Origin of the sequence: Bordetella petrii (assembly GCF_017356245.1) — a bacterium.
In the GTDB taxonomy this organism is placed as follows: domain Bacteria; phylum Pseudomonadota; class Gammaproteobacteria; order Burkholderiales; family Burkholderiaceae_B; genus Bordetella_A; species Bordetella_A petrii_D.
Genome location: NZ_JAFMZZ010000001.1, coordinates 3,015,384 through 3,243,865 on the forward strand (window position 1 = coordinate 3,015,384; position 228,482 = coordinate 3,243,865).

A 228,482-nucleotide genomic window follows, 5' to 3' on the forward strand; every position below is an offset into this window, starting at 1 on the left:
GGTGCGACACGCAGCCGATGTTCGACGAGATGATCACCGGCGGCGCGTACGGCGCCATCGCCGCCAGCTTGCGGTCGCGCAGCTCCAGCGCCATGGCCGGGTTCAGCACCGAATAGGCGCCGGCCGACCCGCAGCACAAATGCGCATCGGCAAACGGCTGCAGCTCGAATCCCAGCTCGGCCAGCAGGCGCTCGCTCAAGGGGCGCAAGCCCTGCCAGTGCTGCAGCGTGCACGGCGGATGAAACGCCGCCCGCCCGCCCGGCGCCAGCCGCTCGCGCAAGGCCTGCGCATGCGGCGCGACGATCTCGGCCACGTCCTTCACCAGCGCCACAATGCGTTCGGCGCGCTCGGCATAACGCGCGTCGCCGCGCAGGTGATGGGCATATTCCTTCACCATGGCGCCGCAGCCCGAGGCGTTCATGACGATGGCCTCGATCTCGCCCCGCTCGACCGCCGGCCACCACGCGTCGATGTTGGCGCGCATCTGGTCCAGCGCATCGGCCTGCGCATCCAGGTGGAAATTCACGGCGCCGCAGCACCCCGCCCCCGGCGCCAGGCGCGCGCCGATGCCCACGGCGTCCAGCACCCGGATGGTGGCCGCGTCGATGGTCGGCATCATGGATGGCTGCACGCAGCCGGCCAGCATCAGCACCTGGCGCGCATGGCGCCCGGCATCAGGCAGCAGGCCGGGGCTGCGCCAGACCGGCACCTTGCGCTTCAGCGACTGCGGCAGCAGCCCGCGCAGCATCTGCCCGGCGCGCATGGCGGGCGCGAACAGCGCCGAATTCAGGCCTTTGCGCAGCAGCGCGCGGCGCAGGCGGTCGCGCCACGGGCGCTGCACTTTCTGGTCGACCAGCTTGCGGCCGATGTCGACCAGGTGGCCGTACTGCACCCCCGACGGGCACGTGGTTTCACAATTGCGGCAGGTCAGGCAGCGGTCCAGGTGCTGCTGCGTGGCCAGCGTGGGCTCGGCCCCTTCCAGCACCTGCTTGATCAGGTAAATGCGCCCGCGCGGGCTGTCGAGTTCGTCGCCCAGCACCTGGTAGGTGGGACAGGTGGCGGTGCAGAACCCGCAGTGCACGCAGCGGCGCAGGATGGCATCGGCCTCGCGGCCGTCGTCCGTATCGCGCGCCCAGGAAGCGAGATTGGTCTGCATGCTGCGTTATAGCTCCAACACAAGGCGGCCCGGGTTGAACAGCCCGGCCGGATCCAGCTCTTGTTTCAGGCGCCGGGTGATCGCCGCCACCCCGGCGGACAACGGATGGAATACGCCATCGGCGGGAATGGCCGCGCCGGAGGGCCGGAACAGGGTGGCATGGCCGCCCAGGCGCTGCGCCAGTTCGCGCATGGCCTGGGCATCGGCGGCGCCGCTTGCCCAGCGCTGGCCGCCGCCCCACTCCAGCAGCGTCGGCAGGCCGATGTCCTGCGCCGGCACGGTGGGCGGCAGGGCCAGGCGCCACAGAGGCTGGCCGCGCCCGAAAAACGGATGGGTTTGCTCGCGCAGCGATGTCCACCACTGCGCGGCCTGCGCCGCGTCCAGGGTATCGCCGCCGATGCGGGCCGCCGCGCTGCGCACCGCGGGCGGCGCGCCCGACAGCCGAACCGTGACAAAACCGCCGGCGCCCTCGTCGGCAGGGCTCCAGCAAGTGGCCGACACGGCCAGCGGCTGGCCGCGCCACTCGGTGAAACAGGCCAGGGCTTGCGGCTGGGTGGCCTCGAACCGCAAAGTGCGCTCTTCGAAAGGCCGCGGCGCGACCTTCAGCGAGACTTCGAGAATGGCGCCGAAAATGCCGTGCGAGCCCGCCAGCAGGCGCGATACGTCATAGCCCGCCACGTTCTTCATGACCTCGCCGCCGAACGACAGGATGCGGCCCTGCGAATCGAGCAGGCGCGCGCCCAGCACGAAGTCGCGCACGCCGCCGGCCGCCATGCGACGCGGCCCCGCCAGGCCCGCCGCCACGCAGCCGCCCACGGTGGCCGACGCGCCGAAATGCGGCGGCTCGAATGCCAGCATCTGGCCGTGCTCGGCCAGCGCCGCCTCCAGCGTGGCCAGCGGCGTGCCGGCGCGCGCGGTCACCACCAGCTCGGACGGCTGGTAGCTGACGATGCCGCTGTAAGCGGTCATGTCGAGCAGGCAGTGGCCATCTTGCGGCGTAAGCGGCCGGTAATTGCCATAAAAAGATTTGCTGCCGCCTCCCATGACGAACAGCGGCTTGTGGCCGGCGCGCGCCGTCATGACCTGGTCGCACAGCTCCGACAGGACGAATTCCATGTCGCGCCCGCCCTAAAAGCGAGCCAGGTCGGGAAAACTCATCTCTCCGGCATGCACGTGCATCTTGCCGTATTCGGCGCAGCGCGCCAGGGTGGGAATCACCTTTTCGGGATTCAACAGGCCCGGCGGATCGAACGCCCGCTTCACGGCCAGGAACGCGTCCAGCTCATCGCGCGAAAATTGCACACACATTTGATTTATCTTCTCCATACCCACCCCGTGCTCACCAGTCAGGGTGCCTCCGACCTGCACGCACAGCTCGAGAATGGCTGCGCCGAATTTTTCCGCCCGCTCGACTTCATCGGGCTTGTTTGAGTCGAACAGAATCAGCGGATGCAGATTGCCGTCGCCCGCGTGGAACACGTTGGCGCAGCGCAGCCCGAACTCGTCTTCCATCTGCTCGATGGCTCCCAGCACGCGCGCCAGGTGGCGGCGCGGGATGGTGCCGTCCATGCAGTAGTAATCGGGCGACACGCGCCCCGCGGCCGGAAAGGCGTTCTTGCGCCCGGCCCAGAACCGAAGCCGTTCGGCCTCGTCGCGCGAGACCTGCAGGCGCGTGGCGCCGGCCTTGCGGAACACCGCCTCCATGTGCTGGATCTCGTGCGCCACCTCTTCGGCCGTGCCGTCGGATTCGCACAGCAGGATGGCCTGCGCCGAGACGTCGTAGCCCGCGTTCACGAAAGGCTCGACCATCTGCACCGCCTGGCGGTCCATCATTTCGAGCCCGGCCGGGATGATGCCCGCCGCGATGATATCGGTGACCGCCTGGCCCGCCGCTTCCGCGCTGGAAAAACTGGCCATGACCACTTGCGCGCAGGCCGGCCGCGGGATGAGCTTGACCGTGATCTCGGTGACCACGCCCAGCATGCCCTCGGAGCCGATGAACAGCGACAGCAAGTCGAGCCCCGGCGCGTCCGGCGCCTCGGACCCCAGCTCGACCACATCGCCGTCGATGGTGACCACGCGCACGCGCAGCACGTTGTGGACGGTCAGTCCGTACTTCAGGCAATGCACGCCGCCCGAGTTCTCGGCCACGTTGCCGCCGATGGAGCAGGCGATCTGGCTGGACGGGTCGGGCGCGTAGTACAAGCCGTAAGGCGCGGCTGCCTCGGAAATCGCCAGGTTGCGCACGCCGGGCTCGACCACCGCCGTGCCGCTGGCCGGGTCGATGCGCCGGATGCGGTTGAACTTGGCCAGCCCCATCAGCACGCCCTGCGCATGCGGCATGGCGCCGCCGGACAGGCCGGTGCCGGCGCCACGCGCCACCAGCGGCACATTCAGGCGCTTGCACAGGCGCATCACGGCCACGACCTGCTCTTCGGTTTCGGGCAGGGCCACTACCGGCGGCAGCGCGCGGTACAGCGACAGGCCATCGCACTCGTATGGACGGGTATCTTCTTCGCGGTGCAGCACGCAGTGCGCGGGCAGCACGCCATGCAGTGCGTCGATGACCTGGGTCGCGGAAAACGGCTGCTGAGCGTGACTGAGGTTCGGTTCGACCAGTGAATTCATGAGCGCAACAATAGCGCGTGGCTATCATTCCCGGCAGAGCGGATTTACCCGCACCCGCCGGCCTTGCCAGCCCTGCTGGCAGCGTGGTCTTACCAGCTGATGATCTTGCCGGGATTGAGGATGTTGTTGGGGTCGAACGCGTGCTTCAGGCTACGCATGAGCGCCAGCGCGTCTTCCCCGTGCTCGTCGGCCATGAACTGCATCTTGTGCAGGCCCACGCCGTGCTCGCCCGTGCAGGTGCCGTCGGCTGCGATGGCGCGTCGCACCAAATTGTGATTAATAGTTTCAGACTCTTGCCACTCGGCCTGGTTGTCGGCATCCAGCAACATCAGCACATGGAAGTTGCCGTCGCCCACGTGGCCCACGATGGTGTACGGGAAGCTGGCGCGGTCGAGCTCGTCGACCGTTTCGCGCACGCAATCGGCCAGGCGGGAAATGGGCACGCAGACATCGGTGGTGCTGGCGCGGCAGCCGGGCCGCAATTGCAGGCCGGCAAAGTAGGCGTTGTGGCGCGCCGTCCAGAGACGGCTGCGGTCTTCGGGGCGCTCGGCCCATTCGAAATCCATGCCGCCGTGCTCGGCGGTGATGCCTTGCACGATCTCGGCCTGCTCTTGCACGCCGGCCGGGCTGCCGTGGAATTCGAACACCAGCATCGGGGTTTCGCGCAGCGTCAGCTTGCTGTGCAGGTTCACGGCCCGCACCGCGGCCGCATCCATGAATTCGACCCGCGCCACCGGCACGCCCATCTGGATGATCTCGATGACGCTTTGCACCGCGTCGTCCAGCGTGGGGAAATTGCACACCGCGGCCGACACGGCCTCGGGCTGCGGATACAAGCGCACGGTGACTTCGGTGATGATGCCCAGCGTGCCCTCGCTGCCCACGAAGATGCGGGTCAGGTCGTAGCCGGCCGAAGACTTGCGGGCCCGGCCCGCCGTGCGCACGATGCGGCCATCGGCCGTGACCACCGTCAGCGACATCACGTTTTCGCGCATGGTGCCGTATCGCACCGCGTTGGTGCCCGAGGCGCGCGTGGCGGCCATGCCGCCCAGGCTGGCGTCGGCGCCGGGATCGATCGGGAAGAACAGCCCGGTGTCGCGGATTTCTTCGTTGAGCTGCTTGCGGGTGACGCCGGCCTGCACCGTGGCGGTAAGGTCTTCGGCATTGACCGCCAGCAGGCGGTTCATCTGCGACAGGTCGAGGCTGATGCCGCCCTGGATGGCCAGCAGGTGCCCTTCGAGCGACGAGCCGGCGCCATAGGGAATGAGCGGCACGCGGTGCTCATTGCACAGGCGCGCCACGGCCGCCACTTCTTCGGTGCTGTGGGCGAACACCACGGCATCGGGCAGCATCGGCGGATACGGGGATTCATCGCGGCCGTGATGCTCGCGCACGGCCTGCGACACCGACAGGCGGTCGGCAAACTGCGCGCGCAGGGCGTCCAGGCAGGCGGCGGGCACCGGGCGGCGCAAGGATTCGGCGGTGGCGGGAGCATTCATGGCGTAGTCGCGGTCGAAGAACGGGAATCTTTCATTCTACGCCGGGCGCGGCCCGAACTCCGCGCCCCGCGCATGATGGAACATGAGGTCCGCCCGGCCGCGCCGCCCTACTTGCCCGCCGTCGCGGCCGCGCGGCGGCGTTCTTTCACGGCCCGCGCCAGGCGCTCGAGCACCTGCACCGAGGCGTCCCAGTCGATGCACCCGTCGGTGATGCTCTGCCCGTACACCAGCGGCTCGCCCGGCACCATGTCCTGGCGCCCGCCCAGCAAATGGCTTTCGACCATGACGCCCACGATGCGCGTGTCGCCGCCTTCGATCTGGCGCGCCACGTCGTCGATCACCAGGGGCTGGTTCTCGGGCTTTTTACTGCTGTTGGCGTGGCTGGCGTCGATCATCAGGCGCTGCGCCAGGCCCGACTTGGCCATGTCCTGGCACGCCACCGACACGCTGGCCGCGTCGTAATTGGGCGCCTTGCCGCCGCGCAGGATCACGTGGCAGTCTTCATTGCCGGCCGTGGACACGATGGCGGAATGCCCGCCTTTGGTTACCGACAGGAAATGGTGCGGCTGCGAAGCCGCCTTGATGGCGTCGACGGCGATCTTGACGTTGCCGTCGGTGCCGTTCTTGAAGCCCACCGGACACGACAGCCCGGAAGCCAGCTCGCGGTGAACCTGGCTTTCGGTCGTGCGCGCCCCGATGGCGCCCCAGGACACCAGGTCGGCAATGTATTGCGGGGTGATCATGTCCAGGAACTCGCAGCCGGCGGGCAGGCCCTGGCTGTTGATGTCCAGCAGCAGCTCGCGCGCCACGCGGATGCCGCGATTGATGTCGAAGCTGCCGTCCAGGCCCGGATCGTTGATCAGCCCTTTCCAGCCCACCGTGGTGCGCGGCTTCTCGAAGTACACCCGCATCACCACTTCCAGCTCGCCCTGCAGGCGGTCGCGCACCGGCTTGAGGCGGCCGGCATACTCCAGCGCGGCGCGGGTGTCGTGGATGGAGCACGGACCGATGACCACGATCAGGCGGTCATCCATGCCGTGCAGGATGCGGTGCATGCCCTGGCGCGCGGCGAAGACGGTTTCGGACGCCTGCTGCGTGCAGGGGAATTCGCGCATGACATGCGACGGCGGGTTCAGCTCTTTGATTTCGCGGATGCGAAGATCGTCGGTATTGTGCGACACGGTGTGCTCCTGGGTTGCCCCGCCAGGCTGACGGCACAAAAAAGCCGCCAGGGGGCTGGCGGCTTTTTTGAGGGATTTCGTACGGACTTCAGATTGAGCGCGTCCCTTCCTCCGCCAGCGGCTTCAGAAAACCATAAAAATAAAAGTAAAAAGCGGGGGACGCGAATTTCATGACGAGAAACTCTAGCACAAAAACGGCAAAGCCGCCAAGGCTGGCCTGCCAAACCGGCAGGCCGGGATGAGCCGGCTCAAGCCGTGCCGCCCACCGTCAGCCCATCCATGCGCACCGTGGGCATGCCCACGCCCACGGGCACGCTCTGGCCGTCTTTGCCGCAAGTGCCCACGCCCGAATCCAGCTGCAGGTCGTTGCCGATCAGGCTGACGCGGTTCATGGCGTCGGGGCCGTTGCCGATCAGGGTGGCGCCCTTGACCGGATAAGTGACCTTGCCGTTCTCGATCATGTAAGCCTCGGAGGCCGAGAACACGAACTTGCCGTTGGTGATATCGACCTGGCCGCCGCCGAAATTGGCCGCGTAGATGCCGTGCTTGACCGAGGCGATGATTTCCTCGGGCGGCGTCTGGCCGGCCAGCATGTAGGTGTTGGTCATGCGCGGCATGGGCAGGTGCGCGAACGATTCGCGCCGTCCGTTGCCGGTGGCGGCTGTTTTCATCAGGCGCGCGTTCAGCGTGTCTTGCATATAGCCGCGCAGGATGCCGTCTTCGATCAGCACGTTGCGCTGCGTGGCATTGCCTTCGTCGTCGATGTTCAGCGAACCGCGGCGGTCGGGCAGCGTGCCGTCATCGATCACCGTAACGCCCCTGGACGCGACGCGCTGGCCGATGCGCCCGGAGAACACGCTGGAACCCTTGCGGTTGAAGTCGCCTTCCAGGCCATGGCCCACGGCCTCGTGCAGCAGGATGCCCGGCCACCCCGAACCCAGCACGACCGTCATCTCGCCCGCCGGGGCCGGGCGTGCGTCCAGGTTCACCATGGCTTCGTGCACGGCGCGCTCGACATAGCCCTGCAGGATGTCTTCAGAGAAATAGGCCAGCCCCAAGCGTCCGCCGCCGCCGGCATGGCCCATTTCGCGGCGCCCGTTGCGTTCGGCGATCACCGTCAGGGACAGCCGCACCAGCGGACGCACGTCAGCCGCCAGGCGGCCGTCGCTGCCGGCCACCAGCACGACATCGTATTCGGCCCCAAGACCGGCCATGACCTGGATGACATGCGGATCGCGCGCGCGCGCCATGCGTTCCACCTGTTCAAGCAGGGCCACTTTCTGCGGCGCGCTCAGCGTGGCCAGCGGGTCGAGATCGGCATACAGGCTGCGCCCGGCCTCGGGCGGCACCTGGGCCGCCACCTTGACCCTGCCGGCGCCGCGGCGGGCAATGCCGCGCACGGTACGCGCCGACGAGAGCAGCGCCTCGGGCGACAGCGAATCGGAATAGGCGAACGCGGTTTTTTCGCCGCTGATGGCGCGCACCCCCACGCCCTGCCCGATCGAAAAACTGCCGGTCTTGACGATGCCCTCTTCCAGGCTCCAGCCTTCGCTGCGCGTGTACTGGAAATACAGGTCGGCATAATCGACCTTGTGGGTGAAGATTTCGCCCAGCGCGCGGGCCATGTCGGCTTCGGTCAGGCCCCACGGGTCGAGCAGCAGCGACTTGGCCGTGGCCAGGGATTGGATATCGGGATCGATCAGGTTCATAAGGTTTCTGTCTTTACAGGACTCGGTGGCGCAATGCCGGCAGCGATGCGCGCACTTGCGCCAGGCGCTCAGCCTCTATGGTACCGCTGACCACGCCCGGCCCTTCGGGCAGCACGTCGACGACCTCGCCCCAGGGGTCGATCAGCATGGAATGGCCCCAGGTGCGCCGGCCGTTCGGGTGGTGCCCGCCCTGCGCGGCGGCCAGCACGTAACATTGGTTCTCGATGGCGCGCGCCCGCAGCAGCAGCTCCCAGTGCGCCTTGCCAGTGGTATAGGTGAAGGCGGCCGGCACCAGAATCAAGTCCACCTGCCCCAGGGCCCGGTAAAGCTCGGGAAATCGCAAGTCATAGCAGACCGACAGCCCCACCTTGCCCCACGGCGCGTCGAAGGCGCGCACGGTATCGCCCGGGCGGATGGCGATGGATTCGTCATAGGCCTCGGCGCCGCGCTGGAAATTGAATAAATGGATTTTGTCGTAGCGCGCCACCGGCTGGCCGTCGGGGCCGTAGACGAACGTCGTATTGAATACCCTGCCCGGATCCGGGCAGGCCAGCGGCAGCGTGCCGCCCGCCAGCCAGACGCCATGCTGTTGCGCCTGGGCCGACAGGAAATCCTGGATCGGCCCCTGGCCGGGCTGCTCTTTTATTTCCAGTTTCTGAAGATCGCCCCGCCCCATAAAACAAAAATATTCAGGCAGCGAAATCAGCCGGGCGCCCGCCGCGGCCGCCTGCCCGATTAATTCGCCGGCCTGGCGCAGATTATCCTGCACGTCGGGCGTGGAGACCATCTGGATGGCGGCCACTGCCGTTGAATTCGACCCGGAAACACCCATTTTTCAGCCCTCTGGAAATGACAAAGACGACGCACAATAATGAATCGGCGGGATATTTTATGTATTATGCGAAGAATGGCCGGTGAATATGGCCATTATTACCTGCTCTGCACCGCTCTTAATTACCGGCACCAGACCGAACCTATTATCTTCCAGGACTCACCATGCCCCGTGAAACCTACTCCGCCCTTCAGGCAAAAATAGAAAAAGAAATCAACAAATTGCAAAAGAAGGCGGAAGCTCTGCAAACCAAGCGCCGCAAACCGGTTATTGCATCCATTGTGGCGTCGATGCGCGAATACAATATTACCCCCGAAGAAATCGCCGCGGCCTTCGGCGGCGCGTCGAAAACGCCGCGCGCCTCGGCCGGCCGCAAGGCCGCCCCCGCCGCCAAGCGCCAGGTGGCGCCCAAGTACCGCCACCCCAAGACCGGCGAAACCTGGAGCGGCCGCGGCAAGGCGCCGCGCTGGCTTACCGCCGAAGAGGCGGAAGGCAACAGCCGCGAAACCTTCCTGATCGCCGAGTAAATCAGGCCCGGGCCGGCGCCGGGCTATTCGGCCCGGCATTATCCGTGGCGCCGGCCCGCGCTGAAAACCGCCGCCTTATACCAGCCGCCTGGCCGCTCAGCGGTCAAGCGGATATTCGACTTCGCGTTCCGAGCCATTATTGCCCGGGAAATTATCGAATATCGCGCGCACCAGATACGGCATGGTCCGTACCAGGTCTTCGCGGCCCGTAACAATATAGGCGGTGGCCCGATATACCTCGGCGCCATTGCGCGCCGTATCGTGGATTTCCACACTGAGGCGGTTGCGGTACGCCACGGTGGGCACGTCGACCCAGTCGGGGCCCCAATAACCCATGCCGCCGCCCCACCAGCGCGGCCCGTAAAAACCGCCGTAGCCGCCATAAAAATACGGATCATAGGCGCGGCGCACCATGACCTGGGTCTGTTCGGCCCCGTACTTGAATGAAACCTTGAAACGCGCCGGCTTGCCCGCCGGGGCCTCGACCAGCCCGGTGGGCCCGATTCCGGCGCGCATGGTGTCCTGGTAGGCCTGGTATTCCAGGTTGTCGGCCTGGCCGGGGTCGGCGTCGACGAAGCGGTAGGTCTGGCCGACCACGTCGGCGGGCCATTGCTGGAACGACGTGACGCGGGCCTCTACGGTGGGCGTGGCGCAGCCCGTCAGCAACCCGGCCGACAACGCGACTGCCAGGCCGGCCCATCGCCAAAAGCCGGGCCACATTCTGGATTGGGACATAAGCATCTCCGATGGGCGCCATCATACGTAGATTTCGACCATGCCGGTGAATGAAAGTTTTCAACCGGATATTTCTTCCCATATATGGCCGGCGGGGTCCTACTACAATACGTCATTGCCCATTCTGAATTGATCCCCGCATGCGCACCGAAACGCCTGTAACCGTATATCGCAAGGATTATCAGCCCTATCCTTATGCCATTCCGGAAGTCGCGCTGGCGTTCGACCTGGACCCGGAATCCACGCAGGTACACAGCACGCTGCGCATCGAACGCAAGCCCGACGCGCCCGCCGACGCGCCGCTGGTGCTGGACGGCACCGAACTGGAGCTGGTGTCCCTGCAGGTGGACGGCCAGCCCTGGCCGGCCGGCCGCTATACGCTGGACGATAGCGCCCTGACGCTGTCCGGGCTGCCAGCCGGCGCCACGATCGACATCGTCAGCCGCTGCCGGCCCAGCGCCAATTCCACCCTGATGGGCCTGTATGTATCGGGCGGCAATTTCTTCACCCAATGCGAGGCCGAGGGCTTCCGGCGCATTACCTGGTTTGCCGACCGGCCCGACGTCATGTCGCGCTACCGTGTCACGCTGCGCGCCACGCCCGACTACCCGGTGCTGCTGTCCAATGGCAACCTGCTGGCCACGCGCGCCCTGCCCGATGGCCGCCAGGAAGCGCAATGGGAAGATCCGTTCCCCAAGCCCTGCTACCTGTTCGCGCTGGTGGCCGGGCGCCTGACCCACCGCGAAACCACGGTGCAGACCGCCAGCGGCCGCCCCGTGCTGCTGCAGGTGTACAGCGACCCCGGTTCGGAAGACCGCACCGAATGGGCGCTGCAATCGCTGGCGCGGGCGCTGCGCTGGGACGAGGCCCGCTTCGGCCTGGAACTCGACCTGGACCGCTTCATGGTGGTGGCGGTGCGCGACTTCAACATGGGGGCCATGGAAAACAAGGGCCTCAACATCTTCAATGCCGCCTATGTGCTGGCCGACCCGCACACCGCCACCGACGCCAACTACGAAGGCATCGAGGCCGTGATCGGGCATGAATACTTCCACAACTGGACCGGCAATCGCGTCACCTGCCGCGACTGGTTCCAGCTCAGCCTGAAAGAAGGCCTGACCGTCTTCCGCGACCAGGAATTCACCGCCGACATGATGGCCCGCGACCTCGACGCCGCGGCGGCCGCCAGCGCCCGCGCCGTCAAGCGCATCGACGATGTGGTCACCCTGCGGGCGGCGCAGTATCCGGAAGACGCCGGTCCCATGGCCCACCCGATACGCCCCGAAAGCTACCAGGAAATCGGCAATTTCTATACCGCCACGGTGTACGAGAAAGGCGCCGAGGTGATCCGCATGCAGCATACCCTGTTGGGCGCGCAAGGCTTCCGCGCCGGCATGGACGAGTATTTCCGGCGCCACGACGGCCAGGCCGTGACCTGCGACGATTTCGTGGCCGCCATGGAATCGGTGTACGCGCGCCAGCATCCCGGCCGCGACCTCTCGGTGTTCCGCCGCTGGTACCGCCAGGCCGGCACGCCGCGCGTGGCCGTGACGCTGGACTACGACGCAGCGTCCAGGCAGTGCATCGTCACGCTGTCTCAGCGCTGCCCGCCGGTGGGCGTGGAAAAACGCGCCGGCGACGGCTACGTGAAGGCGCCGCTGCATATTCCTTTTGCCCTCGGCCTGCTCGACCCGCAAGGCCGCGCGCTGCCGCTGCACCTGGCCGGCGGCGCGCCGCAAGATACCGCGCTGCTTGAGCTCACCCAGGAAACCCAGCAATGGGTGTTCCACGACATCCCGGCCCAGCCGGTGCCGTCGCTGCTGCGCGGCTTTTCCGCGCCGGTGATCGTCGAATACAACTGGAGCGACGCCGAGCTGGCCCTGCTGTCGGCCCACGACAGCGACCCTTTCGCGCGCTGGGAAGCCGGCCAGGAACTGGCCACGCGCCAGATCCTGGCGCTGGCGGCGCGCCACCAGGCCGGCGCGCCCATGCAGGCCGACGCCGCCTTCATCCAGGCGTGGCGCGCCCTGCTTACCGATCCGGCGCTCGACGCGGGCTACCGCGCCCGCGCCCTGGCGCTGCCGTCGGAAAAAACCCTGGCCGAACGCATGGAAGCCATCGATCCGCCGGCCCTGGCGGCCGCGCGCGACTTCCTGCGCGCCGAACTGGGCCGCGAACTGGCGGCCGAATGGCGGGCCGCGCTCGAGGCCAACCAGACGCCCGGCCCGTACAGCCCGGCGCCCGGCCCGGCCGGCCGGCGCGCGCTGAAGAACCAGGCGCTGGGGCATCTGATGGCCGCCGGCCTGGACGGCGCGCAGGCACTGGCCCAGTCGCAATTCGACCAGGCCGGCAACATGACCGACAGCCTGGCCGCACTGTCCGCCCTGGTGAACCACGGACAGTCCCAGGCCGCCGCCCAGGCGCTGGCCGCTTTTTACACGCGCTGGCAGGACGATCCGCTGGTCATCGACAAATGGTTCACGCTGCAGGCCACCGCGCGCGGCACCGATGTCGAGGCAGTGCGGGCGCTGATGGCGCACCCGGCTTTCACGCTGCGCAATCCCAACCGCGCCCGCGCGCTGGTGTTCCAGTTCTGCCTGAACAACGCGCGCGGCCTGCATCGCGCCGATGGCGCCGGCTACGCCTACTGGGCCGAACAAGTGCTGGCGCTCGACGCCCTGAACCCCGAAATCGCCGCCCGCCTGGCCCGGGCGCTCGACAACTGGGGCCGCTTCGTGCCGGCCCTGCGCGCGCCCATGCAGGCCGCGCTGCAGCGCGTGCGCGGCCACGCCGGACTATCGCGCAACGTGCTGGAAATCGTATCCAAGGCGCTGGAATTCGCCTCCTGAATTCCGCGCCCTCATTCGCTGCTTACGGAGATCGCTCTTGAAACGCAAAACCCTTACCCAATACCTGGTCGAGCAGCAGCGCTCGGCCAACGCCCTGGCCCCCGAGGTGCGGCTGCTGATCGAAGTCGTGGCGCGCGCCTGCAAGGCCATCAGCCATGCCGTCAGCAAAGGCGCGCTGGGCGGCGTGCTGGGCAGCCTCGAATCCGAAAACGTGCAGGGCGAGGTGCAGAAAAAGCTCGACGTGCTGTCCAATGAGATCCTGCTCGAGGCCAACGAATGGGGCGGCCACCTGGCGGCGATGGCGTCCGAAGAAATGGAAACCATCCACCTGATCCCCAACCGCTACCCCAAGGGCGAATACCTGCTGCTGTTCGATCCGCTGGACGGCTCATCGAACATCGACGTCAACGTGTCGATCGGCACGATTTTCTCGGTGCTGCGCGCCCCGCACCGCGTGGCGGGCGCCGACGAAGTCTGCGAACAGGATTTCCTGCAGCCGGGCAGCCAGCAGGTGGCCGCGGGCTATGCGGTGTACGGCCCGCAGACCATGCTGGTGCTGACCATCGGCACCGGCGTGGTGGGCTTCACGCTCGACCGCGAAATGGGCTCGTGGGTGCTCACGCACGAGCAGATGCGGGTGCCCGAGGACACCAAGGAATTCGCCATCAACATGTCGAACATGCGCCACTGGGCGCCGCCGGTCAAGCGCTACATCGATGAATGCCTGGCCGGCAAGACCGGCCCGCTGGGCAAAGACTACAACATGCGCTGGATCGCCTCGATGGTGGCCGACGTGCATCGCATCATCACGCGCGGCGGCATTTTCATGTACCCGTGGGATGCGCGTGAACCCGGCAAGGCGGGCAAGCTGCGCCTGATGTACGAAGCCAACCCGATGAGCATGATCATCGAGCAGGCCGGCGGCGCGGCCATCGACGGCAAGCAGCGCATCCTGGACATCCAGCCCGACAAGCTGCACCAGCGCGTCAGCGTGATCCTGGGCTCGAAGAACGAAGTCGAACGGGTCGGACGCTATCACGCCGAGGCCGGCCAGGTGCCAGGCGCCGCTGGAGCCTGACACCCGACACCGCTACTTCACTTCTTCGATGGTCTTCACATCGTCCTTGTTGACCTGGACTTTGTGGCCGTCTTTCTCGTATTCGTAGAAGCCCGTGTCCTCGTTGTATTGAGGCTCATCGGGGGTGACGACCTGGCTGCCGTCGCGCTTTTCCACCATAGAAGGCGACGAGCAGCCCGCCAGTACGCCGACTCCGGTCATGATCAGGGCGAGCGTCATGGTCTTCAGTTTCATGGGGCGTTTCTCCGTCAGTCTTGAAAGAACTTTCAATGTAGGGCGGGGCTTTTGCCCGCACCGTGACGGGATGTCTGCAAAATGCATAAGTCTGTAATGACAGCGGCCGCCGCCCTGTTGCGTCCCCCTGCTGCGCCGCGCCCGTGGGGCATGGCCCCAAAACAAAGCCCCCGGCTTGCGCAAGCCGGGGGCCCGGGGCGGAAAGACGCGGAAATCACCCTTACACTTTGGCATTGGCCTCGATGTAGCGTCGTACCAACTGTGCCTGGCAATCCATGATTTCGACGCGCTGCGGCAGCGATTCCAGGCCGGCCAGCGCGGGGGGCGGCGTAACCGGCCGTCCCAGCGCTTCTTCGATGGTGTCGGAAAACTTGGCCGGCAGCGCCGTTTCCAGCACCAGCATCGGCACGCCGGGCTCGACGAATTCGCGCGCGACCTTCACCCCGTCGGCCGTGTGCGGATCGACCAGCACGCCGGTGGCGTCGTAGGTGGAACGGATCACGGCCAGGCGGTCGGCGTGTGTGCTGGTGCCGGCCACGAAACCGTATTGCGACTCGAAGGCCGGCTTCAGGGCGGACAGGTCGAAGCTGCCGTCGCGCGCCAGGTCGGCCCACAGCGCCTTGACGCGCTGCGGATCGCGGCCGGCAAGATCGAAGACGAAGCGCTCGAAGTTCGAGGCCCGCGAGATATCCATGGACGGACTGGACGTGGCATAGGTGTGCTCGGCGCCGCGCGGGCGGTATATGCCGGTGCGGAAGAATTCTTCCAGCACATTGTTCTCGTTGGTGGCCAGCACCAGGCGCCGCACCGGCAGGCCCATGGCGCGCGCGATATGGCCCGACAGGATATTGCCGAAATTGCCCGAGGGCACCGCGAACGACACCTGCTGGCCGGGCGCCGAGGTGGCGCGCAGCCAGCCGTGGAAGTAATACACCACCTGCGCGGCGATGCGCGCCCAGTTGATGGAGTTCACCGCGCCGATGCGGTAGCGGGTCTTGAAATCGAGATCGCCGGCCAGCGCCTTGACGATGTCCTGGGCCTCGTCGAACACACCGCGCACGGCGATATTGTGGATGTTGTCGTCTTGCAGCGAATACATCTGCGCGCGCTGGAATGCGCTCATGCGGCCGTGCGGCGACAGCATGAACACCGCCACCCCCTGTTTGCCGCGCAGCGCGTACTCGGCCGCCGAGCCGGTGTCGCCCGAGGTGGCGCCCAGGATATTCAGCGTGGCGCCGCGCTTGGCCAGCACATATTCGAAGACCTGGCCCAGGAACTGCATCGCCATGTCCTTGAAGGCCAGCGTCGGGCCTTCGGACAGGCCGAGCAGTTGCAGGCCGCCGTCCAGCGCCCGCAGCGGCACGATGTCTTCGCTGCTGAACACGCCCTGCCGGTAGGCCGCGCGCGTCAGGCGGCGCAGGTCGTCGGCCGGGATGTCGGTGGCGAAGCGCGACAGCACCTCGAAAGCCAGGTCGGCGTACGGCAGGCCGCGCCAGCTCTCGAGCGTGTCGGCCGATATCTGCGGCAGGGTCTCGGGCACGGCCAGGCCGCCATCGGGGGCCAGGCCTTCCAGCAGGATGTCGCTGAACGCTTGCGGGGCCATGCCGCCGCGGGTGGAAATGTATTTCATGTCAGGGTCTCGACACGCAGGCGCGTGACGCTGGAGCGCACGAACGGCAATTGCTCGATGCTGCGGATGGCCTGGTCGACGTTGCCTTCGACAGCCTGGTGGGTCAGGAAGATGATGTCGGCGCCGCCGATGTGCGACGGCTGCTGGATCATCGAGCCGATGGAAATGCCGCGCTCGGCCAGGATGCGGGCAATGTCGGCCAGCACGCCGGGCTGGTCGTCGACGCGCAGGCGCAGGTAATACGAGGTGCTGACCTTGTCGATGGGCAGGATCGCCAGATCGGACAGCGCATCGGGCTGGAAGGCCAGGTGCGGCACGCGGTTGCCGGGGTCGGCCGTGTGCAGGCGGGTGACGTCGACCAGGTCGGCCACCACGGCCGAAGCGGTGGGCTCTTCGCCGGCGCCCTGCCCGTAGTACAGCGTCGGCCCCACGGCGTCGCCGCGCACCAGCACGGCGTTCATGGCGCCCTCGACGTTGGCCAGCAGGCGCTCGGCCGGCACCAGGGCCGGATGCACGCGCAGCTCGATGCCGTCGGCGCGGCGCTTGGTGATGCCCAGCAGCTTGATGCGGTAGCCCAGGCGCTCGGCATGCGCGATGTCTTCCTGGGCCAGCTGCGAAATGCCTTCGATGTGGGCCTTGTCGAACTGCACCGGCACGCCGAAGGCCAGCGAAGCCAGCAGCGTCAGCTTGTGCGCGGCATCCACGCCTTCGACGTCGAAGGTGGGATCGGCTTCGGCGTAGCCCAGGCGCTGGGCCTCGGCCAGCACGTCGGCGAACGGCAGGCCGCGCGAGCGCATTTCGGACAGGATGAAATTGGTGGTGCCGTTGATGATGCCGGCCACCCATTCGATGCGGTTGGCGGTCAGGCCCTCGCGAATGGCCTTGATGATGGGAATGCCGCCGGCGACGGCGGCCTCGAAGGCCACCATGACGCCCTGCGCCGACGCCGCGGCGAAGATCTCGTTGCCGTGCTTGGCCAGCAGCGCCTTGTTGGCCGTGACCACATGCTTGCGATGCGCGATGGCTTCGAGCACCAGTTCGCGCGCCAGGGTGTCGCCGCCGATGAGCTCGACCACGATGTCGACTTCGGGGTCGCGCACCAGCGCGTGCACGTCGGTATCGACCGTGACGGCGTCGCCGACGCGGCTGCGCGCCTTGGCCACGTCGCGCACCGCGACACGGCTGATCTCGATGCGCCGGCCGGCGCGGCGGCCGATTTCTTCGGCATTGCGGGCCAGCACGCTCCAGGTGCCGCCGCCCACCACGCCCAGGCCCAGCAGGCCGATCTTGATAGGCTTGATTTCGGCGCCGGGCCGCGGATGCTGCAGGGGTATTGCGTTTGTCATCTCAGTTTTCCATTACGCCACGCGCACCCGCGCCGCATGAAACAGGTGCGGCTCGACCGGGGACGCCGCGGAGCCGGCTTTGCCGGTCCGCCAGCGTCGCCCCCTTGAGGGGGAAGCGCGTAGCGCTTCGGGGGTGGGCTTCATGCGTCATTTCAGGAGGCCGTCCTTGCGGAACATGTCTTTGATGCCTCGCACCGCCTGGCGCGTGCGCTGCTCGTTTTCGATGAGCGCGAAGCGCACGTATTCGTCGCCGTATTCGCCGAAGCCGATGCCGGGCGACACCGCGACCTTGGCGTCGGACAGCACGCGCTTGGCGAATTCCAGCGAACCCATGGCGCGGTAGGGCTCGGGAATCTGCGCCCAGATGTACATGGACGCCTTGGGAATCTCGACATTCCAGCCGGCCTCGTGCAGGCCGCGCACCAGCACGTCGCGGCGGCTGCGGTACTGCTCGACGACTTCGCTGACGCAGTCTTGCGGGCCGTCGAGCGCGGCGATGGACGCCACCTGGATAGGCGTGAACGTGCCGTAGTCGTGGTAGCTCTTGATGCGCGCCAGCGCGTTGACGAGCTCGCGGTTGCCCACCATGTAGCCGATGCGCCAGCCAGCCATGTTGTAGCTTTTGCTCATGGTGAAGAATTCCACCGCCACGTCGCGCGCGCCGGGCACCTGCATGATGGACGGCGCCACGTAGCCGTCGAAACAGATATCGGCGTAGGCCAGGTCGTGCACCACCAGGATGTCGTGCTCTTTGGCCAGCGCCACCACCCGCTCGAAGAACGTCAGGTCGACGCACTGCGCCGTGGGATTGCTGGGGAAGCCCAGGATCATCATCTTGGGCTTGGGAATCGATTCGCGCACGGCGCGCTCGAGCTCTTCGAAGAAATCCACGCCCGGGGTCATGCGCACCGAACGGATATTGGCGCCGGCGATGACCGCCCCGTAAATATGAATGGGATAGCTGGGGTTGGGCACCAGCACCGTGTCGCCGCGGTCGAGCGTGGCCAGCATCAGGTGCGCCAGGCCTTCTTTGGACCCGATGGTGACGATGGCTTCGCTGTCGGGATCGAATTCGACCGCGTAGCGGCGCTGGTACCAGTCGCAAATCGCCTTGCGCAGACGCGGGATGCCCTTGGATACCGAGTAGCCGTGCGTGGTGGGGCGGGTCGAGGCCTCGACCAGCTTGTCGACGATGTGCTTGGGCGTGGGGCCGTCGGGGTTGCCCATGGACATGTCGATGATGTCCTCTCCGCGCCGCCGGGCGGCCATCTTGAGCTCGCCGGTGATATTGAACACGTACGGGGGCAGACGCTCGATGCGGGAGAACTTCCTCATGGGAATGATTCCTTGGTTAAGGCGGGGAAAACGAGAGGGGTTGCGGTGCAGCAAAACTCAGTAATCTAGCGCAAGCAGGCCCAGGCGGCAAATGGGGATATTCTGTCCCCAATGCCCGTGGATACCCTGCAACATGGGCTCATTCCGATGCGCTATGATCGGAATCATAAAGCCGGAGTTTTTATTGAAGCTGCACACCGACCCTGCATCGGCCCTGAATACCGTTACCGCCTACGGTGACGGCTATATCGAGGTCAACCAGGTACGATTTTCCCACGCGGTAGCCTTTGGCCCCGAAGGCGCCGTTGCCGAATGGCCGGTCCAGGCCGCCACCGACATCACCCCCGCCCTGCTCCAGCAGGCCGCCGGCCTGACCGAGGCCCCGCGCGACCCCATGGCGTTCCTGGATGCCCCCGAAACGGCCGCCCCCACGGCCGGCCAGGGCCCGGAAGTGCTGCTGGTGGGCACGGGCAGCCGGCAGCGGCTGCTGGGCCAGCAAGTGTTGCGCCCCCTGCTGGCGGCCGGCATCGGCGTCGAGGTCATGGATACCCAGGCGGCCGCCCGCACCTACAACATCCTGATGGCAGAAGGCCGGCGCGTGGTCGTCGCGCTGCTGCCCACCCAAGGAGATACCCCCGCATGACGCCGCACATAGGCAAGCCCGCGCCGCAATTCACCGCCGAAAGCACGATCGGCCCCATCAGCCTCGAACAGTGCCGCGGCCGCGCCGTGATTCTGTATTTTTATCCCAAAGACAACACCCCCGGCTGCACCACCGAAAGCCAGGATTTCCGCGACCTGCACGCCGATTTTCTGTCGGCCGGGGCCGTGGTGGTGGGCATTTCGCGCGACTCGCTGAAATCGCACCAGAATTTCCAGACCAAGTACCAGTTGCCCTTCCCTCTTATTTCAGACACGGACGAAACGGTATGCAATCTGTACGGCGTCATCAAGCAGAAGAATATGTACGGTAAACAGGTACGCGGCATCGAACGCAGCACGTTTCTGGTCGATGCCGAGGGCCGCCTGGTGCAGGAATGGCGCGGGGTCAAGGTGCCCAACCACGCCAGCGAAGTGCTGCAGGCCGCCCGCAGTATCGGTTGAACCCGTACTGGAATCATCGTCAGGCGCTATAGCCGGCCCCACAGGAGAATCACCTATATGCCGCTACCGAAGTTGCCCTCCCGACCCGCAGCCATCCTGACATTCCCCTCGGGCGAAGCCGCCCGAAGCAAGACCCGGCCGGCCAAGCGTGCCGAACCGGCCGCTCCCGCCCCCGCCGCAAAACCGCTGCCGGTGCAGCCCGAACTCGACGGCTTCAAGCCGCAGGCCGCCGCCAGCGCGGCCGTTCCCGCCCCCGCGCCGGTGGCCGCCGTCCGTCCGGCCAAGCCGGCCCCCGCCGCGGCGCGCAAGCCCAAGACCCGCGCCCAGCAGGCGGCCCGCAAGCTGTTCGTGCTGGACACCAACGTGCTGCTGCACGATCCGTCGTCGCTGTTCCGCTTCGAAGAACACGACATCTTCCTGCCCATGATGACGCTGGAAGAGCTCGACCACCAGAAAAAGGGCATGTCGGAAGTGGCGCGCAATGCGCGCCAGGTCAGCCGCTCGCTGGACGCGCTGGTGCACGACGCCAGGCAGCTCGATGACGGCCTGGAACTGAGCGCGCTGGGCAACAAGGATGCCACCGGCCGCCTGTTGTTCCAGACCACGGCCATTCACAGCACCCTGCCGTCGGACCTGCCCATGGGCAAGGCCGACAACCAGATCCTGGGAGTGGTGCGCGCCCTGCAAGAGAAATTCCCGCAGCGCGAAGTCGTGCTGGTGTCCAAGGACATCAACATGCGCCTGAAGGCCCGCACGCTGGGCATGGCGGCCGAGGACTACTACAACGACCACGTCCTGGAAGACACCGACCTGATGTATTCGGGCGTGATGCAGCTGCCCGAAGACTTCTGGAACCGCCACGGCAAAGACGTGGAGTCCTGGCAGCAGGGCGGCACCACGTTCTACCGCGTGCACGGGCCGCTGTGTTCGCAGTTCATGGTGAACCAGTTCGTTTACTTCGAAGGTCAGATGCCGCTGTATGCGCAGGTGCGCGAGGTCAGCGGCAAGACCGCCGTGCTGGCCACGCTGCGCGACTACACCCACGGCAAGAACAATGTGTGGGGCATCACCGCGCGCAACCGCGAACAGAACTTCGCCCTGAACCTGCTGATGAACCCCGATTGCGACTTCGTGTCGCTGCTGGGCCAGGCCGGCACCGGCAAGACCCTGCTGGCCCTGGCGGCGGGCATTACGCAAGTGCTGGAAACCAAGCGCTACACCGAAATCATCATGACGCGCGTCACGGTGCCGGTGGGCGAAGACATCGGCTTCCTGCCCGGCACCGAAGAAGAAAAGATGCTGCCCTGGATGGGCGCGCTGGAAGACAACCTGGACGTGCTCAACATGGGCGATGGCGACGGCGGCGACTGGGGCCGCGCGGCCACCATGGACCTGATCCGCTCGCGCATCAAGGTGAAATCGCTGAACTTCATGCGCGGCCGCACCTTCCTAAACAAGTACCTGATCATCGACGAGGCGCAGAACCTGACGCCCAAGCAGATGAAGACCCTGGTCACCCGGGCCGGCCCGGGCACCAAGGTGGTGTGCCTGGGCAACGTGGCGCAGATCGACACCCCCTACCTTACCGAGGGCAGTTCGGGCCTGACCTTCGTGGTGGACCGCTTCAAGGGGTGGCCGCACGCCGGCCACGTCACGCTGCAGCGCGGCGAACGCTCGCGCCTGGCCGATTATGCGGGCGACGTCCTGTAATGCATGAGCATGCGCCGGTCGGCATCACCATGGGCGATGCCGCCGGCATCGGCCCGGAAATCGTCGTCAAGGCCTGTGCGCAGGGCCTGAAGGCACCGGCGGTCGTGTATGGCGACGCCGATGCCATGCGACGCGCCGCTGCGCTGCTGGGTGCGCGCCTGGACATTGCCGAGATCGACGATGCCGGCCAGGCCCGGGGCGGCCCGGGCCGCATCGAGGTGGTGTCCTGCGCGGCGCCGCTGCCCGCCGGCCTGCCAGCCGGCCGCGCCAGCGCCGCCGCGGGCCAGGCCGCCTACGATTACCTGTGCGCGGCCATCGACGACGCCCAGGCCGGCCGCATCCGCGCCATTGTCACCGCCCCGCTGAGCAAGCATTCCATGCACCTGGCCGGCATCGACCAGCCGGGCCACACCGAGATCCTGGCCGAGCGCTCGCACACGGCCGATTTCGCCATGATGCTGGCCAACGATGAATTGCGCGTGCTGCTGGTCACCATTCACATGGCGCTGGCGGACGTGCCGCGCGCCATCACGCCCCAGGCCGAGGCGCGCGCGATGAAGCTGGCCGACCGGGCCTGCCGCCAGATGGGCATCGCCAGGCCGCGCATCGCCGTGACCGGCCTGAACCCGCACGCCGGCGAAGACGGCAAGTTCGGGCGCGAAGACCTGGACATCATCGCGCCGGCCATCGCCCAGGCGCGCGCCGACGGCCTGGACGTCTCGGGCCCCTGGCCCGGCGACACCGTCTTCATGCGCGCCCGGCGCGGCGAGTTCGATATCGTGGTGGCGCAGTACCACGACCAGGGCCTGATCCCGGTGAAGTACCTGGGCGTGGACCAGGGCGTCAACGTCACCGTCGGCCTGCCCTTCGTGCGCACCAGCGTCGACCACGGCACCGCCTTCGACATCGCCTGGAAGGGCGTGGCCGACCATTCCTCACTAGTCGCCGCCTTCGACCTGGCGCTGGCCATGACGCCTTAGCATCCGGGTGTCTTCAGGCCATCGGTGTCCGACACCCTGGGGGAGTCGGACACCTTGGTGATTTGAATCCGCGCGGGACGGGGCCAAACGCAAACCCGATCACAAGCCCCGCTCCTAACAGCAGCCTGAACACCCGCGCCCGGCAGGCCGTCTACAATACCGCCCTTTGGCCGCCGCCCGGCCGCAGTCTGCCAGCAACCGCCTTCCATGTCCCGCTACGCCCGCTTCCTGCCCGACCGCTTCACGCTGTTCCTCATCATCACCGTCCTGCTCGCCAGCGTGCTGCCCGCCCACGGCAAGGGGATCGTGGCATTTACCTGGATCACCAACATCGGCATCGCCCTGCTGTTCTTCCTGCACGGCGCGCGGCTGCCGCGCGAAGCCATCGTTGCCGGCTTCACTCACTGGCGGCTGCACCTGACGATCTTCTCGGCCACCTTCATCATGTTTCCGCTGCTGGGCGTGGCCCTCAAGCCCGTGCTGCAGCCCCTGGTCACCCCCGAGCTCTACNCCGTCTCAGTCGTACGGTGTCCGACACCCTGCGGGAGTCAGACACCTTGGCGCTGATTCGGGTGAACGGTTATTTCCGCCGCGCAGGGCGCCCGGACGGCACCGTGAAGCCGAGGCAGCCCCGCCACCCCGCGCCGACGCCAGAAGAAAAAACCCTCACCCCGCCAACCCCGCGTACCGGCAATCCACCTCGAGCGCCAACTCATCCACCCCCAGGATGTCCAACTCGACAGCGGTGCCGCGTTCGAGTTCGGGCAGGCCGCCCACCCGCGTCACCAGCGGCGCATTGCCCAGCCGCACCAGGTCTTCGCGCAGCACGTGCGCTACCGCGCGGGTGATGCCCTGCTGCTGCAGCCAGCGCAGGCACCAGTAGCGTTCCATGTTGCCCTGGAACTCGTTCCAGGCGGCGTACTGGGCGTCGAAGGCGCCGATGATCGCGAACAGGTCGGCGTCGCGCGGCTTGAAAGGGGCCACCAGGCGGGCCGATACGCCGTGCTCGACCGCGGCGATCAGCTGCCACTGGTTCACCAGGTCGACATAGCGGCGCAGCGGCGAGGTGCTCCAGGCATATTGCGGCACCCCGATGGCCTCGTGCGGCAGGGCCTGGGTGCTCATGCGCACCCGCCCGGCCTGCTGCGAGCGGTAGATGCCCGGCACGCCGTGCTGGTGCAGCAGGCCGCCCCACACATTGTTGGCCAGGATCATGTATTCGGCCACCATGCGGTCCAGTGGCGCGTTGCGCTGGCGCGGCACCAGGCGCACCGGCGTGTCGGGGTCGTCGGGGCTGCCGTCCAGGTAAAAGCTGTATTCCACCCGTGAATTGTTCTCGGGCTTGCCGCGCACGGCGTCGCGCTGCGCCGACAGCGCGCTGGCCAGCCGCCACAGCGGCCGCAGCCAATGCCCGTAGGGCAGCGGCGCATCGGGGTCGTTCAGGGCGGCCTCGGTGACCTGCCCATCGAGTTCGTTGTGGCGCAGGTTCTCGCGCACCACCACGCGCTCCACCCGCGTCTCCGACGCAATGATCTCGCCGCTGGCCGGATCGGCCGTTATATACAGCGACAGCGCCGGCACCTCGCGGCCCGCATCCAGCGAAAACGCCTGGATGACATTGTCGGGCTGCATGGGAATCTTCTCGCCTGGCATGTACACGGTGGAGAGGCGCGCACGCGCCAGCTTGTCGAGCTCGCTGCCGCGGGCCACGGCCAGGCCCGGCGCGGCTACGTGGATGCCGACGCGCACCTTGCCGTCGGGCAGGGCGCAAACCGACAGCGCATCGTCGATTTCGGTGGTGGTGATGTCATCCACCGAATAGATCTCGGCGTCGGCCAGCGGCAGTTCGCGTTCCAGCGGCGGGATGGCGGTGTCCGGAAAACCGGTTCCGCGCGGAAAGTGCGTGGCCAGAAAGCGGCGCTTGTGCAGGGCCAGCGGATGCGGCCAGGCGCCCAGTTCCAGCAGCAGGCGGTCGGGGCTTTTCTGCAGCCGCGCGCAGGCGGCGTCCAGGGCCTTCCATTGCATGCTGTTTTTGTCGGGCCGGATCAGCAGCGATTCGGCCGCCTGGGCAATGTCGTCGGGCAGGCGGCCCGCCGCCATCTCGTCGACCCACTGCTGCTGCTGCTCGGCCTGCTTCTGCTTCTTGTCCAGCGCCGCCAGCGCCGCCGCCAGGATGTCCGGGGGCGCCGGCCGGTAGCGGCCCTTGCCGCGCCGGTGGAAGTACGCCGGCGCGCCGTGCAGGCGCATCAGCAGCGCGGCCTGCTCCACGGCGCCGGGCACATGGCCGAAATAATCGGCCGCCAGGGCGGCCGAGTCGAATTCTTCCTGCGGCGCGCATTCCCACAAGAACTGCAGGTCCAGCGCCTCGGCGGCCTGCGCGGCCTGGGCCAGCAGCGCGGCCGGCGCCGGCTCGGCGAAGGTGAACAGCGTGTTGGCGCGCTTGATCTTGCTGCGCTTGCCCGATTCCGACTCCACCTGCAGGCTGGCGTCGGTCTCGGACAGGATATTGGCGGCCTTGAAGCCGCCGTCTTCTTCGTAAAGCACGTACATAATCAGTCCATCGAGGGCGCGGCATCCGCGCTGGCCCGCGCGGGGCGGGCTTCTGCTTGTTTATATAGCTGGAACGGGGGTTGGGTCAGGGGCCGGGGGCCGCGCAGGCAAAATCCAGCACCTCGGGCAGCCAGCGCTCGAAATCCGACAGCCCGTGGTCGCTGCCCTGCACGATGCGCTGCCGGCAGCCGGCATAGCGCGCCTGCATTTCACGCCAGTCCAGGACTTCGTCGCCGGTGGCCGCCACCAGGAAATAACGTTCGGGTTGCGTCACGGCCGCCACTCGCGCCGCGGCCAGTTCATCGACATACTCGGCGCGGAACTCGAACGGCGCGTCGGAATGATACATGCGATGCTGGCCCACCTGCGTGGCCAGGTCGCGCGCCGCCTCGACCGCGGGGTTGAGCAGCACGGCCTTGCAGTCCAGCTGTTCGGCCAGCCAGGTGGCGTAGTAGCCGCCCAGCGACGATCCGATGATGGTCAGGCGGCGCGGGCTGTCGGCCCGGGCCAGCTGGCCGTGCGCCAGGCTCAGCGCCAGGTCCAGCGCCTGGCGGGGGCTGGCCGGCAGTTGCGGGCACTGCCAGTCGCGTCCGCCCGCCAGGCCCCGCGCGGCCATGGCCTGCGCCATCAGGCGGGCCTTGAACGACTCGGGCGACGAGCGAAAGCCGTGCAGGTACAGGATCATGGCGCGTCCCGCCGCGCCAGGGCCTCGAGCAGCTTGCCGTGCACGCCACCGAAGCCGCCGTTGCTCATCACCAGCACGTGGTCGCCGGGGCGGGCGGCCTGCGCCACCGCGGCCACCAGGGCGTCCAGGTCGTCGTAGCTGGAGGCGCGTTCGCCCAGCGGGGCCAGCACTTCATCGGGGTTCCAGCCCAGCGCGTGCTTGCCGCTGCGCGCGCCGAAGCAGAATACCCGGTCGGCGCCCTGCAGCGCGCCGGGCAGGCGGGCCGCCATGGCGCCCAGCTTCATGGTGTTCGAGCGAGGCTCCAGCACCGCCAGGATGCGCGCCTGGCCCACCTGGCGCCGCAGGCCTTCCACGGTGGTTTCAATGGCGGTGGGGTGGTGCGCGAAATCGTCGTACACCTTCACGCCGCCGGCCGTGCCGCGCAGTTCCATGCGGCGCTTCACGCCGCCGAAGCGGCTCAGCGCGGCCACGCCCGCGGCCGGGTCCACGCCGGCATGTTCGGCCGCCGCCAGCGCCGCCAGGGCGTTCAGGCGGTTGTGCTCGCCGCCCAGCGTCCAGCGCACCGTGCCCACCGCGTGGTCGCCGTGCCGCACCTCGAAGGCGCCGTCGCCGTCCGCCGGGCCGGCCTGCCAGGCGCCGCCCGCGCCGAAGTGCGCGGTTTCCGACCAGCAGCCGCGCGCCATGACGCGGTCCAGCGCGGGGCTGCCGGTGGGCAGCACAATGCGTCCGCGCCCGGGAATGGTGCGCACCAGGTGGTGGAACTGGGTCTCGATGGCCGCCAGATCGGGGAAGATGTCGGCGTGGTCGTATTCCAGGTTGTTCAAGATGGCCGTGCGCGGACGGTAATGCACGAACTTCGAGCGCTTGTCGAAGAAAGCGGTGTCGTACTCGTCGGCCTCGATCACGAACGGCCGCACCGCCGGGTCATAGCGCGCCGAGACCTTCAGGTCGTGCGCCACTCCGCCGATCAGGAAATTGGGCCGCAGGCCGGCCGCCTCGAGTATCCAGGCCAGCATCGAGCTGGTGGTGGTCTTGCCGTGCGTGCCGGCCACGGCCAGCACGTGGGCGCCCGGCAGCACGTTGTCACCCAGCCACTGCGGGCCCGATACATAGCGGGCGCCGCTGTCCAGAATGGCTTCCATCAGCGGGTTGCCGCGCGTCACCACATTGCCGATCACGTACAGGTCGGGCGCCAGGGCCAGCTGGTCGGCGCCATAGCCTTCGATCAGGTCGATGCCCTGCTCGGCCAGTTGGGTGCTCATCGGGGGGTACACGGCGGTGTCGCAGCCCGTGACCCGGTGGCCGGCGGCCCGCGCGATCAGCGCCAGGCCGCCCATGAAAGTGCCGCAAATGCCAAGAATATGCAGGTGCATTGATGTTCTCCTGGGCGCATTGTAGAGGCTCGCCCGCCGGCCGCCGCCTGCGGTTATGATCCGGCTATGAACCGTCGTTTCTTCTTGTATGCCGGCGCCGCCGCGGCAGTGGCCGTGGCCGGGGGCTATGCCTACCGCGAACGCAGCCGTGCCGGCGCCGGGCCCGCCGCCCCGGCTTCCGCCAATGGCGATCCGGTCGCCGCGCTGCGCGCGCTGCCGCTGCCCGACCTCGATGGCACGCCGCGCAGCCTGGCCGACTGGCAGGGGCGGCCCATGGTGGTCAATTTCTGGGCAACCTGGTGCGCGCCGTGCGTAAAAGAAATGCCCGAATTGCAGGCTTTGCATCAAAAATACCCCGCCATCCAGTTTGTGGGCATTGGCGTGGATAAAGCCGAAAACATGCGGCAATTCCTGCAAAAAGTGCCTGTCTCATATCCTCTGCTGGTCATGGGCGCGGGGGCGATAGATACCCTGCGCACCCTGGGCAATCCCGCCGGCGGGTTGCCGTTTACTTTGGTTTTCGATGCAGATGGCCGAATTAACCGGAAAATCCTCGGCCAGATCCAGCCCGACGATCTCGAGCGTACACTGCACGGCCTGGCCGCCTGATCCGCCGCGCCGCTGGTGCACCAAAATGGGGCGCGGGCGGCGTATCTGTTGGACAAATGATGTGAATAGGCGTAAAAAGGCGGTTTATCGATAGTTTTGCCGACACTTTGCGGCTGGCCTTCCGGCGCAACCCACATGGCGCAACAGATCCTGGTATTGCACGGCCCCAACCTGAACCTGCTGGGTTCACGCGAGCCCCATCTCTACGGCAGCCTCACGCTGGCGCAGATCAACCAGGGCCTCGAAGCGCTGGCCGCGCAACTGGGCATCGGCCTCACCGCGTGGCAAAGCAACCACGAAGGCGCGCTGGTCGAGCGCATCCAGGCGGCCCGGCAAGACGGCACCGATTTCATCGTCATCAACGCGGCAGCCTACACGCACACCAGTGTTGCCGTGCGCGACGCCCTGGCGGCGGTTGCGATCCCTTTTGTTGAAGTACATTTGTCGAACCTGTATAAACGCGAGCCGTTCCGGCAGCATTCCTACCTGTCCGACCTGGCCGTCGGCCTGGTCTGCGGCCTGGGTGCCAACGGCTACGAGGCGGCAGTGCGTTATGCGGCACGGCATTAGTGCGGCATTCCAGTCTCCGGATTCACCTTTACCTCTACATACGATACGGCGCGGCCCTGACGCAGACGCGCCGCCAACATTAATCGGGAAGCAGCTTCTATGGACCTCCGAAAACTCAAAACCCTGATCGACCTGGTGGCGGAATCGGGCATTGCCGAGCTTGAAATCACCGAGGGCGAAGGCAAGGTCCGCATCGTCAAGTTCTCGCAGACGCTGCAGCCGGTGGCCTACCACGTGCCCGAAGCGCCCGTGGCCGCCGCCGCGCCGGCTCCTGCCGCCGCGGCCGCCGCGCCGGCCCCCGAGGCCGCGCCCGTTCCGCAGGGCCACGTGGTCAAGGCGCCCATGGTGGGCACCTTCTACCGCGCGCCCAACCCGGGCGCCGCGCCCTTCATCGACGTGGGCCAGTCGGTCAAAGAAGGCGACCCGCTGTGCATCATCGAAGCCATGAAGCTGCTCAATGAAATCGAAGCCGACAAGTCCGGCGTCATCAAAGAGATCCTCGTCGAAAATGGCGAACCCGTCGAATACGGCCAACCGCTGTTCGTCATTGGCTGATTGCGCATATGTTTGAAAAAATCCTGATCGCCAACCGCGGCGAGATCGCGCTGCGCATCCAACGCGCCTGCCGCGAGCTCGGCATCAAGACGGTGGTCGTGCACTCCGAGGCCGACCGCGACGCCAAGTACGTGCGCCTGGCCGACGAGTCCGTGTGCATCGGGCCGGCGCCGTCGCGCGAAAGCTACCTGAACATGCCGGCCATCATTTCGGCGGCCGAAGTCACCGATTCCGAGGCCATCCACCCCGGCTACGGTTTCCTGTCCGAAAACGCCGATTTCGCTGACCGGGTCGAGAAAAGCGGCTTCGTGTTCATCGGGCCGCGCCCCGAAACCATCCGGCTGATGGGCGACAAGGTCAGCGCCAAGCGCGCCATGATCGAAGCCGGCGTGCCGGTGGTGCCCGGCTCTGAAGGCGCGTTGCCCGACGATCCCCAGGAAATCATGCGCGTGGCCCGCGAAGTGGGCTATCCGGTGATCATCAAGGCCGCCGGCGGCGGCGGCGGGCGCGGCATGCGGGTGGTGTACACCGAGGCCGCGCTGCTCAACGCCGTTACCATGACGCGTTCCGAAGCCGGCGCGGCCTTCAACAATCCCGAAGTCTACATGGAGAAGTTCCTCGAGAACCCGCGCCATGTCGAAATCCAGATCCTGGCCGACGGCGGGCGCAACGCCGTGTGGCTGGGCGAGCGCGACTGCTCCATGCAGCGGCGCCACCAGAAGGTCATCGAAGAGGCCCCGGCGCCCGGCATCGCCCGCCGCCTGATCGAGCGCATCGGCGACCGCTGCGCCGACGCCTGCCGCAAAATGGGCTACCGCGGCGCCGGCACGTTCGAATTCCTGTACGAAAACGGCGAGTTCTATTTCATCGAAATGAACACCCGCATCCAGGTCGAACACCCGGTCACCGAACTCATCACCGGCGTAGACCTGGTCCAGCAGCAGATCCGTATCGCCTCGGGCGAGAAATTCCTGCTGCGCCAGCGCGACATCGAGTTCAAGGGCCATGCCATCGAATGCCGCATCAACGCCGAAGATCCGTTCCGCTTCGTGCCCAGCCCCGGCCGCATCACCAACTGGCATACGCCGGGCGGCCCCGGGGTGCGCATCGATTCGCACGCGTTCAACGGCTATTTCGTGCCGCCCAACTACGACTCGATGATCGCCAAGGTCATCACGTACGGCGACACGCGCGACCAGGCGCTGGCCCGCATGCGCATCGCGCTGTCCGAGATGGTGGTCGAAGGCATTTCCACCAACATCCCGCTGCACCGCGAGCTGCTGCAAGATGCCCGCTTCATCGAAGGCGGCACCAGCATCCATTACCTCGAGCACAAGCTGGCCCAGCGCCCTTGATGCCCAGGCGGGCCCTTGCGGCCCGCCCCACCGGAAGAACCAGCCATGCGTGAACTTGTGCTTCATTGCCTCGAGGCGCAGGCCGAAGCGCTGTCCGATGCGCTGCTCGAAGCCGGCGTATTGTCGGTCTCGGTGGAAGACGCCGACCTGGGCACCGACGCCGAACGCCCGCTGTTCGGCGAGCCCGGCACCGAGCCCGACGTCCAGGCCTGGGACCGCAACCGCGTCGTGGCGCTGCTGCCCGACGGCGCCGACCCGGCCCAGGTCTACGAGCAGGCCATGGCCGGCGCCGGGCTCGACCCCATCCAGGCCGGCGGCTGGACCCTGCGCGACGTGCCCGATGCCGACTGGGTGCGGCTGACGCAGTCGCAGTTCGGCCCCATCCATATCGCCCGGCGCCTCTGGATCGTGCCCAGCTGGCACCGCGACGACCCGGCCGTGCCCGGGCCGTCCGCTCCGGCCGAAGACGCCATTCATATCGAACTCGACCCGGGCCTGGCCTTCGGCACCGGCAGCCATCCCACTACCCACCTGTGCTTGGCCTGGCTCGAAGCCGAACTGCCGGCCGGCGCCACGGTGCTCGACTACGGCTGCGGTTCCGGCATCCTGGCCATCGCGGCCCGCAAGCTGGGCGCCGGCGCCACCGACGCGGTCGACATCGATCCGCAGGCAGTGCAGGCCACGGCCGACAATGCGCGCGTCAACCAGGCCAGCCTGCGGGCCATGCTGCCCGACGCGTTGGCCGACGGCACCTACCAGGTGGTGGTGGCCAACATCCTGTCCAATCCGCTGAAAGTGCTGGCGCCCATGCTGGCCGGGCGCGTGGCGCCGGGCGGCCGGCTGGTGCTGTCGGGCGTGCTCGAGCGCCAGGCCGACGAAGTGGCGGCCGCCTATGCGCCCTGGCTGGCCATGTCGGTCTGGCAGGCCCGCGACGGCTGGGTCTGCCTGCACGGGCGCAAGACCTGAGCGCGCGCCGCATGGGGGACGCGCCATGGCCATGACCACCCGCTGCCCGCAGTGCGGCACCGCCTTCAAGGTGGTGCCCGACCAGCTGCGGGTGCGCAACGGACTGGTGCGCTGCGGCGCCTGCGGCACGGTTTTCGACGGCCGCGCCTGCCTGGTGGCGCAGATTCCCCAGGCCGCGCCGTCCAGCCCGCCCGCGCCGCAGCCTGAACCCGTATCGCCTGCATTGCCTCCTGCGGCGCCCGCGGCGCCGGTGCTGGCCGCGGTGCCCGATGCCGCGCCCGCCGCACGGCCCGAGCCCGCCCTGGGCGCGCAGCCGGCCGCCTCGCCCGCCGTCCTGCGCAGCCGCTCCGATATCCGCAGGCATGACCCCTACGTGGGCCAGCCCGGGCAAGACGACGCCGATGCATTCGACGACGAGCCCGCCGACGATGACGAGCCCCGGCTGCCGGATGCTCACGCCGGCGCCGCTGCCGAACCAGACACCGAAACCGGGGCCGGCGACACCCACGTAGAGGTCGAGCCCGCCGTGCTGGGCGAGGCCCGCACCCGCTATTACGGCGCCACCGATGTCGGCCGCACTCCGCCGGAATTCCTGGATACCGACCGCCAGAACCGCCGCCACCTGCTGCGCAGCCTGTGGGGCTACGCCTGCGTGCTGGGCCTGCTGCTCCTGGCGCTGCAGCTGTTGTATGTGTACCGCTCGGCCATCGCCACCGCCGCGCCGCCGCTGCGTCCGCTGCTGGCCAGCCTGTGCCGGCCGCTGGACTGCCAGATCGGCTATGCGCGCCGCATCGAACGCATCTTCATCACCTCTTCATCGCTGCAGCCGCCGCGCGGCCAGGCCGGCGCGCCCACCGACGGCCGCAGCCACCTGGTGCTGAGCGTGTCGCTGCGCAACCGCTACGACCAGCCCCAGCACTGGCCGGCGCTGCGGCTCGACCTGACCGATCTTTCCGATACCGTGGTGGTGCGCAAGGTGCTGCAGCCCCAGGACTACCTGCCGCCCGGCCAGGCCGACGGCCCCTTCGAGCCCGGCGCCGAGATCAACATCACGGTGCCCATCGAAGTGGCCGGCGTGCACGTCAACGGTTTCCAACTCGACAAGTTCTTTCCCTGAAGGATGACAAGCATGACGGCTCCCGTTCTGGTTTGCGGCTCAATGGCCTTTGACACAATTGCGGTGTTCGATGGCCGGTTCAAAGAGCATATTCTGCCCGACCGCATCCAATCGCTCAGCGTGTCATTCCTGGTGCCGGCCATGCGCAAGGAATACGGCGGGTGCGCCGGCAATATCGCCTACAACCTGAAGCTACTGGGCGGAAATCCGGTGCCGGTGGCCACGGTGGGCGACGACGCCGCCGACTACCTCGAGCGCTTCGCCGGCCTGGGCATCGATATTTCCCGCCTGCGCGTCATGCCGGGCACATTCACCGCCCAGTGCTTCATCACCACCGATCTCGAAGACAACCAGATCGCCGCATTCCATCCCGGCGCCATGGAATTGTCGGCGCAGAACGATCTCAGCGGCGCCCAGGCGAGCTGGGCCATCGTCGCGCCCGATGCCAAGGCCGGCATGTTCGCCCACGCCGAACGGCTGCATGCCGCCGGCATCCCGTTCATTTTCGACCTGGGGCAGGCCATGCCGCTGTTCGACGGCGCCGACCTGGACCGCATGCTGGGCCTGGCCCAGGCGCTGACGGTGAACGATTACGAGGCGGGCGTGGTCGAGCAGCGCACCGGCCGCGGCATGGCCGACATTGCCGCGCAGCTGCAGGCCGTAGTGGTGACGCGCGGCGCCGACGGCGCCACGCTGCTGACGGGCGGCACCTCGGTGCACGTGCCGCCGGTGCGGCCCGCCGGAGTGGTCGACCCTACCGGCTGCGGCGATTCGCACCGCGCGGGGCTGCTGTACGGGCTGACCAACGGCTGGAACTGGCTGGACAGCTGCCGGCTGGCCAACTTGATGGGCGCCATCAAGATTGCCTCGCGCGGCCCGCAAAACCATGCCCCCAGCCGCGCCGACATCGACGCCCAGCTGCGCGCCGCCTACGGCATCGGCCTGCCGGCCTAGGAACCTGCAAGCCCGCGGGCGGTCGAAGCCCATGGCCGGCGGCCCGGCAGGGCCGTCATCGGCGCGTTACGCCGGGGTTACGCTGCGCTGCGGCAACTGTTTTAAAAGTTGCATGCTGTTTCGTACCCTTTTTTTTGGCGCGCGCCAGAGTATTATCACTTGCATAAAATAGTGGTTACCTATGAAGGAGTCCACATGAGCCAAACCCTGTCCTCTTCCGTCATGGCGCCGCGCGCCGGCCGCTGGGTGGCCGTGGCCGCGGTCGTCGCCTCGATGGCCATGCTGGGCGGCTGCGCCAACCGCAGCGCCTCCAGCGGCGTGTATTCGTATGACCAGGCCCAGCGCGAGCAGATCGTGCGCATCGGCACGGTCACCGGCGTGCGTCCCATTACCATCCAGGACGACAAATCCAGCGGCGTGGGCATGATCGCCGGCGGCGCCCTGGGCGGCGTGGCGGGCAACGCGGTGGGCGGCGGCACGGGCCGCGCCCTGGCTACCGTGGGCGGCGCCATTCTGGGCGCACTGGCCGGCAACGCGGTCGAAAACCGCGCCGGCCGCAGTTCCGGCCTGGAAATCACCGTGCGCCTGGACAACGGTGAAACCCGCGTGGTGGCCCAAGAGGCCGACGTGCCCATCAGCGTGGGCCAGCGCGTGCAGGTGATCAGCGGCGCGGGCCCGACCCGCGTGGCGCCGTATTGACCCACCCCCGAAGCGCTAGCGCGCTTTCCACCTCGCGGCTGGCACGCCGCTCGGATTCGCCAGGCATGGAACAGTCCTCAAGGACTGTTCCATGTCCGGGCTCATCCCCCTCAAGGGGGCGACGCTGGCGGACCGGCAAAGCCGGCTCCGCGGCGTCCCCGATTGATCTCACTTTGTTGCCAGGTCGTTGCAGGTGTCTGACTCCCGCCAGGGTGTCAGACACCGTGTTATTGATCAGCTGTCGCCCACTTCGGTGTCAGGCGCCTGCGGAGCCTGACACCTTGGCTGCCTACACCCCCAGCAACCCGTAGGTCAGGCGGGCCAGCATCATCAGCGCGACCTGCGCCAGGATCAACAGCACCAGCGGCGAGAAATCGATGGCCGAGGCGCGTGGCAGGATGCGTCGGATGGGCTCGAGCAGCGGGGCGGTCAGGGTTTGCAGCAGCGCCATCAGCGGCGACATCGGGTTGATCCACGACAGCACCGCCTGCAGCAGCGTCAGCCATACGATGAGATTCAGTGTCCACTTCGCCACCATCAGCAGCGACGAACCCAGCGCCGCCGGCAGCAGCGCGGCCGGGATCAGCGAGCCCACGGCCAGCATCCACACCAGCACCAGGTAGGCCAGCGCCGTCAGCCAGGCGGCGAACAGGCTGGACCAGTCGATGGAATGGCCGGCCGGGATCAGTTTGCGGATGGGCAGCACCAGCCAGTTGGTAACCTGGAAGACGCCGCGGGCCAGCGGATTGAAAGGGTGCAGGCGCACCGCGTGGATCCAGGCGCGCGCGATCAGGGCCGCGCCGAACAGCGTAAAGGTGATTTCGAGCAGGAAGCGGAGGATATCGCCGAACATATGGGGCAGTCTGCCAAAAAGTAACGGCTTATTGTCGCACGGCCGTGTGGCAATGCGCGGGGGCGGACACAAAAGCCCAAATACAAAAGCCGCCTGGCCGAAGCCAGGCGGCTGAGGGTACCGCTAATGAACGGTTCCGCCCGTATTACGGACGGCCGCCCGTCGGGAACGGCCACGACGCGGCAGGGTTCAGCGCGGTTTTCGCACCCGGGGCAGCAGCCGTGGACGGCGGCGTGGCGGGCTTCTTGGGCGCAGCCTTCTTGGCAGCCGGCTTTTTGGCGGCAGGCTTCTTCGCAGCCGCTTTCTTGGCAGGCGCCTTCTTGGCTACCGCTTTCTTGGCGGCTTTTTTGGCAGGGGCCTTTTTGGCTGCTTTCTTGGCAGGCGCCTTCTTGGCCGCTTTCTTGACGGCCTTCTTGGCTACTGCCTTCTTGGCGGCTTTCTTGGCCGGAGCCTTTTTGACCGCTTTCTTCACGGCCTTCTTGGCAGCGACTTTCTTGACGGCCTTCTTGGCAACCGCTTTCTTCACCGCCTTCTTGGCAGCNGCGCCGACACCGCTGGCCCGCACGACGCGGGACGGGGCTAGAACGCAAACCCCAAACGCAATATCCACAGGTGCATAAGGCCAATAGCCAGGAAATCACCGGATCGGCCTTAAGGTAGCGCCATGGGTGTCAGGCACCCTGCGGGAGCCCGACACCTGGGGCTTACCTGGGGCTTGGCAGCTTCTACAGCAGGTCTTCGATACGCACGGGCAGGTCTCGCACGCGCACGCCGGTGGCGTGGTAGACCGCGTTGGTGATGGCCGCGGCGATGCCGGCCAGGCCGATTTCGCCGATGCCGCGCGCGCCGACTTCGTTCCAGATGTAGTCGGGGTAGTCCAGGAAGCTGACATCCAGCCGCGGCGCGTCGGCGTGCGTGGCCACGATGTAGTCGGCCAGGTTGCTGTTCATGGGCGCGCCCGAGCGGCTGTCGTAGTGGGTCTGTTCCAGCATGGCCATGCCCACGCCCATGACGATGGCGCCTTCTATCTGGTTGCGGCCGGTGCGCGGATTCAGGATGCGTCCGCCGTCGATCACCGTTACCACGCGCGACACGCGCAGCCGCGCCGTGGCGGGGTGCCACGCCACTTCAACGAAATGCGCGCCGTACGAGTTGATCGAGTACTGCCGTTTCAGCGCCTTGCCGTTGTCGCCATGGCCGTCGCCCGACACGCTGGCCACGCCGGCCGCGGCCAGCAGCTGGCCCAGCGGCATGCCGGCGTCGGCGCCGTCGGCGGCCAGGCGGATACGGCCGGCGCGCATGGCCAGGTCCCGCACGGGCGTGCCGACGTAGGGGCCGGCCGCGCTTGCGGCCAGCTCGCAGGCGGCCCGCACCGCATTGCGCGTGGCTTCGAGCGCGGCCGGAACGAAGGATGCGGTGGCGGCCGATCCGCCCGACACGGGCCCCGGCGGCAGTTGCGTGTCGCCCAGGCTGACCTGGATGCGGTCCAGCGGGATGCCGGTCTCGGCGCTGACCAGCTGCGCCAGCACCGTGTAGGTGCCGGTGCCGATGTCCTGCGTGGCGCAGGCCAGCCGGGCCGTGCCGTCGTCGTGCAGCGTGACGCGGGCGTCGGTGGGCATGCGCAGGGCCAGCCACGAGCACGAGGCCATGCCCCAGCCCAGCACCACGTCGCCCTGCCGCATTGCGCCCACGCCGGGCTGGCGGCGCTGCCAGCCGAACCGTTCGGCGCCCTGCCGCAGGCATTCGCTCAGGTGGCGCGACGAGAACGGCAGGCCGTTGCCTTCGTCGAGCCGGGGCTCGTTGCGCAGGCGCAGTTCCACGGGATCGATCTGCAGCGCGACGGCCAGTTCGTCCATGGCCGATTCCAGCGCGTACATGCCCGGCACGGCGCCGGGGCCGCGCATGGAGGTGGGCGCGCCGACATGGCGCCGCGCCAGCCCCCAGCAGACCCGCAGGTTGGGCGTGCTGTACATGCGCGGCGTGGCTTCGCCGCAGCGCTCGCGGTACTTGTCCAGCTGCGACGCCTGGCTAAGGTAATGATGCTGCAGCGACACCAGCCTGCCGTCGGGCGTGGCGCCCAGGCGCATGCGTTGCCGCGTGTACGGGCGGTGCCCGGCGCTATGGAAGGTCATGGCGCGGCTGATCACCAGTTTCACCGGCCGGCCCAGCTGGCGCGCGGCCACGGCCGCCAGCAGCGAATGCGCCCAGGGCCACAGCTTGCCGCCGAAGCCCGAGCCCAGGTAATGCGAAATGACCCGTACGTTCTCCTTGCCGGTGCCCAGCATCTGCGCCACGACATCGCGGTGGTTGACCACGCCCTGCGAGGTTTCGTACAGCGTGTAGGCCCGGCCGTCGTATTCGGCCACGCAGGCGTGCAGCTCCATCGAATTGTGCGTTTCCACCGGCGTGGTGTACACCGCGTCCAGCCGCACCGGCGCGCTGTCATAGGCGGCCGCCGCGTCGCCGCGTTCGCTTTCGACATTGGGGGTGTCTTCTTCGTCCGACGGCGGCGAGACGTCGGGCGGCTGCGCGGCATAACCTACGCGCACCGCGTTGGCGGCGGCCTGGGCCTGCTGCGGCGTGTCGGCCACCACCAGCGCCACATACTGGCCGTAATAGCGGATGATGTCGTCGTCCAGCGGCGGGCGGGCCTCGTCGATCGAGCCGCTGGCGGCGCGCGCCAGCGGCGGGCGGTTGCCCCGGTGCAGCACGGCATGCACGCCGGGCATGGCGCGGGCGGCCTCGATGTCCAGGCTGGCGATGCGGCCATGCGCGATGGTGGCGCACACCGGCACCGCATGCAGCATGCCGGGCAACATGAAATCGGCGGTATAGCGCGCCGCGCCGCTGACCTTGGCGGGCCCGTCGATGCGCGGGCTGGGCTGGCCGATGGCATCGGGATGGGCAAGGCGAAGATGGTCCATGATGCGTTTCCTTACTGCGGCGGCAGGGCCGTGGACAGCGCGTGGACCAGGCAGCGGCGCGCCAGCTCGATCTTGAAGCCGTTCTCGCTTTGCGCGACGGCGCCCTGCAGGGCGGCCTGCGCGGCCTGCCGGTATTGCTCCAGGCCGGGCGGCTGGCCTGCCAGCAGTTGCTCGGCCCGCGGGCAGCGCCAGGGCCGGGTGCCCACGCCGCCCAGCGCGATGCCGGCCGCCGCGATGCGGCCGTCGCGGGCCTGCAGCACCACGGCGGCGGAAGCCAGCGCGAACTCGTACGAGGCGCGGTCGCGCAGCTTCAGGTAAGTGGAATGCGTGCCCGGCGCCACGGGCGGCAGGCTGACATGGGTGATCAGCTCGCCGGGCTGCAGCACGGTCTCGCGCTGGGGGGTGTCGCCGGGCAGCAGGTAGAAGTCGCGCAGCGCGATATCGCGCGCGGCATCGGGGCCGCGCACGTGCACGGTGGCGCCCAGCGCCATCAGGGCCACATTCATGTCCGACGGGTTGCTGGCGATGCAGTGCTCGCTGGCGCCCAGGATGGCCAGGCTGCGGTTGTGGCCGCCGATGGCGTCGCAGCCGCTGCCGGGGCTGCGCTTGTTGCAGCGCGCGGCGCGATCGCGAAAATACACGCAGCGCGTGCGCTGCAGCAGGTTGCCGCTGGTGGTGGCCATGTTGCGCAGCTGGGCCGACGCGCCGGCCAGCAGCGCCTGCGACAGCACCGGGTATTGCGCCGCGATATGCGGATGGCGCGCCAGGTCGGCGTTGCGCACCAGCGCGCCGATGCGGGTGCGCCCATCGGGCAGGGCCTCGACCTGGTCCAGGCCGCCCAGGCCGTTGATGTCGATAAGGTGTGTGGGCGTCTCGACATCGAGTTTCATCAGGTCGACCAGCGTAGTGCCGCCCGCCAGGAAGCGCACCTGTTCGCCAGGCCCGGCTTGCGCGGCCAGGCGCAGGGCTTCGTCGATGTCGGCGGCGCGCGTGTAGTGAAAGCTGTGCATGCCCCTTACCTTTTTCCGCGCACGTCCTGGATGGCCGCAATAATGTTGGCGTAGGCGCCGCAACGGCAGATGTTGCCGCTCATGAGTTCGCGCACCTCGTCGTCGCTGCCGCCGCAAGGCTCGTGCAGCAAGGCGGCCGCCGACATGATCTGGCCGGCCGTGCAATAGCCGCACTGGTAGCCGTCGTGCGCGACAAAGGCGGCCTGCAGCGGATGCAGGGACGACGCGCTGCCCAGCCCTTCAATGGTGGTGATTTCACGGCCGCCCGCCGCCACCGCCAGCACCAGGCAGGCATTGACCCGCCGGCCGTCCAGGTGCACCGTACAGGCGCCGCACTGGCCGTGGTCGCAGCCTTTCTTGGTGCCGGTCAGGTGCAGGGTTTCGCGCAGAGTGTCCAGCAGGGTGGCGCGCGGGTCGAGCGTCAGCGCGTGGCTGGCGCCGTTGATGCGCAGCGTGGCGGGCACGCCGCCGTCCGGTCGCCGGGCCGTACAGGGCGTATCGCCAGAAGGTTCAGACATGGCAAGGCTCCTGCCTGCGAAAGGAATGGCGCAAGGGGCAGCAAGCCCCATGCCCGCCGGGCCGCGCTATGCCAGGCCGGGCGGCGGAGTGCGCAGCCGCGCGCTCCAGAGCAGGAATTCCCGCCACAAGCCGGGCTCGACAGGAATGCCGCTGCGCAGCCGCCGGGCCTGGGCGGCCTGTTCGGGGTCGCCCGGCATGCGCGGCTGCCCGGGCTGGGCCGCCAGTTCGGCGGCCATTTGCGCGACCGCGGCGCCAAGCAGCGGGCCGCCCGCAAAGCGCGCGGGGTCGATTACAATAAAGAATGCACCCAATCGGCGCGCCCTGTCCAGTTGCTCGTACATGGGCGAGATGTGCGGTCCGAAGGGGTTGCCGTTCAGCGGCCCGCACAGCAGCTCGATCATCAGCGCCAGGCCATAGCCTTTGTAGCCCTGCTGCGGGCCGCCCAGCGGACGCAGGGCGCGCGCCGCCTGCGGGTCGGTGGCGTCGCGCCCGGCTTCGTCCAGGGCCACGCCTGCGGGCAGCGCGTGGCCCTCGCGCCGGGCGTTCATGACGCGGTTCCACGGAATGGCGGTCGAGGCCATGTCCAGGCACACGGGCGGCCCGTCCTGGCGCGGCACCGCCACTGAAACCGGATTGGTGCCCAGGAACGGCGCGTGGCCGCCGAACGGCGCGGCAATGGCGTCGGAATGCGTGAACGCCACGCCCACCAGCCCGGCCTCGGCCGCCGCGCGGCTGTACAGGCCGACCGCGCCGCAATGCGAGGAATCGCTGACGCCGACCGCGGCCACGCCGGTTTCACGGGCGATGTCCATGGCCAGCCGGTTGGCGCGATGGGCCACCACAATGCCCAGGCCCTGCCCGCCATGCACCTGTGCAGTGGCGGGCCCGCTGCGCACCACGCGCACCTGGGGCCGCGCCAGGATGGAGCCATGGCCCAGGCGGTTCAGGTAGTGCGGCAGGCGCGCGATGCCGTGCGAATCCACGCCCCACAGGCTGGTCTGCACCAAGCTGTCGGCCAGGCAGGCGGCATCGTCGTCGGGCACGTCCATGGCGGTCAGGCAGCGCCGGGCCCAGTCGCGCAGCGCGGGCGCGGGGCAGTGGCGCACGGCTGCGTCGGAATCGTTCATGCTGCCTCCCGGGCGGCAGCGCGCACGCCGTGCCGCCGCAGCACGGCGGCGTGGCGCGCCACCGCATCGATGAATCCGTCGTGCCCCGCCAGGTCGCCGAACACCGGCGCGTAGCCGACCAGGGCGCGGGCGCGCGGCGCATCGGCATCGTCGCCCTGCCCCGCGCGCGCCAGCAGCGCCTGCAGTTCGCCGGCCAGCGGGTCCTGGATGGGATAGGCCACGCCCTGCTCGTCGCGGCCGCGCAGGTAGTGCATCCAGGCGGCCACTGCCAGGGCCAGCCGGCTGTAGCCGGCGCCGGCCCGCAGGCGATCGCGCACGGTGCCCAGCAGGCGCTGCGGCAGTTTCTGCGATCCGTCCATGGCGATCTGCTGGGTGCGGTGCGGCAGCGCCGGGTTGGCAAAGCGGGCCAGCAGGCGCGCGCGCAGGGCCGCCAGATCCATGCCGGGCACCACCTGCAGAGTGGGCGCGATTTCTTCGCCGATCAGCGCATCCAGGTAGCCGCGCAACGCCGGGTCGGCCATAGCCCGGCTGACGGTGTCCAGCCCGGCGGATGCGCCCAGGTAGGCCAGCGCCGAGTGCGGGCCGTTCACCATGCGCAGCTTCAGGCGTTCGAAAGGCGCGGCGTCGGCCACGAAGCGCGCCCCGCCGGGCTGGTCCCAGGCGGGCCGGCCGGCGGCGAAGCGGTCTTCTATTACCCATTCCAGGAACGGCTCGCCCACCACGGGCCAGGCGTCTTCCAGGCCCAGCCGCGCGGCGATGCGCTGGCGGTCGGCGTCGGACGTGCGCGGCACGATGCGGTCGACCATGGAATTGGGAAAGGTGCAGTGCGCGGCGATCCAGCCGCCCAGGACCGGGTCGCGGGCCTGGGCGAATTCCAGCACCAGCCCGCGCAGCGTGTCGCCGTTGGACGGCAGGTTGTCGCACGACAGCAGCGTCACAGGGCCCAGCCCCGCGGCAAGGCGCCGCGCCAGGCCGTGCGTCAGCATGCCGATGGCGCTGCGCGGCGCGTCGGGATGCGCCAGGTCGTGCGCGATATCGGGGTCGTCGCGGCGCAGGCGTCCGCTGGCCGGTTCGTGGCAATAGCCCTTTTCGGTGACGGTCAGGCTGACGATGCGGGTGTCCGGATGGGCGATCTGCGCCAGCACGGCGCCGGGATCTTCGGCCGCCGCCAGCACGCGCAGCACGGCTCCCACCACGGCCAGCGATTCGCGCGGCGCGCCGGTGGCATCGGCATCGCGCAGCGCCAGCGTGTACAGGCCGTCTTGCGGCGCCAGCGCGTCGCGCGTGCCGGGGCTGCGCAGCGACACTCCCACGATGCCCCAGCGCAGGTCGCCGCTGGCGGCCAGCGCCAGGTCGGTTACCGGCGCCTGGTGGGCGCGGTGGAATGCGCCGATACCCAGGTGCACGATGCCGGCGCGCAGCCGCGACCGGTCGTAGCCGGGGCGCGCGATGCCGGGCGGCAGGGCCGCCAGGCCGGCGGCGTTCAGGCGCGCGGCCATCGCGCTACCAGTTCCACAAGGTGCCGTCGTGGGCCTGCCGGTTCACCGGCAGGTAGGCGCGCTGGTACGGATACCGGGCGGCCAGCTTCTCGTCGATGTCCACGCCGTGGCCCGGCGCATCGCCCGGATGCAGCATGCCGTCGGCGAAGGTGTAGGCGTGCGGGAACACGGCGTCGGTCTGGTCGGTATGGCGCATGTATTCCTGGATGCCGAAGTTGGGCACCCACAAGTCGAAATGCAGCGCCGCGCCCATGCAGACGGGCGACAGGTCGGTGGCGCCATGGCTGCCCGTGCGCACCTGGTACAGCGCCGCCAGGTCGGCGATGCGGCGCAGGTGCGTGATGCCGCCGGCATGGACCACCGTGGTGCGGATGTAGTCGATCAGCTGGTTCTGGATCAGGTCTTTGCAGTCCCACACGGTATTGAAGATCTCGCCCACGGCCAGCGGCGTGACGGTGTGCTGGCGGATCAGGCGAAAGGCTTCCTGGTTCTCGGCGGGCGTGGCGTCTTCCATCCAGAACAGGCGGTAGGGTTCCAGCGATTTGCCCAGGCGCGCCGCCTCGATGGGGGTCAGGCGATGGTGCACATCGTGCAGCAGGTGGGTGTCCCAGCCCACCGCGTCGCGCACGCGCTGGAACAGCCTGGGCGCATGGTCCAGGTATTTTTCGGTGGACCAGTCGTGCTCGGACGGCAGGTCGGCGTCGGCGGGTTCGTAGAACATGCGGCCGCGGCCCACGCCATATACCGCGTTCAGCCCCGGCACCCCGCTTTGCGCACGGATGGCGCGGTAGCCCATGTCGCGGTAGCGCAGCACTTCGTCGACGGTTTCGTCGATATCGCGGCCGTTGGCGTGGCCGTACACCATGACGCCGGTGCGGCTCTGGCCGCCCAGCAGCTGGTACAGCGGCATGCCGGCGGCCTTGGCCTTGATGTCCCACAGCGCGGTGTCGACCGCCGCGATGGCCGACATGGTGACCGGCCCGCGCCGCCAATAGGCGCCGCGGTACAGGAACTGCCAGATGTCTTCGATCTGGTGCGCGTCGCGCCCGATCAGGCAGGGCGCCACGTGGTCGGCCAGGTAGCTGGCCACGGCCAGTTCGCGGCCGTTCAGCGTGGCGTCGCCGATGCCCGTCAGCCCCTCGTCGGTCTCGATTTTCAGGGTGACGAAGTTGCGGCCCGGGCTGCAGACGATGACACGTGCGTTGCTGATCTTCATGAAGAACCTGTATGAATGGAAGGCCGCGGCCCCGCGCCGCGCGCCGGTGGTGCGCGGCATGCGCTACATCACTGCCCCCAGCTGCCACGGCACGAACTCGTTCTGCCCGTAGCCGTGGATCTCGCTCTTGCTGCGGCGGCCCGAAGCGGTATCGAGCATCAGGCGGAAGATGCGCTCGCCCATGGCTTGCACATCGCTGCGGCCGTCGACCACTTCGCCGCAATTGATGTCGATGTCGTCGGCCTGGCGCAGCCACAGCTCGGTATTGGTGGCCAGCTTCAGCGAAGGGGCCGGCGCGCAGCCGTAGGCCGAGCCGCGCCCGGTGGTGAAGCAGATCAGGTTGGCGCCGCCGGCCACCTGCCCGGTGGCCGATACCGGGTCGTAGCCCGGCGTATCCATGAACACCAGGCCGCGCGCGGCAACCGGCTGGGCATACTCCAGCACGTCGACCAGGTTGGTGGTGCCGCTCTTGGCGATGGCGCCCAGCGATTTTTCCAGGATGGTGGTCAGCCCGCCGGCCTTGTTGCCGGCCGACGGGTTGTTGTCCATCTCGGCATCGTTGCGGGCGCAGTAGTCTTCCCACCAGCGCAGCCGCGCCAGCAGTTTTTCGGCGACGGCGGGCGTAGCGGCGCGGCGTGTCAGCAGGTGCTCGCCGCCATAGATTTCCGGGGTTTCGGACAAGATGGCCGAGCCGCCGTGGCGCACCAGCAGATCGACCGCGGCGCCCAGCGCCGGGTTGGCGCTGATGCCCGAATAGCCGTCCGAGCCGCCGCACTGCAAGCCCACCGTCAGGTGGCTGGCCGGCACCGGCTGGCGCTGCACGCGGTTGGCGTCCGCCAGCATCTGCTCGACCAGTTCGATGCCGCGCGCCACCGCGCGGCGCGTGCCCCCGGTGCCCTGGATGCTGAAGGTGTGCAGGCGCCCGCTTTCGTGCAGGCATTCCTGCTCCATCAGGCCGCCGATCTGGTTGGTTTCGCAGCCCAGGCCCACCAGCATCAGCGCGCCGAAATTGACGTGGCGCGCATAGCCGCCCAGCGTGCGGCGCAGCACCCGCAGGGGCTCGCCGTCGCTGCCGGTGGCGCAGCCCGCGCCATGCGTCAGGGCCACCACGCCATCCACATTGGGATACGCCGCCAGCGCCTCGGGCCGGATGTCGCGGCGGAAGTGATCGGCGATGGCGCGCGCCACCGTGGCCGAACAGTTCACCGAGGTCAGCACGCCGATGTAGTTGCGCGTGGCGACGCGGCCGTCCGGCCGCACGATGCCGTCGAAGGTGGCCGGCTGGCCCACGTAGTCGGTGGCGTGCGCGTCCTGCCCCACGGCGTAGTCGCGCTCGAAATCGGAAAACGCCAGATTGTGCGTGTGCACGTGCTGGCCCGGCGCGATGTCCTGCCGCGCCACCCCGATCACCTGGTTGTAGCGGCGCACCGGCTGGCCCGCGGTGATGGCGCGCACCGCCACCTTGTGGCCGGGCGGCACCAGCCCCGCCACGGTGACGCCTTCGCCGGGCAGCGGCGTGCCGCCCACCAGCTGGCGGCGCGCGATCACGACGTTGTCGGCGGGATGGATGCGGATGACGGGGGTATCGGGGGCGGGATCCATGCTCGGGCTCCGGAATAAGCTAGCCGTCGATCAGTTCCGGGTTCCAGGCGTGCACGCGCTGCTGCTGCTCGCCCAGCCCGGCAATGCCCAGGCGCATGGTGTCGCCCGGTTTCAGGTAGACGGGGGCCGGCTTCTGGCCCATACCCACGCCGGGCGGCGTGCCGGTGCTGATCAGGTCGCCGGGGTTCAGCGTCATGAAGCGGCTGACGTAGCTGACCAGTTCGGCCACGCCGAACACCATGGTGCGCGTGCTGCCGTTCTGCATGCGCCGGCCGTTGACGTCCAGCCACAGGTCCAGCGCCTGCGGGTCGGCGACTTCGTCGGCGGTCACCAGCCACGGCCCCACCGGGCCGAAGGTGTCGCAGCCCTTGCCCTTGTCCCAGGTGCCGCCCCGCTCGAGCTGGTATTCGCGCTCGGACAGGTCGTTGACCACGCAGTAGCCGGCCACGTGCGCCAGCGCGTCGGCTTCGGACACATAGCGGGCGCGCCGGCCGATGACCACGCCCAGCTCCACTTCCCAGTCGCTCTTGACCGAATCGCGCGGCAGCACCACCGGGTCGTTGCAGCCGATGAGCGCGCTGGTGGCCTTCATGAAAATGACGGGCTCTTGCGGCACGGGCAGGCCGGATTCGGCGGCGTGGTCGGCATAGTTCAGCCCGATGCAGATGAACTTGCCCATGCCGGCCCAGGGCGGCGCCAGGCGGCCGGGCTGCTCGACCACCGGCAGGCTGGCCGGGTCCAGCGCGCGCAGGCGCACCAGCGCCGTTTCAGACAGCGTGTCGGCGGTGATGTCATCGATAGTGCCCGACAGGTCGCGCACATGGCCCTGGGCATCGACCAGGGCGGGTTTCTCGGCGCCTTTGGCGCCATGGCGCAGCAGTTTCATGGAATGCAGTGTCCTTGTCAGAAATGAATGAAGCCAGTGGCGGCCGGCCCTAGTTGGACCAGCCGCCGTCGATGACCTGGGCCGTGCCGGTGGTGAAGGCCGATTCGTCGCTGGCCAGGTACAGCGCCAGCGCGGCGATTTCCTCGGCCCGGCCGATGCGCCCCATGGGCTGGCGGGCGACGAAAGCTGCTTCGACAACCTGTTCGGCCTGGCCGCTGGCGCGCGCCTGCTCGGCGATGCGCTGGCGCAGCGAGGGGGATTCGACCGTGCCCGGGCAGATGGCGTTGCAGCGGATGCCCTGCCCCACGAAATCGGCCGCCACCGACTTGGTCAGCCCGATGACGGCGGCCTTGGTGGTTCCGTACACGAAGCGGTTGGGCACGCCCTTCACGCTGGATGCCGCCGAGGCCATGTTGATGATAGACCCGCCGCCGCGCGCCAGCATGCCGGGCAGGAAGGCGCGGATCAGCCGGTACATGGCGCGCACGTTCAGGTCGAAAGAAAAGTCCCAGGCCTGCTCGTCGCAGTCGAGGATAGTGCCGGCATGCACGAAGCCGGCGCCGTTGAACAGTATGTCCACCGGCCCCGCGGCCTCGGCGGCGCGCGCCACGGCCGCGGCATCGGTCACGTCCAGCGTGACCGTCGCGCAGCCCTCCAGCCCCGCCAGGGACCGCGGGTTCAGGTCGGCGGCCACCACTTGCGCCCCTTCGCGCGCGAAAGCCAGCGCGGTGGCGCGGCCGATGCCCTGGCCGGCGGCGGTAATGAACGCGGTTTTTCCCTGCAATCTGCCTGGCATGCCTGGTTCTCCTGGATCTGCCGCCCTGTTCAACGTCCGCTGACCATATCCGGCAGCCACATGCTGACGCTGGGGAAGTAGGTGATGATGATCAGCGCCAGGAACAGCGGCACCAGCCACGGCAGGATCGCCATGGTGGTCCGCTCGACCGACAGCCTGGATACCCGCGCCAGCACGAACAGCACCATGCCCAATGGCGGATGCAGCAGGCCGATCATCAGATTCAGGGTCATGACCAGGCCGAAGTGGATGGGATCGATGCCCAGCTTCAGCACCAGCGGCAGCAAGATCGGCACCAGGATGGTGATGGCGGCGATGGTGTCGATGAAGCAGCCCACCACCAGAATCAGCAGGTTCGCCAGCAGCAGGAACACCCATTTGTTGTGCGTGACCGCCAGGATGGCGTCGGTAAGCGTCTGGGCCGCCTGCGTGGTGGTAAGCAGCCAGGCGAACACCGAGGCGGCCGTCACAATGAACAGCACCGACGCGGTGGTCTCGATGGTGTCGAAAGAGGCCTTGGCCAGCGTGCGCAGCGTCATCGAACGGTAGCGCACCAGGCCCAGGAACAGCGCCCAGATCACCGCCGCCACGGCGGCTTCGGTGGGCGTGAACCACCCCATGGTCATGCCGCCTATCAATATCACCGGCGCCATCAGCGCCATCACGGCCGAGAAGTCGAAGTACCAGTCGGCGGCCAGCAGCGCGGCGAAGGCGATTAGCGTGGCGATGTTGGCGGATACGCCATGGTTGGTCATCATCCAGATGCTGAACGGAAACGCCAGCACCACCGCCACCTCGATCGAGGCGCCGCCCAGCCGCTTCCAGTCGAACGGCACATCGCCGCCCCAGTTGTTCTTGCGGGCGAAGTAGGCCACGGTGAACATCATCAGCAGCGTCAGCACGGCGCCCGGCACCACGCCGGCCAGGAACAGCGAGCCGATCGACACATTGGCCATCATGCCGTAGATGACGAAAGGCAGCGACGGCGGCAAAATGGGCCCCAGCGTGGCCGAGGCCGCCGTGACCCCCACCGCGAATTCAGTCTGGTAGCCATGGTCTTTCATGGCCTTGATCTCGATGGTGCCCAGCCCCGCGGCGTCGGCGATGGCGGTGCCCGACATGCCGGCGAACACCACCGAGCCGATGATGTTCACCTGCCCCAGGCCGCCGCGCATCCAGCCCACCAGGGCCACCGCGAAGTTGTAGATGCGGCCGGTGATGCCGGCGATGTTCATCAGGTTGCCGGCCAGAATGAAGAACGGCACGGCCAGCAGCGGAAACGACTCGACGCCCGCGATCATGCGCTGCGCCACCACCACGTCGGGCACGCTGCCCGACCACAGCACGAAAAACAGCGAGGCGCCGGCCATGGACACGGCCACCGGCACGCCCACGATCATCAACAGCAGGAAGGTTCCGATCAGAATTCCCATACGGGCTCCTTGGGCGCGCGCGCCTTCAGTCCAGGCTTTGATAGGCGGCGGGGTTTTCCAGCGACGAATATCCCTGGCGCCAGCTCTGCACGCTGACTTGCACTGAGCGCGCGAACATCATCACGAAGCCGGCCAGCGCCAGCCAGTACACATAGGCCTTGTTCCACATGATGGTGGTCATGGGTTCCACCCCCACCAGTTCGATGTAGCGGTACACCAGCCACACGGCGTAGCCGAAGAACACGGTGCGCAGCACGTCGATCAGCGTGGCCAGCACGCGGGCGAGCCCCCTGGGCAGGTAGCGGTACAGGAAATCGACCTGGATGTGGCGGCAGACGCGCACGCACATGGCCGAGCCCATGAACACCACGCCGATCAGCGCGTAGACGGCCAGCTCTTCGGTCCAGGCAAAGGAATTGTTCAGCACATAGCGCGTGAAGAACTGCAGGAACACCAGCGCCCCCATGACCCAGAACAGGGCCAGGCAGAACCAGTCTTCGAAGGCGTAGCCGGACAGGTCCGTGTCCTGGTGCTGGTCGGCTTCTTCAAAGCTGTGGACGATCGACTCGACCGTTGTCTCATGCGATTCGACGCCGGCGGCGCCGTCGCCGCCGCGGTATTGGGCCATGGCCGGCGAGCCGGCCCCGGTATTGACGTGCATGCGTTCCCCCTGTCGGTTGCGGACAGCCGGGGCCGCGCGCGGCGGCCCCGCCGGCGGACTACTTGACCGCCTGGATCGCGTCCCAGTCGGCCTTTTCATAGCCGTACTGCTCGAACGGCACTTTCTTCAGCACCGTGTCGCGGAACGCGGCGGTATCGACTTCGGCCACGTTCAAGCCCTTCTTGCGGAACACCTCGACCAGTTCTTTCTCGCGCTTGGCGACTTCGACCGACGCGGTGGCCGCGGCCTGCTGGGCCACCTCGGAGAAAATCTTGCGGTCTTCTTCGGACAGGCTCTTCCACAGTTTGCCCGAGATGACGGTATTCAGGTGGTCGACAATGTGCCCGGTCAGCACGATGTTCTTCTGCACCTCGTAGAACTTCTTGGCCTCGATGGTGGTCAGGGGGTTTTCCTGGGCCTCGACCGTGCCGTTCTGCAGCGCCAGGTAGACCTCGGCGAACGCGATGGGCGACGTATTGGCGCCGCAGGCGCGCGGCATGGCCAGGTAGGCCGGCACATCGGGCACTCGCATCTTCAGGCCCTGCATTTCCGGGCAGGTGGTGAAGGCGCGGTTCGAGGTGGTGTGGCGCGTGCCGTAGTAGGTGGTGGCGACGATGTGGTTGCCGCTCTTTTCCTGGTAACCCTGGGTCAGGGTCTTGTAGATGTCGCTCTTGGTGTAGGCCAGCAAGTGCTCGGGGCCGCGGAAGGTATAGGGATAGTAGGTGACGCCGATGCGCGGGAAGCTCTTGGCGGCGAAGCTGGAGCCGGAAATGATGATGTCCACCGTGCCCAGCGTCAGGCCCTGGTTGATGTCGTTTTCCTTGCCCAGCTGCGATGCCGGATATACATCGATGTGATAGCGGCCGTTGGTGCGTTTCTCGATTTCTTTTGCCGCCCACACCGAGCTGGTATGGAACGGCTCGGATGTCTCGTACACGTGCGCCCACTTCAGCTTGGTCTGGGCCAGCGCGCTGCCCGACACGGCCAGGACGGCGGCGGCCAGTAGCGCCTTGACGGCATTGCCTTGCTTCATCGTTGTCTCCTCTCTTGAGGTTGAGCAGGTGGCGGCGTGGTTTGTTATGGTTGCCGCTGCCCTTGGTGGTGGTCAGGATTCACATACAAGCTGCACCTTGGTACTGCGCGTGCGGTCTGCCGCCAGTTCGAAGGCCTCGGCCGCGCGCTCGAGCGGCAATTGCGCGCTCATCAACGGCCGCACGTCGACCCGGCGCGTGCGCAGGAACGAGACGGCCCAGTCGAATTCGATGCCGGCGCGAAAGGCGCCGACGTAATCCAGTTCGCGCGCCATGATGTTGTTGGCGGGAAAGGCCATGCCCTCGGCGGGCAGCGTGCCCACCTGCACGATGCGCCCGCCGCGGCGCGCCGCGGCCAGGCAGGTGCCCAGGGCGGCCGGGCTGCCCGCGGCCTCGATGGCGATGTCGGCGATATCGGCCAGGTCCGCGGCCGCGGCCTGGTCCGAGCGCAGCGTGTCGTCGGCGCCGACCTGGCGGGCCATCTGCAGCGGCCGGTCGGCGATGTCGGCCACCACCACGCGCGCGGCGCCGGCCAGCCGGGCGGCGATGACCGTCATGCAGCCGATGGTGCCGCCGCCCGTCACCAGCACGGTCTTGCCCAGCAGCGGGCCGGCGCGGTTCACGCCGTGCAGCCCGATCGACAGCGGCTCGGCACAGGCCAGCTCGCCCAGCGAAATGTCTTCGTGCACCGGCGTCAGCTGGCGTTCGCCCATGACAAAGCGTTCGCGGAACATGCCCTGCACGTGCGGATAGATGCTGGCGCTGCCCAGGAAGCGCATGTTGCGGCACAGATTGTCGCGCCCGGCGCGGCAGTAATCGCATTGGCCGCACGGGTGCGACGGATTGATGGCCACCTTCATGCCGGGCTGCACGCGCGTAACCGCGCTGCCGGTGCGCAGCACCACGCCCGAGGCCTCGTGGCCGGGAATCAGCGGCTCGCGGATGACGAAGGCGCCGACGCGGCCATGCAGGTAATAGTGCAGGTCCGAGCCGCAGATGCCCGCCGCGCCCAGGCGCAGCTCGACATCGTGCGGCGCCAGCGGCGCGTCGTCGTCGGCTTCCAGGCGCAGGTCGCGGGCGCCGTGTATCTTGCAGGCCAGGCTCATGCTTTCACCTTGTCGGACGCGGGCGCCCAGTTGGCGGTAAGGCGGTCGTGCGAGCAGGACAGGTGGTGCCGCATGGCGGCGCGCGCGCGCGCCGCGTCGCCGGCCGCGATAGCCTCGATGACCTTGCCGTGTTCGGCGATGGCGGCCTTCCAGCTGGCGGGGTTCTCGAAGTAGTCGCCCAGCTTGACCGACAGCGGGTTGTGGCGTTCGTCGAACAGTTCGCCCACCACCCGCAGCAGCACCGAATTGTTGGCGATTTCGGCAATGCGCAGATGGAACAGGCGGTCGCCCTGGATGGGCACCTGTCCGGCCGCGGCCTCTTCCTGCATGGCCTGCAGCGCTTCGCGCAGGCCCGACACCTGGGCCGGCTGGGCCAGTTCGGCCGCCTGGGCCGCCAGCTCGCCTTCTACCAGTTGCCGGGCGCGGATGGTTTCCAGCGGGCTTTCGGCCACCACGCTGTCGGCCGCGTCGCGGCTGCGCACATAGATGCCCGACCCCATGCGGACTTCGACCAGGCCCTCGACTTCCAGGGCGATCAGCGCTTCGCGCACGGACGGCCGCGATACGCCCAGCTTCAGTGCCAGGTCGCGCTCGGGCGGCAGGCGCGCGCCGACCGGGAATTCGCCGGCCTGGATCAGCACCCGCAGCTGGTCGGCAATCTGGCGGTACAGGCGGCGGGGTTCGATGGGCTGGAAGGGCATGGATGAAAGCGGTTAAAAGGTAAAGTGGCCTTACCATTTTGCCGCATCTTGCGCCCGGCCCGGCAAGCCTCACAATTAGGGTTTCCGCTAGGCCCGCCAACGGCCTGCGCCGGCCCCGGCCCGCCACGGCGGCAACGCGAATCTGTTAAAAACGACGCGCCACATCCAGGTTCTCTTTTCATGCCCCACACTCCGCACCCTTCTCCGTACAAGAGCACAGGCGGTCTGCGCCGCATCCTGAACGCCCTGCGCTATTCGCTGCAGGGCCTGCGCGCCGCCATCCGGTACGAAGCCGCTTTCCGCCAGGAACTGGTCCTGGCGATCCTGCTGATCCCGGCAGCATTCTTCCTGGGGCGCACCACCGACGAGGTCTTCATCCTGATCGCGTCGGTGATCCTGGTGCTGGTGGTGGAACTGCTGAATTCCGCGGTCGAAGCCCTGGCCGACGCACTATCGGTAGAAACGCACACCCTGCTGGGCCGCGCCAAAGACCTGGGCAGCGCGGCCGTCATGCTGATGCTGCTCTTCACCATCGCCGTCTGGGCCGGAGTGGCCATCAGCCGCTTTGTATTGTGAGACTTGGCTGCGTTTTGGCGGGAACGGTACTGCATTCTTCTGGCGTCGTAGCGGGTTGACGGGATCACCTTGGCTTCACGGCGCCGCCCGAGCGCCCCGCGCGTTTTAACCGCTTTCACGGCCCAGGGCCGGCACCATCGAATGCCCCTCCAGGCCGCGCTGGGCGGCCTGGAGGGGCGGCCCCGCACTCTTTTCTTCTTCTCGGCGGCCGCCCCCAAGAATGCAAGCACCCAGGCCTTCCCGCCGGCATCGGAATTGCTCATCTGCGAGTCGCGGCGGGCTGGCGCGAGCGCCGCGGCGCCTCGGGGCCGGGCCCGGGCGCGCAGGGCGCCCGGACGGCACCGTGAAGCCAAGGCGCTCGCGCCAGCCCGCTGCGACGCCAGAAGAACCCTGTACCGTATCCCACGACCAAGCCCTATACTGAACAACATGGCAAACGACCCAACCCGGCCGCCCCCCTCTCATCGCGTTGTCATTGTCGGCGGCGGTGCCGGCGGGCTGGAGCTTGCCGCCAAACTGGGGCGCCGGCACGGCCCGCAGTGTGTCACGCTGGTCGACAGCCGCCCCATCCACATCTGGAAACCGTCGCTGCACGAAGCCGCCGCGGGCACGCTGGACATCTACCAGGAAGGCCTGTCGTACCTGATGCTGGCCAACCTGTGCGGGTTTACTTTCGCGCTGGGCGAACTGCAGGACGTCGACCGCGAACACCGCGCCATCACGATCGGCGCCGTGCAGGACTCCCACGGCGACGAAGTGCTGCCGCGCCGCGAACTGGCCTACGACACCCTGGTGCTGGCGGTGGGCAGCGTCTCCAACTTCTTCAACACGCCCGGCGCGGCGCAATATGCCGTCACGCTGGACAACACCGAGAACGCCGAGGAATTCCGCCTGACCATGCTCAAGGCCATGGTGCAGGTCGACCAGGCCAAGGTGCGCGACCCGTCGGCCAGGCTGGACCTGGTGATCGTGGGCGGCGGCGCCACCGGGGTAGAGCTGGCAGTGGAACTGCACGAAGCCGGCAACACCGTGGCCGCCTACGGCCTGCCGAATTTCCGCGCCGAGCGCGACCTGGCGATCACCCTGGTCGAAGGCGCGCCGCGCATCCTGGCGGCGCTGCCCGAAAAAATCTCGGACGCGGCCCTGGCGCGCCTGACCGAGCTGGGCATCCGGGTCGAGACCGACTGCCGTGTGGCCGAAGTCACCCCGCGCAGCGTCAAGACGGCCGATGGCCGCGAGTTTGCCGCCAGCCTGTGCATGTGGGCGGCCGGCATCCAGGGCCCGCCCCTGCTGGCCGCGCTGGACATGCCCCTGAACCGCGCAGGGCAACTGGAAGTCGACGACCGCCTGCAATCGCCCGATCCGCGCATCCTGGCGCTGGGCGACTGCTGCGCCGTGCCGCGCGGCAACGGCGGCACCGTGCCGGCCCGCGCGCAGGCGGCCCACCAAGAGGCCGGCTACCTGGCGCGCAAGATCAGCGCCCGCATCCGCGGCAGCGCCGAGCCGCAGGCCCCCTACCAGTACCTGGACCGAGGTTCGCTGGTGTCGCTGGGGCAGGACGCCGGCGTGGGCAGCCTGATGGGCAAGCTGGCCGGACGCGGCCTGTTCGTCAGCGGTACACTGGCGCGCCTGATGTACATGAGCCTGCACCTGATGCACCATTACGCCGTGCTGGGCGCCTGGCGCACGGCATCCATGGCGCTGGCCCGCCTGCTGATGCGCCGCACCCATCCGCGCGTCAAACTGCACTGAACCCATGACCTTCATCCAACAACTCGAACACGCCTGGACCGCCGGCAACACCTTGCTGCAGGTGGGCCTGGACCCCGACCCGCAGCGCTTTCCGCGCGAACTCGACGGCAAGCCCGACGCCATCTTCCAGTTCTGCCGCGAAATCGTCGACGCCACCGCGCCGTACGCGTGCAGCTTCAAGCCGCAGATCGCGTATTTCGCCGCGCACCGCGCCGAAGACCAGCTCGAGGCCCTGTGCGCGCACATCCGCGCGGCGCATCCGCAACTGCCCATCGTGCTGGACGCCAAGCGCGGCGATATCGGCACCACCGCCGAACATTACGCGCGCGAAGCCTACGAACGTTACGGCGCGCACGCCATGACGGTGAACCCGTACATGGGGCTGGATTCGGTCGAACCCTACCTGGGCTGGAAAGACCGCGGCGTGATCGTGCTGTGCCGCACCTCGAACCCGGGCGGCTCCGACCTGCAGTTCCTGAAGCTGGACAGCGGCGAACCCGTGTACCTGCACGTGGCCGGCCTGGTGGCCGACAAGTGGAACGCCGACGGGCAATGCGGCCTGGTGGTGGGCGCGACCTTCCCGAATGAATTGGCCGCGGTGCGCCAGCGCGTGGGCGACGCCATGCCGCTGCTGGTGCCCGGCATCGGCGCACAGGGCGGCGATGTCACCGCCACGGTGAACGCCGGCCGCAATGCGGCCGGCACAGGCATGATGGTGAATTCATCGCGCGCCATTCTGTACGCCAGCGGCGGCGACGACTGGCGCCAGGCAGCCGCCGACGCCGCGCGCGACCTGCGCGACGCGATCAACGCGGTACGCTGACATGTAGGCGGAGCCAGACACCTGCGCAGCCTGCACGGCGGCCCGTTACGGGCGGCTGCGGTTGACGGGCTCGCCGATCAGTTCCAGCAGCCCGCGCAGCGCATACACCACCGACCCTTGCCGCACCTGGGCGCGGTCGCCGGCGAACACCTGCGTGGATGCGCGCGAGGTAATGCCTTCGGCCCCGCGTATGGCAAAGCCGAAGCACACCATGCCCACCGGCTTGCCGGGGGTGGCGCCGCCCGGCCCGGCGATGCCGGTGGTGGACGCGGCGATGTGCACATCGGGGCTGGCCAGCAGCACGCCATTGGCCATTTCCAGTGCGGTTTCTTCGCTGACGGCGCCGAAGCGTTCGAGCGTATCGGCCGATACGCCCAGTTCGGCCACCTTGGCGGCGTTGCTGTAGGTGACGAAGCCGCGCTCGAACCATGCGCTGGAACCCGCCACCGCGGTAATGGCGCCCGCCAGCAGGCCGCCGGTGCAGGACTCGGCCGTGCCCACGACCAGGCCGCGGCGCTGCAGGGCCGCCCCCAGGCGCTCGGCCAGGCCCAGGGCCTGAGCCTGCGATAGCGAAGCCGGCGCCAGCCCCGGCACCGGCTTGTGCTGCGTATTCATGCGAAGGCTCCCAGACGCACGGCGACGGCCATGACCAGCAGCGCATAGGCGGCGGCCACGATGTCGTCCCACATCACGCCGAAACCGCCTTTGACCTTGGCGTCGAAATACTTGATGGGCGGCGGCTTGGCGATGTCGAACAGCCGGAACAGGCCGAAGGCAAGCAACTGCGCGGCGAAGGCATCGGGCGTGAGCCACAGCACCAGCCAGAACGCGACCATCTCGTCCCACACGATACCGACATGATCGTCGACCTGCAATTCGCGCGTGACCCGATGGCAGGCCCAGCAGCCATAGGCAAAGGCCACGGCCAGGAAGACGGCCAGCGCCAGGTCCGAGGCGGCCGGGGCGGCGGCCGCCCAGATCAGCCACGCCAGCAGCGTGCCCCAGGTGCCCGAGGCCGGGCGCAGCAGCCCGCTGCCGAAGCCGAAGGCAATCAGCCGGCCCGGGTCGCGCGCCACCCAGCGCGGCGCCGGGTAGGCCACGCGCATGCGGCTGCGCATCGAGGCGGAGGAAGAATCGGTCGAAGCGGTCATGGGATCAGGAAGCGGGGAAGTGGTCGAAGCCGCGCGGCAGGCCGGCCATGGGCTGCCCGTCGGCGCCCAGCACCACGATGCCGGGGCGCGGGTCGATATGGCCGATGGCGGTAACCGGTACGCCGGCGCCAGCCGCGGCGGCCAGCACGCGGTCGCGGTCGCCGGGCGCCGCGGTAAAGCAGAGTTCGTAGGCATCGCCGCCGCCCAGCACGGCTTGCGCCGCCGCCTCTGGCGGCAGCCCCTGCACGGCCGCCGCCGCGGGCATGGCGTCGTAGCGCAGCTGCGCGCCCACGCCGCTGGCGGCCAGCACATGGCCCAGGTCTTGCAGCAGCCCGTCGGAAATGTCGATGGCGGCGTGCGCCAGGCCGCCCAGTGCCTGCCCCAGCGCCACACGGGGCGAAGGCCATTCGAGCGCGCGGCGCGCCCCTGCCAGCCTGGCGGCGTCGGCGGGCAGCTGGCCATCGAGCAGGCGGTAGGCCACATCGGCCGCCCCCAGCGTGCCCGACACCCAGATCTGGTCGCCGGCCCGGGCGGCATCGCGGCGCAGCGCGCGGCCGGGCGCCACCGCGCCGAACACCGTGACGCTGATGGCCAGGCCGTGCGGGCTGCGGGTGGTGTCGCCGCCCATCAGGGGGCAGCCATGGGCATCGGCCAGGCCGTGGAAGCCGCGCGCGAACGCGGCCAGCCAGGCCTCGTCGGCCTGCGGCAGCGCCAGGCCCAGCACGCAGCCGATGGGCTGGGCGCCCATGGCGGCCAGGTCGGACAGATTGACGGCCAGCGCCTTGTGGCCCAGCGCCTGGGGATCGACATCGGGAAAGAAGTGCCGCCCCTGAATGAGCAGGTCGGTGCTGGTGGCGATGTGCATGCCCGGCGGCACCGGAAACAGGGCGCAGTCGTCGCCCACCCCCAGCATGCCGGCCGGCGCGGGCCGCGTGAAATAACGCGCGATCAGGTCGAATTCAGACGCCAAGATGATCTCCAGGCCGGCGCCCGCGGCGGCGCCGGCCGGCCTTAGCGGCGCTGCGACGCGGCAGCCTGCACCTCGGCCGCGCGCACGTCGGCGGCCAGCTTGTCGAGTACGCCGTTGACGAACTTGAAGCCATCGGTGCCGCCGAACGACTTGGCCAGCTCGACGGCTTCGTTGATGGCAACCTTGTACGGCACTTCGAGGTGATGCACCAATTCGTAGCTGCCGATCAGCAGTATGCCGTGCTCGACCGGCGACAGTTCGCCCAGCGGGCGGTCGATGTAGGGCGTGAAGCGCTCGCGCAGGCCGCCGGCTTCTTGCAGCACGCCGTGCAGCAGCGTCTTGAACCACTGCGCGTCGGCTTCGGAGAAGTCGTCGGCATCGCGCAGGTGAGCGTCGATTTCGCCGGCGTCTTGCGTGCCTTCGCCGCCGCGCAGCAGCCATGCGTAGACGCCCTGCAGGGCGAACTCGCGGGCGCGGCGGCGGGCGCTGCGGGCGCTGGCGCGCGCCTGCGCCGCGCTATCAGCGTTCGGTTTCTTCGTCGTCAAAATCTTCGTCCTCGTCTTCGTCGTCTTCTTCGGGTTCCAGCGCCGCCACCAGGTTGGCCATTTCGACCGCCACCTGGGCGCAGTCGCTGCCCTTGCCCGCCGCGCGGGCCTGCGCCTGCTCGTCGGTGTCGACGGTAAGCACGCCGTTGGCCACGGGAATGCCGGTTTCCAGTGAAATGCGGGAAATGGCGCGCGCCATTTCGTTGCTGACCACCTCGAAATGATAGGTTTCGCCGCGAATGACCGCGCCCAGGGCGATCAGGGCGTCGAACTCGAAGGTTTCGGCCATGTGCGACAGCGCCACGCCCATTTCGAGCGCGCCGGGCACCGTAACCACCATGACGTCGCGCTCGTCCACGCCCAGTTCACCCAGCTGCTGCAGGCAGGCATCGAGCTCGGCCTGGCCGATTTCTTCGTTGAAGCGGGCGCGCACGATGCCGATGTGCAGCCCTTCGCCGTTCAGGTCGGGGGTGAGGATATAAGGGTTCATGTGTCGGCCTTGAGGGAGGTGGCGGAGGTGGAGGGGTCGCAATCGTAACCCGTAATGGTGAGCGAGAAGCCCGCCATGCTGGGCATTTTGCGCGGACGGGCCAGCAGGCGCATCTGCCCGACGTTCAGGTCGCGCAGGATCTGCGCGCCGATGCCGTAGGTGCGCAGCCCGTAGCGGTCGCCGTCGCGGGCGGGCTGGCGCGGGTCGGCGTCGGCCCAGCCGGCGATCTGCTGGAACAGGTGTTCGGCGGACGACTGGCAGTTCATCAGCACCACCACGCCGGCCGGCGCCTGGGCGATGGCCTGCAGGGCGCGGCCCACGCCCCAGCTGTGGGCGGTGGCGCCGGCGTCGAGCGCGTCGAGGATGGAGGCGGGCTCGTGCACGCGCACCAGGGTTTCGCGCTGCGGATCGATGTCGCCGTGCACCAGGGCCAGGTGCGCCGAGCCGCTGGCCGTGTCCTGGTAGGCCACGGCGCGGAATTCGCCCCAGGCGGTCTGCATGCTGCGGTCGCCCACGCGCTTGACCACGGACTCGTGTTCGCTGCGGTATTGGATCAGGTCGGCGATGGTGCCGATTTTCAGGTTGTGCTGGCGCGCGAACTCGACCAGGTCGGGCAGGCGCGCCATGGTGCCGTCGGGATTGAGGATTTCGCAGATGACCGCGGCCGGCGTCAGGCCGGCCATGGCGGTGAGGTCGCAGCCGGCTTCAGTGTGGCCGGCCCGCACCAGCACGCCGCCGGGCACGGCGCGCACCGGGAAGATATGGCCGGGCTGGACCAGGTCGCTGGGCTTGGCGTCGCGCGACACCGCCACCTGGATGGTGCGGGCGCGGTCGGCCGCCGAAATGCCGGTTTCGACGCCGACGGCGGCTTCGATGGACTGGGTGAAGTTGGTGCCGTAGCGGGTGCCGTTGCGGCTGGCCATGAGCGGCAGTTCGAGCTGGCGGCAGCGGTCTTCGGTAAGGGTCAGGCACACCAGGCCGCGGCCGTGGGTGACCATGAAATTGATGGCCTCGGGCGTGACGAACTCGGCGGCCATGACCAGGTCGCCCTCGTTTTCGCGGTCTTCTTCGTCGACCAGGATGACGATGCGGCCGGCGCGCAGTTCGGCGATGATCTCGGCGACCGAGGCGATGCCGAAGGATTCGGGCGCGGCGCCGGACGCGATGGAGGCAAGCGGGGCAGACATGGAAATGAGGGGGGACGGGCAGGAAAACCCTGATTTTACCGCCCATTGGACGGGGCGGGTTGGGCGCGCGCCCCCGGCGGCCGGCGGGTCGGCCGGCCGCCCTGCCCCGGGCCGTGGCCGGCCGCCGCCGGGGCGCCCGCGGGCGCCCCGCTATGCCCTGAACGTGTTCTCGATGTGCCCGATGCCCTGGATCTCGACCCGCACCACGTCGCCGTCTTTCAGGAAGCACGGCGGGTTCATGCCCATGCCGACGCCCGCCGGCGTGCCCGTGGCGATGACGTCGCCCGGATACAGGGTGATGCCGCGCGAGCAGTTCTCGATGATGGTGCCGATGTCGAAGATCAGGTCGCGCGTATTGGCCGATTGCCGGACTTCGCCGTTGACCAGGCAGCGGATGTCGATGCTGCCGGCATCCAGCTCGTCGGCGGTGACGATCCAGGGCCCCATGGGGCAGAACGTGTCGAACGACTTGCCCAGGTGCCATTGGCGGTGCCGCTGCTGCACGTCGCGCGCGGTGACGTCGTTGACGATGGTGTAGCCGTAGATGTGGGCCAGCGCGTCGGCGCGGGCGATGTTCTTGCCCTGCTTGCCGATCACCACACACAGTTCGGCTTCGTAGTCGATGTCCGCCGATATCCCCTGGGGCAGGCGCACATCGTCCGCCGGGCCCACGACCGATTCGGGCACCTTCGAAAAGATGATGGGCCACGCCTCGCCGTCTTTGCTGTCTTTGAAGATCGAGCCCGACAGCTCGTTGGCGTGCTCATGGTAGTTGCGGCCCACGCAAAAGACATTGCGCGCCGGCCGCGGCACCGGCGCGCGCAGGCGCACGCCGCTCAGCGGCCGGGCCGGGCCGGCCTGGCGAGCCAGGCCGGCCAGCGGGACCTGCCCGGTGATCAGGGGCAGGATGCCCGACCGGGCGTCCACGCCGTCCAGCTGCAGGGGCTGAACCGACTGGCCGTCGGCCGACACAATGCCGATGCGGGCGGCACCCTGCTCTTCGTATGCTGCTAGCCTCACTTTGATTCCTTTCTCGTTGAAAATGATCGTCGTATCCGCACGGAAACGGCGGGTGATACATACCTTGCCAAGTGTCTGACTCCCGCCAGGGTGTCAGACACCGAAGCGTGCATCGACTGTCCCGACGGCACGGTGTCAGGCACCTGCGGAGCCTGACACCTGGCTTCAGACCCGAAACCCATGCGCGTTCTTGTAGGTGTCCAGGCTGCTGTCGGTCAACATCTCGATCAGCTTGCGCGCCAGGCCGGCCTGGCGCGCGCCGGCGGCCACGGCGGCGGTGTACACCGTGTCCAGCTCGCAGCCCCTGGGCAGCAGGCCCACGGCCTGCACGCCCGGGCTGTACAGGATTTCCGTGATCTGGGTGCAGCCCACGGGCCGCCCCGGCGCCGCCGCCATGGCCTTCATGGCGGTGGCGCCGTTGGGAAATTCCCGGATCTTCGCCGCGATGCCATCCAGCACGCCCAGCTGCTGGAACACTTTTTTCATGTGGATGCCCGCGGTGGAGCGCTGCATGTCGGGCACATAGACCGCGTCGGCATCCTGCAGGGCCTGTCCGAACGCGGCCGGCGTGTCCACGGCCACCGCGGGGTCGCCGGCCTTGACGCCAACGCCGGTGCTGACCACCCCCAGGTCGCGCGCGCTGCCGGGCTGCACCTGGCCGGCGTCGGCCAGGCCATCCACCAGCTTGCGCGACAGGATCACGATATCGCACTCGGTCCCGGCCAGCAGTTTTTCTTTCATGGCGCCCACGGCGCCGAACTCGCCCTCGATCGGGCAGCCGGCCTCGGACTCGAACCTGGCGCGCACCGCGTCGACCAGGCCCAGGGCGGCGCCCCCGCTCAAGATGGACAGCTTCATTCGTGCTCCTTTATGTTGCCTGTGTCATGCGGCGACCTCGATGGCGCGCGCAATATTGTCGAAATCCAGGGGCAGCACCGATACCCGCACGCCCAGCGCATCGCGCACCGCGTTGCCGATGGCGCCGGCCACCGGCCCCAGCGATGGCTCGCCGGCGCCCATCGGCGGCTGGTCGGGCCGGGGCAGAATGCGCACCTGCACGTCGGGCACGTCGGTAAAGCGGATGATCGGATATTTTTCCCATTCGTCATCGGTCAGCATCCTGTCGCTGAAGCGCGCCTGCTCCAGAGTGGCCCAGGAACAGGCCTGGATGGCGCCCCCCTCGATCTGCTGCACCACGCCGTCCGGGTTGATGACTTCGCCCACGTCCACGGCAATGAACAACTCGCGCACCGACACCTTCTCGGCCACGGTCACGCGGGCCACCACCGCGCAGTACGCGCCCTTGTTCTTGTAGCGCGCGTAGCCCATGCCCCATCCCATGTCGGCGCTGCCGGCCGGCCTGCCGTTCCAGCCGCTCATGTCGCGCACGGCGTCGATGACGGCGATGGCGCGCGGGTCGGACAGCATGCCCAGGCGGTAGTCGGCCGGATCGATGCCGTGCGCGCGCGCGATGTCGTCGACCATGGCCTCGATGGCGAAGACATTGGCGAAGGCCCCCAGGCAGCGCAGCGAAGACGTGCGCACGGGCATGTCGATGACGCGGTGCGACGACAGCGCGCTGCAGGGAATGTCGTAGCACGGAATGATATTGCGCTCGGCGCCGCCGCCCGCGGCAATGGGCGCGTTGATGGCGGACAGCCGCGGGCTGGGGGGATCGTGGTGCCAGCTGCCCAGCAGCGTCGGCGTGTCGGCCCGGCCAGGCCGCAGGCTGTGCCCCGGCCCCCAGGCGTCGGCGCGCCAGTCCAGTATGCGGCCCCGCGCATCCACGTCCACCTGCAGCCGCACCGACATCGGCGGCCCCTGCGGCGCCCAGCACAATTCGTCGGCGCGCGACCACTGCACCCGCACATGGCGGCCCGGCGCATGCCGCGCCAGCCAGGCCGCGTCGAAAGCGGCGTCGTCGGCGCCATTGTGCCCGTAGCAGCCCGCGCCCGGCACGTGTTCCACGATGATCTGTTCCGCCGCCATGCCGAACGCCGCGGCGAGATCGGCCCTGAAGTTGTAGATGCCCTGCCCGTGCATCCATACCTTCAGAGTGCCGTCGCCCCGCAGGCAGGCATGCGCGCACGACGGGCCGATGGAGGCATGCTTGATGAAGGGCTTGAAATAATCGCCGGTGCAGGTGCTGGCGACCGCCGCGCCGGCCGCGTCGGCCGGCCCCTGCTGCCGGTATACCCGGGTGTCGCACAGCTGGCGGCGCAGCCAGGCCGGCAGCTCGTCTTGCGCGGGCAGGCAGGCCTGCTCGCGCCACTGGGCCGACGCGGCCAGGCGGGCCACGGCCTGGTCGGCCACATGCTCGTGCCGGGCCAGCACGCCCACCAGCGAGCCGCTCTGCACCACCTGCACGGGGCATTCCAGGCCCTGCACGGCAGCCGGGTCCAGGTGCACCAGCCGCGCACCGATGGACGGCGGGCGCAGCATGCGCCCATGCAGCATGTCCGGCAGCGACAGGTCGTGGATGAAGCCGTAGCGGCCGTGCATCTTGTCGGCCAGGCCCAGCGCCGGCTCGCTCCAGCCGGCTTCGGACGGCGCGGCCTCGCGGCCGGGCGGCGGCTCGACCGGCACGGCCAGATCCACATAGCGCGCCAGGCTCCAGTAGGTGCCCAGTTCGCGGCCCCCCGCCAGGAAGGCCCCGTCATGCACGCTGACTGCGGACGGGTCCACGCCGGCCAGGGCGGCGGCGCACTGGGTGAACAGCCGCCGCGCGTGGCCGCATGCCATGCGCAGCGACATGCCCGAGTGCTGGATCGACAGGCTGCCCGAGGTAATGGATTCATCGGGGCTGGCTCCCGTGCGGGCCGGCATCATCGTGATGCGCGCAACGGGCACGGCCAGCGCGCGCGCCGCAATCTGCGCCAGCGCGGTCAGGATGTTCTGCCCCAGCTCGACCTTGCCCGAATGGATGCACACGCACCCCTCGTTTTCGCTGAAGCTTACCCAGGCCGACAGCAGGGGGTTGCTCTTCAGGCTGACGGGAACGCCGTCGTCGGACGCCAGCGGCGCGAAGGCTTCTTTCATGGCGTGTCCTCGCCGGCCGCGGCCGCCTCGCCGATGGCCCGGATCACGCGCAGGTGGCTGCCGCAGCGGCACAGATTGCGGTCCATATGCTCGCGGATGGCCTGCCCGCCGGGCGACGGACAGCGGATCAACAGCCCCGTGGCCGCCACCAGCATGCCGGACGTGCAGTAGCCGCACTGCGCCGCGCCATGCTTGATGAAGGCCTGCTGCAGCCTGGCGCCGGCGGCGTGCCGGGCCAGCCCCTCTACCGTCACCACCTGCTTGCCCGCCACCGACCACAGCGGCGTGTCGCAGGCATGGACCGGCGCGTCGTCGACCAGCACCGTGCATGCGCCGCAGCTGCCCTCGCCGCAGCCGAAGTGGCTGCCTTTCAGGCCGAGCTCGTTGCGCAGGATATCCAGCAGGAAGCGCTGTTCCTGCGCGTGCACCTCTTGGCGCGTGCCGTTTACGTAGATGACCGTGGACATGGGCTTGTTTCGCAACGCGGCGGACTCAGTGCTGCACCATGTTGGCGTCCAGGGCGATCTTGCGCAGCCGCGCGATGTCCTGCTGCACGTATTCCTTGAAGGCCTGCGGCGTCATCACCATGGGCGCGACGCCGTCCTTGGCCCACTGCTGCTTGACCGCCGGGTTGCCGGCAACGGCGCCGACCGCCTGGTTGAGCTTGGCCACGATGGCCGGCGGCGTGCCCTTGGGCGCCAGCAGGCCCAGCCAGATGTTGGCCTCGTAGCCGGGCAGGCCGGCTTCGCCGACGGTGGGCAGGTCCGGGAATACCGGCGAACGCTGCTTGCCGGTGGTGGCCAGCGCCTTGACGCGGCCGTCGGCCACGAAGGGCTGCATGGTGGCAATGGCGTCGAACATGTAGTCCACCTCGCCGGCGGCCACGCCGGTGCGCGCCTGGCCGCTGCTTTTGTAAGGCACGTGCTGCGCGTTGGTGCCCGCCATCGACCGGAACAGCTCGCCGGCAATGTGATACGGCGTGCCGATGCCCGAGCTCGCGTAGTTGAGCGCGCCGGGCTTTTTCTTTTCGAGCGCGATCAGGTCCTTGACGCTGGAAACGTCCAGGCCCTTCTTCACGACCAGCACCAGGCTGGCCTCGTTGATGGGCGCGACCGGCTCGAAATCCTTCATCAGGTCGTAGGGCTTGTCCTTGAGCAGGGTCTCGTTGACGGTCTGCGTGTTGGACATCACCAGCAGGGTGTAGCCGTCGGGCTGGGCGCGCGCCACCGCGGCCGTGCCGATGACCGCGCCGGCCCCCGGCTTGTTCTCGACCACGACCGACTGGCCGAACTGCTTCTGCAGTTGCTCGCCCAGGTAGCGGGCATAAACATCCGCGGAACCACCGGCACCAAATGGTACAACTATGGTGATGGGCCGCTGGGGATAGGCGCCAGCCGCATCGGCCGCGCCCGCCGATGCCGTGCAAAGCGCCATGCTTGCCGTGAAAATGAGCGACATTACTTGTTTTTTGTCCACCGTACTCCTCCTTGTTCTTGGCATTTTTCTGCTGCTGCGCCCATCATTGCGGCGGCATCAAAGAGTACCAGTGGCAAACCAAAATTCAAACCTGTTTTTGAATTGGTACATATATTGGTTCAACACAGGCAGATGCCCGGCGCGCCGCCGCCGAACGTTAAACTCCGCCCAGGAGAAACCCGCCAGAACAACACAAGGACCTTCATGCAAGCACTTGCAGCCATGCCTGCTTCCGTTGCCGCGGCGGTGCGCATCGTGCTCACCGATATCGACGACACCCTGACCACCGACGGGCGCCTGCCGGCCGACGCGTATGCGGCGCTGGAACGGCTGGACGCGGCCGGCATCCAGGTGGTGCCCATCACGGGCCGCCCGGCCGGCTGGTGCGACCACATCGCCCGCATGTGGCCGGTGCGCGCCGTGGTGGGCGAGAACGGCGCCTTTTATTACGCCTACGACCGGGCCGCGCGCCGCATGAAAGCGCACTACTGGGCCGACGCGCAGGCGCGCGCCGCCAGCCGCGCCCGGCTGGACGCCATCCGCGACCGCGTGCTGCGCGAAGTGCCGGGCGCCGCCGTGGCCGGCGACCAGGACTACCGGGTGGCCGACCTGGCCATCGACTTCTGCGAAGACGTGCCGGCGCTGCCGGACGCGGCGGTCAGCCGCATCGTGGCGATCTTCCAGGAAGCCGGCGCCCAGGCCAAGGTCAGCTCCATCCACGTCAACGGCTGGTTCGGCGACTACGACAAGCTCACCATGACCCGCACCCTGTTCGAACGCGAGCTGGGCCTGGACATCGACCAGGCGCTGCCGCGCTGCCTGTTCATCGGCGACTCGCCCAACGACGAGCCGATGTTCGCGTTCTTTCCCGTGTCGGTGGGCGTGGCCAATATCCAGGCCCTGCTGCACCGCCTGGCCCACCGCCCCGCCTACGTGGCCGCGCGCCACGGCGGCGGCGGCTTCGTCGAAATGGCCGAGCGGCTGCTGCAGGCCCGCGCCGCCGCCGGACAACAGCCATGAGCCCGCCGGGCCGCCCCAAGGGCGAATACCGGAGTGCGGCGCACGAAGGTACACCAATGACCGCCGCCAGCCCGCCCCCCGCCCGCGCCAACGACGGCCGGCGCAGCATCCAGTCGGTAGAGGTCGGCTTCCCGCTGCTTGCCGCCCTGGTCGAGGCCGGCAAGCCGCTGACCCTGCGCGACCTGGCCGGCGCCGCCGGCATGACCTCGGCCAAGGCGCACCCCTACCTGGTCAGCTTCATCCGGGTGGGCCTGGTGCAGCAGGATGCCGTTACCGGCCAATACGAACTGGGGCCGTTCGCCCTGCAGATGGGCCTGGTCAGCCTGCAGCGGCTGGACCCGGTGCGCGTGGCCATGCCCGAGATCGCCACGCTGCAGTCCAGCATCGGCCACACCCTGGGCATTGCCGTGCTGGGCTCGCACGGCCCCACCATGATCCACATGACCGAAGCCAGCTATCCGGTGCACGTGAACATGCGCAAGGGCACGGTGATGTCCATGCTGCACACCGCCACCGGCCTGGTGTTCGCCGCCTGGCTGCCGCCCAAGGTGGCCGAACACTACATCGACCGCGAAGAAGGCGACACCGCGGTCATCGCCGGCCAGCAGCCGCCGCGCAAGGCGGCCTACGCCGACATCGAGGCGCGCCTGGCCGATATCCGCGTGCACGGCATGGCGCGCGCCATCGGCAACCCGCTGCCGGGCGTGGACGCGCTGTCGGTGCCGGTGTTCGACAGCACGGGCAACATCGTGCTGGCGCTGACCAGCCTGGGCCCGTCGGGCCTGTTCGACGTGGCCTGGGACGGCACGATCGCCAAACCGCTGCTGGCCTGCGCGCGCGAAATTTCGCGCAAGCTCGGTTATCGCAAATAAGCGCGGGTTTTGCGGCAAAACGAAAACAAATCGAAAAAAACGAAAGAGACACGAAAACAACACGAAAACAAAGGCAGGTGATTTCCCGGCTGGGCGGTTTCGTTTTTTTGTGTTTGAATATTTAAGTCCTGTCATATTCGAACACTGAGGAGACGCCATCATGCAAGCCCTGCGCCTGCTGCAAGCGGCCGCCGCCATTACTCTGGCGTTCGGCTTTCAAGCCGCCCATGCCGCCGACACCTGCTCCAACCGCGGCGACCTGGACCAAATGTATTGCGACGCCAACAAAGACATGGTCGCCGATACGCCCACCGATCCCGACAAGCTCAAGACGCCGTCCACGCTGGTGTTCACCTACACCCCGGTCGAAGACCCGGCCGTGTACGCCAACATTTTCAAGCCGTTCACCGAATACCTGAGCGAATGCACGGGCAAGCGCGTGGTGTTCTACCAGGTGCAAAGCAACGCGGCCGAAATCGAAGCCATGCGCTCGGGCCGCCTGCACGTGGGCGGCTTTTCCACCGGCCCCACGGCCTATGCGGTAAACATCGCCGGCGCCGTGCCGTTCGCGGTCAAGGGCTATGCCGACGGCTTCCAGGGCTACAACCTGATCGTCATCGTCAAGAAAGACAGCCCGTACAAGAAGCTCAGCGACCTGAAGGGCAAGAAGCTGGCCCATACGTCGCCCTCGTCGAACTCGGGCCACATGGCGCCCGTGGCGCTGTTCCCCAAAGAAGGCTTGGTGCCCGACAAAGACTACAAAATCATCTTCTCGGGCAAGCATGACCAGTCCGTCATGGGCGTGAACTCGGGCGACTACGACGCGGCCGCCGTGGCCTCGGACGTGTTCCACCGCATGGCCGAGCGCGGCCAGATCAAGGAAGACGATTTCCGCATCATCTACACCAGCGAGAAATTCCCGACCTCGTCGTTCTCGTACGCGCACGACCTCGAGCCCAAGTTCCGCGACAAGATGCTGAAGTGCTTCTACGACTTCCGCTTCCCCGACGAAATGAAAGAAGCCTTCGACGGCGCCGACCGCTTCTACCCGGTTACCTACCAGAAAGACTGGGCAATCGTGCGGCAGGTGGCCGAGTCCGGCGGCGAACGCTTCAACCGCGACGCCTACGACCGCGAAACCGCCAAGAGCAAGAGCAAAGGCAAGCAGTAAGCAATGACCACATCTTTACGCATTGCCGGCCTGGTAAAAGAATACCGGGCCGGCCGGCCGGTGCTCCAGGGCATCGACCTGCATGTCGAAGGCCAGGGCCTTACCGCCATCATCGGCCCGTCGGGCACCGGCAAGAGCACCCTGCTGCGCTGTATCAACCGGCTGATCGACCCCACCCGCGGCGAAATCCTGCTGCACACGGCTGATGGGGCGGTCGACCTGGCCGCCATCCGCGGCACGGCGCTGCGCCAGGCGCGGCGCCGCATCGGCATGGTGTTCCAGGAATACAACCTGGTCGAACGCCTGACCGTCATGGAAAACCTGCTGACCGGACGCCTGGGCTACAGCAGCGCCTTCAAGGCCTGGATGCGGCGCTTCGAGCCCGATGACATCGAGCGCGCCTACCAGCTGCTCGACATCGTCGGCCTGGGCGGCTTCGGCGACCAGCGCGCCGACGCCCTGTCGGGCGGCCAGCGCCAGCGCGTGGGCATCGCGCGCGCCCTGATGCAGCGCCCGCAGCTGCTGCTGGCCGACGAGCCCACCTCGTCGCTCGACCCGAAAACCTCGGTCGAAATCATGGAACTGCTGGCCGCGCAAGGCAGCGCCAGCGGCATCCCGGTGCTGGTCAACATCCACGACGTCGAACTGGCGCGCCGCTACGCCAGCCGCATCGTCGGCATGTCGGGCGGGCACATCGTGTACGACGGCGACGGCCAGGGGCTGGACACCGCCACCCTGAAGGCCATCTACGGAGGCGAATCGTGGCTGCAGTAAAGCGCCGCCCGTTCGCTCTGTCGTGGCAGGCGCGGGCCATCGCCGCGCTGGTATTCGTGTACGCGCTGTACGCCGCCGGGCAGCTCGACTTCAGCCTGGAACGCTTCCACAGCGGCCTGGGCCATGCCGCCAACTTGCTGGGCCGCATGTTCCCGCCGCGCATCCAGCAGCCCGACACGCTGTGGCAGGGCCTGACCGAAAGCCTGGAAATCGCCGTGCTGGCCTCGGTGCTGGGCATCGTGGTGGCGCTGCCGGTCGGCCTGCTGGGCGCGCGCAACCTGATGCCGGCCTGGGCTTCGTGGCCCGCCCGCGCCCTGGTGGCGCTGTGCCGCTCGCTGCATCCCGTCATTGTCGCCATCCTGTTCGTCAAGGCGGTCGGCTTCGGCGCGCTGGCCGGCATTCTGGCGCTGGCGGTGGCATCGGTGGGCTTCATCGGCAAGCTGTTCACCGAATCCATCGAAGAAATCTCGCTCAAGCAGGTCGAGGCCGTGCGGGCCAGCGGCGCGTCGTTCGCCAACGTGATCCTGTTCGGCGTGCTGCCGCAGGTGTTCGCCCGCTTCATCGGCTTTGCCACCTATCAATTCGATTCGAACCTGCGCAACTCGACCATGGTGGGCATCGTGGGCGCCGGCGGCATCGGGGGCACGCTGTTCTCGGCCTTCCAGCGCTTCGACTACGACTTCGTGGCCGCCATCCTGATCACCCTGATCGCCATCATCATGCTGGGCGAACTGCTGGCGCGCTTCGTGCGCGCGGTGTTCCTCGACAACCTGGGCTTCGACACCATCCTGCAGCGCCGCTTCGACGCGGCGCGCGGGCTGGGCGGCAAGCCGCCGGCAAAACCCGAGGCCGACGAATGACCGCGCCCGCCGTTTCCGTCGCCGGCGCGGGCTACCCGCGCACCTGGCAGCGCTACACCATGGGGCAGCGGCTGCTGCGCTTCGCGCTGTACCTGCTGGTGGTGGCCGCCATCGTGCAGGCGCTGCGCAGTGTCGAGGTCATCCCCGAATTCCTGTACGACGCCCCCGAGCAGATGGCCGACCTGCTCAGCCGCATGTGGCCCATCGACTGGTCGTACTACGCCGAAGGCGTGCACGGCCCGCTGATGGAAACCCTGCACATCGCCACGCTGGGCACCATCCTGTCGGTGGTGCTGGCCGTGCCGGTGGGCCTGCTGGCCGCCGCCAACCTCACGCCCAGCAAGCTGGTGAACCAGCTGGCGCGGCTGATCCTGGTATCGAGCCGGTCGGTGAACTCGCTGGTATGGGCGTTGCTGTTCATCGCCATCTTCGGGCCGGGCCCGCTGGCGGGCACGCTGGCCATCGCGTTCCGCTCGATCGGCTTCGTGGGCAAGCTGGTGGGCGAAGCCATCGAAGAGGCGCAGCGCGGCCCGGTCGAGGCCCTGACGGCCACCGGCGCCAGCAAGGGTTCGGTGCTGTGGTACGGCTACTGGCCGCAGATCCGCCCGGCGTTCTGGTCCATCGTGCTGCTGCGCTGGGACATCAACGTGCGCGAATCCGCCGTGCTGGGCCTGGTGGGCGCGGGCGGCATCGGCATGGCGCTCGACACCGCCATGAACCTGTTCCAATGGGACCGCGTCGCCCTGGTGCTGGCCGCCATCTTCGCGGTGGTGGTGGTGGCTGAAATCATCATCACCCAGGCGCGCAAGCGCATTCTGTAACCCCCCAGGTGTCAGGCTCTCGCAGGGCGCCTGACACCGTACGGTTGAGACGGCGCGGCACACAACGGTGTCTGACACCCTGCGGGAGTCAGACACCTGCCCCCCTCGCCCCTCGATGAACTTTTTATGACTGGTCATCAAACCGCGCTGCCGTCTTGAGTACTATCGGCGGTTTCAGCTGCGATCGCGGACCATGTCAGAACAAGAATTGAAGTTGCACGTCCCGGCCGCGGCGCGCCGGGCGGTACAGAACGAAGTGCGGCAGGGCAATGCCAGCCGCGTCCGGCTGCATGCCCTGTATTTCGACACCCCCGGGCGCGAACTGGCGCGCGCGCGCATCGCCCTGCGGCTGCGCCAGGAAGGCCGCGACTGGGTGCAGACCGTGAAAATGCCGGGCGCCGACGCCATCACGCGCTTCGAGATCAACCATGCGCGCAGCGGCCCCGTACTCGACCTGTCCGTCTACGCGGGCACCGAGGTCGAAGCGCCGCTGGCGGCCATAAAGGGTGAACTGGGTCTGTGCTACGAAACCGACGTGCAGCGCCTGCTGCGCCAGGTGCGCACCCGCCACGGCACCATCGAACTGGCCTACGACACCGGGGTGCTGCGCGCCGGTTCGCTGGAACTGCCCATTTCGGAACTGGAATTCGAGCTACTGTCGGGCCGCCCCGCTGCCATTTTCACCGTGGCGCGCCGCTGGCAGCAGCGCCACGGCCTGGTGCTGGACGCGCGCAGCAAGTCCGAGCGCGGCGACGCGCTGGCCAGCCTGGCCCGCGAACTGGCCGCGCTGGATGCCGACGACCCCGATGCCCAGGTGCGCCGCGGCACGGCCATCGCACGCTTCTGGGCGCCGCAGGGCGCCGCCCCGGTCACACTGGACAACAGCCTGACGCCGGCCCAGGCCATGGGCCGCGTGGCCGCCGAATGCCTGGACCAGGTGTCGCGCAACGCCGCCGTGCTGGCCGAAGTGGATACGCTGGGCGTGTACCCCGCCGGCCAGCCCGAACACGTGCACCAGCTGCGGGTGGGCATGCGCCGCCTGCGTTCAGCGTGGCGGCTGTTCGACGGCTGGATCGCGCCGCCGCCGCCCGCCGTGCAAGATGGCGTGCGCACCCATTTCGCGGCGTTCGGACTCAGCCGCGACCAGGACGTGCTGAACGAAACCGTCACGCCGGTGCTGCTGCAGGCCGGCATGCCCGTCATCACCTTCGATGCGCCGCCGCCCGATATCGACGCGCAGGCCATTGCCGCGGGCAAGGCCTTCCAGGGCTGGCTGCTCGACGTGCTGGAATGGAGCCTGGACGTACAGCCGCCCTCGCCCGCCGCCGCGCCGACGCCCATGGCGGCTTCCGACACGGCGCCCGAGCCTGCCTTCCGGCTTGATGGCGCCGCCGCCCCGGCGGTCACGCCCACCATCATTCCGCTGGCGGCCGAATCCGAGCCCCCGCCTCTGCGCAAGCTGCTGGCCGGCCGCCTGCACCGCTGGCATGCCAAGGTGGCCGCGCAGGGCAAGCACTTCGCGGCGCTGGACATCCCGGCGCGGCACGACCTGCGCAAGCGCGGCAAGCGCCTGCGCTACGGGCTGTCGTTCGCCGAATCGCTGCTGCCGCAGGCCCGGCTGCGCGGCTATCGCAAGCAATTGGCGCAAGTGCAGGACCTGCTGGGCGAGATCAACGATCTGGCCATGGCCAAAGACTATTACCAGGCATGTGTCGGCACGCACCCGCAGGCCTGGTTCGCGCTGGGCTGGATCAGCGCCCGGCTCGACAAGCTGATCGCCGAGGCGCAACTGGCCTTCGACCGGCTGGCCGACAGCAAGCCATTCTGGAAGTAGCCGGCCGCCGGCAAGGCGGCCGGGGCGACCCGCGCGGCCGCCCGGCGCAACGCTAATCGGCCAGCAGCGCAGCCGCGAATTCGTCGGCCACGAAGGGCTGCAGGTCTTCCATGCCTTCGCCCACGCCGATCCAGTACACCGGAACGGGCCGCACGCCCTGGCTGCCGGCGGCCACCGCGGCCAGCGTGCCGCCCTTGGCCGTGCCGTCCAGCTTGGTGACCACCAGGCCCGTCAGCCCGATGGCGGCATCGAAGGCGCGGATCTGCGCCAGCGCGTTCTGGCCGGTATTGCCATCCACCACCAGCAGCACCTCGTGCGGCGCCGCCCCGTCGGCCTTGCCGATGACGCGGCGGATTTTCTTCAGCTCTTCCATCAGGTGCAGCTGGGTGGGCAGGCGGCCGGCCGTGTCCACCATCACCACGCCCGCGCCGCGCGCGCGGCCGGCGTTGACCGCGTCGAACGCCACGGCGGCCGGGTCGCCGCCTTCTTGCGCGATGACGCTGACGTTGTTGCGGCTGCCCCATTCGATCAGCTGCTCGCGGGCCGCCGCGCGGAAGGTGTCGCCGGCGGCCAGCAGCACGCTGGCGCCCTGCCGCTGGAAGGTATGCGCCAGCTTGCCGATGGAGGTGGTCTTGCCGGCGCCGTTGACGCCCGCGATCATGACCACCAGCGGGCTGGCGCGGCGCAGGTCGAACGGGCGCTCGAGCGGGCGCAGGTGGTCGGCCAGCACCTGGCGCAGCGCCACCTTCACCTGGGCGGCGTCTTCGATGCGTTCTTTGCGCACCCGCGCGCGCAGCGCGGTCAGCAGCTGCTCGGTGGCCTCGAGCCCGGCGTCGGCCATGATCAGCGCCGATTCGAGTTCTTCGAACAGGTTTTCATCGACCTTGACGCCCACGAACAGCCCGCCCAGGCTCTGCCCGGTGCGCGACAGCCCCTGCCTGAGCCGGCCCAGCCAGGACGCCTTCCTGGCGGGCTCGGGTGCGGGCTCCGGTTCGGGCTCCGGTTCGGGCTCAGGCTCCGGCTCGGGTGCGGGCTCGGCACTAGCCGGCGGAACAGGCGGCGCGTCGGGAACGGGCACATCAGGCACCGACGCGGCGGCTGGCGCAGGCTCGGCCGCCGCGGGCGGCTCTGGCGGAGCGGCCGCCGGAACTTCGGCGGCCGGTGCGTCCGCCGGCGGCGCGGCGTCGGGCTGCGCGGGGGTGGCGGGCGGGGATTTTTTCTTGAAGAAACGGAACATGGGCGAAAGTATATTCCGATCGCCGCGCCGCCCGCCGCAGGCCCCCGGGCCGGCTACTATTCGCGCAGGAGGTCTGTACTCTTGAAGAAACCCAACACAGGCGGCAAGCCTATCCGCATCGTGGCCGGCCAGTACCGGCGCACCCCCATCGCCGTGCCGGACGTGCCGGGCCTGCGCCCCACGCCCGACCGGGTGCGCGAAACTCTGTACAACTGGCTGGCGCACCTGTGGGCCGGCGAATTCGCCGGCAAGCGGGTGCTGGACCTGTTCGCCGGCAGCGGGGCCCTGGGATTCGAGGCGGCCTCGCGCGGAGCGTCGCAGGTGCTGCTGGTCGAGCACGACCGCACGGCGGTGGCCGCCCTGCGCGCCCTGCGCGACAAGCTCGACGCGGGCGCGGTGCGCGTCCATGCCGGCGAAGCCATGCAGGTCGTCCAGCGCATGGACGCCTCGCGCTTCGACCTGATCCTGCTCGACCCGCCCTTCGGCCAGGACTGGCTGCCGCGCCTGTGGCCGCTGCTGCCGGGCATCCTGGCCGAGCAGGGCCTGGTGTATGTCGAGTCCGAAGCGCCCCTGGCGCCGCCGGACGATTTCGAGGTGCTGCGCCATGACCGGGCGGGCGCCGTCCACTATGGATTGCTCCAATTTGCTGCAATGCGGAAATAGGTCAATAATTCCAGGTTCGGAGGAAGGTGTACGCCAGTTACAAGGATACGGAGCCCGCATGATTACCGCCGTCTACCCAGGTACGTTCGACCCGCTGACCCGCGGCCATGAAGATCTGGTGCGCCGCGCCGCCGCCCTGTTCGACAAGGTGGTCGTGGGCATCGCGCACAGCCGCAACAAAAAGCCGTTCTTCAACATCGACGAGCGCGTCGAGATCGCCCGCGAAGTCCTGGGCCACTATCCCAACGTCGAAGTGCAAAGCTTCGCCGGGCTGCTGAAAGACTTCGTGCGCGAACAGAACGGCCGCGTCATCGTTCGGGGCCTGCGCGCCGTGTCCGACTTCGAATACGAGTTCCAGATGGCCGGCATGAACCGCCACCTGCTGCCCGAGGTCGAGACCATGTTCATGACCCCGTCCGACCAGTACCAGTTCATTTCGGGCACCATCGTGCGCGAAATCGCGCAATTGGGCGGCGACGTCAGCAAGTTCGTGTTCCCGTCGGTCGAGCGCTGGCTGCAGGCCAAGGCCAAGGAATACCGCGAGCAGTCCTGGCCGGCCGGCAAGGCCTGAAAGGCCCCACGCGCGGCGGCGCTACAATGGCCGTGACTCTGCCGTCTTCCCCCTGCCATGGCTCTGAAAATCACCGAAGAATGCATCAATTGCGACGTGTGTGAGCCGCAGTGCCCCAACGAGGCCATCTCGATGGGGCCCGAATACTACGTCATCGACCCCGACCGCTGCACCGAATGCGTGGGCCACCACGACGAGCCGCAGTGCAAAGTGGTCTGCCCGGTCGAATGCATTGAACTGCATCCCCAATGGCATGAAGGGCAGGAAGCCCTGATGGCCAAGTACCGCCGTCTGACGGGCCATTCGTGAATCCCCCCGACGCCAGCCTTGCCGCGCCGCTGCCCCGGTCGCCGGCGCGCGACCTGTCTGTCTCGGCCGTGGTGGCCGGGCTGGTGGCGGTGCTGGTCAGTTTCGGCGGCACCGCCGTGCTCATGGTGCAGGCGGGCCATGCCGCCGGCCTGGATGCCGCGCGCATCGGCTCGTGGCTGGGCTCGATCTGCCTGGTGCTGGGCCTGGGCGGGCTGGTCATCAGCCTGCGCAGCCGCATGCCCGTGGTGCTGGCCTGGTCCACCCCGGGAGCGGCGCTGCTGGTCACGGCGCTGGCGGGCGTGCCGTTCGACCAGGCCGTGGGGGCCTTTGTGCTGGCCTCGGCCCTGACCCTGGCGTGCGGCCTGTTCGGCTGGATCGACCCCATCATGCGGCGCGTGCCCGCCGAAATCGCCAGCGCCATGCTGGCCGGCGTGCTGCTGGACTTCGGCCTGGGCATTTTCACGCGCATCGACGACCAGCCCGCCCTGGTGCTGGCCATGTGCGCGGCTTATCTGCTGGGCAAGCGCTGGGCGCCCCGCTATGCGGTGCTGGCCGTCATGGCCGTGGGGCTGGGCGCAGCCGCCGCGGCCGGCCAGCTGCGGCTGGACGGCATCGACTGGCAGCTGACGGAATTCGTCTGGACCACGCCGGCGTTTTCGTGGTCGGCCGCGATCAGCGTGGGCATTCCGATTTTCGTGGTGGCGCTGGCTTCGCAAAACCTGCCCGGCCTGGCTATTCTGCAGGCCGCCGGCTATCGGCCCGCCGCCTCGCGCCTGGTGGCCGCCACGGGCCTGCTGGGACTGGTGGCGGCGCCCTTCGGCGCGCACAGCGTCACGCTGGGCGCCATCACGGCCGCCATCTGCACCGGCCCCGAAGCCCACCCCGACGCCACGCGCCGGTATATTGCCGCCGCCACCTACGGGCTGGCCTACGTGCTGCTCAGCATCGTGGCCGGCGCGGTGGCGGTGTTCTTCCAGGCCCTGCCGCCGGCGCTGATCGCGGCGCTGGCCGGCCTGGCCCTGCTGGGCGCCATCCTGGGCGGCCTGGCCGGCGCCATGGCCAACGCCCAGCGGCGCGAAGCCGCCCTGATCACGCTGCTGGCCACCGCATCGGGCTTCAGCGCCTGGGGCATCGGATCGGCATTCTGGGGCCTGGCCGCCGGCCTGCTGGCGCACGCGGTACTGGAATACAAGCGCCGCTGAACAGGTGCGCTAAATAGGCGTCAGGCTCCCGCAGGGTGCCTGACACCGTACAACTGAGAGAGTCGTGGCACACATCGGTGTCAGGCACCCTGCGGGAGCCTGACACCTGGCTGCTTGGCTCACGCCGGCCACTGCACCTCGGCCATGTCCGGGTGCACTTTCAGCAGCCGGCACGGAATCTGCAGGAAGTTCGACAGCCAGGCCGCGGCCAGATCGCCTTCGTCGACTACGTCGACTGTCTGCTCGCCCAGGCGGATCTGATAGCGCACGCTGTCGTCGTCTTCGATGACATCCAGCGGGATATCCATGCGCAGCATGCCGGGCGCCCGCATTACCAGGTAGCCCAGCCGCAGTTCGATGGCGATCTCGGCCAGCCGGGGGCTGAGGGCGCGGTTCAGCCAGGTGCCGGCGTCATTGGCCACCAGCCAGCGCTTGTGATACGCCTGCGCCTGCGGCTGGGTAGTCTCGCCGCATTCGGCGACAGGCTGGAAAGCGGGTGCGCTCATTTGCCCAGGAGTCCTTTCAGTGCTTTATCGAGTTGTGGGGCCAGCTTGCCATCGCCGGCTTTCTTTTCTACAGCTTCTTTCAGTTTTTTCTCGAGGCTGCGCTTGAGCGCCGCGCCGGCCACGTCGCGCCACTGCACGGTGTAGGCCGGCTTGGCGAACGGGCCGCTGACCAGCACCGGAATGGTGATGCCCTTGAGTTCTTCGAGGTCTTTGCCGTCTTGCCCGGTGCTGGTGTTGACCACCCGCACCTTGGCCACGAAATTCAGGGTGTTCTGGACAAAGTCGATGGTGGCCGGATCGCCCTCGGACACGCGCAGCAGCGGCGAGGCCATGTCCAGCCGCTTGGCCGTGGCCACGCCCTTGACGAAGGCCAGGTCGGCTTCGAGCGAGGTGAAATCGGTCTGGCGGGTCTGGTCGGCGGACAGGGTGGGATTGCTGGCTTCGCCGGTAAAGGCCGCCTTCAGCTCGCGCAGGGTTTGCGCGATGTTGATGCCGCGCACCGCGCCATCGCGCAGGCGCAGCTGCATGCTGCCGTTCAGCCCGGTGGTCAGCGCGTACGAGTTCGAACCCGCGGTTTTCAGGTCGAGCGCCAGGCTGCCCGTGCCGGTCAGGGCGCTTTGCTGCACCAGGTCGGACAGCAGCGGGCCGATGGCGATGCCGGCCAGCGTCATCTTGGCCGCCACCTGGTTGCCTTCGGCGGCGTTCACGGACATGGTGCCGCCCAGCTTGCCGCCATACAGCGCCGCCGCCAGGGTCGAGATGTCGAGCTTGCCCTTTTCGAGCTTCAGCTTGGCGGTAAGCTCGCTGGCCTTCAGGCCGCGCACCACCAGCTGGCCGATCTTGATGGTGCCGTTGGCGGTCGGCCCCACCAGGGCCGACAGGTCGATGGCGCTGTCGGCCGCCGGCGTTGCCGCGGGCTTGGCGGCCGGCTTGGCCGCGTCGCCCTGCTTGCCGTCGCCGGCCGGCGCCTTGGGCGCGGCCACCGGCACGGGCGGGGCCAGCTTGTCGAGGTCGAGCGTGTCCACCGCCAGCGCGAAGGTAATGTCGGGCACTTCGGACAATTTCTTGACGTCGGCGGTCAGGTCGAACTTGCCGCCCTCGAGCACGGCGTTGATCTTGGCGCCGGCCTGGTCTTTCTGCAGATTGGCATTCATGCTGCCGATGACCGGAATCTGCAGGCTGCCCTTGGGCAGGCCGGGGTCGGTGATACTGACGTCGCCCTTCATGGCCGACAGGCCGATGGCGCGCTGCCACAGGTTGAACGTAGCCGGCGAACTGAACACAGCCTTGACCACGCGTTCGCCCTGGGTAAGCGTGCTGTCGAGCTTGATTTCCTTGATGTCGAGCTCGCTGGCATTGCCGCTGATGCCGTTCAGGCCGAAGCTGGCGTCCAGGCCCTGCAGGCGCACGCGTCCGGTCAGGGCCTGCCCGGTGGCCGAAGACGGCGAAATATTCAGCGCCGGGGCGTCGGCCGCCAGTTCGAAGGGGCCGCCGGGCAGCGTGCCCTTGGCGCGCATCGCCAGTTTTTCGATCTGCAACTGCAGCTTGTGCGGATCGATTGCCAGCTTCGGGATGACGACACTGGCCTCGACGCCTTTCATGGGCGTGGCCGGATCGGGCACGTCGCCCTGGAACACGATTTCCAGCCCCGCCACGTCCAGCGACGAGGTGCGGCCGTTGAAGGCCAGGTTGCCGCGCGCGGCCAGGCTCTTGGCTTCGGCGCCCAGCACGTTGCCGTCCATGCGCACGTCGAGCTTCTGCGCCGCGAAACGCTGGGCCAGCGGGTCGAGCGTCAGCAGGGCCTGGCCGGTAAGATTGGCGTCGACGCGCGGATTGCCGCCTTCGACGCGCGCCGACAGGCTGACGTCGAACGGCTGGTTGTAGGTAACGCGGCCGGTATTGGCATTAAGGTTCGTGACCGCCACCGCCATGCCCGAGATCTCGTCCTGCAATTGCAGCTCGCCGGACTGCAGGTCCAGGCCGGCGATATCGATCTGCATGGAGCTCGGCGCCGCGGCGCCGCCGGTGGCTATGGCCTGGGCGGCGCCCGCCATGGCGCCCACCGCGGCCGTGGCCGGGCCGGCCGGCGCTGCGGTATTGGCCGCGCCACCACCTATCAGGTCTTCGAAATTCAGGTGTCCGCTCTTGTCGCGCACCACGCGCGCCTTGAACCCGTTGATGGCCACGTGGTCGACCACCAGGTTGCTGGACAGCAGCGGCCACACGGCCACCGCCAGGCGCATGCTTTCGATGGAAGCGAAGGTGTCGGTGCTGTCGACTTCGGACAGCGACACGCCCTGCACCGACAGGCCGATGCGCGGGAACAGCGACAGTTCGATTTCGCCGTCGATGGCCAGGGTGCGGTGGTAGCGTTCCTGGACCAGCTCTTCGAGCTTGTATTTATAGGCGTTGGGGTCGAACGTGAGCAAAAAGATGGCCAGGCCGACGACGGCCACGACAACCAATACCACCAGGCCTATCAATATGCGCTTGAACCACGTTTTCATTGCCGCCCCGCGGGTACCTCGACTGGAAAAATGGGAATAACCGCTCGCCATCCGGTAAGGTATGGGACGATTTGCGCCGCTTGCGAGCCGACGGCGTGGCAATATGGTAACAAACCGGTGGCTTTTCCCCGCCTCTGGCACCAACAATTACAGTCTCCGCCATGGATACCCTGACCCGATTTCCCCGCCAGAAACTGCCCGCCCTGCTGCAGGCCATGCCCAAAGCCGAGCTGCACGTGCACATCGAAGGCACCCTGGAACCCGAACTCATCTTCGCCCTGGCGCAGCGCAACGGCGTGACTTTGCCCTATGCCAGCGTCGAGGCGCTGCGGGCGGCCTATGCGTTCACCAACCTGCAAAGCTTCCTGGATATCTATTACGCCGGGGCCGGCGTGCTGCTGCACGAACAAGACTTCTTCGACCTGGCCATGGCGTATTTCCGGCGCGCGGCCGCCGACCGCATCGTCCACGCCGAGCTGTTCTTCGACCCGCAAACCCATACCGCGCGCGGCGTGCCCATGCAGGCCGTGGTGGCCGGCCTGGCGCGCGCCTGCGATGCGGCGCGCAACGAACTGGGCATCAGCAGCGCGCTGATCCTGTGCTTTTTGCGGCACCTGAGCGAAGACGACGCCTTCCGCACCCTGGAACAGGCGCTGCCCTACCGCCAGCACTTCATCGGCGTGGGGCTCGACAGCGGCGAGCGCGGCAACCCGCCCGAGAAATTCGCGCGCGTGTTCGCGCGCTGCCGCGAGCTGGGCCTGCGCATCGTCGCGCACGCCGGCGAAGAAGGGCCGGCGCAGTACATCCGCGACGCGCTCGACCTGCTGGGCGCGCAGCGCATCGACCATGGCGTGCGCTGCGTCGAAGACCCGCAGCTGGTCGCACGCCTGGCGCGCGAGCGCATTCCGCTGACCGTATGTCCGCTGTCCAACGTAAAGCTGCGCGTGTTCGACACCCTGGCCGCGCACAACATGGCCACGCTGCTCGACGCCGGCCTGTGCGTTACGGTGAATTCCGACGATCCGGCCTATTTCGGCGGCTACCTGAACCAGAACTTCCTGGAAACCTTCGGCGCCCTGCCCCAGCTGGATGCCCGCCACGCCGTGCAACTGGCCCTGAACAGCTTCGAGGCCAGTTTCGTTCCCGATGCGCACAAAGCGCGCTGGCGCGACGAACTGGCCCGCACGGTAGAACAGCTGTCAGGCTAGAACAGGTGTCAGGCTCCCGCAGGGTGCCTGACACCGCTGTGTGCCACAGGCATGCCAGCAGTACGGTGTCAGGCACCCTTCGGGAGCCTGACACCTGGGCCACTACCGAGCTACTCGCGGATGCCCGCGCGCCATTCCTGGCACAATGAGCCCCAGCGGCGGCGCCCCGCGCCGCCTTGACCAACCGCCCCGGAGACCGAGTCTTGCCCAAAGAACAACAAGGCCTGCAGATCATCCAGCACCTGGGCCAGACCTACCGCGCCATGCAGGCGGCCTTCAGCAGCCGCGTGGGCCACGCGCTGCCGCGCTGGCGCATCTTGCTGACCCTGCATGAATGCGGGCAGTGTTCGCAGAAAATGCTGGCCGAGCGCTGCCGCCTGGACCCCGCCTCGCTGACCCGCCTGCTGCAGGCCATGCAGCAGCAGGGCTGGATCACGCGCAGCGCCGACCCGAACGACAACCGCGTCACCAACGCCAGCCTGACGGCGGCCGGCCAGGCCGTGGTGAACGAAGCCATGCCGCGCCGCGCGGCCTTCTTCGAAGAATCGCTGCAGGGCCTGTCCAGCGAAGAAATCCAGGCCCTGACGCACGCGCTGGACATGCTGGAACGCAACTTCGCGCAGGCCGCCCTGCCGCGCACCCAGCCCGGCGGCTGACGCGCCCGCGCGCCGCACCCGTCTCAGAACGGCACCATCAGCTTCAGCGACGCCCGGTGGCTCTGGATGTGGGACGAGAATTCCCCGTCGTACTGCAGCCGGAAATCGACGCCGCCGGCATTCGACACTTGCAGGCCCGCCCCCACGCGGCCGATGACATCGTCCACCGGCAGCGAGGTCTCGAACGAGCCCGTGCCGTCCGGCGCGCCCTGCAGTCGGGCCCTGGCGGTGTATTCGTCCTTCGACAGGAACGACACGCCGCCATAGGCGAACGGCCGCATGGTGGCGCCGTTGTCCAGCGATACCTTGCCGCCCACCTCCAGCATCGGCGACAGTCCCAGGACGAATTCGTTGCTGCTTTCCACGTCCAGGTGCATGGCGTCGCCCGATTCGCTGTAGCTGGGCATGTGCGTATAAAGCGCGTCCAGGTCCAGGTAGGGCTTCAGGTAGAACTTGTCGCTGGCGAAGGTGCGCGCAATGCGCAAGCGCAGCGAGGCGCCGTAGATGTCCGGATCCGAACTGGCCGTGCTTTCCAGGCCGGGAATGCGGATGCCGCGGTCGATGTCGTACTGCCCGTAGCCGCCGCCCAGGCCCGCGGAAAACGTCCAGGGCCCGGCTTCGCGCTTGAGCACCACCCCGGCATAGCCGCTGTCGCCCTTGCCGTTGACGCGGCCGTCATCGCCGCGCAGGTGGGTGTTTTCATAAGCCACCGAGCCGCCCAGGAACCAGCCCGGGCTGACCTGGCGCTGCCCGCCGAACTGGTAGGTAACGCCGTCCAGCGTAAAGCCCGACACGCCGCCGTCGCCGTCCTGGTCGGTGCTCAGGCCCGAGACCTGGCCCCACAGGCAGTCCTGCTCGCCGGTCAGCGCGTCGCCGCCCTGGAATGCCGGACACGACATCATCGAGCCGGTAAAGCGCGCCATGCTGGCCTGCATCTGCGCGGCCGGCGCCACGGCCACGCCGGGCGACAGATCGGACAACTGCTCGGAATAGGCGTCCGCGCCGCTGCGCGAGGCCGTGTCCAGCGCGGCGAACAGCGGCGCCATGGCGGCGTTGCCGCCCAGGTCCCAGGCGCTTTGCACGTGGCGCGCCACCGAGCGGGGGTTGTCGCTCAGCTGCATGGACGGCGCGGTGAAGTCGGCACCCGCGGCGCGCACGCGCACATTGTCGCCCTGCATCCTGGCGTCGTAGTCGATCACTGCGCTGTCCAGCGCGCTGGGCGCGCCCTGGATATCGCCTTCCAGGGTGGCCACGGTCACCTCACGCTCAGGCAGCAAGGTAATGGGCTGCACATCCACCTGGCCGTCCAGGCGGGTATCGCCCTGCACCACCATGCGCGGCGCCTTCAAGCGCTCGAAATCGACATCGGCCTGCAGGATGCCGCCCGACTGCAGCGTGAAGTCGCCGGTGACCGTCAGCGTGTCGAACGCGCCCGATTTGCCGATGACCACCCGCCCCGCGTTGTCGATATTGGCCTGGTACAGCGTGGCATCGCCCAGGAAACCGCTCTGCGCGTTGTCGAGATCGCAGGCCACGCCGCCGCCGTTCTGGCATTCGACGTTGCCGCGGATGCTGCCCGAGTTATTGATGGCCAGCGTGGCGGCCGCCGGAGCGAGCGCCAGCGCCGCGCCCGTGCCGCTCAGCGCGGCGCCGTCGTGGCGCACCGCCACGCCGCCCTGCCCCGCGATGATCTGGCCGTTCGTGCCCACGTTCAGCACATTCTGCGCATTGCTCGCCACCCACACGCCATAGCCGCTGGACCCGCTGCCGCCGGTGACCGAGCCATTGACATTGACAGTGACGGCGCCCGCCCCGTCCGATCCGGCGCTTTGCGCGAAAATGCCCGTGGAACCCGCGCCAGAGGCAACGATGCTGCCGGCCTGCGTCACCGTCACGGCTTTCCCGGAGCCCTCGCCGCCCGTGCTGCCCGCAAAACCCTGGACAATGGTGCCGCCGCCGCTGCTGCCATCCGGCACGGGGCCGCCGCCCAGCCCGCCCCCGCCGCCGATCGACTGCGCAATGATGCCGTAGGCATTGGCGCCAAGAGTCGTGATACTGCCGTCCACATTGACACTGACTGTGTTCCCGTCGCCGCTGCCGCCGGTGGCGGCCGAGCCATCGGAGTTCGTGCCCGGCTTCCAGTTGGTCGAATCCAGCTGCAATTGCAGCGCGGTATCGCCCGCGATGCCGCCGCCGCCGCCGATCGACTGTGCGATCAATCCATGCGCGCCCGCTCCCTGGGTGCTGATCACGCTGCCGGCGTTCAGGTTGACGGTTACCGTATTGCCGTCGCCGGATGCGCCGTTGCGGCCGCCCAGGTTCACCGACGTCAGATTGTTGGAAGCGCCCGCGCCAGCCAGGCCGCCGCCGCCGCCGATCGACTGCGCCAATATCCCATAGGCCCGGTCGCCTTGCGTGGTGGCTTTGGTGCCGAAGGTCGTGTCCACGACGCCGCCCGTGCCGGCAAGGCCGCCGTTGCCGCCCACCGACAACTGCATGGCATGGCTGTTTTGTTCCAGGTATTTCGAGCTGCTGTTGCCCGCGCCGCCGGTGCCCCCGCCGCCGCCGATCGACTGCATCGCCAGCGCGGCCGATTCATCGCCCTGCGTCGCCACGGTCAGCCAGCCGCCGCTCTTGCCATCCTGCACCTGGATCGTGCCGCCGTTGCCGCCGGCGCCGCCCCCGCCGCCGGCCGACCCGCCGACGGTGATCGTGCCATTGGCCTGGTCCGAACCGTCGGCCCCCTGGCCGCCGCCGCCGCCGATGGATTGCATCAACACCCCGTATGCGCTGTAGCCGGCCGTGGCGATCTTGTTATTGTGCGAACCGTCGAAATAGAAATTGACGGTGCCGCCGTTGCCGGCGGCGCCGCCCGTGCCGCCCACGCCGATGGTTGCGTTGGCGTAGACTTTGCTGCCCGAGGCGGTCGCCGAACCTCCGGCGCCGCCGCCGCCGCCGATCGACTGGGCGACCATGCCGTCGGCCCAGTCGCCGCGGGTGGCGATCTGCCCGGCGAAAGTCAGGTCGACCTCGCCGCCGTTGGCGCCCGTTCCTCCGGTGCCGCCCACATCGACGCCCAAGGTATACGTCGTGCCAGCCGTCTCGTCGAGCCGCGCCGAGTTGTCGCTGTGGATGCCGATGCGGTTCAGGATGGGATTCGACGACGCGTCCGCGCCGAGCGACCCGCCCAGCCCGCCGCCGCCGCCGATCGACTGCAGCAGCACACCATCGGCGTCTCCTCCCTCGGTGCCGATGGCGCCCAGCAGAGTCGCACTGACCGTGCCGCCAACGTTGCCCGAGCCGCCCGTGGCGCCCAGCCCGACCTGCAGCCGGCCGCTGGGCAAGGGGGCGCCATCTTCGCTACTGGGCAGGCCGCCGGCCACGCTGATGGTGCCGCCCTGGGATGCCCCGCCGCCGCCGCCGATCGACTGCGCGACGATGCCTCGCGAGCCCGAGCCCAGCGTACGGATGGTGAAGTTGGGATTCAAGGTGATGTTCACGTCGCCGCCCACGCCGCCTGTGCCGCCCGTGCCGCCCAGCGCCACGTTTACCTTCAGCGTGGCGGGGCCGCCATGAGCGTAGGAGTTGCTGCTGCCCACGCCGCCGTTGCCGCCGCCGCCGCCAATGGATTGGGCCAGCACGCCGTCGGCGTAATTGCCATAGGTGATGATGGTGGATGACGGGGGCCCGCTGGTGGGGGGCGGCAACAGCAGCGACTGCGGCGCGGGCGCATAGGCGGTGCCGCTGTCGCCCAGGCTGACGTTCACCGCGCCGCCGTCGCCGCCCGCCGAGCCCTGCCCGCCCAATGACATGCCGGCCTGCAGCGAAAGCGTATCCGCGTCTCCCAGCAGCGCCGACAGGGTCGACGCATCGCCGCCGTTGCCGCCGCCGCCGCCGATGCTCTGGGCCACCACGCCGTGCGATCCATCGCCCAGCGTGGCGACGGTAGTGCCCTGGACGAGCGTCACCTTCGTCGCGCACGTGGTGTCTCCTTCCGGGCAGGCGTCTCCGCCGCTGCCGCCGTTGCCGCCGACGGCCGCCGAAAACGTGAAAGCCACCGAAGCGCCTTCACCCGTAGGCACCGCCGCGACCAGCTCGTTGGCCACCGAACTGCCGCCGCTGCCGCCGCCGCCGCCGATGCTCTGGGCCAGGATGCCGAACGCGTCGTTGGGCGCGTAGGTTTCCGGATCGATGTCGGGGTTGGCGAAATCCATGCCGGTGCCGACGAAGGAATTCGTCAGCTTGACGGTCGATGCGCCGCCATCGCCGCCGGCGCCACCGCCGCCGCCCACCACCACCGCCGCGGTGAAGCCGAGGTCTTCGGTCGTATAGTTGGCCGAACCGCCCGTGCCGCCGCCGCCGCCGATCGACTGCGACAGGATGCCGATGGAATGCGCGCCGCCCGTAGTGGCTACCAGGCTCTCGAGGCTGACGACGGAACTGTTGCCGACACCGCCGCCGCCCGCCTTGCCGCCCAGTTGCAGGGCTATAAAAGACTCCACGGAATCCGACTTGGTGCTGCCGCCGTTGCCGCCGCCGCCGCCCACGCTTTGCGCGATGATGCCGGGCGCGTAGTTGCCGTGGGTTGCGACAGTGGTCAGGAAACCGTAGGGCGGGATATTGCAGGCGCTGTCGTTGGTGATACACACCGAGCCGCCATTGCCGCCGCTGCTGCCGCTGCCGCCGATGGCAAGGGAAGCGCCCGCCGACAGCGACAGGGTGTCGCCGCCGTTGCCGCCGCCGCCGCCCACCGACTGGGCCAGCACGCCCGCGCTGTAATTGCCGAATGTCTGGATCTTGCCCAGCCCCTGCGCAATGGACACCGTGCCGCCGTCGCCGGCGCTGGCGCCCGAGCCCCCGACGGTGACCACGCCATTGGCGTCGCCGCCGCTGCCGCCGCCGCCGCCGATCGATTGAGCCAGCAGCCCTACCGCGGCATCCCCCGTGGTAGTGACTGTTGCGGTATTGGTAACCCACACGCCGCCGCCTTTCGAGGGCGTTTCCCCTGCCGCGTTGCCTCCCACGCTGAGCACGCCATTGGCGCTGCCTGCCGCGCCGCCCCCGCCCCCGATGGATTGGGCGACGATACCGTGCGCGCTGTAGCCGCCGGTGGTGATCGTTCCGTAGCTCGAGATCGTGACCTGGTTGGCGGTGCCGCCGCCGGCGCCGTCGCCGCCCAGCGCCACGGCCGCCGAGGTATCCACGCCGCCGGCGCCGCCACTGCCGGCGATGGACTGGGCCAGCATGCCATAGGCATGGTCGCCGCTGGTAGAGAGGGTGGACTGGTTGGCGATCTCGGCCTCGCCGGCATCGCCCCCGTTGCCGCCGTTGCCGCCCTGGCCTCCCAGCACGGCAACGAAGTCGCCGCCCGTGCCGCCGCCGCCGCCGATCGAATGCGCCAGCAGAGCCGTCGCGAAATCGCCCGTGGTGGTAACGGACGTACCGGCATTCGTCCCAATGAAAGCCTGGCCGGCGCTTCCGCCAAACCCGCCGCCGCCGCCCTGGCCGGCCAGCGCCGTGCCGTCGCCCCCATCGCCGCCCTGGCCGCCGATGCTCTGCGCGACGACGCCCAGAATGTTGTCGCCGTGGGTCGTCACGCTGGCCCCCTTATACATGATCACGGAAGTCGGCCCGCCCACGCCGCCATTGCCGCCCGAATGGTCTTTGGAAGGTCCGGTGCCTCCCTTGCCCCCAAGCGCCCGGGCGGCGATGCCCGCGCCTTCCACCGTGACGTCGGCATCGGAATTCGCCACGTCGACCAGGACGGAGCCGTAGGCGTCCACGGTAACCTGCTGGATCCACCCGCTTGAATTGCCGCCGCCGTCGCCACCGTTGTCGCTATCGTCCGACGACGCCGTTCCGTCGCCGCCGGAACTCATGGCGTCGATGCCGAAAACCTGGGCGTCGGCGTATCCCTGCCAGTAGCTCGCGGTGCGGCCGGAGTGAGTGACCTGCACGGTCCCGCCGGTGCCCGCGTTGCCGTTGTTGTCGCCCCCCTGCCCGCCCGCCGACTGCGCGAGAATCGCCGCGCCTGTCGTATTGGTCAGCAAGCGCGCGCTGCTGTTGCCCAGGTTGATGATGCCGGAATCGACGACTGTCACCGTGCTGGCGTTGCCGCCATTGCCGCCCAACTGCTCGCCATAGTTCAAGGTGGGGTCGTTCTGGTCCCCGCCGTTTCCTGCCGCCGCCAACGCATAAATGCCGAACAGGCCTTCATCCGTGGTGGACGCCGAGCTGTTCATGGTAAGCGTGCCGGAGTTGGTGACGCTCACGGCTTGCCCGAGCCCGCCGGTGCCGCCATTGGAGTCGTTGTTGTGATTGTCGGTGGCGCCGGATCCTCCCAGCGATCTCGCCTGGATCAGGCTGTTGAACGTGTTGGAGGTCGTGCCGTTGTACGTGATGTTGCCGTAGTTGGTCACGGTCACATAGCCAGACTGCCCTCCCGAACCTTCGTCATACCCCTGGCCGCCTCGGGAATAAGCCGTTACCACGCCGGGCAGCCCCGAGAACCCGTCCACGTCCGTACCCCCGCTGTAGGTAGTGGAATCGGCGCTGAAATTTCCGTACACCGTCATGGGCACGTTCGGCCCGGTTTCGCCCGTTTTATCGTCGTCGTCCGCGTCGTCGCCCCAGCATTCGGTATAGGCATAGCTGTAGTTGCCGGCCGGCACTTCGTTGTTGTCGGTGGTCGACCAGCAATTGGCGGCCTGTGCCCCGCCGGCCCAGGCGCCAGCCCCCAGCGCCGAAACGATGGCCACGCGCAGCGCGGTCTGGCGCATCGAGGGAACATTAATGGAAAGGCCGCGCCGGTCGGACTGAGCTCGTTTCATGATCGGGTATCCAGAGAGGCCGTATCAAGACGCACGGAATGCATGCCTTGGTGATGGCGGGATGAACGCGCCTGGCCACCAAATTCTGCGTTTCGGCCATTCAGCGAACAACATTTTTTCGACGAAACGCCCCAATTGCTCGACGAAAAGTGTGCACGGCCGCCGGCTTTTTCCCGATGCGGCGACCGGCCGCTCGGCATTTTCCGCTTGACATTTGTGGACCGCATAAATATCGTACGATATATCTTAAGATATCAAAAAACGTACGATGCCTGCCTTTTATTCCGCTTTTTTCGGCAGCCGCCTGCCCGGCATGGGCCGCTTTCCCCACCACCTGGGCCCGGCCGGGCATCGTGGCCACGGCGGCCACCCCGCCGGCCGCGGCAGGATGGGCGGCGGTCATGACGGCATGGGCGGCGACGGCAGCGGCATGATGATGCGCGGCCGCAAGTTCGGCGCCGATGAACTGCAGCTGATGCTGCTGGTACTGCTGGAAGAGCAGCCCCGCCATGGCTACGAACTGATCAAGGAACTGGAAGCCCGCTCTAACGGCTTCTACATCCCCAGCCCCGGCGTCATCTACCCGGCTCTTACCTATCTGGAAGAGCTCGACTACACCACGGTCGAAACCCACGGCAACCGCAAGCGCTACCACCTGGCCGCGCCCGGCCTGGCCCACCTGGACGCCAACCGCGAACGGGCGGCGCTGCTGTTCGCCGGCCTGCAGCACGCCGCCCGCAAAATGGCCTGGATGAAGCAGGCCTGGCAGGGCGAAGCCGGCGTGCAGGAAGCCGAGCAGGCCAGCGGCTGGCTGCGCGAGTTCGTCGAGGCGCGCCGCGTCCTGAAAGAAGCGCTGCTGCGCCGCACCGATGCCGATGCCGCCGAGCAGCGCCGCCTGGCCGCCATCCTGCGGCGCGCCGCGGCCGAGATCCTGGGTGAAGAGCCCTGTGACCCGGCCTAGCGCCCACTCAGCAAAGGATATTCATGAGCTTCTCTCTTTCCCCCGACCGCCTTGCCGTGCAGAAAGTGCGGCACGCGCTCAAGGCGCGCCTGCTGCAGGTGCGCCGCGTGCAGCGCATCGGCCCCTACCTGGTGCGCGTCACCCTGGCGGGCGACGAACTGGCCGGCTTCGTGTCGGCCTCGTTCGACGACCACGTCAAGCTGTTCCTGCCGGCGGGCGACGGCCTGCCCGCCCTGCCCGTCATCGGGCCGCAGGGGCCGGCATACGCGGACGATGCCCCGCGCCCGGTGTCGCGCGACTACACACCGCGCCGCTATGACGCCGCCGCCGGCGAGCTGGATATCGATTTCGTGCTGCACGGGCATGGCCCCGCGGCCACCTGGGCGGCCCAGGCCGCGCCCGGACAATACCTGGGCGTGGCCGGTCCGCGCGGCTCGTTCATCATTCCGCCCGATTTCGACTGGCACCTGCTGATCGGCGACGAAACCGCCCTGCCCGCCATCGCCCGCCGCCTGGAAGAACTGCCGCGCGGCAAGCGCGTGCTGGCCGTCATTGAAACCCGCCACCCCAACGCCCGCATCCCCCTGCCCACGCGGGCCGACCTCAGCCTGCAATGGGTGCACGGCGCCGCCGACTCCGGCGACGGCCCACCCGTGCTGGAACGGGTGGTGCGCCGCCTGCAATTGCCCGAGGGCGAAGGCTATGTATGGGCCGCCGGCGAATCCGCCGCCATCCGCGGCATTCGCCAATACCTGGTGCAAGAGCGCGGCATCGACAAATCGCGCGTCCGCGCCGCCAGCTACTGGCGCCGCGGCGCCGCGGGCGCGCACGAAGTGCTGGACGATTGAACCGGCGCTTGCCAAGTCTTGCCCAGGTGTCTGGCTCCGCGGGTGCCAGACACCGTTTTGTCGAGACAGTCTTTGCCCGCTTTCGGTGTCTGGCACCCGCGGAGCCAGACACCTGCAGCACGCCGCGCTACGCCGATCCGCGCACGAACCGCTCGAACAGATCCGCCGACCCCATCTGCCCGCCCTTCAGCATGACTTCCATGCCGTCCAGGGCCGGCACGTCGCTGTGCAGGCGGCACAGCGCCACGCCCGGCTCGATGCGGGCCAGGTGCGACAGGCCCCAGGCATCCAGCGCCTGCATGGCCAGGCTGGAGCTGTCGCCGCCCGCCACGCCCATCCGGGCCACGCGCACCTGCCGCAGCACCGCATCCAGCAGGCGGCCGCCCGCCCGGGCCAGGGCCTGGCTTTGCACGCCGGCGGTGCGCTGGCCCTGCGCATTGTCGATCCAGGCCAGCACGTGGCGGCCGTCGCGCAGCGCCTGCGCCAGCTCGGCGGCGCAGGCATCGCGATAAGCGCCGTCATCCGCCGCCAGGCGCAGCGGGTCCAGCCGGATTTTCTGATAAGACCGCGCGGCCTCGACCTGCCGCGCCGTCACGGGCGACAGGCTGCCGGCCAGCAGCAGCACCGGCCCGGGCGCGGGCGCCCATGCGTCGGGCGGCGCCGCGGCGGCATCGCCCCATTGCGCGCCCAGCGCTTCGATGACGCTGCTGGCCCCCACCGCCAGCAACGGCTCGTCCGCTGCCGACCGGGCCAGCACGGCGCCGATGGTATCCAGGTGCGCCGGCTCGGCCACGTCGAACAGCACCGCGTCGGCCCCCTGCCCGCGCAACGCCTGCATGCGCGCCAGCACGGCATCGGGCCCGGCCGCGCAGCTGCGATAGTCGACTAACTCGACCCGCCCCGCGCCCAGCTGGGCCAAGTGGCGGCGCAGGTCGGCCTCGTGCATGGGCGTGACCGGATGGCGGCTCATGGTGGGGTGGCGGTCGATGCGGTGCACGTCGCCATCGGCCGCGGCGTACAGCTGCGCGAACAGGCAGTAGCGCCCCAGGCTGGGCTGTCCGCCGATGATCACGGGCCGGGGCTGACGCAGCGCGCCGCCCAGCACTTGCATCGCTATCGCGATATTGCCCACTTGCGGCGCGCTGTCGAAGGTGGAACACACTTTGTAGTGCACCACGCGCGGCCGCAGGCCGGCAAAAAAATGCGCCACCGGCTGCAGGGCCGCGCGCATGGCATCCGGGGCCATGGCGCGCGTGGCGCCGGCAATGCCCAGGCAGTCCAGCGGGCCGGCGCGCTCGCGCTGCGCCGCGGTGGGCACGCCGAAGAACAGCAGGCTGCGCAAGCCGGCGCGCGTGGCCGTGGCCAGCGCGTCGGTAGCGCCGGTGAAATCGTCGCCGTAATACGCCAGGCGCGGCGCGGCCAGGCTCATCGCGCGCCGAAGAAAGCCAGGGCGCGCGCCAGCTCGGGCGCCTGGCGCGCGTGCTCGGCCAGGCTGCTGCCGGCCCGCACCGCATCCCAGGCCTGGCGGATGCTGGCCACGCCGGCGGCGGCGCCGTCCGGGTGCGCCAGGATACCGCCGCCCGCCATGAACAGCAGGTCATCGCGGCCGATGGCGGCCCAGGTGGCCGGCACCGTGCCGGCCCACTGCCCGGACGAGAACGCCGGCATCACCGTATCGTCGCGGTCCAGCCCCTGCGCCAGCGGCGTATAGCAATCGCGCGCGCCGCTGATCACTTCTTCGTCGGGCTGCGAGAACTTGCCCTGCAGGCCGTGCACATGCATGTGGTCCACGCCGGCCAGCCGCCACAGCGTCTGGTAGGCCTGGAAGCCGATGCCCAGCAGCGGATGGCGCGACAGCGCGCCGAACCCGTTGCGGTGCCCGTGCAGCACCAGCGGCGTATGCCGCCGCAGCGTCTGTATGCCCGAATAGCCGCAGGCATTCAGGCTGGCCATGACGCAGCTGCCGCCTTCGCGCTCGACCAGGTCGGCGTGGCGCCGCATGGCGTCGGTTTCGTCGGTAATATTGAACGCCACCATTACCTGCTTGCCGGTGCGCTGGGCGTGTTCGCGCACCACCCGCATCACGGCCGGCACGCGCTGCGCCAGCGGCGCGTGCTCGGGGTCGGCGCAGACTTCGTCATCCTTGATGAAATCGACTCCGGCGGCGCACAGCCGGCCCACCAGCTCGGCCGTTTCTTCGGCCGAGAACCCCACATTGGGCTTGATGATGGTGCCCACCAGCGCGCCGGCGGGCACGCCGGCCGCGCGGCGCGTGCCGGCAATGCCCGCGCGCGGGAAATCGAAGCGCGCCCGGTAGCTGGCCGGCACTTGCAGCGTTTCCAGGCGCAGCCCGGTGACTTCGCCCAGGTCGTACAGGTTGCCCGCCACGGTGCTGGCCAGGGTCGGCAGGTTGGCGCCGATGTTGGCCGGCGGAAAAGCAATGTCGATGCGGGCGCGGCGCCACGGCCCCGTCTGACGCCGCCGTTCCAGCAGCGCGTTGGGCAGGCTGGGCTGCGCGGCCTCGTCCAGCAGCCGCACCGATTCCACCGTGGCGCGCGCGCGGGCGCGCAGCGCATCGGTCTCGCCCGCCACGCGGGTAAAGGTGCCGCACGACTGCTCGCCGGCCATCACCTCGGCCACCGCGGCCGGGTCCAGCGGCGTCTCGATGACGTAGCTGGCCAGGATGCGTTCGCCGCTCATTCCTGCCCCAGGTTCGGAAACGGCCGCACCGGCTCGCTGCCGTCCCAGCCGTCGGCAGCCTCGCGGATCTGCTGGAACATGCGGCCTTTCGGGCCGGACACTTCGGACAGCTCGATCACCGTGCCGGGATGGTATTCGGTGTCGAAATAAATAAAGCGGCCGCGCTCGCCCACCTCGCCGCTCATCTTGGGCTTGAAGCCCTGCGCCAGCAGGCGCCCCAGGTCGCCGTCGTAGTCTTCGGTCCAGTAGGCCACGTGCTGCAGGCCGCTGCGGCCCGCCTGCTGGAAGTCGCGGTACATCGAGGGCACGTCATTGCGGGTCTGGATCAGCTCGACCTGCACGTAGCCCGAATTGGCCAGCGCCACCGAATTGTGCGGTTCGTAGGGCTGGCCGTCGTAGCGGTAGTTCACGATGGGCACGCGCGGGTTGTAGAACCAGGGCCCCACGCCCAGGGTCTTGCTCCAGTAGGCCATGGCGGCCTCGATGTCGGGCACCACATAGCCCAACTGGCGGATCTGGCCGAGGAATCGGCTCATGGAAATGCTCCCGTGCGAAAAAAGGGGTGATCAGTTGTCGAGAAAACCGATGGAAATCCAGGGGATGGCCGCCACCAGGACCAGGCCCACCAGCAGCGCGCCCATATAGCCCCAGATGGGCCCGATGCCCTCGTCCGGATCCACCTTCCCCACCGCGCAGGCGCCGTAGTAGCCCACGCCGAACGGCGGGGCGAACAGGCCCACGCCCATGGCCAGGATGACCACCATGGCGTACTGCACTTCGTGCACGCCCACGGCGCGCGCGATCGGGAACATCAGCGGCCCGAACAGCACGATGGCCGGAATGCCTTCCAGCACGCTGCCCAGCACAATGAACGCCACCAGCGACACCGCCATGAACGTGAATTTGCCCCCGGGCAGGTTGGCCATGAACTCGGCCAGGTCGTGCGCGAAGCCGGACTGGGTCAGCGCCCAGGCCATGGCGGTGGCACAGCCGATGATGAACAGGATGGCGCCCGACAGCGTGGCCGTCTCGACCAGAATGCCGGGCAGGCGCGCAAAATCGAACTTGCGGTACAGCAGCAGCCCGGCCAGCACCGAATAGGCGATGCCGATGGTCGACACCTCGGTGGCGGTGGCCACCCCCTCGACCACGGCGGCCCGGATCACGAACGGCAGCGCGAGCGCCGGCAGGGCCACCACGAAGGTCTTGCCGATCAGGGCGCGCGAGGCGCGCGGCACGCCGCTCAAGTCTTCGTGGCGATAGCGCCACCAGACAATGCCGCACAGGGCCAGGCCCAGCACCGCGCCGGGCAGCATGCCGCCGGTGAACAGTGCCGAGATCGACACGCCCGTCACCGAGCCGATGGTGATCAGCACGATCGACGGCGGGATGGTCTCGGTCTGCGCGCCGGTGGTCGACAGCAGCGCGATCAGGTCGCCCGGCTTGGCGCCGCGCTTTTTCATTTCGGGCAGCAGCACCGGCGCGATGGCGGCCATGTCGGCCGTCTTCGAGCCCGAAATACCCGACACCAGGTACATGCCGCCGATCAGCACGTAGTTCAGCCCGCCGCGCACGTGGCCCAGCAGGCTGGACAGGAACTGCACCATGGCGCGCGCCATGCCGGTCATCTCGATCAGCATGCCCAGCAGCACGAACAGCGGCACCGCCAGCAGAATCAGGTGCGACATGCCTTCGTCCAGCCGCCCCACCATCACCAGCATGGGCGTGCGCGTGGTCAGGGCCAGGAAGCCGAAGGTCGCCAGCGCGAATGAAAATGCAATCGGCACGCCCGCGAACACGCAGGCGCCCACCACCCCGGCAAAGAAAATCAGCAGGTTCAGCTTGCCCAGCGTCATCAGCCACGGGCCGGCCAGCCAGAACAGCAGGGCAATGGCCACCGCCGTCAGCACCGCGGGCACCACCTGCTGCCCGTGCTCGGAACGCAGCAGGCGCACCACGCACACCAGCAGCATCAGCAGCGTGCCGGTGGGCAGCGCCGCGGCGCGCCAGGCATTGCTGATTTCCAGCGCGGGGGTGACGATGATCATCTCTTCATACGCGTATTCCCAGGCCGGATGCATCAGCAGCACCAGGAACACTAGCGCCGCCGCCAGCGCGAAGGTATCCAGGAACGCGCGGGCGCGCGGCGTGCACTTGCTCAGCACCGCCGTCATGCGCATGTGCGCGCCGCGCCGCAGGGCGATCACCGCCCCCAGCATCGACAGCCACAGGAACAAAATCGAGGCCAGCTCGTCGGACCAGATAATGGGCTCGTGCAGCACGTAGCGCGCCACCACGCCGGACAGCAGCACCACCACTTCCACCACCACCAGCAAGGCCGCCGGCCATTCGGTCACCACGCCCAGGGCGCGGTCGGCCCAGGCCAGCAGGCCGGTATCGCGGCGCGGCCGCGCCGGCGCGGCCGGCAGCGGGCCGGCCGTCCAGGCGGCCTTGCCTTCTTGGCCCGCCGACATCAGGACACCTTGCCGACGGATTCTTCCAGCAAAGCCCAGGCCTCGGCGCCGAATTTCTGCTTCCACTCGGCGTAGAAACCCGCCTTGCGCAGCTGCTCGCGGAAGCTCTGCGCCTCGGCCGTGTTGAACTTCAGGCCCTTGGCGGTCAGTTCGTCCTGCAGGGTGGTGTTGAGCTTGACCAGATCATCGCGCTGCTGCAGGCCGGCCTCGTTGAAAGCGCGGGCGTAGATGGTTTTCAGGTCGTCCGGCAGGCCGCGCCAGGCGCGGCCGTTGACCACCAGGTGATAGCCGTCCCAGCTGTGGTTGGTCAGCGAGCAGTATTGCTGCACTTCATACAGCTTGGCGGTCTGCACGATGGCCAGCGGGTTTTCCTGGGCATCCACCACCTTGGTCTGCAGGGCCGAGTACACCTCGCTGAACTGCAGGCTGGTCGGCGCGGCCGACAGCGACTTGAACAGCGAAATGCCCATCGGGCTGACCGGCACCCGGATCTTCATGCCGTCCAGGTCGGCGGCGGTGGCCACCGGCTTCGAGCTGCTGGTGATCTGGCGGAAGCCGTTGTTCCACATCTTGTCCAGGGTATACAGCCCCACCTTGGCGAACGCGGCGCGGATGCTGTTGCCCAGCTTGCCGTCGACCGCGTTCCAGACTTCCTGGTCGTTCGAGAACGCGAAACCCATCGCGGTAATGGCGCTGATGGGCGCCAGCGTCGCGATCACCATGGTGCCCGCATTGAACATGTCGATGCCGCCGCTGCGCACCTGCGCCAGCATGTCGGTATCGCCGCCCAGCTGGTTGTTGGGGAACACCTGCACCTGCATGCGGCCGTTGCTTTCCTTGGCCACGCGCGCGGCCGCTTCCTGCGCCCGGATGTTCAGCGGATGGCTGGTGGGCAGGTTGTTGCCGTACTTGAACACGTACTCGGGCGTGGCGCTGGCCGCCAGCCGCGGCACGCCGATCATGGTGGCGGCCAGGGGCAGGCCCGCCAGGGTGCGCAGCGCACTGCGGCGCGTGAAGGTCTTGTTATGCGTCATGGCACTGTCTCCTGTGCACAGCTCGCCGGCTCGGGCCGGCGATATTGGAAATATCCGCGCCCGCGCGCCCGCCCGGGCGCCGGTTGCGGGCTTGAATCAATTGCAGCGGGCGTGCATTCCCCCGTCCACGAACAGTTCCACGCCATTGATGTAGCGCGCCTCGTCCGAAGCCAGGAATACCGCCGCATGCGCCACGTCCCATCCGTCGCCCATGCGGCCGGTGGGCGACAGCTTGTTGCGCGCCTGGACCATTTCCTGGGTGTTCTGGTAGAAGCCGGAAATCTGCTGGTAGATATGGGGCGTATCCATCACGCCCGGCAGAATGCAGTTGGCGCGGATGCCCTTGGCGGCATACTGCAGCGCCACGCTCTGGGTGAAGGAATTTACCGCACCCTTCGAGGCCGCATAGGCGCAATAGGCGTAGCCCGTCCAGCGCACGCCGCCCAGCGCGCCGATATTGATAATGGCCCCGCTGCCGCGCGCCTCCATGTGCGGCAGCACCGCCTTGCAGGTCAGGAACATGCTCTTGACGTTCACCGTCATGACGCGGTCCCAGACGTCTTCGCCGGTTTCCACCGGGCCGCCCTGCGAGGTAATGCCCACATTGTTGTGCAGCACGTCGATCTGGCCGTACCGCGACAGCGCGCCGTCCACCACGCGCTGGATGTCGGCCAGGCTGGTCACGTCGGCCTGCACGCCCACGGCCTCATGGCCCTCGGCGCGGATCGCGTCCTGGGTGGCCTGCGCGGCCTCGGCCACGCGGTCCACCGCCACCACGCGGGCGCCCTGCCGGGCATACGCCGCCGCGGCGGCCTTGCCATTGCCCCAGCCCTCGCCCACCGAACCGGCGCCGAACACCAGCGCCACGCGGCCGGCCAGCTTGCCTGTTGTCTCCATCGTTTTCCTTGTTTGCGCCAGCGGCGCGACTGCGGATAGTTGCGTAGGATAGGGGCGCGCCCGGCCAATTCCCAAGCAGGTTTTTTGATGGTTTTTGAGGTTCCCATCGGCGATGCGTGTAAGGTATAGCCCGCAAGTTTCCGCCAACCGGGAGAAACCCAATGCCCCAGGCATTGCCCACCGTGATTGATATTGCGCGACTGGCCGGCGTCTCGCCGGCCACGGTCGACCGCGCGCTGCACCGCCGGCCGGGCGTGCGGCAGGCCACCCTGCAGCGGGTGCTGAAGGCGGCCGCCGAACTGCAATACCTGCCGCAGGCCGAGCTGTACGCCGCCATGGCGCCGCCGCCCATGCGGCTGCTGTTCATCCTGCCCGACCGCAGCAGCCGCTTTCTGTGGATGCTGGGCGAATGGGTGCGGCATTCGCAGGAACACTGGGCGCCCTACAACGTCAGCTGCCGCGTGGCGCCGGTGGAAAGCTTCGACCCCGACGCGCTGACGCACATCCTGCTGCGGCGGGGCAAGCAGAGCGACGGCGTGGCCTTCATGGCGCTGGAACACCCCAAAGTGCGCGAAGCCGTAGCCGAGCTGGCCGACCGCGGCATCCCCAGCGTCACGCTGGTGTCCGATCTTTCGCACTCGCGGCGCAGCGCCTACGTGGGGCTGGACAACCGCGCCGCCGGCCGCACGGCAGCCCACCTGATCGGCCGCTTCCTGGGACGGGCGCGGCGCGGCGCCAAGGTGGCGATGCTGGCCGGCTCGCTCAGCTACCGCGCCCACGAAGAACGCGAAGCCGGCTTCCTGCACCTGTTCGCCGAGCAGTATCCGCAAGTGCGCGTGGTGGGCCTGCGCGAAGGCTACGACGACCCGGACGCCAACTACCGCCAGACCCTGGCACTGCTGAAAGAACACCCCGACCTGGCCGCCATCTACAACATCGGCGGCGGCGCCGAAGGCATCGGGCAGGCCCTGAAAGAACGCGGCAAGCAGCACGACATCGTGTTCATCGGCCATGGCCTGACGCCCGACACGCGCGGGCTGCTGATCGACGGCGGCATGGACGCCGTCATCAACCAGAGCCCCCTGACCACCATCCTGAACAGCATCCGCATCTTCACCAACCTGCGCGACCACCGCAGCACGCTGTCAGGGGTGGAGGCGACGCGCACCGATGTAATCTTTCGCGAGAACCTGCCGTAAGCGGCAGATCAGGTGTCTGCTCCCGTCAGGGTGCCTGATACCGTGCGATTGGGATGGTTGCGTTCCAGCCCCGTCCCGCGTCGTGCGGGCAAGCGGTGGCGGCGCACGTGCGTCGGGCTCGGGCGCATGCAGGCGCCCTCGGCCTGCTGCGCAGGCTGCCCCGCCGCCCAACGCGCCGCCACCGCTTGCCCGCACGACGCGGGACTGCGATAGTTCAAATCGATCCAGGTGTCTGACTCCCGCAGGGTGTCAGACACCGAAGTGTGCCGCGATTGTCTCAATAGCACGGTGTCTGACACCCTGCGGGAGTCAGACACCTGGGCGTGGGCGCCTCACTGAGCAGCTCACAACGGTTATATGCATAGCAAATATTCTTCGTTCGTGCCGGCAATTCGCCTACCTAGAATGGTCCGGTAGACGTATTTGCGTGGCCCGCTGAGCAGCTCACCGCAGCTTCGGCCGGCGCGCTGACACCGGCATGAACGATACCGCGCCCTCTTCTGTTATGCCCCCGGCATCCGCCGCCCTCAGCCAGGGCGACGAGGCCTACGCGCGCATCCGCGGCGACGTGATCGCCTGCCGTCTGCCTCCCGGCGCCATCGTCACCGAACCGGAACTGATGGCGGCCTACGACATCCGCAAGACCAGCTGCCGCATCGCCCTGACGCGCCTGGCGCAGGAAGGCTTCGTGCGCTCGCGGCCGCGCAAGGGCTACCAGATCAGCCCGATCACGCTGCGCGACGTGGAAGAAGTGTTCCAGCTGCGCGCCCAGATCGAACCGCTGGCCGCGCGCCTGGCGGTCGGGCGGGTGGACCTGGACCGCCTGCGCACGCTGGAAGCCGCGTGCCGCCTGCAGCACCCGGTGCTGCAGCTGAACGACCAGATCGATGTCTTCATGGACGCCAACAAGGCTTTCCACCTGGCCATTGCCCAGGCCTGCGGCAACGAGCGGCTGCACCGCATGCTGGCGGGCCTGCTCGATGAAATGTCGCGCCTGGTGGCGCTGGGCTTCGGCGTGCAGAAGACCAAGCCCGAGATCAAGCACGACCACAACGCGCTGATCGAGGCCTTCGCCGAAGGCGACGCCCGCCGCGCCGAGCTGATCGCGCGCCGCCACATCGAGACCTTCCAGGCCATGACGCTGGAAAAACTCTATGCCAGCCTGGCCGAGACCGGCGCGGCCATTCCCGTGAAGGGGCCGGGGAGCTGGCGATGAATGCCTTTGCCGCCGCTGCCGCCGCGCGCGACCCCGCCACGGCCCGGCCTGCTTCCGCCGCGCTGCGGGTGGGCGGGGTGTCGCATTACTTCGGCAGCCTGGAAGTGCTGCGCAATGTCGCGTTCGATGTCGCCCCGGGCGAGATCGTGGCCCTGCTGGGCGCCTCGGGCTGCGGCAAGAGCACCCTGCTGAACCTGGTTGCCGGGCTGGAACCGCTGCAGCAGGGCGAGATCGGCCTGCCGCCGTCGGCGTCGCTGGGCTATATGTTCCAGGAAGACCGCCTGCTGCCCTGGCGCAATGTGCGCGACAACGTCGCGTTCGGCCTGGAAACCTCGGGCCTGCCTTACGCGCAGCGGCGCCAGCGCGCGCTGGACACCCTGGCCCTGGTGGGCCTGGACGGCTTCGCCCAGGCCTGGCCGCACGAGCTTTCCGGCGGCATGCGCAGCCGCGCGGCGCTGGCGCGCACTCTGGTCATGCAGCCCGACCTGCTGCTGATGGACGAACCGTTTTCCAAGCTGGACCCGCACACCCGTTCGCAAATGCATGAAGAACTGCTGCGCATCCAGGCGGCGCGGCGCGCCACCATCCTGTTCGTGACGCACGACGTGGAAGAAGCCGTGGTGCTGGCCGACCGCATCGTGCTGCTGGCGCCCCGTCCGGGCCGCATCCGCGAGATCGTGCCGGTGGGCCTGCCGCGCCCGCGCCATCCCACCGACCCGGACGTGGCCGAGACCACGCGCCACCTGCGGCTGAAGGTGCAGCCATGAGCAACGCCCCGCCATCCGCCCTGCAGCCGGCCGGCATCACGCGCCGCGGCAGCGCGCCGGCCCGCCGGGGCTGGCCCCGCCTGCTGCTGTGGCGCGCGCTGCTGCTGGCCGCCTTCCTGGCCTGCTGGTATGCCGCGGCCAGCCGCAGCCCCGCCTTCATCCTGCCCGGCCCCGAAAAAGTCTGGCTTGCGCTGCGCGGCATGATGGCCAACGCGAGCTTCACGCACGATGTGGGCATGACCATGTACCGCGTCGTCATGGGATTTTTGCTGGCGGCCGTGGTGGGCACGCCGCTGGGCCTGGCGCTGGGCGCCAGCCGCTGGCTGGCCGAGGTGTTCGAGCCGGTGCTGGCGGTGCTGAACACGGTTTCGTCGGCCATCTGGGCGGTGTTCGCCATCATCTGGTTCGGCATTTCCGACGCCACCACGATCTTCGTGGTGTTCATGACCGCCATGCCGCTGATCCTGACCAATGTCTGGCAGGGCGCGCGCAACGTCGACAAGCAGCTGGTGGACCTGGCCCGCTCGCTGCGCCTGTCGCGCCCCCGCATTTTGCTGCGCATCCACCTGCCGTCGATCCTGCCCTACTTTTTCTCGGGCGCGCGCCTGGCGTTCGGCTTCGGCTGGCGCGTCAGCCTGGTGGCCGAGACGCTGGGCGCCTCGGACGGCATCGGCTACCGCCTGCGCCAGGCGGCCGACCTGGTGCAGACCGACCAGGTCTTTGCCTGGACGCTGCTGCTGGTGGTGCTGATGCTGGCGCTGGAAGGCGGCGTGCTCAAGCCGCTGGAAAGGCACTTGTTCCGCTGGAAACCTCATTGACCCTAACGGAGTTCCCCCATGTCCCTGAGTCGATTGCTGCGGGCCGCCGCCGGCGCCGCCACGCTTGCCCTGTTTTTCACCGGCCCGGCGGCCAGCGCCGCCGACAAAGTCCGCATCGGCTACTGGAGCAGCGGTGTCAGCCTGGGCTATGGCTCGGTGCTGGAAGCCACTGACTTCCTGAAGAACCGCGGGCTCGATGTCGAATTCGTGCGCTTTCCGGATGTGAACGCGCCGCTGCGCGCCCTGGCCTCGGACTCGATCGACCTGGCCTTCGGCGCCCCCGCGGCCGGCGTGTTCAGCAGCGTGACCGAAGGCGTGCCCATCAAGGTGTTCGCCGCCACCCAGCCGGCCGACGTGCAGTTCGTGGTGCCGAAGGGCTCGCCCATCACCTCGATCAGCCAGTTCCGCGGCAAGAAGGTCGGCATGTCGCCGGCCGGCAGCTCGGTATCGGTGATTGCCGGCGCGGTGCTCGCGGGCAACTACGGCATCGAATCCGGCGACTTCTCGCTGGTGGGCGGCAACGAATCGCGCCTGGTGCAGTTCCTGGCGCAGAAGCAGGTGGACGCCGCGGCCCTGCGCTCGGTCACCGTGGCCCAGCTCGGCGAGCAGCTCAAGGTGCATACGCTGGGCTCGTTCGCGCAGGAATGGCAGCGCCTGACCAAGAGCAGCTCCGTGCCCTATATCGGCATCGGCGCCGTGCACAGCGATTTCATCGCCCAGCACCCGCAGGTGGTCGCGCGCGTCATCGCCGCGCTGCGCGACGCCGTCGAGTGGGGCGGCGCGCATCCCGGCGAAGTGGCCGCGATCCTGCAGAAATCGGCCAACCTGCCGGCGGCCGCCGCGCGCGCCTACGCCGCGCAATGGAAAAACATGTACCGCGTGGACTTCGAGCCCGCCGACATCGCCACGCTGGAACGCGAGCACGCAGTCTTCGCCGCCAGCGGCCTGATCAAGGGCAAGCTCGACCCCGCCCTGTTCGTCACCGGCCCGTACGAGCAGTCCAAGTCGCTGCGCTGAACCTCTTTCTTCCATAGGAAATCCGTCATGAGCAAAACCATGAAAGCCCTGGTGCTACCCGAACACGGCGGGCTGGAGCGCCTGCAGGTCGTTACCGACAAGCCCGTGCCGGCCGCCGCCGCCGGCCACGTGGTGATCCGCGTCGGGGCCTCGTCGTTCAACTACCACGACGTCTTCACCGTGCAGGGCATGCCCGGCATCAAGGTGCCGCTGCCCGTGGTGATCGGCCTGGACATGGCCGGCGAAATCACCGAAGTCGGCCCCGATGTTGCCGGCTGGAAGGTGGGCGACCGCGTGCTGGTCAACCCGCTGAACAAATCGCGCGGCCTGATGGGCGAAATGCTCGACGGCGGCATGGCCGAGTACTGCCTGGTGTCGCAAGACCAGCTGATCGCCCTGCCCGACGGCGTCAGCTTCGACGCGGCGGCCGCCCTGCCCGTGGCCTACGGCACCGCGCACCGCATGCTGGTCACGCACAACACCGTCAAGGCCGGCGACAAGGTGCTGGTGCTGGGCGCCAGCGGCGGCGTGGGCACGGCCTGCGTGGTGCTGGCCAAGCTGCTGGGCGCCGAAGTCATCGCCTGCGCGGGCAGCGCATCGAAGCTCGAAGGCCTGAAGGCGCTGGGCGCCGACCACCTGGTCAATTACCGCGACACCGATTTCTCGAAGTGGGCCATCGGCCAGTACGGCAAGCCGCAGCGCCGCAACTACGAAGGCGGCGTGGACGTGGTGATCAACTTCACCGGCGGCGATACCTGGGTGCCGTCGCTGAAATGCCTGAAGCGCGGCGGCACGCTGCTGGTGTGCGGCGCGACCGCGGGCCATGCCCCCGCCGAAGACCTGCGCTACGTGTGGAGCTTCGAACTGAACATCAAGGGTTCGAACAGCTTCTACGACGACAACCTGAAGGCCCTGCTCGACCTGGTGGCCGAGGGCCGCATCACCCCCCTGATCGACCGCAGCGTGCCGCTGGAGCAGGCGGCCGACGGCCTGGCCCTGATCCGCGACCGCGAAGTGCTGGGCAAAGTCATCGTCAACCCCTGAACCGGACAAGCATCATGAGCGAAAACGCCCCCCTGCCCACCCCCGCCGCCATCCAGGAACGCCTGCTGCGCGGCCCGTACCACCAGTGGCTGGGCCTGGAAGTGACGGCCGTGGCCGCCGGCGAGATCGAACTCACCGCGCGCTGGCGCGAAGAATGGGTGGTCAACCCCGACAAGCGCTACACCCACGGCGGCATCCTGGCCGCGCTGGTCGACCTGGCGGCCGATTGGGCCCTGGTGTCGCAGACCGGCCGCGGCGTGCCCACCATCGACCTGCGGGTCGATTACCACCGCGCCGCGCTGCCGGGCGACCTGCGCGTGCGCGGCAAGGTCATCAAGTTCGGCTCGCAGGTGTCGACCGCCGAAGCGCATGTCTACGACAGCGAGGGCAAGCTGGTGGCCAGCGGCCGCGGCGTGTATTCCACGCCGCGCGCCTGAAGCGGCGGAGCCGGCCATGGCCTCGTCTGCAGAAAACCTGGGCGCCATCGTCGACGCCACCGCGCAGGCCGCGCCCGAACGGGTCGCGCTGATCGCCCTGGACGCCGGCGAAAACGCCCGGACCTGGACGTACGCGCAATTGCGCGGCGCCGCCGGCCGGGTGGCCGCGGCGCTGCGCGCGCGGCACTACGCGCCGGGTGACCGCGTCGCCATCCTGGCGGCCAATTCGGCGCGCTACCTGGCGGCGCTGCTGGGCATCCAGCGCGCCGGCCTGGTCGCCGTGCCGGTGAACTTCAAGTTTCCGGCCGAGACCATTGCCTATGTGCTGCGGGACAGCGGCGCGCGGCTGGTGCTGCACGACGCCGCGCGCGCCGCCGCCGTGCCGGCCGGCGCCGCCGCCCTGGACCTGGACGGCCCGGACTGGGACGCGCTGCCGCCAGACGACGGCCTGCCCCCGGCCGCTGTGGCCGCCGGCGACCTGGCGCTGATGCTGTACACGTCCGGCTCCACCGGGCGGCCCAAGGGCGTGCGCCTGACGCACGCCAGCCAGTACTGGACCGTGCGCACGCGGCAGGCCGCCACGCCGCTGGGCGGCGAACGCACCCTGATCGCCGCCCCGCTGTATCACATGAACGCGCTGGCGCTGTCGCTGCTGGTGCTGGCCTGCGGCGCCAGCGCGGTGCTGCTGCCGCAGTTCAAGGCGCCCGCCTACATCCGCGCCATCGAACGCTACCGCGCCACCTGGCTGACCGCGGTGCCGCCCATGATCGCCATGATGCTGCGCGAGCACGCGCTGCTGGCCGGCACCGACCTGTCGTCGGTGCGCGCCATCCGCATGGGCTCGGCGCCGGTCAGCGCCAGCCTGTGGCAGCAGATCCATGACATGCTGCCCAACGCGCGCGTCATCAACGCCTACGGCACCACCGAAGGCGGGCCGGTGGTGTTCGGCCCGCATCCCGGCGGCCTGCCCACGCCGGCCACCTCGGTCGGCGTGCCCCACCCCGCCGTGCGGGTGCGCCTGAGCCAGGGCCCGCAGGACACGCCCGACACCGGCATGCTCGAACTCAAGAGCCCCGGCCTGATGCAGGGCTACCACCAGCGCCCGGACCTGGGCTCGCCGTTCACCCCCGACGGCTATTACCGCACCGGCGACGTGTTCCACCGCGATGCCGACGGCTTCTATACCTTTGTGGGGCGGCGCGACGACATGTTCGTTTCGGGCGGGGAAAACATCTACCCGGCCGAAGTCGAACGCATGCTCGAGCGCCACCCCGCCGTGCAGCAGGCCTGCGTGGTGCCCATCGAAGACGACATCAAGGGCGCCAAGCCGGTGGCCTTCGTGGTGCTGCGCGCCGGCGCCGCCGCCGACGAGGCCGCCATCAAGCAGTTCGCGCTGGCGCACGCCCCGGCCTACCAGCATCCACGCCATGTCTGGTTCGTGCCCGCGCTGCCCCTGGCCAGCACCAACAAGATCGACCGCACGCGCCTGCTGCGCACGGCGGCCGAGCATACCGGCCGCGCCGCCCCCGGCGACGCGGCCTTGTCCCACACAGGAGCCTCTCATGAACATTCGTAATCTGGCGCGCGCCGCCTGGTGCGTCGCATTCGGCGCGGCCGCGGCCGGCGCCCACGCCACCGACGACGTCACCGTGGCCCTGGCCATTCCGCCGGCCGTGCACGACGGCGCGCCGTATGCCGCCGCCGAGGAACTAGGCTATTTCAAGCAGGAAGACCTCAACGTCAAGACCATCGTGTTCCAGGGCGCGGGCGCGCTGCTGCCGCAGGTGGCCAGCAAGCGCGTCACCTTCGGCTATCCCACGTCCGAGCCGGTCATCTCCAGCTATTTCAACAGCAAAGACCCGCTGCCGCTGCGCTATTTCTATAACGGCGTGCCGGCCAACACCATGGAATTCGCCGTGCTGGCCGACGGCCCCGTCAAGTCGCTGGCCGACCTGAAGGGCAAGAAGATCGGCGTGGGCGCGCTGACCTGGGGCACCATACCCGGCGGCCGCGCGGCATTGCGCACGGCCGGGCTGGAACCCGGCAAGAATGTCGAATTCGTGGCCGTCGGCGCGCTGGCGGCCGGCTTCCAGGCCCTGCGCACCGGCCAGGTCGACGCGCTGAACTTCAACAGCAGCTGGAACGACATGCTGGAAATGTCGGGCACCAAGATCCGGCGCGTAGCCTATCCCCCGGTGTTCAATGAAACCGCCGGCAACGGGTTCATCACGCACCAGGACACCTACCGCGACCATCCCGACCTGCTGGTCCGCTTCGCCCGGGCCTACACCAAGGGCCAGATCGCCTGCGAAGCCAACCCGCGCTTCTGCGTGCAAGCCTACTGGCGCGCCCATCCGGAAGCCCGGCCGGCCGGCGACCAGGCGGCCGAACTCGAAAAGGCCACCACCCTGCTGTCGCGCCGCCTGGAACGCGTGCTGCACAAACCCGACGGCACGGCGCGCGTGCCCGGCCAGTACAACCTGGCGGCGATCCGCGCCGGCATCGAAGCCATGCACAAGGCGGGCGAATATCCCTCGGCGGATGTGCCGGTGGAGCGCATTTTCTCTAACGACCTGATCGGCCAGATCAACGATTTCGACGCGCAGGCGGTGCGCGCCCAGGCCAGGGAACAGCAATGAGCGCGCCGGACGCCAGCCTGCAGATCACGCCCGCGGACGGCCTGCTGGACGTGCCGCGCCGCATCGTCGCGCGCGGCCTGCCGCCCGGCCCGGCGCAGGTGGCCGCCACGCTGCGGCATCCCGACGGCAGCCGCTGGCGCAGCCAGGCCGAATTCACGGTGGGCCCGGACGGCGTGCTGGACCTGGATGCCCACGCCCCCATCGGCGGCGACTGGAGCGCGGCCGACGCCATGGCCGCCGTATGGTCGATGCGCCGCGAAACGCCGCCCGATGCGCCCGAGCTCGGCGACGAGACCGCGCCGCTGGAAATCTCGGTCGAGGTGGCCTGCGGCACGCTGCGGCTGCAAGGCGCGTTCGTGCAGCGCTACGAGGGCGCCGGGGTCCGGCGCACCGAGCTGGCCGGCGAGGTCGTGGGCACGCTGTACACGCCTGCCACGCCCGGCCCGCACCCCGCCATCATGGTGTTCAACGGCTCGGGCGGCGGCATTCCCCGGCAACGCGCCGCGCTGTACGCCGCGCACGGCTACCTGGCGCTGGCGCTGGGCTACTTCAAGGCGCCGGGCCGGCCCGACCATATCTCTGATACCCCGCTGGAATACTTCGAACATGCCCTGCAGTGGCTGCGCCGCGTCCATGCGCCGCGCCGCGGCTTCGTCGCGGTCACCGGCCAGTCGCGCGGCGGCGAGCTTGCGCTGCTGCTGGGCGCGCGCTTTCCCGAACTGGTGGACGCGGTCATCGCGTACGTGCCCAGTTCGGTGGTGCACGGCACGCTGCGGGCCGGCGGCCCCGGCCAGCCGCCGGACGCGCCGGTCTGGACCTGGCGGGGCCAGCCGCTGCCCAACGTCTGGCAGGGCAACCCGCGCGCCGACTGGACCGCCTTCCGGCAGGCGCCGGCCGACGGCTCGCCCGTGCGCCAGGAGCCGGCCTTCCATACCCCGCTGGCGCACGCGCCCAGCGTCGCGGCCGCGCGCATCCCGGTCGAGCGCATCGCCGGCCCCGTGATGCTGGTGTCGGGCACCGACGACGGCTTCTGGCCGTCCACGTACTACGCCGAGCAGGTGGCCGCCACGCTGCACGCGCACGGGCATGCCTGGGCGGTCGAGCACGTGCGCTGCCAGGACGCCGGCCACGCCATCGGCCTGCCCAACGTGCCCACGACCCTGATCGCCAAGCCGCACCCGGTGGCCGGGCTGGTGCTCAGCGGCGGCGGCAGCGCCGGCGCCAATGCCCGCGCCAACCAGGCCTCGTGGACCGCCGTGCAGCGCTTTCTGCGCGAGGCGGCGGCATGAGCCCGCCGGGCCGCCCCAAGGGCGAATACCGGAGTGCGGAGCACGCAGGCTCCTCACCCGGTTTAGACCTGCACCTGCAGGCCGTGCGGCTGGTCTACCCCAGCCGGCGCGGCGACATCGACGCCCTGGGCCCCATCGACCTGGAAGTGCGCGCGGGCGAATTCGTGGCCGTGCTGGGCCCGTCGGGCTGCGGCAAATCCACCCTGGTCAAGCTGGCCTCGGGCCTGATCGGCCCCAGTGCGGGCCAGGTGCGGCTGGGCGGGCACAACATTGCCGGCCCCAGCCGGCACGCCGGCGTGGTGTTCCAGAAGCCCAACCTGCTGCCCTGGAAAACCGTGGCGCAGAACATCCTGCTGCCGGTGCGCACGCTGGGCCTGCCCGCCGACACCGCCCCCGCGCGCATGCGCGAGCTGCTGCGGCTGGTGGGGCTGGACGGCTTTGCCGACAACTATCCGCACGAACTGTCGGGCGGCATGCAGCAGCGCGTGGGCATTGCCCGCATGCTGATGTCGGACCCCGACCTGCTGCTGATGGACGAGCCCTTCGCCGCGCTGGACGCCCTGACGCGCGAATCGCTGACCCTGGAACTGCAGCGCATCTGGAGCCAGTCGCGCAAATCGGTGCTGTTCATTACGCACAGCATTCCCGAGGCCGTGTTCCTGGCCGACCGCATCATCGTGCTGTCGCCGCGCCCCGGCCGCATTGTCGAAGACTTCCGCCCCGCCCTGGCGCGCCCGCGCACGCCGGAAACGTTGGGCCAACCCGATTTCAACGAGGCCTGCCAGCATCTGCGGCAGCACTTCCTGCATGCCTGAAACCCGCCCCCCATCGGCCGCGCGCCGGCCGCGCCTGCCCGCCCCGGTATATCCCCTGCTCAGCCTGGCCGTGCTGGTGCTGGCCTGGGACCTGGCCATCCGCGCGTTCGCCATTCCCGATTACCTGCTGCCGGCGCCCGCGGCGGTGTTCCAGGCGCTGCTGCAGGGTTTCGCCAGCGGCGCGCTGTGGCCGCACATCGGCGCCACGCTGGCCGAAGCGCTGTACGGCTACGTGCTGGGCTGCGGCCTGGCCGTGCTGTTCGGCGCGCTGCTGGCCGAGTCGCGCACCTTCGAGCGGTTCTGCTATCCGATTTTCATCGGCCTGCAGGCCATGCCCAAAGTGGCGCTGGGCCCCATCATCCTGGTGTGGTTCGGATTCGGCATGAGCTCGAAAGTCGTGCTGGTGGCGCTGGTGTGCTTCTTTCCCCTGTTCGTCAACACCGTCAACGGCATCAAGCGCGCCGACCCCGAACTGCTGGACGCCTGCCGCGCCTACTCGGCCAGCCGGCTGTACCTGCTGCTGCACGTGAAGATTCCCGCGGCCGCCGGCGACATTTTCTCGGGGCTGCAGATCGGCGTGTCGCTGGCCCTGATCGGCGCGGTGGTGGGCGAGTTCCTGTCGGCGCAGCGGGGGCTGGGCTACCTGATCGCCTCGGCCTCGGTCAGCATGAGCCTGGCCACCATGTTCGCGGGGGTATTCCTGCTGGCGGCCATCGGCCTGACCGGCTCGCTGCTGATGCGCCGGCTGCACCAGCGCGTGGTGTTCTGGGAAGGCGAGGCGCGCCAGCGCGACGCGTCCTGACGGCGGGCGCGCCGCGTTGCTGCCTGCCTGCGCGTGGTGAACGCGCCTATTTGGGCAGGAAGATCTGGTCGAAGGTGCCGCCGTCGCTGAAATGCGCCTTCTGGGCCTCGCGCCAGGTGCCGAACACATCGCCCAGCTTGACCAGCTTCAGGTCGGGGAACTTGTCGCGGTACTTGGCCGCCACGTCCTTGTTGATGGGGCGATAGTAGTTCTGCGCAATGATCTCCTGCGCTTCGGGCGTATACAGGAATTTCAGATAGGCCTCGGCGACCTTGCGCGTGCCCTTCCTGTCGACGTTGCGGTCCACAATGGCGACCGGCGGCTCGGCCAGAATGGATAGCGACGGCACGACGATATCGAACTTGTCGGGCCCCAGTTCATTCAACGCCAGAAAGGCCTCGTTTTCCCAGGCCAGCAGTACATCGCCCTGCCCGCGCTCGACGAAGGTCGTGGTCGAGCCGCGCGCGCCGGTATCCAGCACCGGCACATGCTGGTACAGCTTGCGCACGAATTCCTTCGCCTTGGCCGCGTCGCCGCCGGTGCGGTCCAGCTCGTAGGCCCAGGCGGCCAGGTAATTCCAGCGCGCCCCGCCGGACGTCTTGGGATTCGGCGTGATCACCTCGACGCCGTCTTTCAGCAGGTCGTCCCAGTCCTTGATCTGCTTGGGATTGCCCTTGCGCACCAGGAACACAATGGTCGAGGTGTACGGCGAGCTGTTGTCCGGCAGGCGCGCCTGCCAGTCTTTGGCGATCAGGCCGCGGTCGGCGATGGCATCGATGTCGTAGGCCAGCGCCAGGGTCACGACATCGGCATCCAGCCCGTCGATCACCGAGCGGGCCTGCTTTCCAGAGCCGCCGTGCGACTGGCGGATCGTCAGGCCAGTGCCGGTTTCTTTCTTGTACGCCGCGATGAACTTCTCGTTCACGGCGCGGTACAGCTCGCGCGTCGGGTCATAAGACACGTTCAGCAGTTCTTTGCCCGATTGCGCCAGCGCGGCGGAAACCGGCAGCGCGGCAGTGAACGCGGCCGCCAGCAAGGCGGCCAGCCAGCTTGTTTTCTTCATCTTCATTTCTCCTGTTTCGGCATCGGCCAGTGTGCATGGCCTTAATTCATGGTGCAGCACGCGCCGCCGGAAACGGAAGGAATTGTTTTCTTGTTGCTTATGCGGACAACGCATAAGGTGGGCGTCGCCCCGCGCCGCGGGCCCGCATTGCCTGGTGATCGCGGCGCTGCAACCGCACGGCTATGGGCGCCGGCGGGCTAGCCCTGGCTGGATGCCCGTAGCATCAGGCGGTCCAGCGCATTGGCGAAGGCGCGCCGGTCGGCCTGGCTGAACGCGGCCGGGCCGCCGGTATCGATGCCGGCGCTGCGCAGTTCTTCCATCATGTCGCGCATCGACAGGCGTTCGCGGATGGTATCGGCGCTGTAACGTTCGCCGCGCGGGCTCAGCACCAGGGCCTGTTTTTCCAGCACCTGGGCCGCCAGGGGTATGTCGCCGGTAATCACCAGGTCGCCGGGCCCGGCGTGCTCGACGATATAGGCGTCGGCCACGTCGAACCCGCGCGGCACCTGGACGGCGCGGATCACGGTCGATGGCGGCGTGCGCAGCATCTGGTTGGCCACCAGGGTCAGCGGCCGCTGCCAGCGCTGCGCCGCGCGAAACAAGATGTCCTTGATCACGGCGGGGCAGGCGTCGGCGTCCACCCAGATGTGCATGGCCTTCAGCCCCGGCCCTTCAGCGCGTCTTCCAGCAAAGCATTGACCAGATCATTGACGGCCACGCCATCGGCATCCGCCCTGGCGCGCAAGGCGTCGACCAGCGGCTGGCGCAGCTTGACCGGGAAAGGCACCAGGCCGGCGGCCTGGTCCAGGCGGCGCTGCTCGCGGCGGTCGGGCACGGCGGCCGCGGCGGCGCCATAGCGGCTGGGAGCCTGGGCGGCGTTCAGCTTGCCCATCAGTTTCAGGGCTTTGTTTTTTTCGAGATCGGTCTTTTTCATTCTGCGGCCCTGCGGGGTTTTCGGGAATGCGCAAGATTACTACGGGCCGCTGCTTTAAAATCATGGCCGTCACGCTATTTCTATTTATTACTACGGAACGTTCCATGGACACCCCGGTCCGCCTTACCCAGTACAGCCACGGAGCCGGGTGCGGCTGCAAGATTTCCCCCAAAGTGCTGGATGTCATCCTGGCCGGCAGCGGGGCGCAAAACCTCGACCCCCGGCTCTGGGTGGGCAACGCCTCGCGCGACGACGCCGCCGTCTACGCGCTGGACGACGCGCGCGGCGTGGTTTCCACCACCGACTTCTTCATGCCGATCGTCGACGATCCCTTCGACTTCGGCCGCATCGCCGCCACCAACGCCATCAGCGACATCTACGCCATGGGCGGCGACCCGCTGATGGCCATCGCCATCCTGGGCTGGCCCGTCAATGTGCTGCCGCCCGAAGTGGCGCGCGAAGTGGTGCGCGGCGGCCGCGCGGCCTGCGACGCCGCCGGCATCCCCCTGGCGGGCGGGCACTCCATCGACGCGCCCGAACCCATCTTCGGGCTGGCGGTCACCGGGGTGGTGGACAAGGCCGGCCTCAAGCGCAACGACACCGCCACGGCCGGCTGCAAGCTGTACCTGACCAAGCCGCTGGGCATCGGCATCCTGACCACCGCCGAGAAAAAATCCAGGCTGCGCGCCGAAGACACCCACCTGGCGCGCGACTGGATGTGCACGCTGAACCAGCCCGGCAGCCGCTTCGGCAAGCTGGCAGCCGTCAAGGCCATGACCGACGTCACCGGCTTCGGCCTGCTGGGCCACCTGGTGGAAATGGCCGACGGCAGCGGCGTCAGCGCCCGCATCGCGTTCGACCAGGTGCCGCGCCTGCCGGGCATCGACCATTACCTGGCCGAAGGCTGCGTGCCGGGCGGCACCGCCCGCAACTTCGACAGCTACGGCCAGCGCATCGCCCCGCTGAGCCAGCAGCAGATCAACCTGCTGTGCGACCCGCAGACCAGCGGCGGCCTGCTGGTGGCGGTGGCGCCCGAAGGCGAAGCCGAGTTCCTGGCGGCCGCCGCCGAATCGGGCCTGAAGCTGGCCCCCATCGGCGAACTGGTCGCGCAGCAGTACTACGCGGTCGAAGTGGCCTGATGCGCGCCGACACCAGCAATTACCGCGAACTCTTCCTGCGCGATGTGCCGATGCTGGACACGCGCGCGCCCGTCGAGTTCGGCAAGGGCGCCTTTCCCGGCGCGGTCAACCTGCCGCTGATGGACGACGCCGAGCGGCAGCAAGTGGGCCTGTGCTACAAGCAGCGCGGCCAGGACGCGGCCATCGCCCTGGGCCACAAGCTGGTCAGCGGACCCATCAAGGCGCGGCGCGTGGCGGCGTGGGCCGAGTTCGCCCGCGCCCACCCCGACGGCTACCTGTACTGCTTTCGCGGCGGCCTGCGCTCGCAGATCAGCCAGGCGTGGCTGAAAGACGAAGCCGGCATCGCGTATCCGCGCGTCATCGGCGGCTACAAGGCCATGCGCGGCTTCCTGCTGCAAACCATCGAAGACGCCATCGCGCAATGCGGTTTCGTGGTGCTGGGCGGCATGACCGGTACCGGCAAAACCGACCTGCTGCGGCAGCTGGGCAACAGCCTCGACCTGGAACACCACGCCCATCACCGCGGTTCCAGTTTCGGCAAGCATGTCACCGGCCAGCCGATGCAGATCGATTTCGACAACCGCCTGGCCATCGACATCCTGAAAAAGCGCGCCGCCGGACACGACAGGTTCGTGCTGGAAGACGAGGGCCAGGCCATCGGCTGCTGCAGCCTGCCGGTCGGCCTGTACCGGGGCATGCAGAGCTACCCCGTGGTCTGGCTGGAAGACAGCCTGGACAACCGGGTCGAGCGCATCCTGCGCGACTATGTCATCGACCTGTGCGCCGAGTTCGTCGACTTCCACGGCCGGGAACACGGTTTCGACCGGTTCGCCGAACGCCTGCGCCAGAGCCTGGACAACATCGCCCGGCGCCTGGGCGGCGAGCGCCACGGGCAGCTGGCGGGCATCATGGACTCGGCCCTGGCCGAGCAGCGACGCAGCGGCCGCGTCGATCCGCACCGCGCCTGGATAGCAACCCTGCTGACGCAGTATTACGATCCCATGTACGCCTACCAGCGCCAGCGCAAATCACAGCGCATCGTGTTCGCCGGCAGCCAGCAGGCCGTGCTGCAATACCTGCAGGACACCGCCCGCCACGGGCCCGCCGCGGCCAAATAAGGGTTTTCCCTAGTGTCGACCTTGTCGATATGCGTGTGTCCGGATCGTCGCAGGTATACATCCACCACTTTGACAGGCAAACGCACCATGACTACCGGAACCGTCAAGCTCCACCGCGTCCTGCGCGCCGACCCCGAACGCATCTACCGGGCCTTTCTCGAACCCGACGCCATCGCCAAATGGCTGCCGCCGTACGGATTCACCTGCCAGGTGCACCACATGGACCCGAAGGTGGGCGGCACCTTCAAAATGTCGTTCCGCAACTTCGGCACCGGCCACAGCCATTCTTTCGGCGGCGAATACCTGGAATTGTCGCCGCACGAAAAGATCAGCTATACGGACCGGTTCGACGACCCGAACCTGCCCGGCCAGATGCAGACCACGATTTCGCTGCGGCAGGTATCGTGCGGCACGGACGTGGACATCGTGCAGGAAGGCGTGCCCCCGGTCATTCCCGTGGAAATGTGCTACCTGGGCTGGCAGGAATCGCTGATGCAGCTGGCCAAGCTGGTCGAGCCCACTATCCCGGACTGAGGCAACCGCCTATCCGGCGCCCAGCACCTCGATGATGCGCTGGCCGATGTACTGGCCATGTGTTTCCAGCGCGAAATGGCCGGTATCCAGCAGTTCGACCACGGCATCGGGGTTGTCGCGCCGGTAGGCTTCGGCGCCGGGCGGGATGAAGAAAGGATCATTGCGCCCCCAGACGGCCAGGGTGGGCAGCCTGGCCTGCCGGAAGAACGCCTGGAAGGCCGGGTACAGCTTCAGGTTGTTGGCGTAGTCCAGGAACAGGTCGAGCTGGATTTCCTTGTTGCCCGGGCGTTCCAGCAGGGCCGCGTCCAGTGTGTAGCTTTCGGGCGCGATGCTGTCCGGGTCGGCCACCCCATGCACGTACTGCCATCGGGTGCCCTCGAAATTCAGGATGGCGTCGTGAATGGCCTGCCGGTTGGCCGGCGTGGGGTCGTTCCAGTAGGCGCGTATCGGCGCCCAGGAATCGCCCAGGCCTTCAAGATAGGCATTGCCGCTCTGCGACACCAGGCCGGTGACCCGCTCGGGGTGGGCCAGGGCCAGGCGCAGGCCGGTGGGCGCGCCGTAGTCGAAAAAGAACAGCGCGTAGCGGGCCAGGCCGAGCTCATCGACCAGCGCTTGCAGCGACCGGGCCAGATTGTCGAACGTATAGCGATAGCCGCGCTCGGCGGGCACTTCGGTAAAACCGAAGCCCGGCAGGTCGGGCGCAATGACGCGGAACTTGCGGGCCAGCTGCGGAATCAGGTTGCGGAACTGGTGCGACGAACTCGGAAAACCGTGCAGCAGCAACAGCACCGGCGCATGCGGATCGCCCGCCTCGCGGTAGAAGAAGCGCAGCCCGTCGGCATGGGCGTGGCGGCAGTGGACAAGGGTATCGGCGTGATCGGTCATGGCGGGCCCCGGCTGGGTGAATGAAGGACAGGAATACGCAAGCCATCGAAGCTTCAGGGCCCAGTCTACGGATTTTTAGTAACCTGTCAACTGTATTTTTAACGGTTACCACTCCACGAAAAAAAGCCCGGCATCGCCGGGCGGGATTCAAGCGCATGCGCTGCGCCGCTTGGCGCGGCGGCCAGCCGCGTCATGTTGCCAGTGCTTCATCGCGCGGCCCGGTGACGGCGTCGCCCAAGGGCAGCCAGGCAATGGCGCCGTCTTCGGTGACGATCAGCAGGGCCAGCTGGTTGCCGCACTGGATCAGCCGCGTACGCGACGACGGCCCCGCGGCGCTGTCGGGGCCGCCATGCGGGGCCTGCCAGCGCGCCAGCATCGCCTGCGGCCTGGCGGCGCGCAGCACGGCAACCAATAGGGCGGGGTCACGCTGCGCCAGCGCCTGCCGGCACAACGCGAACAGGCAGGCCTGGTCTTCGTCATCGGCTATCGGCGCCGGGCCGGCGCCGCGCAGGCGCTGCAACAGCCGATGCAGCCGCTGGCGCGACGCCGCTTCGCTGCGGCCCGCCAGCGCGCCGAGTTCGGCATGGCTGTACCCGAAAACCTCGTACAGCAGCACGGCCGCCACGTCGCCGGGCGGCAGCGCGCCGACCAGCAGCCGCAGGGCCTGCCCGACCCGTTGCCCCTGCCCGGCCAGGCGCTGAGGCGGGTCGTCATCGAGATCGTGTCCGTGGTCTTGCGCGGCCTGTTCCAGCACGGACGCATAGCGGCCCTGGCGCCGCCAGGCATCGATGCACAGGTGGCGCAGCACCGTCACCAGCCACGCCTCGCGGCTGGCGGCCGCGGCAGGCATGGCGCCGTCCGCCGTGCGCACGTAGGTGTCCTGCACCACGTCCTCGGCCTCGCTTGCGTGGGCCAGCCACTGCCGGGCCAGCGCCATCAGGCGCCTGCGCAGTGCGGCGTCGCCGGCCAGCGGGTGGAGATCGATGGGGGATGTCACGGAAATGGCGGCTCGTTCGTCTATCCGGTGAACTTAACACAAAGGAGTTTGCCAAGATGATGGTGAATCACGCCGATGCGCCCCCCTCGCCCGCCGCAGGACAGAACAGCGCCTTTCTTGAAGAAAAAGCCTTCCGCGCCCGCACGGTGCTGGTATTCGGCACCGTCAACGAAGCCGTGGCGTCCGAAACGGTGCGCCGCCTGCTGGCGCTTGACGCCGAATCCGGCGCGCCCATCGACATGATCGTTTCTTCTCCGGGCGGCCACCTGGAATCGGGCGACGCCATCCACGACGTGGTGCGCTTCATCTCGGCGCCGGTCAACATGATCGGCACGGGCTGGGTGGGCAGCGCCGCTACCCACCTTTATCTGGGCGCGCCGCGCGAACGCCGCTTCTGCCTGCCCCAGACGCGCTTCCTGATCCACCAGCCCAGCGGCGGAGCCGGCGGCCCCGCCAGCGACATGGCGATCCACGCCAAAGAGATCATCAGGGCGCGCGAACGCATCGCCCAGGTCATCGCGCGCGAAACCGGCCAGCCCATAGAGCGGGTGCGCCAGGATATCGAGCGCGACCTGTGGATGCCCGCCGGCGAAGCGCTTGCCTATGGCCTGGTCTCGCGCATCATCGAACGGCGCGCGGAGCTGGCCGGCCGCTGAACGCCGGCGCGGGTTTTTTGATCTTAAGCGGGTTCGCCGGCCGAGCCGCGCTGCCGGAATGCCGCCACTTTGTGGCGGTTGCCGCACAAGGCCATGCTGCACCAGCGCCGCCGGTGAGAACGGGTGCGGTCGTAGAACCACAGCGAGCAGCTGTCGCTTTCGCATTTGCGCACCAGGCTGAAATCGCCGTGGGCCAGCAGTTCGGCCGCCGCTTCGGCCGCGGGCAAGAGCCACTGCGCGGCAGTGGCCGCCGCATAGCGGCGCGCCAGCACCGGCTGGCCGGCCTCGGCCTCGGCCAGTTCCAGGTGGCTGCCGCCGGCCGCCAGCGCGCGGTTCAACGCGGCCAGCCTCAGGGGCTGGCCCGCCTTGCGCTGCGCCACCAGCGCGCGCACGGTCTCGCGCAAGTCGCGCGCGCCGTCCAGCAGCCCCCTGGGCGCGCCGCGCCGCGCCGGCGCCAGCCCGGACAGCTCCAGCCAGGCCTGCACATCGGCATCGGACTGCCAGCGATCCACCGGGCCGGACTCGCTTTGCTCGATGGTGTTGATCATGTCCAGCGCGGCGTGGTCGCCCAATTGGCGGAATTCGGGTGGATGGCTGGCGTGCATGGCAGATGTCCCGGGCGGTTTATCGGTAACCTTCAAAATTATTATATAAAAGTTACACCGCAAGGCGGACTGGTTATGATCGGCATTGCTTCTGCAGCAATGCTGTGCCACCTGTTCTTGTGAGAACGACGCATGCCAACCGTAACGACCCAGGATACTTTCATCGACGCCGGCGACGGCCGGCTGTTTGCCCGGCGCTGGACGCCGGACACAGCCGATGGGCAGCCGCCCCTGGTGCTGTTCCACGATTCACTGGGATGCGTCGAGCTGTGGCGCGATTTTCCGCAGCAGCTGGCCATGGCCGCCGGCCGCGAGGTCATTGCCTACGACCGCCTGGGATTCGGCCGTTCGGATCCGCATCCCGGCAGGCTGGGGCTGGATTTCGTCGAACAGGAAGCCCGCCAGGGTTTCCGCGCCGTGCGCGAAGCCCTGGGCCTGCAACGCTACGCGGCGTTTGGCCACAGCGTCGGAGGCGGCATGGCGCTGGCCAGCGCCGTGGCCGATGGCCAGGCCTGCGCGGCCCTGATCACCGAATCGGCGCAGATGTACGCCGAAGAACACACGCTTGCGGGCATCCGGCAGGCCAGGGAAGACTTCGCGCAGCCGGGCCAGCTCGACCGCCTGAAGAAGTACCACGGCGAAAAAGCCGCCTGGGTGCTCAGCGCGTGGATAGACACCTGGCTGTCGCCGGGCTTTGCCGACTGGAACCTGGACGGCTACCTGCGCCAGGTGCGCTGCCCGGTCCTGGCGCTGCATGGCGACCAGGACGAATACGGGTCGCTGGCGCACCCGCGGCGCATCGCCGAACTCGCCGGCGGCCGGCCGGTCATCCTGCAGGCCTGCGGCCATGTGCCGCACCGCGAAAAACCCGCGCAGGTCGTCGCGGAAATCGCCGGCTGGCTGCCGCGCCCCGCAGGCGCCGCCTGACACCCGAGCAAGATCACCGGCTCTCTGACACAAAACACATAACAGCTTTGCTGGCCCGGGCGGTGCCTTGCGCCGCCCAGGATTCCTAGACTGGCGGCACGTCAAAGGAATCAAGGAGTGGGCCTTGCAGCCGCTGTTATCGAATATCAAGGTGCTGGACCTGAGCCGCGTGCTGGCGGGGCCCTGGGCCAGCCAGATCCTGGCGGACCTGGGCGCCGACGTCATCAAGGTCGAACGCCCGGGGCGCGGCGACGACACCCGCTCGTGGGGCCCGCCTTTCCTGAAGGATGAAGCCGGCGCCGACACGGCCGACGGCGCCTATTTCATTGCCACCAATCGCGGCAAGCGCTCCATTACGCTGGACCTGCAGACGCCCGAAGGCCAGGAACTGGTCAGGACGCTGTGCCGCGACGCCGACGTGGTGCTGGAAAACTACAAGGTAGGCACGCTGGCGCGACTGGGGCTGGACTACGCGGCGCTGTCCGCCATCAACCCGCGCCTGGTGTACTGCTCGGTAACGGGCTTTGGCCAGACCGGCCCGCGCGCGGCCGAACCCGCCTATGACTTCCTGATCCAGGCCATGGGCGGCCTGATGAGCGTAACCGGCGAACGCGACGACAAGCCCGGCGGCGGCCCGCAGAAAGTGGGCGTGCCCATCGTCGACCTCAGCACCGGCGTCTATGCGGCGCTGGGCATCGTGGCCGCGCTCCTGCGCCGCACGCAGACCGGCCGGGGCGAATACGTCGACGTCGCCATGCTGGACGTGCAGGTGGGCCTGCTGGCCAACCAGGCGATGAATTTCCTGCTGGGCAACCGCGTGCCGCGCCGCACCGGCACCGCGCACCCCAACATCCAGCCGCAGCGCACCTTCAGCTGCGCCGACGGCGACATCGTGATCGTGGTGGGCAACGATGCGCAGTTCGCCACCCTGTGCGATGTGATCGGCCAGCCGGCGCTGGCGCGCGACGCGCGCTACGCCACCAATGGCCAGCGCGTGAAGAACCAGGCCAGCCTGGATCCGGTGCTGGACGCCGCTCTGGCCAGCCGGCCGCGCGCGCACTGGCTGAGCAGGCTCAAGCAGGCGGGCGTGCCGGCCGGCTCGATCAACACCGTGCCCGAAGTGTTCGACGACCCGCAGGTCGTGCACCGCGACATGCTGCGCCGGCTGCCGCATCCGGTGGCGGGCTCGGTGCCGCAGGTCATGAGCCCCCTGCGCTTCGGCGGCGCCAGCCTGCGCGTGGACCGCGCGCCGCCGCTGCTGGGCGAGCACACCGAGCAAGTGCTGGGCGAACTCGGCCTGAGCGCCGGGCAGATCCAGAGCCTGCGCGACCGCGACATCATCTGACACTGAACGGGAACCACCATGAACATGCCTGAAGCCCTGGCCGGCCCCTACACCGCGCTGGACGTCACCCTGGACGGCGGCGTGGCCGTCGTCCTGCTGGCCAATCCGCCGGTGAACGCGCTGTCCACCGACATGATGAACGAGCTGTCCTGGGTGCTGGACCGCATTTCCGAAACGCCCGAGGTCCGCGCGGTGGTGTTGTCCGGGCAGGGCAAGACCTTCTGCGCCGGCGCCGACCTGAAGAACCGCGCCGCCACGATCAAGAGCCCCGGCGACCTGCCCCAGCATTCGCGGCGCACCCGCGAATGCTTCCACGCCATCCGCGAATGCGCCAAGCCGGTGGTGGGCGCCATCAACGGCGCGGCGCTGGGCGCGGGCCTGGCCATGGTGGCCTCGTGCGACATCCTGGTGGCGGCCTCGACCGCCACGGTGGGCCTGCCCGAAATCAACGTGGGCCTTCTCGGCGGCGGCCGGCACGGCATGCGGCTGTTCAGCCACTCGCGCCTGCGGCGCATGATGCTGACCGGCCTGCGCATCGACGGCGATGAACTCTACCGGCTGGGCGTCGTCGAGGCCTCGGTGCCGCCCGATGCGCTGATGGCCGAGGCGATGGCGCTGGCGCGCGAGCTGGCGTCCAAGAGCCCGCTTGCCACGGTGCTGGCCAAGCAGACGCTCAACGCCATCGAAGACATGAGCCTGCGCGACGGCTACCGCTACGAACAGGACATGACGGCGGCCATCGCCAAGACCGCCGACGCGCGGGAAGCGCGGCAGGCCTTCCTGGAAAAGCGCGCGCCCGTCTTCCAGGGCCGCTAGCCGCGCCCGCCCCGACATCCAAGGAGACATCATGGCAGGAGCGCTCGAAGGCGTGAAAGTGCTGGACTTGAGCCGCGTATTCTCAGGCCCCTGGGCCGCGCAGATGCTGGCCGACTTCGGCGCCGAAGTCATCAAGGTAGAACGGCCCGGCCGCGGCGACGACGTGCGCCACCAGGGCTACCCCATGCCGGGCCCCGATGGCGCCCCCAGCGGCGAAACCTCGTCGTTCGTGGCGATGAACCGCGGCAAGCGGTCGCTGACCATCGACATGTCGCGCCCGCAAGGCCAGGCGCTGATCCGGCGCCTGGCGCAGAACACGGACATCGTCATCGAGAACTTCAAGGCCGGCGACCTGCGCCGCTACGGACTGGACTACGCCTCGCTGGCGGAACTGAATCCGCGGCTGGTGTATTGCTCGATCACCGGCTTCGGCCAGGACGGCCCGTACAGCCACCTGCCCGGCTATGACCCGATTTTCCAGTCAATGAGCGGCCTGATGAGCGTGACCGGCGTGCCCGACGGCGAGCCTGGCGCCGGGCCGGTAAAGGCCGGTTATTCGGTGTCCGACCTGACCGCGGGGTTCTATGCCGTGTGCGCCATTCTTGCCGCCCTGCGCCATCGCGACCAGGTGTCGGGCCGCGGGCAGCACATCGACCTGGCCCTGCTCGACGCGCAGATCGCCGCCATGTCGCACATCGGCATGAACTACCTGGCCAGCGGCAAGCTGCCGGCGCGCATGGGCTCGTCGTCGCAGATTACCGCGCCGTTCCGTGCCTTTGCCTGCCAGGACGGGCATCTGATGGTGGCGGTGGGCAACGACTCGCAGTTCCAGAGTTTCTGCCGCGTGATCGGCCTGCCCGGGCTGGCGCAAGACCCGCGCTTCGACACCAACCCCCGGCGCGCGGCGGCCCAGGCCGAACTGTCGGCGCTGATCGAACCGGCCCTGCTCACCCGCAAGGTCGCCGACTGGAATACCCGGCTGGAACAGGCCAAGGTGCCCTGCGGCCCCATCTACACCCTGGACCAGGTATTTGAAGACCCGCAAGTCCGGCATCGCCAGGTGCTGGGCCACATGCCGCATCCGCGCCTGGGCGACATGCCTTTCGTGCGCAATCCCATCCATTTCTCGGCCACTCCCATCCAGGCCGGGTTGCCGCCGCCCCTGCTGGGCGAGCACAGCGCCGCCGTGCTGAAGGCCGAACTGGGCCTGGACGAAACGGAAATCGCGCAACTGCGGGCAGAAGGCATCATATGAGCCAGGCCGATACCGCACTGATCGAGGCCGTACGCGACAGCGCGCGCGATTTCCTGCGGCGCCGCGACCAGAAACAGCGCAAGCGCCTGGGCGCCCCGCCCGACCGCGGCTACTGGCGCGAGATCGCCGAGGTCGGCTGGCTGGGCATGGCCGTGCCCGAACCGCTGGGCGGCCTGGGCCTGGGCTGGCATGCCATGGCGGCTGTCATGGAAGAAGCCGGGCGCGCGCAGCTGCCCGAGCCCCTGGTGGCATCGGCCGTGCTGCCGGGCGCCGTGCTGGCGCGGCTGCATGACGAAACCGGCGCCGGCGCGCGCCGGCGCCTGCTGCAGGACCTTTGCGCCGGCGCGCGCATCGTCGGGCTGGCCTGGCAGGAAACCGACGGCCAGCTGGAAGCCGGCGAAGCCACGGGCGCGTTCGGCGTCAGCGCCGCCTTGCGCGAAAACGCCTATGTGCTCAACGGTGAAAAGCGCCACGTCATTCCGGGCGACGGCGTGGACGGCTGGCTGGTGTCCGCCGATGGCGAACAGGGGCCGGCGCTGTTCTACGTAGCCGCCGGCACCCCCGGTGTCACCGCCACGGTTTATGCGCGCGCCGACGGCACGCGCGCCTGCCACCTGGCGCTGGAATCGGCCGCGGTACCGCCGGATGCCCTGCTGGCGCGGCAGGGCGTGCTGGACGCCATCGATGCGGCGCTGGATCTGGGGCGGCTGATGCAGGCCGCCGAGCTGGCCGGGGCCGCGCGCCAGGTCCTGGCCGATTCGGTGGCCTACCTGAATACGCGCCAGCAGTTCGGCCGGCCCCTGGCCTCGTTCCAGGCCCTGCAGCATCGCCTGGTGGACGCGGCCATGCAGGTAGAGCTGGCCGCCAACAGCCTGCTGAACGCGCTTGACGGGCTGGACGAACTCGCGGACGCGGACGGCGCCGCAGCCCGCGCCGCCGCCAGCCGCGTGAAGGCGCGCGCCGCGCGGGCCGGCCTGGAAGCCGCCCGCCTGGCGGTGCAACTGCACGGCGCCATCGGCTACACAGACGAATGCGACGTCAGCCTGTATCTCCGCCACGCGCTGCACCTGGCGGCATGGCTGGGCAACGCCACCGCGCACCGCCAGCGCTTCGGCGCCCTGGCGCCCGCCCCCGCCGCGCCGGACATTGACGACGACCCGCAGGACACGGCCGCCGCCCAGGCGTTTCCCTGCCGGGCCGACTGGAACGCCATGCCCGAGGCCGAATTCCGCGCCATGCTGCGGCGCTTCTTCCGCGCGCACTATCCGGCCCATCTGCGCCATGTGCCATGGCGCCTGCACTGGGACGAGATCAAAGACTGGTACTACACCCTGTCGCGCCAGGGCTGGATCGCCCCTTCCTGGCCGCGTGAGCACGGCGGCATGGCGCTGTCGCCGGCCCGCCTGATCGCCTACATCGAAGAAGCCGAACGCTACGGCGTGGCGCGCGCGCCCGATCAGGGGCTGGTGATGCTCGGCCCCATCCTGCTGCGCTACGGCACCCAGGCGCAGCGCGACCGCTTCCTGCCCGGCATCCTGTCCGGCCAGGACGTGTGGGCGCAGGGCTACTCGGAACCCGGCGCCGGCTCGGACCTCGCCGCGCTGCGCTGCGAGGCGCTCATCGACGGCGACGACCTGATCGTCACCGGGCAGAAAACCTGGTCCACGCTGGCGCAGGACGCCACCCACATGTTCATGCTGGTGCGCACCGACAAAACGGTGAAGAAGCAGGCCGGCATCAGCTTCCTGCTGGTCGACCTGCGCAGCCCGGGCATCAGCCGCCGCCCGATCCGCACGCTGGCCGGCCATGAAGAATTCTGCGAAGTGTTCTTCGACCAGGTGCGCGTGCCGCGCGCCAACCTGGTGGGCGAGCTCAATGCCGGCTGGGGCATCGCCAAGGCGCTGCTGGGTTTCGAGCGGCTGTTCAGCGGCAGCCCCAAGCATGCCAACCACGCCCTGCAGCAGATTTTCAGCGTGGCCCGCCAGCGCGGGCTGCTGGCCGATCCGGCCTTCGCCGACCGGCTGGCCGAGCTGCGGCTGGACGCCGCCGACCTGACCGCCATGTACGAGGTGTTCGCCGACATGGCGCGCGCCGGCCGGCCCCTGCCGCCCGAACTGTCGCTGCTGAAGATCTGGGCCACCGAAACGCACGAGCGGCTGGGCGCGCTGCTGATCCAGGCAAGCGAGGAATACGGCGGCGCGGCCATGGCGCAAAGCCATGGCCGGGTGTACGCGCTGGCCCCGTACATCAACGCAATGGCCGCCACGATTTTCAGCGGCACCAACGAGATACAACGCAACATCTACGCCAAGCAGGTGCTGGGCCTGCAAGGCGCATGACCCACGCGCGGCCATCCCGCCACAAGGAGACATCCCCATGAAGAAAAAACACGCTTTCCTGGCAGCCGCCCTGGCCTTGGGCGCGGCGCTGGCGCCGGGCGCGCAGGCCGCGCAAGCCTGGCCTGACCAGCCTATCCGCCTGATCGTGCCCTATCCTCCCGGCGGCTCGGTCGACAATCTGGCGCGGCTGCTCGCCCCAACACTGGGGCAGAAACTGGGGCAGACCATCGTGGTCGAGAACCGCGCCGGCGCATCCGGCACCATCGGCGTGGACGCCACCGTGCGCGGCACGCCCGACGGCAGTGTGTTCGGCTTCGGCGTGCCGGGCGCGATCTCGGGCCTGCCGCACGTCATGAAGGTGCCGTACGACGTGTCGCGAATTCAGTACGTCTCGCTGGTGGCGCGCATTCCCATGGTGTTCGTGGTGAATCCTTCCATGCCCGAGACCACCCTGCCCGCCTTCATTGCCACAGCGAAGCAGCACCCAGGCAAGTACAACTACGGGTCGGCGGGCAATGTCACCACGCCGCACCTGGGCGCCGAACTGCTCAGGCAGGAAACCGGCATCGACATCATGCATGTGCCTTACAAGGGCGCCGCGCCGGCGGTTACCGCGCTGCTGGCCAACGAAGTGCAGCTGTTCCTGGGCGATGCGTCGGCCGTGCTCAGCTTCATCAAGGCCGGCAAGCTGCGCGCCCTGGCCGTGGGCAGCCCCGAGCGCTTCGAGGGCCTGCCCGATGTGCCCACCACCAAGGAACTGGGGCTGCCCGGCGTGGCGGTCGAATCGAACTACGGCGTGATCGCGCCCACCGGCACGCCGCCCGACATCGTCAACCGCATGGCCGAGGCCATTGCACAGTCGTTGAAAGACCCGGAACTGCGCCGCAAGATGATCGACCAGGGCGCGGTTCCGCAGGCCACCACGCCGGACGAATACCGCAAGCTGATGCAGGCCGAATCGCGCAAATGGGGCGAGGTCATCCGACGCGGCAAGCTGGGGCTGCAGTAGGCGCGCTTGCGCCGCCGGGCGCCCCCAGGCGCCCGGCGGCTTTGCCGTATAGTGTGCTCGCGTATTCCATCCTCACAGCCACCATGCCTTCCGCCAAAGCCACGGGCCCCAGCCTGGACCTGACCGCCGACCTGCATAAATGGCGCGCCTTCGTCGCCATCGCCGAACTGGGCAGCATCACGCGCGCCGCGCTGCACCTGGACCAGGACCAATCGGTGCTGAGCCGCCGCATCAACGCGCTGGAGCGCGAATGCAATGCGCGGCTGTTCAACCGCACCGGCCGCGGCGTGCATTTGTCCGAAGTGGGCGAGCGGCTGTTTCCGCTGGTGCGCACCCTGCTCGAAGACGCCGAACGGCTCGAGCTCGAAGTCAACGGCCAGGCGCGCGAGCCGGCCGGCGAAGTCACGCTGGGGCTGCTGCCTTCTACCGCGCATCCGCTCATCCGCATGCTGTTCTCGCGGCTGCGCAAGCAATTTCCCAAGGTGCACCTGAAAATCTTCGAAGGCTCGAGCGGCCAGATCGAAGAATGGCTGACCGACAGCCGCGTCGACATCGCCATCCTGTACCGCTATGCCGAGAAATGCCCGCCCGGCGAAACCGCCCTGGGCTATGTGGATTCGTACCTGATCGGCGCGCCGGGCGACGCACGCACCCAGGCCGGCGAGATCCGCTTCGACGAACTGGACGGCCTGCCGTTCATCCTGCCCGGCGCGCCCAATGGCCTGCGCAACACCCTGGACGGCCTGGCCCGCGCGCGCAAGATCGCCATCGCGCCACTGATCGAAGCCGACTCGCTACCGCTGATGAAATCCATCGTCGAGCACGAGCAGATGTACACCGTGCTGCCCCTGCACGCGGTATGGCAGGAAGTCCAGGAAGGGCGCCTGAGCGTTGCCGCGCTGCGCGACCCCACCATGCGGCGCATTATTTCAATGGCCTACGCGCGCAGCAAGGGCCCCGGGCGCACCGTCATGGAAGTGGCGGCGCAGATCGAGGCGCTGGCGCGCGAAATCGGCGGCGAAGGCGTCTGGCACGTCAACCCCTGAGCCCGCCGGCATCTAGAACCCGTACAGGCGGGCCGGGTTGTCCACCCAGACCTGCCGGCGCAGCGCGTCGCTGCCCAGCCATTCCCACGCCACGTCCACCAGGGCATCGGCCGCCGGCGCCCGGGCGCCCATGCGCACGAAAGGCCAGTCCGATCCCCACAGCACCTGGCCGGGATTGGCGGCGATGAAAGCGTCGTGCAGGTAGCGGGCGTCGGCATAGCCGGGCGCGGCGCCCACGCGGCACAGCGTCAGCTTCATCCAGATGGCGCCGTCGGCCAGCAGCCCGCGCAGCAGCTGGAACACGGCATCTTGCGGCCCGCGCGCCGGCACCAGGCTGCCCAGGTGGTCGATGACCAGCGGCAGCCCCAGGCGGGCCAGCGCCGGCAGGTGCCGCGCATACACATCGCACGGCGCCCACAGCTGCGCGTGCAGGCCATGCTGCTTCATGCGCGGCGCCAGCGCCGCGACCTGGTCGAAGCCCACACTGCCGGGAAAGAGTTTCCCGGCCGGGTCGCGCGCCTCGACAAAGCGCAGCGCCCGCACGCCGCCGTCGTACAACGCCTGCAGTTCGGCGTCGCTGGCCTGCGCATCGGCCACCGCCACGCCGCGCAACCGGCCGCCTCCCTGCGCCAGCGCGTCCAGCAGGGCGGCCGGCTCGGTGCCGTAGGGCGCCGGCTGCACCAGCACGCCGCGCCGCGCGCCCAGGGTGTCGAGCATGGCCAGGTAGCGTTGCGCGGGCGCATCCGGCGCGGCATACGACGAGGGATGCTGCAGCGGAAAGCGGTCGTACGGCCCGAACACATGGCAGTGCGTGTCGCAGGCTCCCGGCGGCAAGGCATGGCGCGGGCGCCCCGGCATGCGCGGGGTCTCGGTGGCGGCGGGAATATACGGCGCGGCTTGCCGGTCGGCGCTCATGATTGCTCCGGATACGGCAGCGTCGCCAGGCGGCTCAGGGCGGGCCGGCCGGCTTCGGCCGGCACATCCAGCGGCGCCGGCGCGGTGTCGGGCATGGGAATGTCGTGGGCGTTCAGGGTCATGGACACCATGGTGTAGTAGCCGATGACGGCCGTCAGCTCCACCACGCCCGCCACGCCCCACTGCCCCACCGCCCGCGCATGAAGGTCCGGCGCCACCTGCCCGGTTTCCTGCAACTGGCGGGCATATTCGTAGACCAGCGCGTCGGTGGGGGTGTCGAACACGGGCGCGCGCCGCGCCTGGATGGCGTCCAGCACGGCCGGCGCAATGCCGGCATCCGCCGCGGCCTGGGCGTGGATGTGCCATTCGATCTGGCTGTTCCAGCGGCGCGCCGTCACCACGATGGCCAGCTCACTGACCCGCGGCGGCAGGCTGGTGCCGAAGCGCAGCAGCGCGCCCAGCGCCTGCCAGCGCTCGGCCAGCTCGGGGTTGTGCAGCGCGGCGCGCAGCGGCCCGACCAGGCGGCCCCGGGGGCCCGAGACAATGCGCTCATAAACGCGCTTTTGCTCCTCGCTCATGGTTTCGGGGGAGGGAAACGGGATACGGCTCATGATGCGGTCCTTGGTCGTGCGGCTCAGGCCGCGGCGTCGTCGGGCTGGCTGCGCGCCACCGAGGGGCGGCTGCTGAAGCGGCGGTGCCAGGCGGCCAGCGCCGCGTGGCCGTCGCGCCAGGGCAGATCGGCGAACCGGTAGTCCAGGTACGACAGCGCGCAGCCGATGGCGATCAGTCCCAGGTCGAACGGCGCGGCGTCCAGCGCGGGGGCTTCCTGTTCTAGCGCGGCCAGCGCCGCCCGGGTCTTCAATTCGAAGGCATCCAGCCAGGCCTGCGTCTGCCGCGCCGACGGCTTGGCGCGCTCTTGCCGGTAAAGCAGCAGCACGTCCAGCAGGCCGTCGCCCAGCGCCTGGCGCCGCTCGGCCACCAGGCGCGCCCGCGGCTCGGCAGGCAGCAGGCCGGCATCCGCCAGGCCGTCCAGATAGGCGCAGATGACGCGCGAATCGTACAGCGCCGAGCCGTCGTCCAGCACCAGCGTGGGCAGCTTGATGAGCGGATTGTCGGGCAGCAGGTCCAGGTTGGGCTTGTCCATTGCCACCGGCGTGCGCACCAGGGTGACGCGGTCTTCGATGCCCGCCTCGTACAGCACGATCATCACCTTGCGCACAAACGGTGAACGGGGCGACCAATGCAGTTTCATCTATCAATCTCCAGAAATTGGGGCGCGGGCTCAATGGCCCTGCGCGGGCCGCACCGCCGGGTCGTTGGCGGCGGCCGGCGCCGGCATCTGGAACAGATCGCTGGTGTGGGCATACCAGCCCGCGCCATGCATGCGGCCCAGCAATTGCAGCGCCGGCGTATCGACATAGAATTTCTCGCGGCTCAGAATGGCCTCGTCCCGCAAGTACATGGCCACTACCCGCGCCAGCACGATCACGCGCTGCGGCGCCGCCTCGAGCACCTGCCACACGCGGCACTCCAGCGCCGCCGGGCTGCGGGCGATGCGCGGCGGTGCCACCCGCAGCGACGGCTCGGTGTCCAGCCCCACCTGCGCCAGTTCGTCGATATCGGCCACATAATCCAGGCTGGTGCGGTTCATCTGCTCGGCCAGCCCGGCCGAGGCCACATTGACCACGAACTCGCCCGTGGCCAGGATATTGCGCGAGGTGTCCTTCAACTGCCCGCCGCGCGGGCCAATGCCCAGCGCCACGATAGGCGGGTCGCTGCTCACCACATTGAAAAAGGAAAACGGCGCGGCGTTCAGGCGCCCTTGCGGCGACAGGCTGACCACCCATGCAATGGGACGCGGCACCACCACGCTGGAAAGCAGTTTGAAGGCATCGGCCGAAGCCAGTTCGCTGAAGTCGAAGTTCATGAGTGTGTCGCCGCCCGTGCATCGCCTGGCGGCATGCGGCCCGTGTGTGTCATTTCGCCAGCAGCCCCAGCCGGCTCAGCAAGGCCCGCATGTCGGCGCGGTCTTTCTCGACAAAGGCCTGCGCCTGCTGCGGCGTCAGCGCCATCAACTCTATCGCCTGCCCCTCCATCACGCGACGGTAATCGGGGTCGTTGTTCACGTCGCGGACAGTATCGCTCAGGCGCCGCACGATGGCGGGCGGCGTGCCCGCGGGCGCGGCCAGGCTGTACCAGGTGGCCGACTGCGCGCCATGCACGCCGGCTTCGTCCAGGGTCGGCACCTGGGGCAGCAGCGGCGAACGCCGGGCCGATGCGTACGCCAGCGGCACCAGGCGGCCCTGGCGGATGAACGGCAGGCTGGCCGACAGGTTCAACATCACCATGTCGATCTGTCCGCCCACGGCGTCGTTGATGGCGGGCGCCGCCCCGGCATAGGGGATGTGGTTCAGCTGGATGTGCGCGGCCTGCTGGAACAATTCGGCGCCCAGGTGAGTAGCCCCGCCCACGCCCGCCGAGCCGTAGCTGAGCTTGCCGGGCTCGGCCCGGGCGCGCGCGATCAGTTCCGCCACGGTCTTGATGCCGCGCGCCGGATTCACCGCCAGCATGATGGGCTGCACGGCCACCACCGAACTGAAAGCGAACCCGTCCACGCCGTCGTAGGGGGTATTCTGCATCAGCGGCGTAACCACGTGGCCGGCCGACGTGCCCACCAGCAGCGTGTAGCCGTCGGGCCTGGCGCGCGCCACGAAGCCGGTGCCGATCGACGCGCCGCCGCCGGGCTTGTTTTCCACCACCACCGGCTGGCCCAGGCGCTTTTCCAGGGCCCGCGCCAGGCTGCGCGCCACCGTGTCGGCCGGCCCGCCCGCGGCGTAAGGGTTGATCAGGGTAATGGGATGGTCGGGATAGGTGCTTGCCGGGTCGGCCGCGCGGGCGGCCGGCGCCGCAATGGCGGCCGCCGCCAGCGCGGCCAGCAGCATGCGGATCTTCAGAGACATGGTCGCTCCAGGGGCTGGCATGTTGGCCGGTTCGGATATCAGTCTGCGTCCGCGCCGGACTGGCGGATCACCTGCGCCCACTTCTTCGTATCCTGGCGGATGCGTTCGGCAAAGGCTTCCGGGGTGCTGTGGGTGGTGCGGATGCCGTAGCCGGCCATGCGCTGCACCATTTCGGGCGCGGTCATGACGGCTTCGATGTCCCGGTTCAGGCGGTCGATGATCGGCCGCGGCGTGCCCGCCGGCGCCAGCACGCCCGACCACAGGCTGACCTCGTAGCCGGAAAAGCCCGGCGCCTCGGAAATGGACGGCACGTCGGGCAGCACCGGCAGCCGCTGGCGGCTGGTCACGCCCAGCGCCTTGATCTTGCCCTGCTTGACCGATGCGATGAAATTCGACGACGTATCGATCATCATCGAAATGCGCCCGGCCAGGAAATCGTTGATGGCGCCGGAACTGCCCTTGTATGGAATGTGGCGGATGTCCACGCCGGCGATGGACTTGAACATCTCGCCGGCCAGGTGGCTGGTGGTGCCCCGGCCGGAAGAGCTGAAGGTCAGTTCGCCGGGCCGCTGCCGCGCCAGCTCGGCCAGTTCGGCCACCGAATTCACCGGCATGTCATTGTTGACCACCAGCAGGTTCGAAGTCAGGTTGGTCAGCGAAATGGGCGCGAAACTCTGCTGCGGGTCGTAGCGCAGCGACGCATACAGCGTCGGGTTGATGGTCAGCACGCCCATGGTCGAATACAGCAGCGTGTAGCCGTCGGGCGTCGCATTGGCCACGGCCTCGGCGCCGATCGCACCGCCCGCGCCGCCGCGGTTTTCCACCACCACCGATTGCCCCAGCCGCCCGCCCAGGTCCTGCGCCAGCGCGCGGGCCATCAGGTCGGTGGCCCCGCCTGCCGGAAAGGGAACGACCAGCCGAACAGGATGGTCGGGGTACTCGCCCGCCCGGGCGCCACCCGCCGGGCAGATTCCCAGACACAGGCCGGCCACAGCCAGCGCGCGCGCCATTTTCATGCCGTCTCCATGCTTTTGCTTGTTTTGGTGGAAAGCATGGTATGTGGCCTGCCCGGCCCGGGCTATGCCGGGGATGGCAAAGCAGCTATGCAACTGCCCCGCGGCGTCCACTTGGCCGACGACGCGCCATCTGCGGGCTCATTTCCGCATAAGCGCAGCGAAAAAGTTTGCTTGACTATACTTGTATATCCAAGTTAAATCACCCTGTTCACTCTGCTTTCGGACCATCGCCATGAATGCCGCGACAAACGACCAGACCCTGGCTCCTTATGCCCGCATCAAGCAGCACATCATCGCGAACATCGAATCGGGCCTGTGGGCGGTCAATGCGCAGGTGCCCTCCGAGAACCAGCTGGCCGCCCAGTTCGATGTGTCGCGCATGACGGCGCGCCGCGCCATTCTTGAACTGACGCAAGACGGCATGCTGGTGCGCAGCCAGGGCGTGGGCACTTTCGTGGCCGAACGCCGGCCCATGCTGCCGGTGCTGGAAGTGCGCAACATCGCCGACGAAATCGCCGAGCGGGGCCACCACTACGGCAACCGCATCATCCTGCTCGAGCGCGAAACCGCCACCGAAGGCATTGCCATTGCGCTGGGCATCGCGCCGGGCAGCCCGGTCTTTCATTCGATTCTGCTGCACCTGGACAACGGCGTCGCGGTGCAGCTCGAAGACCGCTATGTCAATCCGCATACCGCGCCCGGCTATATCGAGCAGGACTTCAGCCGCCAGACCCCCAACGCCTATCTCAGCCGCATCGCCCCCCTGTCCGCGGTGGAACACACTATCGAAGCCATTCTGCCAAGCGCCCAGGTCAGCGCCTGGCTGGGCCTGGACAGCCCGCAAGCCTGCCTGCAGGTATTGCGGCGCACCTGGACGGCGCCCCACATCGCCACCTTCGCCCGTCTGATCCATCCGGGCGATTCCTATCGCCTGAGCGGCTACGCCACGGTGCCTGCCCAGCCCGCCCCGGCGTTTCCCAACCCCCAAGAATTTCACGGAACCAAGTCATGAGCGACCACACACCCGACCGCCACGACGCGACGCGCAGCATACGCGCTCCGCGCGGCAATACCTTGAGCTGCAAGAACTGGCTGATCGAGGCCGCCTACCGCATGATCCAGAACAACCTGGACCCTGAAGTGGCCGAGCATCCCCACGAACTGGTGGTGTACGGCGGCATCGGCCGCGCCGCGCGCAACTGGCCTGCCTACGACAAGATCCTGCAGGTGCTGCGCCGGCTCGAACCCGACGAAACCCTGCTGATCCAGTCCGGCAAGCCGGTGGGCGTGTTCAAAACGCACGCCGACGCCCCCCGCGTGCTGCTGGCCAACTCGAACCTGGTGCCGCACTGGGCCACCTGGGAACACTTCCACGAGCTCGACCGCAAGGGCCTCATGATGTATGGCCAGATGACGGCCGGCAGCTGGATCTACATCGGTTCGCAAGGCATCGTGCAAGGTACGTACGAAACTTTCTATGCCGTGGCCAACCAGCATTTCGGGGGCGATCCCAAGGGGCGCTGGATCCTCACCGCGGGGCTGGGCGGCATGGGCGGCGCGCAGCCGCTTGCCGCCACCATGGCCGGCTTCAGCATGATCGCCGTGGAATGCGACGAGTCGCGCATCGATTTCCGGCTGCGCACGCGCTATATCGACGTCAAGGCCACCTCGCTGGACGAGGCGCTGGCCATCATTGACAAGGCGCGCGCCGAACAGCGCGCCGTATCGGTGGGCCTGCTGGGCAACGCCGCCGACGTGGTGCCCGAGATGGTCCGCCGCGGCATTACGCCCGACTGCGTTACCGACCAGACCTCGGCGCACGATCCCTTGAACGGCTATCTGCCGCAAGGTTGGACCGTGCAAGCCTGGCGCGACAAGCGCCAAAGCGATCCCGCGGCCGTGGTGGCCGCGGCCAAGCAATCCATGGCCGCCCATGTGCGCGCCATGCTCGAACTGAAGCAGCGCGGCGCGGCCACGCTGGACTACGGCAACAACATCCGGCAGGTTGCGCTGGAAGAAGGCGTTGCCAACGCCTTCGATTTCCCCGGTTTCGTGCCGGCCTATATACGGCCGTTGTTCTGCGAAGGCATCGGCCCGTTCCGCTGGGCGGCGCTGTCGGGCGATCCGCAAGACATCTACAAGACCGATGCCAAGGTCAAGGAACTGATACCCGGCGACAAGCACTTGCACAACTGGCTCGACATGGCGCGCGAACGCATCGCCTTCCAGGGGCTGCCGGCGCGCATCTGCTGGGTGGGCGTGCGCGACCGCGCGCGGCTGGCGCTGGCCTTCAACGAAATGGTGCGCACCGGCGAACTGAGCGCGCCCATCGTCATCGGCCGCGACCATCTCGATTCGGGCTCGGTGGCCAGCCCCAACCGCGAAACCGAGTCCATGCGCGACGGCTCGGACGCGGTGTCCGACTGGCCGCTGCTGAACGCGCTGCTCAACACTGCCGGCGGCGCGACCTGGGTATCGCTGCATCACGGCGGCGGCGTGGGCATGGGCTTCTCGCAGCACGCCGGGGTCGTCATCGTCTGCGATGGCAGCCCCGAAGCCGACCGTCGCCTGGCGCGCGTGCTGCACAACGATCCGGCCAGCGGCGTGATGCGGCACGCCGATGCCGGCTATGACATCGCCATCGACTGCGCCCGGGCCGTCGGGCTGGACCTGCCCATGCTCGACCGGTAGGCAGCCGGGCGTCCGTTCCTCTTCCTTCACGTTCCAGGAGTTGCAATGCGCCACCCCCTATGGTCCACGGACCGCGCTTTACCGGCTCTGCCCCTGCCATGGCGGCGCCAGGCCGGCGCGGCCGGCATCGCACTGGCCTGCATGGCCGGCGTCCTGCTGGCCCCCCTTGCCCATGCGGACGGGGCCGCCCGCGCGGCGGTCCAGCCGGCCGCCGCCGACCGCGCGCCGGTCCGGCAGCAAGCCCTGGCGCTGGACGGCAAGTCGCTCACGGCGGCGCAGGTGGTCGAGGTCGCGCGCCACGGCCGGCCGGTGGCGCCCACCGATGCGGCCTGGCGGCAAGTGGACCGCTCGCACGAATTGCTGCTGGCGTACGCACGCCTGGGCCGCCCGGTCTACGGATTGAACCGCGGTGTCGGGCAGAACAAAGACCAGACAATTTTCTCTGGCGATGCCATCTCGGACGAGGCGCGCGCGCTGTCCGAGGCATTCAATCATCGCATGCTGCTGTCCCATACCGTTGCCTTTGGCGAACCGGCTCCCGCCGACGTGGTGCGCGCCGCGATGGTGGTGCGCCTGAACACGGCGTTATTCGGCGGCACCGGAATGAGCCCTGCCCTGGTTCGCCAGTACGCGGCGTTCCTGAACAAGGGATTGACGCCTGTGGTGCTGGGCCAGGGCTCGGTTGGCGAGGCCGACATCGGCATCCTGCCGCAGATCGGCCTGGCCATGATGGGCGAGGGCCAGATCGAAGTCGACGGCCGGCGCATGCCGGCGGCCGACGCCATGCGCGATGCCGGCATCGAACCGGTCAAGCCATATGCCAAGGACTCATTATCCCTGCTCAGTTCCAACGCTTATGGCGCGGCGCTGGCCATCCTGGCCGCGCACGACGCCGAAACGCTGCTGGACCGCGCCGACGGGATCGCCGCCCTTGCGCTCGAGGGCTTGAACGGCAATATTGCCCCGCTGCTGCCGGCCGTGCAGGCGCACCGTCCCTATATAGGCCAACAGCAAACCGCCCGCCGCATTCTCGGCATGCTGGAAGGCAGCGCGCTGTGGCAGGCCGATGACAAGCGGCCGCTGCAGGACCCTCTCAGTTTCCGCACGGTCAGCCAGGTGCATGGTGCGGCGCGCGATGCGCTGCGGGTGCTGAACGCGCAACTGCTCATCCAGATCAACAGCTCGGACGACAACCCCACAGTGGTGCTGGATGCCACGCCTCCGGCCGGCGTTACCCCGCAAGAAACCCGCTACTTCGTCACCCAGGGCGATGTGCGCGGCGCCATCGTGCCCAGCGCCGGTTTCGACCCCACTGCGTGGGTCGTGCCGCTGGAATCCGTGGGGGTGGCGTTGTCACATGTCGCGCAGTCGTCGGCGCAGCGCGTGCTGCGCCTGGGCGACCCCACCTTCACGCAGCTGTCGCGCTTCCTGTCGCCCGATGGCAAGACCCTGGCCTACACCACCATCCAGAAACCCGTATCCGCGCTGGCCACCGAAATCCGCGCCCTGTCGCACCCGGTGTCGTCGGATGCGCTGGTCGTGGCCGGCCACATCGAAGATGTGGCCACCAACGCGCCACTGGTGGCGCAGCGCGTCCGGCAGCAAGTGCTGCGGCTGCGGACGCTGCTGGGCATCGAATTGATCCACGCGGCGCAAGCCGTGGACCTGCGCACCCGCGCCGATCCGCAACGCCCCATCGGCAAGGGCACCGGCGCCCTGCTCGGCGCCTTTCGCGAACAGGTAGCGTTTCTGTCGCAAGACCGGCGGCTGGCCGACGACATCGCGCGCGCCGACCGCTTTCTTCAAAGACCCGGCGACATCGCGCAATAAGCGCCGGACCGACACCGCAGTGAGACCTGCATAGGGGAAATCATGAACACGTCTCTCGCCATCCGCATGACCGGCGCCCTCCTGGCTGGCGCCTTGCTTACCTCGCCGGCGCTCGCCGCCGAAGACCAGTATCCCAACCGGCCCGTCACCATCATCGTGCCGTTCGGCGCGGGCGGCATCGCCGATGCCCTGCCGCGCATCGTCGGGCAGCAACTCAGCACCAAGTGGGGCGTGCCCGTCGTCGTCGAGAACAAGGTGGGCGCTTCCGGCAACATCGGCATGGATTACGTGGCCCGCGCCAAGCCCGACGGCTACACGCTGGCGCTGGCGCCGGCCGGCAACCTGACTGTCAATCCGCTGCTCTACACCAACCTGCCCTTCGACACGGCCAAGGACTTCGCCCCCGTGACGATGCTTGCCACCTCGCCCAATGTCCTGGTGGTCAATGACCGGGTGCCGGCCAAAAGCTTCAAGGAACTGGTGGATTACGCCCGCCAGAACCCCGACAAACTCAACTACTCGTCGCCCGGGCCGGGCAGCGGCGCCCACCTGGCGGGCGAGCTGCTCAACCAGTCGGCCGGCATCGTGATCCGGCACATCCCGTACAACGCCATGGCCGCCGCGGTCAATGACGTGGTGGCGGGCAACGTGGACATGATGTTCGCGGGCATTTCCACGGTATTGCCGCAGATCCAGGCCGGCAAGCTGCGGGCACTGGCGGTGGCCGGCCCCGCACGCCTGCCGCAACTGAAAAACGTGCCCACCGTCGCGGAAAGCGGCTACCCCGGCTTTGACGTGACCTCGTGGTACGGCATCGTCGCCCCGGCCCAGGTTCCGCCGGCCATTCTCGACAAACTGCAGGCCGACATCGCCGAGGCCGTGCAGCAAGCCTCCGTGCGCCAGAAATTCGCCGGGCTGGGCGTGGCCCCCTCCGGCTCGAGCCGCGCGGACTTCGCCCGCACGATCCAGGACGAGACCCGCAAGTGGGCCGCCATCGTGAAGCAAGCCGGCATCCAGCCCATTCAGTAACCAAGGAGACACCATGCAATCCATCGACATCACCTACCTGAACGGGCCGGACGTGCGCGCGCTGGCACTCACCGACGCCGAGATCCTGGCCGCCGTGGAAAGCGCCCTGGACGCCCAGGGGCGCGGGCAGACCGTCATCGAACCGCGCATGCACCTGGTGCCGGAGTCCTCCGCCAAGGGGCATTTCAATGTGCTGCGCGGCTATGTCGCGCCGTTGCACGTTGCGGGCGTCAAGGTCGTCAGCGACTTCGTGGACAACTACAAGGTCGACCTGCCGTCGGAAATGGCGCTGCTCAATCTGTTCGATCCCGTCAACGGCAAACCCCTGGCCGTGATCGACGCGACCGCCATCACCGACATGCGCACCGGCGCGGTCACCGCCCTGGGCGCCAAGCACCTGGCCCGCAAGAACAGCAAGGTGCTGGGCCACATCGGCTCGCGCGGCACCTCGTACTGGAACGTGCGGCTGCTGGACAGCCTGTTCGACTTCGATGAAATCCGCGTGCATTCCCGCCGCCCTGAAAGCCAGCAGGCCTTTGGCGAACGTCTTTCGCGGGACCTGAACAAGACAGTCAAGGTCGTGAATGACTGGGAATCGTGCGTGCGCGGCGCCGACATTGTCGTCGAAGCCTCGCGCCTGCCCGAACCGACCCCGCTGCTCAAGACCGAATGGATCAAGCCCGGCGCGCTGGTCATGCCCTACGGCACGATGAGCGCTGTGGAACTGAGCCTGACCGACATCATGAGCAAGGTCGTGGTCGACGACTGGGGCCAGTGCCGCAAGGGGTTGCCGTACGGATCGCTGCGCGCCCACGTCGACAGCGACCGCATCACCCAGGAAAACCTGCACGCCGAGATCGGCCAGATCGTGGCCGGCCTGAAGCCCGGCCGCGAGCGCGACGACGAGACCATTCTCTTCTGGCATCGCGGCCTGTCCACCACCGATATCGCGCTGGGCCATGCCATGCTCCAGAAGGCCGGCAAGATGGGCCTGGGCCAAACGCTGAAGTTCGCCTAGGCACGCATCATGGCGCTGATCGCCTCGACCCGCATGTACGACGTGGCGCCCGCCGCCCGGGCCGCCTGGCACGCGCTGCTGCACGCCGCGCACCAGCGCGCCGGCCTGCAGGTGCAATTCGTCGAGCACGCGTGGCCCACCCCCATCGGCGAACTCTGGGACCGGCCCGGCTTGTGCGGCGCCTTCATGTGCGGCTGGCCCTATGCGCTGGCCGTGCGGGCGGGGCGCGACTACACCGCCCTGGCCGGCGTCGTGCCCGACTGGCCCCACTACCAGGGCCAGCCCCGTTATCGCAGCGAATTCCTGGTTCGCGCCGACAGCCCCTGGCGCACGCTGGCCGACACCGCCGGCAGCCGCTACGGCTGGATGGTGCAAGATTCGCAATCCGGCTGGAACGCGCCGCGCGCGGCGCTGGCCAAGGTCGTGAGCGGGCACGGCGCATGGTTCAGCGATTCCAGGGGGCCTTACGGCAATCCGCGCGGCCTGCTGCGGGCCCTGGCCGGCGGCGAAATCGACCTGACCGCCGTGGACGGCTGGTATCTGGACTTGCTGCGCGTCCATGACCGCGACGCGCTGGCCGGGCTGCGCACCCTGGCTTATACGCCCTGGACGCCCAACCCGTTGCTGGTGGCGGGCCCTGGCGTCGACGCCGCCTGCGCCGCCCGCCTGGCGCAGGCGCTGCTCGGCCTGCAAGACGACCCCGGCGGCGCGCAACTGCTGCGCAACGCCCGCGTCGCCCGTTTCGTGCGGCCCGAGCCTGGCCGTTACGCGCAACTGATCGGCATGGCGCACGAGGCCGAGGCGTGCGGCTACCGCGACATCCGCTGATACCTACCGGGCCCCGGCGTCGGCAGGCGGGATACTGGCCACCCCGATGCTCCACAACCGCAAGGCGACATGGATCTCCAGGGCGCGCCGGGCATCGCCCCAATGGCCGATCAGCGCCTCGGCGCTCGCCAGCCGCTGCCGCGCCGTGTTCACATGAATGCCCAGCCGCTGCGCGGTGACCGAGGCGTTCTGGTGGTTGTCGAAGTACGCCAGCAGGGTGGCCGCCAGGTCTGATCCGCGCTTGCGGTCATGAGCCACCACGGCGCCGATCGCCGCATCCAGGAACAGGTTCAGGCTGGCGCGGTCCTGGGTTTCGAACAGCGCGGAATACAGCGCCATTTCGTTCTGGCCGACTATGCGCCCGTGCATGCCCAGCCGCCCCACCACGGGCAGCGCGCGGCGCAGCGATGCGTACAGGCCCGGCATTTCCGCCGCGCTGTGCACGGGACGCGACAGCACGCCCCGGTATGCGCCGCCCAGCTCGCGGCGGGCAAAATCGCCGAAGGCCTCCAGCAATTGCTGGGCGCGGGTCGCGCCGCACACGAAGGCCAGCACGCCGTCCACCTCGTCCAGCACCAGTTCCGGCCAGGCGAACAGCGCGCGCAGGCGCCGCGCCAGGAACGCCGGCCCCGGCTGGTCCGGCTCGACCAGCATCAGCGACATGGGCTGGGCAATGTCCAGCCCGAAGCGCTCCGCGCGATCGCGCGCCAGCGCGGGCTCGCCCTGCCGGGGCGAGATCAGCGACTGCAGGAACTCGGAAATATCGCGGCTTCTGTTCGCTTCCATGCGCTCTTGCGAAAGCAGCACGATGCCGATCACGCTGGAACTTCTTTCGAAGGTGCGGATCGAGATGTCGCGCATGTCTTCATGCCGGAACAGCAGCACCGAGCCCAGCACGCCGCCGCCGCCCATCACCGCCGTGGCGCGGCACAGTTCGCCGCCGCTGGCGTAGGCGATGGTCGAGCGGCCGGCCCGCCGGCTGTCGCCCAGGGCCTGCGTCAGCGCCGCGCTGTGGGGGCCGTGCGGCGCGTAGGCGTCGGCCGCGCCGCCGCTGTAGCCCGTTGCGGCGCCCCGCCCCACCACATGGTGCATCTCGTCCAGCACCAGGATGCTGCCCTGCAGCAGCTGCGCAATCGACTGGCACAGCTCGCCCAGCGACGCCCCCCGGGCCAGCAGCAGGGTCAGGCGTTCGTGGGCCTCTACCGCGCTTTGCACATCGCGCGCATGCTGCTCGAGCTCGGCGCGCGCGTGGTCGGCCTTTTCCAGGGCCGCCTGTGCGTCGGCGAAGGCCTGGGCATTGTTGATCGCCACCGCCGCGTGCGTGGCCAGCGTGCACAAGATGGATATGTTCAGCGCCGTATGGGTGCGATGGTAGCGGTCGGCCACGAACAGCAGGCCGATCACGGTGTCGTCCCAGATCAGGGGCGCGCCCACCAGCGCCGCCACCCCTTCGTCGCGGAAGATGTCGTCCAGCTCGGGATCGTGGATAAAGCGGTTGTCGTGCAGGTAGTCCGGCGTAGAAAACGGCAGGCGGGTCGACATCACGACCCCGGCCACGCCGCGCTTGCGTTGCGCCGTCATCCTGCCGGTGCGCTCGACGATGGCGCCTTCGGCCACCACCACCCTGAACTCGCTGCCATCGGCGTCGTAGATGGTCAGCCAGCACAGGTGCGCGCGCAGCAGGTCGCGGGCGCGGGTGACGATGGCCTTCAGCAGCTCGGACAAGTCCAGGCGGCCGGCCAGGTCCTGCGCCGACTCGATCACCGCCAGCATGCCGCGTTCGCGCTGCTCGTGCTGTTCAAGGCGGTTGCGCAGGGCCATGGCCATGCGCGCCAGCTCGACCAGGCCGTTCTTGTGCGCCAGGCCGTCGGGCAAGGCTTCCAGGTCGGCCAGCCGCGCCGCGAAATCGCCGATGGGCGCATTGCCGTGCAGCAGGCCCACCAGGTCGGCGGCAACCGTTTCAGCGTCCGGGCCGGCCACGCCGGCGGGGTGTTTCTTGCGTGCGGAAGAAAGCGGCATGAGATTTCCGGCAGCGGCCAGGCCAGGTTGCGGGCAGGCGCAGGGCCAGCACAGTGCGAACATCATATCAACAAGGGCTAGCCTATGTGCACATTGCACATAGATTTAGCCGCCCCGGTCCGTGACACTCTCGGTATGCCCATGACAGGATACCAACAGGTGCACAACAGCCTTATCGACACGCTGCGGCCCGCCCCCGGCCTGCGCGTTCTGGTCACCGCCGGGGCGTCCGGCATCGGCGCCGCCGTGGCGCGCGCCCTGCGCGAGACGGGCGCCCGCGTACATGTGTGCGACATCGACCGCGCCGCGCTGGACCGGCTGACCGCCGAAACACCGGAAATCACCACCAGCATGGCCGATGCCTCGGTGCCCGGGGATGTGGATACCGTGTTCGCCGATGTGCAGAACAGCCTGGGCGGGCTGGACGTGCTGGTGAACAACGTCGGCATCGCCGGGCCCACCGGCCCTGTCGAACACCTGCAGCGCGGCGACTGGGAACGCACCATCGACGTGAACCTGAACAGCCACTTTTATTTCGCCAGCCGCGCGGTGCCGCTATTGAAGGCATCCGGCAACAACCCCTGCCTGATCGCCATGAGCTCGGTGGCCGGCCGGCTGGGCTACGCGCTGCGCACTCCCTACGCCTCGACCAAGTGGGCCATCGTGGGTTTCGTGAAATCGCTGGCGATCGAGCTGGGGCCGCACGGCGTGCGCGTCAACGCCATTCTGCCCGGCACTGTGGAGGGCGAGCGCATGGACGGCGTCATCGGCGCGCGCGCCGCGGCCGCCGGCGTGCCGGTGCAGGCCATGCGCGACGAGTACCTGCGCAAGATCTCGCTGCGCCGCATGGTCACGGCCGACGACATCGCGGCCACGGCGCTGTTCCTGTGCTCGCCGGCGGCGCGCAACATCACGGGACAGGCCATCAGCGTGGACGGCAACATCGAATATCTATAAGTACTCGGCGCCGGCCCGGCCGGCTCGTTCCATGGCAGCTTAAAAAAACAGGAGACAGGCATGAACAAGCTCAACCTTTCCGCCATCACCGTCGCGTCCGCGCTGGGGGCATTCTGCGCCATGCCCGCTTCGGCGGCGCCGGTCAAGATCGGCCTGGTGGAAACCCTTTCGGGCCCGCAGGCGTCTTCGGGCCAGGCGTATCGCACCGCCGTACGCTACGTGGTCGACCAGATCAACGCGGCCGGCGGCTGGAACGGCGAGCCGGTGCAACTGCTTGAATACGACAACCAGGGCGGCCCGGCGGGCGCGGCCGACAAGCTCAAGGCGGCCGCCGCCGACGGCGTGCAGATCGTCGTGCAGGGCGCCTCGTCGGCCATCGGCGGGCAAATTACCGAAGACATCCGCAAGCACAACCTGCGCAACCCCGGCAAAGAGATGGTCTACATCAACATGGGCGCCGAGGCGCTGGAACTCACCGGCGAAAAGTGCAACTTCTACCATTTCCGCTTCGCCGGCAACGCCCAGGTGCGCACCAGGGCGCTGGTCGAAGGCATGAAAAAGGCCGGCGCGCTGGGCGGCAAGGTGTATTCCATCAACCAGAACTATTCCTGGGGCCAGGACATGCAGCAGGCCATCATCGACAACCAGAAGCCCGGCGGCTACACGGTGGTGGAAAAGACCCTGCACGACGTGAACAAGATCCAGGACTTTTCCCCCTACGTCGCGAAAATCGCCGCTTCGGGCGCCGACACCGTCATTACGGGCAACTGGTCCAACGACCTGCTGCTGCTGATGAAGGCCTCGAAGGCCGCCGGCCTGAAAGCGCGCTATGGCACGGTGTACCTGGACCAGCCGGGCAATCTGGCCAACGCGGGCGACCTGGCCGAGGGCAATTTCGTCGTGCATACCTTCAACGCCGAGGCGGGCGGCCCCGACGCCGAACAGTTCGTGCAGGACTACCAGGCCAAGACCGGCCACATGCCGGTGTTCATCGAGCCGCAGACGGTCTATGGCATGAAGATGGTGGCCGACGCACTCAAGCGCACCCCGCCCGCCAACGGCGCGCTGAGCGTCAACGCGCTGGCCCAGGCTCTTGAAACCGCGCGCATCCAGACCCCCATGGGCGAAATGAGCATGCGCGCGGCAGATCACCAGGCGCAGCTGCCGATGGTGGTGTCCACGGTGTCGCGCGATGCCCGGCACAAGGTCGACCGCACCGACATGGGCTTCAAGCCGGTGCTGCTGCTGACGGCCCAGCAGGCCTCCACGCCCGCGCAGGCCAGCTGCAAGATGAAGCGGCCCGGTTGAGCTGCAGCGCCATGGAACAGCTTCTTTTCTCGCTGATGAACGGCATCATCTACGGACTGCTGCTGTTCATGGTGTCGGCCGGCCTGACGCTGATCTTCGGCATGATGGGCGTGCTGAACTTCGCGCATGCGTCGTTCTATATGCTGGGCGCCTATTTTGCCTACACGCTGCAGGGCGTGGCCGGGTTCTGGCCCGCCGTGATCGCCGCGCCGCTGCTGGTGGGGCTGATCGGGGTGGTGGTGGAACGCTGCTTCCTGCGCCGCGTGCACCGCCATGGCCACGCGCACGAGCTGCTGCTGACTTTCGGCCTGTCGTTCATCATCGCCGAGTCCATCAAGCTGTTCTACGGCAATTATCCGGTCGACTACCGTGTGCCGGCGTCGCTGGATTTTTCCGCGTTCAGCATCGGCAGCACCCAGTATCCGTTCTACCGGCTGCTGATGGGCGGCATCGCCATCGCGATGTTCATCGCCATCTACCTGATGCTGACCCGCACGCGCGTGGGCATCGTGGTGCGCTCGGCGATACACCGGCCCAGCATGGCCGAGGCGCTGGGGCACAACGTGCCGCTGGTATTCATGGGCGTGTTCGGCGTGGGCGCCGCGCTGGCGGGGCTGGCAGGCGCCGTGGCCGGCGCCTTCTACACCACCAATCCCAACATGGCGCTGGAACTGGGCGTGATGGTGTTCGTGGTGGTGGTGGTCGGCGGGCTGGGCTCGCTGGCCGGGGCGATGCTGGCGTCGCTGCTGATCGGCGTCATCACCTCGCTGGCCGTCGCGGTCGACGCCAGCCTGGCCGACCTGTTCGCGCTGTTCGGCGCCGGTGAATGGGCCCGCGGCATAGGCGGGCTGATGACCCTGAATCTTTCCAGTCTGGCCGCCACGCTGCCCTTCGCGCTGATGCTGCTGGTCCTGCTGGTGCGGCCCGGCGGCCTGCTGGGCGAAAACGGTTGAAATCATGCGAAAGACCCTGATCACCTGCCTGGCGGGCGCCGCGCTGCTGGCGGCGCTGCCGTTCCTGCTGTCGCAGGGCCTGCTCAATGCGGCCATCCAGATGCTGATCGCCGCCCTGTTCGCCAGCGCCTACAACCTGCTGTGCGGGCAGGCCGGCATGCTGTCTTTCGGCCATGCGGCCTACTTCGGCGTGGGCGCCTTCGCCACTGTGCATGCCATGAACGCGGTGGGCGGCGCGGGCCTGCTGCCCACGCCCCTGATGCCCCTGGCCGGCGCGCTGGGCGGGTTGGTGTTCGGCGCCATCGCGGGCTGGTTCGCCACCCAGCGCAGCGGCACCTATTTCGCCATGATCACGCTGGCCATCGCGGAACTCGTCCATTCGCTGGCGCCGCACCTGAAGGGCGTCTTCGGCGGCGAGGCGGGCATTTCGACCATGCGCATGCCCGCCTGGGGCTTCGACTTCGGCTCGACCACCCAGGTGTATTACCTGACGCTGGCCTGGGTGCTGATGGCCATGGCACTGCTTTACCTGTACACGCGCACGCCCCTGGGCAGGCTGACGCTGGGGCTGCGCGAAAACAGCCACCGGCTGAAATTCCTGGGCTACAACGTGCACGGCCTCGGCACCCTGGTGTTCGCCATTTCGGCCATGTTCTCCGGCATGGCCGGCGGCCTGCAGGTGCTGTCCAACGAGTCGGCCAACTACGTCGTGTTCGACCCGTCGCTGTCGGCCGCCGCGGTGCTCAATACCTATATCGGCGGGGTGCAGGTTTTTCTGGGGCCGGCGTTCGGCGCGGCGCTGATGACTTTCTTCGGATACGCCATTTCGGACCTGACCCGCTCCTGGCTGCTTTACCAGGGCATCCTGTTCGTGCTGGTCATGATGTTCCTGCCCACCGGCCTGACCGGGCTCATCGCCATCACCGGGCGCCTGCGCGAACGCCACGCCCTGGGCCGGCTGATCCCGCTGTTCCTGATGGCCGCCGCCTGCGCCGTGCTGGCGGGCGCCGGCACGGTGTTCACCATCGAGCTGCTGCAGCGCCTGTTCTCGCAGGAATACCGCGCGCTGATGCAGGCCGGCGCGGGCGGCCCCTGGCCTGCCGTCGCGCTGTTCGACCGCTCGTGGCAACCCGGCTCGCCCGCCACCTGGGGTGTGCCGCTGCTGCTGTTCGGCGCGGCCGCGCTGCTGTACTGGCGCTGCCGCCAGATGCTGAACGCGCTGGCCGATGGCGAACCGGCGCCTTCCGGGCCGCCGCCGGCGCAACACAGCGAGGAATCGGCATGAGCGACCCCATCCTGGCCCTGCACGAACTGCGCAAATCGTTCGGCCCCACCGACATCATCCGCGGCGTCGACCTGCAGGTGCGCGCCGGCGAGCGGCACGCGCTGATCGGCCCCAACGGCGCCGGCAAGTCCACGCTGTTCCACCTGGTGTCCGGCCAGCTGGCGCCCAGCTCCGGCGCCATCCGCTTCGAAGGCCGCGAGATCGGCGGCCGCACGCCGCAGGCGATCAACCGCCGCGGGCTGGCGCGCTCGTTCCAGATCACCAATATCTTTCCCAGGCTGAGCACCTACGAAAACGTGCGCCTGGCCGTGATGCGCGCGCATGGCCTGCAATATGCATTCTGGAAGTTCATCGACCGCGACCGCCGCATCCGCGAAGAAACCGGCAGGCTGCTCGAGCTGGTGCGCCTGGCGGCGAAGGCGGGCTCGGTGGCCGGCGAAATGGCGTATTCCGAGCAGCGCTCGCTGGAAATCGCCATGACGCTCGCCTCGGATCCCCGGCTGATCCTGCTGGACGAGCCCATGGCCGGCATGTCGCATGACGAAACCGAGTACACCGCGCAGCTGATCCGCGAGATTTCAGCGGGGCGCACGCTGATGATTGTCGAGCACGACATGGACGTCGTGTTTTCCCTCAGCGACCGCATCAGCGTCCTGGTCTACGGCCAGGTCATCGCCACCGGAACCCCTGCGGAAATCCGCGCCCACGCGGGTGTCCGCGAGGCCTACCTGGGCGACGAGGCCACCCCATGAACACAACCGCCGACACCCCCCTGCTGGGCGTGGAAAACCTGCACGCCCACTACGGAAAAAGCCATGTGCTGCACGGCGTGGACCTGCGGGTCGGGCGCGACGAAGTCGTCAGCCTGGTGGGCCGCAACGGCGCGGGGCGTTCGACCACCATGAAGGCCATCATGGGCCTGGTGCCGCCCACTTCGGGCCGCGTGCGCCTGCGCGGGCGCGACCTGGCGGGCGCGCGGCCCTATGCCATCTGCCGCGCCGGCATCGCCTACGTGCCCGAAGAACGCGAGGTCTTCGCCAACCTGACCGTGGACGAAAACCTGCGCATGGGCCAGCAGCCCGCCGCGCCCGGGGCACACCGCTGGACCGTCGAGCAGATGTTCGACTACTTTCCGCGCCTGAAAGAACGCCGCAATACCCGGGCCGGCAGTCTGTCGGGCGGCGAACAGCAGATGCTGACGATCTGCCGCTCGCTGCTGGGCAATCCGCTGGTCATGCTGATCGACGAGCCCACCGAAGGGCTGGCGCCGCGCATCGTGGCCCAGGTCGGCGAATGCATCCAGGACATGCACCGCAAGGGCGTCTCGGTGCTGCTGGTCGAGCAAAAGCTGACGATCGCATTGAAGGTCTCGACGCGCGTCTGCGTCATGGGACACGGCCGCATCGTCTTCGAAGGCAGCCCGCGCGAACTGAGCTCGAACGAGGCCCTGGTGGCCCAATGGCTGGCCGTGTAGGCGGCCCGCCCCTTTACCCGTCATCGACGAGATCCGACATGCCAAACCGACAAGACAAGGTCATTATCAGCTGCGCCGTCACGGGGTCGGTCCACACGCCGACCATGTCCGCGCACCTGCCCCTGACGCCCGCGCAGATCGCCGAGCAGGCCATCCAGGCCGCCGAGGCCGGCGCCGCCATCCTGCACCTGCACGCGCGCGACCCGCGCGATGGCCGCCCCACGGCGGATCCGGCCGTATTCGATGAATTCGTCCCGCGCATCCGCGACGCGACCGATGCCGTCATCAACATCACCACCGGCGGCAGCACCCGCATGACGCTGGAAGAACGGCTGGCCTACCCGCTGCGCGCCAGGCCCGAGATGTGCTCGCTGAACATGGGTTCGATGAATTTTTCCATCCATCCCGCGGCGCGGCGCATTTCCGAATGGCGGCACGACTGGGAAAAGCCGTACATAGAAGGCATGGAAGACCTCATCTTCCGCAACACCTTCCGCGACATCCGGCACATTCTGAAGGTGCTGGGCGAAGAATGCGGCACGCGCTTCGAGTTCGAGTGCTACGACATGGGCCACCTGTACAACCTGGCCCACTTCGTCGATGAAGGGCTGGTCAAGGGGCCGCTGTTCATCCAGAACATCTTCGGCATCCTGGGCGCCATGGGGCCCGACCCGGAAAACCTGGTGGCCATGAAAACCACCGCCGACCGCCTGTTCGGCCGCGACGGCTACCGCTTTTCGGTGCTGGGCGCGGGCCGGCACCAGATGCCGCTGGTGACCATGGGCGCCATCCTGGGCGGCAGCGTGCGCGTGGGGCTGGAAGACAGCCTGTACCTGGCCAGGGGACAACTGGCAAAATCATGTGCCGAACAAGTCAGCAAGATACGCCGCATCCTGGGCGAGCTTTCGCTGGACATCGCCACGCCCGACGAAGCGCGGGCCATGCTGGGCCTCAAGGGACGCGACGCCGTGGCGTTCTGAACCGGGCCGTTTTCCACCTGGAGTATTCATGAAGAAGTCTTTGCAGGATCGCGTCGCCATCGTCACGGGCGCCGGCGCCGGACTGGGCCGGGCGCACGCCCTGGAACTCGCCCGCCACGGTGCGCGCGTGGTGGTCAACGACGTGGCCGGCGCGCACGCCGGTTCGCCGGCCAGCGCGGTGGCCGATGAAATCGTGCGCAATGGCGGCAGCGCCCTGGCCGCGGCCGGCGACGTCACCGACTACGCCGCCATGCAGGCCCTGGTGGGCCGGGCAATGGACGAATGGCAGCGCGTCGACATCCTGGTCAACAACGCCGGCATTCTGCGCGACAAAAGCTTTTCCAAGATGACGCTGGACGATTTCCGCCAGGTGCTCGACGTGCACCTGATGGGCAGCGTGCACTGCGTCAAGGCGGCCTGGGAAATCATGCGCGAACAACGTTACGGCCGCATCGTGATGACCACCTCGTCGTCCGGCCTGTATGGCAATTTCGGGCAATCGAATTACAGCGCCGCCAAGATGGCCCTGGTGGGCCTGATGCAGACCCTGGCGCTGGAAGGCGCCAAGTACGACATCCGGGTCAATTGCCTGGCTCCCACGGCCGCCACGGCCATGACCGAAGGCCTGCTGCTGCCCGAGGCCCTGGAACGCCTGGCGCCGGCCGCCGTCAGCCCGGCCCTGGTCGCGCTGGTGGGCGAAGACGCCCCCACCCGCTGCATTCTGCTGGCGGGCGCGGGCGGCGTCGAAAGCGCCAACATCACCATGACGCGCGGCATCTTCGTCGAGCCCGGCGCGGATGCCGCGCAGCAGATCCACGCGCGCATGGACGAAATCCGCGACCGCGCCGGCGAACTCGTGCCCGGCACCGGCTTCGAACAATGCCAGTTCGAACTGGCCAAGGCGGGCTTCGACATGCCGCTGCCCTGACCCGGCGCCCGCGGCCCGCGCAAGCCCGCCCTTCAGCCGGCGTACTCGCGCGCCAGCCGCACCACCGTCACGCCCGGCTTGAGCTGCCGCAGCGACGGCATGATCAACGTGCAGTTGTCGTAAGGCGTGACGATGGGCGCATCGTCCGCCCAGCCGATCAGCGATCCGGCCCGGGCCAGCGTCTCCAGCCCCTGCCAGGGCTGCGCGAAGCGCAGGTTCATCGACGGCGCCACCACGGCGTCGGTCACTTCCAGCACGCGCTGCGGGCCGGCATCCCCTGCGCCTGGCGCCTCGCAGCAGGTGTCAGACACCCTCTGGGTGTCTGACACCTGGTTCGGTTGAGAACCCGGCAGCAACCAGCCGGCCGGCAGGTCGGCCGCGTCGATCACGGCCGACTCGGCCAGCATGCGCGCCACCATGTCGCGCGCCACCAGACGCGCGGCCGGGTCTCCGTGGAAACCGCATTCAATCAGCAGCGCGCGGGCATCGGCCTGGCCCGGGTCGCCGAAGCGGCCATAGTCGCGCATGCGCACCCCGTCTTTGTGGCCCGCGTCCACGATGACATGCCGGGGCGCGCCCAGCCGGCGCGCCAGCGCGATATTGCGCGGCAGCATGCCGGTCAGCAGCAGCGGCGCGCCGGGCTCGTGCATCGAATGCAGATCCAGCAGCCAGTCGGCCCGTTCCACCCACGGGCGCAGCGCGGCGCCGCGGCGGCGCTCGCAAGAGACGGCGTCGTCCAGCCGCGCCGCGCTCCAGACGCGGTTCAGGTCTTCGTCGACAAAGCGCGACGCGTCGTGGCGGGCCGGGTCGAAGCGGTCGAAGGCCGCCAGGTTGCAGAAGGCCAGCGTCAGGCTGCCGCGGCGCGGCCGCAGGCCCGACGCCAGCAGGTCCTTCAGCGCCCAGGCGCCGCACAGTTCGTTGCCGTGCACCAGGGCTGTCACCATCAGCGCCCGCCCCGGCGCCCCGGAATCGAAATGCCAGACGCCTGGCGTACTGGTGTTGCCCGCGCGTTCGGCCGACAGGTCCGGGGCGGAAAGCTGGAATTGCATGCTGCGTGGTTCCTTGTGCTGCGGGTTACTGCGCCTGGATCTTCGCGGCCTTGACCAGCGCGCCGTATTTCTTGGTTTCGCTGGCCTGATAGGCCACCGGGTCCACGCCGGGCTGGGCCAGCACGCCGCCGGCCTGCTGCAGCTTGGCGCGGAACTGCTCCGATTTCAGCGTTTCGGCCAGCGCGCCACGCAGCTTGGCGGCCACTGGCCCGGGCAGGCCCGCCGGGCCGTACAGGGCGAACCAGACGTTGATGTCCACGCCCTCGAAGCCCGAGGTCTCGGCCAGGGCGGGAATATCCGGGGCGGCGGGCGAACGCTGCTTTTCGGTCACGCCCAGCGCCACCACCTTGCCGCCGCGCACCTGCGGCAGGCCCGACGACAGGACCAGCACGCCGTAGTCGAGCTGGCCGCTCATCAGGTCGGTAACCATCGGGGCCACGCCACGGTAAGGCACGTGCGCGGCGCGCGTGCCGGTGGACTGGTTGACCATCTCGCCCGCCAGGTGCAGGGCCGTGCCCACGCCCGACGAGCCGAAGTTGAACGTGCCGGGCTGCTCGGCCCGCAGCTTCTGCAGGTACTGCGCGGCCGTGGTCACACCCGACGCCTTGCTGGCGGCCAGCAGCATCGGCTGCGAGGCGATCACGCCCAGCGCGGTGAAATCCTTGGCGCCGTCATACTTGACGGCCGGGTTGACCATGCGGGCAATGACCATTTCGTTGGTCGACCCCAGCAGCAGCGTATAGCCGTCCGGCTCGGCGCGCGCCACGCGCTGCGCGCCGATAGTCCCGCCGGCCCCGCCCACGTTTTCGATCACCACGCTCTGCCCCAGGCGCTTGGCCAGCTCTTCGCCGAACAGGCGGGCGGTCAGGTCGACGCTGCCGCCCGCCGGGTAACCCACCACCAGCGAAATGGAACGCTCGGGGTAATCGGCCGCCGCGGGCGCGGCGGCGCCGCAGGCAACAACAGAACAAAGTGCGAACATGGCGCCGCGCAGCGGCCGCGATATGGTTTTTTTCATGATGTCTCCCTTGGGTGCTGTGATGGACGGCGTGCCCGTCTCGTTGGAATATCGGTCGATATTTTCCGGCACCACATGGGGCACAATGTGCCAAGGCAGCACATTGCCGTGCTTATTCAGCACAAATCAGACATCAGCCCGCCCGGCTGGCCGTCACTTCCCAGGCCGCCTCGGCCAGGTCCGCCAGCCGCGCCCGCGAACGGTACAGGCGCACCTCGAAAGAGATTTCCTCGCTGCGCCCGCCCAGCGCCGCCAGCGTGCCGCGGCGGCAGTCCCCAGCCACCATCGACCAGGGCAGCCAGGCCACGCCCAGGCCCTTGAGCACCAGGCCGTGGGCGGCATCCAGGGAATCGATGCGCAGGAAAGGCGCCAGCGCATAGGGCATGGCTTCCAGGCGGTCGCCGACGATGCGCTCCATCGACAGCCCGCCGGCATAGGTCAGCAGCGGCACTCCGGGGCCGGCTTCGCGCAGCGCATAACGGGGCCGGCCGCGCGTGTCCGCCTGGCTGACCGGCACCAGCTTGTCAGTACCCAGCGTCATGTAGCGGTAGCGTTCCGGGCTGAGCTGCACCGATAGCGCCGGGTGTTCATAGCAGCACAGCAGGTCGATCCGGCCCTGCTCCATCCGGGCGACCAGGTCCTGCATCATGCCGGTGCTGAGCTCGACCTGCGCGCCTTCGGCCAGCACCTTCGGGCTGCGGTGCCGCAGACGGGCGATCCAGTCGGCCACCAGCGTGCGCGCCAGGCTGCGGCCGGTGGCAATGCGCAGCACGGACTCGCCGGCCGCGCCCGAGCGGCGGATCCGGTGGCGCACCTGCTCCATCCGCTCGACCACCTGCGCCGCCGTCTTGAGCAGCGCCTCGCCCTGCGGCGTCAGGATGACGGGGGCCCGCTGGCGCTCCACCAGCGGCGTGCCGGCCCAGGCTTCCAGCGCCCGGATGCGCCGGCCGAACGCCGGATGGGTAACGTGGCGCAGCTCGGCCGCGCGCACAAAGCTGCCGGTCCGCGCCAGCGCGATCAGATCTTCCAGAAGTTTCAGGTCGGCCATGACCCGGCAGCTTACGCCATTCCGGGTTCTAGTTGGTTTGAATGTTCGCGCCCTTGATGATGTCCGTCCAGCGGGCGGTTTCTTTGCTGGAAAGTTCCATCAGATCTTGCGCTGTTCCGGGATAGGGCATCGCGCCCAGCTCGGCCAGCTGCTTGATCATCGGCTTCTCTTTTGCGATGCCGATGACCGTGTCCTGCAGCTTCCTGATCACGTCGGAAGGGGTGCCCGCGGGCGCCATGACCCCATACCATGACTCGACGACCGCGTCTTTCACGCCGGCTTCGGCCAGCGTGGGCACATCGGGAATGGCCGGGCTGCGCTGGTCGCTGGCGATCGCCAGCACGCGGACCTTGCCGGGCTCGATGTACGGCAGCACGTTCGGCAGGTTGGCGAACAGCACCTGCACCTGGCCCGACAGCAGGTCGGCTGTCGCGGGCCCGGCGCCGCGATACGGCACATGCGAGAACTTGACACCCGACCGGTACATGAACAGCTCGCCGGTCAGGTGATTGACAGAGCCGATGCCGGCCGAGGCCATGTTCAGTTTCCCGGGATTCCGCTTGGCGTACGCAACCAGTTCCGCCACGCTCTTGACCGGCGTATGCACCGAAACCGTCAATACGTTCGGCACGGTGGAAAACAGCGCAACCGGCGCGAAATCCTTGTTGGCGTCGTAAGGCAGCTCTTTGGCCAGCAAAGGCTGGATCGACTGCTGCCCCATCGTCGCCAGCAACAGCGTGTAGCCATCGGCCTGGGCCTTGGCCACCAGGTTCGCGCCGATACTGCCGCCGGCGCCCGGCTTGTTCTCGACAATAACCGGCTGCCCAAGCACCTGCGACATGCGGTCGGCCAGCAGGCGTCCCATCAGGTTCACGGTGCCGCCCGGGGCGAATGGAACGACGATGGTGATGGGTTTTTCAGGGTAGGCCTGGGCATTTGTCCCCAGGCAGATGCCCGCTGCGGCGGCCAGCGCCAAGACGATCTTGAACATGATGAATCTCCTCCGTTTTTATAGTCAGGTTTTCTGCAACGCGGGTTCGCCCGTATCAGACGAGACAAGTGCGCGTATGCGGGTTTGCAGCAGCTCACGGGCGTCGATGGCCTGCCGAGCCGCGATTCCAACAACATCCTTCTTCTGGCCAAGCAACGCCGCCTGCGCCTCGATGCGTTCGAGCACACGGCGTGGCGCCGGCCCGCCCGGCGACTGGCGCGCGGCCACGTTGCGCACGGGATCCAGGCAACTGCCGATGTCGTCGTCCTGCAGCAATATCGGCCGCCCAAGCTGCTGCTCTGCCGCGGACGCGATCATCTGCGGCGTTATCTGCCGGGCCGGCATGCCGCTGTCCAATGCATGCCGGACAACCGCCCCTATGATGTGATGCGCGTCGCGGAACGAAATGTCCGCCTTGCACACCAGCAGGTCCGCCAGATCCGTCACGGTCGAGAAATCCTCGGCGGCGCGGGATGCCATGCGGGCCCGGTTGGGCTCGACTTCCTCCACCAGCAGCTTCATCAGTTCCAGAGACTTCAACGCCTCTTCGCATGCCTCCCAGCAGGTCCGGGTGCTTTCGCGGCTGCTGTCGCCCGAATGGGTGAAATGCGTGGATTTCACAGTGGCAAGGGCAGCCGAAGTCAACCCGATCAAGTGGCCTGTTTTCCCGCGCAGGTACTCCAGCACGGCTGGATTCTTTTTCTGCGGCATGATGCTGGAGGTGCTGGCCACCCGGTCCGGGAACGACAGCAAGCCGAATTCCGGGGTCGACCAAATGTAGAAGTCCTGCACCATGCGGCTGCAGGTAATCATCATGATCGACAGCGCCGCGCTCAGTTCCAGCGCGAAGTCGCGCGATGCGACGCCATCCAGGGCATTCGCGAGCGGCCGGGCAAAGCCCAGCATCGCGCTGGTGGCGTCGCGATCGATGGGAAACGATGTTCCCGCCAGCGCGCACGAACCCAGCGGCGAAGCGTCCGCCGTGTCCATCGCATGCAGGATCCTGTCGATGTCCCGGGACCAGGCATCCACCAGCGCCGAAAGGTAATAGCCGTAAGTGATCGGCTGCGCGGCCTGCATGTGGGTATAGCCCGGCATCGCGCAATCGGCGTACTTGCGGGCCTGCCGCAGCGCGGCTTGCGCCACCCCGACCAGCGCGCCCGCGATGCGGGCCGCGAAATCCCGCGCCCGCAGGCGGTCGATGGTAGCCCCCATATCGTTGCGGCTGCGGGCGGTGTGCAGCCGCCCGCCCACATCTTGCCCGACCAGCTTGATCAGGTGGGCCTCATAGTTGAAGTAGGCCTCTTCCCGCGCGGGATCGAGTTCCACCGCATCAGGGCCGTCCGATTGCATCTTCAGCAAGGCCGTCCCCAGGCGGATCGACACGCTCCGGTCGAGTATGCCCTGCTCATGCAGCATCAGCAGATGCGCGAGATTGATCTGATTCAGCATCTCGAAATTGGCGTAGAACTCGCGATTCAGGCGCGGAAGAAAAACATGCTGGATCACCTCTTTTGCAAGAGGCTGCTTGAGGCGGCTGCTTACTTTGGATTCCATCTCGGCCAGGTAGAAACGTGGAAAACCGTAGTCTCCATCTGCCGCAATTCATGCGTCAAATCAGATTTTTACGCCTATCTATACAATAATGATATGGCAAGGCAATAAGCATTCCAGAGGATTCGCGCATGAACTTCAAACAAGTCGAGGCTTTTCGCGCCGTCATGATGACGCGCTCGATGACCACGGCGGCCGGGCTGCTGCACACCTCGCAGCCGAATGTCAGCCGCTGGATAGCGCTGCTCGAAAAAACCCTGGGGTTCGGCCTGTTCCAGCGCGTCGGCACCAGGCTGATTCCCACGCCAGAGGCAGAGGCGTTCTATGCCGATGTCGAGCGCGCATTCATCGGGCTGGAATCACTGAATGACAGCGCCAGCTCGATCCGCCGCAGAGGCACCGGCCTGCTGCGGGTAGGCGCGGTGGGTTCTATTACCCAATGCGTTCTGCCGGACGCCATTCGCCTGTTCAGGCAGAAATTCTCGGATATCCCCGTGGTGGTCAATACGGGCGGGTCCGACGTCGTGGCCAAGTGGATGGCGACGGGATTCTGCGATATCGGCTTCTGCTCGATCCATACCGACATGCCGAGCTTGCGTTACGAGCGTATCAATACGGCGCATGGCGTCGGCATCGTGGCCGGCTCGCATCGGCTGGCCGCCAGGAAAATCTTGAAACCCGCCGATTTCAACGAAGAAAACTTCATTTCGCTGCCGGCGGGCAGTTTCAACAGGGCGGCGATCGACCGCCATTTTCCCGATGATTCAAGAATTCTCTCGATAGAAACCCCTTATGCCACCACCATCTGCACCATGGTCGGCAAGGGGCTCGGGGTGTCGATCGTCAACCCGGTCGTGTCGCGGGCCTTGCAGGAGCCCGGCCTGCGTGAAATACCCTTCTCTGAAAAAATCGACTTCCACAGCTACGCAGTGACGTCCGATCATTTTCCCGTCAACTCGCTGGCCAGGCGCATGGTGGAATGCGTGCACGAAACTTTCACCACCTTGAACCGCGGCGCCAGGCGTTCCCGCTCATGAAATCGGCCGGCCCGCCCGCCCCCGGGCCTGCCTGGCCCCGGCAATAAGCAGCCCCAGCGCCAGCCACGCCGCGCCGCCCGCCAAACCGGCCGCGCCGCTGGAAACCAGCAGCACCAGCGCCATGATGAAAGCCAGCGGCAGCAGGACCGCGGGCAGCGGCATCTGGAAAGCGGGCGCGGGGCCGCCCTTGCGGCGCAGCTTCAGCAGCACCAGCAGCGGCGCAATAAAGTGCAGCACATACAAAAAGCCGCCGATCGCCGTGGAAATATGCAGGGTGCCGATCAGCGCCACCAGCGCCAGCATGGCCCCGCTGACCAGCACGGCGGCCCAGGGCGCGCCGGTGGCCGGGCTTACCCGCGCCAGGGCCGGCGGCAGCAGCCCGTCGCGCGCCATGGCAAAACTGATGCGCGACGTCACCACCAGCACGGCATTCGCCGTGGCCGCGGTGGTCAGCACGGCCACCAGCGCCACCGCACGGCCCCCCACGGGGCCAAGAAAGGTCCGCGCGGCATCGGCCAGCGGCGCGGCGGACGCGCCGAGTTCGCGCCAGTCCAGCGTGCCCAACGCGGCGCAGGCCACCAGCAAGTACACCACCAGCACGATGGCCAGCGTCAGCAGAATGGCCAGCGGCAGGTTGCGTTCCGGGCGCTCGATTTCTTCTCCGGCCGCGGCCACCATGTCAAAGCCGCCGAAGGCCAGGAAAGCGATCAGCGCGGCGGAAAGTATCCCGGGCAGCCCGTTGGGCATCCAGGGCGTAAAACGGTCCGCCTGCACCGACGGCATGCCCAGCGCGGCAAAGCCCAGCAGCCCCGCCAGCGCCAGCGCGATCACCAGCACCTGCAGTTGCCCCGACAGCCTGACGCCCGCCACATTGACCGCGATGCACACCAGCACCAGCCCGACCGCGCCCCAGGCCGAAGGCAGGCCGGTCAGCGAGGCCAGATACCCGCCGAACCCCAGCGTGACATAGCCGCTGACGAAAATGTAGGCTCCCCAGAACACCCAGCCCATCAGGAACCCCCAGCCGCGCCCCAGCACTTCGCGCACGAACACATAACCGCCGCCCGCCTCCGGATAGCGGCAGGCAAGTTCCGCGTACGGCAGCGCAATCAGCAGGGAAGCGATGAACGCCAGCCCGAACGCCAGCAGCGCGGCCGGGCCGGCCAGAGCGGCCGTGTGGCCGACCAGCACGAAAATGCCTCCGCCGATGGTTCCGCCGACGCCCAGCGCGACGGCGCCGCGCAAGCCCAAGGCCCGGCGCAACTGCGTCCGGGGCTGCGCGGTTTTCTGGCAAGACGCGGGGGTGGCCATGCGGGCTTCCTGGAAAGTGGCTGCAAGTCCGGGAAGTATCGGGAAACGCGCAAACGGCGTATTGGCAAAAATTGCGGAATGCGGGGCTGGCGGTCAATGCACCGCGCCGTTGGCCGCGGCCCTGGCGAACTGCAGCGGCGTGATTCCGTAGCACCGCTTGAACTGCCTGGTCAGGGCGCTTTGGTCATAAAAGCCCGTTGCCGCGGCCACCTGCGCAATAGGCATCCCGCGGCGCAGAAAATGGCAGGCCCGCCCCAGGCGCACCTGGGTCAGGTAGGTGTGCGGCGTCAGGCCCAGGCAGCGCTTGAACAGGCCGATAAGCTGGAACGGCGTCAGCCCCGCCGCCCCGCTCAGGTCTTCCAGCCGCAAGTCCTGGGCGTACCGGGCATGGACCATATCGATGGCCAGGCGGATCAGCGCCTGGTCGCGCGGCGGCGGATCGATGCGCCCGCCCCCGCTGCCATGCCGTTGATACAGGCGGCCGAAAGTGGAAAACAGCAGCTCGCGTTCGCGGAACAGGTCGCGGCCGTCCTCCAGCGCCCGGTGCAGCGCCAGGAAGCTGCCGATGAGGTCGCTGTCGCTGAACATGTTGCGCGTGAAATAGGGAACATCTTCGATGCCCAGCCCGCGTGCCACGGCATCGACGGCCGACTGCGTCAAGTAAAACGACCGGTAAAGCCAGCGCTCGCTCGAACCCATCCAGCCCGCGTGCGCCTCGACCGGGTTGAAGACGAACAGGGTCGACGAACGCGCCTCTTCCACCACGCCGCGGCTCTTGATCACCGACCCGCCGGTTTCCGTCACCGCGATCACGAAACCGTCATGCGTGTGCGGCGGATATTCCTGGGTAGAGAAATCCGCGTGCATCAGGCTGAGCCCGGGCGTATGGCGGTCCCACCAATAGCGCGACAGGTTCCGGGGGTCGGTGCGGGGCACGATGAATACTCGGATTAAACTGGCGCCGGACCGAGACCCAGGCGCCTGATTGTCTGTGACAACCATTCTAGCAACCCCCCAAACGCCCCTGCCCCCATATTCTTACCTATGTCCAGAGTCTCGTTCCTGCTGCGCCTGATCGCCATTGTCGCCGCCGCCCATGTCTACGTCGGCCTGCGCCTGATTCCCGATCTTTCCCTGTCGGGCGGCCGGCAATGGGCCGGGGTGGCGGCGCTGGTGCTGTCGTGCATCCTGATGCCGGTGTCGCTGGTGATCCGCCCGTTTGCCGCGCGCCCCTGGGCCGACTGGGTGGCCGGCGCCGGGCTGGTGCTCATGGGCCTGTTCTCGTCCCTGTTCGTGCTGACCCTGCTGCGCGACGTGGCGCTGGCCGCGGCGCTGTCGATAAGCGCCCTGGCTTCGGCCGCGCTGCCGGTGCCGGCGCTCAAGACGGCCAGCGCCTTCGCGGTGCTGGCGCTGGCCCTGGCCGCCACGCTGGCGGGCGCGTTCAACGCCCGGCGCCTGGCGCGCGTGGTGCGCGTCGACGTGCCCATCGCCGGCCTGCCCGCCGCGCTGCACGGGTTCACCATTGCCCAGATCAGCGATATCCACGTGGGCCCCACCATCAAGCAAGGCTATGTCGCGCACATCGTCCAGGCGGTCAACGCCCTGCGGCCCGACCTGATCGCCGTCACCGGCGACGTGGTCGACGGCCCGGTGGCGCAACTGGCGCCGCACACCCGGCCGCTGGGCCAGCTGGCCGCGCGCCACGGCGCGTACCTGGTGACGGGCAACCACGAATACTATTCCGGCGCCGGACAATGGGTAGCGGAATTCCGCCGCATAGGCCTGCGCGTGCTGATGAACGAACACGCCGTGCTGGACCACGGCGATGCGCAGCTGGTGGTGGCCGGGGTAACCGACTACAGCGCCGGCGCGTTCGACCCTGCACAGGCCAGCAATCCGGCGGCGGCCCTGGCGGGCGCGCCCGCTGGCGCGATCAGCCTGCTGCTGGCGCACCAGCCCCGCAGCGCCGCCGCGGCCGCCCCGGCCGGCTACCGGCTGCAGCTGTCGGGCCACACGCACGGCGGCCAGTTCCTGCCCTGGAATTTCTTCGTGCGCTTCCAGCAGCCCTTTACCGCCGGCCTGCACCGCTTCCAGGACATGTGGGTATATACCAGCCGCGGCACCGGCTATTGGGGCCCGCCGCTGCGGCTGGGCGCGCCGTCGGAAATCACCTTGCTCAGGCTGGTTGCCGCCTGAGCCCGGCGCCTACTCGTAGGCCTTCTTCTTCCACAATTCCCACGGCCGGTTCATCACGCCGGCCATCATTGCGTCGGCCAGCGCCGCCTCTTCCTGGCTAAGGTAGGTCACTTCGCCGTTCAGGCCGATGGCCTTCTGCTGCAATGCCGCGTTCATTTCGGTATAGATGGCGCGGTACACCGCCACGGGAATGCCGCCGCCCACCGCGACGAAGCCATGGCCGCGCATCAGCGAGATCTGGCGGTCGCCCAGCGTCTGCGCCAGTTCTTTGCCATGGTCGCGGTTGCGCACCAGCATATCGGTATGCCCGAAGCAGCAGCGGATATCGAACACCGGCGCGCCGCCGCCCAGAAAACCGGCCATGTGGTAAATGGGCTGCAGCCGCACCGACGACCCGGCAAAAGGAATCACCGACGGCGAGTGGCTGTGCACCACGGCGTGCACATCGGGCCGCGCCCGGTAGATCTCGCCGTGGATGTAGCGTTCCAGATAAGGCTTGCGGTCATCCTTGGCGGCTACCTCGGAATCCATGCCGAACTCCATGATGTCGTCGGCCGTAACCAGCTCGGGCGCCAACGAGCGCGACAGCAGGAAACGCTGGGCATCGTGCGGATGGCGCACGCTGACGTGGCCGAAGCCGTCCAGCACGCCGAAGCGCGCCAGCACGCGATTGGCGACGACCAGGTCATCGATGCAGGCTTTGAGGTCCGGGGCAATGCTCATGGAGTTTCCTTGAAACGAAGTCTGAAGGCGGGGCAGCGTTATTGCAGCGTAATGCCGGACTGCTTGGCCAGCTTGCCGTACATGTCCAGGTCCTTGTCGATCTGGCTGGCCATGGCCGCGGCGCCGGTTTTCTCGATTTCGTAGTAACGGTCGCGGAAGGCCTTCTGCACGGCCGGATCCGCCATGGTGGCCGTCACGGCCGCCTCGAACTTGTTCTTCACCGCGGCGGGCAGCCCCTGCGGCCCGAACACGCCGAACCATACGGAAATATCCAAGGTTCCGAACGGCTTGGTCTCGGCAATGGCCGGCAGGTCGGGCATGAACGACACCCGCTTGGCGGATGCCACGCCCAGCATGCGCAATTTGCCTGTTTCGGCATGCGGCGCCAGGTTGGGGATCGTGCTGAAAAGAATCGGCACCTGGTTGCCCAGACCGTCATTGACGGCCGGCGCGCACCCCTTGTACGGCACGTGGACCATGTCGAGCTTGGCCGCCTGCTTGATGAATTCGCCGGTAAAGTGCTGCGGCGTGCCGTTGCCGCAGGAAGAATAGCTGAGCTTGCCGTTGTTCTTCTGGATGTAGTCGACCAGTTCGGGCACGGTCTTGGCCGGCATCACCGCATTGACCCCCAGCGCCACGGGCGCGATCACCAGCAACGACACCGGCGCCAGTTCTTTGCGCACGTCGGGCGTGCCGTGCATGTCCAGGCTGGCGTTGATGGTAAGCGTGCTGTTAGTCAGCAGAAAGGTGTACCCGTCGGCCGGCGCGCGGGCCACCTGGCCCGCTCCGATATTGCCCGAGGCGCCGGGCTTGTTGTCCACGATGACAGACTGCCCGCCCAGTTGCGCGGGCAGCTTGGTGGCCAGCAGCCTGGCGATCACATCGGCGCCCCCGCCCGCGGCAAACGGCACGACCAGGGTAATGGGGCGGTCGGGGTAGGTATCGGCGGCGTGGGCGGCGGCCGCCCCCAGCGCAAGGCTCAGCAACAGGGCGTGCGTCGTCCGCCGCAACAGCGAGGCAGTGGGCATGGCAATTGTCTCCGGTACGAATCGTTATTTGAATGCAGGCCATTATCTGGGCGCTGCCATACCGGTTCAAATGAAATAATCTTATTAACCATATGGTCTGGCATATGGGACGCCAGACCATCCTTTGGGCAACGGCGCTCAGCCCTGCCCTGGCCGGAACAGCTCGAAGCGCTTTCCCTCGCTCATGTAGTCCGCCCGGTAGCCGGCCCGCAGCGCCGGATTCGCAAGAAACGTATCGAACAGGCCATCGCGCAGGTACTTGCGGCGGATGTGCACCCCCACCACCTGCCCGAACACGACCCAATGGCCGGCGCTGTCTCCGTTCATGTCTTTCAGGGCCAGGATATCGACCAGCTTGCATTCCAGCACGGCGGGTGAAGCCGCCACATGCGGAGCCTTGATGGCGCGCCCCGCTGCCGGCTCGATCCCCGCCAACTGGAACTCGCTGACTTCGGCGTCCACCGCCTCGGAAGTGGCGTTCATGGTCTCGACCAGCTCGCGGCTGACGAAATTCCAGGCGAACTCGCGCGTCGCCTCGATATTGCGCACGCTGTCTTTGTATCCCGCGCTGGAAAAAGAGATGATGTCCGGCCGCGAACTGACGGCCGAGCAGAAACTGTAGGGCGCCAGATTCGGCTGCCCCGCGGCGTTCAGGCTGGAAATCCAGCCGATGATGCGCGGCGCCACAATGGCCTTGAAAGGATCGTGGGCCAGGCCATGCCCGGCTTCCGGACGATAAAAGTGAATGTCGTCTTGCGTGTCGTCCATGGTTTTCCAGTCTTTGAAATTCCGCGGGAAGAATGCCGCCGGATCCGGCATGTTTCAGGGTCCGGCCCCGGCAGCGGCTATAGCGGGGTCAGCAGCGGCTGGCCGGCAAAGTGGCGCCTGGCATTTTCGATGAAATTAGTGAACATGGCCCGCATGGATTCGGGCGAGCGCCCGGCGACATGCGGCGTCAGAACCAGGCGGGGCGCGCCGTCCAGGGCGCGCGAAAGCGCGGGCTCGCCCTCGTAGACATCGAGCGCGGCGCCGGCAATCCCGTCCTGGTGCAGCGCGGCAACCAGCGCATCGGTATCGACGACGCTGCCCCGGGCAACATTGACGACATAGCCGCGCGGCCCCAGGGCCGACAGTACGTCTGCATTGATCAGCCGCGCCGTGCCCGGCCCGCCGGGCGTCGCCACCACAAGATAATCCGCCCAGGCCGCGAGCTGCAGCAGATCGTCGAAATAGCGCAGCGCCGAATCCGGGCGCGGCCTGCGGTTATGGTAGGCCACTTCCATGTCAAAGCCCGCCGCGCGCCGCGCTACCGCGGCGCCTATCGAGCCCAGCCCGACGATGCCCAGGCGCTTGCCGGATACGTTCGGCTGCATCGGAATGCCGTCGCGCCAGGCCCCCCGGCGCACGTTCGCGTCAAGAAACGGAATGGCCCGGACCACCCCCAGCAACAAGGCAAAGGCATGATCGGCCACGCAGGCCGAGTTGGTGCCGGCGCCATTTGCCAGCGCTATGCCGCGCCGGCGCGCGTACTCGATCGGGATATTCTCGTAGCCGACGCCCAGCGCCGCCAGCAGGCCCACATTCGGCATTCGTTCAAGATCCGGCACGGCGATGCCCGTGGTGCCATTTGTCAGCACGGCTTCAAACCGGCTTGCATGGGCAGCGATGGCGGATTCCCGGCTGGCCGCATCGGGGGCTTGCACCACGTCGAAATCGCCGCGCAGCAGCGACAGGTCATCGCCCGAAAGCGGAATCAGGACCAGCAGGGATCGGCTCATGAAACGGATCTGAGAAATGGGTCGAAGGAAAGATACAATTTACCTCTTCTTTCTCCGGCCTCGGATCGGATCATGCCTAGCCTGCAAATGCTGCTGCTGTTCCTGGCCGCCGACATGGCGCTCAAACTGACGCCCGGGCCGGACATGGCGCTGACGCTGACGCGCGGCATGACCCAGGGATTCCGCACCGCCTGGTTCAGCGTGCTTGGCACTTCATCGGCGGGCTTCATTCAGATTCCGCTGGTGGTGCTGGGCCTGGCCGCTCTTTTCCAGCATTCGCCCGCGCTGTTCGCGGCGGTAAAGATCCTTGGCGCGCTGTACCTGGCCTACCTGGGTGTGCGCGCCCTGCGCCGCTGCACCCGTTCGCACAGCCTGGCGGGCGGCGCCCGGGCCGCATCGCTGCGCGACGCCTACTGGCAGGGCCTGTTCACCAATCTGCTGAATCCCAAGGTCTTCCTGTTTCTGGTGGCCTTCCTGCCGCAATTCACCGACCCCGCCCTGGGCCCGATCTGGATACAGATGCTGGTGCTGGCGCTCATCTCCAAGACGATGGGACTGGCCACCGGCGCGATGTTAGCCTATGGCGCTTCCCGCATCCGTGGGTGGCTGGTGCGCAACCCCTGGTTCATGCGTCTGCAGGAAGGCATGCTGGGCGCGGCCATGCTGGGAATTGCCGGCTGGCTGCTGCTGAGCCGCGACCCGGTGCGCTGACTGGGCGGAACCGCCGCTTGCCGCCGGCAGGCCGCGCGCGGGATCAGGACATGGCCATCAGCGCGGCCGGCGCGTTCATGTCGGTTTCGAGCTGGGTGCGCAGTGCAGCACCGCCGTGGCAAAAGGCCTACCCGTGTTGCAGCAAAATCCTGGCCAGGGCCTCGGGCGCCAGCCGCGGAATATCGTGCGCGCAGTCCAGGCGATGCGTGGTCCATTCCGGGTCCAGCCGCAGGCGTTCGTACAGATCGATGAACGGGCTGCCTTCCCAGCCGAACGCGGCGATGAAGGTTTTGGCGGGCACATTGCGCCAATTGCCCGTCAGCCTGATCGCCTGCAGAAAGGTGGCAATGGGATGGGGGCGGCAGCGCTTGTCGAGATGGGCCGAGGGCGCGCAATTAAGGCCATCCGCGGCCACGCCCGCAACGAAGCGGTCGCGGTAGTTCTGGGTAGTCAGCGACCAGACCGATGCGCCGTCGTCCGGCACATAGGCATCGGCGTACACGATCGCCTTGACGCGCGACGCTTCCCGGTCGGCCGCGCCGGTGACGACCATTCCTCCGTACGAATGGCCGACCAGAACGGCGGGCGTGTCGCCTGCGCGTATCGCCTGAACTACTTCGTCAATATGGCGTTCGAGATTGGCGCCCGGCGCGGGTTCGTCGCCCAGCCCCGGCAGCGTAAGCGCCTGCACTTCGTGGCCCTGGCCTGACAGCGCCTGGCCGACAGCGTCGAAGGCCCAGCCTCCGTGCCAGCCGCCTGGCACTAAAACGAATCTTGCCATCTGCTTTGTCCTTGCGGGTGCGCTGGCCAGCGCCAGGAAGATGCGGCCGGAATCGACCCATTATAGGCGCCGGCTTCCGGCCGGCATGATGCGTCGGCAAGCGTCCCGGACTGCAGAAATCCCTGTGCCGAAGCCGGCACGAAAGTGCGCTGACCGGCCTCATACGAGAAACGGTCGCATCCGCCGATTGTTGCCGTTTGGTCAACATACTGAAGGCCTTCCCGATACTACTGGCGCTGGCGCTGGCTCACTAGAATTTGTCGCAACGATGGTTGCACCAGCCGCTGCAACGATCGAACAGAAGGTCCGCGCAACCACGCGCACCCGCAACCTGCCGCACTGCGGCGCATCCACCCAATTGAATGGAGTAGTGAAAATGAGCCAGACAACCCGTAATGTGCAGCCGGTTACCGCCAGATTCGGCAAAGAAAGCTCAGGCGAATTGGTGCCTTCCCGCTATGCCGTGCGCGTGGGCGATGTCGACGTCGTGCTGATCAGCGACGGCATTCTGCCGCTGCCGACCTCGACCATGTCCACCAACGTCAACGAATCGGACCGCAACGAATGGTTCGATGGCCGGTTCCTGCAGCGCGACATGTTCGACTGGGCCTTGAATATCGCGCTTATCCGCAGCGGAGAACGCCTGATCCTGGTCGACTCGGGCGTAGGCGACGGTTTCGAATACTTCTCGCGCGCCGGCCGGTCGGTAATGCGCCTGGAATCGGCCGGCATCGACCTGGCCGCGATCACCGATATCGTGATTACGCACATGCACATGGATCACGTCGGCGGGCTGAATATCGATGGCGTCAAGGCCAGGCTGCGCCCGGACGTGCGCATTCACGTAGCGGCCTCGGAAGTGGAGTTCTGGAAAAATCCGGATTTCAGCAAGACCGTGATGCCGGAAGCGGTTCCTCCCGCGCTCCGCAAGGCGGCGGCGAAGTTCGTGGAACTGTACCGCGACAACATCGTGCAATTCGGCCAGACCGTGGAAGTCGCCCCGGGCGTGTCGGCGCGCGTGACGGGCGGGCACACGCCGGGACATTGTGTCGTGGACGTCGCCTCGAAAGGCGAAAAGCTGACATTCGTGGGCGACGCAATTTTCGAAGTCGGCTTCGACAATCCCGATTGGCAAAATGGCTTCGAGCACGATCCTGAAAAAGCCGTGGACGTGCGCATCTCGCTGCTCAATGAGGCCGCCGAAACCGGCGCCATGCTGGCGGCGGCGCATGTCGCGTTTCCGTCTATCGGCCACATCGCCAAGAACGGCAAGAGCTTCCGTTTTGTGCCGGTACAGTGGGATTACTGATTGATGCCCGGCCACTCGCCATCTGGTTTGTCGTTTTCAGTGCGCCGGGCGCAGCATGGCACGGCGCACGCATTCGATGGTCCAGATCCAGAGCGCCGTGCCAACCAGCTCTGAAATCAGCCCGGCCGTGCCGATGTCCCAGGGGCGCGGCGCGATGCCCAGCAGCGGCAGCACGATGCAATGGGCCCCCACCGCGGCGACCAGCACAGTGAAAAGACACCCATGCGATCACCACGGCGGGTTCGCGGGGCCGGCCGTAAGATCGTGGCGATGCGGATGCGGATGCCTTCCATCGCGGAATTCATGCGCAGCACTTCCATGAAGCCGCGCACGAACCACCGGCGTCACATCGTCGACGCCGGCTCCAGAGGCAGCGCGATGCCGCATTCGTCGAAAACGCGCCGCACCTCCGCCAAGCCGTTCAAGGCTGCCGGAAAGCCCGCATAGACCGCCATCTGCATCACGGTCTCCACAATCTCAGCAGGCTTGCAGCCGACGTGCAGCGCCGCGTGCAAATGCACGCGCAGCTGCGGCGCGGCGTTTCCCATGGCGCACAGGGCCGCAACCACGGCGAGCTCTCGTTCGCGCAAGCCCAGGCCCGGGCGCGTATAGATGTCCCCGAAAGGGAACTCCACCACGTAAGTCGCGAAATCCGGAAACGCCTGCCGCAGCGACTCTACGACGGCAACGCCGGCTTCGCCGTCCACCGCGTGCAACTGCTGCAGGCCTGCTTTATATCGTTCGGATGTCATGGCATGTGTCCTTTATCGGCTCGTTGGTCATGGCCGCCGCCACAAAGCGGCAACCGGAGCCGCTACTCTAGGCACGGACGCAAGAGACTGGAATGACAGATTTCGTGATACCTTTTAGGTATGACCGCCGCTCTCGATTTCCGTGGCCTCGTCCTGTTTCTGGCGGTGGCCGACACGCTCAGCTTCCGCCAGGCCGCCGACCGGCTGCACATGTCGCAGCCGCCGCTCAGCCGCGCCATCCGGCAGATGGAAGACCGGCTGGGCACGCCCTTGTTCTTCAGAGACACCCATGCAGTGCGCCTGACGCCGGCCGGCGAACGGCTGCTGCCGCATGCGCGCAAGATCATGCGGCAGCTGGCCCAGGCCGAGGCCAGCATCGCATCGCCCGCGCTGCCCGCACGGCTGCGCCTGGGCATGACGAGCGCGGTAGAGCCGCCGTGGTTCCGCGGGTTGGCGGCGCGCATCGCGTCGTCCGGGCGCTTCGATGCGGTGCCCACCGAATTCGATACGTCACCCCGGCTGGTGCGGCGCCTGCGTGCGCGGCGGCTTGACGCCGCCTTCATCGCCCTGCCCACGGAAACCGAGGGCCTGGCCGTGATCGAGCTGGATCGCCAGCCCATGGTGGTGGCCATGCCCAGCGCTCATCCGCTGGCCAGGCGCCGGGCCGTGTCGCTGCACGATCTGGCGGACGCCACGTTGTATGCATTCGAAAGGGCGCGGCAACCGGCATTCTTCGATCACTGCCACGCGGTGTTCCGCCATCATGGTTTCGCGCCGCGGACACTACGCGAACCGGAAGACCACCACGTATTGCTGGCCGGCGTCGCCAGCGGCGAGGCCTTCGCGCTGCTGCCCCGGTCCTTCATGTCCATGAAGCGCGCCGGGGTCAGCTACCGGCCGCTAAAGGAAGGCGAACAGCTGGCGGTCACCATCGGCCTGGCCACGCTGCCCGACCGCCAGGAACTCCAGCAGGTGGTATGCGGGCTGCTGCCCGGGCAAGTGAAACCGCGTCCATGGCCTTCGGCAGGCACGGCCCGAGGGCGCCACGGCCCGTCGCCATAGGGCAAGGCAAGGCGCCGGGAACCGCATGTCCGTTTCGCATGCCGGCCATATCCGTTCGGACTCGGTCAATTGTTGAGCGCCCCGCCTCAATACCTATCCTAAGGTTTGAGCTCTGCGGGTACGGGAGTTTCCTTCCGCTCGCTATAGCGATCCACAAGATACGGTGCGACATCCCGCGTAAGCAAGGTGAACTTCATCAACTCTTCCACGACATCGACGATACGATCATAGTAAGGCGAAGGCTTCATGCGCCCCGTGTCGTCGAACTCCTGGTACGCCTTGGCGACCGACGACTGGTTGGGTATGGTCAGCATCCGCATCCACCGGCCCAGCAGGCGCATCTGGTTCACGGCGTTAAACGACTGCGACCCGCCCGACACCTGCATGACTGCAAGCGTCTTGCCCTGGGTCGGGCGTACAGCGCCCACCGACAGCGGGATCCAGTCGATCTGCGTCTTCATCAGGCCCGTCATGGCGCCATGGCGTTCCGGCGAGCTCCAGACCATCCCTTCCGCCCATTGCACCAGGTCGTGCAGCTCGCGAACCTTCGGATGGCTGTCACTGGCATCATCGACCAACGGAAGGCCGGACGGGTTGAACAAGCGCGCATCGCCTCCCAGGGCCCGAAGCAGCCGCGCGGCTTCCTCGGCGACCAGGCGGCTGTAGGAGCGCTCGCGCAGCGATCCATACAGCACCAGGAAGCGCGGCGCATGGGTCGCGCGTCTGGGCGCAAACAGTTCGGCAGGATTGGGAGCTTGGAATAGCGGCGCGTCAATATTGGGCAAGTCGACCAGCAAGTCAGACACGACGGCCCTCCGCGTTGATCACCGGCTCGCCGTCTTCCTTGTTGAATGCGCCGCGCTGTGGTTGCGGCAAGATATCCAGAACCGCCTCAGATGGGCGGCACAGGCGAGTACCGAGAGGGGTAACCACGATGGGGCGATTGATCAGGATCGGATACTGGAGCATGAAGTCGATCAGCTGCTCCTCTGTCCATTTCGGATTCGCCAGCCCCAGATCGTCGTACGGCGTGCCTTTCTGCCGGAGCACATCCCGCGCCGGCACACTCATAGCGGAAATCAACGACTTGAGCGTTTCGGCGTCAGGCGGAGTCTTCAAATACTCGATGATCGTCGGCTCCTCGCCGCTGTTGCGAATCAATCCGAGGACATTGCGCGATGTTCCGCAGGCGGGGTTGTGATAGATCGTGATGGAACTCATGAGATACCTCTGTTGACGCAAGACTGGATTTCAATGAGCTGCGGGCCGCGCACGCGGCAGGATCGGCTTGCACGTCAGTTCCGCTGGGTGCCGGCGTCGTACCAGCCTTTGCTCTGGTTGACGATCCGCACAACGAGCAACATGACGGGCACCTCGATGAGTACTCCCACAACTGTCGCCAAGGCGGCTCCGGACTGGAATCCGAACAGGCTGATCGCGGCGGCGACGGCCAGTTCAAAGAAGTTGGATGCTCCGATCAGCGCGGACGGGCATGCAATGCTGTGCTTTTCGCCAACCCGGCGATTAAGCCAGTACGCCAGGCCCGAATTGAATAGCACCTGAATGAGAATGGGCACGGCCAGCATCGCGATCACCAACGGCTGGCCGATGATGGCTTCGCCCTGGAACGCGAACAACAGCACCAGCGTCAGCAGCAAAGCCGCCATCGAGAACGGTCCGATTCGCTCCAATGCCCGGTCGAAGGCCGCCTGCCCGCGGCGCAGCAGCGCGCGGCGCCAAAACTGGGCAAGAATGACCGGAATGACGATGTACAGCCCCACGGACACCAGCAAGGTATCCCATGGCACGGTGATGGCGGACAAGCCCAGCAGCAGCCCAACGACGGGCGCGAAGGCGAACACCATGATCGTGTCATTCAGGGCCACCTGGGACAGCGTGAAAGCCGGATCGCCGCCCGTCAACCGACTCCACACGAACACCATGGCGGTGCACGGCGCGGCGGCCAGAAGGATCAGGCCCGCGATGTAGCTGTCCAGTTGGTCTGCCGGCAACCAGGGGGAAAAGACTTGCCGGATGAATAGCCAGCCCAGGAAAGCCATCGAGAACGGCTTGACGGCCCAGTTGATGAACAGGGTCACGCCAATGCCACGCCAATGCTGCTTGACCCGGCCCAGCGCGCCGAAGTCCACCTTGAGCAGCATCGGGATGATCATGACCCAGATCAGGATTCCTACGGACAGGTTCACCTGGGCGACTTCCCAGCGGCCGATGGTCTGGAATAGCGCGGGCATCAGTTGGCCAAGCGCCACGCCCAGCACGATGCAGAGGAAGACCCACAGCGTAAGGTAGCGCTCGAAAACACTCATCCCGGAGCGCTGGCGCGAAGCCAGCGCCGCCTGTGTACTGGATGGCATAGGTTTATTCCCTGGACTGGCCGATACCGCGAAGCTTGGACTGGAGCGACAGAGCATCCCGGCGATCGAGCGGCAAGGGGTTTGGGCTGCAGCAGCCGGCCGGCGCCGTAGCTTCCTGGATGGCTGGCTGACAAGTTCCTCGGCGCTTTCGGCTTGAATGCCGAAATGGTCTACCCCGTGGCCAGCGCCGCGGGTAGATATCGCGAAGTTCACTGGCGGATCGTCCAGCATCCATTTTGCGTAGTCCGACGCGAGCGGGCTCCTGGGCAAACAACCGGGAGTAAAAACCGATGTTCCTGGCCAGATCGTCGACGTGCAGATGAACGTGAAAGCGCTTCATGGAAGCCCCCGGTTAGCAGGTGGTGCAGCCGCCCGGGTTGGAAGCCTCGCAGGAGGCCCCTTCGCAGCAATGCTCCGTGAGATACCCGAGCAACCCATTCATCCGGGAAAAATCGGCGCGATAGATCAGATTGCGCCCCTGCTGCTCGACGCTGACCAGACCGGCATGCGCGAGTTCCTTCAGATGAAAGGACAGGGTGTTGCGGGCGACGCCAAGCTGATCAGCCAGGACACTGGGGGTAAGGCCCGGAAGCCCGGCCACCACTAGAGCGCGGAATGCGCGCAGGCGCTGGGGATGGGCGAGGCCTGCAAGGGCGGCAATGGCCTGGTTCTCATTCATTATTCGATAATACAACGTTTATTGAATCTTGGCTTCGACAGTTGGCCCAAATATGTAACAGCCACCCCCTCCCCCCTTGAACGCCGCCGCATCATCCCTATAATTAGCACTCGCTGCTGGTGAGTGCTAACACCGCCTCCCGGCCTGAATCCGATCATTTCACCCTTCTATAGAAACAGGAGTTCCCTCATGGCCCTGCGTCCCCTGCACGATCGCGTGATCGTCAAACGCCTGGACAACGAGCGCAAGACTGCCTCGGGCATCGTCATCCCCGACAGCGCCGCTGAAAAGCCGGATCAAGGCGAAGTCGTTGCCGTTGGCCCGGGCAAGAAGACCGAAGACGGCAAAGTGCTGCCGGTCGACCTGAAGGCTGGCGACAAGGTTCTGTTTGGCAAGTATGCCGGCCAGTCGGTGAAAGTCGACGGCGAAGAGCTGCTCGTCATCCGCGAGGAAGAAATCCTCGCCGTGATCCAGTAATTACCTGAACCGAATTTTCGAAGGAAGCTCACAATGGCTGCCAAGCAAGTCCTGTTCGGCGACGACGCCCGTGTCCGCATCGTTCGCGGCGTGAATGTCCTCGCCAATGCTGTCAAAACCACCCTCGGCCCCAAAGGCCGCAACGTCGTGCTCGAGCGTTCGTTCGGCGCCCCCACCGTCACCAAGGACGGCGTGTCGGTTGCCAAAGAAATCGAACTGAAAGACAAGTTCGAGAACATCGGCGCCCAGCTGGTGAAAGACGTTGCCTCGAAGACCTCGGACAACGCCGGCGACGGCACCACCACCGCCACCGTGCTGGCCCAGGCCATCGTGCAGGAAGGCCTGAAGTACGTTGCCGCCGGTTTCAACCCCATCGACCTGAAGCGCGGCATCGACAAGGCCGTGACCGCCGCCGTGGCTGAACTGGCCAAGCAATCGAAGCCGGTCACCACCAGCAAGGAAATCGCCCAGGTCGGCTCGATCTCGGCCAACAGCGACGAATCCATCGGCAAGATCATCGCCGACGCGATGGACAAGGTCGGCAAGGAAGGCGTCATCACCGTCGAAGACGGCAAGTCGCTGGACAACGAGCTGGACGTGGTCGAAGGCATGCAATTCGATCGCGGCTACCTGTCGCCCTACTTCATCAACAACCCCGACAAGCAAGTCGCCGCGCTGGACGATCCGTACGTCCTGATCTTCGACAAGAAGATCAGCAACATCCGCGACCTGCTGCCCGTGCTGGAACAAGTCGCCAAGTCGAGCCGTCCGCTGCTGATCATCGCTGAAGACGTCGAAGGCGAAGCGCTGGCCACCCTGGTGGTGAACAACATCCGTGGCATCCTGAAGACCACCGCCGTCAAGGCGCCTGGCTTCGGCGACCGCCGCAAGGCCATGCTGGAAGACATCGCCATCCTGACGGGCGGCGTGGTCATCTCGGAAGAAACCGGCATGTCGCTGGAAAAAGCCGGCCTGCAAGAGCTGGGCCAGGCCAAGCGCATCGAAGTGGGCAAGGAAAACACCACCATCATCGACGGCGCTGGCGACAGCAAGTCGATCGAAGCGCGTGTGAAGCAGATCCGCGTCCAGATCGAAGAAGCCACTTCGGACTACGACCGTGAAAAGCTGCAAGAGCGCGTGGCCAAGCTGGCCGGCGGTGTTGCGGTGATCCGCGTCGGTGCCGCCACCGAAGTCGAAATGAAGGAAAAGAAGGCCCGCGTCGAAGACGCCCTGCACGCGACCCGTGCCGCGGTGGAAGAAGGCGTGGTGGCTGGCGGCGGCGTGGCGCTGCTGCGCGCCAAGCAGGCCATTGCCGGCCTGAAGGGCGACACGGCTGACCAGAACGCCGGCATCAAGCTGATTCTGCGCGCTGTCGAAGAGCCCCTGCGCACCATCGTTACCAACGCCGGCGAAGAAGCCAGCGTCGTGGTCAACACCGTGCTCAACGGCAAGGGCAACTACGGCTACAACGCCGCTACCGGCGAGTACACCGACCTGGTCGAACAAGGCGTGCTGGATCCCACCAAGGTGACCCGCACCGCCCTGCAGAACGCCGCCTCGGTGGCCAGCCTGCTGCTGACGGCCGAAGCCGCCGTGGTCGAACTGGCTGAAGACAAGCCCGCTGCTCCTCCCATGCCCGGCGGCATGGGCGGCATGGGCGGCATGGACTTCTAAGTCCGCGCCGCTGCCGCGAGCATCCCCGGCCTGCCCGGGGATACGCCAGACCAACACCCCCAAGGGTTCGCCCCTGGGGGTGTTTTTTTTGCCGCCGGGCCGCCCCAAGGCAAAAACGCCCCCTCGGGGGGCAGCAAGCGCAGCGCAGCGTGGGGGCTTTTTTTTGCCTAGCGCAAGGACGGGCACATGGCTTGCGGATTGTGGGCAGCCGAACCGTCCCCCTACAATGCGGGGATTCCGACTGCGAAATGAGTGCCATGACTATTCCGCCCCGCTTGCTGCAAATGCTGCGCCCCTCGGAAATCTACGGGCTGCTGGTCGATTCGGCCAAGCAGTGGTCGGGGCACCGGGCCTCCAGCAAAGGGGCGGCGCTGTCGCTGTACATGGTGTTCTCGCTGGCGCCGATGCTGATCCTGGTGATTGCCGTGGCGGGTATTTTCTTTGGCGAAGAGGCGGTGCGCTCGGAATTGTTCGCGCAGGTGCGCGACCTGACCGGCGCGCGCGGCGCCGAGGTCATCCAGACCGTGCTGGCCAGCGCCCACGAATCCGGCGGCGGCTGGATCGCGGCGTTGCTGTCGATTGCGGTGCTGCTGTTCAGCGCGACCACGGCGTTTGCCGAGCTGCAGGCCAGCCTGGACGAACTGTGGGACGCCACCAGCCAGCGCAAGTCGGGCCTGCAGGGCATGGTGCGCAGCCGCATGGTGTCGTTCGGCCTGGTGCTGGTGCTGGCGCTGTTCCTGCTGCTGTCGCTGGTGATGAACGCGGCGCTGGGCGCGGCCAAGGGCTATTACGGCGACCTGTGGACGCATTCCACGTTCGCCCTGGTGGCGGGGTGGATCGCCAACCTGTTCTCGTTCGCGGTGGTAACGGCCTTGTTCGCGGTGGTGTACAAGCTGCTGCCCAGCATCACCATCCCCTGGCGCGACGTGATTCCTGGCGCCATCGTGACGGCGGCGCTGTTCCTGGTGGGCAAGTGGGGCATCGGCCTGTACCTGGGCCGCGGCGGCACGGTGTCGGCCTACGGGGCGGCGGGCTCGCTGATCGCGCTGCTGCTGTGGATCTACTATTCCGCGCAGATTTTCTTCTTCGGCGCCGTGTTCACGCGGCAGTTCGCCGAGCGCTTCGGCAGCCGCAAGCGGGCCGAACCCGGCGAGCCGCCCGCATCCCGGGCATGAAGCCCCGCGCCGCCGGATAAAAACGGTCACACGCGGCGGGGACCCGTGCGTTTAGGATAGGGGCTTGCCACGATGTCCGCCGCCCATGTCCCGACCGCTATGGATTGCCCCGCTGCCCGCTTCGACCCGTTTCCGGCGCCTGGCCGGGGCGCCGCTGTTGCTGGCCCTGGCGGCCGGCCCGGCCTGCGCCGATACGGTATGGCTGAATAATGGCGACCGCCTGACCGGCACGATCCAGTCGCTGGACAACGGCTACCTGCTGATCCACACCGACTACGGCGGCGACATGCGCATCGCGTTCGACCACGTGCAGACCCTGCAGAGCGACACGCCGCTGGTCATCCGCGACGCTTCCATGGAACACGATTACCGCGCCAAGCTGGTGGGCGCCGGGCCCGGCACGGTGGTGCTGGACGGCGTGCGGCGCCAGGACGGCCAGGCCCGGCCCGTGACGGCGGACGTGCCGCTCAAATCGCTGGAAAGCGTGGTGAGGCCCCGCCCGTTCCTGCGCGAAACATCCGTGACCGGGCACGTGGACCTGGCGGCCACCAGCAAGTCGGCGTCGAACGACACGCGGGACTATTCGGCCACGGTGAACACCACGATACGCCACGGCCTGTGGCGCCACCAGTTCAACGGCCTGTACCTGCACAGCAAGGAAGACGACAGCGTCAACACCAACAACTACGGCATGGACTACACGCTGGACCGCTTCCTGACCGAGAAGGCGTTCTGGCAGGTGCGGCTGATGCACCGGCGCGACTGGATCGAAGACTTGAACCGCCAGACGGCGTACGGCACCGGGCCGGGCTACCAGTTCTGGGACAACGAGCTGGGCGCGTTCTCGATGTCGGCCCTGCTGGGCCGGGTGCACTACGGCTACAGCGACGGCAACAGCGATGCGGCGTATGCCGCCAGCCTGCGCTGGGACTATGTGCGGTACTTCAGCGGCAAGGAATTCGAACTGTTCACCAAGGGCGAACTGATGCGGCCCTTCGAGGGCAGCGCCAAGGCGGCGGTCAACGGCGAAATCGGCGTGCGCTACAACATGAACAGCTGGCTGTCGCTGTACTTGAAGTACGCCCGCAACCAGGTCAGCAGCACGTTCGAAAGCCTGAACGAATCCATCTACAGCACCGGGCTGGGATTGCGCTGGTAGATGCATAGGCAGGTGTCTGGCTCCCGCAGGGTGTCAGACACCTGGATAAGCTGCCGATCCTGCGATACGGGTGCTGAGCGGCGGTTCGAATTCAACTATCGCAGTCCCGCGTCGTGCGGGCCAGCGGTGTCGGCGCGTTGGGCGGCGGGGCAGCCTGCGCAGCAGGCCGAGGGCGCCTGGTTGCGCNTGATGGCGCTTTGCGTGGTCGAACTGGCGTCTCCGCTGGCCGCCGCCACTACCGGCATGCCCAGGCCCAGCCCCCCGCCGGTGCTGGGCACCGAGGTTCCATGCTCCTTGGTGGCTCCGCCCGCGACTTCATTGTCTTTGGTGGCGCCCAGGTCATCACCGCCGCCAAAATTCACGCCTCCGCCCACCAGCGTGGTGTTATCGCCCACTCTTACCTGGAACCCGCCGTCGCCGGCCCACAGGCCGCTTTGCTGGGTCACCGAGTCGTACTCGCTGTGCATCTTGCCCGTGCCGGCGTTGGCCGACACGGATCCGACCACGCAGCCCGTCACGCAGACCGATGCGCCCAGGCCGCTACTGCTCTGCTTGCTGTCGTAGCGGCTGCTGTCCTGCAGGCTTTGCACCAGCAGGTCGCCGCCGACGTCGGCCACGATCTGTTCGGCCTTGCCCGCCGCGCCTATCAGCGACGTATCGCCACCCGATTGCAGGGCCAGGGTGTTGCCGGCGGTGACTGCCTAATGATTTATTAAAGAGCGGTGGAGATTTTTAATCTCTCGAATTTGAACTCAGGTGTGCGGTATGCGTGACCAGGGAGATTGCGGGGGTCGAAGAAAATTTTGTCATCCAGATGAGCCTTGACCGCCTGCCTGATCAACTGCCTCATTCAGGACGACTTCGCGTGTCGAAGAAGAACTCCGTCAACTGGATGTATACGGTATCGGGCGTTAGTTGCTCCACGTTGTACGCCGGCGTCGATAGCAGTTTGTCCAGACCGAACAAATCCACATATGCTGGCCCAAAAATTTTGTGAGACAAGTGTAGCCCGCCCCTCCAACTGGTTGATCACGTCCGTTCGCATCTCGTTGTGGTGCGCATACTGATCGCGGATCGTCAAGCGTGGTCCACTCTCAACCTCTTCGGCGCTGGCGCCCGGCCTGGGCTCGAGCATATAGCCAAGCACGCTGCTCAGACTTGCACCGGCGGCACCGCTGCCGCAGGCTGCCCCTTGCGCGGCCGCCGAACCGCACGCCAACACCCCATGCAGCGCGGCGCGCACGGTTTCCGACTCGGCGCCGCGAGGAAGAGAATCGGCCAATTGTTTGACCAGCTTGGCGCCCTCGGCCTGTAGGTATCCAAGTGTGGCGTTCAGGGCGAACTGGCTGGTGCTGCCGGTAACGTTGGCTGACGCCGCGGCCAAGATGACGGTCAGTGCCTGCTACCCGGTGCGTCTTGAATCTCAATGGTTCCGCCGCTGATGGCGCTGTATGTGCGCGAGCGAGCATCGCCTCTGGCGCCGCGGGCACCGAGCTACCCCATGCCGCCACCCGGCGTATAAGCATTGATGCTTGATCATGATGAACAAACAGCACATAGGCCAAGGGCCGTATTTGCGGCCCTTGGCCTTGGCGGCTATGGCTACTGCTCTAGATCGAAATCCGCGTCTATGCGATCCACTTTCATAGCAACCATTTTTCCATCGAGGTAGCCAAAGTCACTTAGCAACATGTCGTCTTCAAAGGTCAACTCCCCAGACTCCAGGTAACGGCCATTTAGCCTGCCAGTGATGACATAGGAAAATGTATTTCCTACGCGGACAATCGACGGCTCCAAGCCGTCAGGACGTTCTTCAACGGTGTAATCATCGAAGAGATTCAATTCAACTGGATAAGACGAACCCACCTCAATCGCAAAATTGTATGCAAAGCAGGTTAGCTCAGTGTTGCCAATCTGAAGCATAACCTCTCCTTCGACACTCTCGCCTAAACGCAGAATTTTGGCTTGATAAATCATGGCACGGGCTTAATAACCTTGTCGAGCGAAGAACCATTTAGCATATCCCAGAAACTTTTACCACTCTCCACATGAATGGTGGTAATTGTCCCGTTCGTATTCGTCCCAACAAAACCAAACTTGGCAGTACCGTTAGACGAATTACCCATGAACTGAACGTAGCCGGTTCGCATTTCTCCTGCTGGCTTGTAGAAATACTCCACCTTCTGCCCGTTTTGCATGATGTCTTTGCCGACGTGAAGATATTCATCAGCATTTTTTGCGCCAAACGCTGCACCATGCTTGTTGAAATGATCGAGCAGTTTCGCGTCATCTGCGAAGTTCGCGCCGGTCTTCGCTACGCCCGTTCCCCCCTTTGCCACCTGAGCCGCCGCCAACTGTCTGGCATGCTCCACCGTCGGCGCATTGGAAAGAACTTTGGCCAGATCACCCAGCTTGTCGACTGCCTTGACGCCCGGCACTATCCCCAACACCGCAAAGAAGTAGTTGGCCTCCTCCTGGCTGGCCACAGTGTGTCCGGTGATCAGCTCGTACGCCGAGCCGGCCATCCCCGGCACTGCCAGTAACCCGCCCACCGCATCGGCCAGCAAGGCCACGTGTGCGGACGACATCTGCCCCAGAACTTGCGACAGCCCTGAGGCACTTTGTACGTCGTACAGGGTCATCAGCGCGTCGATCTTCGCCGATGACGCGTCCAGCGTCTTGATATTCTTCTCGTAGGCCTCGTTGCTTATCTGCCCACTGAGCAGCGCCTGCTCCAGTTCGGCCCGTTGCGCGGCAGTCTCCTTCGCCACCGACGTCCGGTTACGATAGAACGTATTGTTGTCGGCCTCGATGCGCGCCGCCGCGCTGGCGGTGGCGGCGTCTCCTCCGAGTCCGGTGATCACGCCGGCGACCAGGCCGTTCAGCAGGTTGCTTCTCGCCTCCACCTCTTCCGCAGTAGCGCCTGGCTCGGGCTTCAGCAGATAGCCCAGCACGCTGCTCAGGCTTGCTCCAGCGGCGCCGCTGCCGCAGGCCGCCCCTTGCGCGGCGGCCGATCCACATGCCAACACCCCATGCAGGGCAGCGCGCAGCGTTTCCGACTCGGCGCCTTGCGGAAGCGCATCGGCCAACTGCTTGACCAGCTTGGCGCCCTCTGCTTGCAGGTATCCGAGCGCGGCGTTCAGAGCGAACTGACTGGTGCTACCAGTTACGTTGCCTGATGCCGCGGCCAGGATGACCGTCAGCGCCTGTCTCGATGTGCTGCCAGGCGCCCATTGCCTGGTCTGCTCAAGTTGCGCATTCAACGCCGCCAACCTGGCAGGGTCCGCGCTATCTTCCTTCGCGAGTTCGGCCGCGATTTCCTTCTTTATCGCACGGGCCTCCAGGTCGGCTTCCTTGGCCCGATTCACCAGAAACTGCCCCAGCTGCCGGTTCGCCTCGGACACGATCTCGAAGCCCGCTTCGATCTGCTCCTTGTCGAAGATCGGATCCAGCGTGTTCAGCGTGTCCGACGTATCCCGGTTCACCGACGCCACGGCCTGGTCTGCCGTCTGCCCTGTCAGCGCCTGCTGCCCGGCCTCGTCGCGGATCTCGATCGATCCGCCGCTGATCGCGCTTTGCGTGGTCGAACTGGCGTCTCCGCTGGCCGCGGCCACTACCGGCGTGCCCAGGCCCAACCCCCCGCCGGTGCTGGGCACCGAGGTTCCATGCTCCTTGGTAGCTCCGCCCGCGACTTCATTGTCTTTGGTGGCGCCCAGGTCATCAGCGCCGCCAAAATTCACGCCGCCGCCCACCGCGATCTGGCTGGCGCTGTAGTCGGCCCGGTTCTCGATGTCGCGCACCACCAGCGTGCCGGTCGACAAGCTGTTCAGCGCGTCGGCCACCGCCTGCTGGCTGCTGGCGATTACCCCGCCCACCAGCGTCGTGTTGTCGCCCACCTTCAACTGGAACCCGCCGTCGCCGGCCCACAGGCCGGCCTGCTGGGTCACCGAGTCGTACTCGCTGTGCATCTTGCCCGTGCCGGCGTTGGCCGACACGGATCCGACCACGCAGCCCGTCACGCATGCCGAGGCGCCAAAGCCGACGCTGCTCTGCTCGCTGTCGTAGCGGCTGCTGTCCTGCAGGCTTTGCACCAGCAGGTCGCCGCCGATGTCGGCCACGATCTGCTCGGCCTTGCCCGCCGCGCCCACCAGCGAAGTGTCGCCGCCGGACTGCAGGGCCAGCGTGTTGCCGGCCGTGATGGTGGTGGGAGTCCAGGTGGTGTCCTTGCCGTTTTCCGTGCCCCGCGAGGCCGACACGCCGGCTTCTGCTGTGATACCCGCGCCGTTCGTGCCCAGGCTGATGCCGACGCCGATGCTCGCCCCGCTGCTCTTGCTGTCCGTCTGCTGCGACGCGCTGTTCTTGGCCGCCTGCAGCAGGATGTCGCCCTCGGCCTGCAGGACGGCGTTGTTGCCCGCCGACAAGCCTGACCCGGTGACCGTGATGTCGGACGCCTGGCCACCGCCTTGCGCCACGATGGCCAGGTCGCGGCCGGCGGCCACGGTGGAACCCATGGCCATGGACGACTTGCGCTCGGTGGTGCTGCTGCTCTTGCTGGTGCCGAAGCTGATCTTGATGCTGGCGCCGCCGGCGGCGGCCGGGTCCTTCATGACCGCGTCGTAGGCATTGGACGCGGCCAGGGCGGTGGTGGCGCCCGCCAGCCCTTGCATGACGGCGTTGTCGGCCTTGCCGGCGGCTTCGCCCATGCGCTGGGTGGTCTGCATGGCGCTGGCCAGCGGCGTGCTGGCCGTTACCGTCAGGCCGGTTTGCTTGATTTCGTGGAACTCGCGTTGCCAGGCCGTGTCGGTAACCGACGCGATGTCGATGTTGCGGCCGATCAGGGTGACGTCGCCCTGGCGGGCCAGCACGTTGCTGCCGGCCACGGTCAGCGTATCGCCCGCGTTGACCAGCGTGTCGCCCTCGACGCTGCCGATGGTGCTGGCGGTATGGAAGACGCGCTTGCCGTCCAGGCTGTCGGTCTGTTCGTACTTGCCGTAGCTGATGCCGCCCAGGGCGCCGAAGCCGGACTTCTTGATTTTCTCGTACTGGTAGTCGTCGGCGGTGTTTTTGCCGGCCACGATGTTGACGTCGCGGTCGGCGGACACCACAAGGTCGTTCTGCGCGGCAAGGTTGGAGCCCGCCACATTGACGTCGCGCCCCGCCATGACCACCGCGGTGTCGCCCGTCAGCGTGCTGCCCTGGGCCTGGGTCCAGTCGGTGGACTTGATCGTGTGCGTGCTGCTGCTGGATAGGAAGCCGCGGGTCTTGTAGTAGTGCTCGTCGCGCGCATAGCCGCTGGCCTGGCCGGCGCTGACGGTGATGTCGCGGCCGGCCGCCGCGGCCAGTTGGCCGCCGGCGGTGACCTCGGCAGCGCGGGCCTTGATGTCCTGGCCGGCGATCAGCGCCACGTCGCCGCCGGCGGTAATGGCGGTGCCGATTTCGGAAGCCGTACGCACCTTGGAGTTGTTGCGCTTGCCGTATACGTAGGCTTCGCTGTGGCTTTGCGTGACGGTGCCCAGGTCGATGTCGCGGCCGGCCTGCAGGCGCGCATCGTTCTTGATGGCCAGTTCGGCTGCGGTCAGGCGCAGGTCGCGCCCGGCGGCCATGTCCAGGCTGCCGGCGTCGATCTGCGACAAGCCGCCCAGGTTCACGCCCGAGGTCGCGCCGTGCTTGAACGAGGTGGTGGTGGAGGTCAGCGCGATATCGTTGCCGGCAGACAAGGTCACGACGTCACCCTTGATCAGGGCGGCGATGTTGGCCAGGTCCTGTCGCGCGGCCAGATCGACGCTGGTGGCCCGGATGCTCCCGCCAGCCTGGTTGAGGATGTTGTCCGCCGTGATGACCGTGGCCTCGCGCGCACCGATCGTGCCCGAATTGACGACATCGCCGTCAGCGTTCAGGCTAACGTTGCGGCCCGCCATCAGCGTGCCATCGCCTTGCAGGTCGCCGTCTCGCACCAGCAGGTACACCTGCGGCACCAGCACCTGTTCAGTGGAGCCGTCGGGCAACGTCACGGTTTGCGCCACCAGCCACACCAGGTCGCTGGTCAATTGGCGCTGCTGCGCATCGGTCAGGGCCGTGCCCAGCTGAACACCGTGCTGCGTGGCAAACTCGGCGCCGGCTTTGAGCAGCGCCTGGTATTGCGCGCCCGCGTCCGCGTAGTCTTCAAGGAAACGTTGCCCGGTAGTGGCCAATATCTGGTCGGACACCAGTTTCTGTTCATAGAACCCGTCGCCCAGCCGCCGCGGCTGGCCCGAAGGGGTCAGGAACGGCGCGCCGTCGGGCATGCCCGCCAGTTCGCCGGCCTGCCGCAGCAGGTCCAGCAGGTAGTCGCTGGATACGAACGGGCGCTGGCCGGTGAATTGCGGATCGGTCGCCACCAGGTATGGGGCATCGGCCGCGTGGTCCACCACGAAAAGCTGGCTGTCGGGCACCTGGGCCGGCGACGTGACCGTGCGCACTTCGCCGTCGCCGGGCAGCGGCAGGCTGCCGATCTCGACCGGCGGCAGGGCCGCGCCGATGTCGCTGCCGGCCGGGGCGGACCCGTCCAGCGCCACGGTCTGGTTGCCGCCCGCGCCCGCCACCGCCAATTCGATGGGCGTTGCGGAAACAGTGCCGGTGTAGGGCTGGGCGGGGTCGTACTCGCGGTCGTCGTCTTCTTCGTAGGTGCGCGTGGCAGTGCCCTTGAGCACCACCCGGCGCTCGCCGGTGGCCCCGATGTTCTGGATGGCCGGCCCGTCGATGGCCAGGGTGCCGCCGGCGGCGATCTGGCTTTTGTCGTTGATGACGGCGCCGGCCAGGCTGGCGTTGCCGCCCACCAGGATCTTGCCGGGGTCGGTGGACACGGTGCGGCTTTCGGTGACGGTTTCGGTGACGCGATAGATGGTGATGTTCTTCACCATGCGCGAATCGAAATCGGCGTTGAATGCATGGATACGGTCGTTCAGCGCGGCATAAGGCGCCTGGTAGGCCGCCAGTCGGGCCTTGTACGCGGCCTGCTGGGCCGAGGTTGCCGGCGGCGACGGCGGCGTGGGGGGATGCGACCCGGCGGGCGGCGTTACGCCGAACACGCTCCAGATCCTGGCGCTGGGCGAGTAATAGTATTCGGCGGGCTGCGTGCCGCAGGTCTCGCCGGCGTCCCCGCCACCAGAGCACACTTCCCTTTCGGCCTGATAGGCCGGATAGATGGGCGACGTCTTGCCACGCTTGCCTTTCTTGTTCAAGGCATAGTCGAACGGCGGGCCGTAGCGCGACTCCGGGTACTTTGACGACGGCCGCAGCATGCGCCGCTCCTGGTCGTCGCCCAGCCAGTTCGGGTTCTTGCTGCACGCCGGCGTGACGAGGTCGCACAGCCAGGTGGTGGCGCCGTCGTACATATCGGTGCTGCCTTCGGGCCGGTAAAACACCTTGGGCGTGGAACTCACCTGTACCAGCTCACTGGCGAAATGATTGTTCAGGTTCTGGATCGACGCCGCCGATATCGCGGCATCGCCGGCGGTTTCAATGGTGGCCGAGGCATTGACCAGGCTGTCGGCCTGCCCGGCAGCGCGGCCGTCGGCGTCCAGCGCGCCGCCGATGCGCAGGTCGGCGCCGGCATAGATCAGTGCGTGCTCGCGGTTCGTCAGCGATTTCACGCCCAGGTCCAGGTCGTGGCGGGCGGCGATGACGGCGGCGCCGGACGGGCCGGCATCGTTGAGCAGGGTGTTAGCCTGGATGGCGATGTCGTCGCCGTAGATGCGCCCCACGTTGATCACGTCGGAAGCCGTGATACGCGTGGCCGCGCCGTCGATCAGGCCGGCGTTGTGCAGGGCCTGGGCCACGTTCAATGTGTTGGCGCGGCCTGCCAGCAGTTGCGCGCCCGCGGCGTTGTCCAGAGTGGCGGCTGTTACCGCCAGGTCGCGGCCCGCGGACGCCTGGCCCTGGTTGTTCAGGTGTGCGCCCACGGCCAGGCTCAGGTCGCGCCCGGCCACCAGCGTGCCGTCTTGCGCCAGGGACCCGGCCACGGTCACGGCCAGGTCGCCGCCCGCGTTGATCGTGCCGACGCCATCGATGGCCTGGGCTCGCAGTGCCAGCCCGTCGTCGGCCAGCAGGCGCCCATCGGCGTTGCGCAAAGACGCGGCGTCGATGTCGGCCGAACCTTGCGAGGACACCAGGCCGCCGGTGTTGAGCAGTTCGGCGGTGGCCACGCTCAGCGACCGGGCGGCGGCGATCGTGCCATCGCCGCTGTTGTGTACCTGGTCGCGCGCCTGGATGGAGATATCCTGGGCCGCCAGAATGCCGCCCTGGTTGCGCAGGGTGTTCGCCTTGATGGTGGCGTTACTGTTCGCGGCGATGGACCCGCCGGTGTTGTCCAGCGCATCGGCGACCAGCAGCATATCGGTGCTGGCCAGTGCCGTGCCGCTGTTGACGATCTGGCCGGCATGCAGGGCCAGGCTGCCGGGCTGGGTCAGCCTGCCGTCGGCATCTACACCGGCGGCCAACTGGCCAGTGTTTTGCAGCGTGCCGGCACTGGCGGCAAGATCACCGCCCGACAGCACCGTGCCGGTGTTGTCCAATGCGCCGCCAGCCGACAGCGCCGCGGCGGTTGCACCCGCGGCAACGCCGGCATTGGCCAAGGCTGCGCCCGCGGCCAGCGCCAGGGCGCCGGCGCTTTGCACGCGCCCCGTCGAGGCCACCGACAAGTCGCCCGCGGCGGCCGCATCCAGGCCACCCTGCGCCGCCGCCACGCCGTTCAACTGAACGTGGCGGCCGGCCCGCAGGCGCATGTTTTGCCCGGATGCCAGCGTGCCCTGCCCGATCAGGTCGCCGCCGGCCTCGGCCGCGAGTTCGCCATCGGCCTGGATGTGGGCCTGCGCCCCCAGGCGCACGTCGCCCTGGGCACTGCGCAAGGCCAGATCCCCTTGCAGCGCCGCCGCCGTGCCGTCCAGCTGCACATCGTTGGCGGCATCCAGCGTCAACGCCTGCCCGGCGACCAGCGTGCCCGCCATGGCCACGCTGTCGTCCGCCTGTGCGGCCAGGCTCTGGCCGGCCTGCGCCAGCCCGTGCTCGCCCACGGCGAGCTTGCGGCCCGACCAGACAAGATCGCCGTCGGTGGCGGCCGAACCGTTGATCCAGGCGTCGCGCACCGTCGCCAAGGCTAGGCCTTCGATGGCGGTGACTGTGCCGTCCAGCCGCAGATCCTGTCCGGCTTGCAGGGTAGCCGCGCCGGCCGCCTGCGCCCGCGCTTGCCGGCCCACAAAGATATCCTGTCCGCTGGTGACGGCCAGGCCGCCCGTACCAGTGTCGCCCAGCGCCGCGACCAGGCCATTCAGCTCGGCGGATTGGGCAGCATGCAGCGCCAGGGAGTCGCCCGCCGCGACAGTGCCGTCTACCACCAACCCTTGGCCGGCATCGGCGCCAAGGCGCTTCGATGCCTGCGCGCGGCCCTGCTCGCCCACGGCCAGTTGGCCGCCTGCCTGCAGGTCCAGGTCGCCGGCCAGCGCGGTGGCGATGCCGTCCAGTTGCAGGTCGCGCGCCGCCGTGATGATGGCGGGCGAACTGGCGGTGACGACGCCGCCCTGCGCCACGGCGACATCCTGGCCAGCCGACAGGCGCAGCATGCCGCCGCTGGCGGCGGCCGTTTCGGCGGTGCCCGCCGTGCCGGCCACCCGCAGGTCGCGGCCCGCCGCCATGTCCAGGTTCTGGCTGCCTTGCGCCAGGCCGTTTTGCCGCACGGCGATGTCGGTGCCGGCGTCCACTTGCAGATTGCGGTCGGCTACCGCGGTTCCGGCCAGGTCGACGGCGCCGCCGGCGGACAAACGCAGGTCGTTGCCGGCCAGCAGTTGGCCGGCAACCGACACATCGCCGGCGGCATGCACGGCCAGATTGCCCGCCGCGCTGGCGTTGCCGCTGGCAGTCAGGGCGCCGCCGGCCGTCAAGGCCGTATCGCCGTCGCTGCGCATTTCGCCGGCCAGGGCCAGCCAGCCGCCCGCCCGGGCATCGATGGCGCCGGCAGTGTCGATCTGCCCCGCCACTCCAATGTCCAGATGTCGGCCGGCATGCAGGACGGTGTCGCCGTCCACGCCCAGCTTGCCTGCTGTGCCGACATCGCGCCCGGCGCGCACCGACACATCGCCGCTGGATGCCAGCGTGCCATCCAGTCGCACGTCTTGCGCAGCCAGCACGGCCACGCCGGCGCCCTGCAGGCGGCTACCGGCGTCCATGTCGAGATCCGCACCGCTTTGCAGGCTTAGTGCGCTTGCCGATTGCAGCGTGGCGGTCGGCCGGATGCGCACATCGCCGGCGGCCGACACCTGCAAATCACCTGTCAGCGCCACCAGGTTGTTGCCGATGTTCACGCCCAGGCCGGCCTCGGTGCCAACCAGGCGTATGCTGTTGGCATACATGCCGCCCAAGGCGGCCGTGTCCAGGGCGAACTCGGGCGCGGGCCCCTGGGCGGCGCCCGCGGCCACCTGGCCGCTGCCATAATCGACGCGGCTGGCCCCGGCCACCAGGTTCAATTGCCGTGCCCAGACGCTGGCGTTGATTTGCAGCGAACGGGCCAGCAGATCAAGCTGCGTGGTTTCGGCGCCATACAGGCCGTCGCCTTCGATGCGCAATTGCCCCGCCGCCACATCGAAGCCGATGCGGCCATCGGCCCCCAGCTGCGGCCGGCCCGTCGTCAGTGTGGCGCGGTTGGCATTGAGAAAACCGCAGCCATTGCAGGTAATGCCCGCGGGGTTGGCCACAATGACATTGGCGCGATGGCCCGCGACTTCCAGCGTGCCCAGCAGCTGGCTCGGATTGGGCGCCGTGACCTGATTGAGAATCGTGGTGGCGCGCTGGTTGCCCAGCATGGGGTTGCCGCCGATCTGGCCGGCCAGACGCGTCTGGCTGGCCCCGCCGCTGTTGTTCAGCACGACGCCGGACTGCCCCACGTTGAACCGGGTGTACCGGTTGTTCGATACCCCGCCGGCCGAAGGCGGCGCAATGTTCACCACCGGCACGCCGTTGCTCACGCCCACCACGGGTTTCGGGCCCGACACGTTCTTGTCTACCGAGATCGGCAAGGTTTGCGCCAGCACCGGCGTCCAGACCTGCGTGATCAGGATCAGCCAGACAGTAAGGGAACGGAACTTGGACATATGATGAACAGGAATCGAAAAAGCGCGACAGCCGCCGGCCGCCGCGCTGGCGGATCAAAATTCAAATATCAGGGCGGCCGCGAATACGGTGGATGCGGTCTTCAATGATTCAGGCTTGTGCAGCGGCCAACCTGCTGAAAAGTCATAACTGGCGTTGAGGTAAGGCATGGACAGGGTGCCGCGCAGCCCCACGGCCGCGCCCACCAGCGTGCGCCCCGACAGGTATTCGGCCGACGGCCCGCCGACGCGGCCCACATCCAGGCCGGCATACAACTGCTGGCCTGGAATACCCAGCGGCCCCAGGTTCAGCGACAGGTCGTTGCGCAGGCTCCAGCCGTCTTCGGCGGCCAGCGTCATCTGGCCGTCGAAGCCGCGCACGGTGTACCGGTTGCCGATCGTGTAGTAGTCGGCGGGAACGATGGCCGTCTTGGCATGCTGGATCTGCCACGTTCCTTGGTAGGCGAGTGGCTGGCCGGCTATCTTGAAAGGCGCGTAAAGACCTGCGTTGGCCATGACGATGGTGCTGCGCCCATCCCAATCGGGGTCGCCATAAACGTAGCCCGGGCGATCCGACCAGCTGGGCAGCGTGCCTTGCACGCCGCCGCCGATATCCAGCACCGCCGGCCCCAGGTATTGCCGATGCCCCAGGTTGAAGCTATAGCCCGTGACATCGCGGCGCTGTACTTCGATGTCGACATCGTTCAGGGTGCTTGAAACGCGCTTGCGCGACAGGCTGAACGATGCATTGCCCTTGTATCTAGTACCCCGGTACGGCACCACCGACACGCCCGCCTGCACCTGTCTGGTGGTGCCGCCGTACACGATGGGGTCTTCGAAACCCGCCACGGTCTGCCGATAGGTAGACTTGCTGGCGCTGGCGAACAAGGCCCAGTAGCCGAATGGCACGTTGTAGTTGATGGATGCCGCGCGTGTGTTGGCCTGGCTGTCGCGCCAATGCGCATTGCTGTTCCACGAGACCGATAGCTGGTCGTACAGGAACAGCGGCGAATCCAGCGTCAAACCGGCGTTGATCTGGTATTTGCCGATGGCATCCAGGCCGGCGTTGTCGCCCCCGGCATAGGCGTGCCAGCGCTTGCCGCTGCCAGGCCTGATCAGCAGATCGGATTCGCCCAGACCCGCCCCCGGCGCCACATCGATGGCCGCGTCGGCCTGGCTGCCCAGGCGGCGGATGTTTTCCAGCGCCTGGTCCAGGTCGGGCTGGCTGACCATGTTGCCCGGCCCGGCGGGCACCACCGTACGCCACCACCCGATGCCGCTTTCGTTTTTGACGGCGGCAATGCGGCCCGGCACGTAACGCAACGCCAGTTGGCCAGCGGCCAGCGACTGCTCGGGCACCAGCACGCGCGAGGTGATCAGGCCATCATCGACCAGCAAGCCCAGCAGGTAGTTTTGCAAGGCGCGCAGCCCGCCCGCGCCCACGCACTGGCCCAGGGCGGCCTGGCTTGCCGCGCGGACACGATCGGGCGGGGCGGGGCCGTCCCAGCGGACCTGTGTGATGGCGAAGCAAGGTTGTTCGGCCGGAAACTGCACCGGCACCGCACTGCTGCCCGATGGATCGGCCGAGCGGACATCGGGTCGCTGGCTGGCCCGGGCGCGCTGGGCGTCGAGTTCCTGCGCCTGGCGCCGTTCTATATCGATGGCGCGGGCGGCGGCGTCGGGCAGCGGCTGGGCCGCGGCATTTGCGGCCATCAGGGCCAGAACAGCCACGGCGCCACCGCGCACCCATGAGCCACCGCGCGCCATTTCGCTGCGCATCGCGTGCCTCCTTTGAGTTTTGCGGGGAGACTAACGCGATTAACGGTTATTTGTACCTGAACTTAACTGTTATTAACTAATAACGTCAAATTTGCTGATTTTCCGCAAACCACAGACAGCGGCTGGCGTCACGAAGAAACCATGAAAAAGCCCCCTTGCGGGGGCCGACTGACACGGTGGCGGACAAAGCCGCCAGCAGGCAGGTTTTACACCGAGAACGACGAACCGCAGCCGCAGGTGGTGCTGGCGTTGGGGTTGCGGATGACGAACTGAGCGCCTTCGAGATCTTCTTTGTAATCGATTTCCGCGCCGACCAGGTACTGGAAGCTCATGGGGTCGACCAGCAGCTGCACGCCGTTCTTGTCGAGCACGGTGTCGTCTTCGTTGACGGCTTCGTCGAACGTGAAGCCATACTGGAAGCCGGAACAGCCGCCGCCCTGCACGAATACGCGCAGCTTGAGTTCGGGGTTGCCTTCTTCGGCCAGCAGGTCTTTGACCTTGGCCGCGGCGGAATCGGTGAAGATCAGCGGCGACGGCGGCGCCTGGAGATCGACGGTTTCGGTGACTGCATTCATGGTGGAGCTCCTGGCCGCGAACGGCCGTATCGGGTGGGCGGCCGCGCCGCCACTATGTAATCACTATAGCGCAGACGCAGCGGGGTTCAAAATTCCAGTTTGACGTTGCGCGAGGCGCGCACGGTACTGCCTTCCAGCACACTGATGGTGACGGTTTCGGGGACAAATCCCGCCGGCAGCTCGAGCACGCCCTCGCTGCGCTGGTATTGGTCGAATTGCAGGGCCAGCGGCCCGCCCGCGGCGGGCGCCGCCCCCGGCTCGGCCGGGGTGTCGGCCTTGACTTGCATGGGTGCCAGGTCGACCGACACGGTTTCGCCCTTGAGCACACCGGCGGCCTGGAAGCGCAGCGTGCCGATGAACGGCGTGTCGCTGCGGCCGCTGCGCATCAGCAGCACGCGGTATTTTAACCCCTGCCCCACGCGCTGGATCTCGGCGCCGCGAATGTCCACCGCCCCTTCGGGGCCGGGCGGCAGCAGTTGCTCGAAAAATGCCAGCCGGTCGCGCACCCGGCCCAGTTCGTCCTGGGCCGAATGCAGCTGGATTTCGAGTTCCTGGCGGGCGGCGCGCTCGACGGCGATCTCGCCGTCGGCCGTATCGAGCTGGGCGCGCAGGAAGCGGCTTTCAGCCTGGCTTTGGCGGATGGCGGCATCTTGCGCGGCGGCCTGCTCGGCCGTCACCACCACGGTGTTGGTAGCCGCCGCCGATTGCTGCCCTTGCCGATAGCCGGCGGCCGCCCCGATTGCCAGCCCGACGGCCAGCACGCACAGCAGCGCCAGCCAGCGCCATAGCGGGCGGGGACGGGGCGCGGCGGTGGGTTCGGGCAGGTGTTGCATCAAATCCGCCTGGCCGGCCCCGGCAGGGGCGGGCCAGGCAACGGCTTACGGCAGAATGGCGACCTGGTCCAGGCCGGCCGATTCGGGCAGGCCGAACATCAGGTTCATGTTCTGCACGGCCTGGCCCGAAGCCCCCTTGACGAGATTGTCCTGGATGACCAGCACGATCAGCAGGTCGCCGCCATTGGGACGCTGCACGGCAATGCGCAGGTTGTTGGAAGCGCGCACCGAACGGGTTTCGGGCAGGCTGCCGGCCGGCATGACGTCGACGAAGTGCTCGTCGGCGTAGCGCTTTTCGTACAGGGCCTGGAAGTCGGTGCCCAGGGCCTCGGGCCGGATGCGCGCGTATAGCGTGGAGAACATGCCGCGGATCATGGGCACCAGGTGGGGCACGAAGGTCAGGCCGACCTTGCCGCCGGCCAGCTTTTCCAGCTGTTCGGAAATTTCGGGGTGATGGCGGTGGCCGGCCACCCCGTATGCCTTGAAGTTGTCGCTGGCTTCGGAAAACAGCGTGCTGACTTCGGCCTTGCGGCCGGCGCCCGACACGCCGGACTTGCAGTCGGCGATAAGGGTCTGGGTATCGACCAGCGCGGCGCCGTTTTCGAGCAGCGGCGCCAGGCCCAGCAGCACGGTGGTGGGATAGCAGCCCGGGTTGCCGATGACACGCGCCTTGGACACGGCCTGGCGGTTGAGTTCGACCAGGCCGTAGACCGATTCGGCCAGGATGTCGGGGCACGCGTGCGGCATTTTGTACCAGCGCTCGAACGTGGCGGTATCTTGCAGGCGGAAATCGGCGGCCAGGTCGATGATGCGGGTGCCGGCGGCCAGCAGTTCTTGCGCCTGGGCCATGGCCACGCCGTGCGGGGTGGCGAAGAACACCACGTCGCAATCGGCCAGGTTGGCCTTTTCGGGCGTGGAAAACGCCAGGTTCACGCGGCCGCGCAGGTTGGGATACATGTCGGCCACCGGCAGCCCGTCTTCTTTGCGGGACGTGATGGCGGTGAGCTCCACATGGGGGTGCTGCGACAGCAGGCGCAGCAGTTCGACGCCGGTGTAGCCGGTGCCGCCGACAATGCCGACCTTGATGCGGGAATTCGATGCGTGGGCCATGGTGAAGATGCTTTCGTAGGACGAAAAAAGATTGTATCGCTTCGCGCGCGGCGCCTGCGGCCTGCCCTAAAACAAAAAGGCCGCTTTCGCGGCCTTTTTGCAGGACATTAGCGCTTGCTGAACTGCTTGCGCCGACGTGCCTTGCGGAAGCCGACCTTTTTACGTTCGACTTCACGGGCGTCGCGGGTGACGAAGCCAGCTTGCGACAGCGCGGACTTGAGGGCCGCGTCGTAGTCGATCAGGGCGCGCGTGATGCCGTGGCGCACCGCGCCGGCCTGGCCGGTTTCACCGCCACCGTGCACGTTGACCTTGATGTCGAACGATTCGAGGTGGCCGGTGAGCTCGAGCGGCTGGCGCACGATCATGCGGCCGGTTTCGCGAGCGAAGAATTCGTCGACGGGCTTGCCGTTGACGATGATCTTGCCCGACCCTTTCTTGATGAAAACACGAGCCACCGAGGTTTTGCGACGGCCGGTTCCGTAGTTCCAGTTACCGATCATGGCGTTTCCTTAGATATCCAGCGGCTTGGGCTGCTGAGCGGTGTGCGGGTGCTCGGCACCGGCGTACACCTTGAGTTTCTTGATCATGGCGTAGCCCAGCGGACCCTTGGGCAGCATGCCCTTGACGGCCTTCTGGATGGCGCGGCCGGGAAACCGCTGCTGCAGTTTCTCGAAGTTCGTTTCACGGATACCGCCCGGGTAGGTGGTGTGGCGGAAGTACTTCTTGTCTTGCGCCTTGTTACCCGTGACGACGATATCGGCAGCGTTGATGATGACGATGTAATCGCCGGTATCAACGTGCGGCGTGAATTCAGGTTTGTGCTTGCCACGCAGGCGGCGTGCGACTTCGCTGGCCACACGACCCAGGACTTTGCCCTTGGCGTCGATCACAAACCAGTCACGTTGGACTTCATGCGGCTTGGCCACAAAGGTCTTCATGATTGGTTCCTAAAAGGTGAAAATTTTTCTTGCCGGAAAAGCCGGGCAAGAATTTTTTCCCGTTCCGTCGTGCTTTGGGGGCATATTTGATGCGCACCCGCAGCCGGCCTAAGCGTTATTAACCGCCCGTGCTACCCGACCGGAATGAGGGAAAGCTGATTATTCTAGCACGATTGCGCAAATATTGGGCAGAGACCACGCGCAGACAGTCTGTGTGCCGGCAGGTGTCTGGCTCCGAAGGTGCCAGACACCGCGTTGTGTGCCGTTGCTGCAACATGGCACATCCCGGTGTCTGACACCCTGCGGGAGTCAGACACCTGGGGGTGAGGGGGGAAGCGCGCAGCGCTTCGGGGGGTGGGCTTACTACTTCTTGGCAGCCATGGCCACGCCCAGGTACTGGTCGTACGAACCTTCGGCCAGGCGGAACCACGGCACCACGCTGTCGCGGAAGCCCATGTAGTTGTCGTACAGGGTCTTGAACTTCGGGTCTTTGTCGGAGAATTCCTTGTAGACCGTCTGGGCGGCCGCGTACGAGGCGTCCATGACCGAGCGCGGGAACGGGCGCAGCTCGGCGCCGGCGGCGATCAGCTTGCGCAGCGCGCCGGGGTTCACGGCGTCGTAGCGCGAGGTCATGGCCACGTGGGCCACGCGGCTGGCGGCCTCGACGATGGCCTGGTACGACTTGGGCAGGCCGTTCCAGGCGCCTTCGTTCAGGTACAGCGACACCTGCGGGCCGCCTTCCCACCAGCCCGGGTAGTAGTAGTACTTGGCGACTTTGTTGAAGCCCAGCTTTTCATCGTCGTACGGGCCGACGAATTCCACGGCGTCGAGCGTGCCCTTTTCGAGCGAGGGATAGATGTCGCCGCCCGCGATCTGCTGCGGCACCACGCCCAGGCGCGACAGCACTTCGCCGGCAAAACCCGCGGTGCGCATCTTCAGGCCCTTCAGGTCTTCGACCGACTTGATTTCGCGGCGGTACCAGCCGCCCATCTGCACCCCGGTGTTGCCCATGGGGAAGTTGATGATCTTGTGCGGCGCGAACATTTCGCGGGTCAGCTTCATGCCGTCGCCGTCGAACATCCAGGCATTCATCTGGCGGGCGTTCAGACCGAACGGCACGGCCGAGTCGAAGCAGAAAGCCGGGCTCTTGCCATAGTAGTAGTACGAAACCGTGTGGCCGCACTCGATGGTGTTGTTGGACACCGAATCCATGACCTGCAGCGCCGGGACGATTTCGCCGCCGGGGAAGTGACGGATGGTGAACTTGCCGCCGGAAGCCTCGTTGACGAACTTGCAGAAGATTTCGCCCGTGCCGAACAGCGTGTCCAGGCTGCGCGGGAAACTGGACGCCATGCGCCAGTTCAGGGTGGGCGCGTCCTGCGCGAATACCGGCGCGGCAACCGCGGCGCTACCCGCGACGGCGCCCAGGCCGGCTTGTTTCAAAAAGGAACGACGTTGCATGTTATTGGCTCCTCGGTGGCAACTCGGTATGGGATATCGCTAGCGATACCTGGCGGATATTACACGTTGTTATAACTCCGCTCTATGGGGATTTCCGGCGGGGGCCGGTGTCGCCGTGGTAGGGGCTGCAGTCTGGCGCATTCGGTGTCTGGCTCTCTGGCGAGAGCCAGACACCGGCCCGGGAGAGGGCTTCGGGGGTGGGCCCTTAAATTCCCGCGATGGCCATCTGTTCGATCAGGATGGAACCGGTGCGCTTGGTGCCGCGCGCGATGGTGTCGGCCCCGACCGCGACGATCTGGCTGAACATCTGGGCCAGGTTGCCGGCGATGGTGATTTCCTGCACGGCGTGCTGGATCTGGCCGTTTTCGACCCAGTAGCCGAAAGCGCCGCGCGAGTAGTCGCCCGTGACGTAGTTGACGCCCTGGCCGATGAGCTCGGTGACCAGGAAACCGGTGCCCAGCTTGCGCAGCATGGCTTCGAAATCGTCGCCGGCGCGGGTATGGCGCGAGGACAGGGTCAGGTTGTGCGACCCGCCGGCGTTGCCGGTGGTGGCCAGGCCCAGCTTGCGCGCGGTATAGCTGGACAGGAAATAGCCTTCCAGCACGCCGCCGGACACCACGCTGCGCGCCCGGGTGCGCACGCCTTCGTCGTCGAACGGCGAACTGCCCATGCCGCCGCGCACGTGCGGGTCTTCGGCGATGTCGATATGGTCGGGGAAGATGGGCTTGCCCAGCGAATCGACCAGGAAACTGGCCTTGCGGTACAGCGCGCCGCCGCTGGTGGCCTGGGTGAAGGCGCCCAGCAGGCCCAGGGCCAGCGGCGCCTCGAACAGCACAGGAAACTTGCCGGTGCGGATGCGCCGGGCCGACAGGCGCGACAGGGTGCGGTCGGCGGCGTAGCGGCCGATGGCCTCGGGAGAGGCCAGGCGCGCCGGGTCGCGTTCCGAGGTGTACCAGTAGTCGCGCTGCATGTGGTTGCCGCGCCCGGCGATGGGCGCCACCGACAGGCTGTGGCGCGAATACGGGTAGCCGCCCAGGAAGCCGCGGGTGTTGCCCATGACGAACTGGCCCTCGTAGGTGCCCACCGTGGCGCCATCGGTGTTGGTGATACGCGGGTCGACCGCGCGGGCGGCGCGTTCGGCGCGCAGGGCCAGTTCGGCGGCCTGCTCGGTGGTAACGGGCCAGGCGTAATGCAGCGCCAGGTCGGGAATATCGGTAGCCAGCTGGTCGGCGTCGGGCAGGCCGGCGGCCGGGTCGGCGGCGGTGTGGCGCGCGATGTGCCAGGCGGCCTCGACCGTCTGGCGCAGCGCCGCCTCGGAAAAATCGGAGGTGGAGGCCGAGCCGCGGCTCTGGCCGGCGTAAACGGTGAGGTCCAGCGAGCGGTCGCGGGTTTGCTCGACGGTTTCGATGTCGTTTTTGCGCACCGACACCGACAGGCCCAGGCTTTCGGAGACTTCGGCGACGGCGTCGCTGGCGCCGATGCTGCGCGCGTGCGCCAGCACCTGCTCGACCAGTTCGCTGAAGCGCGCATGGTTGGCGGCCAGGGGAAGAGAGGAGGCGGGAGTGTTGACCATTGCAGTCCAGTGTACAGAGACGGTTATCATAGCCAAGTCTGCGTTTGCGCTGTTCCCATGACTTCCCCTATTCCCGATCCGGCGGCCGAGGCCGATTTTGACGATAACGGCTACGACCGGCCCAGCAAGTCGCAGGTCAAGCGAGAAATGCATGCCCTGCTCGACCTGGGCAAGCAGCTGATCGACCTGCCCGACGACCGCCTGAAGCAATTGCCGCTGGCCGAGCGCCTGTACGAGGCCATACGCCTGGCCCAGCGCACCACCAGCCGCGAAGGCCGGCGCCGCCAGACCCACTTCGTGGGCAAGCTGATGCGCGATGCGCCCGCCGACGAGATCCGCGCGCAGCTCGACACCTGGCAGAATGGTTCGCGCGAAGAAACCGCCGCCATGCACCGGCTGGAAACCCTGCGCGAGCGGCTGCTGGCCGACGACGCCGCCCTGACCGAGCTGCTGGACGCCCATCCGGGCGCCGACGCACAGCAGTTGCGCGCCACCATCCGCGCCGCCCGCAAAGAAGCGCAGCAGAATGCCGCCCTGCAGCCCGGGCAGGAGCCCCTGCGCAAGCATTACCGCGCGCTGTTCCAGGCCCTGAAGGCGCTGGCCGCCTGACCGGCCGGCGCCCGTCTTTACCCCTGTCTACTCTTTTTTCCCGATCATGAGCGCCGAACCCGCCCTGCTGGACAGCATCGAACTCGAGACCGCCCCCAATCCGACCCATGCGGTGATCTGGCTGCACGGCCTGGGCGCCGACGGCAACGATTTCGCCCCCATCGTGCCCGAATTGCAGCTGGGCGCCCACCCGGCGGTGCGCTTTGTTTTCCCGCATGCGCCGGTGCAGCCGGTCACCATCAATGGCGGCATGGCGATGCGGGCCTGGTACGACATCCTGGTCACCGACCTGGTGCGCCAGGAAGATGCGGCCGGCATCCGGCAGTCCGAGGCCGCGGTGCGGGCGCTGATCGCGCGCGAGAATGCGCGCGGCATCCCCACTTCGCGCATTGTGCTGGCGGGCTTTTCGCAAGGCTGCGCGATGACGCTGCACACCGGCCTGCGGCTGGAAGAAAAGCTGGCCGGCCTGATCGGCCTGTCGGGCTACCTGCCGTTGCTGGACGCGGCGTCCGCGGAACGCCATCCGGCCAATGCCGACACGCCGATTTTCCTGGCGCACGGCACGTTCGACCCGGTGGTGGCCCTGCCAAGGGCGCAGGCCTCGCTGGCGCAGCTGCAGGCCCTGGGGTATGACGTGCAATGGCATACCTATCCGATGCCGCACTCGGTGTGCGGGCCTGAAATTGCGGATTTGGCTGGGTTTTTGCGGGGTGTGCTGAGGTAATCCACCTGGGGGGAGTCGGATTCCTCCTTCTGGACGTTGCGGCGGGGCGGGGCTGGGGGCGGGCTTCACGGAGCCGATCGGCCGCGGAGGCGGCCGACCGGTTCCGTGAAGCCCCGCCGGCTGCCTGCCCCCCAACCCGACGCCATCAAAAACAACCACCCTCCATAACCACCCACCTACTGTTTGGAACCCAACCCCAGCCAAACCCTCCGCATGGTGGGATCTTCGGGGTCGGGGTCGTTGGTGAAGCCCAGGCGTGTCATCAGGGTCAGCATGGGCCGGTTGTTGGCCAGCACCAGGCCGTCGATGTATTCGAGCCCCTGTTCGCGCGCGGCGTCGATCAGGGCTTCCATCAGTTGGCCGCCCAGTTTGCGGCGCTGCCAGTCGTCGCCGATGACCAGGGCGTATTCGGCCCCGCGGCCGTCGGCGTTGCGCAGGTAATGCGCGAAGCCGATGATGACTTCGCGCGGATGGCCGCGGTTGGCGGGGTTGGGCACCTGCGTGGTGGCCACCAGCGCCAGTTCGCGGTGGTAGTCGATTTGCGTATAGCGCGCCACCATGCGCGGCGTGAGTTCGCGCATCATGGACACGAAGCGCATGTAGCGCGATTGCTCGGACAGGCCGCGGATGAATTCTTGCAGGGTCTGGCCGTCTTCGGGGCGGATGGGACGGATGGTCCAGGCCGTGCCGTCGTCGAACTGGCGGGCGCGCACCAGGCGCGCCGGGTACGGATGGATGGCCATGTGCGGGTAGCCGCTGGCCTGCGGCGTGGCGCAGGCCGGGTCGGCGCACAAGGTAATGCGCAGGCCCGCGGCGCGCAGCTGCGCTTCGCCCGCGTAAAGCGGGTCGATGTCGAGCGATTCGATGTCGGGCAGTTCGGAAATCAGTTCGGACACGTGCACCAGCGCCTGTTGCACGGCCTCGGTGGCGGCGCCGCTGATCTGCGGCGCCAGCACGCGGCGCCAGGCGCGGCTGCGCTCGATGAGCTGGCTTGCCAGGAAACCGTTGAGAGGGGGCAGGTCCATGCCGCGGTCGGTGCCGCTGGCCAGCACGGCGTCGGGGCCGCCGGCGCCGAACTGGATGATCGGCCCGAAGCGCGGGTCGCGCCGCACGCGGATTGCCATGGGGCGCGATTCCGGTTCGCCGGGCAGCACGCCGGACGGCACGTCGCGCAGCGGCACGTAAAAGGCGTCGAGCACGCTGCGGCATTCGGCGGCGGACAGGCTGAGCCGGCCTTGCCCGCGCGCGCCGTCGAGCACGGCGCGCGCGCGGTCGATGTGGGGCAGGCGGCTGGGCGGCTCGGGCGGCAGGGTTTGCAGCAGCAGCTGCTGGTTGTAATAGTGCGTGGCCAGCACGCCGAAGGCGTCGGCGGCGGACTCGGGCGTGCGGAACGCCGGGGTGCCGGCGTCGTCGAGCATGCGGCGCAGCGGGCGCATGCCGGCGTCGCCCATGAAACAGCTGACCACCGGCTTGTGCGCCTTGGGCGCGATCAGGGCCAGCTGGCGCGTGACGGCGCGCATGTCGGCCAGGGCATCGGGGGCCAGCAGCACCAGCACGCCATCGACGCCGCTGTCGTCGAGCAGGCGGTCGAGCACGGCCTGGATGCGTTCGGGGGTAAGCGGCACATAAGTAATGACCGGGTTGTCGATGGCGGCGTCGGGCTCGAGCAGCTCGGCCAGCGCGCGCCGGGTGGGCGGCGCCAGGTCGGCCTTGAGTACGGCCGCGTCGGGGCCGATGAGATCGAGCGCCAGCTGGGGCGGCCCGCTGCCATTGGACAGCAGCGCGACGCGGCGGCCGCGCGGCCGCCGCGTGTAGCCCAGCACCTTGACGGCCGAGAACAGCTGCACGAAGTACCGCACCCGCACCGCGCCGGCGCGCCGCAGGGCGGCGTCGAGCGCGGCGTCGCTGCCGGCCGGGCCGTCGCGGCCGGCCTTGAGCACGATGACCGGCTTGACGCTGGCCGCGGAGCGCAGCGCGCTCATGAATTCGCGCGCGGCGCCGACGTCTTCGAGGTGCAGCACGATGCTGTCGGTGCGCGGGTCGCTGGCCAGGAAATCGAGCACCTGCGCCATCCCGACCGCGGCTTCGTCGCCCAGAGACACGGCGGTGGAAAAGCCGATATGGACGTCTTCGGCCCAATCCATGACCGCGGCGGTGATGGAGCGCGACTGCGCCACCAGCGCCACGCGGCCGGCGCGCGCCAGGGAGGGATGCTGGCTGAGGTTCAGGCCCGCATGCGGGCGCTGTGCGCCGAAGGCGCGCGGGCCGAGCAGCTGGCAGCCGGTTTCGTGGGCCCAGGCGCGGCACAGCGCCAGCGTGCCGCCGGGGTAAGGATCGGGCAGTTCGTGGGGCAGCACGATGGCCGCGCAGGGCCGCAGCGGCGCCAGGCGGCGCAGGGTTTCGGGCAGGACGGCGGGCGATACGCAGACCAGCGCCAGATCGGGCCGCTGGCCTTCGTCCAGGCCGGCGCAGGCGGCGGGCATGTCGGGGGCCAGGCCTGGCTGGGCGTCGACCCGCGTAGTGCGCTCGCGCAGCCCGGCGGGCAGCGAATCGGCCACCGGCAGTGGCCGGTCGGCCACGATGAGCAGCGATCGGGGCTCGAACAGCGGGGCGAGAGCATGGCGCAGCATGAGCAGAACGGGCGCTATTCTAAAATAAGGCCATCGTAACAAAGACCGGCGCGCGCTCGCCATGATCGCGCCCCGCTCTTTCCCATAATTTCCGCGGGCCCGCCACGCTGTTTTTCCTGTTTCCTATGACCTCGACCCCTGCCACCATCCGTACCCGCTTCGCGCCCTCGCCCACCGGCTTCCTGCACCTGGGCGGCGCGCGCACCGCGCTGTTTTCGTGGGCGTTCGCACGCCACCATCAGGGCGTGTTCGTGCTGCGCATCGAAGACACCGACCTCGAGCGCTCGACCCCCGAAGCGGTGCAGGCCATCCTGGACAGCATGGACTGGCTGGGCATGCAGCCCGACGAGGGGCCGTTCTATCAGATGCAGCGCATGGACCGCTACCGCGAAGTGGTCGCCCAGATGCTGCGCGAAGGCACCGCCTACCATTGCTACAGCTCGCCCGAAGAAGTCGAGGCGATGCGCGAAGCCGCCCGCGCCAAGGGCCTGAAGCCGCGCTACGACGGCACCTGGCGCCCCGAGCCCGGCAAGACGCTGCCGCCCGTGCCGGCGGGCCGCAAGCCGGTGGTGCGCTTCAAGAACCCGCAAGACGGCGCCACCGGCTGGAACGACATGGTCAAGGGCCCCATCAGCTTCGACAACACCGAACTCGACGACCTGATCATCGCCCGGCCCGACGGCACGCCCACCTACAACTTCTGCGTGGTGGTCGACGACTGGGACATGGGCATCACGCACGTGCTGCGCGGCGACGACCACGTCAACAACACGCCGCGCCAGATCAACATTCTGCGCGCGCTGGGCGCCACCCTGCCCGAATACGGCCACGTGCCGATGATCCTGGGGCCCGACGGCGAAAAACTGTCCAAGCGCCATGGCGCGGTCAATGTCATGGAATACGACGCGCAGGGCTACCTGCCCGAGGCCATGGTGAACTACCTGGCGCGCCTGGGCTGGAGCCACGGCGACGACGAACTGTTCACGCGCGAACAGCTGGTGCAATGGTTCGACACCCGGCACCTGTCCAAGTCGGCCTCGCAGTGGGACCCCAAGAAGCTGAACTGGGTCAACGCGCACTACATCAAGCAGATGGACAACGCCGAACTGGCCGCCCGCGTGGCGCCGCGCATCGAGCGGCGCGGCGGCAACCCGGCGGCGGTCGACCTGGCCGCGGCCATGGGCCTGCTGAAAGACCGCGCCGAAACCCTGGAACAACTGGCCGAGTCCACGCTGCTGTTCTGCAGGCCGTTCCAGCCGGCCGCCGCCGAACTGGCCGAACAGCATCTGACCCCGGCCGCGCGCGAGGCGCTGGCCGATTTCGCGCAGCGCGCCCAGGCCACCGACTGGACCCGCGAAGCGATTGCCGCGCTAATCAAGACCGTGCTGGCCGAGCGCGGCCTGAAAATGCCGCAGCTGGCGATTCCGCTGCGCGTGGCCGTGGTGGGCCAGACGCAGACGCCAGCCGTGGACGCGGTGCTGACCCTGATCGGCAAAGACGCGGTGCTGCAGCGGCTGGGCGCGCTATAGGCAAACGGGGGCTGCCATGGCCAGATACCGGGGCTGCCTCAACAATACGGTGCCTGGCACCTGCGGAGCCAGACGGCTGCCCACCTGAGCCATACCCGTCGGCGGGCGGCTTGGCGCGGTCAGGCGGCAGTCTGCGTGGCCAGCCGGCGGCGCAGGGCCCAGGCGAAGCTGGCGCCCAGCAGGGGCAGCAGCACCGCGGCGGTGCCGAACAGCGCCGCGGCGCCGGCCGCGTCGACCGCCAGCCCCGCCAGCGCGACGCCCACCGCCTGGCCCAGGAACAGGCACGAGGCAAACCACGCGACCGCGGTGCCGCGTGCATTGGGCACCATCTGGGTGGCATGCGTCTGCAGCGTGGCATGCAGCAGGTAATAGCCGAATCCGGCCAGCATGCTGGCCGCCAGGCCCCAGCCCCAGGCCGGGCCCAGCAGGTACATCAGGAAAGCGCCGCACAGCACCAGCCCGCCGGCGACGGCCAGGCCGCGCTCACCCAGGCGCCGCAGCACCGGCCCGGCCACTAGCGTGTACAACAGCCCGCCCAGGGCGTACACCGCCACCACGGCTCCAGCCGCCGTCAGCGACAGCCCGAAGCGTGCATGCAGATAGGCGGGCGCGAAGGCCAGCGCGCCGAACACCAGCAGGCCTTCTACGAACACCGTCGCCAGCACGATGCGGGCCCACGGCACGCCCAGCACCACGCGCACCTGGGCCGCGAATCCCTGGCGCGGCGTGGGCTCGGGCGCGGGGCGGGCGGCCGACGCGGCGGCCTGCTGCGCAACTTCGCGCCACAGCAGCAGGCCCACGATCAGGTAGCCGGCCACCAGCGCGCCGAATGCCCAGCGCCAGCCCACCGTGTCGGCAAACCAGCCGCCGGCCAGTTGGCCGGCCGCCATGCCCAGGATGGTGCCGGTAAGAAAGCGCGCCAGGGTGGCCTGGCGCTGCTCGTAAGGCACGTTGTCGCCGATCCAGGCCATCGACAGCGGCACGATGCCGGCGCCCGCGGCGCCGGACAGGGCGCGGCACAGCACCAGCACGTCCAGCGATGGCGCCAGCACGGCGCCCGCGCTGCCGATGGCGCACGCGAAAGTGGCCACGGCCACCACGCGGTATTTGCCGTAGCGGTCGCCCACCGGCCCGAAGAACATTTGCAGCAGCCCGTACGCCACCGCAAAGGCGGTGACCGTGGCCGCGGCCTGCCCGGTAGAGGTGCCGAAATCGGCCGCCAGCCGGGGCAGCATGGGGTCGCAGATGCGGAACGCGCTGGCGCTGACGAACGCGGCCAGCGCCAGCAGCGCGATGGCCCGGTTGCGGGAACTGGCTGGCGGCGTCGGCATTTCAGTAGGGCAGGTGGTAGCCCGGCGGCATGCGGCGCGCCGTAACGACCTGTCCGCCGGCGCGCAGTTCGCGCAGCGTCAGCCGCTTGCCATCGGTTTTTTCAACGCGATAGCGGTTCTGGTAGATGGGGTCGGCCGTATCGACCGGCTCGCCGTTGGAGCGGGTGGTCTGCAAGGTGATGACGCCATCGGCCAGTTGCCAGCAGCCGGCCTCGCGCAGGCCGGGGCGGATGCGCCTGCCGATCTTGAGCTGGGTGGTGTAAGCCATGGTGCCGTCGGCCGACAGGGTGTACAGCGCGCTGAACTCGCCCGCCACCCCGCGCGGGCGGGTATTTGACTGCCAGGCCCCGACCAGGCGGCTGCCCGGCTCGGCGGGGGTGCAGGCCACCGGCGGCGGCGCGGCGGCGGGCGCGGCAGGCGCCGGCGCTTGCGCAGCCTTGCGGGCCGCGCAGCCGGCCAGGATCAACGCGGCGCCCACGGCGCCGATACGGCGGAACCACAACACACTATTCATGACGTCCTCAAAACAACGCGCGGCGCCCGGCGGCAACAGGCCGGCCTGGACGCGCGTCCGTGCAGGTGGGACTCTAATGACGGCACACCCCGGATGCAATGACACCGACTTGCAGATGGTGTGTAAGCGCAACAGTTGAATGGGTCGATATCGCGGCATCAAGCCGCGCTGAGCGGCAGCCGCACCTCGTGCTTGATCTCGCGTAGCGCCACGATGGTGCGCGTCTGCCTGATGCCCGGCAGGTTGAACAGGAATCGGTGCAGGAACCGGTCGTATGCCTCGGGGCTTTCCACCAGAATCTTCAGCAGAAAATCGGAATCGCCTGTTACCGCGTAGCACTCGAGGATCTCGGGCGCATCCCGCACCGAGCGCTCGAAGGTCTCGACCGTGCTGGCCGAATGCCGCTCGAGGCTGATCTGGGCGAACATGCAGCCCTGCAGCCCGACCTTGGCGCGATCCACCTGCGCGCTGTAGCCCTGAATGACGCCGGCCGATTCCAGCGCCTTGACCCGCCGCCACACCGGGGCGGCCGACAGGCCCACCTGCTCGGACAACTGCTGCGCCGAGGCGCGGCCGTCTTCCTGCAAGGCGCGCAGGATGCCGATGTCAGTCTTGTCCATATTTACCCCCGATAGCCTCAAAACGAAATATTCATTTCGAATTATAGGGATTACACGATCCGATAACGCAATAAATCGCCGGTTCGGCGCACCTATCATGGTAAGAACGAATAGGAGCGCCCATCATGGACGGAACCCCGGCGGCCGAACCCGCCCTGGACCTGGACTACCAGCTGCAGGACAACCTGACCCGCACGCGCGGCCGCGTGTTCCTGACCGGCACGCAGGCGCTGGTGCGCGTGCTGCTGGCCCAGCGCAGGCAAGACCGCGAGCGCGGCCTGAACACCGCCGGTTTTGTGTCGGGCTATCGCGGCTCGCCGCTGGGCGGGGTCGACATGGCCATGTGGAAGGCCGGGCCGGTTCTGCAGGCCCACCAGATCACCTTTGTGCCCGGCATCAATGAAGACATGGCCGCCACCGCCGTCATGGGCACGCAACAGGCGGGCGTGCGCGCCGACCGCAAGGTGGATGGGGTGTTTGCCCTGTGGTACGGCAAGGGCCCCGGCGTGGATCGCGCCGGCGACGCCCTGCACCACGGCAATGCCGCCGGCGCCTCGCGCCACGGCGGCGTGCTGGTGGTGGTGGGCGACGACCATACGGCGGTGTCGTCGTCGATTCCCCATGCCAGCGAAGCCTCGCTGATCGGCTGGCAGATGCCTGTGGTGCACCCGGCCTCGATCGACGAATACGAGACCTTTGCGCTATGGGGCTGGGCGCTGTCGCGCCACAGCGGCGCCTGGGTGGCGTTCAAGGCCATTTCCGAAACCGTGGAAAGCGGCCAGGCATATACGCCGGCGCCGCCCGCCCGCTACGACATGCCGGCCGACCCGGACCTGCCGCCCGAGGCGCTGGAATACACCGCGCGCGACTTCCTGTCGCCGGCGGTGGAGCTGCGCATGCAGACGCGGCTGAAGGCCGTGCGCGCCTTTGCGCGGCGCCATTCGATCGACCGGCTGGTCTGCGCCGCACCGCATGCGCGCGCAGGCCTGGTGACCGTGGGCAAGGCCCACCTGGACACCCTGGAAGCCCTGGCCCGGCTGGGCATCGACCCGCATGCGGCCGACACGCCGGTGCGCATCTACAAGCCCGGCCTGACCTGGCCGCTGGATGCCGGCCGCCTGCAGGAGTTCGCGCGCGGCCTGTCGCACATCCTGGTGATCGAAGAAAAGGGCGCGGTAGTCGAAAGCCAGATCAAGGACCTGCTGTACAACCTGCCCGCGCGCCCCAGCGTGGCCGGCAAGACCGGCCTGGATGGCGAACCGCTGGTGCCGTCGGCCGGGCAGTTGCGTCCGTCGCTGCTGGCCGGGCCGCTGGCGGCCTGGCTGGCGCGCGCCGCCGGCCTGCGCAGCGCCGCCGACCCGGCCGGGTTCGCCTGTCCGGCGCCGCTGTCTAACGACGCCGACGGCATGCGCCGGCGCCCCTATTTCTGTTCGGGCTGCCCGCACAACAGCTCGACCAAGGTGCCCGAGGGCAGCCAGGCGCTGGCCGGGGTGGGCTGCCACTACATGGCCGCCTGGATGGACCGCGATACCGGCGGCCTGACCCAGATGGGCGGCGAAGGCGCCGACTGGATCGGCCTGTCCCGCTATATAGAGATGCCGCACGTATTCCAGAACATGGGCGAAGGCACGTACTACCATTCCGGCTACCTGGCGATCCGGCAGGCGGTGGCGGCGCGCGCCAACATTACCTACAAGATCCTGTTCAACGACGCGGTGGCCATGACCGGCGGCCAGCCGGTGGACGGCCCGATCTCGGTGCCGCAGATCTGCCAGCAGCTGCGCGGCGAAAACGTGGCGCGCATCGTGGTGACGACCGACGAGCCCGGAAAATACCAGGGTGTGGACCTGCCGGCCGGCGTTACCGTGCACCACCGGCGCGAACTCGACGCCCTGCAGCGCGAATTGCGCGCCACTCCGGGCGTCACCGTGCTGATCCACGACCAGACCTGCGCGGCCGAAAAGCGGCGGCGCCGCAAGAAGCAGCAGTTTCCCGATCCGCCGCGCCGCCTGCTGATCAACAGCGCCGTGTGCGAAGGCTGCGGGGATTGCGGCACGCAGTCGAACTGCCTGTCGATCGTGCCGCTGGAAACCCCGTACGGCCGCAAGCGCGCCATCGACCAGTCCAGCTGCAATAAAGATTATTCGTGCGCCGAGGGCTTCTGCCCCAGCTTCGTGTCGGTGATGGGCGGCACGCTGCGCAAGCAGGCCACCGCGACGGCCGGCGCGCCGGCCTGGCGGCAGCACCTGGGCGCCCTGCCCCTGCCGCCCGCCCATGCGCCCGAACAACCCTACCGCATGCTGGTGGCGGGCATGGGCGGCACCGGCGTCATCACCATCGGCGCGATCGTCTCGATGGCGGCACACCTGCAGGGCCTGTCGGCCTCGGTGCTGGACCTGACCGGCCTGGCCCAGAAAGGCGGCACGGTGGTCAGCCACATCCGGCTGGCCCCGGCCCATGCGCCCGACGGCCCGGTGCGGCTCGATTGGCAGCAGGCCGACGCCGCCATTCTGTGCGATCCCGTGGCGGCGGTGGCGCCCGATTCGCTGGGCGCGCTGCGCCGCGGGCACACACAGGCGGTGGTCAACACCTACGTGGCGCCGGTGTCGGAATTCACCCGCGACCCGGACGCGGCCCTGCGGCCCGAGGCGCTGCTGGCCAAGATCCGCCACGCCGCCGGCGAGGCCAACACGGCCGCGCTGGACGCGCACCAGGCCGCGCTGGCGCTGTTCGGCGACAGCATCCTGTCGAACATGTTCATGCTGGGCTATGCCTGGCAGCGCGGCGCGGTGCCGCTGTCGCACGCCGCACTGGCGCGCGCGATCGAACTGAATGGCGTGGCCGTGCAGGCCAACCAGGATGCCTTCGAAGCCGGCCGCCTGGCGGCGCACCGGCCGCAGGCGCTTGAAGAAGCGCTGCGTCCGGTGGCCCAGGTGGTGCAGCTGCACGTGCCGGAATCGTTCGAGCGGGCGGTGGCGCGCCGCGAGCGCGACCTGGCGGCCTACCAGAACGCGGCTTATGCGCGCCAATACCGGCAGCTGGTCGACCGCGTGGCGCAGCGCGAGCGGGAACTGGGGCCTTCGGCGCGCGCGCCGAGGCTGGCCATGGCGGTGGCGCGCAGCCTGTTCAAGCTGATGGCTTACAAAGACGAATACGAAGTGGCGCGGCTGTACACCGATGGCGGCTTTCAGCGGCAATTGCGCGAACAGTTCGAGGGCGGCTACACGCTGCGCTTTCATATGGCGCCGCCGCTGCTGGCACGCAAAGACCCGCGCACCGGCATTCCCCGCAAGGTCGCGCTGGGGCCGGCCGCCTGGCCGGCCATGCGGGTCCTGGCACGGTTCAAGGGCCTGCGCGGCACCTGGCTGGATCCGTTCGGCCACAGCGCCGAGCGGCGCATGGAGCGCCAACTGATCCAGGAATACCGCCAGACGGTAGACACCCTGCTGGCCCACCTGTCGCCGGCCAACCTGGCGCAGGCGGCCGGCATCGCCGCCCTGCCCGAACAGGTGCGGGGATTCGGGCATGTCAAGGCGGCCAGCGTGGCAGAATATCGGAAGCGCTTGCAGCAGATGCTGCAACACTACGGCCCGCCGGCCTCTCCGAAGGTTTCCTTGCGCAAAAGCGCATGAAGCCGCGCCTTCAGGCGCGAAAGCTACGCCGTACGCGCCTTGCCAGCGCGTACGTTACATTTTGTCGCAATTAATCGGGGAACCAGGCTTTGTTTCTTCTTGTTCCCCCCTCCCCTCATCACTAGAATTAGTGCCATACGAGGGGTGCTACACTATATGTAGTGGTCGTCAGAATAGTCGGACTTACTCCGCCTGGCGCAGCCGGGCGTTCGCTCCGGCGCCGTACGGCCCCCTCTCCAGATACATCAGCACCCGGCATGGGCACGCCCCATGCTTTATCCGCTATTTCCACAGGAGCTTCCATGCAGACTACGATCGCCTCTGTGACCCGGCCTTCCGCCGTGCCGCCTTCCCAAACCGATGCCCCCGCCGATGCCAACGGCGGACAATGGGCCAGCTATAACGTCATCCGGCGCAACGGCTCGGTGGTGGGTTTCGAACCCAGCAAGATCGCTATCGCCATGACCAAGGCCTTCCTGGCCGTCAATGGCGGCCAGGGTGCGGCTTCCGCGCGCGTGCGCGAGCTGGTCGAGACCCTTGCCTCGCAGGCGGTCAATGCGCTGGTGCGCAACCGCCCGGCCGGCGGCACCTTCCATATTGAAGACATCCAGGACCAGGTCGAACTGGCCCTGATGCGCTCGGGCGAGCACGATGTGGCGCGCGCCTATGTGCTGTACCGCGAAAAGCGCGCGCAAGAGCGCGCCGCCGCCGCCGAAGTGCTGGAGAAAACCGCGCCGGCCGTGGCCCAGGAAAGCAGCCTGAACGTGGTGGACAACGGCGTGCGCCGCCCGCTCGACCTGGCCGCGCTGCGCGCCACCATCGAAGCCGCCGGCGAAGGCCTGAGCGAATTCATCGACACCGAAACCATCCTGAAGGAAACGGTCAAGAACCTGTACGACGGCATTCCCGTCGACGAAGTGTTCAAGTCCGCCATCCTGTCGGCGCGCGCGCTGGTCGAGAAAGACCCGGCCTACAGCCAGGTCACCGCGCGCCTGCTGCTGCACACGATCCGCAAGGAAGTGCTGGGCGAAGAAGTGTCGCAGGCCGGCATGGCCACCCGCTACGCCGAATACTTCCCCACTTTCATCCAGCGCGGCATCGAAGGCGGCCTGCTCGACGCCAAGCTGGCCGACTACGACCTGGCCCGCATCGGCGCGGCGCTGGACTCCCGCCGCGACCTGCAGTTCGGCTACCTGGGCCTGCAGACCCTGTACGACCGCTACTTCCTGCACATCCGCGGCACCCGCATCGAACTGCCGCAGGTGTTCTTCATGCGCGTGGCCATGGGCCTGGCGCTGCGCGAAGCCGACCGCGAAGCCCGCGCCATCGAGTTCTATGAAATTCTGTCGTCGTTCGACTTCATGAGCTCGACCCCCACGCTGTTCAACTCGGGCACGCTGCATTCGCAGCTGTCGTCGTGCTACCTGACCACCGTGTCCGACGACCTGGAAGGCATCTACGACGCCATCAAGGAAAACGCCCTGCTGGCCAAGTACGCCGGCGGCCTGGGCAACGACTGGACCCCGGTGCGCGCGCTGCGCAGCCACATCAAGGGCACCAACGGCGAAAGCCAGGGCGTGGTGCCGTTCCTGAAGGTCGTCAACGACACCGCCGTGGCGGTGAACCAGGGCGGCAAGCGCAAGGGCGCGGTGTGCACGTACCTGGAAACGTGGCACCTGGATATCGAAGAGTTCCTCGAGCTGCGCAAGAACACCGGCGACGAGCGCCGCCGCACCCACGACATGAACACGGCCAACTGGATTCCCGACCTGTTCATGAAGCGCGTCATGGAAAACGGCGAATGGACCCTGTTCTCGCCGTCGGACTGCCCCGACCTGCACGACAAGTACGGCAAGGCCTTCGAGCAGGCCTACCTGGGCTACGAAGCCCGCGTCGCCAGCGGCGAACTGAAGCTGTTCAAGAAAATGCCGGCCATCTCGCTGTGGCGCAAGATGCTGTCGATGCTGTTCGAAACCGGCCACCCCTGGATCACGTTCAAGGATCCGTGCAACATCCGCTCGCCGCAGCAGCACGTGGGCGTGGTGCACAGCTCGAACCTGTGCACCGAGATCACCCTGAACACCAACGATTCTGAAATCGCCGTTTGCAATCTGGGCTCGGTGAACCTGGTCGCGCACATGAAGCCGGCCGCCGCCGGCGGCTTCGAGCTCGACCACGACAAGCTCAAGCGCACGGTCGGCATCGCCATGCGCATGCTCGACAACGTGATCGATATCAATTACTACGCAGTCAAGAAAGCCAAAGACTCGAACGAACGCCATCGCCCGGTGGGCATGGGCATCATGGGCTTCCAGGACTGCCTGCAGATGATGCGCGTGTCGTACGCATCGCAAGCCGCCGTCGAATTCGCCGATCGTTCGATGGAAGCCGTGTGCTACCACGCCTATTGGGCGTCGAGCGAACTCGCGCAGGAACGCGGCCGCTATCCTTCGTATGAAGGCTCGTTGTGGTCGCGCGGCATCCTGCCGCAAGACACGCTGGCGCTGCTGCGCGATGAACGCGGCGGCCATGTCGAAGTCGATGAATCGAGCACGCTCGATTGGAATGCGTTGCGTGCGCGCATCAAAGAACATGGCATGCGCAACTCGAACTGCATCGCAATTGCCCCAACTGCGACAATTTCCAATATCATTGGCGTATCTGCGTGCATCGAACCTACTTTCCAGAACTTGTACGTCAAATCGAATCTCTCCGGCGAGTTCACGGTCGTTAACGATTATCTCGTGCGTGACCTGAAGAAACTCGGTCTCTGGGACGAAGTCATGGTCGCCGACCTCAAGTACTTCGATGGCAGCCTGTCCCGTATCGATCGCGTACCTTCCGAACTCCGCGAACTCTACGCCACCGCGTTCGAAGTCGAACCGCGCTGGCTGGTCGAGTGCGCGTCGCGTCGCCAGAAGTGGATCGACCAGGCCCAGTCGCTCAACATCTACATGGCGGGCGCCTCGGGCAAGAAACTCGACGACACCTACAAGCTGGCGTGGCAGCGTGGCCTGAAAACCACCTATTACCTGCGCACGCTGGGCGCCACCAGCGCCGAAAAATCCACGGGCCGCGGCGGCGAACTGAACGCCGTCAGCGCCGGCCAGGCCGCCACGGCGGTTGCGGCGGTGGCCCCTGCCTTGCCTGAACCCGAAGTTCTCGGGGCGGTTTGCACCATGCGGCCGGGTGATCCCGGCTTCGAAGAGTGCGAAGCCTGCCAGTAAATCCACCGCCCCCGGAGAATTCATTCATGCTTAATTGGGAAGACGACAAACTCGCAGTGCAACCGGCGCAATTGCCCGCCCCCGCGGCGGGCGGGCAGCCGGCCGCGCCTGCGGCCCAGCCGGCCCGCGCCGCCACCGGCGTGTTCGGCGACTCGGCGCTGCCCACCCCGGCCGCGCCGCAGCACGCGGCCAGCCTGCAAGACACCGACGATGCCGCCGCGCACCGCGTCAAGGTCGCCGACAAGCGCATCATCAACGGCAAGACCGACGTCAACCAGCTGGTTCCGTTCAAATACAAGTGGGCCTGGGAAAAATACCTGGCCACCTGCGCCAACCACTGGATGCCGCAGGAAATCAACATGTCGCGCGACATCTCCCTCTGGAAGAACCCGAACGGGCTCACCGAGGACGAGCGCCGCATCGTCAAGCGCAACCTGGGCTTCTTCGTCACGGCCGACTCGCTGGCCGCGAACAACATCGTGCTGGGCACCTACCGCCACATCACGGCGCCCGAATGCCGCCAGTTCCTGCTGCGCCAGGCCTTCGAAGAAGCCATCCACACGCACGCCTATCAGTACATCGTCGAAAGCCTCGACCTGGACGAAGCCGAGATCTTCAATGCGTACAACGAAGTCCCGTCCATTCGCGCCAAAGACGAATTCCTGATTCCGTTCATCGAAGCCATTGCCGACCCCAACTTCCACACCGGTACGCCCGAATCCGACCAGAAACTGCTGAAGTCGCTGATCGTGTTCGCCTGCCTGATGGAAGGCCTGTTCTTCTATGTGGGGTTCACGCAGATCCTGGCGCTGGGCCGCCAGAACAAGATGACCGGCGCCGCCGAGCAATACATGTACATCCTGCGCGATGAATCCATGCATTGCAATTTCGGCATCGACCTGATCAACACCATCAAGCTGGAAAACCCCCATCTGTGGACGCCGGAATTCCGCGAGGAAATCCGCGGGCTGTTCCAGAAGGCGGTAGAACTCGAATACGCTTACGCCGAAGACACGATGCCGCGCGGCGTGCTGGGCTTGAACGCCCCCATGTTCAAGTCGTACCTGCGCTTCATCGCCAATCGCCGTTGCCAGCAAATTGGGATAGAACCTCTGTATCCCCAGGAAGAAAACCCCTTCCCGTGGATGGCGGAAATGATCGACCTTAAAAAGGAACGCAACTTTTTCGAAACACGCGTGATCGAATACCAGACTGGCGGGACGCTGAGCTGGGAATGATGCGCATCGGCCGCCGCCGCGCGCAGTGGCTTGCGCGGCGACCCGATGCCGGCTCCGTCGGCCTGGGTATTCGAATACGCAGTACCAAGCGGTAGGCTGCCCGATGTCGGGCGCCTGCCGGCGCCATTTGAGATGGCTCGCGCACGGTGCGGGGGCCATATCAAATGGCTGTGCCGAATTCATTAGCGCAAACCGTAGTAGCTGTCGCCCGCATGGGGCAGCGGCATGCGCCGATGAATAGCCCGGGCGCGATCCGTTTTTCGGCGGATAGTGGCACGGGTTTAAGTTCTGGGACCCCTGAACCTAAGGAGCATAACCATGGCAACAGCCAAGAAAGCCGCCAAGAAAGCGGTGAAGAAACCCGCCGCCAAGAAGGCCGCGGCCAAGAAAGCCCCGGCCAAGAAGGCCGTGAAGAAAGTCGCCGTGAAGAAGGTTGCGGCCAAGAAACCCGCCGTGAAGAAAACGGCGGCCAAAAAACCGGCAGTGAAAAAGACCGCCGCCAAGAAAACCGTGAAGAAAGCCGCTGCCAAGAAGGCGGTGAAGAAAGCGGTTGCCAAGAAGGCCGTCAAGAAAGTCGCTGCCAAGAAGGCCGTGAAGAAAGCGGTNCTTCTTTCTTCACCGGCTTGACCAGATCCTCGCGCTTGACCCCCATCCACATGGCGAGGGCGGCGGCGACGAATACCGAGGAATAGATGCCGAACCAGATGCCGATGGTGAGCGCCAGCGCGAAGTAGTGCAGCGACGGGCCGCCGAAGAACAGCATGGCCAGCACCATCATCTGGGTCGAACCGTGGGTGATGATGGTGCGCGAGATGGTCTGGGTGATGGCGCTGTTGATGATTTCCTGCACGCTGGCCTTGCGCTGCTTGCGGAAGTTTTCGCGGATCCGGTCCATGATGACCACGGATTCGTTCACCGAGTAGCCCAGCACCGCCAGCACCCCGGCCAGCACCGACAGCGAGAATTCCCACTGGAAGAAGGCGAAGAAGCCCAGGATGATGACCACGTCGTGCAGGTTGGCGATCACGCCCGCCACGGCGAACTTCCATTCGAAGCGCATGCCCAGGTAGATCATGATGCCGATCACCACGAACAGCAGCGCCATCAGGCCGTTGTGCAGCAGTTCCTGGCCGACCTGAGGGCCCACGAATTCGACGCGGCGCAGTTCGGCGGTGGAGTCAGCGGCCTTCAGCGCGCCCATCACGGCGTCGCTCTGGGTGGCGGATGTCTGGCCCTCGGTAATGGGCAGGCGGATCATCACGTCGTGCGAGGTGCCGAAATTCTGCACCTGGAAGTCGGTGTAGCCCAGCTTGGACACCGCGCTGCGCACGCTGTCGAGCTGCGCGGTCTGCGCGTAGTTGACCTCCATGACCGTGCCGCCGGTGAATTCGATCGACAGGTGAAAGCCGCGCGTGATGATGAAGAACACCGCCGCCAGGAACGTGACCAGGCTGATGATGTTCAGCACCAGCGCGTGGCGCATGAACGGTATGGTGCGATGAATACGGAAGAATTCCATGTTTCGCCTTGCTTCTTGTCGGTGCCCGGGCGGGTGGTCCGCCCGGCAGGGTCAGTTTTCCTTGGGTTTCCAGATCGTGCCGATGGAAATCCGGGCGAGCTTCTTCTTGCGGCCGTACCACAGGTTGGCCAGCGCCCGCACACCCACCACCGACGTGAACATCGAGGTGACGATGCCCAGGCAGTGCACCACGGCGAAGCCGCGGATGGGGCCCGAACCGAAAGCCAGCAGCGCCAGGCCGACGATGAGCGTGGTGAGGTTGGAGTCGAGGATGGTGCCCCAGGCGCGCTCGAAGCCGTGGTGGATGGCCTGCTGCGGCGAGGCGCCGTTGCGCAGTTCTTCGCGGATGCGCTCGTTGATGAGCACGTTCGAGTCGATGGCCATGCCCAGCGTCAGCGCGATGGCCGCGATGCCCGGCAGCGTCAGCGTGGCCTGCAGCATGGACAGCAGCGCCAGCAGCAGCAGCACGTTCATGGACAGGCCGATGGTGGAAAACACCCCGAACAGGTGGTAGTACACGATGATGAACACCGCGATCGCCAGGAACCCGTACAGCGTGGAATGGAAGCCCTTGGCGATGTTGTCGGCGCCCAGGCTGGGGCCGATGGTGCGCTCTTCGATGATGGACATGGGCGCGGCCAGCGCGCCGGCGCGCAGCAGCAGCGCGGTGTCGGCGGCTTCTTCGGCGGTCATGCTGCCCGAGATCTGCACCTGCCCGCCGGCGATTTCGCTGCGGATGACCGGCGCGGTCACGACTTCGCCCTTGCCGTTCTCGAACAGCAGGATGGCCATGCGCTTGCCGACGTTGTCGCGCGTGACGTCGCGGAAGATGCGCGCGCCCTTGCTGTCGAGCGTAAGGTGCACGGCCGCCTGCTGGGTTTGCGAATCGCGGCCCGGCTGGGCGTCTTGCAGGTTTTCGCCGGTCAGGATGACCTGGCGGCGCACCAGGATGGGGCGGCCGTCGCGGTCGGTGTAGCGTTCCAGGCCGAAGGGCACGGTGCCGCCGGCCAGGGCCGTCTGGGCGGCCGGGGAATCGTCGACCATGCGGATTTCGAGCGTGGCGGTGCGGCCCAGCAGTTCCTTGGCCTTGGCCACGTCCTGCACGCCGGGCAGCTGGACCACGATGCGGTCGGCGCCCTGCTGCTGGATGATGGGCTCGGCCACGCCCAGTTCGTTGATGCGGTTGTGCAGGGTATTGATGTTCTGCTTCAGGGCCGAGTCCTGCACGCGGGTGACGGCGGCCGGGCTCAGCATGCCGACCAGGGCGGGGTGGCCGGCGTCTTCGCTTTCGGTGAATTGCAGGTCGGGCAGGCGAGTGCGCAGCGTGGTGTAGGCGCGGTCGCGCTCGTCGTCGCTGGCGAAGGTGGCCAGCACCGAGGTACCCGCGCGCTCGACGCCGCGGCTGGGGATTTTTTCATCGCGCAGGGTGGTGCGCACGTCGGCCGCCAGCGAGTCGTAGCGGGCGGTCAGGGCGCCCTGCATGTCGACCTGCAGCAGGAAGTGCACGCCGCCGCGCAGGTCCAGCCCCAGGTACATGGGCTTGGGCTCGAACCAGCCCAGGGTGCGCATCCAGGGCGGCGAGGCGGGCAGCAGGTTCAGGGCAACGGTGTATTGCGGGTCGTCGGCGACGGTGTTCAGCGATTTGTCGAGCAGGTCGCGCGCCTGCAGCTGCACGTCGGTGGACGGGAAGCGGGCGCGGATGGTGCCCAGCGTGCCGTTCTGCTCGTAGTAGACGCTGGTGGCCGGTATGTTGCCGGCCGCCAGGATCTGCTGAACCCGGTCGAGCGTGGCGTTGTCGACCTTGACGGTGGCCTTGGCGCTGGAAACCTGGACGGCGGGGGACTCGCCGTAGAAATTGGGCAGGGTGTAAAGCAGGCCGATGACGACCGCGACCAGCACCGTGATGTACTTCCAGAGGGGATAGCGGTTCATTGGCGGCTAGGTTTCATGCGTGATGGAGCGGAAAAAGGCCCCCGCGGCGGGGGCCCGATATGACGCTTACAGGTCTTTGATGGTTCCCTTGGGCAGCACGGAAGACACCGAGGTCTTCTGCATCAGCACCTCGACCGGCTTGTCGGCCAGCTGGGCGACTTCGACGGTGATGTAGGTGTCGGTAACCTTGGAGACCTTGCCCAGCATGCCGCCGGCGGTCATGACTTCGTCGCCCTTGGCCAGGTTGGCCACCAGGTTGCGGTGTTCTTTCTGGCGCTTCATCTGCGGGCGGATCATCAGGAAATAGAGGATCACGAACATCAGCACGATGGGCAGCATTCCCATCAGTGCGCTGCCTTCGGGGGCAGCCTGGGCCAGGACGAGGCCTGCGGTGTCGATAACGGACATGAAAATCTCCTGAATAATTTGTTCGGGTCAGGTTTGGGTGGTTGTGTTCTCTGTCCCCGTCCCCGCGCGAGCCTTGGACAGGGCAAGCCGACTATTGTAGCTAGGTTATGCGGGGGCGGAAGCCCGGCCGGGCCGCGGGGGGCATTTCGGCATTTGCCCCGTCCGGCGGCGGCTAATCGATGCCGCGCTTGCGGTCGGCGGCGAACCGGGCGCGCCAGGCGTCGAAGGTGCCGGTTGCGATGGCCTCGCGCATTTCGCCCATGAGCGCCAGGTAGAAATGCAGGTTGTGCAGGGTGTTGAGCCGCGCGCCGGTAATTTCGTTGGCGCGCTGCAGGTGGTGCAGGTAGGCGCGCGAGAAGTGGGCGCAGGTGTGGCAGGCGCAGGTCGGGTCCAGCGGCCGGGTGTCGTCGCGGTACTTGGCGTTGCGGATCTTCAGGTCGCCGTAGCGCGTGAACAGCCAGCCGTTGCGGGCATTGCGGGTGGGCATCACGCAGTCGAACATGTCGACCCCGCGCGCCACGCCCTCGACCAGGTCTTCGGGCGTGCCCACGCCCATCAGGTAGCGCGGCGCGTGGGCGGGCAGGCGCGGGGCCACGTGGGCCAGGATGCGCATCATGTCTTCTTTGGGCTCGCCCACCGACAGGCCGCCGATGGCGTAACCATGGAAGCCGATGTCGGCCAGGCCGGCCAGCGATTCGTCGCGCAGCGATTCGTACATGCCGCCCTGCACGATGCCGAACAGCGCGTTGGGGTTGCCCAGGCGGTCGAATTCTTCGCGCGAGCGGCGCGCCCAGCGCAGCGACATGCGCATCGAGCGGGCGGCTTCTTCGGCGGTGGCCGGGCGGCCGTCGATCTGGTACGGGGTGCACTCGTCGAACACCATGACGATGTCGGAATTCAGCGAGCGCTGGATGCGCATGGATTCTTCGGGCGTCAGGAACAGCCGGGCGCCGTCGATGGGCGAGGCGAACTTCACGCCTTCTTCGGTAATCTTGCGCATGCCCTGCAGGCTGAACACCTGGAAGCCGCCCGAGTCGGTCAGGATGGGCTTGTCCCATTGCATGAAACCGTGCAGGCCGCCGTGGCGGTCGAGAATGTCGGTGCCCGGCCGCAGCCACAGGTGGAAAGTGTTGCCCAGCACGATCTGGGCGCCGATGTCTTTCAGCTCGTGCGGCAGCATGGCCTTGACGCTGCCGTAAGTGCCCACCGGCATGAAGATGGGGGTTTCGACCACGCCGTGGTTGAGCGTGATGCGGCCGCGGCGGGCGCCGCCGTCGGTGGCCAGGAGTTCGAAGTTCAGTCCGGTCATGGTCAGGGGGCGGGCGATTCGATGAACATGGCGTCGCCATAGCTGAAGAAGCGGTAGCGCTGGGCGACGGCGTGCGCGTAGGCGCGGCGGATGGGCTCGATGCCTGCCAGGGCCGACACCAGCATCAGCAGGGTGGATTGCGGCAGGTGGAAGTTGGTGACCAGCGCGTCGACCACCCGGTAGCGGTAGCCGGGGGTGATGAACAGCCGCGTGTCGCCCTGCACGGGCGCCAGCGGCGCCTGCGGGCCATGCGGATTCTGGGCGGCGGCCGATTCCAGGGCGCGCACGCTGGTGGTGCCGACGGCGATCACGCGCCCGCCGCGGGCGCGCGCGCGGGCGATGGCGTCGATGACCGGCTGGCCCACGGTGTACCACTCGGCGTGCATGACGTGGTCATCCAGGTTGTCGACCCGCACCGGCTGGAAGGTGCCGGCACCCACGTGCAGGGTCACGAAGGCGCGGTCCACGCCCAGCGTGGCGACCCGTTCCAGCATGGCCTGGTCGAAATGCAGCCCCGCGGTAGGCGCGGCCACCGCGCCCGGTTCGCGCGCATACACGGTCTGATAGCGGGCCTCGTCGGTGGCGTCGGCGGCGTGGGTGATGTAGGGCGGCAGCGGCGTGGCGCCGTGGGCGTCCAGCAGGTCGAGCACCGGCGCCGGAAAGCGCAGGTCGAACAATTCGCCGGCGCGGCCCAGCACGGTGGCGTCGAAGGCGCCGGCCAGGTGCAGCGTGGTGCCGGGGCCGGGCGACTTGCTGGCGCGCACATGGGCCAGCGCGCGGTCGGATTCGGTAATGCGCTCGACCAGCACCTCGACCTTGCCGCCCGAGGCTTTGTGGCCGGCCAGGCGGGCCTTGATGACGCGGGTGTCATTGAACACCAGCAGGTCGCCGGGCCGCAGCAGCCCGGCCAGGTCGGGAAACTGGCGGTCGTGCAGGGCGCCGGCGCCGTCCAGGTGCAGCAGGCGGCTGCCGCCGCGCTGCGCCGCAGGGGTCTGGGCAATGAGCTCGGGCGGCAGGGGGTAGTCGAAATCGGAAAGCGTAAAAGACGAGGAGGACACGCGGTGCGGTTCAAGTAGGGCCGGGGGAAGCGCCGGAGCAGGCGCGGGCAGGCCGGTATTGTAAGCGGCCCGCCCGGGCGGGGCGGCTTTTGGCGCTGGCGGGCCCCAGTTAGGTATGCTTGCGTCTTCGATGGCAACAGCAGCGTGGCGGACGCGGTATGGCGGTACGGGCGGACAGGCGGGGCGGACGATTCAAGCAATGGCTGGCGGCGGGCGCGCTGCTGGGCGCGGCCCTGGCGGCCCAGGCTCAGGGCTTGCCCGACGAGCTGGCGCGCGCCTGGAAGGCCTCGGGCCTGCCCGGCTCGTCGCTGTCGCTGGTGGTGCAGGAACTGGGCGGGCAGCGCATGGTGGCCATCAACGCCAACGAGCCGCGCAACCCCGCGTCGGTCATGAAGCTGGTCACCACCTGGTCGGCCCTGTCCGAACTGGGGCCCAATTATGTGTGGCGCACCGAATTCCTGACCGAGCCGGGCGCGCGGCCCGACGCGCACGGCGCGCTGCCGGGGCCGCTGTACCTGCGCGCCGGCGGCGACCCCTACCTGCTGGTGCAGGACCTCTGGACGCTGTTGCGCGAACTGCGCCTGCGCGGCGTAAAGAAAATCAGCGACCTGGTCATCGACCGCAGCATATTCGGCCAGGTGTCCACCGACCCCGGCGCGTTCGACGGCGCCCCCGACCGAGCCTACAACGCCAGCCCGGACGCCCTGATGGTGGGGTTCGGCGCGCTGCGGCTGCTGTTCACCCCCGATCCGGTCGCGCACAAATGGGTGCCCATCATCGATCCGCCCCTGCCGGGCCTGCGCATCGAGGGCCAGGTCGACTGGAGCGAGATCCGCTGCCCGGGGCCTCCCGTAGTCACCACCGACCCGGTGCTGACCCAGCAGGGCGTGTCGATCCGCCTGGGAGGCACGGTGGCCGGGTCGTGCGGCGAATTCAGCCTGTACCGGCTGGCGCTGTCGCAGCCCGAATTCGCCGAGGCCCTGTTCCGCCTGCTGTGGCGCGAACTGGGCGGCACCTTCACCGGCAAGATCCGCTCCGGCATGGTGCCCCCCGACGCGGTGGTGCTGGCCACGCACGAGTCGCTGCCGCTGGGCGAGGCCATCCGCCAGATCAACAAGCGCAGCAACAACGTCATGGCGCGCACGCTGCTGCTGACGCTGGGCGCCGAGCGCGGCCGCCGTCCCGCCAGCACCGAAAGCAGCGAGGCCGTGGCCAAGGCCGTGCTGGCCGGGCAGGGCCTGCACATGCCCGAGCTGGTCATGGACAACGGCGCCGGCCTGTCGCGCAATGCGCGGGTCTCGGCCGAAAGCCTGGCGTCGATGCTGACGCTGGCCTGGCACACGCCCCTGATGCCCGAGTTCCTGTCGTCGCTGTCCATCGCGGGGGTCGACGGCACCATGCGGCGGCGCCTGAAGGGCGAAGACACCGCTGGCATGGCCCACCTGAAAACCGGCTCGCTGCGCGACGTGCGCGCGGTGGCCGGCTATGTGCTGGGCGCCAGCGGCAAGCGCTACGTGGTGGTCAGCCTGGTCAACGACCCCAATGCCGCGGCGGTGCGGGCCTTCGACGACGCCCTGATCGCCTGGCTGGTCGGCCAGTAAGCCGCGCCGCCCGCAAACGGTTTACGATGGCGTTGTCTGGCGCGCTGGCGTGCGCCGCCTATTTGTTTCCTGGAGACTGTCGCACATGCCTGTGCATGAAATCCGCCATCCGCTGATCCGCCACAAGCTCGGCATCATGCGCCGCGCCGACCTCAGCACCAAGAGCTTTCGCGAACTTTCCCAGGAAGTCGGCGCGCTGCTGACCTACGAGGCCTCGAAAGACCTGCCGCTGGCGCAGTCCACGGTCGAGGGCTGGTGCGGCACGGTCACGGTCGAGAAAATCGCCGGCAAGAAGGTAACAGTGGTGCCCATCCTGCGGGCCGGCATCGGCATGCTCGACGGCGTGCTCAGCCTGATCCCGGGCGCCAAGGTCAGCGTGGTGGGCGTGGCCCGCAACGAAGAAACCCTGCAGGCGCATACCTACCTGGAACGCCTGGTGGGCGAACTGGACCAACGCCTGGCGCTGATCGTCGACCCCATGCTGGCCACGGGCGGCTCGATGCTGGCCACCATCGACATGCTCAAGCGCGCCGGCTGCCGCGAGATCCGCGCGCTGGTGCTGGTGGCGGCGCCGGTGGGCATCAAGGCCGTGCTCGACCGGCATCCCGACGTGCATATCTACACGGCTTCCATCGACGACGGCCTGAACGAGCACGGCTACATCATGCCGGGCCTGGGCGACGCCGGCGACCGCATCTTCGGCACCAAGCAGAAGGCCGAATAGCGGCGGCCCCGGTCAGGCGGCCAGGGCCTCGGGCCCGCGCCGCCGGCCTTCCAGGTGCGCGCCGAACCAATGCAGTTCGCGCGCCAGCCCGGCCACTTCACCCACGATCAACAGCGCCGGCGCGCGCACGCCGTGGCTGCGCGCCACGGCCGCCAGCTCGGCCAGCTGGCCGCTGATTACCCGCTGCTCGGGCCGGCTGCCGTTCTCGACCAGGGCAAATGGCGTGGCGCCCGAGCGGCCGTGGCCGATCAGCCGGGCCGACAGGGTTTCGAGCTGGCCCACGCCCATGTAGAAGGCCAGCGTCTGGTGATCGCGCGCCAGGCCGGCCCAGTCCAGCGTGTCTTCGTCCTCGCGGCAGTGCGCGGTAACCAGCCGGACCGACTGTGCATGGTCGCGGTGCGTCAGCGGAATGCCGGCGTAGGCGGCGCAGGCCAGCGCCGCGGTGATGCCGGGCACGACTTCATAGCGCACCTGGTGGGCGCGCAGGTATTCCAGTTCTTCGCCGCCGCGCCCGAAAATGAAGGCGTCGCCGCCTTTCAGGCGCACCACGCGCCGGCCGGCGCGCGCATGTTCGACCAGCAGCGCATGGATGCGCGCCTGGGTGGCGTCGTGGTCTTCGCCCGGCAGCTTGCCCACGGCCACGCGGTCGGCATCGCGCCGCGCCAGCGCCAGCACCGCCGGGCTGACCAGCCGGTCGTACAGAATGACATCGGCTTCGTTCAGCGCGCGCAGCGCCTTCAGCGTCAGCAGGCCGGGGTCGCCCGGCCCGGCGCCCACCAGCGCCACGCTGCCCGCGCCGTCGTCCTGCGGCGCCTGCAGTGCCGCTTCCAGCATGCGCTCGGCCTCGTCCGGCTGCTGTTGGCGCAGCAGGGCGGCCACCGGGCCGTCGAGCAGCCAGTCGTAGAACTTGCGGCGCTGTTTCAGGTCGGGCCGGCGTTCGCGGATGCGCGGCCGGTGGCGCGCGGCCAGGGCGGCCAGCGCGCCCAGCGAATGGTCGAACAGCGATTCCACTCGTTCGCGCAGCCGGCGCGCCAGCACCGGCGCCACCCCCGAGGACGAGATGGCCACGACCAGCGGCGAGCGGTCGACGATGGACGGCACCTGGAACGACGACAGCTCGGCGTCGTCGACCACGTTGCTGAAGATGCGGCGCGTCTGCGCGGCCTGCGAAACCGCCGCGTTGACCGCGCGGTCGTCGGTGGCGGCCACCACCAGCCAGGCGTCGTCGAGCCAGTCGGGGCGGAACTCGCCCGCCAGGGCGCGGATGCGCCCCTGCGCGGCCAGCAGCGCCAGTTCGGGCACCAGCGCGGGCGCGCCCACGTGCACGTCGGCCGAAGCCTCGAGCAGCAGCTGCACCTTGCGCGCGGCAATGTCGCCACCCCCCACGACCAGTACGCGGCGGCCCTGCAGATCGGCAAATAACGGGAAAAGCTTCATGAAAATCAGCCAGGCGGGGCGAACCCGCGGTAGTTCATGGATCATAGGGACACGATTTCATCCCTACAACTTTTGATTTATTGGATTGATATAGCGATAAGTGATTAGGGGCCTGTTCAAAGGCCCGCGATGGCTCTTCGGGATATGCAATATCCATGCCATCGGCGGGCGCCTTCGGCGCGGCGCCCGGCCGCCGTGCACCGGCTGCCCAGCGGCGGGGCGCGCGGCACGCATGTGGTGCGCGTCCCGCATGCCACGCACCAAGTTGGACCGCGGCCGGGGCGCCGCCAGGGCGGTTGGCGATTGGCATGATGTTTGCTTGATAGGAACCGGCGGCCAACGGCGGCTGCCGGCCGTTCCGCCCGCCGCTGCCTGACGCGCGGGCGACAAGCAAGACGAGAGACATCATGGAAAAGAAATTGAAGCTGGTGATGGTGGGCAACGGCATGGCCGGCGTGCGCACGCTGGAAGAATTGCTGAAGCTGGCGCCCGATCTGTACGAGATCACCGTGTTCGGCTCGGAGCCCTATCCCAACTACAACCGCATCCTGCTGTCGCCGGTGCTGACCGGCGAGCAGACCCTGCAGGACATCGTGCTCAATGATGTGGACTGGTACCGCTCGAATGGCATCGACCTGCGCATGAACTGCAAGGTGGCGCGCATCAACCGCGCGCGCCGCGTCGTGGTCGGCGAGGACGGCAGCGAAGTGCCATACGACCGCCTGCTGCTGGCCACCGGGTCGAACCCGTTCATCCTGCCCATTGCCGGCAACGACCTGGACGGCGTGGTGACTTTCCGCGACATCCGCGACGTGAACCTGATGATCGAGGCCGCCCGCACGCACAAGCGCGCGGTGGTGATCGGCGGCGGCCTGCTGGGGCTGGAAGCCGCCAGCGGCCTGGCCGCGCGCGGCATGGACGTGTCGGTGGTGCACCTGGGCTCGGGCCTGCTCGACCGCCAGCTCGACCCGCAGGCCGCGCTGCTGCTGCAGCGCAGCCTCGAGGCGCGCGGCCTGAAGTTCCTGATGCCGCGCCAGACCGAGGCGCTGCTGGGCAACGCGCAGGGCCGCGTGCGCGCGCTGCGCTTTGCCGGCGGCGAAGAGGTCGAGGCCGACCTGGTGGTGATGGCGGTGGGCATCCGGCCCAACACCGAACTGGCCGAAAGCTGCGGCCTGTACGTCAACCGCGGCGTGGTGGTCAGCGATACGCTGCAGACCTACGACCCGCTGATCTACGCCGTGGGCGAATGCGTCAGCCATCGCGGCACGGCCTACGGGCTGGTGGCGCCGCTGTTCGAGCAGGCCAAGGTGGCGGCCAATCACCTGGCCATGCACGGCATCGGCCGCTACGAAGGCAGCGTGACTTCGACCAAGCTGAAAGTGACCGGCATCGACGTGTTCTCGGCCGGCGAATTCCTGGGCGGGCAGGGCACCGAAGAAATCACCTTGGCCGATCCGGTGGGCGGCGTCTACAAGAAGCTGGTGCTGAAAGACGACAAGCTGGTGGGCGCCTGCCTGTATGGCGACACGGCCGACGGCGCCTGGTACTTCCGGCTGATCCGCGAAGGCAAGCGCATCGACGAGCTGCGCGACCAGCTGATGTTCGGCGAAAGCGCCATCGGCGGCGACACCGGCCACGCCGGCGAGAACCGCGCCATCGGCATGGCCGACAGCGCCGAAGTGTGCGGCTGCAATGGCGTGTGCAAGGGCACCATCGTCAAGGCCATCCGCGACAAGGGCCTGTTCACCGTCGACGAAATCAAGAAGCACACCAAGGCCGCCAGTTCGTGCGGGTCGTGCACGGGGCTGGTGGAGCAGATCCTGATCAACTGCGTGGGCGGCGCGGCCGACGTCAAGCCGAAGTCCGAGAAAGCCCTTTGCGGGTGCACCGACCTGACGCATGGCGAAGTGCGCAAGGCCATCCGCCAGCACCACCTGACCACCATCGCCGACGCCATGCATTTCATGGAATGGCGCACCCCCGATGGCTGCGCCACGTGCCGCCCGGCCCTGAACTACTACCTGCTGTCCACCTGGCCGGGCGAAGCGCGCGACGACGGCCAGTCGCGCCTGGCCAACGAGCGCATGCACGCCAACATCCAGAAAGACGGCACGTATTCGGTGGTGCCGCGCATGTGGGGCGGCGTGACCAACCCGTCGGAACTGCGCCGTATTGCCGACGTGGCCGACAAGTACGCCATTCCGCTGGTCAAGGTTACCGGCGGCCAGCGCATCGACTTGCTGGGCGTGAAGAAAGAAGACCTGCCCAAAGTGTGGGCCGACCTGGACATGCCGTCGGGGCATGCCTATGGCAAAAGCCTGCGCACGGTGAAGACCTGCGTGGGCAGCGAGTACTGCCGCTTCGGCACTCAGGATTCCACCGGCATGGGCATCGCCCTGGAAAAAGACCTGGTGGGCATGTGGAGCCCGCACAAGGTCAAGCTGGCGGTGTCGGGCTGCCCGCGCAACTGCGCCGAATCGGGCATCAAGGACGTGGGCATCATCGCCGTGGATTCGGGCTGGGAACTGTACGTGGGCGGCAACGGCGGCATCAAGACCGAAGTGGCGCAGTTCTTCGCCAAGGTCAAGACCGCCGAAGAAGTGCTGGAGTACAGCGGCGCGTTCCTGCAGCTGTACCGCGAAGAAGCCTTTTACCTGGAGCGCACGGTGCACTACCTGGCGCGCGTCGGCCTGGAGCACGCCAGGGCGCGCGTCGTCGAAGACGCCGCCAACCGCGCCGAGCTTTATGCGCGCCTGAAGTTCGCGCTGTCGTTCGAGGCCGACCCCTGGGAAGCGCGCCGCGAAACCGCGCCCGCCGCCCGTGAATTCCAATCCCTGACCGTGTGAGACCCCTTATGTCGCAAGCCGCTACCTGCCAATGGCGCAGCATCTGCCATATCGACGAGATTCCGCCGCTGGGCGCGCGCGTGGTGCAGCGTCCGGGCCAGGACAACGTGGCCGTATTCCGCACCGGCGACGACCAGGTCTACGCCGTGGTCGACCGCTGCCCGCACAAGGGCGGCCCGCTGTCGGCCGGGCTGGTGCACGGCCGCTCGGTGGCCTGCCCGCTGCACGGCTGGGTGATGGACCTGGCCAGCGGCCAGGCCCAGGCGCCCGATGAAGGCTGTGTGCAGACCCTGCCGGTAAAGGTGGACGACGGCGCGGTGTACCTGGGCCTTGCAGAGTGAAAGCCCGCCCCCGAAGCGCTGCGCTGGAACACACAGTAGCGTCGGTTTGCTGTTATTGCGGCACGGGTTGCGGCGTGCGGGTGACGGCGCGCGACGGACGCGTGGTGGCGGTGGCGGGCGACCCCGCCCATCCGTCCAACCAGGGCAGGCTGTGCAGCAAGGGGCTGGCGCTGGCCGATACCGTGCGCCACGATGCGGCGCGCGTGCTGCGGGCCGAATGGCGCCCCGAGCGCGGCCGCGAGCGCGCGCCGGTGGCGCTGGACGACGCCCTGGACCTGGCCGCCGGCCGGCTGGCCGCCGCCATCGGCATGCACGGGCCGGACGCCGTGGGCTTTTACCTGTCGGGCCAGCTGCTTACCGAAGACTACGCCGTCTTCAACAAGCTGGCGCGCGCGCTGGTGGGCACCAACAATATCGACACGAATTCGCGGCTGTGCATGTCCAGCGCGGTGTCGGGCTACAAGCTGACGCTGGGCGCCGACGCGCCGCCGGCCTGCTACGAAGACCTGGAACAGGCCGACACCGTGTTGATCGCCGGTTCCAACATGGCTTATGCGCATCCCGTGCTGTTCCGCCGGCTGGAAGCCGCCAAGGCGGCGCGCCCCGGCATGAAGATCGTGGTGGTGGACCCCCGCCGCACCGACACCGCCGCGCTGGCCGACCTGCACCTGCCGATTGCGCCCGGCACGGACGTGGCGCTGTTCCATGCCATGCTGAACGTCATGGTGTGGGAAGATCTGGTCGACCCGGCCTATATCGCGGCCCACACGGCCGGCTTCGCCGCCTTGAAGGCGCGCGTGCACGAATTCACGCCGCGCGCGGCGCAGGATGTCTGCGGCGTGCCGGCGGCCGACATCGTGCAGGCGGCGCGCTGGTTCGGCCAGGCGGGCGCCGCCCTGTCGCTGTACACCATGGGGCTGAACCAGTCCAGCAGCGGCACGGCCAAGAACGGCGCGCTGATCAACCTGCACCTGGCCACCGGCCAGATCGGCCGGCCCGGCGCCGGGCCGTTTTCGCTGACCGGCCAGCCCAACGCCATGGGCGGGCGCGAGGCCGGCGGCATGGCCACGCTGCTGCCCGGCCACCGCGACCCGGGCACGCCGGCGCATCGCCGGGAAGTGGCCGCGCTATGGGGGGTGGACAGCCTGCCCGCCGCGCCCGGCAAGCCGGCGCTGGAAATGTTCGACGCGGTGCTGGAAGGCCGCATCAAGGTGCTGTGGATCGCCGCCACCAACCCGGCCCAGTCGCTGCCCGAACAGGCGAAGGTGCGCGCCGCCCTGCAGAAAGCCGAATTCGTCATCGTGCAAGAAGCCTATGCCGGCACCGAGACTCTGGCCTATGCCGACCTGGTGCTGCCGGCGGCCACCTGGCCCGAAAAATCGGGCACCGCCACCAATTCCGAGCGCCGCATCAGCCGTGTGCGCGCGGCCATCGAGCCGCCCGGCGATGCCCGGCCCGACTGGCGACTGGCCGCCGCAGTGGCGCGGCGCCTGGCCCGGCTGGTGGCGCCCGAAAAAGCGGCCTTGTTCGACTACCCCGACGAAAGCGCCGTGTTCGCCGAACACGCGCGCATGACCGCCGGGCGCGACCTGGATTACAGCGCCGTGGATTATGTCCTGCTCGAGCGGGCGGGGCCCGTGCAATGGCCGTACCGCGGCGGCGCGGCCGCGCCGCGCCTGTACGCCGACGGGCGCTTCGCCACTGCCGACGGCCGCGCGCGCTTTTACGACACGGGCTACACGCCGGTGGCCGAGCCGGTCTCGGCGCCGTATCCGCTGCGCCTGACCACCGGCCGGCTGCGCGATCACTGGCACACGCTGGCGCGCACCGGCCTGGCCCCGGCGCTGACCCGCCATGTGGAAGAACCCTGGCTGTCGCTGCACCCGCTCGACCTGGAACGCCTGAAGCTGGCGCCGGGCGCCCTGGCGCGGGTGCGTTCGCGGCGCGGCGCCATCGTGCTGCCGGCGCGGCCCGACGACGCCCTCAAGCCCGGCCACGCCTTTCTGCCCATGCACTGGGGCAGTGCCTATATGGCCGGCCTGGGCGTGAATGCGCTGACCAATCCGTCGCGCGACCCGGTTTCGCGCCAGCCCGAGCTCAAGCACACCGCCGTGGCCGTGGCGCCGGCGCGCCTGCCATGGCAGGCCATGGGCTGGCTGGCCGGCGACGCGGCCCTGCTGCGCCAGCGCCTGGCGCCGTGGCTGCGGCGCTTCGAGTATGCGGCGCTGCTGCCCTGCGCGGCGGGCCCCGGCGTGCGGCTGCGCGTGGCGGCCGATTCGGCGCCGCCGCCGCATGTGGTGGACGCGTTGGCGCAGGCGCTGGGGCTGGAACACCCGGACGCGGCGTTCGACGATGCCTCGCGCGGCGTGCTGCGGCGCCTGAGCCTGGCCGACGGCGAGCCGGCCGCCTTTCTGCTGGCCGGCGATGTGCGCGCCCATGATGGCCTGCTGGCCTGGGCCGACGGAGGCCAGGCGCCGGCCAGCCTGGCCATGCTGCTGATGGGGCGCACCCAGGCGCCGCCCCGCGCCCGCACCGTGTGCGCCTGCGCCGGGGTCACCGAGCAGGCCATCCGGGCCGGCGCCGAAGCCGGCCTGGATGCCGAAGAGCTGAAGGCGCGCCTGGGCTGCGGGTCCGGCTGCGGCTCGTGCATGCCCGAAGTGCGCCGCCTGGCCGCGCTGCACGCGGCCTGAGGCGGCGGGGCGGGCGAAGGGTTATGGCTGCTTGATGACGGCCAGGAAGGCCGGGTCCTTGGCCAGCTCTTCGATGTTCAGGCGGATAGTGTCGTTGAGCGCGCCGAAGAAGTTGGCGAATTTGGCGGTGCGGCGCTTGATTTCCTTGGTGGCCTGGTATGCCGGCTTGCCGCTGGCCTTGTCCGTGGCCACATAGGCGATCCGCAGCGTCCAGTCCACCGAATAGCCGAGGTCGTCGATCAGGAATTCCTCGATGTCGCCGGTCAGCAGGGTAGGTTGCGCGGCGCCGTTGACCTTGACGCCCATGAAACGCAGTTCGGTGAACGTGGCATCGCGTATCAGATCCTTGATGTCTTTTTCCAGCAGGATGCTGCCCAGGGCCGTGTTGCGGATCTGGTTGGGCGCAATTTTGCTGGGCCGGTAGCTGCCCGGCATGCCGCCGCTGGCCTGCTGCGAGGTGGACAGGCCGGCGTTGGCATGGCGCTGCTCTGTGGGAGCCTGGGCCGGCGCGCCGGGGTCGGCCTTGTTCGGATCGTAGGTGAAGGCCCCGACCTCGACGGCGCCTTCGGCGCTCAGCACCGACGACGGCGAATAGGTGACGGGAATCGTGTTGGGCGTGTTTGCGCAGCCGGCCAGCATGGCCGTGCCCGCCAGGGCAATCCAGCAGAGGGTCCGGCGCAGCGGTGCGAAGAAGCGATATGACGGGAGCGGCATGGCCATGGATAAGTGAGGAAGGGAAGCGCGATTCTATACAAAATAAAACCAAATATTTATTTGTATATAGCCATGTATCGGTTGTTTCCGGCCGCTGCGCCGCTTGCTCCCAGGCCGGCCGCCAGCCGGTCAACCGGTGTAGTATCGAAAAACCATGCCCTGCGGCATGGTTTTTTTGAGCTTTCAGGAGTCCCGGGTGGCGGCACGCTTCTTTTCTTGTTTATTCCTGGCGGGCGCGGCCGGCTGGTCGGCCCAGGCGCTGGCCGGCGTGTGCGATGCGCGCTTCATGCACAACGGCGGGGCGGTGCAATTGACCGGTTCGGGCAACCTGAGCCTGGGCGCCGACCTGAGCTTCGCCGAGGTGGCCAAGACCGACTCGGCCAACTGCCGGGCGCGCGTACAGGGCACCGCCAGCTTCAGCTATGCCGGCCTGCCGGCCGGCAAATCCAAACTCGACTACTTGATGACCATCAAGAACGGCAAGGCCGAGTTCGTGCGTTATGCCAAGGCGGGTGAAAAACCCGAAAACCACGGGCAGTTCGACCTGCGCATGCTGGGGCTGTTTGCCTACGACGGCAAAATCTCGCAGGGCCAGCGCATGCCGGGCGCCGTCTACCGGCTGAACATCGGCAAGGATGCCCCGGTGGGCGGGCAGCCCACCACGGTGGTGCGCATCGGCGAAAAAACCGTGGGCGCGCAACAATCCATGGACACGGCGCTGGGCCGCCAGTCGTGCTGGCCGATCCACTACACGCGCAATACCGACCCCACCCTGGCCACTTTCCAGGGCATTACGCTGCCCATTCCGGGCATGAACACCACCGTCACCGACTGGTACTGCCCGGCGGTGAATCTGGTGATGCGCCAGGACATCGACCAGGCCGGGGTGAAGTCCGCGGTCGAGATTACGCAAATCAAGTAGCAGTCGGTAGCAGCAGCCCCGCGATTTTGCCCTGCGCCGCTGGTATGATGGATCTGTCACCGACACATCAACAGGAGCCTTCATGACCACCCGACGATCCGAGGAAGTCGCCAAAGAAAAACTCATCGACAGCGTCAAAAGCAGCCTGAACGATGCAGAAAACCTGTTGCGCGAAGCCGCCTCCAGTTCCGGCGACAAGGCCACCGAGCTGCGCGACCGCGCCATGGCCTCGCTCAAGCGCACCCGCGAGGCGCTGTACGACGCCCAGGATGCCGTGCTGGAACGCGGCCGCAAGGCGGCGCGCGCCACCGACGACTACGTGCACGACAATCCCTGGCAAGCCATCGGCATCGCGGGCGTGACCGGCCTGCTGCTGGGCCTGCTGATCTCTCGCCGCTAAGGGCGCGGGGCCGGCCGCCCGGCGGCCGGCCCGCTCTTGCCCATGGGCCTGCGCAGATCCGTATTCGGCGTGGCAGGCAGCCTGGTCGGGCTGCTGCGTACCCGCCTGGAATTGTTCGCCTTGGAAGCCGCCGAAGAAAAGGCGCGGCTGATCAAGTTGCTGGGCATGGCGTTTGCCGCCTTGCTGTTCCTGACCCTGGCCGTGCTGGTGTTCAGCGTCACCATTGCGGTGGCGTTCTGGCCCACCGAAGACCGCTACCTGGCCCTGGGCCTGCTGGCTGCCCTGTATGCCGTGATCGGCGTGGTGCTGCTGTTGCTGGTGCGGCGCGAACTGGTGTCCGGGCCCGCGCCGTTTTCGGCCACCTTCGAAGAGCTGGGCCGCGATGCCGACCTGCTCGGCAGCGTGCACGCCGCCCGGGCCGAACAAGACGCCCTGGCCGAGCGCCAGCGCGACGAGGGCTGAGCCATGGCCAACAAACCCTCAGCGGCGGTCGACCGCGCAGTGCGCATCGAACTGCTGCGCGCCCGCGCGGCCATCGAGCGCGAGTCGCTGGCGCACGACATCGCCTCGGCCAGCCGTTCGCTCGAACCGCGCAATCTGCTCAAGCGCTGGCTGCCCGGGCTGGCGCGCGGCAATCTGTCGAACCTGGTGTGGCAGGGCGTGTCGCTGGCGCGCCGCTATCCGTTCATCAGTTCCACCGTGTCGGCCCTGGTCATGGGGCGCGGCAAGCGGTCGCGGCTGCTGCGGCTGGCCGGCGGCGCGCTGCTGGGCTGGCAGGTGTTCAAGGCCTGGCGCGATACGCGCGACACCGATGCCGGCCCGCCGGCGCGCTGATCACAGCCCCAGCCCGCCCCATATTTCGTCCACCCGCCGCTTGACGGCCTCGTCCATGGCAATGGGGCGGCCCCATTCGCGGTCGGTTTCGCCGGGCCACTTGTTGGTGGCGTCCAGGCCCATCTTGCCGCCCAGGCCCGACACGGGCGAGGCGAAATCCAGGTAGTCGATGGGCGTGCGCTCCACCAGCACCGTGTCGCGCACCGGGTCCATGCGCGTGGTAATGGCCCACACCACTTCGGGCCAGTTGCGCGGGTCGATGTCTTCGTCCACCACCACGATGAACTTCGTATACATGAACTGGCGCAGCACACTCCACAGGCCGAACATCACGCGCTTGGCGTGGCCCGCGTATTGCTTGCGGATGGACACCACCGCCAGCCGGTAGCTGCAGCCTTCGGGCGGCAGGTAGAAATCCACGATCTCGGGCAGCTGCCGGCGCAGCAGCGGCACGAACACTTCATTGAGCGCCACGCCCAGCACGGCGGGCTCGTCGGGCGGTTTGCCGGTATAGGTGGTGTGGTACACCGGATCGCGCCGCATGGTGATGCGGTCCACCGTGAACACCGGAAACCAGTCCTGTTCGTTGTAGTAGCCGGTGTGGTCGCCGTAGGGGCCTTCCAGCGCCATTTCGTAGCCGGTGTCGGGCGGCGGCGGCGCGCCCTCGGGCACGGCCGGCGCCACGGCGCGCGGGTCGCCGGACGGCAGCAGGTGGCCTTCCAGCACGATCTCGGCCCAGGCCGGTACCGACAATTCGCTGCCCAGCGCCTGCCCGACTTCGGTGCGCGAGCCGCGCAGCAGGCCGGCGAACTGGTATTCGGACAGGCTGTCGGGCACCGGCGTGACGGCCCCCAGAATGGTGGCGGGGTCGGCGCCCAGCGCCACCGCCACCGGAAACGGCGTGCCCGGATGCGCGCGCGCGTGTTCGCGGAAGTCCAGCGCGCCGCCGCGGTGCGACAGCCAGCGCATGATCAGCTTGTTCGGCGCAATGGGCTGCTGGCGGTAGATGCCCAGGTTCTGCCGGCGCGCATTGGGGCCGCGCGTGACGACCAGGCCCCAGGTCAGCAGCGGCGCCACGTCGCCCGGCCAGCAGGTCTGGATGGGCAGGCGCGCCAGGTCGACATCGGCGCCTTCCCAGACGATTTCCTGGCAGGCCGGGCTGCGCACCCGCTTCGGCGCCATGTCCCACAGCGCCGATTTCAGC

197 protein-coding genes and 5 pseudogenes (2 of these 202 cut by a window edge) are annotated in these 228,482 nt (G+C 68.0%); 95 read left to right on the forward strand and 107 right to left on the reverse strand.

The window, feature by feature from the left end:
- The 7 genes from glcF to J2P76_RS14575 all read right to left on the reverse strand — a co-directional run.
- On the reverse strand, window positions 1-1,156 hold the 5' portion of the coding sequence (glcF, locus tag J2P76_RS14545) for a glycolate oxidase subunit GlcF (RefSeq protein ID WP_207408404.1). It extends 68 nt beyond the left edge of the window; the window shows 1,156 of its 1,224 coding nt (coding positions 1-1,156); it begins with the start codon at window positions 1,154-1,156; its stop codon lies off the left edge, out of view.
- Window positions 1,157-1,162: 6 nt separating this feature from the next.
- Window positions 1,163-2,272: a glycolate oxidase subunit GlcE gene (gene glcE, locus J2P76_RS14550; protein ID WP_207408405.1), complete on the reverse strand. Its 1,110-nt coding sequence runs from the start codon at window positions 2,270-2,272 to the stop codon at window positions 1,163-1,165.
- A gap of 12 nt (window positions 2,273-2,284) precedes the next feature.
- Window positions 2,285-3,784, reverse strand: a complete 1,500-nt coding sequence (locus tag J2P76_RS14555; protein ID WP_207408406.1) for an FAD-linked oxidase C-terminal domain-containing protein — start codon at window positions 3,782-3,784, stop codon at window positions 2,285-2,287.
- Between the two features lie 89 nt (window positions 3,785-3,873).
- Window positions 3,874-5,283, reverse strand: a complete 1,410-nt coding sequence (locus J2P76_RS14560; protein WP_207408407.1) for an FAD-binding oxidoreductase — start codon at window positions 5,281-5,283, stop codon at window positions 3,874-3,876.
- A gap of 107 nt (window positions 5,284-5,390) precedes the next feature.
- On the reverse strand, window positions 5,391-6,464 hold the full coding sequence (gene aroG / locus J2P76_RS14565) for a 3-deoxy-7-phosphoheptulonate synthase AroG (RefSeq protein ID WP_207408408.1): 1,074 nt from the start codon (window positions 6,462-6,464) through the stop codon (window positions 5,391-5,393).
- 248 nt (window positions 6,465-6,712) lie between these two features.
- A complete protein-coding gene (gene tldD, locus J2P76_RS14570) occupies window positions 6,713-8,173 on the reverse strand; it encodes a metalloprotease TldD (protein ID WP_207408409.1) in 1,461 nt (486 codons plus the stop codon).
- Window positions 8,174-8,186: 13 nt separating this feature from the next.
- Window positions 8,187-9,005, reverse strand: a complete 819-nt coding sequence (locus tag J2P76_RS14575) for a carbon-nitrogen hydrolase family protein (RefSeq protein WP_207408410.1) — start codon at window positions 9,003-9,005, stop codon at window positions 8,187-8,189.
- Window positions 9,006-9,169: 164 nt separating this feature from the next.
- On the opposite strand from J2P76_RS14575, the gene J2P76_RS14580 reads away from it, so the two are divergent.
- Window positions 9,170-9,532 (forward strand): H-NS family nucleoid-associated regulatory protein, encoded by a 363-nt coding sequence (locus J2P76_RS14580; RefSeq protein ID WP_207408411.1) that lies wholly within the window; start codon window positions 9,170-9,172, stop codon window positions 9,530-9,532.
- Window positions 9,533-9,628: 96 nt separating this feature from the next.
- Here the strand turns inward: J2P76_RS14580 and J2P76_RS14585 are convergent, their stop codons facing one another.
- Entirely contained in the window at window positions 9,629-10,267 is a 639-nt protein-coding gene (locus tag J2P76_RS14585; RefSeq protein ID WP_207408412.1) for a DUF4136 domain-containing protein, read from the reverse strand.
- 140 nt (window positions 10,268-10,407) lie between these two features.
- Between J2P76_RS14585 and pepN the strand changes: the two genes are divergently transcribed.
- Together pepN and J2P76_RS14595 are read left to right on the forward strand one after the other, a co-directional pair.
- A complete protein-coding gene (gene pepN, locus J2P76_RS14590) occupies window positions 10,408-13,116 on the forward strand; it encodes an aminopeptidase N (protein ID WP_207408413.1) in 2,709 nt (902 codons plus the stop codon).
- 37 nt (window positions 13,117-13,153) lie between these two features.
- Window positions 13,154-14,194: a class 1 fructose-bisphosphatase gene (locus J2P76_RS14595; RefSeq protein WP_207408414.1), complete on the forward strand. Its 1,041-nt coding sequence runs from the start codon at window positions 13,154-13,156 to the stop codon at window positions 14,192-14,194.
- 12 nt (window positions 14,195-14,206) lie between these two features.
- Here the strand turns inward: J2P76_RS14595 and J2P76_RS14600 are convergent, their stop codons facing one another.
- The 4 genes from J2P76_RS14600 to alaC form a co-directional block, all read right to left on the reverse strand.
- Window positions 14,207-14,428 carry a YgdI/YgdR family lipoprotein gene (locus J2P76_RS14600; protein ID WP_207408415.1) on the reverse strand — a complete coding sequence of 74 codons (222 nt, stop codon included), beginning with the start codon at window positions 14,426-14,428 and terminating at the stop codon, window positions 14,207-14,209.
- A 220-nt stretch (window positions 14,429-14,648) separates the two neighbouring features.
- On the reverse strand, window positions 14,649-16,058 hold the full coding sequence (gene thrC, locus J2P76_RS14605; RefSeq protein ID WP_207408416.1) for a threonine synthase: 1,410 nt from the start codon (window positions 16,056-16,058) through the stop codon (window positions 14,649-14,651).
- Window positions 16,055-17,359 (reverse strand): homoserine dehydrogenase, encoded by a 1,305-nt coding sequence (locus tag J2P76_RS14610; protein ID WP_207409213.1) that lies wholly within the window; start codon window positions 17,357-17,359, stop codon window positions 16,055-16,057. The genes thrC and J2P76_RS14610 overlap by 4 nt, the downstream gene beginning before the upstream one ends.
- A gap of 192 nt (window positions 17,360-17,551) precedes the next feature.
- Window positions 17,552-18,739, reverse strand: a complete 1,188-nt coding sequence (gene alaC / locus J2P76_RS14615) for an alanine transaminase (protein ID WP_207408417.1) — start codon at window positions 18,737-18,739, stop codon at window positions 17,552-17,554.
- Window positions 18,740-18,923: 184 nt separating this feature from the next.
- Here alaC and J2P76_RS14620 point away from each other — a divergent pair, with 184 nt between their 5' ends.
- The 5 genes and pseudogenes from J2P76_RS14620 to J2P76_RS14640 form a co-directional block, all read left to right on the forward strand.
- On the forward strand, window positions 18,924-19,382 hold the full coding sequence (locus J2P76_RS14620) for an Mth938-like domain-containing protein (RefSeq protein WP_207408418.1): 459 nt from the start codon (window positions 18,924-18,926) through the stop codon (window positions 19,380-19,382).
- On the forward strand, window positions 19,379-19,843 hold the full coding sequence (locus J2P76_RS14625) for a peroxiredoxin (RefSeq protein WP_207408419.1): 465 nt from the start codon (window positions 19,379-19,381) through the stop codon (window positions 19,841-19,843). The genes J2P76_RS14620 and J2P76_RS14625 overlap by 4 nt, the downstream gene beginning before the upstream one ends.
- A gap of 57 nt (window positions 19,844-19,900) precedes the next feature.
- Window positions 19,901-21,553 carry a PhoH family protein gene (locus J2P76_RS14630; protein WP_207408420.1) on the forward strand — a complete coding sequence of 551 codons (1,653 nt, stop codon included), beginning with the start codon at window positions 19,901-19,903 and terminating at the stop codon, window positions 21,551-21,553.
- A complete protein-coding gene (gene pdxA, locus J2P76_RS14635) occupies window positions 21,553-22,533 on the forward strand; it encodes a 4-hydroxythreonine-4-phosphate dehydrogenase PdxA (RefSeq protein WP_207408421.1) in 981 nt (326 codons plus the stop codon). The genes J2P76_RS14630 and pdxA overlap by 1 nt, the downstream gene beginning before the upstream one ends.
- A gap of 207 nt (window positions 22,534-22,740) precedes the next feature.
- Window positions 22,741-23,088, forward strand: a pseudogene (locus tag J2P76_RS14640) (bile acid:sodium symporter); the annotation flags it as partial.
- 111 nt (window positions 23,089-23,199) lie between these two features.
- On the opposite strand, the gene J2P76_RS14645 reads toward J2P76_RS14640, so the two are convergent.
- The 3 genes from J2P76_RS14645 to mpl form a co-directional block, all read right to left on the reverse strand.
- Window positions 23,200-25,083: a ribonuclease catalytic domain-containing protein gene (locus J2P76_RS14645; RefSeq protein WP_207408422.1), complete on the reverse strand. Its 1,884-nt coding sequence runs from the start codon at window positions 25,081-25,083 to the stop codon at window positions 23,200-23,202.
- A gap of 85 nt (window positions 25,084-25,168) precedes the next feature.
- Window positions 25,169-25,768: a YqiA/YcfP family alpha/beta fold hydrolase gene (locus J2P76_RS14650; protein WP_207408423.1), complete on the reverse strand. Its 600-nt coding sequence runs from the start codon at window positions 25,766-25,768 to the stop codon at window positions 25,169-25,171.
- Window positions 25,765-27,141 carry a UDP-N-acetylmuramate:L-alanyl-gamma-D-glutamyl-meso-diaminopimelate ligase gene (gene mpl, locus J2P76_RS14655; protein WP_207408424.1) on the reverse strand — a complete coding sequence of 459 codons (1,377 nt, stop codon included), beginning with the start codon at window positions 27,139-27,141 and terminating at the stop codon, window positions 25,765-25,767. Before mpl ends, J2P76_RS14650 begins: the two co-directional genes overlap by 4 nt.
- 66 nt (window positions 27,142-27,207) lie before the next feature.
- Here mpl and J2P76_RS14660 point away from each other — a divergent pair, with 66 nt between their 5' ends.
- The 8 genes from J2P76_RS14660 to J2P76_RS14695 all read left to right on the forward strand — a co-directional run bounded on the left by J2P76_RS14660 (window position 27,208) and on the right by J2P76_RS14695 (window position 33,966).
- Window positions 27,208-27,750, forward strand: a complete 543-nt coding sequence (locus J2P76_RS14660) for a TlpA family protein disulfide reductase (protein WP_207408425.1) — start codon at window positions 27,208-27,210, stop codon at window positions 27,748-27,750.
- Window positions 27,751-27,885: 135 nt separating this feature from the next.
- Entirely contained in the window at window positions 27,886-28,320 is a 435-nt protein-coding gene (gene aroQ / locus J2P76_RS14665) for a type II 3-dehydroquinate dehydratase (protein ID WP_207408426.1), read from the forward strand.
- A gap of 99 nt (window positions 28,321-28,419) precedes the next feature.
- Complete coding sequence (accB, locus tag J2P76_RS14670; RefSeq protein WP_207408427.1) at window positions 28,420-28,875, forward strand: acetyl-CoA carboxylase biotin carboxyl carrier protein; 456 nt, start codon at window positions 28,420-28,422, stop codon at window positions 28,873-28,875.
- A gap of 8 nt (window positions 28,876-28,883) precedes the next feature.
- Window positions 28,884-30,230 (forward strand): acetyl-CoA carboxylase biotin carboxylase subunit, encoded by a 1,347-nt coding sequence (accC, locus tag J2P76_RS14675; RefSeq protein ID WP_207408428.1) that lies wholly within the window; start codon window positions 28,884-28,886, stop codon window positions 30,228-30,230.
- Window positions 30,231-30,275: 45 nt separating this feature from the next.
- A complete protein-coding gene (prmA, locus tag J2P76_RS14680) occupies window positions 30,276-31,196 on the forward strand; it encodes a 50S ribosomal protein L11 methyltransferase (RefSeq protein WP_207408429.1) in 921 nt (306 codons plus the stop codon).
- A 25-nt stretch (window positions 31,197-31,221) separates the two neighbouring features.
- Window positions 31,222-32,313, forward strand: coding sequence for a DUF3426 domain-containing protein (locus tag J2P76_RS14685; RefSeq protein ID WP_207408430.1), 1,092 nt, complete (start codon window positions 31,222-31,224; stop codon window positions 32,311-32,313).
- 12 nt (window positions 32,314-32,325) lie between these two features.
- Entirely contained in the window at window positions 32,326-33,267 is a 942-nt protein-coding gene (locus J2P76_RS14690; RefSeq protein WP_207408431.1) for a carbohydrate kinase family protein, read from the forward strand.
- Between the two features lie 195 nt (window positions 33,268-33,462).
- Window positions 33,463-33,966, forward strand: coding sequence for a glycine zipper 2TM domain-containing protein (locus tag J2P76_RS14695; protein ID WP_207408432.1), 504 nt, complete (start codon window positions 33,463-33,465; stop codon window positions 33,964-33,966).
- 289 nt (window positions 33,967-34,255) lie between these two features.
- On the opposite strand, the gene J2P76_RS14700 is transcribed toward J2P76_RS14695, so the two are convergent.
- The 16 genes and pseudogenes from J2P76_RS14700 to J2P76_RS14775 all read right to left on the reverse strand — a co-directional run bounded on the left by J2P76_RS14700 (window position 34,256) and on the right by J2P76_RS14775 (window position 51,330).
- Window positions 34,256-34,819, reverse strand: a complete 564-nt coding sequence (locus J2P76_RS14700; RefSeq protein ID WP_207408433.1) for a YggT family protein — start codon at window positions 34,817-34,819, stop codon at window positions 34,256-34,258.
- 145 nt (window positions 34,820-34,964) lie between these two features.
- Window positions 34,965-35,360, reverse strand: a pseudogene (locus J2P76_RS14705) (histone H1-like repetitive region-containing protein); the annotation flags it as partial.
- Between the two features lie 184 nt (window positions 35,361-35,544).
- On the reverse strand, window positions 35,545-37,743 hold the full coding sequence (locus J2P76_RS14710; protein WP_207408434.1) for a xanthine dehydrogenase family protein molybdopterin-binding subunit: 2,199 nt from the start codon (window positions 37,741-37,743) through the stop codon (window positions 35,545-35,547).
- Between the two features lie 11 nt (window positions 37,744-37,754).
- Window positions 37,755-38,753, reverse strand: a complete 999-nt coding sequence (locus J2P76_RS14715; protein ID WP_207408435.1) for an FAD binding domain-containing protein — start codon at window positions 38,751-38,753, stop codon at window positions 37,755-37,757.
- Between the two features lie 5 nt (window positions 38,754-38,758).
- The gene (locus J2P76_RS14720; protein ID WP_207408436.1) at window positions 38,759-39,271 is read right to left on the reverse strand and encodes a (2Fe-2S)-binding protein; all 513 of its coding nucleotides are present in this window, start codon (window positions 39,269-39,271) and stop codon (window positions 38,759-38,761) included.
- A 66-nt stretch (window positions 39,272-39,337) separates the two neighbouring features.
- Entirely contained in the window at window positions 39,338-40,399 is a 1,062-nt protein-coding gene (locus J2P76_RS14725; protein WP_242697375.1) for an Ldh family oxidoreductase, read from the reverse strand.
- On the reverse strand, window positions 40,396-41,898 hold the full coding sequence (locus J2P76_RS14730; protein ID WP_207408437.1) for a mannitol dehydrogenase family protein: 1,503 nt from the start codon (window positions 41,896-41,898) through the stop codon (window positions 40,396-40,398). Before J2P76_RS14730 ends, J2P76_RS14725 begins: the two co-directional genes overlap by 4 nt.
- Window positions 41,899-41,902: 4 nt before the next feature.
- Window positions 41,903-43,114, reverse strand: a complete 1,212-nt coding sequence (gene manD, locus J2P76_RS14735; protein WP_207408438.1) for a D-mannonate dehydratase ManD — start codon at window positions 43,112-43,114, stop codon at window positions 41,903-41,905.
- 63 nt (window positions 43,115-43,177) lie between these two features.
- Window positions 43,178-44,716 carry a UxaA family hydrolase gene (locus J2P76_RS14740; protein WP_207408439.1) on the reverse strand — a complete coding sequence of 513 codons (1,539 nt, stop codon included), beginning with the start codon at window positions 44,714-44,716 and terminating at the stop codon, window positions 43,178-43,180.
- A 19-nt stretch (window positions 44,717-44,735) separates the two neighbouring features.
- Complete coding sequence (locus tag J2P76_RS14745) at window positions 44,736-45,602, reverse strand: fumarylacetoacetate hydrolase family protein (protein WP_207408440.1); 867 nt, start codon at window positions 45,600-45,602, stop codon at window positions 44,736-44,738.
- A 49-nt stretch (window positions 45,603-45,651) separates the two neighbouring features.
- Entirely contained in the window at window positions 45,652-46,398 is a 747-nt protein-coding gene (locus J2P76_RS14750; RefSeq protein ID WP_207408441.1) for an SDR family oxidoreductase, read from the reverse strand.
- Between the two features lie 29 nt (window positions 46,399-46,427).
- The gene (locus J2P76_RS14755) at window positions 46,428-47,831 is read right to left on the reverse strand and encodes a TRAP transporter large permease (protein WP_207408442.1); all 1,404 of its coding nucleotides are present in this window, start codon (window positions 47,829-47,831) and stop codon (window positions 46,428-46,430) included.
- 25 nt (window positions 47,832-47,856) lie between these two features.
- Complete coding sequence (locus J2P76_RS14760) at window positions 47,857-48,492, reverse strand: TRAP transporter small permease (protein WP_207408443.1); 636 nt, start codon at window positions 48,490-48,492, stop codon at window positions 47,857-47,859.
- Window positions 48,493-48,550: 58 nt separating this feature from the next.
- Complete coding sequence (locus J2P76_RS14765; protein WP_207408444.1) at window positions 48,551-49,525, reverse strand: sialic acid TRAP transporter substrate-binding protein SiaP; 975 nt, start codon at window positions 49,523-49,525, stop codon at window positions 48,551-48,553.
- Window positions 49,526-49,597: 72 nt separating this feature from the next.
- Window positions 49,598-50,629 (reverse strand): L-idonate 5-dehydrogenase, encoded by a 1,032-nt coding sequence (locus tag J2P76_RS14770; RefSeq protein WP_207408445.1) that lies wholly within the window; start codon window positions 50,627-50,629, stop codon window positions 49,598-49,600.
- A complete protein-coding gene (locus tag J2P76_RS14775) occupies window positions 50,626-51,330 on the reverse strand; it encodes a FadR/GntR family transcriptional regulator (protein ID WP_207408446.1) in 705 nt (234 codons plus the stop codon). The genes J2P76_RS14770 and J2P76_RS14775 overlap by 4 nt, the downstream gene beginning before the upstream one ends.
- Before the next feature lie 180 nt (window positions 51,331-51,510).
- Between J2P76_RS14775 and J2P76_RS14780 the strand changes: the two genes are divergently transcribed.
- The 3 genes from J2P76_RS14780 (at window position 51,511) to pyrF (ending at window position 54,481) form a co-directional block, all read left to right on the forward strand.
- A complete protein-coding gene (locus tag J2P76_RS14780; protein ID WP_207408447.1) occupies window positions 51,511-51,906 on the forward strand; it encodes a diacylglycerol kinase in 396 nt (131 codons plus the stop codon).
- Between the two features lie 429 nt (window positions 51,907-52,335).
- Window positions 52,336-53,658: an NAD(P)/FAD-dependent oxidoreductase gene (locus J2P76_RS14785; protein ID WP_207408448.1), complete on the forward strand. Its 1,323-nt coding sequence runs from the start codon at window positions 52,336-52,338 to the stop codon at window positions 53,656-53,658.
- Window positions 53,659-53,662: 4 nt separating this feature from the next.
- Complete coding sequence (pyrF, locus tag J2P76_RS14790; protein WP_207408449.1) at window positions 53,663-54,481, forward strand: orotidine-5'-phosphate decarboxylase; 819 nt, start codon at window positions 53,663-53,665, stop codon at window positions 54,479-54,481.
- A 45-nt stretch (window positions 54,482-54,526) separates the two neighbouring features.
- Here the strand turns inward: pyrF and J2P76_RS14795 are convergent, their stop codons facing one another.
- From J2P76_RS14795 to J2P76_RS14845, 11 genes are all read right to left on the reverse strand, one after another.
- Window positions 54,527-55,096, reverse strand: coding sequence for a CinA family protein (locus J2P76_RS14795; protein WP_207408450.1), 570 nt, complete (start codon window positions 55,094-55,096; stop codon window positions 54,527-54,529).
- Window positions 55,093-55,599: a phosphatidylglycerophosphatase A family protein gene (locus tag J2P76_RS14800; RefSeq protein ID WP_207409216.1), complete on the reverse strand. Its 507-nt coding sequence runs from the start codon at window positions 55,597-55,599 to the stop codon at window positions 55,093-55,095. Before J2P76_RS14800 ends, J2P76_RS14795 begins: the two co-directional genes overlap by 4 nt.
- A 37-nt stretch (window positions 55,600-55,636) precedes the next feature.
- Window positions 55,637-56,602: a thiamine-phosphate kinase gene (gene thiL / locus J2P76_RS14805; RefSeq protein WP_207408451.1), complete on the reverse strand. Its 966-nt coding sequence runs from the start codon at window positions 56,600-56,602 to the stop codon at window positions 55,637-55,639.
- A 41-nt stretch (window positions 56,603-56,643) separates the two neighbouring features.
- Entirely contained in the window at window positions 56,644-57,147 is a 504-nt protein-coding gene (gene nusB, locus J2P76_RS14810) for a transcription antitermination factor NusB (RefSeq protein WP_207408452.1), read from the reverse strand.
- Entirely contained in the window at window positions 57,122-57,637 is a 516-nt protein-coding gene (ribH, locus tag J2P76_RS14815) for a 6,7-dimethyl-8-ribityllumazine synthase (RefSeq protein WP_207408453.1), read from the reverse strand. Before ribH ends, nusB begins: the two co-directional genes overlap by 26 nt.
- Window positions 57,634-58,824, reverse strand: coding sequence for a bifunctional 3,4-dihydroxy-2-butanone-4-phosphate synthase/GTP cyclohydrolase II (gene ribBA, locus J2P76_RS14820; protein WP_207408454.1), 1,191 nt, complete (start codon window positions 58,822-58,824; stop codon window positions 57,634-57,636). The genes ribH and ribBA overlap by 4 nt, the downstream gene beginning before the upstream one ends.
- 150 nt (window positions 58,825-58,974) lie before the next feature.
- Window positions 58,975-59,844, reverse strand: a complete 870-nt coding sequence (locus J2P76_RS14825) for a fumarylacetoacetate hydrolase family protein (protein WP_207408455.1) — start codon at window positions 59,842-59,844, stop codon at window positions 58,975-58,977.
- Between the two features lie 165 nt (window positions 59,845-60,009).
- The gene (locus J2P76_RS14830) at window positions 60,010-60,702 is read right to left on the reverse strand and encodes a molybdate ABC transporter substrate-binding protein (RefSeq protein WP_207408456.1); all 693 of its coding nucleotides are present in this window, start codon (window positions 60,700-60,702) and stop codon (window positions 60,010-60,012) included.
- Window positions 60,703-60,726: 24 nt separating this feature from the next.
- Window positions 60,727-62,883: a molybdopterin cofactor-binding domain-containing protein gene (locus J2P76_RS14835; protein WP_207408457.1), complete on the reverse strand. Its 2,157-nt coding sequence runs from the start codon at window positions 62,881-62,883 to the stop codon at window positions 60,727-60,729.
- The gene (locus J2P76_RS14840) at window positions 62,880-63,350 is read right to left on the reverse strand and encodes a (2Fe-2S)-binding protein (protein WP_207408458.1); all 471 of its coding nucleotides are present in this window, start codon (window positions 63,348-63,350) and stop codon (window positions 62,880-62,882) included. The genes J2P76_RS14835 and J2P76_RS14840 overlap by 4 nt, the downstream gene beginning before the upstream one ends.
- A 25-nt stretch (window positions 63,351-63,375) precedes the next feature.
- On the reverse strand, window positions 63,376-64,359 hold the full coding sequence (locus J2P76_RS14845; protein ID WP_347565322.1) for a tripartite tricarboxylate transporter substrate binding protein: 984 nt from the start codon (window positions 64,357-64,359) through the stop codon (window positions 63,376-63,378).
- 204 nt (window positions 64,360-64,563) lie between these two features.
- On the opposite strand from J2P76_RS14845, the gene J2P76_RS14850 reads away from it, so the two are divergent.
- The 7 genes from J2P76_RS14850 (at window position 64,564) to J2P76_RS14880 (ending at window position 71,711) form a co-directional block, all read left to right on the forward strand.
- Window positions 64,564-65,379, forward strand: a complete 816-nt coding sequence (locus tag J2P76_RS14850) for an HAD family hydrolase (protein ID WP_207408459.1) — start codon at window positions 64,564-64,566, stop codon at window positions 65,377-65,379.
- Between the two features lie 56 nt (window positions 65,380-65,435).
- On the forward strand, window positions 65,436-66,251 hold the full coding sequence (locus tag J2P76_RS14855) for an IclR family transcriptional regulator (protein ID WP_207408460.1): 816 nt from the start codon (window positions 65,436-65,438) through the stop codon (window positions 66,249-66,251).
- Between the two features lie 160 nt (window positions 66,252-66,411).
- A complete protein-coding gene (gene phnD / locus J2P76_RS14860) occupies window positions 66,412-67,422 on the forward strand; it encodes a phosphate/phosphite/phosphonate ABC transporter substrate-binding protein (RefSeq protein ID WP_207408461.1) in 1,011 nt (336 codons plus the stop codon).
- Between the two features lie 3 nt (window positions 67,423-67,425).
- Window positions 67,426-68,196 carry a phosphonate ABC transporter ATP-binding protein gene (gene phnC, locus J2P76_RS14865; protein ID WP_207408462.1) on the forward strand — a complete coding sequence of 257 codons (771 nt, stop codon included), beginning with the start codon at window positions 67,426-67,428 and terminating at the stop codon, window positions 68,194-68,196.
- Window positions 68,184-69,056: a phosphonate ABC transporter, permease protein PhnE gene (gene phnE / locus J2P76_RS14870; RefSeq protein WP_207408463.1), complete on the forward strand. Its 873-nt coding sequence runs from the start codon at window positions 68,184-68,186 to the stop codon at window positions 69,054-69,056. The genes phnC and phnE (J2P76_RS14870) overlap by 13 nt, the downstream gene beginning before the upstream one ends.
- Window positions 69,053-69,877 carry a phosphonate ABC transporter, permease protein PhnE gene (gene phnE, locus J2P76_RS14875; protein WP_207408464.1) on the forward strand — a complete coding sequence of 275 codons (825 nt, stop codon included), beginning with the start codon at window positions 69,053-69,055 and terminating at the stop codon, window positions 69,875-69,877. Before phnE (J2P76_RS14870) ends, phnE (J2P76_RS14875) begins: the two co-directional genes overlap by 4 nt.
- Before the next feature lie 193 nt (window positions 69,878-70,070).
- The gene (locus J2P76_RS14880) at window positions 70,071-71,711 is read left to right on the forward strand and encodes a CYTH and CHAD domain-containing protein (RefSeq protein WP_207408465.1); all 1,641 of its coding nucleotides are present in this window, start codon (window positions 70,071-70,073) and stop codon (window positions 71,709-71,711) included.
- A gap of 52 nt (window positions 71,712-71,763) precedes the next feature.
- On the opposite strand, the gene ftsY is transcribed toward J2P76_RS14880, so the two are convergent.
- Window positions 71,764-72,948, reverse strand: a complete 1,185-nt coding sequence (gene ftsY / locus J2P76_RS23660; RefSeq protein WP_242697376.1) for a signal recognition particle-docking protein FtsY — start codon at window positions 72,946-72,948, stop codon at window positions 71,764-71,766.
- An 81-nt stretch (window positions 72,949-73,029) separates the two neighbouring features.
- On the opposite strand from ftsY, the gene rsmD reads away from it, so the two are divergent.
- The 4 genes from rsmD to J2P76_RS14905 are packed head-to-tail and all read left to right on the forward strand — an operon-like array spanning window position 73,030 to window position 75,693.
- The gene (gene rsmD / locus J2P76_RS23665; protein WP_242697377.1) at window positions 73,030-73,611 is read left to right on the forward strand and encodes a 16S rRNA (guanine(966)-N(2))-methyltransferase RsmD; all 582 of its coding nucleotides are present in this window, start codon (window positions 73,030-73,032) and stop codon (window positions 73,609-73,611) included.
- A gap of 58 nt (window positions 73,612-73,669) precedes the next feature.
- Window positions 73,670-74,182, forward strand: coding sequence for a pantetheine-phosphate adenylyltransferase (gene coaD / locus J2P76_RS14895; RefSeq protein WP_207408468.1), 513 nt, complete (start codon window positions 73,670-73,672; stop codon window positions 74,180-74,182).
- A 57-nt stretch (window positions 74,183-74,239) separates the two neighbouring features.
- Complete coding sequence (locus J2P76_RS14900) at window positions 74,240-74,491, forward strand: YfhL family 4Fe-4S dicluster ferredoxin (RefSeq protein ID WP_207408469.1); 252 nt, start codon at window positions 74,240-74,242, stop codon at window positions 74,489-74,491.
- Window positions 74,488-75,693, forward strand: coding sequence for a benzoate/H(+) symporter BenE family transporter (locus J2P76_RS14905; RefSeq protein WP_207408470.1), 1,206 nt, complete (start codon window positions 74,488-74,490; stop codon window positions 75,691-75,693). Before J2P76_RS14900 ends, J2P76_RS14905 begins: the two co-directional genes overlap by 4 nt.
- Window positions 75,694-75,812: 119 nt before the next feature.
- Here J2P76_RS14905 and J2P76_RS14910 read toward each other — a convergent pair whose 3' ends face one another.
- Window positions 75,813-76,199 (reverse strand): MOSC N-terminal beta barrel domain-containing protein, encoded by a 387-nt coding sequence (locus J2P76_RS14910; RefSeq protein ID WP_207408471.1) that lies wholly within the window; start codon window positions 76,197-76,199, stop codon window positions 75,813-75,815.
- Window positions 76,196-78,706 (reverse strand): AsmA family protein, encoded by a 2,511-nt coding sequence (locus J2P76_RS14915; RefSeq protein WP_207408472.1) that lies wholly within the window; start codon window positions 78,704-78,706, stop codon window positions 76,196-76,198. Before J2P76_RS14915 ends, J2P76_RS14910 begins: the two co-directional genes overlap by 4 nt.
- A gap of 161 nt (window positions 78,707-78,867) precedes the next feature.
- Here J2P76_RS14915 and J2P76_RS14920 point away from each other — a divergent pair, with 161 nt between their 5' ends.
- Complete coding sequence (locus J2P76_RS14920) at window positions 78,868-79,914, forward strand: adenosine deaminase (RefSeq protein WP_207408473.1); 1,047 nt, start codon at window positions 78,868-78,870, stop codon at window positions 79,912-79,914.
- Window positions 79,915-80,117: 203 nt separating this feature from the next.
- The gene (locus tag J2P76_RS14925) at window positions 80,118-80,570 is read left to right on the forward strand and encodes a MarR family winged helix-turn-helix transcriptional regulator (protein WP_207408474.1); all 453 of its coding nucleotides are present in this window, start codon (window positions 80,118-80,120) and stop codon (window positions 80,568-80,570) included.
- A gap of 23 nt (window positions 80,571-80,593) precedes the next feature.
- Here the strand turns inward: J2P76_RS14925 and J2P76_RS14930 are convergent, their stop codons facing one another.
- Window positions 80,594-87,400, reverse strand: coding sequence for an autotransporter outer membrane beta-barrel domain-containing protein (locus J2P76_RS14930; protein WP_207408475.1), 6,807 nt, complete (start codon window positions 87,398-87,400; stop codon window positions 80,594-80,596).
- 313 nt (window positions 87,401-87,713) lie between these two features.
- On the opposite strand from J2P76_RS14930, the gene J2P76_RS14935 reads away from it, so the two are divergent.
- Both J2P76_RS14935 and J2P76_RS14940 read left to right on the forward strand, forming a co-directional pair.
- Complete coding sequence (locus J2P76_RS14935; protein ID WP_431603422.1) at window positions 87,714-88,361, forward strand: PadR family transcriptional regulator; 648 nt, start codon at window positions 87,714-87,716, stop codon at window positions 88,359-88,361.
- Window positions 88,362-88,384: 23 nt separating this feature from the next.
- Window positions 88,385-89,209 (forward strand): siderophore-interacting protein, encoded by an 825-nt coding sequence (locus J2P76_RS14940; protein ID WP_207408477.1) that lies wholly within the window; start codon window positions 88,385-88,387, stop codon window positions 89,207-89,209.
- 127 nt (window positions 89,210-89,336) lie between these two features.
- Here J2P76_RS14940 and J2P76_RS14945 read toward each other — a convergent pair whose 3' ends face one another.
- From J2P76_RS14945 to J2P76_RS14970, 6 genes are all read right to left on the reverse strand, one after another.
- Entirely contained in the window at window positions 89,337-90,638 is a 1,302-nt protein-coding gene (locus J2P76_RS14945) for a four-carbon acid sugar kinase family protein (RefSeq protein WP_207408478.1), read from the reverse strand.
- Window positions 90,635-91,909, reverse strand: coding sequence for a ribulose-bisphosphate carboxylase large subunit family protein (locus tag J2P76_RS14950; RefSeq protein WP_207408479.1), 1,275 nt, complete (start codon window positions 91,907-91,909; stop codon window positions 90,635-90,637). Before J2P76_RS14950 ends, J2P76_RS14945 begins: the two co-directional genes overlap by 4 nt.
- Window positions 91,906-92,445, reverse strand: coding sequence for a VOC family protein (locus J2P76_RS14955; RefSeq protein ID WP_207408480.1), 540 nt, complete (start codon window positions 92,443-92,445; stop codon window positions 91,906-91,908). Before J2P76_RS14955 ends, J2P76_RS14950 begins: the two co-directional genes overlap by 4 nt.
- 30 nt (window positions 92,446-92,475) lie before the next feature.
- A complete protein-coding gene (locus tag J2P76_RS14960) occupies window positions 92,476-94,383 on the reverse strand; it encodes a TRAP transporter large permease subunit (protein WP_207408481.1) in 1,908 nt (635 codons plus the stop codon).
- Window positions 94,383-95,417 (reverse strand): TRAP transporter substrate-binding protein, encoded by a 1,035-nt coding sequence (locus J2P76_RS14965; RefSeq protein ID WP_207408482.1) that lies wholly within the window; start codon window positions 95,415-95,417, stop codon window positions 94,383-94,385. Before J2P76_RS14965 ends, J2P76_RS14960 begins: the two co-directional genes overlap by 1 nt.
- Before the next feature lie 96 nt (window positions 95,418-95,513).
- Window positions 95,514-96,314 (reverse strand): SDR family NAD(P)-dependent oxidoreductase, encoded by an 801-nt coding sequence (locus J2P76_RS14970; RefSeq protein ID WP_207408483.1) that lies wholly within the window; start codon window positions 96,312-96,314, stop codon window positions 95,514-95,516.
- Between the two features lie 161 nt (window positions 96,315-96,475).
- On the opposite strand from J2P76_RS14970, the gene J2P76_RS14975 reads away from it, so the two are divergent.
- The 12 genes from J2P76_RS14975 to J2P76_RS15030 all read left to right on the forward strand — a co-directional run bounded on the left by J2P76_RS14975 (window position 96,476) and on the right by J2P76_RS15030 (window position 108,357).
- On the forward strand, window positions 96,476-97,513 hold the full coding sequence (locus tag J2P76_RS14975; protein WP_207408484.1) for a LacI family DNA-binding transcriptional regulator: 1,038 nt from the start codon (window positions 96,476-96,478) through the stop codon (window positions 97,511-97,513).
- Window positions 97,514-97,991: 478 nt separating this feature from the next.
- Entirely contained in the window at window positions 97,992-98,729 is a 738-nt protein-coding gene (locus tag J2P76_RS14980; protein ID WP_242697378.1) for a GntR family transcriptional regulator, read from the forward strand.
- Window positions 98,726-99,496 carry an ABC transporter ATP-binding protein gene (locus tag J2P76_RS14985; RefSeq protein WP_207408485.1) on the forward strand — a complete coding sequence of 257 codons (771 nt, stop codon included), beginning with the start codon at window positions 98,726-98,728 and terminating at the stop codon, window positions 99,494-99,496. The genes J2P76_RS14980 and J2P76_RS14985 overlap by 4 nt, the downstream gene beginning before the upstream one ends.
- On the forward strand, window positions 99,493-100,314 hold the full coding sequence (locus J2P76_RS14990) for an ABC transporter permease (RefSeq protein ID WP_207408486.1): 822 nt from the start codon (window positions 99,493-99,495) through the stop codon (window positions 100,312-100,314). Before J2P76_RS14985 ends, J2P76_RS14990 begins: the two co-directional genes overlap by 4 nt.
- An 18-nt stretch (window positions 100,315-100,332) precedes the next feature.
- The gene (locus tag J2P76_RS14995; RefSeq protein ID WP_207408487.1) at window positions 100,333-101,331 is read left to right on the forward strand and encodes an ABC transporter substrate-binding protein; all 999 of its coding nucleotides are present in this window, start codon (window positions 100,333-100,335) and stop codon (window positions 101,329-101,331) included.
- Between the two features lie 39 nt (window positions 101,332-101,370).
- Complete coding sequence (locus J2P76_RS15000) at window positions 101,371-102,375, forward strand: zinc-binding dehydrogenase (RefSeq protein WP_207409219.1); 1,005 nt, start codon at window positions 101,371-101,373, stop codon at window positions 102,373-102,375.
- A gap of 14 nt (window positions 102,376-102,389) precedes the next feature.
- A complete protein-coding gene (locus J2P76_RS15005; RefSeq protein WP_207408488.1) occupies window positions 102,390-102,812 on the forward strand; it encodes a PaaI family thioesterase in 423 nt (140 codons plus the stop codon).
- Window positions 102,813-102,828: 16 nt separating this feature from the next.
- The gene (locus J2P76_RS15010) at window positions 102,829-104,388 is read left to right on the forward strand and encodes a class I adenylate-forming enzyme family protein (RefSeq protein ID WP_207408489.1); all 1,560 of its coding nucleotides are present in this window, start codon (window positions 102,829-102,831) and stop codon (window positions 104,386-104,388) included.
- Complete coding sequence (locus tag J2P76_RS15015; protein ID WP_207408490.1) at window positions 104,375-105,451, forward strand: ABC transporter substrate-binding protein; 1,077 nt, start codon at window positions 104,375-104,377, stop codon at window positions 105,449-105,451. The genes J2P76_RS15010 and J2P76_RS15015 overlap by 14 nt, the downstream gene beginning before the upstream one ends.
- On the forward strand, window positions 105,448-106,740 hold the full coding sequence (locus J2P76_RS15020; RefSeq protein ID WP_207408491.1) for an acyl-CoA thioesterase/bile acid-CoA:amino acid N-acyltransferase family protein: 1,293 nt from the start codon (window positions 105,448-105,450) through the stop codon (window positions 106,738-106,740). The genes J2P76_RS15015 and J2P76_RS15020 overlap by 4 nt, the downstream gene beginning before the upstream one ends.
- Window positions 106,737-107,555: an ABC transporter ATP-binding protein gene (locus J2P76_RS15025; protein WP_207408492.1), complete on the forward strand. Its 819-nt coding sequence runs from the start codon at window positions 106,737-106,739 to the stop codon at window positions 107,553-107,555. Before J2P76_RS15020 ends, J2P76_RS15025 begins: the two co-directional genes overlap by 4 nt.
- Window positions 107,548-108,357, forward strand: a complete 810-nt coding sequence (locus tag J2P76_RS15030) for an ABC transporter permease (protein WP_207408493.1) — start codon at window positions 107,548-107,550, stop codon at window positions 108,355-108,357. Before J2P76_RS15025 ends, J2P76_RS15030 begins: the two co-directional genes overlap by 8 nt.
- 46 nt (window positions 108,358-108,403) lie before the next feature.
- Here the strand turns inward: J2P76_RS15030 and J2P76_RS15035 are convergent, their stop codons facing one another.
- The 3 genes from J2P76_RS15035 to J2P76_RS15045 all read right to left on the reverse strand — a co-directional run bounded on the left by J2P76_RS15035 (window position 108,404) and on the right by J2P76_RS15045 (window position 110,354).
- Complete coding sequence (locus tag J2P76_RS15035; protein WP_431603400.1) at window positions 108,404-109,426, reverse strand: sulfate ABC transporter substrate-binding protein; 1,023 nt, start codon at window positions 109,424-109,426, stop codon at window positions 108,404-108,406.
- Between the two features lie 191 nt (window positions 109,427-109,617).
- Window positions 109,618-110,073 (reverse strand): YaiI/YqxD family protein, encoded by a 456-nt coding sequence (locus J2P76_RS15040; RefSeq protein ID WP_207408495.1) that lies wholly within the window; start codon window positions 110,071-110,073, stop codon window positions 109,618-109,620.
- 5 nt (window positions 110,074-110,078) lie between these two features.
- The gene (locus J2P76_RS15045) at window positions 110,079-110,354 is read right to left on the reverse strand and encodes a hypothetical protein (protein ID WP_207408496.1); all 276 of its coding nucleotides are present in this window, start codon (window positions 110,352-110,354) and stop codon (window positions 110,079-110,081) included.
- Between the two features lie 104 nt (window positions 110,355-110,458).
- Between J2P76_RS15045 and selD the strand changes: the two genes are divergently transcribed.
- The 3 genes from selD to J2P76_RS15060 all read left to right on the forward strand — a co-directional run bounded on the left by selD (window position 110,459) and on the right by J2P76_RS15060 (window position 113,145).
- Window positions 110,459-111,493 (forward strand): selenide, water dikinase SelD, encoded by a 1,035-nt coding sequence (selD, locus tag J2P76_RS15050; RefSeq protein ID WP_207408497.1) that lies wholly within the window; start codon window positions 110,459-110,461, stop codon window positions 111,491-111,493.
- Entirely contained in the window at window positions 111,493-112,611 is a 1,119-nt protein-coding gene (gene mnmH / locus J2P76_RS15055; RefSeq protein ID WP_207408498.1) for a tRNA 2-selenouridine(34) synthase MnmH, read from the forward strand. The genes selD and mnmH overlap by 1 nt, the downstream gene beginning before the upstream one ends.
- Window positions 112,612-112,698: 87 nt before the next feature.
- Entirely contained in the window at window positions 112,699-113,145 is a 447-nt protein-coding gene (locus tag J2P76_RS15060; protein ID WP_207408499.1) for an SRPBCC family protein, read from the forward strand.
- Between the two features lie 9 nt (window positions 113,146-113,154).
- Here J2P76_RS15060 and J2P76_RS15065 read toward each other — a convergent pair whose 3' ends face one another.
- Both J2P76_RS15065 and J2P76_RS15070 read right to left on the reverse strand, forming a co-directional pair.
- Complete coding sequence (locus tag J2P76_RS15065; RefSeq protein WP_207408500.1) at window positions 113,155-114,030, reverse strand: alpha/beta fold hydrolase; 876 nt, start codon at window positions 114,028-114,030, stop codon at window positions 113,155-113,157.
- Window positions 114,031-114,220: 190 nt separating this feature from the next.
- Entirely contained in the window at window positions 114,221-115,027 is an 807-nt protein-coding gene (locus J2P76_RS15070; RefSeq protein ID WP_347565323.1) for an RNA polymerase sigma factor, read from the reverse strand.
- A gap of 59 nt (window positions 115,028-115,086) precedes the next feature.
- Here J2P76_RS15070 and J2P76_RS15075 point away from each other — a divergent pair, with 59 nt between their 5' ends.
- Complete coding sequence (locus J2P76_RS15075) at window positions 115,087-115,683, forward strand: ATP-dependent Clp protease proteolytic subunit (RefSeq protein WP_207409221.1); 597 nt, start codon at window positions 115,087-115,089, stop codon at window positions 115,681-115,683.
- A gap of 23 nt (window positions 115,684-115,706) precedes the next feature.
- Here the strand turns inward: J2P76_RS15075 and J2P76_RS15080 are convergent, their stop codons facing one another.
- Entirely contained in the window at window positions 115,707-116,288 is a 582-nt protein-coding gene (locus J2P76_RS15080) for a CGNR zinc finger domain-containing protein (RefSeq protein WP_207408501.1), read from the reverse strand.
- Window positions 116,289-116,420: 132 nt separating this feature from the next.
- Here J2P76_RS15080 and J2P76_RS15085 point away from each other — a divergent pair, with 132 nt between their 5' ends.
- The 7 genes from J2P76_RS15085 (at window position 116,421) to J2P76_RS15115 (ending at window position 125,025) form a co-directional block, all read left to right on the forward strand.
- Window positions 116,421-117,215 carry an alpha/beta fold hydrolase gene (locus tag J2P76_RS15085; RefSeq protein ID WP_207408502.1) on the forward strand — a complete coding sequence of 265 codons (795 nt, stop codon included), beginning with the start codon at window positions 116,421-116,423 and terminating at the stop codon, window positions 117,213-117,215.
- A gap of 124 nt (window positions 117,216-117,339) precedes the next feature.
- The gene (locus tag J2P76_RS15090; RefSeq protein WP_207408503.1) at window positions 117,340-118,560 is read left to right on the forward strand and encodes a CaiB/BaiF CoA transferase family protein; all 1,221 of its coding nucleotides are present in this window, start codon (window positions 117,340-117,342) and stop codon (window positions 118,558-118,560) included.
- A gap of 18 nt (window positions 118,561-118,578) precedes the next feature.
- A complete protein-coding gene (locus J2P76_RS15095; protein ID WP_207408504.1) occupies window positions 118,579-119,376 on the forward strand; it encodes an enoyl-CoA hydratase/isomerase family protein in 798 nt (265 codons plus the stop codon).
- A 31-nt stretch (window positions 119,377-119,407) separates the two neighbouring features.
- Window positions 119,408-120,631 carry a CaiB/BaiF CoA transferase family protein gene (locus tag J2P76_RS15100; protein WP_207408505.1) on the forward strand — a complete coding sequence of 408 codons (1,224 nt, stop codon included), beginning with the start codon at window positions 119,408-119,410 and terminating at the stop codon, window positions 120,629-120,631.
- Entirely contained in the window at window positions 120,628-122,970 is a 2,343-nt protein-coding gene (locus tag J2P76_RS15105; RefSeq protein ID WP_207408506.1) for an acyl-CoA dehydrogenase, read from the forward strand. Before J2P76_RS15100 ends, J2P76_RS15105 begins: the two co-directional genes overlap by 4 nt.
- A 37-nt stretch (window positions 122,971-123,007) precedes the next feature.
- On the forward strand, window positions 123,008-123,979 hold the full coding sequence (locus J2P76_RS15110) for a Bug family tripartite tricarboxylate transporter substrate binding protein (RefSeq protein ID WP_207408507.1): 972 nt from the start codon (window positions 123,008-123,010) through the stop codon (window positions 123,977-123,979).
- 83 nt (window positions 123,980-124,062) lie between these two features.
- Window positions 124,063-125,025: a LysR family transcriptional regulator gene (locus J2P76_RS15115; RefSeq protein ID WP_207408508.1), complete on the forward strand. Its 963-nt coding sequence runs from the start codon at window positions 124,063-124,065 to the stop codon at window positions 125,023-125,025.
- A gap of 12 nt (window positions 125,026-125,037) precedes the next feature.
- Here the strand turns inward: J2P76_RS15115 and J2P76_RS15120 are convergent, their stop codons facing one another.
- The 6 genes from J2P76_RS15120 to J2P76_RS15145 are packed head-to-tail and all read right to left on the reverse strand — an operon-like array spanning window position 125,038 to window position 129,916.
- Window positions 125,038-125,940: an amidohydrolase family protein gene (locus J2P76_RS15120; protein ID WP_207408509.1), complete on the reverse strand. Its 903-nt coding sequence runs from the start codon at window positions 125,938-125,940 to the stop codon at window positions 125,038-125,040.
- Window positions 125,937-126,551 carry a carboxymuconolactone decarboxylase family protein gene (locus tag J2P76_RS15125; protein WP_207408510.1) on the reverse strand — a complete coding sequence of 205 codons (615 nt, stop codon included), beginning with the start codon at window positions 126,549-126,551 and terminating at the stop codon, window positions 125,937-125,939. The genes J2P76_RS15120 and J2P76_RS15125 overlap by 4 nt, the downstream gene beginning before the upstream one ends.
- A gap of 23 nt (window positions 126,552-126,574) precedes the next feature.
- Window positions 126,575-127,192, reverse strand: a complete 618-nt coding sequence (locus J2P76_RS15130; protein WP_207408511.1) for a glutathione S-transferase family protein — start codon at window positions 127,190-127,192, stop codon at window positions 126,575-126,577.
- Window positions 127,193-127,222: 30 nt separating this feature from the next.
- The gene (locus J2P76_RS15135; RefSeq protein ID WP_207408512.1) at window positions 127,223-127,867 is read right to left on the reverse strand and encodes a flavin reductase family protein; all 645 of its coding nucleotides are present in this window, start codon (window positions 127,865-127,867) and stop codon (window positions 127,223-127,225) included.
- A gap of 49 nt (window positions 127,868-127,916) precedes the next feature.
- Window positions 127,917-128,900, reverse strand: a complete 984-nt coding sequence (locus tag J2P76_RS15140) for a tripartite tricarboxylate transporter substrate binding protein (RefSeq protein WP_207408513.1) — start codon at window positions 128,898-128,900, stop codon at window positions 127,917-127,919.
- Between the two features lie 38 nt (window positions 128,901-128,938).
- Entirely contained in the window at window positions 128,939-129,916 is a 978-nt protein-coding gene (locus tag J2P76_RS15145) for a Bug family tripartite tricarboxylate transporter substrate binding protein (protein ID WP_207408514.1), read from the reverse strand.
- Between the two features lie 232 nt (window positions 129,917-130,148).
- On the opposite strand from J2P76_RS15145, the gene hutC reads away from it, so the two are divergent.
- Genes hutC through J2P76_RS15175 form a run of 6 tightly spaced genes read left to right on the forward strand, consistent with a single transcriptional unit; the run spans window position 130,149 to window position 137,312 of the window.
- On the forward strand, window positions 130,149-130,928 hold the full coding sequence (hutC, locus tag J2P76_RS15150; protein WP_207408515.1) for a histidine utilization repressor: 780 nt from the start codon (window positions 130,149-130,151) through the stop codon (window positions 130,926-130,928).
- On the forward strand, window positions 130,925-132,607 hold the full coding sequence (hutU, locus tag J2P76_RS15155; protein WP_207408516.1) for a urocanate hydratase: 1,683 nt from the start codon (window positions 130,925-130,927) through the stop codon (window positions 132,605-132,607). The genes hutC and hutU overlap by 4 nt, the downstream gene beginning before the upstream one ends.
- 45 nt (window positions 132,608-132,652) lie before the next feature.
- Window positions 132,653-134,437 carry an HAL/PAL/TAL family ammonia-lyase gene (locus J2P76_RS15160; RefSeq protein ID WP_242697379.1) on the forward strand — a complete coding sequence of 595 codons (1,785 nt, stop codon included), beginning with the start codon at window positions 132,653-132,655 and terminating at the stop codon, window positions 134,435-134,437.
- A 42-nt stretch (window positions 134,438-134,479) separates the two neighbouring features.
- On the forward strand, window positions 134,480-135,466 hold the full coding sequence (locus J2P76_RS15165) for a Bug family tripartite tricarboxylate transporter substrate binding protein (RefSeq protein ID WP_207408517.1): 987 nt from the start codon (window positions 134,480-134,482) through the stop codon (window positions 135,464-135,466).
- Between the two features lie 13 nt (window positions 135,467-135,479).
- Window positions 135,480-136,484, forward strand: coding sequence for an ornithine cyclodeaminase family protein (locus J2P76_RS15170; protein ID WP_207408518.1), 1,005 nt, complete (start codon window positions 135,480-135,482; stop codon window positions 136,482-136,484).
- Window positions 136,485-136,493: 9 nt separating this feature from the next.
- Window positions 136,494-137,312 (forward strand): phosphate/phosphite/phosphonate ABC transporter substrate-binding protein, encoded by an 819-nt coding sequence (locus J2P76_RS15175; protein WP_207408519.1) that lies wholly within the window; start codon window positions 136,494-136,496, stop codon window positions 137,310-137,312.
- A gap of 3 nt (window positions 137,313-137,315) precedes the next feature.
- Here J2P76_RS15175 and J2P76_RS15180 read toward each other — a convergent pair whose 3' ends face one another.
- The gene (locus J2P76_RS15180) at window positions 137,316-139,331 is read right to left on the reverse strand and encodes a helix-turn-helix domain-containing protein (protein WP_207408520.1); all 2,016 of its coding nucleotides are present in this window, start codon (window positions 139,329-139,331) and stop codon (window positions 137,316-137,318) included.
- Between the two features lie 135 nt (window positions 139,332-139,466).
- On the opposite strand from J2P76_RS15180, the gene J2P76_RS15185 reads away from it, so the two are divergent.
- Genes J2P76_RS15185 through J2P76_RS15220 form a run of 8 tightly spaced genes read left to right on the forward strand, consistent with a single transcriptional unit; the run spans window position 139,467 to window position 147,216 of the window.
- Window positions 139,467-140,288 carry an SDR family oxidoreductase gene (locus J2P76_RS15185; RefSeq protein ID WP_207408521.1) on the forward strand — a complete coding sequence of 274 codons (822 nt, stop codon included), beginning with the start codon at window positions 139,467-139,469 and terminating at the stop codon, window positions 140,286-140,288.
- A 60-nt stretch (window positions 140,289-140,348) separates the two neighbouring features.
- On the forward strand, window positions 140,349-141,596 hold the full coding sequence (locus tag J2P76_RS15190) for a branched-chain amino acid ABC transporter substrate-binding protein (RefSeq protein WP_207408522.1): 1,248 nt from the start codon (window positions 140,349-140,351) through the stop codon (window positions 141,594-141,596).
- An 11-nt stretch (window positions 141,597-141,607) separates the two neighbouring features.
- Window positions 141,608-142,549, forward strand: coding sequence for a branched-chain amino acid ABC transporter permease (locus tag J2P76_RS15195; protein ID WP_207408523.1), 942 nt, complete (start codon window positions 141,608-141,610; stop codon window positions 142,547-142,549).
- 4 nt (window positions 142,550-142,553) lie between these two features.
- Window positions 142,554-143,834 (forward strand): branched-chain amino acid ABC transporter permease, encoded by a 1,281-nt coding sequence (locus J2P76_RS15200; protein WP_207408524.1) that lies wholly within the window; start codon window positions 142,554-142,556, stop codon window positions 143,832-143,834.
- Window positions 143,831-144,586: an ABC transporter ATP-binding protein gene (locus tag J2P76_RS15205; RefSeq protein ID WP_207408525.1), complete on the forward strand. Its 756-nt coding sequence runs from the start codon at window positions 143,831-143,833 to the stop codon at window positions 144,584-144,586. Before J2P76_RS15200 ends, J2P76_RS15205 begins: the two co-directional genes overlap by 4 nt.
- Complete coding sequence (locus J2P76_RS15210) at window positions 144,583-145,308, forward strand: ABC transporter ATP-binding protein (protein ID WP_207408526.1); 726 nt, start codon at window positions 144,583-144,585, stop codon at window positions 145,306-145,308. The genes J2P76_RS15205 and J2P76_RS15210 overlap by 4 nt, the downstream gene beginning before the upstream one ends.
- A 38-nt stretch (window positions 145,309-145,346) precedes the next feature.
- Entirely contained in the window at window positions 145,347-146,288 is a 942-nt protein-coding gene (locus J2P76_RS15215; protein ID WP_207408527.1) for a 3-keto-5-aminohexanoate cleavage protein, read from the forward strand.
- Window positions 146,289-146,316: 28 nt separating this feature from the next.
- Window positions 146,317-147,216, forward strand: a complete 900-nt coding sequence (locus J2P76_RS15220) for an SDR family NAD(P)-dependent oxidoreductase (protein ID WP_207408528.1) — start codon at window positions 146,317-146,319, stop codon at window positions 147,214-147,216.
- 32 nt (window positions 147,217-147,248) lie between these two features.
- Here the strand turns inward: J2P76_RS15220 and J2P76_RS15225 are convergent, their stop codons facing one another.
- The 5 genes from J2P76_RS15225 to argH form a co-directional block, all read right to left on the reverse strand.
- Complete coding sequence (locus J2P76_RS15225; RefSeq protein WP_207408529.1) at window positions 147,249-148,265, reverse strand: succinylglutamate desuccinylase/aspartoacylase domain-containing protein; 1,017 nt, start codon at window positions 148,263-148,265, stop codon at window positions 147,249-147,251.
- 25 nt (window positions 148,266-148,290) lie between these two features.
- Window positions 148,291-149,283 (reverse strand): Bug family tripartite tricarboxylate transporter substrate binding protein, encoded by a 993-nt coding sequence (locus J2P76_RS15230; protein ID WP_207408530.1) that lies wholly within the window; start codon window positions 149,281-149,283, stop codon window positions 148,291-148,293.
- A 133-nt stretch (window positions 149,284-149,416) separates the two neighbouring features.
- The gene (locus J2P76_RS15235) at window positions 149,417-150,331 is read right to left on the reverse strand and encodes a LysR family transcriptional regulator (RefSeq protein WP_207408531.1); all 915 of its coding nucleotides are present in this window, start codon (window positions 150,329-150,331) and stop codon (window positions 149,417-149,419) included.
- A gap of 28 nt (window positions 150,332-150,359) precedes the next feature.
- Window positions 150,360-151,322 (reverse strand): Bug family tripartite tricarboxylate transporter substrate binding protein, encoded by a 963-nt coding sequence (locus tag J2P76_RS15240; RefSeq protein WP_207408532.1) that lies wholly within the window; start codon window positions 151,320-151,322, stop codon window positions 150,360-150,362.
- A gap of 24 nt (window positions 151,323-151,346) precedes the next feature.
- Window positions 151,347-152,879, reverse strand: a complete 1,533-nt coding sequence (gene argH / locus J2P76_RS15245; protein WP_207408533.1) for an argininosuccinate lyase — start codon at window positions 152,877-152,879, stop codon at window positions 151,347-151,349.
- A 128-nt stretch (window positions 152,880-153,007) separates the two neighbouring features.
- Here argH and J2P76_RS15250 point away from each other — a divergent pair, with 128 nt between their 5' ends.
- Window positions 153,008-153,913, forward strand: a complete 906-nt coding sequence (locus J2P76_RS15250; protein ID WP_207408534.1) for a LysR substrate-binding domain-containing protein — start codon at window positions 153,008-153,010, stop codon at window positions 153,911-153,913.
- Here J2P76_RS15250 and J2P76_RS15255 read toward each other — a convergent pair.
- Window positions 153,908-155,224: an APC family permease gene (locus J2P76_RS15255; protein ID WP_207408535.1), complete on the reverse strand. Its 1,317-nt coding sequence runs from the start codon at window positions 155,222-155,224 to the stop codon at window positions 153,908-153,910. The genes J2P76_RS15250 and J2P76_RS15255 overlap by 6 nt on opposite strands.
- 93 nt (window positions 155,225-155,317) lie before the next feature.
- Window positions 155,318-156,160: a helix-turn-helix domain-containing protein gene (locus J2P76_RS15260; protein ID WP_207408536.1), complete on the reverse strand. Its 843-nt coding sequence runs from the start codon at window positions 156,158-156,160 to the stop codon at window positions 155,318-155,320.
- Between the two features lie 108 nt (window positions 156,161-156,268).
- Between J2P76_RS15260 and J2P76_RS15265 the strand changes: the two genes are divergently transcribed.
- On the forward strand, window positions 156,269-157,420 hold the full coding sequence (locus J2P76_RS15265) for a metallophosphoesterase (RefSeq protein WP_207408537.1): 1,152 nt from the start codon (window positions 156,269-156,271) through the stop codon (window positions 157,418-157,420).
- Between the two features lie 9 nt (window positions 157,421-157,429).
- On the opposite strand, the gene J2P76_RS15270 is transcribed toward J2P76_RS15265, so the two are convergent.
- From J2P76_RS15270 to J2P76_RS15285, 4 genes are all read right to left on the reverse strand, one after another.
- Window positions 157,430-158,143, reverse strand: coding sequence for a class II aldolase/adducin family protein (locus J2P76_RS15270; protein WP_207408538.1), 714 nt, complete (start codon window positions 158,141-158,143; stop codon window positions 157,430-157,432).
- A 38-nt stretch (window positions 158,144-158,181) separates the two neighbouring features.
- On the reverse strand, window positions 158,182-159,171 hold the full coding sequence (locus J2P76_RS15275; protein ID WP_207408539.1) for a tripartite tricarboxylate transporter substrate binding protein: 990 nt from the start codon (window positions 159,169-159,171) through the stop codon (window positions 158,182-158,184).
- Between the two features lie 138 nt (window positions 159,172-159,309).
- Window positions 159,310-159,939 carry a flavin reductase family protein gene (locus J2P76_RS15280; RefSeq protein ID WP_207408540.1) on the reverse strand — a complete coding sequence of 210 codons (630 nt, stop codon included), beginning with the start codon at window positions 159,937-159,939 and terminating at the stop codon, window positions 159,310-159,312.
- A 77-nt stretch (window positions 159,940-160,016) separates the two neighbouring features.
- Window positions 160,017-160,949, reverse strand: coding sequence for a 2-hydroxyacid dehydrogenase (locus J2P76_RS15285; protein WP_207408541.1), 933 nt, complete (start codon window positions 160,947-160,949; stop codon window positions 160,017-160,019).
- Between the two features lie 72 nt (window positions 160,950-161,021).
- Between J2P76_RS15285 and J2P76_RS15290 the strand changes: the two genes are divergently transcribed.
- Complete coding sequence (locus tag J2P76_RS15290; RefSeq protein ID WP_207408542.1) at window positions 161,022-161,660, forward strand: LysE family translocator; 639 nt, start codon at window positions 161,022-161,024, stop codon at window positions 161,658-161,660.
- Between the two features lie 127 nt (window positions 161,661-161,787).
- Here J2P76_RS15290 and J2P76_RS15295 read toward each other — a convergent pair whose 3' ends face one another.
- Entirely contained in the window at window positions 161,788-162,441 is a 654-nt protein-coding gene (locus J2P76_RS15295; RefSeq protein WP_207408543.1) for an alpha/beta fold hydrolase, read from the reverse strand.
- A gap of 376 nt (window positions 162,442-162,817) precedes the next feature.
- Between J2P76_RS15295 and J2P76_RS15300 the strand changes: the two genes are divergently transcribed.
- Window positions 162,818-163,750: an MBL fold metallo-hydrolase gene (locus J2P76_RS15300; RefSeq protein WP_207408544.1), complete on the forward strand. Its 933-nt coding sequence runs from the start codon at window positions 162,818-162,820 to the stop codon at window positions 163,748-163,750.
- Window positions 163,751-163,786: 36 nt separating this feature from the next.
- On the opposite strand, the pseudogene J2P76_RS15305 reads toward J2P76_RS15300, so the two are convergent.
- Both J2P76_RS15305 and J2P76_RS15310 read right to left on the reverse strand, forming a co-directional pair.
- Window positions 163,787-163,963: pseudogene (locus J2P76_RS15305) on the reverse strand (DUF1440 domain-containing protein); the annotation flags it as partial.
- Window positions 163,964-164,094: 131 nt separating this feature from the next.
- On the reverse strand, window positions 164,095-164,502 hold the full coding sequence (locus J2P76_RS15310) for a carboxymuconolactone decarboxylase family protein (protein ID WP_207408546.1): 408 nt from the start codon (window positions 164,500-164,502) through the stop codon (window positions 164,095-164,097).
- Window positions 164,503-164,622: 120 nt separating this feature from the next.
- Between J2P76_RS15310 and J2P76_RS15315 the strand changes: the two genes are divergently transcribed.
- Window positions 164,623-165,564 (forward strand): LysR substrate-binding domain-containing protein, encoded by a 942-nt coding sequence (locus J2P76_RS15315; protein WP_207408547.1) that lies wholly within the window; start codon window positions 164,623-164,625, stop codon window positions 165,562-165,564.
- 98 nt (window positions 165,565-165,662) lie between these two features.
- On the opposite strand, the gene arsH is transcribed toward J2P76_RS15315, so the two are convergent.
- The 5 genes and pseudogenes from arsH to J2P76_RS15340 form a co-directional block, all read right to left on the reverse strand.
- Window positions 165,663-166,370, reverse strand: a complete 708-nt coding sequence (arsH, locus tag J2P76_RS15320; protein ID WP_207408548.1) for an arsenical resistance protein ArsH — start codon at window positions 166,368-166,370, stop codon at window positions 165,663-165,665.
- Window positions 166,363-166,785 (reverse strand): arsenate reductase (glutaredoxin), encoded by a 423-nt coding sequence (gene arsC, locus J2P76_RS15325; RefSeq protein WP_207408549.1) that lies wholly within the window; start codon window positions 166,783-166,785, stop codon window positions 166,363-166,365. Before arsC ends, arsH begins: the two co-directional genes overlap by 8 nt.
- 74 nt (window positions 166,786-166,859) lie before the next feature.
- Window positions 166,860-167,939 carry an ACR3 family arsenite efflux transporter gene (arsB, locus tag J2P76_RS15330; RefSeq protein ID WP_207409223.1) on the reverse strand — a complete coding sequence of 360 codons (1,080 nt, stop codon included), beginning with the start codon at window positions 167,937-167,939 and terminating at the stop codon, window positions 166,860-166,862.
- Window positions 167,940-168,053: 114 nt separating this feature from the next.
- Window positions 168,054-168,279, reverse strand: a pseudogene (locus J2P76_RS15335) (ArsI/CadI family heavy metal resistance metalloenzyme); the annotation flags it as partial.
- Window positions 168,280-168,291: 12 nt separating this feature from the next.
- Window positions 168,292-168,618: an ArsR/SmtB family transcription factor gene (locus tag J2P76_RS15340; protein ID WP_207408550.1), complete on the reverse strand. Its 327-nt coding sequence runs from the start codon at window positions 168,616-168,618 to the stop codon at window positions 168,292-168,294.
- A 189-nt stretch (window positions 168,619-168,807) separates the two neighbouring features.
- Here J2P76_RS15340 and groES point away from each other — a divergent pair, with 189 nt between their 5' ends.
- The 4 genes from groES to J2P76_RS15360 all read left to right on the forward strand — a co-directional run bounded on the left by groES (window position 168,808) and on the right by J2P76_RS15360 (window position 173,103).
- Window positions 168,808-169,095, forward strand: coding sequence for a co-chaperone GroES (gene groES / locus J2P76_RS15345; RefSeq protein WP_012250823.1), 288 nt, complete (start codon window positions 168,808-168,810; stop codon window positions 169,093-169,095).
- A gap of 33 nt (window positions 169,096-169,128) precedes the next feature.
- On the forward strand, window positions 169,129-170,769 hold the full coding sequence (groL, locus tag J2P76_RS15350; RefSeq protein WP_207408551.1) for a chaperonin GroEL: 1,641 nt from the start codon (window positions 169,129-169,131) through the stop codon (window positions 170,767-170,769).
- Between the two features lie 257 nt (window positions 170,770-171,026).
- Window positions 171,027-171,944, forward strand: coding sequence for a YihY/virulence factor BrkB family protein (locus J2P76_RS15355; protein WP_207408552.1), 918 nt, complete (start codon window positions 171,027-171,029; stop codon window positions 171,942-171,944).
- A gap of 85 nt (window positions 171,945-172,029) precedes the next feature.
- Window positions 172,030-173,103 (forward strand): DUF481 domain-containing protein, encoded by a 1,074-nt coding sequence (locus J2P76_RS15360; RefSeq protein ID WP_207408553.1) that lies wholly within the window; start codon window positions 172,030-172,032, stop codon window positions 173,101-173,103.
- A gap of 95 nt (window positions 173,104-173,198) precedes the next feature.
- Here the strand turns inward: J2P76_RS15360 and J2P76_RS15365 are convergent.
- From J2P76_RS15365 to pmbA, 11 genes and pseudogenes are all read right to left on the reverse strand, one after another.
- A pseudogene (locus J2P76_RS15365) lies at window positions 173,199-173,789 on the reverse strand (hemagglutinin repeat-containing protein); the annotation flags it as partial.
- Between the two features lie 916 nt (window positions 173,790-174,705).
- Window positions 174,706-175,080 (reverse strand): hypothetical protein, encoded by a 375-nt coding sequence (locus J2P76_RS15370; RefSeq protein ID WP_207408554.1) that lies wholly within the window; start codon window positions 175,078-175,080, stop codon window positions 174,706-174,708.
- Window positions 175,077-184,223, reverse strand: a complete 9,147-nt coding sequence (locus tag J2P76_RS15375; RefSeq protein WP_207408555.1) for a hemagglutinin repeat-containing protein — start codon at window positions 184,221-184,223, stop codon at window positions 175,077-175,079. Before J2P76_RS15375 ends, J2P76_RS15370 begins: the two co-directional genes overlap by 4 nt.
- Window positions 184,224-184,277: 54 nt before the next feature.
- Complete coding sequence (locus tag J2P76_RS15380; RefSeq protein WP_207408556.1) at window positions 184,278-185,999, reverse strand: ShlB/FhaC/HecB family hemolysin secretion/activation protein; 1,722 nt, start codon at window positions 185,997-185,999, stop codon at window positions 184,278-184,280.
- 206 nt (window positions 186,000-186,205) lie between these two features.
- On the reverse strand, window positions 186,206-186,574 hold the full coding sequence (erpA, locus tag J2P76_RS15385) for an iron-sulfur cluster insertion protein ErpA (RefSeq protein WP_012247619.1): 369 nt from the start codon (window positions 186,572-186,574) through the stop codon (window positions 186,206-186,208).
- 86 nt (window positions 186,575-186,660) lie between these two features.
- Complete coding sequence (locus J2P76_RS15390) at window positions 186,661-187,407, reverse strand: DUF6776 family protein (RefSeq protein WP_242697380.1); 747 nt, start codon at window positions 187,405-187,407, stop codon at window positions 186,661-186,663.
- 45 nt (window positions 187,408-187,452) lie between these two features.
- Window positions 187,453-188,517, reverse strand: a complete 1,065-nt coding sequence (gene argC / locus J2P76_RS15395; RefSeq protein WP_207408557.1) for an N-acetyl-gamma-glutamyl-phosphate reductase — start codon at window positions 188,515-188,517, stop codon at window positions 187,453-187,455.
- A gap of 107 nt (window positions 188,518-188,624) precedes the next feature.
- Entirely contained in the window at window positions 188,625-189,017 is a 393-nt protein-coding gene (gene rpsI / locus J2P76_RS15400; RefSeq protein ID WP_207408558.1) for a 30S ribosomal protein S9, read from the reverse strand.
- Between the two features lie 9 nt (window positions 189,018-189,026).
- Complete coding sequence (gene rplM / locus J2P76_RS15405) at window positions 189,027-189,455, reverse strand: 50S ribosomal protein L13 (RefSeq protein ID WP_207408559.1); 429 nt, start codon at window positions 189,453-189,455, stop codon at window positions 189,027-189,029.
- A 363-nt stretch (window positions 189,456-189,818) separates the two neighbouring features.
- Complete coding sequence (locus J2P76_RS15410) at window positions 189,819-190,916, reverse strand: TRAP transporter substrate-binding protein (protein WP_207408560.1); 1,098 nt, start codon at window positions 190,914-190,916, stop codon at window positions 189,819-189,821.
- A 205-nt stretch (window positions 190,917-191,121) separates the two neighbouring features.
- Window positions 191,122-192,489 (reverse strand): metalloprotease PmbA, encoded by a 1,368-nt coding sequence (gene pmbA, locus J2P76_RS15415; RefSeq protein ID WP_207408561.1) that lies wholly within the window; start codon window positions 192,487-192,489, stop codon window positions 191,122-191,124.
- 57 nt (window positions 192,490-192,546) lie between these two features.
- Here pmbA and yjgA point away from each other — a divergent pair, with 57 nt between their 5' ends.
- Together yjgA and J2P76_RS15425 are read left to right on the forward strand one after the other, a co-directional pair.
- The gene (gene yjgA / locus J2P76_RS15420) at window positions 192,547-193,098 is read left to right on the forward strand and encodes a ribosome biogenesis factor YjgA (protein ID WP_207408562.1); all 552 of its coding nucleotides are present in this window, start codon (window positions 192,547-192,549) and stop codon (window positions 193,096-193,098) included.
- A gap of 46 nt (window positions 193,099-193,144) precedes the next feature.
- The gene (locus tag J2P76_RS15425) at window positions 193,145-193,822 is read left to right on the forward strand and encodes an alpha/beta hydrolase (protein ID WP_207408563.1); all 678 of its coding nucleotides are present in this window, start codon (window positions 193,145-193,147) and stop codon (window positions 193,820-193,822) included.
- A gap of 176 nt (window positions 193,823-193,998) precedes the next feature.
- On the opposite strand, the gene J2P76_RS15430 is transcribed toward J2P76_RS15425, so the two are convergent.
- Complete coding sequence (locus J2P76_RS15430; protein ID WP_207408564.1) at window positions 193,999-196,452, reverse strand: GNAT family N-acetyltransferase; 2,454 nt, start codon at window positions 196,450-196,452, stop codon at window positions 193,999-194,001.
- A gap of 125 nt (window positions 196,453-196,577) precedes the next feature.
- Between J2P76_RS15430 and gltX the strand changes: the two genes are divergently transcribed.
- On the forward strand, window positions 196,578-197,981 hold the full coding sequence (gene gltX, locus J2P76_RS15435; protein WP_207408565.1) for a glutamate--tRNA ligase: 1,404 nt from the start codon (window positions 196,578-196,580) through the stop codon (window positions 197,979-197,981).
- Between the two features lie 119 nt (window positions 197,982-198,100).
- Here the strand turns inward: gltX and J2P76_RS15440 are convergent, their stop codons facing one another.
- From J2P76_RS15440 to J2P76_RS15450, 3 genes are all read right to left on the reverse strand, one after another.
- Window positions 198,101-199,312: an MFS transporter gene (locus J2P76_RS15440; protein WP_207408566.1), complete on the reverse strand. Its 1,212-nt coding sequence runs from the start codon at window positions 199,310-199,312 to the stop codon at window positions 198,101-198,103.
- A gap of 1 nt (window position 199,313) precedes the next feature.
- A complete protein-coding gene (locus J2P76_RS15445; RefSeq protein ID WP_207408567.1) occupies window positions 199,314-199,826 on the reverse strand; it encodes a hypothetical protein in 513 nt (170 codons plus the stop codon).
- 158 nt (window positions 199,827-199,984) lie between these two features.
- The gene (locus J2P76_RS15450; RefSeq protein WP_207408568.1) at window positions 199,985-200,446 is read right to left on the reverse strand and encodes an Lrp/AsnC family transcriptional regulator; all 462 of its coding nucleotides are present in this window, start codon (window positions 200,444-200,446) and stop codon (window positions 199,985-199,987) included.
- A 125-nt stretch (window positions 200,447-200,571) separates the two neighbouring features.
- Between J2P76_RS15450 and J2P76_RS15455 the strand changes: the two genes are divergently transcribed.
- From J2P76_RS15455 to J2P76_RS15465, 3 genes are all read left to right on the forward strand, one after another.
- Window positions 200,572-204,078, forward strand: a complete 3,507-nt coding sequence (locus tag J2P76_RS15455; RefSeq protein WP_207408569.1) for an indolepyruvate ferredoxin oxidoreductase family protein — start codon at window positions 200,572-200,574, stop codon at window positions 204,076-204,078.
- Window positions 204,079-204,380: 302 nt separating this feature from the next.
- Window positions 204,381-207,305, forward strand: coding sequence for a ribonucleoside-diphosphate reductase subunit alpha (locus J2P76_RS15460; RefSeq protein WP_207408570.1), 2,925 nt, complete (start codon window positions 204,381-204,383; stop codon window positions 207,303-207,305).
- A 26-nt stretch (window positions 207,306-207,331) separates the two neighbouring features.
- Window positions 207,332-208,543 carry a ribonucleotide-diphosphate reductase subunit beta gene (locus J2P76_RS15465; RefSeq protein WP_207408571.1) on the forward strand — a complete coding sequence of 404 codons (1,212 nt, stop codon included), beginning with the start codon at window positions 207,332-207,334 and terminating at the stop codon, window positions 208,541-208,543.
- 565 nt (window positions 208,544-209,108) lie between these two features.
- On the opposite strand, the gene secF is transcribed toward J2P76_RS15465, so the two are convergent.
- The 5 genes from secF to queA all read right to left on the reverse strand — a co-directional run bounded on the left by secF (window position 209,109) and on the right by queA (window position 214,769).
- Complete coding sequence (gene secF / locus J2P76_RS15470; protein WP_207408572.1) at window positions 209,109-210,062, reverse strand: protein translocase subunit SecF; 954 nt, start codon at window positions 210,060-210,062, stop codon at window positions 209,109-209,111.
- A 51-nt stretch (window positions 210,063-210,113) separates the two neighbouring features.
- The gene (secD, locus tag J2P76_RS15475) at window positions 210,114-211,994 is read right to left on the reverse strand and encodes a protein translocase subunit SecD (protein ID WP_207408573.1); all 1,881 of its coding nucleotides are present in this window, start codon (window positions 211,992-211,994) and stop codon (window positions 210,114-210,116) included.
- Window positions 211,995-212,060: 66 nt separating this feature from the next.
- The gene (yajC, locus tag J2P76_RS15480; RefSeq protein WP_207408574.1) at window positions 212,061-212,402 is read right to left on the reverse strand and encodes a preprotein translocase subunit YajC; all 342 of its coding nucleotides are present in this window, start codon (window positions 212,400-212,402) and stop codon (window positions 212,061-212,063) included.
- Between the two features lie 172 nt (window positions 212,403-212,574).
- Window positions 212,575-213,711 carry a tRNA guanosine(34) transglycosylase Tgt gene (gene tgt, locus J2P76_RS15485; protein ID WP_207408575.1) on the reverse strand — a complete coding sequence of 379 codons (1,137 nt, stop codon included), beginning with the start codon at window positions 213,709-213,711 and terminating at the stop codon, window positions 212,575-212,577.
- Between the two features lie 2 nt (window positions 213,712-213,713).
- Window positions 213,714-214,769 (reverse strand): tRNA preQ1(34) S-adenosylmethionine ribosyltransferase-isomerase QueA, encoded by a 1,056-nt coding sequence (gene queA / locus J2P76_RS15490; RefSeq protein WP_207408576.1) that lies wholly within the window; start codon window positions 214,767-214,769, stop codon window positions 213,714-213,716.
- 158 nt (window positions 214,770-214,927) lie between these two features.
- Here queA and dacB point away from each other — a divergent pair, with 158 nt between their 5' ends.
- Window positions 214,928-216,370 carry a D-alanyl-D-alanine carboxypeptidase/D-alanyl-D-alanine endopeptidase gene (gene dacB / locus J2P76_RS15495; RefSeq protein ID WP_207408577.1) on the forward strand — a complete coding sequence of 481 codons (1,443 nt, stop codon included), beginning with the start codon at window positions 214,928-214,930 and terminating at the stop codon, window positions 216,368-216,370.
- 85 nt (window positions 216,371-216,455) lie between these two features.
- On the forward strand, window positions 216,456-217,094 hold the full coding sequence (gene upp / locus J2P76_RS15500) for a uracil phosphoribosyltransferase (protein ID WP_207408578.1): 639 nt from the start codon (window positions 216,456-216,458) through the stop codon (window positions 217,092-217,094).
- A 12-nt stretch (window positions 217,095-217,106) separates the two neighbouring features.
- On the opposite strand, the gene cysG is transcribed toward upp, so the two are convergent.
- The gene (cysG, locus tag J2P76_RS15505; protein WP_207408579.1) at window positions 217,107-218,531 is read right to left on the reverse strand and encodes a siroheme synthase CysG; all 1,425 of its coding nucleotides are present in this window, start codon (window positions 218,529-218,531) and stop codon (window positions 217,107-217,109) included.
- A gap of 407 nt (window positions 218,532-218,938) precedes the next feature.
- On the opposite strand from cysG, the gene nirB reads away from it, so the two are divergent.
- Genes nirB through J2P76_RS15520 form a run of 3 tightly spaced genes read left to right on the forward strand, consistent with a single transcriptional unit; the run spans window position 218,939 to window position 224,408 of the window.
- Window positions 218,939-221,377 carry a nitrite reductase large subunit NirB gene (gene nirB / locus J2P76_RS15510; RefSeq protein ID WP_207408580.1) on the forward strand — a complete coding sequence of 813 codons (2,439 nt, stop codon included), beginning with the start codon at window positions 218,939-218,941 and terminating at the stop codon, window positions 221,375-221,377.
- Window positions 221,378-221,385: 8 nt separating this feature from the next.
- Window positions 221,386-221,718: a nitrite reductase small subunit NirD gene (gene nirD / locus J2P76_RS15515; RefSeq protein ID WP_207408581.1), complete on the forward strand. Its 333-nt coding sequence runs from the start codon at window positions 221,386-221,388 to the stop codon at window positions 221,716-221,718.
- Window positions 221,715-224,408, forward strand: a complete 2,694-nt coding sequence (locus J2P76_RS15520) for a molybdopterin-dependent oxidoreductase (protein WP_431603401.1) — start codon at window positions 221,715-221,717, stop codon at window positions 224,406-224,408. Before nirD ends, J2P76_RS15520 begins: the two co-directional genes overlap by 4 nt.
- 21 nt (window positions 224,409-224,429) lie before the next feature.
- Here the strand turns inward: J2P76_RS15520 and J2P76_RS15525 are convergent, their stop codons facing one another.
- Window positions 224,430-225,128: a hypothetical protein gene (locus J2P76_RS15525; RefSeq protein ID WP_242697381.1), complete on the reverse strand. Its 699-nt coding sequence runs from the start codon at window positions 225,126-225,128 to the stop codon at window positions 224,430-224,432.
- A gap of 190 nt (window positions 225,129-225,318) precedes the next feature.
- On the opposite strand from J2P76_RS15525, the gene J2P76_RS15530 reads away from it, so the two are divergent.
- From J2P76_RS15530 to J2P76_RS15545, 4 genes are all read left to right on the forward strand, one after another.
- Window positions 225,319-226,044 (forward strand): hypothetical protein, encoded by a 726-nt coding sequence (locus J2P76_RS15530; RefSeq protein ID WP_431603402.1) that lies wholly within the window; start codon window positions 225,319-225,321, stop codon window positions 226,042-226,044.
- An 82-nt stretch (window positions 226,045-226,126) separates the two neighbouring features.
- Window positions 226,127-226,444 carry a DUF883 family protein gene (locus J2P76_RS15535; protein WP_207408582.1) on the forward strand — a complete coding sequence of 106 codons (318 nt, stop codon included), beginning with the start codon at window positions 226,127-226,129 and terminating at the stop codon, window positions 226,442-226,444.
- Window positions 226,445-226,486: 42 nt separating this feature from the next.
- Window positions 226,487-226,906: a phage holin family protein gene (locus J2P76_RS15540; protein WP_207408583.1), complete on the forward strand. Its 420-nt coding sequence runs from the start codon at window positions 226,487-226,489 to the stop codon at window positions 226,904-226,906.
- Window positions 226,907-226,909: 3 nt separating this feature from the next.
- Window positions 226,910-227,278: a hypothetical protein gene (locus J2P76_RS15545; protein WP_207408584.1), complete on the forward strand. Its 369-nt coding sequence runs from the start codon at window positions 226,910-226,912 to the stop codon at window positions 227,276-227,278.
- Here J2P76_RS15545 and J2P76_RS15550 read toward each other — a convergent pair whose 3' ends face one another.
- Window positions 227,279-228,482, reverse strand: the 3' portion of a protein-coding gene (locus J2P76_RS15550; protein WP_207408585.1) for a UbiD family decarboxylase. 341 nt of this gene lie beyond the right edge of the window; 1,204 of the gene's 1,545 nt are visible here — the last part of the coding sequence; the start codon falls outside the window, past its right edge; it ends in the stop codon at window positions 227,279-227,281.

Coding starts and splice junctions, on each gene's coding strand:
- glcE (WP_207408405.1), bottom strand. CDS start 2,272: ATGGAATTCGTCCTGTCGGAGCTGTGCGACCAGGTCATGACGGCGCGC.
- J2P76_RS14555 (WP_207408406.1), bottom strand. CDS start 3,784: ATGAATTCACTGGTCGAACCGAACCTCAGTCACGCTCAGCAGCCGTTT.
- J2P76_RS14560 (WP_207408407.1), bottom strand. CDS start 5,283: ATGAATGCTCCCGCCACCGCCGAATCCTTGCGCCGCCCGGTGCCCGCC.
- tldD (WP_207408409.1), bottom strand. CDS start 8,173: ATGAACCTGATCGATCCCGATATCCAATCCCTGGCCACGGCCAAGTCG.
- J2P76_RS14575 (WP_207408410.1), bottom strand. CDS start 9,005: ATGGGTGTTTCCGGGTCGAATTCAACGGCAGTGGCCGCCATCCAGATG.
- J2P76_RS14580 (WP_207408411.1), top strand. CDS start 9,170: ATGCCCCGTGAAACCTACTCCGCCCTTCAGGCAAAAATAGAAAAAGAA.
- J2P76_RS14585 (WP_207408412.1), bottom strand. CDS start 10,267: ATGTCCCAATCCAGAATGTGGCCCGGCTTTTGGCGATGGGCCGGCCTG.
- pepN (WP_207408413.1), top strand. CDS start 10,408: ATGCGCACCGAAACGCCTGTAACCGTATATCGCAAGGATTATCAGCCC.
- J2P76_RS14600 (WP_207408415.1), bottom strand. CDS start 14,428: ATGAAACTGAAGACCATGACGCTCGCCCTGATCATGACCGGAGTCGGC.
- thrC (WP_207408416.1), bottom strand. CDS start 16,058: ATGAAATACATTTCCACCCGCGGCGGCATGGCCCCGCAAGCGTTCAGC.
- alaC (WP_207408417.1), bottom strand. CDS start 18,739: ATGAGGAAGTTCTCCCGCATCGAGCGTCTGCCCCCGTACGTGTTCAAT.
- J2P76_RS14625 (WP_207408419.1), top strand. CDS start 19,379: ATGACGCCGCACATAGGCAAGCCCGCGCCGCAATTCACCGCCGAAAGC.
- J2P76_RS14630 (WP_207408420.1), top strand. CDS start 19,901: ATGCCGCTACCGAAGTTGCCCTCCCGACCCGCAGCCATCCTGACATTC.
- pdxA (WP_207408421.1), top strand. CDS start 21,553: ATGCATGAGCATGCGCCGGTCGGCATCACCATGGGCGATGCCGCCGGC.
- J2P76_RS14645 (WP_207408422.1), bottom strand. CDS start 25,083: ATGTACGTGCTTTACGAAGAAGACGGCGGCTTCAAGGCCGCCAATATC.
- J2P76_RS14650 (WP_207408423.1), bottom strand. CDS start 25,768: ATGATCCTGTACCTGCACGGCTTTCGCTCGTCGCCCGAGTCGTTCAAG.
- mpl (WP_207408424.1), bottom strand. CDS start 27,141: ATGCACCTGCATATTCTTGGCATTTGCGGCACTTTCATGGGCGGCCTG.
- J2P76_RS14660 (WP_207408425.1), top strand. CDS start 27,208: ATGAACCGTCGTTTCTTCTTGTATGCCGGCGCCGCCGCGGCAGTGGCC.
- aroQ (WP_207408426.1), top strand. CDS start 27,886: ATGGCGCAACAGATCCTGGTATTGCACGGCCCCAACCTGAACCTGCTG.
- accB (WP_207408427.1), top strand. CDS start 28,420: ATGGACCTCCGAAAACTCAAAACCCTGATCGACCTGGTGGCGGAATCG.
- accC (WP_207408428.1), top strand. CDS start 28,884: ATGTTTGAAAAAATCCTGATCGCCAACCGCGGCGAGATCGCGCTGCGC.
- prmA (WP_207408429.1), top strand. CDS start 30,276: ATGCGTGAACTTGTGCTTCATTGCCTCGAGGCGCAGGCCGAAGCGCTG.
- J2P76_RS14685 (WP_207408430.1), top strand. CDS start 31,222: ATGGCCATGACCACCCGCTGCCCGCAGTGCGGCACCGCCTTCAAGGTG.
- J2P76_RS14690 (WP_207408431.1), top strand. CDS start 32,326: ATGACGGCTCCCGTTCTGGTTTGCGGCTCAATGGCCTTTGACACAATT.
- J2P76_RS14695 (WP_207408432.1), top strand. CDS start 33,463: ATGAGCCAAACCCTGTCCTCTTCCGTCATGGCGCCGCGCGCCGGCCGC.
- J2P76_RS14700 (WP_207408433.1), bottom strand. CDS start 34,819: ATGTTCGGCGATATCCTCCGCTTCCTGCTCGAAATCACCTTTACGCTG.
- J2P76_RS14710 (WP_207408434.1), bottom strand. CDS start 37,743: ATGGACCATCTTCGCCTTGCCCATCCCGATGCCATCGGCCAGCCCAGC.
- J2P76_RS14715 (WP_207408435.1), bottom strand. CDS start 38,753: ATGCACAGCTTTCACTACACGCGCGCCGCCGACATCGACGAAGCCCTG.
- J2P76_RS14720 (WP_207408436.1), bottom strand. CDS start 39,271: ATGTCTGAACCTTCTGGCGATACGCCCTGTACGGCCCGGCGACCGGAC.
- J2P76_RS14725 (WP_242697375.1), bottom strand. CDS start 40,399: ATGAACGATTCCGACGCAGCCGTGCGCCACTGCCCCGCGCCCGCGCTG.
- J2P76_RS14730 (WP_207408437.1), bottom strand. CDS start 41,898: ATGGCCGCGCGCCTGAACGCCGCCGGCCTGGCGGCCCTGCCGCCCGGC.
- manD (WP_207408438.1), bottom strand. CDS start 43,114: ATGAAGATCAGCAACGCACGTGTCATCGTCTGCAGCCCGGGCCGCAAC.
- J2P76_RS14740 (WP_207408439.1), bottom strand. CDS start 44,716: ATGGATCCCGCCCCCGATACCCCCGTCATCCGCATCCATCCCGCCGAC.
- J2P76_RS14745 (WP_207408440.1), bottom strand. CDS start 45,602: ATGAAACTGCTGCGCCATGGCGCCAAAGGCGCCGAGAAACCCGCCCTG.
- J2P76_RS14750 (WP_207408441.1), bottom strand. CDS start 46,398: ATGCCAGGCAGATTGCAGGGAAAAACCGCGTTCATTACCGCCGCCGGC.
- J2P76_RS14755 (WP_207408442.1), bottom strand. CDS start 47,831: ATGGGAATTCTGATCGGAACCTTCCTGCTGTTGATGATCGTGGGCGTG.
- J2P76_RS14760 (WP_207408443.1), bottom strand. CDS start 48,492: ATGCACGTCAATACCGGGGCCGGCTCGCCGGCCATGGCCCAATACCGC.
- J2P76_RS14765 (WP_207408444.1), bottom strand. CDS start 49,525: ATGAAGCAAGGCAATGCCGTCAAGGCGCTACTGGCCGCCGCCGTCCTG.
- J2P76_RS14770 (WP_207408445.1), bottom strand. CDS start 50,629: ATGAGCCTGGCCTGCAAGATACACGGCGCCCGCGACCTGCGCCTGGAA.
- J2P76_RS14775 (WP_207408446.1), bottom strand. CDS start 51,330: ATGCCCTTCCAGCCCATCGAACCCCGCCGCCTGTACCGCCAGATTGCC.
- J2P76_RS14780 (WP_207408447.1), top strand. CDS start 51,511: ATGCCCCACACTCCGCACCCTTCTCCGTACAAGAGCACAGGCGGTCTG.
- J2P76_RS14785 (WP_207408448.1), top strand. CDS start 52,336: ATGGCAAACGACCCAACCCGGCCGCCCCCCTCTCATCGCGTTGTCATT.
- pyrF (WP_207408449.1), top strand. CDS start 53,663: ATGACCTTCATCCAACAACTCGAACACGCCTGGACCGCCGGCAACACC.
- J2P76_RS14795 (WP_207408450.1), bottom strand. CDS start 55,096: ATGAATACGCAGCACAAGCCGGTGCCGGGGCTGGCGCCGGCTTCGCTA.
- J2P76_RS14800 (WP_207409216.1), bottom strand. CDS start 55,599: ATGCGCAGCCGCATGCGCGTGGCCTACCCGGCGCCGCGCTGGGTGGCG.
- ribH (WP_207408453.1), bottom strand. CDS start 57,637: ATGAACCCTTATATCCTCACCCCCGACCTGAACGGCGAAGGGCTGCAC.
- ribBA (WP_207408454.1), bottom strand. CDS start 58,824: ATGTCTGCCCCGCTTGCCTCCATCGCGTCCGGCGCCGCGCCCGAATCC.
- J2P76_RS14830 (WP_207408456.1), bottom strand. CDS start 60,702: ATGAAGCTGTCCATCTTGAGCGGGGGCGCCGCCCTGGGCCTGGTCGAC.
- J2P76_RS14835 (WP_207408457.1), bottom strand. CDS start 62,883: ATGAAAGAAGCCTTCGCGCCGCTGGCGTCCGACGACGGCGTTCCCGTC.
- J2P76_RS14840 (WP_207408458.1), bottom strand. CDS start 63,350: ATGTCCACGGTCATCTACGTAAACGGCACGCGCCAAGAGGTGCACGCG.
- J2P76_RS14850 (WP_207408459.1), top strand. CDS start 64,564: ATGCAAGCACTTGCAGCCATGCCTGCTTCCGTTGCCGCGGCGGTGCGC.
- J2P76_RS14855 (WP_207408460.1), top strand. CDS start 65,436: ATGACCGCCGCCAGCCCGCCCCCCGCCCGCGCCAACGACGGCCGGCGC.
- phnD (WP_207408461.1), top strand. CDS start 66,412: ATGCAAGCCCTGCGCCTGCTGCAAGCGGCCGCCGCCATTACTCTGGCG.
- phnC (WP_207408462.1), top strand. CDS start 67,426: ATGACCACATCTTTACGCATTGCCGGCCTGGTAAAAGAATACCGGGCC.
- phnE (WP_207408464.1), top strand. CDS start 69,053: ATGACCGCGCCCGCCGTTTCCGTCGCCGGCGCGGGCTACCCGCGCACC.
- J2P76_RS14880 (WP_207408465.1), top strand. CDS start 70,071: ATGTCAGAACAAGAATTGAAGTTGCACGTCCCGGCCGCGGCGCGCCGG.
- ftsY (WP_242697376.1), bottom strand. CDS start 72,948: ATGTTCCGTTTCTTCAAGAAAAAATCCCCGCCCGCCACCCCCGCGCAG.
- coaD (WP_207408468.1), top strand. CDS start 73,670: ATGATTACCGCCGTCTACCCAGGTACGTTCGACCCGCTGACCCGCGGC.
- J2P76_RS14900 (WP_207408469.1), top strand. CDS start 74,240: ATGGCTCTGAAAATCACCGAAGAATGCATCAATTGCGACGTGTGTGAG.
- J2P76_RS14910 (WP_207408471.1), bottom strand. CDS start 76,199: ATGAGCGCACCCGCTTTCCAGCCTGTCGCCGAATGCGGCGAGACTACC.
- J2P76_RS14915 (WP_207408472.1), bottom strand. CDS start 78,706: ATGAAAACGTGGTTCAAGCGCATATTGATAGGCCTGGTGGTATTGGTT.
- J2P76_RS14920 (WP_207408473.1), top strand. CDS start 78,868: ATGGATACCCTGACCCGATTTCCCCGCCAGAAACTGCCCGCCCTGCTG.
- J2P76_RS14930 (WP_207408475.1), bottom strand. CDS start 87,400: ATGAAACGAGCTCAGTCCGACCGGCGCGGCCTTTCCATTAATGTTCCC.
- J2P76_RS14935 (WP_431603422.1), top strand. CDS start 87,714: ATGGGCCGCTTTCCCCACCACCTGGGCCCGGCCGGGCATCGTGGCCAC.
- J2P76_RS14940 (WP_207408477.1), top strand. CDS start 88,385: ATGAGCTTCTCTCTTTCCCCCGACCGCCTTGCCGTGCAGAAAGTGCGG.
- J2P76_RS14945 (WP_207408478.1), bottom strand. CDS start 90,638: ATGAGCCTGGCCGCGCCGCGCCTGGCGTATTACGGCGACGATTTCACC.
- J2P76_RS14950 (WP_207408479.1), bottom strand. CDS start 91,909: ATGAGCGGCGAACGCATCCTGGCCAGCTACGTCATCGAGACGCCGCTG.
- J2P76_RS14955 (WP_207408480.1), bottom strand. CDS start 92,445: ATGAGCCGATTCCTCGGCCAGATCCGCCAGTTGGGCTATGTGGTGCCC.
- J2P76_RS14960 (WP_207408481.1), bottom strand. CDS start 94,383: ATGTCGGCGGGCCAAGAAGGCAAGGCCGCCTGGACGGCCGGCCCGCTG.
- J2P76_RS14965 (WP_207408482.1), bottom strand. CDS start 95,417: ATGACGCATAACAAGACCTTCACGCGCCGCAGTGCGCTGCGCACCCTG.
- J2P76_RS14970 (WP_207408483.1), bottom strand. CDS start 96,314: ATGGAGACAACAGGCAAGCTGGCCGGCCGCGTGGCGCTGGTGTTCGGC.
- J2P76_RS14975 (WP_207408484.1), top strand. CDS start 96,476: ATGCCCCAGGCATTGCCCACCGTGATTGATATTGCGCGACTGGCCGGC.
- J2P76_RS14980 (WP_242697378.1), top strand. CDS start 97,992: ATGAACGATACCGCGCCCTCTTCTGTTATGCCCCCGGCATCCGCCGCC.
- J2P76_RS14985 (WP_207408485.1), top strand. CDS start 98,726: ATGAATGCCTTTGCCGCCGCTGCCGCCGCGCGCGACCCCGCCACGGCC.
- J2P76_RS14990 (WP_207408486.1), top strand. CDS start 99,493: ATGAGCAACGCCCCGCCATCCGCCCTGCAGCCGGCCGGCATCACGCGC.
- J2P76_RS14995 (WP_207408487.1), top strand. CDS start 100,333: ATGTCCCTGAGTCGATTGCTGCGGGCCGCCGCCGGCGCCGCCACGCTT.
- J2P76_RS15000 (WP_207409219.1), top strand. CDS start 101,371: ATGAAAGCCCTGGTGCTACCCGAACACGGCGGGCTGGAGCGCCTGCAG.
- J2P76_RS15005 (WP_207408488.1), top strand. CDS start 102,390: ATGAGCGAAAACGCCCCCCTGCCCACCCCCGCCGCCATCCAGGAACGC.
- J2P76_RS15010 (WP_207408489.1), top strand. CDS start 102,829: ATGGCCTCGTCTGCAGAAAACCTGGGCGCCATCGTCGACGCCACCGCG.
- J2P76_RS15015 (WP_207408490.1), top strand. CDS start 104,375: ATGAACATTCGTAATCTGGCGCGCGCCGCCTGGTGCGTCGCATTCGGC.
- J2P76_RS15020 (WP_207408491.1), top strand. CDS start 105,448: ATGAGCGCGCCGGACGCCAGCCTGCAGATCACGCCCGCGGACGGCCTG.
- J2P76_RS15025 (WP_207408492.1), top strand. CDS start 106,737: ATGAGCCCGCCGGGCCGCCCCAAGGGCGAATACCGGAGTGCGGAGCAC.
- J2P76_RS15030 (WP_207408493.1), top strand. CDS start 107,548: ATGCCTGAAACCCGCCCCCCATCGGCCGCGCGCCGGCCGCGCCTGCCC.
- J2P76_RS15035 (WP_431603400.1), bottom strand. CDS start 109,426: ATGAAGATGAAGAAAACAAGCTGGCTGGCCGCCTTGCTGGCGGCCGCG.
- J2P76_RS15040 (WP_207408495.1), bottom strand. CDS start 110,073: ATGCACATCTGGGTGGACGCCGACGCCTGCCCCGCCGTGATCAAGGAC.
- J2P76_RS15045 (WP_207408496.1), bottom strand. CDS start 110,354: ATGAAAAAGACCGATCTCGAAAAAAACAAAGCCCTGAAACTGATGGGC.
- selD (WP_207408497.1), top strand. CDS start 110,459: ATGGACACCCCGGTCCGCCTTACCCAGTACAGCCACGGAGCCGGGTGC.
- mnmH (WP_207408498.1), top strand. CDS start 111,493: ATGCGCGCCGACACCAGCAATTACCGCGAACTCTTCCTGCGCGATGTG.
- J2P76_RS15060 (WP_207408499.1), top strand. CDS start 112,699: ATGACTACCGGAACCGTCAAGCTCCACCGCGTCCTGCGCGCCGACCCC.
- J2P76_RS15065 (WP_207408500.1), bottom strand. CDS start 114,030: ATGACCGATCACGCCGATACCCTTGTCCACTGCCGCCACGCCCATGCC.
- J2P76_RS15075 (WP_207409221.1), top strand. CDS start 115,087: ATGGTGAATCACGCCGATGCGCCCCCCTCGCCCGCCGCAGGACAGAAC.
- J2P76_RS15080 (WP_207408501.1), bottom strand. CDS start 116,288: ATGCACGCCAGCCATCCACCCGAATTCCGCCAATTGGGCGACCACGCC.
- J2P76_RS15085 (WP_207408502.1), top strand. CDS start 116,421: ATGCCAACCGTAACGACCCAGGATACTTTCATCGACGCCGGCGACGGC.
- J2P76_RS15095 (WP_207408504.1), top strand. CDS start 118,579: ATGAACATGCCTGAAGCCCTGGCCGGCCCCTACACCGCGCTGGACGTC.
- J2P76_RS15100 (WP_207408505.1), top strand. CDS start 119,408: ATGGCAGGAGCGCTCGAAGGCGTGAAAGTGCTGGACTTGAGCCGCGTA.
- J2P76_RS15105 (WP_207408506.1), top strand. CDS start 120,628: ATGAGCCAGGCCGATACCGCACTGATCGAGGCCGTACGCGACAGCGCG.
- J2P76_RS15110 (WP_207408507.1), top strand. CDS start 123,008: ATGAAGAAAAAACACGCTTTCCTGGCAGCCGCCCTGGCCTTGGGCGCG.
- J2P76_RS15115 (WP_207408508.1), top strand. CDS start 124,063: ATGCCTTCCGCCAAAGCCACGGGCCCCAGCCTGGACCTGACCGCCGAC.
- J2P76_RS15120 (WP_207408509.1), bottom strand. CDS start 125,940: ATGAGCGCCGACCGGCAAGCCGCGCCGTATATTCCCGCCGCCACCGAG.
- J2P76_RS15125 (WP_207408510.1), bottom strand. CDS start 126,551: ATGAGCCGTATCCCGTTTCCCTCCCCCGAAACCATGAGCGAGGAGCAA.
- J2P76_RS15130 (WP_207408511.1), bottom strand. CDS start 127,192: ATGAAACTGCATTGGTCGCCCCGTTCACCGTTTGTGCGCAAGGTGATG.
- J2P76_RS15135 (WP_207408512.1), bottom strand. CDS start 127,867: ATGAACTTCGACTTCAGCGAACTGGCTTCGGCCGATGCCTTCAAACTG.
- J2P76_RS15140 (WP_207408513.1), bottom strand. CDS start 128,900: ATGTCTCTGAAGATCCGCATGCTGCTGGCCGCGCTGGCGGCGGCCGCC.
- J2P76_RS15145 (WP_207408514.1), bottom strand. CDS start 129,916: ATGAAAATGGCGCGCGCGCTGGCTGTGGCCGGCCTGTGTCTGGGAATC.
- hutC (WP_207408515.1), top strand. CDS start 130,149: ATGAATGCCGCGACAAACGACCAGACCCTGGCTCCTTATGCCCGCATC.
- hutU (WP_207408516.1), top strand. CDS start 130,925: ATGAGCGACCACACACCCGACCGCCACGACGCGACGCGCAGCATACGC.
- J2P76_RS15160 (WP_242697379.1), top strand. CDS start 132,653: ATGCGCCACCCCCTATGGTCCACGGACCGCGCTTTACCGGCTCTGCCC.
- J2P76_RS15165 (WP_207408517.1), top strand. CDS start 134,480: ATGAACACGTCTCTCGCCATCCGCATGACCGGCGCCCTCCTGGCTGGC.
- J2P76_RS15170 (WP_207408518.1), top strand. CDS start 135,480: ATGCAATCCATCGACATCACCTACCTGAACGGGCCGGACGTGCGCGCG.
- J2P76_RS15175 (WP_207408519.1), top strand. CDS start 136,494: ATGGCGCTGATCGCCTCGACCCGCATGTACGACGTGGCGCCCGCCGCC.
- J2P76_RS15180 (WP_207408520.1), bottom strand. CDS start 139,331: ATGCCGCTTTCTTCCGCACGCAAGAAACACCCCGCCGGCGTGGCCGGC.
- J2P76_RS15185 (WP_207408521.1), top strand. CDS start 139,467: ATGCCCATGACAGGATACCAACAGGTGCACAACAGCCTTATCGACACG.
- J2P76_RS15190 (WP_207408522.1), top strand. CDS start 140,349: ATGAACAAGCTCAACCTTTCCGCCATCACCGTCGCGTCCGCGCTGGGG.
- J2P76_RS15195 (WP_207408523.1), top strand. CDS start 141,608: ATGGAACAGCTTCTTTTCTCGCTGATGAACGGCATCATCTACGGACTG.
- J2P76_RS15200 (WP_207408524.1), top strand. CDS start 142,554: ATGCGAAAGACCCTGATCACCTGCCTGGCGGGCGCCGCGCTGCTGGCG.
- J2P76_RS15205 (WP_207408525.1), top strand. CDS start 143,831: ATGAGCGACCCCATCCTGGCCCTGCACGAACTGCGCAAATCGTTCGGC.
- J2P76_RS15210 (WP_207408526.1), top strand. CDS start 144,583: ATGAACACAACCGCCGACACCCCCCTGCTGGGCGTGGAAAACCTGCAC.
- J2P76_RS15215 (WP_207408527.1), top strand. CDS start 145,347: ATGCCAAACCGACAAGACAAGGTCATTATCAGCTGCGCCGTCACGGGG.
- J2P76_RS15220 (WP_207408528.1), top strand. CDS start 146,317: ATGAAGAAGTCTTTGCAGGATCGCGTCGCCATCGTCACGGGCGCCGGC.
- J2P76_RS15225 (WP_207408529.1), bottom strand. CDS start 148,265: ATGCAATTCCAGCTTTCCGCCCCGGACCTGTCGGCCGAACGCGCGGGC.
- J2P76_RS15230 (WP_207408530.1), bottom strand. CDS start 149,283: ATGAAAAAAACCATATCGCGGCCGCTGCGCGGCGCCATGTTCGCACTT.
- J2P76_RS15235 (WP_207408531.1), bottom strand. CDS start 150,331: ATGGCCGACCTGAAACTTCTGGAAGATCTGATCGCGCTGGCGCGGACC.
- J2P76_RS15240 (WP_207408532.1), bottom strand. CDS start 151,322: ATGTTCAAGATCGTCTTGGCGCTGGCCGCCGCAGCGGGCATCTGCCTG.
- argH (WP_207408533.1), bottom strand. CDS start 152,879: ATGGAATCCAAAGTAAGCAGCCGCCTCAAGCAGCCTCTTGCAAAAGAG.
- J2P76_RS15250 (WP_207408534.1), top strand. CDS start 153,008: ATGAACTTCAAACAAGTCGAGGCTTTTCGCGCCGTCATGATGACGCGC.
- J2P76_RS15255 (WP_207408535.1), bottom strand. CDS start 155,224: ATGGCCACCCCCGCGTCTTGCCAGAAAACCGCGCAGCCCCGGACGCAG.
- J2P76_RS15265 (WP_207408537.1), top strand. CDS start 156,269: ATGTCCAGAGTCTCGTTCCTGCTGCGCCTGATCGCCATTGTCGCCGCC.
- J2P76_RS15270 (WP_207408538.1), bottom strand. CDS start 158,143: ATGAGCATTGCCCCGGACCTCAAAGCCTGCATCGATGACCTGGTCGTC.
- J2P76_RS15275 (WP_207408539.1), bottom strand. CDS start 159,171: ATGCCCACTGCCTCGCTGTTGCGGCGGACGACGCACGCCCTGTTGCTG.
- J2P76_RS15280 (WP_207408540.1), bottom strand. CDS start 159,939: ATGGACGACACGCAAGACGACATTCACTTTTATCGTCCGGAAGCCGGG.
- J2P76_RS15285 (WP_207408541.1), bottom strand. CDS start 160,949: ATGAGCCGATCCCTGCTGGTCCTGATTCCGCTTTCGGGCGATGACCTG.
- J2P76_RS15290 (WP_207408542.1), top strand. CDS start 161,022: ATGCCTAGCCTGCAAATGCTGCTGCTGTTCCTGGCCGCCGACATGGCG.
- J2P76_RS15295 (WP_207408543.1), bottom strand. CDS start 162,441: ATGGCAAGATTCGTTTTAGTGCCAGGCGGCTGGCACGGAGGCTGGGCC.
- J2P76_RS15300 (WP_207408544.1), top strand. CDS start 162,818: ATGAGCCAGACAACCCGTAATGTGCAGCCGGTTACCGCCAGATTCGGC.
- J2P76_RS15310 (WP_207408546.1), bottom strand. CDS start 164,502: ATGACATCCGAACGATATAAAGCAGGCCTGCAGCAGTTGCACGCGGTG.
- J2P76_RS15315 (WP_207408547.1), top strand. CDS start 164,623: ATGACCGCCGCTCTCGATTTCCGTGGCCTCGTCCTGTTTCTGGCGGTG.
- arsC (WP_207408549.1), bottom strand. CDS start 166,785: ATGAGTTCCATCACGATCTATCACAACCCCGCCTGCGGAACATCGCGC.
- arsB (WP_207409223.1), bottom strand. CDS start 167,939: ATGCCATCCAGTACACAGGCGGCGCTGGCTTCGCGCCAGCGCTCCGGG.
- J2P76_RS15340 (WP_207408550.1), bottom strand. CDS start 168,618: ATGAATGAGAACCAGGCCATTGCCGCCCTTGCAGGCCTCGCCCATCCC.
- groES (WP_012250823.1), top strand. CDS start 168,808: ATGGCCCTGCGTCCCCTGCACGATCGCGTGATCGTCAAACGCCTGGAC.
- groL (WP_207408551.1), top strand. CDS start 169,129: ATGGCTGCCAAGCAAGTCCTGTTCGGCGACGACGCCCGTGTCCGCATC.
- J2P76_RS15355 (WP_207408552.1), top strand. CDS start 171,027: ATGACTATTCCGCCCCGCTTGCTGCAAATGCTGCGCCCCTCGGAAATC.
- J2P76_RS15360 (WP_207408553.1), top strand. CDS start 172,030: ATGTCCCGACCGCTATGGATTGCCCCGCTGCCCGCTTCGACCCGTTTC.
- J2P76_RS15370 (WP_207408554.1), bottom strand. CDS start 175,080: ATGATTTATCAAGCCAAAATTCTGCGTTTAGGCGAGAGTGTCGAAGGA.
- J2P76_RS15375 (WP_207408555.1), bottom strand. CDS start 184,223: ATGTCCAAGTTCCGTTCCCTTACTGTCTGGCTGATCCTGATCACGCAG.
- J2P76_RS15380 (WP_207408556.1), bottom strand. CDS start 185,999: ATGCGCAGCGAAATGGCGCGCGGTGGCTCATGGGTGCGCGGTGGCGCC.
- erpA (WP_012247619.1), bottom strand. CDS start 186,574: ATGAATGCAGTCACCGAAACCGTCGATCTCCAGGCGCCGCCGTCGCCG.
- J2P76_RS15390 (WP_242697380.1), bottom strand. CDS start 187,407: ATGCAACACCTGCCCGAACCCACCGCCGCGCCCCGTCCCCGCCCGCTA.
- argC (WP_207408557.1), bottom strand. CDS start 188,517: ATGGCCCACGCATCGAATTCCCGCATCAAGGTCGGCATTGTCGGCGGC.
- rpsI (WP_207408558.1), bottom strand. CDS start 189,017: ATGATCGGTAACTGGAACTACGGAACCGGCCGTCGCAAAACCTCGGTG.
- rplM (WP_207408559.1), bottom strand. CDS start 189,455: ATGAAGACCTTTGTGGCCAAGCCGCATGAAGTCCAACGTGACTGGTTT.
- J2P76_RS15410 (WP_207408560.1), bottom strand. CDS start 190,916: ATGCAACGTCGTTCCTTTTTGAAACAAGCCGGCCTGGGCGCCGTCGCG.
- pmbA (WP_207408561.1), bottom strand. CDS start 192,489: ATGGTCAACACTCCCGCCTCCTCTCTTCCCCTGGCCGCCAACCATGCG.
- yjgA (WP_207408562.1), top strand. CDS start 192,547: ATGACTTCCCCTATTCCCGATCCGGCGGCCGAGGCCGATTTTGACGAT.
- J2P76_RS15425 (WP_207408563.1), top strand. CDS start 193,145: ATGAGCGCCGAACCCGCCCTGCTGGACAGCATCGAACTCGAGACCGCC.
- J2P76_RS15430 (WP_207408564.1), bottom strand. CDS start 196,452: ATGCTGCGCCATGCTCTCGCCCCGCTGTTCGAGCCCCGATCGCTGCTC.
- gltX (WP_207408565.1), top strand. CDS start 196,578: ATGACCTCGACCCCTGCCACCATCCGTACCCGCTTCGCGCCCTCGCCC.
- J2P76_RS15440 (WP_207408566.1), bottom strand. CDS start 199,312: ATGCCGACGCCGCCAGCCAGTTCCCGCAACCGGGCCATCGCGCTGCTG.
- J2P76_RS15445 (WP_207408567.1), bottom strand. CDS start 199,826: ATGAATAGTGTGTTGTGGTTCCGCCGTATCGGCGCCGTGGGCGCCGCG.
- J2P76_RS15450 (WP_207408568.1), bottom strand. CDS start 200,446: ATGGACAAGACTGACATCGGCATCCTGCGCGCCTTGCAGGAAGACGGC.
- J2P76_RS15455 (WP_207408569.1), top strand. CDS start 200,572: ATGGACGGAACCCCGGCGGCCGAACCCGCCCTGGACCTGGACTACCAG.
- J2P76_RS15460 (WP_207408570.1), top strand. CDS start 204,381: ATGCAGACTACGATCGCCTCTGTGACCCGGCCTTCCGCCGTGCCGCCT.
- J2P76_RS15465 (WP_207408571.1), top strand. CDS start 207,332: ATGCTTAATTGGGAAGACGACAAACTCGCAGTGCAACCGGCGCAATTG.
- secD (WP_207408573.1), bottom strand. CDS start 211,994: ATGAACCGCTATCCCCTCTGGAAGTACATCACGGTGCTGGTCGCGGTC.
- yajC (WP_207408574.1), bottom strand. CDS start 212,402: ATGTCCGTTATCGACACCGCAGGCCTCGTCCTGGCCCAGGCTGCCCCC.
- tgt (WP_207408575.1), bottom strand. CDS start 213,711: ATGACCGGACTGAACTTCGAACTCCTGGCCACCGACGGCGGCGCCCGC.
- dacB (WP_207408577.1), top strand. CDS start 214,928: ATGGCGGTACGGGCGGACAGGCGGGGCGGACGATTCAAGCAATGGCTG.
- upp (WP_207408578.1), top strand. CDS start 216,456: ATGCCTGTGCATGAAATCCGCCATCCGCTGATCCGCCACAAGCTCGGC.
- cysG (WP_207408579.1), bottom strand. CDS start 218,531: ATGAAGCTTTTCCCGTTATTTGCCGATCTGCAGGGCCGCCGCGTACTG.
- nirB (WP_207408580.1), top strand. CDS start 218,939: ATGGAAAAGAAATTGAAGCTGGTGATGGTGGGCAACGGCATGGCCGGC.
- nirD (WP_207408581.1), top strand. CDS start 221,386: ATGTCGCAAGCCGCTACCTGCCAATGGCGCAGCATCTGCCATATCGAC.
- J2P76_RS15525 (WP_242697381.1), bottom strand. CDS start 225,128: ATGGCCATGCCGCTCCCGTCATATCGCTTCTTCGCACCGCTGCGCCGG.
- J2P76_RS15535 (WP_207408582.1), top strand. CDS start 226,127: ATGACCACCCGACGATCCGAGGAAGTCGCCAAAGAAAAACTCATCGAC.
- J2P76_RS15540 (WP_207408583.1), top strand. CDS start 226,487: ATGGGCCTGCGCAGATCCGTATTCGGCGTGGCAGGCAGCCTGGTCGGG.
- J2P76_RS15545 (WP_207408584.1), top strand. CDS start 226,910: ATGGCCAACAAACCCTCAGCGGCGGTCGACCGCGCAGTGCGCATCGAA.